Source organism: Enterococcus sp. DIV1421a (genome assembly GCF_051711025.1).
Taxonomy (GTDB): Bacteria; Bacillota; Bacilli; order Lactobacillales; family Enterococcaceae; genus Enterococcus_B; species Enterococcus_B hirae.
This window is the reverse complement of record NZ_JBIOLU010000001.1, coordinates 2,028,087-2,245,000: the sequence shown is the minus strand read 5'-3', so window position 1 is coordinate 2,245,000 and position 216,914 is coordinate 2,028,087. Positions and strand designations below refer to the sequence as shown.

Annotated in this window: 197 protein-coding genes, 6 tRNA genes, 1 riboswitch and 2 other annotated features (2 of these 206 cut by a window edge); of the genes, 169 read left to right on the top strand and 34 right to left on the bottom strand. The window is 37.3% G+C overall.

Features of this window, described 5'->3' with window-relative positions; translation table 11 throughout:
• A protein-coding gene (locus tag IGK21_RS10160) for an iron-sulfur cluster biosynthesis family protein (RefSeq protein ID WP_034698924.1) crosses the window boundary here: on the top strand, positions 1-16 show its 3' portion. The gene continues 335 nt to the left of window position 1, outside the view; 16 of the gene's 351 nt are visible here — the last part of the coding sequence; its start codon lies off the left edge, out of view; the stop codon is at positions 14-16.
• 459 nt (positions 17-475) lie between these two features.
• Here IGK21_RS10160 and IGK21_RS10155 read toward each other — a convergent pair.
• Positions 476-548: transfer RNA gene (locus IGK21_RS10155), tRNA-Thr, on the bottom strand.
• Positions 549-754: 206 nt separating this feature from the next.
• Here IGK21_RS10155 and IGK21_RS10150 point away from each other — a divergent pair.
• From IGK21_RS10150 to IGK21_RS10135, 4 genes are all read left to right on the top strand, one after another.
• A tRNA-Asn gene (locus IGK21_RS10150) sits at positions 755-828 on the top strand.
• Positions 829-1,013: 185 nt separating this feature from the next.
• Positions 1,014-2,342 (top strand): aminopeptidase C, encoded by a 1,329-nt coding sequence (locus tag IGK21_RS10145; RefSeq protein ID WP_010718740.1) that lies wholly within the window; start codon positions 1,014-1,016, stop codon positions 2,340-2,342.
• A 282-nt stretch (positions 2,343-2,624) separates the two neighbouring features.
• Entirely contained in the window at positions 2,625-3,458 is an 834-nt protein-coding gene (locus tag IGK21_RS10140; RefSeq protein WP_010718739.1) for a fructosamine kinase family protein, read from the top strand.
• Between the two features lie 15 nt (positions 3,459-3,473).
• Positions 3,474-4,211 carry an acyl-ACP thioesterase domain-containing protein gene (locus IGK21_RS10135; protein ID WP_034698929.1) on the top strand — a complete coding sequence of 246 codons (738 nt, stop codon included), beginning with the start codon at positions 3,474-3,476 and terminating at the stop codon, positions 4,209-4,211.
• Positions 4,212-4,826: 615 nt separating this feature from the next.
• On the opposite strand, the gene IGK21_RS10130 is transcribed toward IGK21_RS10135, so the two are convergent.
• Entirely contained in the window at positions 4,827-5,795 is a 969-nt protein-coding gene (locus IGK21_RS10130) for an asparaginase (protein ID WP_034698932.1), read from the bottom strand.
• A 155-nt stretch (positions 5,796-5,950) separates the two neighbouring features.
• Here IGK21_RS10130 and IGK21_RS10125 point away from each other — a divergent pair, with 155 nt between their 5' ends.
• The 13 genes from IGK21_RS10125 (at position 5,951) to IGK21_RS10065 (ending at position 23,750) form a co-directional block, all read left to right on the top strand.
• On the top strand, positions 5,951-6,784 hold the full coding sequence (locus tag IGK21_RS10125; protein ID WP_034698934.1) for a DUF72 domain-containing protein: 834 nt from the start codon (positions 5,951-5,953) through the stop codon (positions 6,782-6,784).
• Between the two features lie 14 nt (positions 6,785-6,798).
• Entirely contained in the window at positions 6,799-7,638 is an 840-nt protein-coding gene (locus tag IGK21_RS10120) for a Cof-type HAD-IIB family hydrolase (RefSeq protein ID WP_034698936.1), read from the top strand.
• 64 nt (positions 7,639-7,702) lie between these two features.
• The gene (locus IGK21_RS10115; RefSeq protein WP_034698938.1) at positions 7,703-8,233 is read left to right on the top strand and encodes a haloacid dehalogenase; all 531 of its coding nucleotides are present in this window, start codon (positions 7,703-7,705) and stop codon (positions 8,231-8,233) included.
• Between the two features lie 222 nt (positions 8,234-8,455).
• Entirely contained in the window at positions 8,456-10,177 is a 1,722-nt protein-coding gene (locus IGK21_RS10110) for a septation ring formation regulator EzrA (RefSeq protein WP_010718733.1), read from the top strand.
• Between the two features lie 159 nt (positions 10,178-10,336).
• Positions 10,337-11,479, top strand: a complete 1,143-nt coding sequence (locus tag IGK21_RS10105) for a cysteine desulfurase family protein (protein WP_010738070.1) — start codon at positions 10,337-10,339, stop codon at positions 11,477-11,479.
• 18 nt (positions 11,480-11,497) lie between these two features.
• Positions 11,498-12,709, top strand: coding sequence for a tRNA uracil 4-sulfurtransferase ThiI (gene thiI / locus IGK21_RS10100; RefSeq protein WP_010718731.1), 1,212 nt, complete (start codon positions 11,498-11,500; stop codon positions 12,707-12,709).
• Positions 12,710-12,934: 225 nt separating this feature from the next.
• Positions 12,935-13,582 (top strand): redox-sensing transcriptional repressor Rex, encoded by a 648-nt coding sequence (locus IGK21_RS10095; protein WP_010718730.1) that lies wholly within the window; start codon positions 12,935-12,937, stop codon positions 13,580-13,582.
• A 424-nt stretch (positions 13,583-14,006) separates the two neighbouring features.
• A complete protein-coding gene (locus IGK21_RS10090) occupies positions 14,007-17,366 on the top strand; it encodes a hypothetical protein (protein WP_438719328.1) in 3,360 nt (1,119 codons plus the stop codon).
• Between the two features lie 161 nt (positions 17,367-17,527).
• Positions 17,528-17,768: a binding site (T-box leader), on the top strand.
• Positions 17,769-17,815: 47 nt separating this feature from the next.
• Entirely contained in the window at positions 17,816-20,461 is a 2,646-nt protein-coding gene (locus tag IGK21_RS10085) for a valine--tRNA ligase (RefSeq protein WP_010718728.1), read from the top strand.
• A 215-nt stretch (positions 20,462-20,676) separates the two neighbouring features.
• A complete protein-coding gene (locus IGK21_RS10080) occupies positions 20,677-21,990 on the top strand; it encodes a bifunctional folylpolyglutamate synthase/dihydrofolate synthase (protein ID WP_010738066.1) in 1,314 nt (437 codons plus the stop codon).
• Positions 21,980-22,636, top strand: a complete 657-nt coding sequence (locus tag IGK21_RS10075; RefSeq protein ID WP_010718726.1) for an HAD family hydrolase — start codon at positions 21,980-21,982, stop codon at positions 22,634-22,636. The genes IGK21_RS10080 and IGK21_RS10075 overlap by 11 nt, the downstream gene beginning before the upstream one ends.
• Before the next feature lie 57 nt (positions 22,637-22,693).
• A complete protein-coding gene (gene radC / locus IGK21_RS10070; protein ID WP_034698946.1) occupies positions 22,694-23,386 on the top strand; it encodes a RadC family protein in 693 nt (230 codons plus the stop codon).
• 163 nt (positions 23,387-23,549) lie between these two features.
• The gene (locus IGK21_RS10065; protein WP_010718724.1) at positions 23,550-23,750 is read left to right on the top strand and encodes a cold-shock protein; all 201 of its coding nucleotides are present in this window, start codon (positions 23,550-23,552) and stop codon (positions 23,748-23,750) included.
• A 165-nt stretch (positions 23,751-23,915) separates the two neighbouring features.
• Here IGK21_RS10065 and rnjA read toward each other — a convergent pair whose 3' ends face one another.
• The gene (rnjA, locus tag IGK21_RS10060) at positions 23,916-25,598 is read right to left on the bottom strand and encodes a ribonuclease J1 (protein ID WP_010718723.1); all 1,683 of its coding nucleotides are present in this window, start codon (positions 25,596-25,598) and stop codon (positions 23,916-23,918) included.
• A 1-nt stretch (position 25,599) separates the two neighbouring features.
• Complete coding sequence (locus IGK21_RS10055) at positions 25,600-25,812, bottom strand: DNA-directed RNA polymerase subunit epsilon (protein WP_010718722.1); 213 nt, start codon at positions 25,810-25,812, stop codon at positions 25,600-25,602.
• 387 nt (positions 25,813-26,199) lie between these two features.
• On the opposite strand from IGK21_RS10055, the gene efrA reads away from it, so the two are divergent.
• Both efrA and efrB read left to right on the top strand, forming a co-directional pair.
• Positions 26,200-27,930: a multidrug efflux ABC transporter subunit EfrA gene (efrA, locus tag IGK21_RS10050; RefSeq protein WP_010738063.1), complete on the top strand. Its 1,731-nt coding sequence runs from the start codon at positions 26,200-26,202 to the stop codon at positions 27,928-27,930.
• Positions 27,927-29,693, top strand: a complete 1,767-nt coding sequence (gene efrB, locus IGK21_RS10045) for a multidrug efflux ABC transporter subunit EfrB (RefSeq protein WP_010718720.1) — start codon at positions 27,927-27,929, stop codon at positions 29,691-29,693. Before efrA ends, efrB begins: the two co-directional genes overlap by 4 nt.
• A 512-nt stretch (positions 29,694-30,205) precedes the next feature.
• Here the strand turns inward: efrB and IGK21_RS10040 are convergent.
• Together IGK21_RS10040 and IGK21_RS10035 are read right to left on the bottom strand one after the other, a co-directional pair.
• Complete coding sequence (locus IGK21_RS10040) at positions 30,206-31,114, bottom strand: IS3 family transposase (RefSeq protein WP_197538272.1); 909 nt, start codon at positions 31,112-31,114, stop codon at positions 30,206-30,208.
• Complete coding sequence (locus tag IGK21_RS10035) at positions 31,105-31,788, bottom strand: helix-turn-helix domain-containing protein (RefSeq protein ID WP_034700759.1); 684 nt, start codon at positions 31,786-31,788, stop codon at positions 31,105-31,107. The genes IGK21_RS10040 and IGK21_RS10035 overlap by 10 nt, the downstream gene beginning before the upstream one ends.
• Before the next feature lie 497 nt (positions 31,789-32,285).
• On the opposite strand from IGK21_RS10035, the gene IGK21_RS10030 reads away from it, so the two are divergent.
• Both IGK21_RS10030 and IGK21_RS10025 read left to right on the top strand, forming a co-directional pair.
• The gene (locus IGK21_RS10030) at positions 32,286-33,758 is read left to right on the top strand and encodes a lectin-like domain-containing protein (protein ID WP_034698948.1); all 1,473 of its coding nucleotides are present in this window, start codon (positions 32,286-32,288) and stop codon (positions 33,756-33,758) included.
• A 547-nt stretch (positions 33,759-34,305) separates the two neighbouring features.
• On the top strand, positions 34,306-34,794 hold the full coding sequence (locus IGK21_RS10025; RefSeq protein ID WP_010718718.1) for a gamma carbonic anhydrase family protein: 489 nt from the start codon (positions 34,306-34,308) through the stop codon (positions 34,792-34,794).
• 86 nt (positions 34,795-34,880) lie between these two features.
• Here the strand turns inward: IGK21_RS10025 and clpP are convergent, their stop codons facing one another.
• Complete coding sequence (gene clpP / locus IGK21_RS10020; protein ID WP_010718717.1) at positions 34,881-35,474, bottom strand: ATP-dependent Clp endopeptidase proteolytic subunit ClpP; 594 nt, start codon at positions 35,472-35,474, stop codon at positions 34,881-34,883.
• Between the two features lie 178 nt (positions 35,475-35,652).
• On the opposite strand from clpP, the gene IGK21_RS10015 reads away from it, so the two are divergent.
• From IGK21_RS10015 to IGK21_RS09930, 18 genes are all read left to right on the top strand, one after another.
• Positions 35,653-36,180 (top strand): hypothetical protein, encoded by a 528-nt coding sequence (locus tag IGK21_RS10015; RefSeq protein ID WP_010718716.1) that lies wholly within the window; start codon positions 35,653-35,655, stop codon positions 36,178-36,180.
• 470 nt (positions 36,181-36,650) lie between these two features.
• Entirely contained in the window at positions 36,651-37,385 is a 735-nt protein-coding gene (locus IGK21_RS10010) for a glycerophosphodiester phosphodiesterase (protein WP_034698950.1), read from the top strand.
• A 7-nt stretch (positions 37,386-37,392) separates the two neighbouring features.
• Entirely contained in the window at positions 37,393-38,319 is a 927-nt protein-coding gene (gene miaA, locus IGK21_RS10005; RefSeq protein WP_181915092.1) for a tRNA (adenosine(37)-N6)-dimethylallyltransferase MiaA, read from the top strand.
• Complete coding sequence (gene hflX, locus IGK21_RS10000) at positions 38,309-39,541, top strand: GTPase HflX (protein WP_034698955.1); 1,233 nt, start codon at positions 38,309-38,311, stop codon at positions 39,539-39,541. The genes miaA and hflX overlap by 11 nt, the downstream gene beginning before the upstream one ends.
• A gap of 203 nt (positions 39,542-39,744) precedes the next feature.
• Positions 39,745-40,137, top strand: a complete 393-nt coding sequence (locus IGK21_RS09995) for a MerR family transcriptional regulator (RefSeq protein ID WP_010718712.1) — start codon at positions 39,745-39,747, stop codon at positions 40,135-40,137.
• Positions 40,138-40,167: 30 nt separating this feature from the next.
• Positions 40,168-41,508: a type I glutamate--ammonia ligase gene (glnA, locus tag IGK21_RS09990; RefSeq protein ID WP_010718711.1), complete on the top strand. Its 1,341-nt coding sequence runs from the start codon at positions 40,168-40,170 to the stop codon at positions 41,506-41,508.
• Between the two features lie 930 nt (positions 41,509-42,438).
• The gene (locus IGK21_RS09985; protein WP_232622382.1) at positions 42,439-43,956 is read left to right on the top strand and encodes a hypothetical protein; all 1,518 of its coding nucleotides are present in this window, start codon (positions 42,439-42,441) and stop codon (positions 43,954-43,956) included.
• A gap of 327 nt (positions 43,957-44,283) precedes the next feature.
• Complete coding sequence (locus tag IGK21_RS09980; RefSeq protein WP_010718709.1) at positions 44,284-45,894, top strand: CTP synthase; 1,611 nt, start codon at positions 44,284-44,286, stop codon at positions 45,892-45,894.
• Positions 45,895-46,163: 269 nt separating this feature from the next.
• Positions 46,164-47,033: a class II fructose-bisphosphate aldolase gene (locus IGK21_RS09975; RefSeq protein ID WP_010718708.1), complete on the top strand. Its 870-nt coding sequence runs from the start codon at positions 46,164-46,166 to the stop codon at positions 47,031-47,033.
• A gap of 221 nt (positions 47,034-47,254) precedes the next feature.
• Positions 47,255-48,526 (top strand): UDP-N-acetylglucosamine 1-carboxyvinyltransferase, encoded by a 1,272-nt coding sequence (locus tag IGK21_RS09970; protein ID WP_010718707.1) that lies wholly within the window; start codon positions 47,255-47,257, stop codon positions 48,524-48,526.
• Positions 48,523-49,818 carry a transcription termination factor Rho gene (gene rho, locus IGK21_RS09965; RefSeq protein WP_010718706.1) on the top strand — a complete coding sequence of 432 codons (1,296 nt, stop codon included), beginning with the start codon at positions 48,523-48,525 and terminating at the stop codon, positions 49,816-49,818. The genes IGK21_RS09970 and rho overlap by 4 nt, the downstream gene beginning before the upstream one ends.
• Positions 49,819-49,915: 97 nt before the next feature.
• Positions 49,916-50,179 (top strand): type B 50S ribosomal protein L31, encoded by a 264-nt coding sequence (locus IGK21_RS09960; RefSeq protein WP_010718705.1) that lies wholly within the window; start codon positions 49,916-49,918, stop codon positions 50,177-50,179.
• Between the two features lie 232 nt (positions 50,180-50,411).
• Positions 50,412-51,938 (top strand): M60 family metallopeptidase, encoded by a 1,527-nt coding sequence (locus IGK21_RS09955; RefSeq protein WP_232088597.1) that lies wholly within the window; start codon positions 50,412-50,414, stop codon positions 51,936-51,938.
• Between the two features lie 249 nt (positions 51,939-52,187).
• On the top strand, positions 52,188-52,652 hold the full coding sequence (locus tag IGK21_RS09950; protein ID WP_034698959.1) for a PTS sugar transporter subunit IIA: 465 nt from the start codon (positions 52,188-52,190) through the stop codon (positions 52,650-52,652).
• 71 nt (positions 52,653-52,723) lie between these two features.
• Positions 52,724-54,151, top strand: coding sequence for a PTS fructose transporter subunit IIC (locus IGK21_RS09945; RefSeq protein ID WP_034698962.1), 1,428 nt, complete (start codon positions 52,724-52,726; stop codon positions 54,149-54,151).
• Positions 54,151-55,014 (top strand): ketose-bisphosphate aldolase, encoded by an 864-nt coding sequence (locus IGK21_RS09940; RefSeq protein WP_034698965.1) that lies wholly within the window; start codon positions 54,151-54,153, stop codon positions 55,012-55,014. The genes IGK21_RS09945 and IGK21_RS09940 overlap by 1 nt, the downstream gene beginning before the upstream one ends.
• A 270-nt stretch (positions 55,015-55,284) precedes the next feature.
• Positions 55,285-56,055 carry a DeoR/GlpR family DNA-binding transcription regulator gene (locus IGK21_RS09935; RefSeq protein ID WP_181918615.1) on the top strand — a complete coding sequence of 257 codons (771 nt, stop codon included), beginning with the start codon at positions 55,285-55,287 and terminating at the stop codon, positions 56,053-56,055.
• Positions 56,056-56,261: 206 nt separating this feature from the next.
• The gene (locus IGK21_RS09930; RefSeq protein WP_034698967.1) at positions 56,262-59,012 is read left to right on the top strand and encodes an endo-beta-N-acetylglucosaminidase; all 2,751 of its coding nucleotides are present in this window, start codon (positions 56,262-56,264) and stop codon (positions 59,010-59,012) included.
• A 177-nt stretch (positions 59,013-59,189) separates the two neighbouring features.
• On the opposite strand, the gene IGK21_RS09925 is transcribed toward IGK21_RS09930, so the two are convergent.
• Positions 59,190-60,377: an MFS transporter gene (locus tag IGK21_RS09925; protein ID WP_034698987.1), complete on the bottom strand. Its 1,188-nt coding sequence runs from the start codon at positions 60,375-60,377 to the stop codon at positions 59,190-59,192.
• A gap of 18 nt (positions 60,378-60,395) precedes the next feature.
• On the bottom strand, positions 60,396-60,674 hold the full coding sequence (locus IGK21_RS09920) for a hypothetical protein (RefSeq protein ID WP_010718697.1): 279 nt from the start codon (positions 60,672-60,674) through the stop codon (positions 60,396-60,398).
• A gap of 193 nt (positions 60,675-60,867) precedes the next feature.
• Here IGK21_RS09920 and IGK21_RS09915 point away from each other — a divergent pair, with 193 nt between their 5' ends.
• A complete protein-coding gene (locus tag IGK21_RS09915) occupies positions 60,868-61,524 on the top strand; it encodes a Crp/Fnr family transcriptional regulator (protein ID WP_010738044.1) in 657 nt (218 codons plus the stop codon).
• A gap of 116 nt (positions 61,525-61,640) precedes the next feature.
• Here IGK21_RS09915 and IGK21_RS09910 read toward each other — a convergent pair whose 3' ends face one another.
• The 3 genes from IGK21_RS09910 to IGK21_RS09900 are packed head-to-tail and all read right to left on the bottom strand — an operon-like array spanning position 61,641 to position 64,916.
• Positions 61,641-62,438 (bottom strand): TPM domain-containing protein, encoded by a 798-nt coding sequence (locus IGK21_RS09910; RefSeq protein WP_034699002.1) that lies wholly within the window; start codon positions 62,436-62,438, stop codon positions 61,641-61,643.
• The gene (locus IGK21_RS09905) at positions 62,435-63,646 is read right to left on the bottom strand and encodes a TFIIB-type zinc ribbon-containing protein (protein ID WP_181915090.1); all 1,212 of its coding nucleotides are present in this window, start codon (positions 63,644-63,646) and stop codon (positions 62,435-62,437) included. Before IGK21_RS09905 ends, IGK21_RS09910 begins: the two co-directional genes overlap by 4 nt.
• 22 nt (positions 63,647-63,668) lie before the next feature.
• Entirely contained in the window at positions 63,669-64,916 is a 1,248-nt protein-coding gene (locus IGK21_RS09900; protein WP_010718693.1) for an SPFH domain-containing protein, read from the bottom strand.
• Positions 64,917-65,213: 297 nt separating this feature from the next.
• On the opposite strand from IGK21_RS09900, the gene dnaX reads away from it, so the two are divergent.
• The 10 genes from dnaX (at position 65,214) to IGK21_RS09850 (ending at position 72,811) form a co-directional block, all read left to right on the top strand.
• Positions 65,214-66,962: a DNA polymerase III subunit gamma/tau gene (gene dnaX, locus IGK21_RS09895; RefSeq protein WP_034699015.1), complete on the top strand. Its 1,749-nt coding sequence runs from the start codon at positions 65,214-65,216 to the stop codon at positions 66,960-66,962.
• A 24-nt stretch (positions 66,963-66,986) separates the two neighbouring features.
• A complete protein-coding gene (locus IGK21_RS09890) occupies positions 66,987-67,298 on the top strand; it encodes a YbaB/EbfC family nucleoid-associated protein (protein WP_010718691.1) in 312 nt (103 codons plus the stop codon).
• A 23-nt stretch (positions 67,299-67,321) separates the two neighbouring features.
• Positions 67,322-67,918: a recombination mediator RecR gene (gene recR, locus IGK21_RS09885; protein ID WP_010718690.1), complete on the top strand. Its 597-nt coding sequence runs from the start codon at positions 67,322-67,324 to the stop codon at positions 67,916-67,918.
• Between the two features lie 63 nt (positions 67,919-67,981).
• Positions 67,982-68,626, top strand: coding sequence for a dTMP kinase (gene tmk, locus IGK21_RS09880; RefSeq protein ID WP_010718689.1), 645 nt, complete (start codon positions 67,982-67,984; stop codon positions 68,624-68,626).
• 14 nt (positions 68,627-68,640) lie between these two features.
• Complete coding sequence (locus IGK21_RS09875; protein WP_010718688.1) at positions 68,641-68,970, top strand: cyclic-di-AMP receptor; 330 nt, start codon at positions 68,641-68,643, stop codon at positions 68,968-68,970.
• Between the two features lie 8 nt (positions 68,971-68,978).
• A complete protein-coding gene (gene holB / locus IGK21_RS09870; RefSeq protein ID WP_010718687.1) occupies positions 68,979-69,920 on the top strand; it encodes a DNA polymerase III subunit delta' in 942 nt (313 codons plus the stop codon).
• Positions 69,921-69,955: 35 nt separating this feature from the next.
• A complete protein-coding gene (locus IGK21_RS09865; RefSeq protein ID WP_034699017.1) occupies positions 69,956-70,780 on the top strand; it encodes a PSP1 domain-containing protein in 825 nt (274 codons plus the stop codon).
• Positions 70,773-71,117, top strand: a complete 345-nt coding sequence (locus IGK21_RS09860) for a DNA replication initiation control protein YabA (protein WP_010718685.1) — start codon at positions 70,773-70,775, stop codon at positions 71,115-71,117. The genes IGK21_RS09865 and IGK21_RS09860 overlap by 8 nt, the downstream gene beginning before the upstream one ends.
• 422 nt (positions 71,118-71,539) lie before the next feature.
• The gene (rsmI, locus tag IGK21_RS09855) at positions 71,540-72,406 is read left to right on the top strand and encodes a 16S rRNA (cytidine(1402)-2'-O)-methyltransferase (RefSeq protein ID WP_034699020.1); all 867 of its coding nucleotides are present in this window, start codon (positions 71,540-71,542) and stop codon (positions 72,404-72,406) included.
• Positions 72,407-72,550: 144 nt separating this feature from the next.
• Complete coding sequence (locus IGK21_RS09850) at positions 72,551-72,811, top strand: hypothetical protein (RefSeq protein ID WP_002328071.1); 261 nt, start codon at positions 72,551-72,553, stop codon at positions 72,809-72,811.
• Between the two features lie 300 nt (positions 72,812-73,111).
• Here IGK21_RS09850 and IGK21_RS09845 read toward each other — a convergent pair whose 3' ends face one another.
• Entirely contained in the window at positions 73,112-73,459 is a 348-nt protein-coding gene (locus IGK21_RS09845) for a thioredoxin family protein (protein ID WP_034699023.1), read from the bottom strand.
• Between the two features lie 221 nt (positions 73,460-73,680).
• Between IGK21_RS09845 and IGK21_RS09840 the strand changes: the two genes are divergently transcribed.
• Positions 73,681-74,631 carry a permease gene (locus tag IGK21_RS09840; protein ID WP_010738040.1) on the top strand — a complete coding sequence of 317 codons (951 nt, stop codon included), beginning with the start codon at positions 73,681-73,683 and terminating at the stop codon, positions 74,629-74,631.
• Positions 74,632-74,641: 10 nt separating this feature from the next.
• Entirely contained in the window at positions 74,642-75,505 is an 864-nt protein-coding gene (locus tag IGK21_RS09835; RefSeq protein ID WP_010718682.1) for a TIGR03943 family putative permease subunit, read from the top strand.
• 142 nt (positions 75,506-75,647) lie between these two features.
• On the opposite strand, the gene IGK21_RS09830 is transcribed toward IGK21_RS09835, so the two are convergent.
• Positions 75,648-76,139: a threonine/serine exporter family protein gene (locus IGK21_RS09830; RefSeq protein WP_034699026.1), complete on the bottom strand. Its 492-nt coding sequence runs from the start codon at positions 76,137-76,139 to the stop codon at positions 75,648-75,650.
• Positions 76,140-76,154: 15 nt separating this feature from the next.
• Positions 76,155-76,907, bottom strand: coding sequence for a threonine/serine exporter family protein (locus IGK21_RS09825; RefSeq protein ID WP_010718680.1), 753 nt, complete (start codon positions 76,905-76,907; stop codon positions 76,155-76,157).
• 119 nt (positions 76,908-77,026) lie between these two features.
• On the opposite strand from IGK21_RS09825, the gene IGK21_RS09820 reads away from it, so the two are divergent.
• From IGK21_RS09820 to IGK21_RS09780, 9 genes are all read left to right on the top strand, one after another.
• A tRNA-Gly gene (locus IGK21_RS09820) sits at positions 77,027-77,097 on the top strand.
• 285 nt (positions 77,098-77,382) lie between these two features.
• Positions 77,383-78,099 carry a DNA/RNA non-specific endonuclease gene (locus IGK21_RS09815; protein WP_034699030.1) on the top strand — a complete coding sequence of 239 codons (717 nt, stop codon included), beginning with the start codon at positions 77,383-77,385 and terminating at the stop codon, positions 78,097-78,099.
• 268 nt (positions 78,100-78,367) lie between these two features.
• On the top strand, positions 78,368-78,634 hold the full coding sequence (locus IGK21_RS09810) for an IreB family regulatory phosphoprotein (protein WP_010718678.1): 267 nt from the start codon (positions 78,368-78,370) through the stop codon (positions 78,632-78,634).
• Positions 78,631-79,062 (top strand): Holliday junction resolvase RuvX, encoded by a 432-nt coding sequence (gene ruvX, locus IGK21_RS09805; protein ID WP_010718677.1) that lies wholly within the window; start codon positions 78,631-78,633, stop codon positions 79,060-79,062. The genes IGK21_RS09810 and ruvX overlap by 4 nt, the downstream gene beginning before the upstream one ends.
• Before the next feature lie 23 nt (positions 79,063-79,085).
• Complete coding sequence (locus tag IGK21_RS09800) at positions 79,086-79,397, top strand: DUF1292 domain-containing protein (RefSeq protein ID WP_010718676.1); 312 nt, start codon at positions 79,086-79,088, stop codon at positions 79,395-79,397.
• A gap of 696 nt (positions 79,398-80,093) precedes the next feature.
• On the top strand, positions 80,094-80,246 hold the full coding sequence (locus IGK21_RS09795) for a hypothetical protein (RefSeq protein ID WP_242694303.1): 153 nt from the start codon (positions 80,094-80,096) through the stop codon (positions 80,244-80,246).
• Positions 80,247-80,371: 125 nt separating this feature from the next.
• Entirely contained in the window at positions 80,372-82,528 is a 2,157-nt protein-coding gene (locus IGK21_RS09790; protein ID WP_438719310.1) for a glycoside hydrolase domain-containing protein, read from the top strand.
• Positions 82,529-82,715: 187 nt separating this feature from the next.
• A complete protein-coding gene (locus IGK21_RS09785; RefSeq protein ID WP_034699039.1) occupies positions 82,716-83,276 on the top strand; it encodes a hypothetical protein in 561 nt (186 codons plus the stop codon).
• A gap of 157 nt (positions 83,277-83,433) precedes the next feature.
• Complete coding sequence (locus tag IGK21_RS09780) at positions 83,434-84,843, top strand: toll/interleukin-1 receptor domain-containing protein (protein ID WP_034699041.1); 1,410 nt, start codon at positions 83,434-83,436, stop codon at positions 84,841-84,843.
• A gap of 810 nt (positions 84,844-85,653) precedes the next feature.
• Here IGK21_RS09780 and IGK21_RS09775 read toward each other — a convergent pair.
• From IGK21_RS09775 to IGK21_RS09750, 6 genes are all read right to left on the bottom strand, one after another.
• Complete coding sequence (locus IGK21_RS09775) at positions 85,654-85,956, bottom strand: hypothetical protein (RefSeq protein ID WP_010718673.1); 303 nt, start codon at positions 85,954-85,956, stop codon at positions 85,654-85,656.
• Positions 85,957-86,078: 122 nt separating this feature from the next.
• The gene (locus IGK21_RS09770) at positions 86,079-87,098 is read right to left on the bottom strand and encodes a phosphotransferase family protein (protein WP_034699044.1); all 1,020 of its coding nucleotides are present in this window, start codon (positions 87,096-87,098) and stop codon (positions 86,079-86,081) included.
• Positions 87,099-87,173: 75 nt separating this feature from the next.
• The gene (locus IGK21_RS09765; protein WP_034699046.1) at positions 87,174-88,979 is read right to left on the bottom strand and encodes an ABC transporter ATP-binding protein; all 1,806 of its coding nucleotides are present in this window, start codon (positions 88,977-88,979) and stop codon (positions 87,174-87,176) included.
• The gene (locus IGK21_RS09760) at positions 88,976-90,703 is read right to left on the bottom strand and encodes an ABC transporter ATP-binding protein (protein ID WP_034699049.1); all 1,728 of its coding nucleotides are present in this window, start codon (positions 90,701-90,703) and stop codon (positions 88,976-88,978) included. The genes IGK21_RS09765 and IGK21_RS09760 overlap by 4 nt, the downstream gene beginning before the upstream one ends.
• Entirely contained in the window at positions 90,700-91,152 is a 453-nt protein-coding gene (locus IGK21_RS09755) for a MarR family winged helix-turn-helix transcriptional regulator (RefSeq protein ID WP_010718669.1), read from the bottom strand. Before IGK21_RS09755 ends, IGK21_RS09760 begins: the two co-directional genes overlap by 4 nt.
• 444 nt (positions 91,153-91,596) lie before the next feature.
• Complete coding sequence (locus IGK21_RS09750) at positions 91,597-92,430, bottom strand: GNAT family N-acetyltransferase (RefSeq protein WP_034699051.1); 834 nt, start codon at positions 92,428-92,430, stop codon at positions 91,597-91,599.
• Positions 92,431-92,713: 283 nt separating this feature from the next.
• Between IGK21_RS09750 and IGK21_RS09745 the strand changes: the two genes are divergently transcribed.
• The 6 genes from IGK21_RS09745 to IGK21_RS09720 all read left to right on the top strand — a co-directional run bounded on the left by IGK21_RS09745 (position 92,714) and on the right by IGK21_RS09720 (position 98,419).
• Positions 92,714-94,354, top strand: a complete 1,641-nt coding sequence (locus tag IGK21_RS09745) for a malolactic enzyme (protein ID WP_034699054.1) — start codon at positions 92,714-92,716, stop codon at positions 94,352-94,354.
• A gap of 218 nt (positions 94,355-94,572) precedes the next feature.
• The gene (locus IGK21_RS09740; RefSeq protein WP_034699057.1) at positions 94,573-95,895 is read left to right on the top strand and encodes a 2-hydroxycarboxylate transporter family protein; all 1,323 of its coding nucleotides are present in this window, start codon (positions 94,573-94,575) and stop codon (positions 95,893-95,895) included.
• Positions 95,896-96,200: 305 nt separating this feature from the next.
• Positions 96,201-96,596 carry a DUF1310 family protein gene (locus tag IGK21_RS09735; protein WP_010718664.1) on the top strand — a complete coding sequence of 132 codons (396 nt, stop codon included), beginning with the start codon at positions 96,201-96,203 and terminating at the stop codon, positions 96,594-96,596.
• A gap of 26 nt (positions 96,597-96,622) precedes the next feature.
• Positions 96,623-97,813, top strand: coding sequence for a hypothetical protein (locus IGK21_RS09730; RefSeq protein ID WP_252703165.1), 1,191 nt, complete (start codon positions 96,623-96,625; stop codon positions 97,811-97,813).
• 16 nt (positions 97,814-97,829) lie between these two features.
• Positions 97,830-98,147 carry a hypothetical protein gene (locus tag IGK21_RS09725; protein ID WP_181915088.1) on the top strand — a complete coding sequence of 106 codons (318 nt, stop codon included), beginning with the start codon at positions 97,830-97,832 and terminating at the stop codon, positions 98,145-98,147.
• A 23-nt stretch (positions 98,148-98,170) separates the two neighbouring features.
• Complete coding sequence (locus IGK21_RS09720; RefSeq protein WP_063627435.1) at positions 98,171-98,419, top strand: hypothetical protein; 249 nt, start codon at positions 98,171-98,173, stop codon at positions 98,417-98,419.
• Between the two features lie 181 nt (positions 98,420-98,600).
• Here the strand turns inward: IGK21_RS09720 and IGK21_RS09715 are convergent, their stop codons facing one another.
• Entirely contained in the window at positions 98,601-99,995 is a 1,395-nt protein-coding gene (locus IGK21_RS09715) for a PLP-dependent aminotransferase family protein (RefSeq protein WP_010738030.1), read from the bottom strand.
• Positions 99,996-100,086: 91 nt separating this feature from the next.
• On the opposite strand from IGK21_RS09715, the gene IGK21_RS09710 reads away from it, so the two are divergent.
• The 8 genes from IGK21_RS09710 (at position 100,087) to IGK21_RS09675 (ending at position 111,565) form a co-directional block, all read left to right on the top strand.
• Positions 100,087-101,052, top strand: coding sequence for an ornithine cyclodeaminase family protein (locus tag IGK21_RS09710; RefSeq protein ID WP_181915087.1), 966 nt, complete (start codon positions 100,087-100,089; stop codon positions 101,050-101,052).
• A gap of 1 nt (position 101,053) precedes the next feature.
• Entirely contained in the window at positions 101,054-101,845 is a 792-nt protein-coding gene (locus IGK21_RS09705) for a PhzF family phenazine biosynthesis protein (RefSeq protein ID WP_181915086.1), read from the top strand.
• Between the two features lie 307 nt (positions 101,846-102,152).
• Positions 102,153-103,259 (top strand): alpha-hydroxy-acid oxidizing protein, encoded by a 1,107-nt coding sequence (locus IGK21_RS09700; protein WP_034699072.1) that lies wholly within the window; start codon positions 102,153-102,155, stop codon positions 103,257-103,259.
• Positions 103,260-103,521: 262 nt separating this feature from the next.
• Positions 103,522-104,592, top strand: coding sequence for an ABC transporter permease (locus IGK21_RS09695; RefSeq protein WP_010738026.1), 1,071 nt, complete (start codon positions 103,522-103,524; stop codon positions 104,590-104,592).
• Between the two features lie 12 nt (positions 104,593-104,604).
• The gene (locus tag IGK21_RS09690) at positions 104,605-105,276 is read left to right on the top strand and encodes an ABC transporter ATP-binding protein (RefSeq protein ID WP_010718656.1); all 672 of its coding nucleotides are present in this window, start codon (positions 104,605-104,607) and stop codon (positions 105,274-105,276) included.
• Between the two features lie 21 nt (positions 105,277-105,297).
• On the top strand, positions 105,298-105,870 hold the full coding sequence (locus IGK21_RS09685) for a TetR/AcrR family transcriptional regulator (RefSeq protein ID WP_010738025.1): 573 nt from the start codon (positions 105,298-105,300) through the stop codon (positions 105,868-105,870).
• A gap of 281 nt (positions 105,871-106,151) precedes the next feature.
• Positions 106,152-108,797, top strand: a complete 2,646-nt coding sequence (locus IGK21_RS09680; RefSeq protein ID WP_438719301.1) for a hypothetical protein — start codon at positions 106,152-106,154, stop codon at positions 108,795-108,797.
• 455 nt (positions 108,798-109,252) lie between these two features.
• Positions 109,253-111,565: a glycosyl hydrolase family 18 protein gene (locus tag IGK21_RS09675; RefSeq protein ID WP_181915084.1), complete on the top strand. Its 2,313-nt coding sequence runs from the start codon at positions 109,253-109,255 to the stop codon at positions 111,563-111,565.
• Between the two features lie 266 nt (positions 111,566-111,831).
• Here IGK21_RS09675 and rnhC read toward each other — a convergent pair whose 3' ends face one another.
• On the bottom strand, positions 111,832-112,746 hold the full coding sequence (gene rnhC / locus IGK21_RS09670; protein WP_126343426.1) for a ribonuclease HIII: 915 nt from the start codon (positions 112,744-112,746) through the stop codon (positions 111,832-111,834).
• 221 nt (positions 112,747-112,967) lie between these two features.
• Between rnhC and zapA the strand changes: the two genes are divergently transcribed.
• From zapA to IGK21_RS09635, 7 genes are all read left to right on the top strand, one after another.
• Entirely contained in the window at positions 112,968-113,405 is a 438-nt protein-coding gene (gene zapA / locus IGK21_RS09665) for a cell division protein ZapA (protein WP_010718651.1), read from the top strand.
• 21 nt (positions 113,406-113,426) lie between these two features.
• On the top strand, positions 113,427-113,975 hold the full coding sequence (locus IGK21_RS09660) for a CvpA family protein (protein ID WP_010718650.1): 549 nt from the start codon (positions 113,427-113,429) through the stop codon (positions 113,973-113,975).
• Positions 113,976-114,104: 129 nt separating this feature from the next.
• Positions 114,105-116,465 (top strand): endonuclease MutS2, encoded by a 2,361-nt coding sequence (locus IGK21_RS09655; RefSeq protein WP_010718649.1) that lies wholly within the window; start codon positions 114,105-114,107, stop codon positions 116,463-116,465.
• 85 nt (positions 116,466-116,550) lie between these two features.
• A complete protein-coding gene (gene trxA, locus IGK21_RS09650; RefSeq protein ID WP_010718648.1) occupies positions 116,551-116,865 on the top strand; it encodes a thioredoxin in 315 nt (104 codons plus the stop codon).
• Positions 116,866-117,060: 195 nt separating this feature from the next.
• Positions 117,061-118,839 carry an excinuclease ABC subunit UvrC gene (uvrC, locus tag IGK21_RS09645; RefSeq protein WP_010738020.1) on the top strand — a complete coding sequence of 593 codons (1,779 nt, stop codon included), beginning with the start codon at positions 117,061-117,063 and terminating at the stop codon, positions 118,837-118,839.
• Between the two features lie 336 nt (positions 118,840-119,175).
• Positions 119,176-120,075, top strand: coding sequence for an ABC transporter ATP-binding protein (locus IGK21_RS09640; protein WP_010718646.1), 900 nt, complete (start codon positions 119,176-119,178; stop codon positions 120,073-120,075).
• The gene (locus tag IGK21_RS09635) at positions 120,068-121,330 is read left to right on the top strand and encodes an ABC transporter permease (protein WP_181915083.1); all 1,263 of its coding nucleotides are present in this window, start codon (positions 120,068-120,070) and stop codon (positions 121,328-121,330) included. Before IGK21_RS09640 ends, IGK21_RS09635 begins: the two co-directional genes overlap by 8 nt.
• Positions 121,331-121,476: 146 nt before the next feature.
• On the opposite strand, the gene IGK21_RS09630 is transcribed toward IGK21_RS09635, so the two are convergent.
• The gene (locus IGK21_RS09630; protein ID WP_438719296.1) at positions 121,477-122,196 is read right to left on the bottom strand and encodes a gamma-glutamyl-gamma-aminobutyrate hydrolase family protein; all 720 of its coding nucleotides are present in this window, start codon (positions 122,194-122,196) and stop codon (positions 121,477-121,479) included.
• 215 nt (positions 122,197-122,411) lie between these two features.
• Positions 122,412-122,460 (top strand) — a sequence feature (sodium ion sensor (DUF1646 type); this cis-regulatory element may regulate processes involved in with the transportation of sodium ions).
• Between the two features lie 107 nt (positions 122,461-122,567).
• On the opposite strand from IGK21_RS09630, the gene IGK21_RS09625 reads away from it, so the two are divergent.
• From IGK21_RS09625 to IGK21_RS09580, 10 genes are all read left to right on the top strand, one after another.
• Positions 122,568-122,921: an ATPase V gene (locus tag IGK21_RS09625; protein ID WP_220381043.1), complete on the top strand. Its 354-nt coding sequence runs from the start codon at positions 122,568-122,570 to the stop codon at positions 122,919-122,921.
• On the top strand, positions 122,908-124,902 hold the full coding sequence (locus IGK21_RS09620) for a V-type ATP synthase subunit I (protein ID WP_034699091.1): 1,995 nt from the start codon (positions 122,908-122,910) through the stop codon (positions 124,900-124,902). Before IGK21_RS09625 ends, IGK21_RS09620 begins: the two co-directional genes overlap by 14 nt.
• A gap of 23 nt (positions 124,903-124,925) precedes the next feature.
• Entirely contained in the window at positions 124,926-125,396 is a 471-nt protein-coding gene (locus IGK21_RS09615; protein WP_010738015.1) for a V-type ATP synthase subunit K, read from the top strand.
• A 27-nt stretch (positions 125,397-125,423) separates the two neighbouring features.
• Positions 125,424-126,008, top strand: coding sequence for a V-type sodium ATPase subunit E (gene ntpE / locus IGK21_RS09610; RefSeq protein WP_034699095.1), 585 nt, complete (start codon positions 125,424-125,426; stop codon positions 126,006-126,008).
• A gap of 14 nt (positions 126,009-126,022) precedes the next feature.
• On the top strand, positions 126,023-127,009 hold the full coding sequence (locus IGK21_RS09605) for a V-type ATPase subunit (RefSeq protein ID WP_034699097.1): 987 nt from the start codon (positions 126,023-126,025) through the stop codon (positions 127,007-127,009).
• A complete protein-coding gene (locus IGK21_RS09600) occupies positions 126,999-127,310 on the top strand; it encodes a V-type ATP synthase subunit F (protein ID WP_010718638.1) in 312 nt (103 codons plus the stop codon). The genes IGK21_RS09605 and IGK21_RS09600 overlap by 11 nt, the downstream gene beginning before the upstream one ends.
• Positions 127,311-127,330: 20 nt before the next feature.
• Complete coding sequence (locus IGK21_RS09595; protein WP_010718637.1) at positions 127,331-129,112, top strand: V-type ATP synthase subunit A; 1,782 nt, start codon at positions 127,331-127,333, stop codon at positions 129,110-129,112.
• A complete protein-coding gene (locus tag IGK21_RS09590; RefSeq protein ID WP_181915080.1) occupies positions 129,105-130,481 on the top strand; it encodes a V-type ATP synthase subunit B in 1,377 nt (458 codons plus the stop codon). Before IGK21_RS09595 ends, IGK21_RS09590 begins: the two co-directional genes overlap by 8 nt.
• Positions 130,482-130,488: 7 nt before the next feature.
• Positions 130,489-131,121 (top strand): V-type ATP synthase subunit D, encoded by a 633-nt coding sequence (locus tag IGK21_RS09585; protein WP_080292479.1) that lies wholly within the window; start codon positions 130,489-130,491, stop codon positions 131,119-131,121.
• Between the two features lie 316 nt (positions 131,122-131,437).
• On the top strand, positions 131,438-132,784 hold the full coding sequence (locus IGK21_RS09580) for a TrkH family potassium uptake protein (RefSeq protein WP_034699099.1): 1,347 nt from the start codon (positions 131,438-131,440) through the stop codon (positions 132,782-132,784).
• Positions 132,785-132,870: 86 nt separating this feature from the next.
• Here the strand turns inward: IGK21_RS09580 and gloA are convergent, their stop codons facing one another.
• On the bottom strand, positions 132,871-133,242 hold the full coding sequence (gene gloA, locus IGK21_RS09575; RefSeq protein ID WP_010718633.1) for a lactoylglutathione lyase: 372 nt from the start codon (positions 133,240-133,242) through the stop codon (positions 132,871-132,873).
• Between the two features lie 128 nt (positions 133,243-133,370).
• Between gloA and IGK21_RS09570 the strand changes: the two genes are divergently transcribed.
• Positions 133,371-133,808 carry an NUDIX hydrolase gene (locus IGK21_RS09570; protein WP_034699102.1) on the top strand — a complete coding sequence of 146 codons (438 nt, stop codon included), beginning with the start codon at positions 133,371-133,373 and terminating at the stop codon, positions 133,806-133,808.
• Positions 133,809-133,898: 90 nt separating this feature from the next.
• Here the strand turns inward: IGK21_RS09570 and yidA are convergent, their stop codons facing one another.
• Genes yidA through IGK21_RS09555 form a run of 3 tightly spaced genes read right to left on the bottom strand, consistent with a single transcriptional unit; the run spans position 133,899 to position 136,920 of the window.
• Positions 133,899-134,711: a sugar-phosphatase gene (gene yidA / locus IGK21_RS09565; RefSeq protein WP_010718630.1), complete on the bottom strand. Its 813-nt coding sequence runs from the start codon at positions 134,709-134,711 to the stop codon at positions 133,899-133,901.
• Between the two features lie 24 nt (positions 134,712-134,735).
• Positions 134,736-136,106, bottom strand: coding sequence for an HD domain-containing protein (locus IGK21_RS09560; RefSeq protein WP_181918613.1), 1,371 nt, complete (start codon positions 136,104-136,106; stop codon positions 134,736-134,738).
• On the bottom strand, positions 136,090-136,920 hold the full coding sequence (locus IGK21_RS09555) for a lipoate--protein ligase family protein (RefSeq protein ID WP_096708843.1): 831 nt from the start codon (positions 136,918-136,920) through the stop codon (positions 136,090-136,092). The genes IGK21_RS09560 and IGK21_RS09555 overlap by 17 nt, the downstream gene beginning before the upstream one ends.
• A gap of 370 nt (positions 136,921-137,290) precedes the next feature.
• On the opposite strand from IGK21_RS09555, the gene IGK21_RS09550 reads away from it, so the two are divergent.
• The 11 genes from IGK21_RS09550 to IGK21_RS09500 all read left to right on the top strand — a co-directional run bounded on the left by IGK21_RS09550 (position 137,291) and on the right by IGK21_RS09500 (position 146,989).
• Entirely contained in the window at positions 137,291-137,728 is a 438-nt protein-coding gene (locus IGK21_RS09550) for a DUF1934 domain-containing protein (protein WP_010718627.1), read from the top strand.
• 75 nt (positions 137,729-137,803) lie between these two features.
• Complete coding sequence (rpoE, locus tag IGK21_RS09545; protein WP_010718626.1) at positions 137,804-138,415, top strand: DNA-directed RNA polymerase subunit delta; 612 nt, start codon at positions 137,804-137,806, stop codon at positions 138,413-138,415.
• Between the two features lie 134 nt (positions 138,416-138,549).
• Positions 138,550-139,062, top strand: a complete 513-nt coding sequence (locus IGK21_RS09540) for an RNA polymerase sigma factor (RefSeq protein ID WP_034699109.1) — start codon at positions 138,550-138,552, stop codon at positions 139,060-139,062.
• Between the two features lie 27 nt (positions 139,063-139,089).
• A complete protein-coding gene (locus tag IGK21_RS09535; protein ID WP_034699112.1) occupies positions 139,090-139,983 on the top strand; it encodes an RsiV family protein in 894 nt (297 codons plus the stop codon).
• Positions 139,984-140,547: 564 nt separating this feature from the next.
• Entirely contained in the window at positions 140,548-141,273 is a 726-nt protein-coding gene (locus IGK21_RS09530; RefSeq protein WP_063627411.1) for a GntR family transcriptional regulator, LSA1692 subfamily, read from the top strand.
• A 19-nt stretch (positions 141,274-141,292) separates the two neighbouring features.
• Entirely contained in the window at positions 141,293-142,576 is a 1,284-nt protein-coding gene (locus IGK21_RS09525; RefSeq protein WP_034699191.1) for a Sapep family Mn(2+)-dependent dipeptidase, read from the top strand.
• A gap of 145 nt (positions 142,577-142,721) precedes the next feature.
• A complete protein-coding gene (locus IGK21_RS09520) occupies positions 142,722-143,669 on the top strand; it encodes a N(4)-(beta-N-acetylglucosaminyl)-L-asparaginase (protein WP_034699124.1) in 948 nt (315 codons plus the stop codon).
• Between the two features lie 61 nt (positions 143,670-143,730).
• On the top strand, positions 143,731-144,060 hold the full coding sequence (locus IGK21_RS09515; protein ID WP_010718620.1) for a PTS sugar transporter subunit IIB: 330 nt from the start codon (positions 143,731-143,733) through the stop codon (positions 144,058-144,060).
• Positions 144,061-144,112: 52 nt separating this feature from the next.
• Complete coding sequence (gene celB / locus IGK21_RS09510; protein WP_010738000.1) at positions 144,113-145,468, top strand: PTS cellobiose transporter subunit IIC; 1,356 nt, start codon at positions 144,113-144,115, stop codon at positions 145,466-145,468.
• A 14-nt stretch (positions 145,469-145,482) separates the two neighbouring features.
• Positions 145,483-146,001, top strand: coding sequence for a GrdB-related putative oxidoreductase (locus IGK21_RS09505; RefSeq protein ID WP_010718618.1), 519 nt, complete (start codon positions 145,483-145,485; stop codon positions 145,999-146,001).
• A gap of 376 nt (positions 146,002-146,377) precedes the next feature.
• A complete protein-coding gene (locus IGK21_RS09500) occupies positions 146,378-146,989 on the top strand; it encodes a hypothetical protein (RefSeq protein WP_034699127.1) in 612 nt (203 codons plus the stop codon).
• A gap of 214 nt (positions 146,990-147,203) precedes the next feature.
• Here the strand turns inward: IGK21_RS09500 and IGK21_RS09495 are convergent.
• Positions 147,204-147,275 (bottom strand) — tRNA-Arg (locus IGK21_RS09495).
• Between the two features lie 59 nt (positions 147,276-147,334).
• Here IGK21_RS09495 and rpoN point away from each other — a divergent pair.
• From rpoN to IGK21_RS09455, 8 genes are all read left to right on the top strand, one after another.
• Positions 147,335-148,666, top strand: a complete 1,332-nt coding sequence (gene rpoN, locus IGK21_RS09490; RefSeq protein WP_181915079.1) for an RNA polymerase factor sigma-54 — start codon at positions 147,335-147,337, stop codon at positions 148,664-148,666.
• Between the two features lie 152 nt (positions 148,667-148,818).
• Positions 148,819-149,910: a sugar-binding transcriptional regulator gene (locus IGK21_RS09485; RefSeq protein ID WP_172595671.1), complete on the top strand. Its 1,092-nt coding sequence runs from the start codon at positions 148,819-148,821 to the stop codon at positions 149,908-149,910.
• 40 nt (positions 149,911-149,950) lie between these two features.
• The gene (gene gap, locus IGK21_RS09480) at positions 149,951-150,952 is read left to right on the top strand and encodes a type I glyceraldehyde-3-phosphate dehydrogenase (protein WP_181915078.1); all 1,002 of its coding nucleotides are present in this window, start codon (positions 149,951-149,953) and stop codon (positions 150,950-150,952) included.
• Positions 150,953-151,062: 110 nt separating this feature from the next.
• Positions 151,063-152,253 carry a phosphoglycerate kinase gene (locus IGK21_RS09475; RefSeq protein ID WP_181915077.1) on the top strand — a complete coding sequence of 397 codons (1,191 nt, stop codon included), beginning with the start codon at positions 151,063-151,065 and terminating at the stop codon, positions 152,251-152,253.
• A 155-nt stretch (positions 152,254-152,408) separates the two neighbouring features.
• Entirely contained in the window at positions 152,409-153,164 is a 756-nt protein-coding gene (gene tpiA, locus IGK21_RS09470; RefSeq protein WP_010718612.1) for a triose-phosphate isomerase, read from the top strand.
• A gap of 115 nt (positions 153,165-153,279) precedes the next feature.
• Positions 153,280-154,578 carry a phosphopyruvate hydratase gene (gene eno, locus IGK21_RS09465; RefSeq protein ID WP_010718611.1) on the top strand — a complete coding sequence of 433 codons (1,299 nt, stop codon included), beginning with the start codon at positions 153,280-153,282 and terminating at the stop codon, positions 154,576-154,578.
• Positions 154,579-154,837: 259 nt separating this feature from the next.
• Positions 154,838-155,863, top strand: coding sequence for an alpha/beta hydrolase (locus IGK21_RS09460; RefSeq protein WP_181915076.1), 1,026 nt, complete (start codon positions 154,838-154,840; stop codon positions 155,861-155,863).
• A gap of 172 nt (positions 155,864-156,035) precedes the next feature.
• Positions 156,036-157,172, top strand: coding sequence for an ArgE/DapE family deacylase (locus IGK21_RS09455; RefSeq protein WP_034699134.1), 1,137 nt, complete (start codon positions 156,036-156,038; stop codon positions 157,170-157,172).
• A 167-nt stretch (positions 157,173-157,339) separates the two neighbouring features.
• On the opposite strand, the gene IGK21_RS09450 is transcribed toward IGK21_RS09455, so the two are convergent.
• Complete coding sequence (locus IGK21_RS09450) at positions 157,340-157,906, bottom strand: ECF transporter S component (protein ID WP_010737992.1); 567 nt, start codon at positions 157,904-157,906, stop codon at positions 157,340-157,342.
• Positions 157,907-157,911: 5 nt separating this feature from the next.
• A complete protein-coding gene (locus tag IGK21_RS09445; RefSeq protein WP_034699136.1) occupies positions 157,912-158,886 on the bottom strand; it encodes a nucleoside hydrolase in 975 nt (324 codons plus the stop codon).
• Between the two features lie 23 nt (positions 158,887-158,909).
• Positions 158,910-158,954, bottom strand: a riboswitch (PreQ1 riboswitch).
• A gap of 222 nt (positions 158,955-159,176) precedes the next feature.
• On the opposite strand from IGK21_RS09445, the gene IGK21_RS09440 reads away from it, so the two are divergent.
• From IGK21_RS09440 to IGK21_RS09310, 27 genes are all read left to right on the top strand, one after another.
• A complete protein-coding gene (locus tag IGK21_RS09440) occupies positions 159,177-160,163 on the top strand; it encodes an alpha/beta hydrolase (protein WP_220381042.1) in 987 nt (328 codons plus the stop codon).
• A 71-nt stretch (positions 160,164-160,234) separates the two neighbouring features.
• Positions 160,235-160,510, top strand: a complete 276-nt coding sequence (locus IGK21_RS09435) for a GNAT family N-acetyltransferase (RefSeq protein WP_010718605.1) — start codon at positions 160,235-160,237, stop codon at positions 160,508-160,510.
• A 279-nt stretch (positions 160,511-160,789) separates the two neighbouring features.
• Complete coding sequence (gene secG / locus IGK21_RS09430; protein WP_010718604.1) at positions 160,790-161,026, top strand: preprotein translocase subunit SecG; 237 nt, start codon at positions 160,790-160,792, stop codon at positions 161,024-161,026.
• Between the two features lie 220 nt (positions 161,027-161,246).
• Positions 161,247-161,996: an alpha/beta hydrolase gene (locus tag IGK21_RS09425; protein WP_034699138.1), complete on the top strand. Its 750-nt coding sequence runs from the start codon at positions 161,247-161,249 to the stop codon at positions 161,994-161,996.
• A 2-nt stretch (positions 161,997-161,998) separates the two neighbouring features.
• A complete protein-coding gene (gene rnr, locus IGK21_RS09420) occupies positions 161,999-164,365 on the top strand; it encodes a ribonuclease R (protein ID WP_252703164.1) in 2,367 nt (788 codons plus the stop codon).
• 39 nt (positions 164,366-164,404) lie between these two features.
• Positions 164,405-164,869: an SsrA-binding protein SmpB gene (gene smpB, locus IGK21_RS09415; protein WP_010718601.1), complete on the top strand. Its 465-nt coding sequence runs from the start codon at positions 164,405-164,407 to the stop codon at positions 164,867-164,869.
• Positions 164,870-165,169: 300 nt separating this feature from the next.
• Entirely contained in the window at positions 165,170-165,889 is a 720-nt protein-coding gene (gene atpB, locus IGK21_RS09410) for a F0F1 ATP synthase subunit A (RefSeq protein WP_010718600.1), read from the top strand.
• Between the two features lie 50 nt (positions 165,890-165,939).
• The gene (gene atpE / locus IGK21_RS09405) at positions 165,940-166,155 is read left to right on the top strand and encodes an ATP synthase F0 subunit C (RefSeq protein WP_010718599.1); all 216 of its coding nucleotides are present in this window, start codon (positions 165,940-165,942) and stop codon (positions 166,153-166,155) included.
• Between the two features lie 209 nt (positions 166,156-166,364).
• Entirely contained in the window at positions 166,365-166,889 is a 525-nt protein-coding gene (atpF, locus tag IGK21_RS09400; protein WP_010718598.1) for a F0F1 ATP synthase subunit B, read from the top strand.
• Complete coding sequence (atpH, locus tag IGK21_RS09395; RefSeq protein WP_034699144.1) at positions 166,876-167,418, top strand: ATP synthase F1 subunit delta; 543 nt, start codon at positions 166,876-166,878, stop codon at positions 167,416-167,418. Before atpF ends, atpH begins: the two co-directional genes overlap by 14 nt.
• A 22-nt stretch (positions 167,419-167,440) precedes the next feature.
• A complete protein-coding gene (gene atpA / locus IGK21_RS09390) occupies positions 167,441-168,997 on the top strand; it encodes a F0F1 ATP synthase subunit alpha (protein WP_010718596.1) in 1,557 nt (518 codons plus the stop codon).
• A 13-nt stretch (positions 168,998-169,010) separates the two neighbouring features.
• Entirely contained in the window at positions 169,011-169,913 is a 903-nt protein-coding gene (locus IGK21_RS09385; RefSeq protein ID WP_010737986.1) for a F0F1 ATP synthase subunit gamma, read from the top strand.
• A 22-nt stretch (positions 169,914-169,935) separates the two neighbouring features.
• Positions 169,936-171,342, top strand: coding sequence for a F0F1 ATP synthase subunit beta (gene atpD, locus IGK21_RS09380; RefSeq protein WP_010718594.1), 1,407 nt, complete (start codon positions 169,936-169,938; stop codon positions 171,340-171,342).
• A gap of 13 nt (positions 171,343-171,355) precedes the next feature.
• Positions 171,356-171,778: a F0F1 ATP synthase subunit epsilon gene (locus tag IGK21_RS09375; protein ID WP_010718593.1), complete on the top strand. Its 423-nt coding sequence runs from the start codon at positions 171,356-171,358 to the stop codon at positions 171,776-171,778.
• A gap of 218 nt (positions 171,779-171,996) precedes the next feature.
• The gene (locus IGK21_RS09370) at positions 171,997-173,505 is read left to right on the top strand and encodes a hypothetical protein (protein WP_232622380.1); all 1,509 of its coding nucleotides are present in this window, start codon (positions 171,997-171,999) and stop codon (positions 173,503-173,505) included.
• Positions 173,506-173,649: 144 nt separating this feature from the next.
• On the top strand, positions 173,650-174,501 hold the full coding sequence (locus tag IGK21_RS09365; RefSeq protein WP_232622379.1) for a hypothetical protein: 852 nt from the start codon (positions 173,650-173,652) through the stop codon (positions 174,499-174,501).
• A gap of 449 nt (positions 174,502-174,950) precedes the next feature.
• Positions 174,951-175,184: a DUF1146 family protein gene (locus tag IGK21_RS09360; RefSeq protein ID WP_010718588.1), complete on the top strand. Its 234-nt coding sequence runs from the start codon at positions 174,951-174,953 to the stop codon at positions 175,182-175,184.
• Between the two features lie 104 nt (positions 175,185-175,288).
• Positions 175,289-176,590 (top strand): UDP-N-acetylglucosamine 1-carboxyvinyltransferase, encoded by a 1,302-nt coding sequence (gene murA / locus IGK21_RS09355; protein WP_010718587.1) that lies wholly within the window; start codon positions 175,289-175,291, stop codon positions 176,588-176,590.
• A 12-nt stretch (positions 176,591-176,602) separates the two neighbouring features.
• Entirely contained in the window at positions 176,603-176,779 is a 177-nt protein-coding gene (locus tag IGK21_RS09350) for a DNA-directed RNA polymerase subunit beta (protein WP_010718586.1), read from the top strand.
• A gap of 180 nt (positions 176,780-176,959) precedes the next feature.
• Positions 176,960-177,229: a membrane protein insertion efficiency factor YidD gene (gene yidD, locus IGK21_RS09345; protein ID WP_010718585.1), complete on the top strand. Its 270-nt coding sequence runs from the start codon at positions 176,960-176,962 to the stop codon at positions 177,227-177,229.
• Entirely contained in the window at positions 177,216-177,713 is a 498-nt protein-coding gene (locus IGK21_RS09340; RefSeq protein ID WP_034699149.1) for a GNAT family N-acetyltransferase, read from the top strand. Before yidD ends, IGK21_RS09340 begins: the two co-directional genes overlap by 14 nt.
• An 80-nt stretch (positions 177,714-177,793) precedes the next feature.
• Positions 177,794-178,681, top strand: coding sequence for an ROK family protein (locus tag IGK21_RS09335; protein WP_034699200.1), 888 nt, complete (start codon positions 177,794-177,796; stop codon positions 178,679-178,681).
• Positions 178,682-178,764: 83 nt separating this feature from the next.
• Positions 178,765-178,998, top strand: coding sequence for a DUF2969 domain-containing protein (locus tag IGK21_RS09330; protein WP_010718582.1), 234 nt, complete (start codon positions 178,765-178,767; stop codon positions 178,996-178,998).
• Positions 178,999-179,085: 87 nt separating this feature from the next.
• Positions 179,086-179,166, top strand: a tRNA-Tyr gene (locus tag IGK21_RS09325).
• Between the two features lie 6 nt (positions 179,167-179,172).
• Positions 179,173-179,244: transfer RNA gene (locus IGK21_RS09320), tRNA-Gln, on the top strand.
• Positions 179,245-179,364: 120 nt separating this feature from the next.
• Positions 179,365-179,535 (top strand): hypothetical protein, encoded by a 171-nt coding sequence (locus tag IGK21_RS09315; RefSeq protein ID WP_010718581.1) that lies wholly within the window; start codon positions 179,365-179,367, stop codon positions 179,533-179,535.
• A 256-nt stretch (positions 179,536-179,791) separates the two neighbouring features.
• A complete protein-coding gene (locus IGK21_RS09310) occupies positions 179,792-180,499 on the top strand; it encodes a GntR family transcriptional regulator (RefSeq protein WP_010718580.1) in 708 nt (235 codons plus the stop codon).
• 95 nt (positions 180,500-180,594) lie between these two features.
• Here IGK21_RS09310 and IGK21_RS09305 read toward each other — a convergent pair whose 3' ends face one another.
• Positions 180,595-181,242, bottom strand: coding sequence for a YigZ family protein (locus IGK21_RS09305; RefSeq protein ID WP_438719482.1), 648 nt, complete (start codon positions 181,240-181,242; stop codon positions 180,595-180,597).
• Between the two features lie 128 nt (positions 181,243-181,370).
• Here IGK21_RS09305 and IGK21_RS09300 point away from each other — a divergent pair, with 128 nt between their 5' ends.
• The 26 genes from IGK21_RS09300 to IGK21_RS09175 all read left to right on the top strand — a co-directional run bounded on the left by IGK21_RS09300 (position 181,371) and on the right by IGK21_RS09175 (position 207,551).
• Positions 181,371-181,658, top strand: coding sequence for a DUF7662 domain-containing protein (locus IGK21_RS09300; protein ID WP_010718578.1), 288 nt, complete (start codon positions 181,371-181,373; stop codon positions 181,656-181,658).
• A 95-nt stretch (positions 181,659-181,753) separates the two neighbouring features.
• Complete coding sequence (locus IGK21_RS09295; protein WP_010718577.1) at positions 181,754-182,077, top strand: PTS sugar transporter subunit IIB; 324 nt, start codon at positions 181,754-181,756, stop codon at positions 182,075-182,077.
• Positions 182,078-182,252: 175 nt separating this feature from the next.
• Positions 182,253-183,626: a DEAD/DEAH box helicase gene (locus tag IGK21_RS09290; RefSeq protein ID WP_181918610.1), complete on the top strand. Its 1,374-nt coding sequence runs from the start codon at positions 182,253-182,255 to the stop codon at positions 183,624-183,626.
• Entirely contained in the window at positions 183,613-184,302 is a 690-nt protein-coding gene (locus IGK21_RS09285) for a ComF family protein (RefSeq protein WP_034699156.1), read from the top strand. The genes IGK21_RS09290 and IGK21_RS09285 overlap by 14 nt, the downstream gene beginning before the upstream one ends.
• A 133-nt stretch (positions 184,303-184,435) precedes the next feature.
• Positions 184,436-184,996 carry a ribosome hibernation-promoting factor, HPF/YfiA family gene (gene hpf, locus IGK21_RS09280; protein ID WP_010718572.1) on the top strand — a complete coding sequence of 187 codons (561 nt, stop codon included), beginning with the start codon at positions 184,436-184,438 and terminating at the stop codon, positions 184,994-184,996.
• 215 nt (positions 184,997-185,211) lie between these two features.
• Entirely contained in the window at positions 185,212-187,746 is a 2,535-nt protein-coding gene (secA, locus tag IGK21_RS09275) for a preprotein translocase subunit SecA (protein WP_034699158.1), read from the top strand.
• A gap of 145 nt (positions 187,747-187,891) precedes the next feature.
• Positions 187,892-188,990, top strand: a protein-coding gene (gene prfB / locus IGK21_RS09270; protein WP_178243920.1) for a peptide chain release factor 2 whose coding sequence is annotated in 2 segments (ribosomal slippage) — positions 187,892-187,963 and positions 187,965-188,990 — 1,098 coding nt in all. Because the reading frame shifts where the segments join, the coding sequence is not laid out codon by codon here.
• A gap of 104 nt (positions 188,991-189,094) precedes the next feature.
• Entirely contained in the window at positions 189,095-189,781 is a 687-nt protein-coding gene (gene ftsE, locus IGK21_RS09265; RefSeq protein ID WP_010718569.1) for a cell division ATP-binding protein FtsE, read from the top strand.
• Positions 189,774-190,658 carry a permease-like cell division protein FtsX gene (gene ftsX / locus IGK21_RS09260; RefSeq protein WP_278250225.1) on the top strand — a complete coding sequence of 295 codons (885 nt, stop codon included), beginning with the start codon at positions 189,774-189,776 and terminating at the stop codon, positions 190,656-190,658. The genes ftsE and ftsX overlap by 8 nt, the downstream gene beginning before the upstream one ends.
• Positions 190,659-191,936: 1,278 nt before the next feature.
• Positions 191,937-193,385, top strand: a complete 1,449-nt coding sequence (gene cls / locus IGK21_RS09255; RefSeq protein ID WP_034699161.1) for a cardiolipin synthase — start codon at positions 191,937-191,939, stop codon at positions 193,383-193,385.
• Positions 193,386-193,734: 349 nt separating this feature from the next.
• Positions 193,735-194,589 (top strand): phosphate ABC transporter substrate-binding protein PstS, encoded by an 855-nt coding sequence (locus IGK21_RS09250; RefSeq protein WP_010718566.1) that lies wholly within the window; start codon positions 193,735-193,737, stop codon positions 194,587-194,589.
• 117 nt (positions 194,590-194,706) lie between these two features.
• Positions 194,707-195,627, top strand: coding sequence for a phosphate ABC transporter permease subunit PstC (pstC, locus tag IGK21_RS09245; RefSeq protein ID WP_010718565.1), 921 nt, complete (start codon positions 194,707-194,709; stop codon positions 195,625-195,627).
• Positions 195,627-196,511, top strand: coding sequence for a phosphate ABC transporter permease PstA (gene pstA / locus IGK21_RS09240; protein WP_010718564.1), 885 nt, complete (start codon positions 195,627-195,629; stop codon positions 196,509-196,511). Before pstC ends, pstA begins: the two co-directional genes overlap by 1 nt.
• Before the next feature lie 14 nt (positions 196,512-196,525).
• Positions 196,526-197,332, top strand: coding sequence for a phosphate ABC transporter ATP-binding protein PstB (gene pstB, locus IGK21_RS09235; protein WP_010718563.1), 807 nt, complete (start codon positions 196,526-196,528; stop codon positions 197,330-197,332).
• Positions 197,333-197,347: 15 nt separating this feature from the next.
• The gene (gene pstB / locus IGK21_RS09230) at positions 197,348-198,106 is read left to right on the top strand and encodes a phosphate ABC transporter ATP-binding protein PstB (RefSeq protein WP_010718562.1); all 759 of its coding nucleotides are present in this window, start codon (positions 197,348-197,350) and stop codon (positions 198,104-198,106) included.
• 12 nt (positions 198,107-198,118) lie between these two features.
• Positions 198,119-198,796: a phosphate signaling complex protein PhoU gene (phoU, locus tag IGK21_RS09225; protein ID WP_010718561.1), complete on the top strand. Its 678-nt coding sequence runs from the start codon at positions 198,119-198,121 to the stop codon at positions 198,794-198,796.
• A 256-nt stretch (positions 198,797-199,052) separates the two neighbouring features.
• Positions 199,053-199,697: a hypothetical protein gene (locus tag IGK21_RS09220; protein ID WP_034699165.1), complete on the top strand. Its 645-nt coding sequence runs from the start codon at positions 199,053-199,055 to the stop codon at positions 199,695-199,697.
• Positions 199,698-199,938: 241 nt separating this feature from the next.
• Positions 199,939-201,510: a daptomycin-sensing surface protein LiaX gene (gene liaX, locus IGK21_RS09215; protein ID WP_010737970.1), complete on the top strand. Its 1,572-nt coding sequence runs from the start codon at positions 199,939-199,941 to the stop codon at positions 201,508-201,510.
• A gap of 216 nt (positions 201,511-201,726) precedes the next feature.
• On the top strand, positions 201,727-202,035 hold the full coding sequence (locus IGK21_RS09210; RefSeq protein WP_010718558.1) for a PspC domain-containing protein: 309 nt from the start codon (positions 201,727-201,729) through the stop codon (positions 202,033-202,035).
• On the top strand, positions 202,035-202,385 hold the full coding sequence (locus IGK21_RS09205) for a phage holin family protein (RefSeq protein ID WP_010737969.1): 351 nt from the start codon (positions 202,035-202,037) through the stop codon (positions 202,383-202,385). The genes IGK21_RS09210 and IGK21_RS09205 overlap by 1 nt, the downstream gene beginning before the upstream one ends.
• Positions 202,386-202,576: 191 nt before the next feature.
• On the top strand, positions 202,577-203,515 hold the full coding sequence (gene hprK / locus IGK21_RS09200) for an HPr(Ser) kinase/phosphatase (protein ID WP_010718556.1): 939 nt from the start codon (positions 202,577-202,579) through the stop codon (positions 203,513-203,515).
• A 14-nt stretch (positions 203,516-203,529) separates the two neighbouring features.
• Complete coding sequence (lgt, locus tag IGK21_RS09195; RefSeq protein ID WP_010718555.1) at positions 203,530-204,360, top strand: prolipoprotein diacylglyceryl transferase; 831 nt, start codon at positions 203,530-203,532, stop codon at positions 204,358-204,360.
• A gap of 43 nt (positions 204,361-204,403) precedes the next feature.
• Positions 204,404-205,429, top strand: coding sequence for an NAD(P)H-dependent glycerol-3-phosphate dehydrogenase (locus IGK21_RS09190; RefSeq protein ID WP_010737967.1), 1,026 nt, complete (start codon positions 204,404-204,406; stop codon positions 205,427-205,429).
• A 14-nt stretch (positions 205,430-205,443) separates the two neighbouring features.
• Positions 205,444-206,382, top strand: a complete 939-nt coding sequence (galU, locus tag IGK21_RS09185) for a UTP--glucose-1-phosphate uridylyltransferase GalU (protein WP_010718553.1) — start codon at positions 205,444-205,446, stop codon at positions 206,380-206,382.
• A gap of 129 nt (positions 206,383-206,511) precedes the next feature.
• On the top strand, positions 206,512-206,952 hold the full coding sequence (locus IGK21_RS09180) for a DUF948 domain-containing protein (protein ID WP_010718552.1): 441 nt from the start codon (positions 206,512-206,514) through the stop codon (positions 206,950-206,952).
• 2 nt (positions 206,953-206,954) lie between these two features.
• Complete coding sequence (locus IGK21_RS09175) at positions 206,955-207,551, top strand: YtxH domain-containing protein (RefSeq protein ID WP_034699167.1); 597 nt, start codon at positions 206,955-206,957, stop codon at positions 207,549-207,551.
• A 1,321-nt stretch (positions 207,552-208,872) separates the two neighbouring features.
• On the opposite strand, the gene IGK21_RS09170 is transcribed toward IGK21_RS09175, so the two are convergent.
• Positions 208,873-209,976: a M24 family metallopeptidase gene (locus IGK21_RS09170; protein ID WP_010737965.1), complete on the bottom strand. Its 1,104-nt coding sequence runs from the start codon at positions 209,974-209,976 to the stop codon at positions 208,873-208,875.
• 207 nt (positions 209,977-210,183) lie between these two features.
• Here IGK21_RS09170 and ccpA point away from each other — a divergent pair, with 207 nt between their 5' ends.
• From ccpA to IGK21_RS09155, 3 genes are all read left to right on the top strand, one after another.
• Entirely contained in the window at positions 210,184-211,185 is a 1,002-nt protein-coding gene (gene ccpA, locus IGK21_RS09165; RefSeq protein WP_010718548.1) for a catabolite control protein A, read from the top strand.
• Between the two features lie 212 nt (positions 211,186-211,397).
• On the top strand, positions 211,398-213,827 hold the full coding sequence (locus IGK21_RS09160) for a hypothetical protein (protein ID WP_438719264.1): 2,430 nt from the start codon (positions 211,398-211,400) through the stop codon (positions 213,825-213,827).
• A gap of 513 nt (positions 213,828-214,340) precedes the next feature.
• Positions 214,341-216,722 (top strand): hypothetical protein, encoded by a 2,382-nt coding sequence (locus IGK21_RS09155; protein WP_438719262.1) that lies wholly within the window; start codon positions 214,341-214,343, stop codon positions 216,720-216,722.
• 91 nt (positions 216,723-216,813) lie between these two features.
• Here the strand turns inward: IGK21_RS09155 and IGK21_RS09150 are convergent, their stop codons facing one another.
• Positions 216,814-216,914: the end of a transglycosylase domain-containing protein gene (locus IGK21_RS09150; RefSeq protein WP_034700950.1), read on the bottom strand. 2,245 nt of this gene lie beyond the right edge of the window; 101 of the gene's 2,346 nt are visible here — the last part of the coding sequence; the start codon falls outside the window, past its right edge — the gene reads right to left on this strand; its stop codon occupies positions 216,814-216,816.

The following is a 216,914-nucleotide window of genomic DNA, read 5'->3' as shown; positions in this document are numbered from 1 at the left end:
TGATTTACGCCCTTAAAGACATGCAGTTGTGACAGCAGCGTTTAGCACTGAGAAATAAGCTGGAGAATCCAAAAATAGTTCTTCTTATTTTTTGGATTCTCCAGCTTATTTTCGATACTACTTGGAACATCGTAGATCAGAGGATGTGAAAAGAGCGTTTTGATCTGAGCGCTCACTAAGTAGAAACTGCGATGAGTAATTGCAGGGCCAATAAGGATGGGGATCTTGAAACAGCTTCTCATATTATGAAAAATTCAGGCTTATTGCAAGGAGTGGTTGATTGAACACTGTTTACTCGTTATTAGAGTAAACGTAAGATTTATATCTAAGGCTCTAGTCCTTTACGTTTATTTACAACTAGCTATTCATTACAGCTTAGTTTTATTAGCTATAAAATCATATAGTATTTAAAAAAATGAAGATAAAAAAACAACGTAACCTTATTGTTAAAACAACAGGTTACGTTATCTAAGTAAGCCACTTGCCGGGCTTGAACCGGCGACCTCTTCCTTACCATGGAAGCGCTCTACCAACTGAGCTAAAGCGGCATGATTTCTTAATACAAGTAATAGAATAACGAAAATAATCAATTTTGTCAATATCTAAAACAAAAAAAATTGGTTTCATAGGATGAACATTCTAAATTGTATAAATAACAAATTTTGGGCAGTGGTTTTTGTGAAAAAACAAAAAAATATGTAAAAAAAGTATTGCGTTATTTAAGATAAATTGATATTATATACATGTACTTGATTCCGGCATAGCTCAGTTGGTAGTAGCGCATGACTGTTAATCATGATGTCGTAGGTTCGAGTCCTACTGCCGGAGTACTTCAACCACAGCTTAGAGGCTGTGGTTTTTTTGTTATTCTCAAAAACTTTTGAGAATAACAAAAAAGGGTTGTCGTGAGGGGGATTCAGTCGATTTGTTGTAACGATTAAAAGTGAGTCGTTGTATTTCAAACCACTTAAGGGTAGAATTAAAGATATATTTTTGATTGGAAGGATGATTGGATGAAAGCTATTACACCTGAAATGACGAAAAAATTTGCAAAAGGTTTTGAAGAAAACAACAAACAACAAGCTCTACAAAGAGCGGTAGTAAAAAATGGGATCACCGCTTCTGCTGAAAATGTGGCTGCCCATGTGTCTAATACACCGGTTTTTTCAATTGATTTATCAACGGGAAAGGTTTCAAATCAGAAACAATCTGGTCGTTGCTGGATGTTTGCAGCATTAAATACTTTCCGACATAAATTGCTCAATCAATTCCATTTGAAAGAATTTGAATTATCACAAAACTATACATTTTTCTGGGACAAATATGAAAAAGCTAATTATTTTTATGAAAATATTATCGCAACAGGGAATGATGCCTTAGATAGCCGAAAAGTAGCCTTTTTATTAACAACCCCACAACAAGATGGCGGACAATGGGATATGATCGTTTCCCTCTTCCAGAAATATGGTGTAGTTCCTAAATCTGTTATGCCAGAAAGTGCAAATAGTTCAAATTCACGAGATTTAAATAATTACTTGAATAAATTGTTGCGTAAAGATGCGACGGTCTTACGTGAAATGATTGCCGGTGGTGAAACTGCTGAAGCGATTCAAGCAAAAAAAGAGGAAATGCTAGAAGGAATCTATCAATTTTTAGCCATCTCCTTAGGAACACCACCAAAAGAATTTGATTTTGAATACCGTGACGAAGAAAACAATTATCATATTGACCAACAGCTTACACCTCAACTCTTTTATGATAAATATATTGGTGTAAAACTAGATGATTACGTTAGCATCATCAATGCACCGACAAAAGACAAACCTTTTGATCGTTCTTACACTGTAGAAATGTTAGGTAATGTGGTTGGCGGGAAAGAAGTTCGTTACTTGAACGTAGATATGTCAACGTTTAAACAGTTGGCTATTGCCCAACTGGAACAAGGAGAGTCCGTTTGGTTTGGTTGTGATGTTGGACAATCTTCAACTAGAGATAGTGGGGTCATGGCACTGGATGTTTACGACATGGATGACTTATTCGATGTAGATTTTACGATGACTAAAGCACAACGTTTAGATTATGGTGAAAGCTTAATGACCCACGCGATGGTATTGACGGGAGTCGATCTTGTTGATGGGAAATCAACGAAATGGAAAGTCGAAAATAGCTGGGGAGAAAAAGTTGGCAATAAAGGATTTTTTGTAATGAGTGACGATTGGATGAACGAATACACGTATCAAATCGTTGTTCGCAAAGATTTGTTGTCGAAAGAGCAACTCCAAGCCTTCAATGAAGAACCAATCGTTTTAGCTCCTTGGGATCCAATGGGCGCATTGGCTTAAAAAACTGATTCTACTCAAAGTATGAAGAAAATAGACGAATTGGTGTCTCAGATTACTGAAAAAGAAAGTAAATAAGGGATTGAAAGAAAGACGAGGTTAGTCTTCGAAATTAGTAGGGTTACTAATTTTGAAAGAAGCCTCTCTTTTTTTGTCTATAAATATGAGCAACGGACTTTTACTGTTGAACAAAGAGTTACTAGACTCATTTTCTTTGTTTTAGATTCTCTGTGATATAATGATAGCTAACAAATAGGTTGGAAAAGCATGTAAGGAGGAGTAGAGATGAATATTCAGTCGGTGTTAGCAGAAATCCAATTAGAAGGCAAAGTGATACCTATCACTGGTGGGGACGTTAATCAAACGTATCGAATTGAAGAGCAAAATAAATCATATTTCTTAAAGCTTCATCCTAATATTGGAAAGTCTTTTTTTGAAGCGGAAGTGGATGGGTTAAAAGAACTAGCTCCCTACGTTCGAGTACCTGAAACTTACATGCTGGGCGAACAAAAAGATGGTGCCTATCTTTTGATGGAATGGATCGAACCTGGCAAAGGAGATCAAAAAGATCTAGCCGTTTCTTTGGCGAAATTGCATAAGGTAACCGCTCCTCAATTTGGGTATCGAAAGGATAACTATTTAGGGACCGTTCCGCAATTCAATCACGTGGAAGAAGATTGGTGGCTTTTCTTCTTCAAAAATCGTCTAGAAAGTCAAATTGCTTTGGCACAAAAAAACAACCATTGGAATCAAAACCGCCAAGAAACATTTATTTCTTTTAAGCAATACGTGTTAGAAAACTTTAGTGATAAAAAGATTGTCCCTAGCCTCTTGCATGGCGACTTGTGGAGTGGTAATGTGTTCTTTGATCAGCAAGGAGAACCAGTCTTCGTTGATCCAGCCGTTTCTTACGGTGATCGTGAGCAGGACATAGCTATGAGCCAGCTATTTGGTGGGTTTCGTCCAGAGTTTTTACAAAGTTATCAAATGGTCTATCCTTTGGAGAAAAATTGGGAAAAACGATTGCCGATTTACCAGTTATATTATTTGTTAGCCCATCTAAATATGTTTGGGGAAAGTTATGGTTCACAAGTGGATCAATTATTAGCGAAAAGATAAGAGGAGGGTGTTTTTTTGGCAAAGAGATATACAAAAAAACATGAAGTTTCATATTATGAATGTGACATTAATCAGACCATGACATTTCCATCAATGTTAGGAATCGTGATCAAGACATCGGAAGATCAAAGTGATGCGCTTGATCGTGGCAGTAAATTTGTCAATAGTTTTGGACTGACTTGGGTCATTACCAATTATTCAATGACAATCACTCGTTTGCCTAAAGTAGGAGAGACGATTTCTATAACAACACAAGCCATGGAGTACAATAAATTCTTTTGTTATCGTAATTTTTGGATTCATGATGAAGAAGGTACAGAACTGGTAAAAATAGAATCAGTTTTTGTATTAATGGATTTTGTGAATCGGAAAATGAGTAGCGTCAATGAAGAAATTATTGCACCGTTTGAAAGCGAAAAAATCAAAAAAATCAAACGGCAAGAAAAAATAGAAAAGATCGAATCGGGCACGATGTTACCTTATCGCGTGCGTTTCTATGATATCGATAGTAACCAACATGTGAACAATGCCATGTATTTCAACTGGATTATTGATGTCTTAGGCTATGATTTCTTGACGACACATGTACCAGAAAAAGTTTTGATCCGTTTTGACAAAGAAGTGGAATATGGAAATGAAATTGAAAGTCATTATGAACAAGTAGAGATGGAACATGGTGTGAAAACAAGACATGAAATCAGAATGCAAGAACAACTCTATTGTGAAGCAAATATCACTTGGAAAAATAAATAAACTGCTAATAGCAAACGATGTTCCAATCGGAAAGAGGTTGTCGCAGAAGTGTCTAGCTCTGGGAAATAAGCAGGAACAACAAGGGAAAAAAGGGACTGAGACAAAAGTTGTCTCAGTCTCTTCTAGTATCTCTAAAAACGGATAAACGGTGTTCAAAGAGCTGACCTTCGGCGATAAGTCAAAAAATCTCAAAACATGGGAAGCTGTTTCGAGATTTCCATCCTTAACGCTCAGGTCAAAACACTCTTTTCACGACCTCTTGTTCACGGTGAGACAAAAGTAGCATCTTCGGAAATAAGCCGAAATTTACCAAAAATTTGAGAAGCAATTTTCGGAAATTCCTTCTTATTTCTTGATGCTGAACACTTTTGTCTCAACCTCTTTTTTGATTGATTGCCGAAGTGCTGAATAATAAAGAATTCTTTAGTTGTTCATACTTTTGGACATTCTAACATGGAAATAAGACTTTTGGATATCCAGTAATAGGTAAGGATCGATAACCTTCCATGATTGAAAAAAGAATGCGCAAAATTGGTTCAATTGCTAAACGAACTCTGGATTTTTTTAGAACGGAATTTTAATGTCAGGAATTTTCGTATGTGATTTAGCTATAACTTATTGAGTAATAAACGAAATCAATGATTGATCTTTTAACCCGTGATTCAAGGCAATCAGTAGTTTGATGCGAGCTTTTTGGCTATTGATGCTATTACAAAAAATAATCCCCATGTTTGCTAATTCTTTTCCGCCACCCTCGTAGTCATAAACAGGTTCTGCTATCCCATTAAAACACCGGGAAACTAAGACCACTGGGATTTTTTGTACTAATAATTTTTTCAAAGCTGTTACAGCTTGTGGTGGTAAATTGCCAGCTCCTAAAGCTTCGATCACTAGGCCATCTACTTTGGTATGGGCGATAGCTTCTAATAGATCACCTTGCATCCCCGCATAAGCCTTAACGATTGGGATCGTACCATTGACTGAAGTGATATCTAAGCGTGTAGTTTCTAGTAATTCTTGCATAAATAAGATCCGATGTTTTGTTACTAGACCAATTGGACCTAATGTGGGTGTACGAAAAGTGGCAACATTTGTCGTGTGGGTTTTGGTCACGTAACGCGCGGAGTGGATCTCATCGTTCATTACGACCAATACACCTTTTCCATTTGCTTCCTTACAACTAGCGACTCGAATAGCACTCTCGAAATTGTACAGCCCATCGCTCCCTAATTCGTTGCTGGATCGCATAGCGCCAGTTAGTACGATCGGCAGTTTATCTCCAATCGTCGTGTCTAAGAAAAAGGCGGTTTCTTCTAACGTATCTGTTCCATGAGTGATTACAACACCGTCAAACCCCAAATGATAGGCTTCATTAATCCGTTTTTTTAAAATTAACATATGTTTAGGCATGATATGAGGTGAAGGAAGATTAAAGATATCTTCTATTACTAAATCAACATCTTCTGGAATTTCAATTTCAGCATCTAGCAAAGGATTCACAACATCAGGACTCACTCCACCAGTTAAAAGATTTTCTCTCATGGCAATCGTTCCGCCAGTGTGTAAAATTAGAATTTTTTTCATTTTTTTTCGGACTTCCTTACATATAATTTTGCATAGGCTTTAACGCTTATTGTATACTATATGAAAGAGTTTTGCTATCCGCGGCATTGAGCAATGAGTAGTAAATCTCACTATACATAGTTGATTTTTGGATGGAAAAGCAAAGGTGGCTTGAAATGATACGAATCGGATTAACCTCATTTAAAGAACATGATAAATTGACTGGAAAAAAGAATAACACACTTTATGAGTATGCTAGATATTTGCCATTAGTGGAGCTTGATACAGCTTACTATGGAATCCCAAGACGAACTTCGGTAGAAAAATGGGTGCAAGAGGTTCCAAATGATTTTCGTTTTGTTGTTAAGGCGTATCAAGGGATCAGTGGTCAAGGAGACTGGGAAAAATATTATCAAACAGAAGAAGAAATGATTGCTAAATTTCTGGAAGTAATGAAACCAATGAGTGATGCGAACAAGCTTTTTTGTTTTTTAGTCCAATTTCCAGCTTCCTTTAAATGCACCAAGGAAAGTGTACAATACCTACGTAAGCTTCGAAAATGGTTTGCTGGCTATCCGGTAGCAATCGAACTTCGGGACTTTTCGTGGTACAGTGAGGAATTCGTTGAGCGCACGAGAAGCTTCATGACTCGAGCAGAATTTTCTTTGGCAGTAATTGATGAACCACAGTTGTTAAACACAACAGTTCCTTTTGACCCATTCATCACGAATCCAGACTTTGCTCTTTTCAGGTTTCACGGAAGAAATGCTCAAGGTTGGCAGGCCAATGATAAAGATTGGCGTAAAAAAAGAACTCTTTATCGCTATTCTGAGCAGGAACTGATAGAACTAGCAACTGCTATTGACTCTGTTAGCTCAAAAACGAAAGAGATCGGAATTATCTTTAACAACAATTCTGGTGGAGATGCTGCAGAAAATGCGTTAGCTTTACAAAAAATATTAAAAATAAAACCGGAAGGCTTAAACCCACAACAAATGGATTTATTTTAGAGAGGGAGCGTTGAATGATCAAAGCAATTTTTTTTGATATTGATGGCACATTAGTCAACGACCGTTCAAAAGCACTTGCTTCGACTAAACGTGCGATTAGCTATGCTAGAAAAAATGGGATATTGTGTGGTGTAGCAACTGGGCGGAGTCCAGTTAAAATCAAAGAAGTGATTGATGAATTGGAATTAGATATGTATGTTGTCTATAATGGACAATTGGTATTTACTGCCGAACGAACGATTGTAGATCAACCATTTGATCAAGTCGTTTTAAGTAAGATCGTGGAATATGCTGATAAGAACCATCGCCAGATCATTTTTGGTGGAAGAGATCAACTAGCTGGTTCGACCACGATGCTATTAGGACAGTCGATTTTGATCAAACGTTTAGTTAGTTTATTACCAAAAAAATTTCCCGTTCGATTGATGAAAAAAGGACTGCAAATTTTTAGCCCACATCGACAGAAAAAGCGATATGAGGCACTGGAGATTCTTGATGAGCCAATTTACCAATGTATTTTATTGAGTCAGGAATCAGAACAAGAAAAATTAGAAGAGCGGTTTCCGGAGTGCAGCTTTCAACGGTCCAATGCGTATACCGTTGATATCATTCCAAAAGGTGGTTCAAAGCTTTCAGGAATTGCAGCCTTTGCCAAAGACATGGGGATCGAAATGACCGAGATCATGGCATTTGGTGATCATTATAACGACATTGAGATGCTGGAAGGTGTCGGAATCGGGGTTGCTATGGGGAATGCTCAAAAAGAAGTTAAGCAAGCTGCTGATTATGTGACTGATACCAATGAAAAAGACGGAATTTATCAAGGACTGAAGCATTATGGTTTGATTTACTAAAACAGTTGATAGACTAGACTTCAGTTAAAATGTTAAGAGAAGTAAGAAAAGAAGGTAGAAAAAGATGTCTGAGAAAACACCCTTTCAACAAGTAGAAGAGTTTCATAAAATTTTTGACCCTCGTTCACCTGATGTACCGACTGCATTTTCGAAACAAGCAGCCATTTATCGTGCAGAATTTAAAATCGAAGAATTAGTCGAATTGATTGCGGCCAATTGTCAGGGAGATCAGGAACAATTACACGAAGGAGTAACAGCTCTTCACGAAGCATTAGAGAAAGCAGAACAAAAAATGTTGACTAAAAAAGAATGGGGACAAGCACCTTTGATCGAGCAAGTCGATGCTTTAACCGATCTTTTATATTTTACTTATGGTTCTTTTTCATTATTGGGTGTTGATCCTACGAAGATATTTGAGATCGTTCACCAAGCAAACATGGGGAAATTATTCCCAGATGGTAAACCACATTATCATCCGGTCACGAATAAGGTATTAAAACCTGATAACTGGGAAGAGCAGTGTGCCCCTGAACCTAAGATCGCCAAAGAAATTCAACGGCAAATCGCCCAAGCGACTCGAAAGAAACAGTCTTGAATGGACGAAACAAACCAAAATAAACCGGCGTTTCATACTGGTTATGCTATTTTCTAGGTAGGAATAAAAGATTTTCGATGAAGTTAGTGAATGCTTAAAAATTGTGTGTTATAATTTACAATAGATGTCTTTTGCACGGAAGACGTATTTATTGTTTTATGCACACAAATTATTTAACTAAGCATAAAAAATAGATGCATATTGAAAACGGAGGTACCTTAAATGGGAAATAATGTTATCATCGGAATCGTCATAGCAATCATTATAGTCGCCCTAGTCGTCTTTTTGGTTAGTTACTATATGAAGAAAAAAAACCAAGATCGATTGGACGCCTTGGAAAAGCGCAAGGAAGAATTATTCGACTTGCCTGTGATTGAAGAAGTCGATGATGTTAAAAAAATGCATCTGGTGGGGCAAAGCCAAAATACCTTTCGTGAATGGAGTCAAAAATGGAATGACATATCCACTTCCTCGTTTGCTGAGTTAGAAAGTCAAATTTTTGAAGTAGAAAATCTTAATGAGAGTTTCCGATTTTTAAAAGGTAAAAAAGCTGTGATCGAAGCAGAAAAAACCATGGACCAAATGGAAAAGAAAGTTTCTGAGATTCGTGATGGACTAAAAGAGTTACGTGAAACAGAAGAACGTAATTCACTAGCGGTTCAGCAAGCTTTGGATGTCTATGAAGAACTGAAAGAAACAATCAGAGAAGATGAGCAAGAATACGGTCCTGCGTTTCCTGAATTACAAAAGCAAGTCAAGATGATCGAAAATGAATTCACGCAATTTGTTGCATTGAATACTTCAGGTGATCCTGTTGAAGCTCGAGAAGTTTTGGATAAAGCAGAAAAACATACGTATGAAGTTGAAGCTTTGATGAAAAAAGTTCCGCCGCTATTTGAAGATTTGAACACTACTTTCCCAGAACAACTGGAAGAAATCCAGCAAACTTATGAAAAATTGATGCAGGAACAATATGTTTTCCCAGAAGAAGATCTTGTTGGTGAGATTGAAAAAGTAAGCCATCGTATTGAAAGTTCATTAGCAAATCTTGAAAAAACAGAAGTTGAAACGGTTGAATTCGAGAATCGTGAAACTGCTAGTATGATTGATTCGCTCTACGACATTCTAGAGCGGGAAATGGAAGCCCAAAATTATGTCACAACCAATCAAGCAACCATTGAACAATACATCAAACATGCCACAAAAAACAATCGTCAATTATTGATTGAGTTAGATCATACTGCTCAAAGTTATGCGTTGAATCATAATGAAATTGGTCGAGTACGCGGATTCCAAACAGAAGTGGAAGAAATCGAACGTCAAAACGAACAGATGAAACCACAAATCCAGCAACACTTGTTACCATATTCTGAAGTACGGACTTTCTATAAAAAAGTATTCAAAGTTTTAGAAGATATCGAAAACCAACAAGTTGAAATCGATGACTCACTACACGAGTTAAGAAAAGGTGAAAAAGAAGCGCAAGAAAAAATCGATACTTTCGAATTTAAATTGCGTAATTTAAAACGTTTTGTGGAACAACAACGTTTGCCTGGTCTACCAAATGATTATTTAGAATTTTTCTTTGTGGCAACTGATCGGATTGAAGAGCTAAGTATCGTGCTAAATAAAATCAGAGTCAATATGGAAGAAGTCAATCGCTTAGTTACGTTATGTGAAGAAGATTTAGACTTACTTGATAAGAAAACGCATGATTTAGTGGATGCTGCAGCACTGACAGAACAAATGCTACAGTATGCAAATCGTTATCGCCACACACATGAAGAAATCAGAGAAGCAATTGATAAAAGTTATTACTTATTCAATAAGGAACATCATTATCAAGAAGCTCTGGATGAGATCGGTACAGCACTCGAACGTGTTGAACCTGGTGCTTTCAAGCGAATTGAAGATTTTTATTTTAAGAATCCTGATTTAGTTTAATAAAACTAACTAACTAAAAAGGCAACACTGGTCAATCCACCAAGTGTTGTCTTTTTGCGTGTTCAATTACACGAAACTTTCTGAAAAAACAACCTCCTCTTGAAAGCAATTGGGACAACCGTTATAATAGTAAAGAATTTCAAAAAAGAGGGGTTTCTTATGATATATTTTGATAATAGTGCGACAACCCCAATCTTTCCGCAAAGTTTAGATGCCTATATAAAGACAAGTCAGCGGATTATTGGGAATCCGTCAAGTTTGCATGATTTAGGCAATCAAGCAAACCGTTTGTTACAACAAGCTAGAAAACAAATTGCTGAGCTGATCACTGTTACTCCAGATGAAATTTATTTTACTTCTGGTGGGACAGAAGGCGATAATTGGGTACTTAAAGGGACGATGATTGAAAAACGTGAATATGGAAACCACATGATCATCTCTGGGATAGAACATCCTGCTGTAAGTGAAACAGCTGAACAACTTAAATCTCTAGGGGTAGAAGTTAGTATAGCGCCAGTAAATAATCAAGGATTTGTCATTGTTGATGAATTGAAGAAACTAATTCGTAAAGACACAGTATTGGTTTCAATCATGGCAGTCAATAACGAAATTGGATCAATCCAACCAATTTTAGAAATTAGTGAGTTGCTAAAAGAATACCCTAAAATCCATTTTCATGTGGATGCTGTGCAAGCAATCGGAAAAGTTTCTTTATCTGAATGGCTGACCGAAAGAGTTGATTTTGCGACGTTTTCAGCTCATAAATTTCATGGACCACGTGGTATAGGTTTTATTTATTGGAAGAAGGGACGACGTTTAGCACCGCTTCTTAATGGTGGTGGCCAAGAAAAAAATCAACGAAGTGGAACAGAAAATGTTCCTGCGATTGTCGCAATGGCGAAAGCCTTACGAATTGCATTGGATCGAAAACTTCAAAAGCCAGATCACACCAAACATTTAAAAGAGGCATTGATCAACGCTTTGAAAGCCTATGAAAAAGTGACTATTTTTTCAGAGGGAGAAGATTATGCACCACATATCTTATGTTTTTCACTCAAAGGGATTCGAGGAGAAGTCCTTGTTCATGCGTTAGAAGAAAAACAAATATTTATTTCTACAACTAGTGCTTGTTCTTCTCGTAAACACCTTGCAAGTAGCACGTTGCATGCCATGCATGTGCCTGATGATTTAGCTACGTCAGCTGTTCGCATTAGTTTAGATGAAAGTAATTCTATGGCAGAAGTAGAACAATTTATGATCATTTTTAAACAATTATATAAGAAATTTTCAACCATCAATTAATCAATAAGGAGTGTTTTTGTGAAATATAGTGAAATCATGGTCCGCTATGGTGAACTGTCAACAAAAGGAAAAAACCGTAAAAGTTTTATTATGCAACTTGCTCAAAATGTTCGTCAAGCATTGAGTGATTTCCCCGAAATCAAGATCCATGCTGATCGTGACCGGATGCACCTACTGTTAAATGGTGCTGATAGTGCATTAGTTATACCTAAATTGGCTAAAATTTTCGGTATCCAAAATTTCTCACCAAGTATTCGAATCGAAAAAGATGTTCAAAAGTTAAAAGATGCAGTTCAAGCTATCATGAAAGAAGTCTATACAGGAAAAGAAACCTTTAAAATTATTGCGAAACGTAGTGACCACGACTTTGAATTAACAAGTAATGAATTAAATCAAACGTTAGGAAATGCGGTGGTAGATATCTTCCCTGATATAGAAGCACAAATGCGCAAACCAGATATTCCACTACGGGTAGAAATCCGTCGAGATGCTGCTTACCTATCCTATGAAACGATTAAAGGAGCAGGCGGATTGCCAGTGGGAACGAGTGGTAAAGGCATGTTGATGTTGTCTGGTGGAATCGATTCACCTGTGGCTGGTTATTTTGCCATGAAGCGTGGTGTCGAAATTGAAGCGGTCCACTTTGCTAGTCCACCTTACACGAGTGAGCAAGCATTACAAAAAGCAAAAGATTTAACAGCAAAATTGACTCCTTATGTCGGTAAAATCGAGTTTATCGAGGTACCGTTTACTGAGATCCAAGAAGAAATCAAGAAAAACATTCCGCAAGGGTACTGGATGACGATTACTCGACGGATGATGCTGCGATTAACGGATGAGATCCGCCGATTACGCCATGGGTTGATTATCCTTAATGGGGAGTCTTTAGGACAAGTAGCTTCGCAGACCTTACAAAGCATGGTTGCTATCAATGAAGTAACGAATACGCCTATCATTCGTCCAGTTGCTACGATGGATAAATTAGAAATCATTGAAGTAGCTGAACAAATCGATACCTTTGAGCTTTCAGTCCAACCATTTGAAGATTGCTGTACGATTTTTGCCCCACCTCAACCAAAGACCCGACCACGACTTGATAAAGTTCATCAATACGAAGAACGTTTACCAATCGAAGAAATGATCGAACGAGCTCTTTCTGGTTTAAAAATGGAAACGATCCATACAGCTACCGAAGCTGAACAAGTAGAAGAATTTGCTGATTTGTTATAAGAGTCTTGAAATTATCGTGAGCTTTGACAAGAATAAGAAAGTAGATTGAACCGTTTTTTTATGTTTAATAAAACATACTTTAAAAACATTACTTTTTATTTGTTCTTACACTTATTTAAGAGTCTGGGATCAATCCCAGACTCTTTTTTATGTTCCCTACTGTTGCTCTAAGAGAGGATAAATGATAAACTGACTATGTGAAGAAATTAACAAAGGAGTTTGAAGATGGGAGAAAAAATAGCGGTTTTACCAAAAGCAACAGCTAAAAGACTACCTTTATATTTACGTTATTTAAAAATGCTCAATGATTCAGGTGTGAAGCGGATTAAATCAAATGAATTTAGTCAAATCACCCAAGTACCTTCTGCGTCGATCCGTAGAGATTTTTCATATTTAGGGGAGTTGGGGCGCAGTGGCTATGGTTATGAAGTGCCTTATCTGATCGAAGTATTTGATCGGATCTTAAAGACGGAAGAGGAAAAACGAATTGCCTTAGTTGGGTATGGGAATCTAGGGAAAGCTTTAAAGCACAATAATTTTAGAAGAAATGAAAATTTGAATATCGTCTGTGTATTTGACAATGACCCTAAAATCGTCAACCAAGAAATCGATGGTCAATTTATTTATCCAATCGAACAGTTTGGCGAAATCGTCAAAAAAGAAAAAGTAACAGTTGCGATTTCAACGGTTCCAAGTAAACACTCCCAGTCAGCAATCGATGAAATTGTGAAAGGTGGCGTATCAGCGATCTTAAACTTTGCTCCTGACCGAGTGATCGTACCCAAACATGTGAATATTCAATACATTGATTTGACGACAGAATTGCAAACGCTTATATTTTTTAATGAGAAATATTCAGAAGTTTTTTTATGACAATCCATAGTTTTAGCGCTTAGAGCCAATGTTTCTAAGCGTTTTTTTATAACGCATGTTTATATCTATTTTTGTTTGTTTACAATCATAATACTGATATAATAGCTTTCAGTTCATTGTATCATCGTGTGCAGGGATTATAAAATAACTGGTTTTTTTGAAAGAAGAAACCTTTTTTTAGGAGTGAATGACAGTAATAAAGATGAATGCAATGGATAGAATCACTGTTGTAAGAAAAAAGTTAACCTGAAGGAGGCGGTTATGAAACAAGTTGGAGTAAAAAATACTAATGAAGTTTAAGATTTGATTGAATGTACATAAAAGGAACAATCCTTAATTCTTATGATTTAGGCTAGATATGAATGTCTAGCAAAACAGACAAGCCACGGATGCTATAACGAAAAAAATGTAAAGGATGGTAAAAATGAATCAAGAGAAGGTAAAAAATACAATTCTTATGGAAATGGAGCGGTTTTCGGACAAAACAAGTGAAGGATACCACCAAATGAAAGCAGTGTTGAATAAATTCCCTTACAAAATAACTGCAGACTATCAGCAATTACTGGATACATTAAGGGGGGGGACGGCAATTAACAGATTTGAAACTCTTGATGAGCTGATAATGATGCTAAAACAAGAGAGAGTAATAACGAGAGAGATCGTGGAATCTTGTCTCTATTTTCAACAAAATTCTGATAATGTAATAAATCAGATTCATCTTTTTGATCTTCTAATGGTTCCAACTAGAAATCTGACAGAACAGCTCAACTTATTAACATCTTTAACTAATAGTTTATCTGTGGATGGTGAGAAATTTTTTCATGAGAATGTTTTGTTTAGTATTAATAAAATAAAATTATCGACAGATGAAATCGAGAAAAAAATTAAAGAGATATGTATAGAATTACAATATGGCATGGACTCAGCTAAAGTCAAAGAGGATATTTTAGCTCGTACATTTGAACTATTAAACGAGGGCAGTGTAAACTATCAACAATTAGTCAATATGGAGCTAGATTATGAAGAAGGATGTAGAGAAATCGTAATTGATGGATTTTTTGAAACGATGAATAGATCTTCTAAGAATAATGAGTATAAATGGTTTTTTGACTTTTTGAGAGATGATAAAATAATTTCTAAACTTCTCCAAAGAAAGAATTTATCAGAAGCTGAAAAAAAAACATATATTTCTATAGCTACAAATCATAGTGATTCGCCGTTTATTGGTAATAGCATTCCATATTTTAAAAAAATAAATTTAAAAGAAAGTACCATAATCACAAAAAAAAGAATCCTTGATCAAGAGCTCGTTTATTTGATTGCTAAAGAAGTAACCCCAGAGTTGGCTGTAAAATATGATGAAATATTAAGAGTAGAAGAACAAGGAACAGTTGAGGTGATGACACAAATTTATGTTGAGTCTCAGTCCACATTAGTAAAAGAGTCTGTTAGGCAACATGTCAATACTTCCTTCAAAGAAACGGACCGTTTAGAATTTTATAAAAAAAGTATCATCGAAAAACTAAAAAAAGAAAATCGATCAGATTTAGGGAATCAATTAGAAGATTTATTGAATAGTGGGGCAAAAATAGACCGATTTGATAGATTCTATAGATTATTGAATTCTCCAGAGTCAAAAAAACAGTTATCCTATCTAGGGAGACTTGTTTTTGGTGAAAATCAATGGCACAAATTTGAAACAGTTCAGGCATTTAAAGAAGAATTAAAGGAGACAGAAGCAAAAAAAAATAGTTCCTTATCGGAAATGATGAAAAAAGATCTGAGTGAAATCGAAAATCAGCGACACATGAATGGACTTCGATCAATTGATAATAAACTGGAGAACAATGACTATCTCAAACAATTAAAACCCGAGCAGATCGCAACGATTATGCTTCAGTTAAAAGTTAATTACCCAAACTGGACGGAAAAAAACTTTGAACAAGTCAATAATCAATTAAGCACTTATTTAAATGAAGAGGATAAGATTCAAACAAACAAAATTTTGAATGAAAAAGAAGTGATCTTAAGAATATCCGCAATAAGCATGGAAATGGGAGAAAAAGCACAAACTATAATACTTGCCCCTATTGATAAAATAAAAGGTCTTGATATAGTGGGGGAAGTAAGAAAAGATTTAAAAAAACAAAAAGTAGATTACCTTTTTCCTATAATACTGGAAACGATTAATCATACACTAAGTGAAGAAGGAATTGATTGTTCGAATCGTTCGGATAGGGAAAAAGCATTAAATCTATTACAAGATTATCAGACAAAAAAAGAAATACTTCCAAAAATCGAAGAAGCACTCCAGCAAAAAAAGGAGGGAGAGACTTTATCAACAGTCATTTATTCTGTAATGAGTAGAGAATGGGGAAATTCAAGTGATGTAACTGATTTAAAAAAAAGGTTTGGGGATGACGGAGAAGGACTATTAAAGGAAACCAAGGACCTTTCACAAGCTGAGTCTCTCCTTCAATCAATTAAAGAAGCACTTCGTTCACAAAATATTAATTTTACTGAATCGGATGTCATCAATTGGACGGAAAAATGTTTATCAATGGATGAAAAAAAGCGGCAAAATGAATCCCAAGTTGTAATAAATAAGATTAAAAATAGTTTATTGAAGATAAAAAATAAAAAAAATACAAAACAAGTCAGAGTCAATAAAGTAATTGAGACGTTTCAAAAAGATTTAAATAATAAAAAAGAAGAAATTAAAAAACAAATGAAATATAGTGTGATTGAGGTGTACGAATTTAGAGATGATCGACTTAGTATAGAGGAGCAATTTTCAAATATCCTTAATCAAAAAAAAGAGATACAACATTTTATACATACATATCCCAAATTAAAAAGTGTCATTGACGATTGTAGCAAACAAATTCCTTTAGTTTCTGTTGATCTTAAGAAGGTAACGATTAATGAAGTTGAGAGTAACAATAATAAATATTTTAAAAATCTTAATAAGGTGCTGACTCCATTCGAAAGGGAGTGGTGGCAACAGGAAAGCGATAAGATTAAGCAGTTTATAAATACTTACGTAAGTCCGAAAAACCTATTAGTGTCTGATGTGAATCGACAGATTGAAGAATTACTAATCAAGGATGAGCATTGTTGTTCCCAGGTTGTTTTGTCTTTCTTGGTATATTCATCTGGTGTATTTAAAAATATAAATCCTAAATACACGGCAGGGTATCTTAATAAAGACTCAGAATACCAACAGAATCGATGGAAAATTAAAAGACTAGTTGAGAGTTTCGAGAAATTACACTCACATAGACAGGAAATGAAGCAACTTAAAGAACTGAATATAGATGTTGAACCAACTCCAATGCCTCAGGGAACAAGTAATCAGTCTCTAATAAGTAATTCAGTAAAGGAACCAGAGAGAAAAAAGGAACAACCTAAAGAAAAGTCTGAAGGTATTGAACCAACATTAACACCTCTCGGAATCAGTAATCACTCTCTAACAGATAAACAAACCAAAACGCCCCTTGTAATAAAAAATCAAACATTCGAGGAGCAAATGAATCAGTCTACAAATGTGGCTGATAGTCTAAATCAAGAGAAGTCCGCTGGTATTCAACCAACACCAATTCCCAAGGAAATCAGGGATCAATCTCTAACAAATAAATCACCTCAAACGGCTAATAGTCACCCTGTAATAAAAATTCAAACACTAGAGGAGCGAATGAATCAGTCTACAAATAAGGCTAATAATCTAAATGAGATGAAGGAAGCAGGAAAAAATCAGTCTTCTGTAAGAGAGTTAAAAAATTAATTTGAACAGTCACGTTCTGAATAAGCAAACATTGTCACTACTGCTTATTGTTTAGTCAATTCTTTATAATAGGCGAATCATAAGCCTAAAGAGGTACTATTTTGGGAAATACGATTCTTACCGTCTTTTATTGACTTTAAAATTGAACCATTGTAAAATGAGGCATGACGTTGATCAAGAGGAGTAACTAGTTACAGCCTTTTAGAGAGAGAACGAGATGGTGGGACGTTCTTAGGAGAGACTAGTGAAGGTAGCTTGGGAGTTTTTATCTTGAACCCTTTATCGTGTACAGCAAACCGATAAAACCTAGAGATAAACGAGTCGTGATCGTTAACTCACATGAGAGGTAGTAGGAAACTGCTACAAATTAGGTGGTACCGCGTAAATCAATACGTCCTAAAATACGAAAGTATTTTAGGACTTTTTTTATTTTTAAGGAGGACATCAGTATGACGGAAGAAAAAAATCTATCAACAAAATACAATCCGCAAGAAGTTGAAGCTGGCCGTTATGAAAAATGGTTGGAACAAGATTTGTTCAAACCAAGTGGCGATCAGAAAGCAAAACCCTATTCAATCGTAATCCCCCCACCAAATGTCACAGGAAAACTTCACTTAGGACATGCCTGGGATACGACTTTACAAGACATGCTGATTCGTCAAAAACGGATGCAAGGCTTTGATACCTTATGGTTACCTGGGATGGACCATGCTGGGATCGCTACACAGGCAAAAGTAGAAGAAAAGCTTCGTCAACAAGGAATTTCGCGTTATGACTTAGGACGTGAAAAATTTGTGGATCAAGTATGGGAATGGAAAGAAGAGTATGCAAGCCATATCCGTGAACAATGGGCAAAAATGGGCTTATCTCTCGATTATAGTCGTGAACGTTTTACACTAGACGATGGCTTGTCAGAAGCTGTTCGTAAAGTATTCGTGACACTTTATGAAAAAGGCTTGATTTACCGTGGTGAATACATTATTAACTGGGACCCACAAGCACGCACTGCTTTATCGGATATCGAAGTGATCCACAAAGAGATTGAAGGTGCTTTCTACCACATGAGCTATGAACTGGCTGATGGTTCGGGTGTAGTGGAAATTGCAACGACTCGTCCAGAAACTATGTTGGGTGACACAGCGATTGCTGTACACCCAGAAGACGAGCGTTATCAAGCGTTGATCGGCAAAAAAGTAATTTTACCATTAGTAAATAAAGAAATTCCGATTATTGCAGATACGTATGTTGATATGGAATTTGGAACAGGCGTAGTGAAAATTACACCTGCGCATGATCCAAATGACTTTGAGGTAGGTAACCGTCATGATCTGCCACGTGTAAATGTGATGAACGAAAATGGAACGATGAATGACTTAGCTGGAAAATATGCAGGTATGGATCGTTTCGAAGCACGTAAAGCGATTGTCTCTGATTTGAAGGAAATCGGACGATTGATCAAAATTGAAAAAATGATCCATAATGTTGGGCATTCAGAACGTACGGGAGTAGTCATTGAACCACGCTTGTCCACACAATGGTTTGTTAAAATGGCTCCATTAGCTGAGAAAGCAATGAAAAATCAAGAGACTGATGATGCAGTTGAATTTTTCCCACCACGTTTTAATCAAACATTTTTACGTTGGATGGAAAATGTTCACGATTGGGTTATCTCTCGTCAATTGTGGTGGGGACACCAAATCCCGGCTTGGTACCATAAAGAAACGGGTGAAATGTATGTAGGGATGGAAGCTCCAGAAAATAGTGAAGAGTGGGTACAAGATCCAGATGTATTAGATACTTGGTTTAGTTCAGCATTATGGCCTTTTTCAACGATGGGATGGCCAGATGAAAATAGTGCTGATTATCAACGCTATTTCCCAACAAGCACATTAGTAACTGGCTACGACATTATCTTCTTCTGGGTTAGTCGAATGATTTTCCAAAGCTTAGAATTTACAGATCGTCGTCCGTTTGAAAATGTTTTGATTCATGGGTTGATTCGGGACGAACAAGGACGTAAAATGAGTAAATCTCTTGGAAACGGCATTGATCCAATGGAAGTGATTGAAAAATATGGCGCTGATGCCTTACGTTGGTTCTTATCAAACGGTTCAGCACCTGGTCAAGATGTCCGTTTCAGCTATGAAAAAATGGATGCAGCTTGGAATTTCATTAATAAAATTTGGAATGCTTCACGTTTTGTTATTATGAACAGTGAAGGCATGACAGTTGAAGATATTACGCTAACTGGCGAGAAAACTGTGGCAGACCGCTGGATCTTGACACGTCTAAATGAAACGATCGCTAAGGTTACTGAACTCTTTGATCATTTTGAATTTGGGGAAGCTGGGCGTCAGTTGTATAACTTTATTTGGGATGATTTTTGTGACTGGTATATCGAGATGAGTAAAGAAGTCTTGTATGGTGATGATGCTGTCTCAAAACAAACAACACAAAGTATTTTGGTGCATACGTTAGATCAAATTTTACGTCTATTGCATCCAATTATGCCATTTGTTACTGAAGAAATTTGGCAACACATCCCACATCAAGGTACTTCTTTAGTAGTTGCTGATTATCCGGTGGTTCATCCGGAATTTAATGATGAAACAGCTTCAAAAGGGATGGAAGTACTCAAAGAACTAATTCGTTCCGTACGTAATATTCGTTCTGAAGTGAATACACCATTATCCAAACCAATTACATTAATGATTAAGATCAATGATCCGAAAATCGGTCAATTCTTAACAGAAAATACCAGCTATATCGAGCGTTTCTGTAATCCAGAAGAGCTAACGATCTCAAGTGAAATCGTTGCGCCTGATCTAGCAATGTCAGCTGTATTGACAGGGGCAGAAATTTTCTTACCATTAGCAGGTTTGATCAATATCGAAGAAGAAATCAAACGGTTAGAAAAAGAACTAGCGAAATGGACAGATGAAGTGAAACGAGTACAAGGAAAATTAGGCAATGAACGCTTTGTTGCCAATGCGCCAGCAGAAGTGGTTGAAGCAGAGCGGGCAAAAGAAAAGGATTATTTGGACAAACAAGCAGCAGTTACAGAAAGAATCCGCAGCTTAAGAACAATCCAGTAATCTGACATTCGAACAATCGTACAAATGCAAAAGAGAGCGGAAAGTAGTTGAAAAACATTTCCGCTCTTTTTTTAAGTAAAAAGCAAGACGTCAGCACAAATAAGTAGAATCAGAATGGGCTATTCAGTATTTCTTCTTCTTTTACATACACTACGTCTTTTCCTGTGTTTCCGCTTGCTTTTTGCTATAATAAATATGGAATGGGGGAAATGTTGATGAAAATAGAAGAAGCAATCGCCTGGATCCATAGCCGCTTGCCATTTGGCTCTCGTCCGGGACTAGATCGAGTGGAGGCATTATTAGAGATAGTCGGGCATCCAGAAAAACAGGTGAAAACGATCCATATCGCAGGAACCAACGGAAAAGGTTCGACGGTTACGTATCTGAGATGTCTACTAGAAGAAGCAGGACTGACAGTGGGGACATTTACTTCGCCGTATATTGAATCTTTTAATGAACGAATCTCGATCAATGGACAAGAAATTCCAGATCAAGACTTAATCAAGCTTGTACAAAAATACCGACCACTTGTTGAACATTTGGATCGATTTGAAGCAGTTGCCGGAATCACTGAGTTTGAAACGCTGACAGCAATGGCATTTGATTATTTTTTGTGTCAAAAAGTCGACGTTGCTATTATTGAAGTTGGGTTAGGCGGTTTACTAGACTCAACAAATGTTGCCGTACCATTACTTACAGGAATCACCACGATTGGCTTGGATCATACGGATATTTTAGGAGAAACAATTGAAGAAATTGCTGCCCAAAAAGCAGGAATAATCAAGCAAGGGGTGCCTGTCGTTACGGGAAATATCGAAGAAAGAGCTTTAGAAGTAATCAAAAAACAGGCTAGACTAAGAAATGCCCCCCTTCATATTTTTGGCGAAAACTATCAAGTTACTTATCAACATCCAGCTGAGCAATGGGGAGAAGTATTTTCATTTCATAATGAGCATGGAAAAATGACCTCGCTTACGATTGGTATGATTGGACAACATCAGACAGAAAATGCTGGTATGGCAATTGAACTATATCAAGTTTACTGCAAGATGACAGGTATACCATTTAGTGAAAAAGAAATTCGCAAAGGGCTGAAAAAAGCGCACTGGCCTGGACGAATGGAAAAATTAAGTGAAGAACCTTTTGTTATTTTAGATGGCGCTCATAATACACATGCAGTCAGCCGTTTGGTTCAAAATTTGAAGAAAGAGTTCAAAGATTATCGGATCAATATTTTATTTTCTGCACTAAGTACAAAAGATGTAGAAGCAATGCTAACCCAATTAAAAGCAGTTCCTAATGCGCATTTGTATTTAACGACGTTTGAACACCCGAAAGCATTGGATTTAAGCACCGTGACTGATCTTGTAGATGAAACAGTTTCAATTGTTTCATTATGGCAATTTGGTTTAGCTGAAATATTAGAAAAAATGACCAATGAAGATGTCTTAGTGGTTACAGGTTCCCTTTACTTTATTTCTGAAGTACGAACACTATTGTTACAGTTAGGAGGAAAAAATGAATTATAAAGCTGTCATTTTTGACATGGATGGGTTACTCTTTGACACAGAAATCGTCTACTATGAAGCCTCGCAAATGGTTGCTGATCAAATGGGCTTTCCTTACGACAAAGAATTGTATTTGAAATATCTAGGTGTATCAGATGAAGAGGTTTGGGCAAATTATCATCAGATCTTTGCAAGTTTTGGGAAAAATAATGTCCAAAAATTCATTAATGATGCTTATGAAGAAACGATCAGACGGTTTTCCTTAGGTGCAGTGCAATTAAAACCAGGAGTAATCGAATTACTGGACTTTTTAGAAGAACACCGAATACCTAAAGTTGTCGCTTCTAGTAACCAACGTCATATTATTGAGCTATTATTGGAAAAGAACCAACTGACAAACTATTTTGAAACGATTGTTTCAGCAGAAAATGTCAAACGTGCTAAACCTGATCCAGAAATCTTTTTGCTTGCCCATGAATATCTAGGAACGAAAAAACAAGAAACATTGGTTCTGGAAGATTCTAAAAACGGGATACTTGCAGCAGCAAGTGCGGAGATCCCAGTGATTATGATTCCAGATTTGTTGGCTCCTTCAGAAGACTTGCAACAAAAAACGTTAGCAGTTTTATCTTCTCTACACGAAGTACCAGGATATCTAAAAAAATAAAAATAGCTCCCCCCTTTTTTCGTATCTTATTAGTGAGAAGAAGAAAGGGGGGATTTTATGGAAAAAAATTTGCTGGATGCTGTGCCAGCAACCTCACTTCCAAGGGAGCGAATGTTGCTTTACGGAGAGAAAGCACTCTCTGATCAAGAATTACTTGCTATTTTATTACGCACGGGACAGCATCCCTATAATGTCTTGGAACTAGCAGGTAATTTGTTGAAAACATTTGGTGGACTTGCACTGTTAAGACAGGCAACGCTGTCGGAGCTGGAAAAAATACGAGGAATTGGTCAGGTTAAGGCTCTTGAAATCAAAGCACTGATCGAGCTAGGAAAAAGAATCCAAACACAGCATGTAGCGGTACAACCCACGATCCATGCCAGCTATGAATTAGCGCATCAATTAATCATAGAATTAAAGGATCACAAACAAGAACATTTGATTTGTATTTATTTGGATACTAAGAATCAAGTATTGTTGAAAAAAACGCTATTTATTGGTTCCCTGGATCAAACGATCGCACATCCAAGAGAAGTGTTCCATTATGCTGTTCGATATTCTGCAGCGAGAATTATTTTAGTTCATAATCATCCCTCGGGGAATGTTCTTCCATCTAAACAAGACTTGCTTTTTACTAAAAGAGTTCAAAAATGTGGGGAGATGATGGGAATCGATGTCTTAGATCATTTGATCATTGGATGCAAACAGTATTTTAGTCTGAGAGAGGAGGGATTGATGGAAGAGGAATAAATTGAATAAGTGGAAGTAGCTTTCTTGCAAAAAAAAAGAACCAAGTGTACAATTATATTGTAATTTTGTTTGGGAATAGAAGTTGAAACATCTGTTGCACCTCTATCGTACGCGAGCAATGTTACAATCAATTAAGTGCTTAGGCACGAGGAGGGTATTATTAATGGAAAACGGAACAGTTAAATGGTTCAACGCTGAAAAAGGATTTGGTTTTATTTCACGTGAAGACGGAAGCGATGTTTTTGTTCACTTTTCAGCTATCCAAGGTGACGGATTCAAAACTTTAGAAGAAGGTCAAGCAGTGACTTTTGATGTTGAAGAATCAGATCGTGGCCCACAAGCTGCTAATGTTGAAAAAGCTTAAGTAGAGCGAGTAAACTAAATAAGTGTTGTTCACCTATTTAAACATGTTAAGAGCGTAAGTGATTACGCTCTTTTTTGTTACAAAAAAACTTATAATGGACAACTGCGCCGAACTTTACCCATCTATGTAGGTAGTCGGCGCATGCAGCCATTATAAGTTTTTCATTTATTTTTCTTCATCAGGTGTCATCACCATTGGAAGGATCATTGGATGTCTTTCTGTTCGTTCAAATAAGAAAGGTTGTAAAGCGCCTGTCATGGCTTCTTTCAGTTTATGTTCAGAGCAATCAGGAGCATTTAACACTTCACGCAATGCATGGAAAAGGATGCGTTGCGCCTCATTGATCATCTCACCTGATTCACGCATATAAACAAAGCCACGTGATAAAATATCAGGTCCCGCTAAAATTTCTTTCTTTTTGATGTCGACAGTAGCAACTGCCAGAACTAGTCCTTCTTCAGATAACAAATGACGGTCTCTCAAAACAACATTTCCAATGTCACCGATCCCGCTACCGTCGATATAGACGTCACCGGCAATAAAATGTCCGGCTGGACGAGCGGTTTCGCTAGTCAAAGCCAACACATCTCCATTTTCCATAATAAAGCAATTTTCAGCAGGTACACCGGTATCTTGAGCAAGGGAAGCATGGATCTTCAACATTCTGAATTCTCCGTGGACTGGAACAAAGTATTTAGGCTTCATCAAACGAAGCATCAGCTTTTGTTCTTCTTGACCACCGTGTCCAGAAGTATGGATATTGTTGATTTTCCCATGAATGACTTCTGCACCAGCTTCAGATAATAAATTGATCAAATGGTTGACGCTGGTAGTATTCCCAGGAATTGGTGAGCTTGAGAAAATGACGGTATCATCTGGTTGGATCTGGATTTGGCGATGGGTACCATTAGCAATACGACTTAAAGCAGCCATCGGTTCACCTTGAGAACCAGTACATAAGATCATCGTTTCATTCGCAGGTAATCGATTGATTTCATGTGCATCAACAAAGGTTCCTTCTGGGACTTTGATATAGCCTAAACGTTGGCCGTTAACGATCGCATTTTCCATACTGCGTCCAAAAACAGCAATTTTTCTGCCGGTAGCAACCGCTGCATCTGCTGCTTGTTGTAGACGGAAAATGTTTGAAGCGAAGCTGGCAAAAATGATCCGACCTTCGATTTTCTCAAAAATCTTTAGGATCGAAAGACCAATCGTTTTTTCTGATTTTGTAAATGTTGGGATCTCAGCATTTGTACTGTCTGATAGCAAGCAGAGTACGCCTTCTTCACCGATCCGTGCCATTTTGTGCAGGTTAGCAGGTTCACCAACTGGGGTGAAATCAAATTTAAAGTCACCTGTTGCAACGATATTACCAGAAGGTGTTTTTACAACGACACCCAACGCATCAGGGATACTATGGGTTGTTCTAAAAAAGCTGACCGATGTTTTTCTGAAACGAATCACGGTATCTTCATTGATTTCATGCAATTGTGCATCTCTAAGCAAGCCATGTTCATCCAACTTATTGGTAATCAGTGCAAGCGCTAATGGCCCAGCATAAATAGGGATATTCGCTTGTTTCAACAAATAAGGAATGCCACCGATATGGTCTTCGTGTCCATGCGTGATCACCAGTGCTTTCACTTTGTGTATATTTTGAACGATATAGTTGTAGTCAGGAATTACGTAGTCAATCCCAAGCAGATCATCTTCTGGAAACTTGATTCCAGCATCAATGATGATAATCTCATCTTGGAATTGTACCCCATACGTGTTTTTCCCGATTTCACCTAATCCACCAATAGCAAAGACGCCTGTCTCATTATTTTTGATGGAAAGTTTCATTTTAAAACTCCACTAATGTGAATTCAGCATTTTCTTTTTCGTATTCTAGATGACTGCCTTCTAGAAGTTGAACGAATTCAATGTTGTATGGGGTATTTTCTTCCACTTGTTGACGTGCGTCAACATCACTATTTGCTTCAATGTAAAGTGATTTTGTTTCTTCCCGTTTAGGATTACGGATTTTTGATTCTTGATAATATACTTTGTAAATCATGTTTATGTCTCCTTTATCTGCATGTCGCAGTAATTTAGCTAGTTGATTTTTTAGACAACACAAAACGAGGGGTCAAGCCACCTGTTTTTTGATATGCTTTGATTAAAATGAGCGATTCTAATCAAAGAGACAAGCCTCGTTTTGCTTCTCTGTTCGGAAATTTTTTCAACCGTACCTTCTGTATGAATTCATACAATAGTTAATTGCTATTTTAGCATAAAAAAGTGGATAAGTATAGAAATCAACAAGGTGGAAAGGAAAAATGTTTTTTATCATTTAAATGTAATAAAAAAAATTTTTGATGAGAGAGGTGTTCTATATACTATAGGAGTGTGCTATTATTTTTATTAATAGCTAAATTTATTCTAATTAAAAGGAGATGAGAGTTTGAAGTTGATGTGGCACTATACCATGCGCTATAAGAAATATTTGTTATTAAATTTCATCTGCGTATTTGGTTTTATTTTAATTGAGTTAGGCTTACCAACGATTTTAGCTCGTATGATTGATGTCGGGATTCGTAACAACGATTTTGGTTATGTAAAACAACAAGGGATCTTGATGGTCGTGATTACTGTGGTTGGGATCATTATGAATATTCTATTAGGCTATTTTGGTTCACGGATCACGACGAACATCGTTGCGGATATTCGTGACGATCTATTCAAGAAAATCCAAAGTTATTCTCACCAAGAATATGAAACATTAGGGGTTGCTTCGTTGATCACGCGTACGACGAACGACGCTTATCAAATTATGCTGTTCTTACAAAATATCTTACGGATCGGATTTATGACACCGATGATGTTTGTTGTCAGTCTTTATATGGTTATGCGGACCAGTGTTTCATTGAGTTATTATGTGATCGGAGCTCTACCGTTTTTACTACTTTCAGTGGTTGCGATTGCGAAATTTTCTGAACCATTATCAAAAAAACAACAGAAAAATTTGGATAAGATTAATAGTATTTTACGTGAAAATCTTTCAGGATTACGTGTTATCCGGGCATTCGTTAATGAAAAATTTGAAGAAAAACGATTTGCGAAAGTTAATGATAACTATACAAAAAGCTCGAAAAGCTTGTTTCGTTTAATGGCCGTTGCACAGCCTGGATTCTACTTCCTGTTTAACATTGTAATGGTCTTGATCATTTGGAGCGGAGCAGTTCAAATCGATGCTGGTTCTCTTCAAGTGGGGGATCTGATTGCATTTATTGAATATATTTTCCATGCATTATTCTCCTTCATGCTGTTTGCAAGTGTCTTTATGATGTATCCACGGGCAGCTGTTTCAGCAGGGCGTATCCAAGAAGCATTAGATGCCTCACCGTCGATCAAAGAAGATCCAAATGGTGTATCTGAAACAAAAACCAAAGGATATATTGAGTTTAAGAATGTGACATTTGCTTACCCTGGACATTCACAAGAACCCGTGATCCGTAATGTGAGTTTTACTGCTTCGCCAGGAGAGACAGTCGCATTCATCGGTAGTACAGGTAGCGGGAAGTCAACGTTGATTCAATTGATTCCTCGATTTTACGATGTAAGTGATGGGGAAATCCTTATTGATGGCGTAGATGTCAGGGACTATCGCTTGAGTAAATTAAGAGATAAAATTGGCTTTATTCCTCAAAAAGCATTGTTATTTACTGGGACGATCGCAGATAATTTAAGATATGGAAAAGAAGATGCTACGCAAGAGGAGATGGAGCGAGCAGCTGAAATCGCACAAGCAACGGACTTCATTTCGAAGAAAACGGATGGGTATGATGAACTTCTTTCCGAAGGTGGAGCTAATTTCTCTGGAGGACAAAAGCAGCGTTTAGCGATTGCCAGAGCTATTATTCGACGTCCGGAAATCTATATTTTTGATGACAGCTTCTCGGCACTTGATTATCAAACGGATGCAAAACTTCGGGCTCGCTTGAAAAAAGAAACGACCGAATCAACGGTGTTAATCGTGGCGCAGCGAGTGGGTACGATCATGCATGCTGATAAAATCATCGTCTTGAATGAGGGAGAAGTCGTAGGTATCGGGACACACCGTGAATTATTAGAAAACTGTCCAATCTATTATGATATCGCAGCTTCGCAATTATCGAAGGAGGAATTAGCATGAAACAAACATTATCTTCCTTAAAACGATTAGCTCGATACATCAAACCTTATCAGTTAACATTTTTCTTTGTGCTGTTGTTTACTGTTTTGACGGTGATTTTCAACGTTGCTTTACCCTACGTTGTCGGATTGCCAACTACTGAGATCAGTCACAATATTGCAAACAACGAAGCGATTAATTTTTCTTATATTTTCAATTGTTTGATTTGGATCACGATCGTGGGCGTTGGTTATTGTGTTTCGCAATTACTTTCAGGTGTTTTGATGACGAATGTCGTGCAAAGTGCAATGCAAGATTTGCGAAGAGATATTGAAGAAAAAATCAATCGATTGCCTGTTTCTTATTTTGATAAAAATCAACAAGGAAATATCTTATCTCGGGTGACGAATGACGTAGACGCAGTCAGTGGAGCGTTACAGCAAGCGTTTATCGGTGTGGTGAATGCTATTTTAGGGATCACACTGGCAGCAGCGATGATGTTTTATATCCAGCCATTGATGGCGTTGATCTCGATGATCATGATTCCTGCATCTATCTGGATTTCAAAACGTGTGATCAATGCTTCGCAAAAATATTTCCAAGAAATGCAAAATTCGTTAGGGGATTTAAATGGTTATGTCCAAGAAAATATGACTGGTTTTAGTGTGTTAAAAGTTTATGGACGTGAGCAAAAAACGTTTGAAGGATTCAAACAAGTCAATCATCGATTGAAACATTATGGATTTAGAGCAGCCTTTATATCTGGATTGATGATGCCCTTAGTTCAGTTGACCGCATATGCTACTTATATCGGTATGGCTGTATTGGGAAGTTTTTACGTCATTACGGGTGTCATCGTTGTGGGGCAATTACAAGCATTTATCCAATATATTTGGCAAATCAGCCAGCCAATGGGGAATATCACACAGTTATCTTCTGTATTGCAAAGTGCATCTGCGGCTACCAGACGTGTCTTTGAGATTTTAGATGAACCAGAAGAAAAAGAAAATAAAGTGGATGTCACTTTACCAGAAACAGTAGCAGGAAATGTTTCATTTGAACATGTTGATTTTGCTTATGACCCTAAAAAACCGTTGATTCAAGATTTGAACTTTGAAGTAAAAGCTGGTCAAACAGTTGCGGTAGTCGGACCAACCGGTGCAGGGAAAACCACTCTGATTAATTTATTGATGCGTTTTTATGATGTGAGTCATGGGGCAATAAAAATCGATGGTATTGATACTAAAACGATGAGTCGTAGTGATGTCCGCTCATTATTTGGGATGGTTCTTCAAGATGCTTGGCTCTATGAAGGGACAATCGCTGATAATATTCGTTTTGGTAAATTAGATGCGACGGATTATGAAGTCGTTGATGCAGCAAAAACAGCTAACGTTGATCATTTTATTCGGACAATGCCTGATGGGTACGAAATGGAAATCAACGCTGAAGGTGACAATGTTTCGTTAGGGCAAAAGCAATTATTGACTATTGCCAGAGCCGTGGTTTCTGATCCTAAAATCTTGATACTTGATGAAGCTACTAGTTCTGTCGATACTCGTTTAGAAGCATTGATCCAAAAAGCAATGGATCGTGTAATGGAAGGACGAACAAGTTTTGTTATTGCTCATCGCCTTTCAACGATTCGTGATGCGGATTTGATCTTAGTGATGGATCAAGGACAAATTATCGAAAAAGGAACGCATGAAGGGCTGTTAGCTCAAGGCGGATTCTATGAAAAACTGTACAATAGCCAATTTGCTGAAGATGTTGCTGATGCTTGATACCGATTAAACCAAGAGGTTGTGAAAGAAGCGGGTAGCTCTGATGACAATAAGAAAGAATTTTTTGAAACAGCTTCTCATGTTTTGAAAAATTCAGGCTTATTTCAAGGAGTTGCTTCTTGAACACCGTTTAAACCAAGAGGTTGTGAAAAAAGCGTTTTGACCTGAGCGTTAAGGATGAAAATCTCGAAACAGCTCTCCATGTTTTGAGATTTTTTGACTTATCGCCGAAGGTCAGCTCTTTGAACACCGTTTAAACCAAGAGGTCGTGAAAGAAGCGATCAGCTCCGAGCAAATAAGAAAGAATTTTAGAATAGAGAGACTGAGGAAAAATGGTTGGCTCCCCGTCAAGTGGACACGGAAATATAATAAAATTTTTAGAGAGCTGTTTGCTAATTTTGTGGCAAACAGTTCTTTTGTTTTTCATTGTTTAAACCTCGGCTGCGCTTGGTTGGCGTATCCCTCAGATGTGCGAAACAAAGGACATTTCACCCATCTAAGAGATACGATTATTACGCTGCCATTAAAAGCTGTTGGTGAACTTGTAATGGCGTTTTGGATTTCAAGCATCGTTGATAACGGCCATTGTTATAGTAGTTGATGTAATCTTCGATCATCGATACGAGATCTTCGCGTCTTGTAAATTTACGACGATAGTATTTTTCACGTTTCAATGTTCCCCAGAACCCTTCCATTGGCCCATTATCAATACAATGGGCTACACGAGACATGCTTTGTTTCATCCCTTGATTTTTGATTTTATTTCTCATGTTTTTACTGGTGTACTGAAACCCTCGATCGCTATGGAATAGCGGATGAGCCACAGGTTCAAGTCGAATCGCTTCGTCAAAGGTATCAAAAACCAACTTATTATCATTTCTATCGCTAATGACGAAAGAAACAATACGCCGATCTGCTAAGTCTAGAATGGCACTAAGATAAATTTTTTTTACTTGGTTTCCTAGAGTGTACTTGAATTCACTGATATCAGTTAGCCATTTTTCATTTGGTTTATCTGCATGGAAATTTCTATTTAGATAGTTCTTGGCAATATGATAAGGATTATTGGACGCTTTAGTAATTCCGCTTGGCTGGTGTTTGACGGTAGATTTAATTTGAAGACTACGACAAATCCGCAAGACTCTTTTGTCATTGACGTGCAAACCAAAGTTTTGAACCAAATCGTCACGGATTCTCCGATACCCCTTGTCGTTATCTGCTTCATAGATGTATCTTATTAGGTCTGCCAGGTGCTCGTTAAAGATAGTTTGAGCTGATTTTGGTTGCTTTAACCAACGGTAATACGCTGATCTGGAGACGTGTAAAAAATCACACATTAATTTTATCGAATAATTTTTGAGATCATGGAGTTCCTTAATTGCTTGGTATTCAAAGATATGACGGATGAGGTCTAGTCCCACTTCCTTTCTAACTCCCTGACTTTTTTTAAGAGGTCATTTTCCATTTCTAACAGTTTAATTTTGCGTTCTTGTTCAGCCAGTCGATCACGCATTTCTTCTTCTGGTGTCCGACTGGGTTCTGTTCCAGCTCGATGTCCTCGACGATCTTTTAAGCCGGCTTCGCCCATTTCCTTATATTTTAGTACCCAATTACGTACTTGTTGGTACGATACCTGATACTTGATAGCCGTTTTGCCATAGTTATGATCATGCACAATACAATAGTGGACAATTTCCACCCGTTCTTTGAAGGTTGTTTTTCTTGATTGACTCATTTGACTTCCACCGCTTTCTGTTTTGAAGTTTCCATGAGTATTATATATCTTTATCCAATTTCGTAGTTGTTTAGACTGTCTTAGTCCGTATTTCTTAGTAATTTCCGACAGACTCCCTAAACCATTTAGGTAATCATTTACAGCCTGAATCTTTGTTTCAATCGTATAGTGTGTATTCTTTCGTCTTGCTAATAAGCCAGTAGGCCCCTCATTCTCATAAAGCATAACCCAGTTACTTAAAGCAGCCCAACTAATGCCTGCAGTGCGAGCTAGGCTGGTCATACTGTCTTCACCATTCAAATAGCTTTCTACTAGTTCTACTCGTTTTTCTGGAGTGAGTTTCATCTTTCTTTTCGGCATACAAAATCCCCCCTATACAGGACTTTTATATTTCAGTGTCCTATATAGGGGGAGCATATCAAAACTTTCCTCAGTCTCTTTTAGTATCTCTAAAAATCGAATAAACAGTGAGATAAAAGTAGCATCAAGAAATAAGAAGCACCAAGTAGGTAACGATCAACAGCAAAAAACGAGTGTTTATGCTTCTTGTTAATTTTCAGAAATCCCTTCTTATTTATTAAAGCTAAACATTTTTGTCTCACCTCTTTTTTTATTTGTTGGACTACTATACAAAATAAAAATAATAGGATCTGAGCGTTACGATAATTTTGTAGTAGAAAAAAGATCAAGGGAGGCGAAATAGCATTCAAAAATGCTTCTACTACTGGATGCTTGCTAGTAAATGAATTTTACGCGTAATTGTTTACTAAAAGAATGAAAAGAGATGGTGAAATGCAGATAAAACGGAAAAGGATAGTGTATAAAAAATAACTATATGAATGGGAGTGTTATTTATTATGAACAAAAAGACCTTTTATAAAAAAGTATGTGCAGGAACTATTGGATTAATTGGGGTAAGTGTTGTTGGATTGTCAGTAAATGCAGAAACTAGTAATGTTTTAGTCAATAAAAATATTGCTATCTCCCAAAATGTGGATCAAAATAATTTTGATTTGAAAGACATCGTCGCATTTAATGGAAGTGCCGTCCAACTTGATTCCCATACAGCTCGTCTTACTCAATCGAAACAATTTCAAAAAGGAACAATATCTGGAATCGTCTCCCTTGATATGAACTATGATTTCTTGTTGGATATGGATGTCAATTTAGGTGATAATGTAAATGGTGCTGATGGGGTAGGTGTGGCTTTCCACCAAGGAGCAATTGGCGACATTGGAGCTAATGGTGGTGGTCTAGGTATCAGAGGCCTGAAAAAGGGAATTGGATTTGAATTGGATACCTATTCTAAAGCGCCAGATAGAGATGATGCGGATACTTCTTTCAACCATGCTCAAATGGTTGGTGCTCATGGAGGCTTTGTTTCAACAGATGCCAACAGCGGATTTTTAACCGCTTTAGCTCCTATGCAACAAATTAAATTCACGCCAAATACTTTTAAAAAATTAACGTTAAAATGGAATAGCAAGCAACAACTTATTACTGCAGATTATGATGGGCAACATTGGGAATTGAAAAATCCAAACATCGATAAATCAAAGAAATATACTTTTACGATTGGAGCTGCAACAGGAGAACACTTCAATACGCATACTGTCAGAATCAATCAATTTGCAGCTGTTTTTGAAAAACCAGAGTTACATGCAAATGATATTGAAATTTTGCACGATGAGTTATTTGATCCATATGACAAACGAATCAATCTAAGTGCTTATGATCGTGTTGACGGAGACATCACAGACAAAATCAAAGTGGTAGAAAACAACGTTGATTCCTCTATTCCTGGAAAATACCAAGTCACTTATGAAGTGAAAAATAGTGTAAATGAAGTGGCTAGAAAAACGATTAATGTAACGGTGAAAATCAATGATACTTGGCCTGACGGACAAACTGCTGGATGGAAAATGTTCTCAGGTGATGATATTGAACTAGTGAAAGATCCTGTGAATGCTTTAGTAGGTGACTATACTTTCTTTGCTGATCAGCATGCTAGTGTATATAAAATCTTTAACGGTAGTGAAGCTTTAGAAGAAAATGCAACTTATCGAGTAACCGTTTATGTGAAACCGGTGGTAGATATGTTGAGTGACCATTATGTAAAAGTGGCATTGAAGGAAGATACTTCGTCTAAAGATAGTCGTGAACTCCTTAACACCACATTGATGAGAGATGGGGTTTTAGAAGAAAAAGGATACTATCGACTTACAACTACTTTTAAAGTAAATAAAGGAGAAACAAGCCCACTAATCAATGTGGAAAACTATAAAGCTGGCTATATCGGCTCAATCAATATTTCTAAAGTAAATGGATAAAATTTAGCTACCAGTTTAGATAGCATATAGATAAAAGGAAAGAGCTTGGAACACGAAAGATTGTTCTGAGCTCTTTAGTTGTGTAAAAACGAGAGGTTGAGACAAAAGTGTTCAGCATCAAGAAATAAGAAGGAATTTCCGAAAATTGACAAGAAACACAAAAACTCGTTTTTGATGTTGATTGTTACCTACTTGGTGCTTCTCAAATTTTTGGTAAATTTCGGCAAATTTTCCGAAGATGCTACTTTTGTCTCACCGTGAACAAGAGGCTGTGAAAGAAGCGTTCAGCTCCGAGCGAATAAGAGAGGATTTTTTAAAATAGCTCCTCATATTTTAGAAAATCATCGCTTATTGTTGAGGAGTTGCTTCTTGAACGTCGTTTATTCGTTTTTAGAGATACTAGAAGAGACTGAGACAACTTTTGTCTCAGTCCCTAGAGAGTAGGCGTGCTTGAAGGGACTATGAAATAATAGCTGCTAGTCTTTTTGAAGGAGAAATCCATCTTCTGCTATAATTGGAAATAAGCCAAAAAAGGAGATGTGTAAAAATGAGTCAAAAATTTATTGCACCGAATGCAACTGTTGTTGGCGATGTAGAGCTCGCAGAATCGGTCACAGTTTGGTATCAAGCGGTGATTCGTGGGGATAGCAATACGGTTAAAGTTGGAGCAAGAACGAATATTCAAGATGGTACTGTTATTCATGTGGACCATGATGCACCAGTTGAAATTGCTGAAAATGTAACGGTAGGACATCAATGTATGCTTCATGGTTGCACCATCGAAAAAGGCGCGTTGATTGGTATGGGATCAACTATTTTGAACCATGCAGTGATCGGTGAAAATAGTTTGATTGGTGCTGGTTCTTTAGTGACCGAAGGCAAGGTCATTCCGCCCAACGTATTAGCGTTTGGTCGGCCAGCTAAAGTCATTCGTCCTTTAACGGAAGAAGAGATTGAAAAGAATCGCCAAAATATTCAACATTACGTTGAACTTGGAGAACAATATAACGAAGGGAAGTTTAAAGAACAGCATTGAAAAACCGAGCTTTCGTTCCAACTGAAAAAAGGACGATGAGCCGCTCAATCGAGCAGTCCCATCGTCCTTTTAGTTTACAAATGATATTAGTTTAATCCAGCACTGTTTTCCATCACTTCATCAATCAAACCGTATGCTTTCGCTTGTTCAGCAGTCATGTAATTATCACGGTCGGTATCTTTTTCGATCACTTCAAGAGGTTGACCAGTACGTTCTGCTAAAATTTTGTTCAAGCGTTCTCGTGTTTGTAAAATGTGACGAGCTGCGATTTCGATTTCTGTCGCTTGACCTTGTGCGCCGCCAAGTGGTTGATGGATCATGATTTCAGCATTTGGTAAAGCAAAACGTTTGCCTTTTTTACCTGCTGTCAGTAAGAAACTACCCATAGAAGCAGCCATACCCATCACAATGGTTTGGACATCTGCTTTAACAAAATTCATCGTATCATAAATCGCCATTCCAGCAGTAACAGAACCGCCAGGAGAGTTGATATAAAGATAAATGTCTTTTTCAGAATCTTGTGCATCTAGGAAAAGCAATTGAGCAATGATCGAGTTTGCAAGATCATCAGTCACTTGACCACTTAACATGATAATGCGGTCTTTTAATAAGCGTGAATAAATATCATAAGCTCGTTCGCCACGAGAGGATTGCTCAATAACTGTAGGGATTAAATTCATAATTTGGTTCCTCCTTAAGTTCTTTACAAATAGTGTAACACAAATTCATTTCTTCTACCTAAAAAGTAGTATATATTCTTGGTCAATAAAGGTCAAATAAAAAAATTTTAGAAAATAGTCTGTGCTTGCACGTTTATGTTATGATGAAATAGAAGAATACAGCAAGGAGGAACACTAATTGGTAGTTGGCATCGTAGGCTTAATCGGCGTTTTATTAGGAGCTATTTTAGTATATATCGGGATGGTTGTTCAGATGCGCCATCTTGAAAACAAAGAGCAACGAAGACGGGAGTTAGAATTAAAAGTCAAAGAGATTGAGACTTTGAATCAACTAAATAAAAAAATCAATGAAATCTTGCAAAAAAGAGCAACACTGTTAGATGAATATGTCAGCTTTGATGCATTTGATGATTGTTATATCACTATTGATGATTTTGCTTATTTACAGTCATTTGCTGCACAAAATAATTTTTATCTTCCAAATTACATCTTAGAGGAGTTATTTAAAAACATTGCGCACCGTAAAGTCGTTCTTTCTCCTGACGAAACGATGAAAATAGGCGGTTATGCTTATAAAGGTGGACGTGTGATCTTAGAAAACTTCACGGATAATCTGACGGAAATGATCAATGAAAAAAAAGCGCAATTAAAAAGTGTCACGCGACAACCCATTGGCTTTTTCTCAAATGATAATGTGTGGAGCTAATTGTTTTTTGAGTTGAGATCGAAGAGGATCAAAAAACTTTTATAATTTGTAAAGTCAAGGTTGTGACAGAATTGTCTAGCTTTTAGAAATAAGCCGAAGAATCCAAAAGTAGTTCCTTATATTTTTGGTTTTTTCGGCTTATTTTTCGATAGATGAAACACTATGAATGAGAGATTGTGAAAACAGCAGTTTGCCCTGAGTATGAAGAATGAAAATCTCGAAACAGCTCCCCATATTTTGAGATTTTTGTCTGATCGTCGAAGAATAGCTTTAAGCGAATGAGAGAGGACTTTTATAGCTTTTCATATTTTAGAAAATCATCGCTTATTGCTGAGTAGTTCTTTATTGAATACCGTTTACTCATTTTTTAGAATGACAAGTCAACCTCATTCTTAACCATTTGAAGTATTACGACTTTTTCACAGCCTTTTTCCTATGGTACAATCAAAGAGACTGAAAGTGGTGATGAAATGGTTCAGATTTTTGCGCATCGTGGAAGTAGTGGTACCCATCCAGAGAATACATTGCCTGCGTTTGCCGAAGCTGTTCGAATAGGTGCAGATGGGATTGAACTAGATGTTCATTTGACGAAAGATGAGCAGATCGTGGTGATTCATGATGAGGAAGTGGATCGGACGACGGATGGCAAAGGATTGGTACGGGAAAAAACATTAGCAGAGATAAAAAAGTTGAATGCAGGAAAGTGGTTCAATACAGAGTTTCAGGCAACAAAAGTGCCAACTTTGAAAGAGGTCTTGCATCTTTTTTGGGAAATGAATTATCGTGGAACGGTAATGATCGAGATCAAAACAGATAAATATGAGTATGCTGGCATCGAAGAAAAAGTAGTTCAACAATTAAAAGCAGTGGAATGGCCTTTTCGACATGCGTACTGCAGTTTTAACTTTCATACATTGGAACGAGTAGTAAAAATTGATCCTCAGGCACAGCTGGATCTTCTTTTAAGTACGTCACAAAAGAAAGTACAGTTAGCTGAAGATACTCCTTGGATAGAAGGGATTCATCCTAGAGGTGACTGGTACTTGGAGCATTTGCCATCCATGGAGACATTCCCCAAATCGATCAGATGCTGGACCATCAACGACGACCAGCAGATGACACGATGTTTCGATCAACAACTAGATGCAATAATCACAGACTTTCCCCAAAAAGCATTTTGGATAAAACAAACAATGAAAAAGTAGGATGATAATGGAAAAAGTATTAGTAATCGTTGGACCTACAGCGGTAGGGAAAACAGCGCTTAGCGTGGAATTGGCTAAAAAATTTAACGGTGAAATTATTAGTGGGGATTCACTGCAAGTTTACAAGAAATTAGATATCGGAACAGCTAAAATAAAGACGTCAGAAATGGAAAGTATTCCCCATCATTTGATTGATATCATCGAACCGAATGAAACTTATTCCGTAGCAGATTTTCAAAAAGCTGGACGAAAATTGATCACAGAAATCACAGAACGTGGCCATTTGCCGATGATCGTTGGCGGAACAGGGTTGTATATTCAATCTTTGCTTTATGATTTTCAATTGGGTTCAAAAGAGGAAAGCGTCACAGCGGTACGAAAAAAATATGAAGAATTAGCTGAAACACTCAGTAAAAAAGAACTTTGGGAGTATTTGAAAACAAAAGATCCGCTAGCAGCGGAAAAAATTCATTGGAACAACCAACGAAAAGTGATTCGAGCTTTAGAAGTATTTGAAGTGACTGGCTATAGTATCACAACACCGCAAGAGGAACCCGCACGTCTTTATGATTATTGTATGATTGGTCTTAATACCGAAAGAGCCTTGTTATACCAGCGCATCAATCAACGTGTAGATAGTATGTTAGAGGAAGGCTTATTAGAAGAAGCACGTTTTGTGTATGAACTTGGTGAAGTCCAAGCGAGTCAAGGTATTGGATACAAAGAATTTTATCCGTATTTTAAGGGAGAAGAATCTTTAGAAAACGTTGTGGAGCAGTTGAAGATGAACTCGAGACGGTATGCAAAGCGACAATTAACATGGTTTCGTAATCGTCTTGATGCACATTGGTTTGACTTATTAGCAGAGTCCAGTAGTATGGAGCAAATTGATCAATTGATCAGAACGTGGTTGGAGGATAAAGATGACGAATAAAAAAGAAAAAGTGATCATCGTAGGTGTTGAGACAGAACAGAATCAACGATACTTCACAGAATCGATGGCAGAATTGAGCAAGCTGACCAATACAGCTTCTGGGGAAGTAGTATTTACGTTGACGCAAAAACGACCGCAAGTCGATCGTCAAACCATTATCGGTAAAGGTAAATTACAAGAATTGATCCAACAAGCGGATGCTCATGAAGCGGATCTGATTATTTTTAACCATGAAATGACCCCTCGCCAGAGTCAGCTAGTCTCAGAAGCAGTAGGAATCCCTATCATTGACCGAGTTCAGTTGATTTTAGATATTTTTGCCATGAGAGCCCGTTCGAAAGAAGGAAAGTTGCAAGTAGAGCTAGCTCAATTAGAATACCTTTTACCACGCTTAGCTGGACAAGGAAAGTCATTGTCTCGATTAGGTGGTGGAATTGGAACGAGAGGACCTGGGGAAACCAAATTGGAAACGGATCGACGTCATATCCGTAATAAAATATTAGGGGTAAAACGTGAGTTGAAGGCTGTAGAAGCGCATCGAGCGAGAAACCGCCAAAAAAGACAGTCTAGTGAAATCTTTCAAATTGGTTTGATTGGGTATACCAATGCGGGGAAGTCAACCATTCTTAATTTGCTTACGCAAGCGGATACGTATTCTAAAGATCAGTTATTTGCTACTTTGGATCCCTTAACAAAGAAATGGCGATTTGCAGAAGGATTTGAGATTACGGTTACTGATACGGTTGGATTTATTCAAGATCTTCCGACACAATTAATTGATGCGTTCCATTCAACATTGGAAGAAAGTCAATCCATGGATCTATTGTTACATGTAGTTGATGCAAGTTCGCCAGATCGTATTTTGCAGGAGCAGACTGTATTACAGTTGATGGCGGAACTAAAGATGGAAGAGATGCCTGTATTAACAGTCTATAACAAAGCGGATCAAATTGATCCAGCCTTATTTACTCCCTCACTCTTTCCCAATGTATTGATATCGGCGCAAAGTACCGATGGGAAAGAAAAGCTAGTACAAGCGATCAAACAACAGTTGTTGGAATTGATGGTGCCATACACGCTCTTTGTACCCAGTCAGGATGGGCAAACGTTAAGTGCTTTACGAAGACAAACCCTCGTTTTGAAAGAGCATTTTGTAGAAGAAAAAAATGGATATGAAGTAAAAGGATTTGCAAAGTCAACTTCTAAATGGCTGAATAGTTAAATGGTCGTTGTCTCTTTCTTATCAGAGTGACCTATGTATTTTCTCTTTTTTTAAAAGTTAGAAAACTTGAGCAATGAATCGTTGCTCAAGTTTTTTTGTAAAAAAAACCAACCCTCATGTTAGAAAACCTGACATAAGCGGTTGACAGTAGTTTTTTTGATTGGTATACTTTACCCAACTTGTTAAACGAAAGGGGACGTCTGATGGGAGAAAAGGAATTGCGCCGTTCAATGTCTGTATTTCCAATTGGTACAGTAATGAAACTGACTGATTTATCCGCACGACAAATTCGTTATTATGAAGAACAAGATTTTGTTCATCCTGAAAGAAGCGAAGGAAATCGTCGAATGTATTCATTAAACGATATTGACTTGTTGTTAGAGATCAAAGATTATCTTTCTGATGGATTAAATATGGCTGGTATCAAACGAGTTTACGAAATGGCTCAAGCCAAAAAACAGGAAGAAAAGAGCAAAAAACCGCTAACTGATCATGACGTTCGACAAATTTTTCGTGATGAGATATTGGCGCAAGGTGGGCTAAGTAAAACTGGGCATTATCAGTCGCAAGGAATGCAACGACAATTCTTTGACTGAATAATATAAACAAAAAGAAAGAGGGATACCATGGTAAAGAAACAAATAACTGGTGATGAAATTAAACGAATCATTGAAGAAGAGAACGTTCGCTTTTTAAGATTAATGTTCACAGATATCTTAGGAACAATCAAAAATGTCGAAGTACCCGTTAGTCAAATCGATAAAGTACTTGAAAATAAAATGATGTTTGATGGTTCTTCGATCGAAGGGTTTGTTCGGATTGAAGAAAGCGATATGTATTTGTATCCTGATCTTTCAACATGGATGATCTTCCCTTGGGAAAGTGATCATGGCAAAGTAGCTCGTTTAATTTGTGATATCTATAACCCAGATGGCACACCTTTTGCAGGTGATCCACGCGGGAATTTGAAACGTGCATTAAAAGATATGCGCAACCTTGGATTTACCTCTTTCAACTTAGGTCCAGAACCAGAATTCTTCTTATTTAAGTTAGATGAAGATGGTGGGATCACGACCACGTTAAACGATAAAGGTGGATATTTTGATTTTGCACCAACAGATTTAGGTGAGAACTGTCGTCGTGATATTGTTTTAGAATTAGAAAGCCTTGGGTTTGAAGTAGAAGCTTCTCACCACGAAGTAGCTCCTGGGCAACATGAGATTGATTTTAAATATGCAGACGTTGTGGATGCTTGTGACAATATTCAAACATTCAAACTAGTCGTTAAAACAATTGCTCGTAAACATGGGTTACACGCAACGTTCATGCCTAAACCATTATTCGGGATCAATGGTTCGGGGATGCACTGTAATATGTCCTTGTTCAATGATGAAGGAAATGTCTTTTATGACAAAGATGGCGATTTAGAACTTAGCCAAACAGCGTATCATTTCCTAGGTGGGCTATTGAAACATGCTCGTGCCTATACAGCGGTTTGCAATCCTACCGTCAACTCATATAAACGTTTAGTTCCTGGCTATGAAGCACCAGTATATGTGGCATGGAGCGGTCGTAATCGTTCACCATTAGTCCGTGTTCCAGAATCACGTGGCTTATCCACACGTTTGGAATTGCGTTCAGTTGATCCATCTGCTAACCCATATCTAGCAATGGCTGTTTTATTACAAGCTGGATTAGATGGCGTTCGTAATGAAATCACACCACCAGCAGCGGTGGACCGAAATATTTATGTGATGAACGAAGAAGAACGAGAAGAAGCCCACATTCAAGATCTTCCTTCAACGATCCATAATGCAATCAAAGAATTAAGAAAAGACAAAGTGATGATCGATGCTTTGGGACAACATATCTTTTCGAACTTTGTCGAAGCAAAACGCTTAGAATGGGCAGCCTTTAGACAAACTGTTTCAGAATGGGAAAGAGAACAATACTTGGAATTATATTGATTATCGCTACCCAATTAGAATACGAATAACTGGAGTTGGAGAGATCCATCTCACTTCACTCTAAAAACGAGTAAACGGTGTTCAAGAAGCAACTCCTCAGCAATAAGCGATGATTTTCTAAAATATGAGAAGCTATTTAAAAAAATCCTCTCTTATTCGCTCGGAGCTGAACGCTTCTTTCACAACCTCTGATTCACGGTGTTTAAGCATCAGCTCCTTGAAGTAAGTCTGAATTTTTCAAAACATGAGAAGCTGTTTTAAAAAATTCTTTCTTATTGTCATCGGAGCTGACCGATGCTTTCATAACCTTCTCAACTTGATAAACAGGACAATAAGCCAAAATTTTACGAAAAATGAGTACGACTGAAAAGAAAGACAGTTTGTTTTAACTGATTTCTTAGTCGCTGAAGACTTATTTTAGGAAATTTTGGCTTATTTTGTTCGCGCATTGTTTGGTGAGTAACTTATGTGGTGGGACAACAAAAAACTCCTGAAGAATACACTTCAGGAGTACGAGAATGAGAAACGGATGATGTTAAGTTATTCTGAATCACAAATAACTGGTTGGATTGTGTAATGAAATCATTCTCTACGAGTAGTATACAGCTATTTCTGATTGAAATTTTTTTTAAAATTTTAATGGAAAGAAAATTATTTGCAAAATATGAATAACACACCTATTCTATAGTATAAAAAAATTTTTTTCATTTTTTTGTGTGTAGAATTTTTCTAAGAATATTCTTGTCTTACAGTGATTATTGCACTCCTGGATACGCACAAGTAAAAAATGAGTTCATTGAAGATTGTATATGATGATAAATAATTGAATTTTTTTAATTTGAGCATACCTATTTCTTCTGGGGGGGGAATTAGGTATGCTCAAATTAAAGTTATTGCCTTATTATTATATTATAAAGGAGGCATAAATTTATGAATAAAGTTGAATTAGATCAAATAATCAAAGATATGAATGAAGGATTAGAGGAAGATAAAGAAGAAATATTTTTATTAAACCTACGTACTTATTCTAAAGATGAAATCAATTACGTAGTAGATCGTCTTAATCTGGATGATCATACTCGTGAACAGGTTAGAACATCACAAATTAATTCAATGAAAAAACATCAAGTGCGAAAAAAAAATTTATTAAGAGACGAAAAACTTAGAGCTGTTCATAAAAATTTAAACAAACAAAGTGAGGAAGTCAATTCATTCTCTGATCGCTCAAAGATGATAGATACAGTTGTTGCATCTATCAATCAATTGATTCATGATCCGGAAATTAATGTTATTCAACCAATAGACGATATTGATATAAGTGAGGCATTAGACGTCTTCTTTGAAAAAACCTATTTTACACCAGATGAAATAAATTCTACTATTGATAAGCTAGAACTAGCAAATAAAGAAAATCTTCGTGAAACAATTAGAAAAAGGGAGATTGAAGAAGAACCTCGACGTAAAATCAAGTTTTTAAAAGAAGAACGAATACAAAAAATTAACGAAATGGTGCAACAGTCGATGACATCAAGGACGTTCACAGAGGTTGCAGAGAGTCTTAAAAAAATGTATTCAGAGTTACCTTACAAAGTTAATGAGGCTGATTTAAGTGAGGATATAGAATTTGTAATAGAAAATTTTAAGATGAAACCTAATGATATTGGTTCTTTCGTGGACTTGTTTGACCTCAGTCCTGATACTCGTAATAAAATTAAAGAATCACAAAAGAAAAGAATTGAGGAGATGAAGGCAATAAGGGATACTGAACTTTCAATAAAAATAGAAAGGTTGAGAATGCGCCGTCCTTTTACCCTGATACAGGATATCACTTCAGTACTTCGTGAGCAAATGAATGACCCAGTTATTCCACTTGCACAACACGAGGTTGTATCTATATTAGAAGAGAATTTAGATATACCACATAGTACAACAATAGAAGGTACTTCAAGACGTGTTTTGCCTCTTAGGCAGAATGAATATAGGGAAATTATACATAATCTTGGTTTGAGCGTGGAAAACGTAAATGAACGTTGGCAGTTTAACCGCCATGCTGTAGAACTGCTGACTAACTATGCTGAATTCAATATGTTACAGCATCCACAAACAGATCTTGTGCATGGCAATCCACAGGAACTTTCAAACCTTGAATTATATAAAAGAGAATTTAGAGAGTTGGTTAAAGAAAGTGTAGGCAAGGTGGGAACTAAAGCTGAAGATAAATCAGGTTTTCAAGCTGAAATTTCTAATTTGACCCCCGAACAACAGGAACAGGTAATGAAAAAAGTGGAGGATTTGAAGAAAAGAAGACAAGAAAATTGGAAACAATTAGATGTAGAAAAAATGTCACCGTTAAAAAATAGGACAGAAAAATTCAATGCTGCAAGAACGAGAAGTACAAACACATCTGAAAAACAAGGACAAAAATCTTCTAGAGATCATCAAAGATAGTCTAGTGAATGAGTAAAGAAGTCGTATGGCTAATCGTTCTTACTAAAAGAATGAGTGTGCTATTTTTCGTGCAGTTTTTTATTAGAGAGTGAACTACCTGTTTTCATTTATCAATGACGTTGGATTATTCTTATGACTAACGACATCTGCAACGTTAAATTAGAGGCTTGACTTTCTTCAAATTTGCTTGTAGTATACTCATTGGGCACCCTTTTAAAGGGTCAGAAGTTCACAGAAATTTTGCTCCCTATTCTAACTAGAATAGGGAGCTTTGTTCATTTTCTGGGACTTTTCCTGCAGATAAAAGAAGAAGGAGTTTTTGAACTTATGACAAAATACATTTTTGTAACGGGCGGCGTAGTTTCATCGATTGGTAAAGGAATCGTTGCAGCTTCTTTAGGTCGTTTGTTGAAAAATCGTGGCTTAAAAGTAACCATCCAAAAATTTGATCCCTACATCAACGTAGACCCGGGAACGATGAGTCCGTACCAACACGGAGAAGTTTTTGTAACAGACGACGGAGCAGAAACTGATTTGGATCTAGGCCATTATGAACGTTTTATCGATATCAATTTGAACAAATACTCCAATGTTACTACAGGGAAAATTTATTCAGAAGTACTTCGTAAAGAACGAAAAGGGGAATACTTAGGAGCAACTGTTCAAGTCATCCCTCATATCACAAATGAAATCAAAGAGAAAATCATGCGTGCAGCAAAGATGACTGATTCAGACGTGATCATCACTGAAGTTGGCGGAACAGTCGGCGATATCGAATCTTTACCATTTTTAGAAGCACTACGCCAAATGAAGGCGGATGTTGGTGCTGATAACGTGATGTATATCCACACCACATTGATTCCTTATCTAAAAGCTGCGGGAGAAATGAAAACTAAACCAACTCAACATAGTGTAAAAGAATTACGTGGTTTAGGCATCCAACCTAATATCTTGGTGGTTCGAACAGAGCAACCTGTTTCACAAAATGTGAAAAATAAATTAGCACAATTTTGTGACGTAGAACCCGAAGCGGTCATTGAATCACCAGATGTGGACACTCTTTACTCTATTCCGTTGCTTTTACAAAAACAAGGCATGGATCGCATCGTTTGTGAACATTTGAAACTAGAAACGCCAGAAGCTGATATGGAAGAATGGAAACAATTAGAAGAAAAAGTATTGAATCTGAAGAAAAAAGTCCGAATTGCTTTAGTAGGTAAATATGTAGAATTACCAGATGCTTATATCTCAGTTGTTGAAGCGTTGAAACATTCAGGCTTTGCTTTTGATGCGGATATCGAACTTGACTGGATCAAGGCTCAAGATTTAACTAAAGAAAATGTTGCAGAATATTTGAAAGATGCAGATGGTATCTTAGTACCTGGTGGTTTTGGCGATCGTGGGGTCGAAGGAAAAATCGAAGCCATCCGTTACGCTCGTGAAAATGATGTGCCTTTCTTAGGTATTTGTTTAGGCATGCAAATGGCGTGTGTGGAGTTTGCTCGTAATGTGGTTGGCTTGGAAGATGCTGCTTCAGCAGAAACTACACCAGAAACAACGAACAATATCATTGATTTGATGGCAGACCAAGAAAATATCGAGAACTTAGGTGGAACGTTACGTCTAGGTCTTTATCCATGTAAAATTAAAAAAGGAACGAAAACAGCGGAAGCTTATGACGGAGCCGATGTAGTACAAGAACGTCACCGTCATCGTTATGAATTCAACAATAAATACCGTCAATTATTTGAAGAAAAAGGATTAGTATTCTCAGGTGTTTCTCCTGATAATCGTTTAGTGGAAATCGTGGAATTAACAGAGAAAAAATTCTTTGTTGGCTGTCAATTCCATCCAGAATTGATCTCAAGACCAAATCGTCCACAAAAATTGATCAAAGGATTTGTCGGAGCTGCTTTGTCTGAACGTGAAGGAAAATAAGCGGGACAAATACGCTTTTATTGTTTCAGATGAATTTAGAGAAAACAGTTATAAATAAATTGTTATTGTTTGAACAATAAAAAACGATAAACTAGCCATTTTTGACTAAATCAGCCAACTGAAAACCTTATTTTTTGCAAAAAAGTTCTTGAAAATTTTCATTTTCATTGATTTTAGTAGAAAACTCTGAAAATGTTTGGTAAAATAGGTTCGTTGGTTAAGGATAGTCTTAACAAATTTAGTTTTACAAAACTTAGGAGGAATTTATTATGCCAGTAGTATCAGGAGCTGAATTTTTAAAAGCTGCTCGTAAAGGCGGTTACGCTGTCGGCGGATTCAATACAAATAACTTAGAATGGACTCAAGCAATCCTTGAAGCAGCTGAAGCAAAACAAGCACCAGTACTTATCCAAACTTCAATGGGTGCGGCTAAATACATGGGCGGCTACAAAGTTGCTAAAGATATTATTTGTGACTTAGTTGAATCAATGAACATCACTGTTCCTGTTGCCATCCACTTAGACCATGGTGACTATGATGCAGCTATGGAATGTATCGAAGTAGGCTATACTTCAGTTATGTTTGACGGTTCTCACTTACCATTTGAAGAAAACTTGAAATTAGCGAAAGAAGTTGTAGAAAAAGCTCACGCTAAAGGAATTTCTGTTGAATGTGAAGTTGGTTCAATCGGCGGAGAAGAAGATGGAATCATCGGTAACGGTGAATTAGCAGATATCGAAGAATGTAAACAAATGGTTGCTACAGGAATCGACTACCTAGCATGTGGTATCGGTAACATCCATGGTCAATATCCAGAAAACTGGAATGGTTTAGCATTTGATCATTTACAAGCAATCGCTGATGCTGTAGGTCCAGATATGCCTTTAGTATTACATGGTGGATCAGGTATTCCTCAAGAACAAATCCAAAAAGCAATTTCAATGGGTGTTTCTAAAGTAAACGTAAATACTGAATTCCAATTATCATTTGCTAAAGCTACTCGTGAATATATCGAAGCTGGCAAAGATAAAGAAGGAAAAGGTTTTGACCCTCGTAAATTGTTAGCACCAGGTAAAGCTGCAATCATTAAAGATGCAGAAGAACACATTGATTGGTTCGGTTCAGCTAACAAAGCTTAATTAATCGATTAAGAATGCCGTAAAACAGGTTCAACCTGTTTTGCGGTTTTTTTTTCGCAAATTGATAATCGTTCACTTTGATAAACATTTGTCCATCTTTTTTCAGAATAGACCTTTGATTTTTGAGGAAATAAAAAAGAATGGGAACTCGTTTCTTTATTTCATCTATGATAAAATACAAGCATGTGTAATAAAATTGAACAATAACAAGGTGGAAATCAATGAAAAAAATCATAATTGAAGGAAATCGTCCGTTAACTGGTGAAGTAACGATCAGTGGGGCTAAAAATAGTGCAGTGGCTTTGATTCCTGCAGCGATTTTAGCAGATTCTCCGGTTATTTTAGAAGGCGTACCTGATATTCAGGATGTTCATTCACTAATCGAAATTTTAGAAATCATGGGAGCAAAAATCCATTTTTCACAAAATATTTTAGAAATTGATCCCCGCGGTATCGTCTCTGTGCCCATGCCAAGTGGTAAGATCAATAGTCTACGAGCTTCCTATTATTTTATGGGGGCACTGCTTGGAAAATTTGGTGAGGCAGTGGTTGGTTTGCCAGGTGGTTGCTATCTAGGACCACGACCAATTGATTTACATGTCAAGGGTTTCGAAGCATTAGGTGCTTCAGTCAATAATGAACATGGTGCAATGTATTTACGGACCGACCAACAGGGATTACAGGGAAATCGGATTTTCATGGATGTCGTTTCAGTCGGTGCAACGATCAATGTGATGTTGGCTGCTATTAAAGCGAAAGGTCAGACAGTAATCGAAAATGCCGCTCGTGAACCAGAGATCATCGATGTTGCTACTTTGTTGAATAATATGGGTGCCAAAGTGCGAGGAGCAGGGACGGATGTGATCCGAATCGAAGGTGTAGACAAACTCCATGGTTGTCGCCATTTCATGATCCCTGATCGAATCGAAGCAGGGACTTATCTAGCGCTTGCTGCAGCAGCAGGAAATGGTGTTAAGATCAAAAATGTGATTTACGAACATTTAGAAAGTTTTATTGCTAAACTTCAAGAAATGGGCGTAAACATGACAATTAGAGAAGATGAGATTGAAGTGTTTCCGTCTAAAGAGTTAAAAGCGGTGAATGTGATGACTTATCCATATCCTGGGTTTGCAACAGACTTACAACAACCATTGACTCCCCTCTTATTAATGACCAAAGGAACAGCTGAAATCACAGATACGATCTATGCTAAACGTGTGAATCATGTGCCTGAATTAGCACGTATGGGTGCTGATATATCAGTGGAAGGGAATTTGATCATTACAAATGGACCAAATAAACTTCATGGAACAGAGGTAGTCGCTTCTGACCTTCGAGCAGGTGCTTGTTTAGTTATTGCAGGTCTCATGGCTGAAGGAACAACTACTATTTATAACGTAGAATATATTTTACGTGGTTATGATCATATTATTGAAAAATTGACGGCATTAGGTGCTGAAATCCAAATGGTGGAGGAAGTGGAAGCTGAATGAGTGATTATTTAACGATGGCGGAACTGGAAAATAAGACATTAAAAGAGGTCTACAGTTACGCAAAAGAATTTAAGATTCCTTATTATAGCAAAATGAATAAAAAAGAATTATCTTTAGCTGTGATTCGGGCGCAAGCAGAAAAACAAGGGTTTTATTATATGGAAGGAATCTTAGATATCGTTGGACAAGATGGGTATGGATTTTTACGACCAATCAATTATGGACCAAGTGTAGAAGATATCTATATCTCTGCTTCACAAATAAGACGGTTTAGTTTGCGAAATGGAGATAAAGTAGCAGGAAAGGCTCGCCCACCTAAAGAGTCAGAACGTTATTATGGGTTGATGCACGTGGAAAGTGTAAATGGAAAAGACCCAGAAGAAGCCAAAGAACGTCCGCATTTTCCAGCTTTGACACCTCTGTATCCTCAAGAACAGCTTAGGTTAGAAACAACCTCTCAAAGACTAGCAACAAGAATGATCGATATCTTCTCACCAGTAGGTTTTGGTCAACGTGGCTTGATCGTAGCACCTCCTAAAGCCGGAAAAACTTCTGTGTTAAAGGAAATCGCCAATGGAATCACTGAAAATCATCCAGAAGTAGAACTGATCGTTCTTCTGATCGATGAACGCCCAGAAGAAGTCACGGATTTGGAACGCAGTGTCAAAGGAGATGTCGTTTCATCTACTTTCGATTTACAACCACAAAATCATACAAGGGTATCTGAGTTGGTCCTGGAAAGAGCGATGCGTTTAGTCGAAGATAAACGAGATGTCGTGATCTTGATGGATAGTATTACCCGATTAGCTAGAGCTTACAATTTAGTCGTACCACCAAGTGGTCGTACATTGAGCGGGGGAATCGATCCAGCCGCACTATATAAACCAAAAAAATTCTTCGGAGCAGCTAGAAATATCGAAGAAGGTGGAAGCTTGACGATCTTAGCAACTGCCTTAGTCGATACGGGTAGCCGAATGGATGATGTGATCTATGAAGAGTTTAAAGGAACAGGGAATTTAGAACTTCAACTGTCTCGTGAACTATCTGAGCGTCGTATCTTCCCTGCCATTGATATCAAGAAATCTGGTACGAGAAAAGAAGAGCTTCTAATGCCAGAAGATCAATTAGAAGAAATTTGGAAGTTACGAAAGAATATGGTCGGCGATTCATTGGAATACACCGAACAATTGATCCGTTTTTTAAGAAAAACCAAAAACAATCAACAATTTTTCAAAGAATTCCAAGATGTCTCGTTCGGTAAAAAAAATCAGACAAGAAATCTAAAAAGATAATTGCAACGTTGTTAGAAACATGTTAAGATGTTACTGTTGTATATCGACAAATCAACTCTGGTTCAGCAAATGGGTCAGGGCAAAGGAGCGAAAACGCATGAAAGAAAACATCCATCCAGATTACCATCCAGTAGTGTTCTTGGATTCAACAACTGGCTTTAAATTCTTGTCAGGTTCAACAAAAACTTCACAAGAAACAGTTGAATGGGAAGACGGTAATACATACCCAGTCATCCGTGTCGAAGTTACTTCTGACTCACATCCATTCTATACTGGACGTCAAAAATTCACACAAGCAGACGGACGTGTGGACCGTTTCAACAAAAAATACGGTCTCAAAGACGCAAACGCTGCAGAATAATCAAAACATTGTTCATACGATGTTTAGCAGACTATCTGATAAGGGTAGTCTGTTTTTTTTGTGTTTTCTGTTTCTGATAATCAAAAAATGGTCACTAAAAATTTATCATACCATATTTTTTAAAGTTCTGATTTTCATTATTTCCTTTCGTTGGAAAAAAACGACAACATTTATAAAATAATGCATGTTAATGTTATATTATAAATAAAAAATAACATTAAGGGGTGTTAATATGAGTAAGAAGAAAGCAATGATCTTGGGGTCTTTACTGTTCAGTATGGTTATTTTATCAAATGACCTAAATGTTGAGGCAACAGTAAATGAACCGACTATTGGGACGGAAGTCGTTCTTTCAGAGCGAAGTAATGAAAACGTTTCAACGGTTTTGAATGCTTATCAAAGTGAGGATGTTGAGAGTTATCGGGAAGAAATCGGTAATTGGTTTGGTCCTAGTAGCAATCAATCTACAGGGATCTATAAACGTAAAAATGATACGATCGAAATTTATGTAGATGAAACGGCGCAACAACTACCGACGTATACGATTACCAGGGCTAGTCTGAAAGATTATCTCGAAGGGGCAACGAAAGGGAAACGACTAAATAGAGGAAGAAACGTCATTTCCGGTACTCAAGAAGGTGTGATCCATATCCAAAATGAATCCACTCGCATCACGCAACAAAAAACGAGAATTGAAATACGTGGTGGTATAACAATTCCACGTTTTATTCTAGGAAAAATGACCAATAAAGATTGGCAGAATGAAGTAAGAAATCATTCAAATGCACCTGCTTATGAATTGGTCAGTGATCGAGTTTTGGTTACAGGATCCGACAAAACAATTAATTATGTGAAGGACCCAACTAAAATTTTAACAACGAAAGAAAAAGTAATTGATCTTCACGATCAAACAGCCGGACTAGATAATAGCGCTACAATCCATCGTCAACCAACTGGCTTAGTTCAACATATGCGTGAAACGAGTGCCAGAGAAGATTATATGTACGCGTATGAACAACATACTGGTTTTAATTATGCAGATGGAATGAGAGTCTTGTTAGATCCAGACGGTTCCTCACAGTGGGGGATTTGGCATGAATTAGGTCATACCTATCAAATTGATGATATGGGTTGGGAGGATATGACCGAAGTGACCGTGAATATCTTTTCGATGCGGGTACAAAAAGCATTAGGACAGCGTAGTCGTTTAGAAGAAGATCGCGTATATACGGATATTTTCAATTATTTGAATCGAAGTCAATCGAAAAATTTTGATAAACAAGATGAATTTGTTCGACTAGGAATGTTTTGGCAGTTGGAATTAGCATTTGGCAGCGACTTCTATCCTAAACTACATCAGTTATACCGTGAAGAAAGTCCACAGCTATGGACAGAACAAGACAAGCGACAACATTTTATCTTATCTGCTTCAAAGATCAGTAACAAAAATCTAACGCCATTTTTTGAAAAATGGGCTATCGAAGTTACTGCTGATACTAAAAAAGAATTAGCAAGACTACCAAAATTAACGAAGAAAATCTGGGAATATCGTGATGAAATGAAAGGTGATGTAGGAAATATCACCGATGATGATAATAACAATGGCAACACGGAAGATCCTTCAATTGAAACTTGGGATAAAGATAAAGTGTATGTTGCTGGGGATATTGTCATGTATAAAGGTGTAAAATATCGTGCAAAATGGTGGAATACCGATAAAGTTCCTGGAGAAACGATTGACTGGGAAAGAATTGATTGATCATCAATAAACACAACGTATTTTGATTGTAACGGTCAAAATACGTTGTGTTTTTTTATATAAGTAAGGCCTGAAACACATGAATCTCTAATTTTGATGAACGCTATCGATCATTTTTTTGACTGATTTTTTAAAAATTTGATCCATTTTTCGTTATTCGTTCAAAGCATTGAATGGCTGAATTAGGGATGCTATACTTGCCACAGTTATTAGAAAGCGTTAACAAATAGTGAAAGGAGGCTATATGGAGTGGAGATTAGTCAACTGATTTCAGAAGAATTGATTCTTTTCGATGACTCAATTCGATCAAAAAAATCATTATTTGAATGTATCGGTACTACACTTGAAACCACACATAGAGTAAAAAGTGCAAAAAAAATAATCAAAGCATTATTCAAAAGAGAAGAGGAAGTGCCTACAGGGATTGAAGCTGGATTTGGTATCCCACATGCTAAAAGCAAGGCTGTCATTACACCAACCATTTGTTTTGTTTGTAGCAGCCAGATTACAGAATATCTTGGCTTAGATGGGGAGCCAATTGCATATACTTTTGCAATCGTGGTTCCTGCAAACGCTGCTGACAGTCATCTTGAGATTCTCAGTGCGTTGTCAAGGCGATTAATTGATCCAAACTTTAGAAAACAAATCAAAGAAGCAAATTCAGCCTCAGAAATTATGACCGTTTTAAAAAATGAAGAAAAAGCAATCCGTTAAATGAATCATCGAATAATGTCACACGCATCAACTGAGACCGTTATTGAATAAGCAGATAGGGGAGAATAACGATGAAAATAATTGGTGTAACCGCATGTCCTACGGGAATTGCGCATACGTATATGTCCGCTGAGAAATTAGAAGGGACTGCTAAAAAACTAGGCCATGATGCAAAGTTTGAAACGCAAGGAATCAAAACGGAAAATAGGTTAACTACAAAAGAGATTGCTGAAGCAGATGCGATTATTCTAGCAGTTGATAAAGAAATTGATATGCAACGTTTTACGGGTAAAAGAATCAAAAAAGTTTCAACGAGTCGAGCAATTAAAGAACCAGAATTGGTAATTGATGAAGCATTAAAAGGGATCAATACGTTAGAAATTGCTCAATCAGTTGAACAAACAAAAGTCACGAAACAAAAAGCCACACTTTATAACCATTTTATGAGTGGTGTGAACTATATGTTACCGTTTGTGATTGCGGGCGGAATTATTATCGCATTAAGTTTTGCTTTTGGGATCACTGCAGCGGATCCTAAATCAGCTGACTATAATGTCCTAGCTGCCGCATTTTCTAGAATTGGCGGAGACACCGCTTTTGCCATGATGGTGCCAGCTTTAGGGGCAGGGATTGCGACCTCTATCGCGGGGAAAGCTGGCTTTGCACCTGGGATCGTGGCAGGGCTACTGGCATCTACTGGTGGTTCTGGATTTCTTGGAGGAATGATCGGGGGGCTGTTAGCAGGGTATGTGACAGATTTTCTGGCAAATAAAATTCCTGTAAAAAAAGGTATCTTAGCGATGTATCAATTGATCGTCGTTCCGTTAATATCTATCTTGATCATTGGTTTAGCAATGGTTTTTGTAATAGAACAACCCATTTCGTGGTTATTAGAAGTATTAACCAATTGGTTGAATAGTTTAGGTAATACTTCCGGATTAATGTTTGGCTTGATCATCGGCGTGATGATGGCAGCTGATATGGGAGGGCCGATCAATAAATCGATTTCAACTTTTTCCATTGGTTTGATGTCTGCCGGAGTCAATGCACCGATCGCAGCATGTATGGCAGCTGGAATGACCCCACCACTGGGGATCGCTTTAGCCACACTGTTGTTCAAGAAAAAATTTACGAAAGAAGAACGGACTTCTGGTCAATCCTGTTGGGTGCTTGGTGCTTCTTATATTACAGAAGGAGCGATTCCCTTCGCAGTTTCAGATCCGATTCGAGTCATTCCGAGCTTGATTCTTGGCTCTGCTACTGCAGCGGGTATCTCAATGGCTGCCGGTGTCACATCCATTGCTCCTCATGGTGGGATTTGGGTCATGCTGATACCTAACGTGATCAATCACCTACCCATGTATTTGCTAGCGATTGGTGCTGGGACAGTAGTTACGGCTCTTTCACTTGGATTATTAAAGAAATCAAGCGAAGAACAAGTCGGAAATGAAGAAAAAATAGTGAAGCAAGAAAAAATAATAAATGAGGTGGAAGTATAATGTTATATACAATGAAAGAGTTATTGAAAGTAGCTAAAGACAATCAATTTGCGGTTCCTGCTTTTAATATTTGTAGTTATGATATGTTAAAGGCAATCATGGAAGAAGTAGAACGGTTAAATGCACCAGTGATTTTAGAGATCCATCCCGATGAGATTGCTTACTTGAATGATGAATTTGTTGCTGCTGTTCGAGCTTATGCGCATAAAAGTAAAGTACCTGTAGTGATCCATCTTGACCATGGCGGTAAAGTAAGTGATGTGTTACGGGCTATCCGCAATGGCTATACCTCGGTTATGATTGATGCCTCCTTGCAATCCTTTGACGATAATATAAAGATAACTAAAGAAGTGGTGGCTCTAGCTCACGAGGTAGATGTGTCAGTCGAAGCAGAAATTGGTACGATTGGGAATAATGGGTCAGCAGAAGGTGGGGCAGCTAATATTATTTACACAGATCCTGAACAAGCAAAACAGTTTGTTGAAGAAACGAATATTGATACATTAGCTATCGCTATTGGAACAGCACATGGCTTATATCCTAAAGATAAAACACCAAAACTGAATATCGAGTTATTGAAAGAATTGAATGAGACCATCGATTTGCCGTTTGTTTTGCATGGTGGTTCAGGAAATCCGGATAAAGAAGTAAGCGAAGCAGTTAAATATGGTGTAGCTAAGGTCAACCTTAGTTCGGATCTAAAAAGTGTCTTTTTCGATGCTTTAAGAGAAATATTAAATGAAAACCCGGAAATGTATGAACCGAATATGATCTACCCTTATGCGAATCAAAAAGTACAGGAAGTAGTGAAACATAAAATGACGATCTTAAACACGATCGATCAAGCCAAGTGTTATAAATAAGACGAATTTCTCACCGTTTATTCGTTTTAGAGATACTAAAAGAGACCGAGACAAGTTTTGACTCAGTCTCCAATGAAATCGAAATCGAGTGGTCATGAAAAAATGCTCAGTATTTCTAGGAATAAGCCAATGAATCGCTAATTTTAGTTGTTTCGGCTGATGTCCTATAGCGAAGCATTTTCATTCTAACCGCTCGATTCTGTTTTTGGATGTAGGTGGAGGCATCTTTGTTTATGGTAAAATAAAGCGAAAGAGAAAGGAGTGGGGAAGATGTTAAGTGACGTAGAAGAGCGACAACAAACGATTGTCAATCATTTGAAAATCAACCAATTTGCCAGGATTACTGAATTGATCGATTTAGTAAATTACAGTGAAGCGACAGTGAAACGAGATCTTGTTGTCTTAGAACAAAGTGGTCTGATCCGAAGAGTCCACGGTGGGGCTATGTTAGTAGATAATCAGAAAATCGATGTACCATATATGATGAAAATCACCCATTTAGAGGAAGAAAGTGAAAAACGTTATATTGCGGATATTGCAGCTAATTTGATCAAAGATGATATGGTTTTATTTTTAGACTCTAGTACAACTAGTTTGCATTTAGTTCGAAATTTAGGTCGATTTGAGGGGCTGCAAATCATTACGAATGGGGTCATTACTGCTGCTATACTAAGTGAATTTACTTCAGCAAAAGTATCGATCGTCGGTGGTAAAATCGTTCAAAAACGAGCAACGATCAACGGAGCAAAAGCGTATAATGATATTTTGACTTATGCTGCTGACCTTGCAATCATCAGCTGTCGAGGATTTGATTTTAATCAAGGCGTGACGGAAACGCATGAAGGAGAAGCGTTAGTAAAAAGAGCGTTTCGTAAACAAGCCAATCATTTGATGGTGTTAGCTACACAAGATAAATTAGAACAACGCTTCATTCATCAAGCAATTGCTAGTCATGAAATCGATTATTTAGTGACCAGTCAGAAATTAACGAACGAACAATTGAAAAAAATCCATGAACACCACACAGAGTGTTTTTATTAATCAGAAAGACCAATAAAAGTGTATGTTCTCATAAAATTCATTCATTGATAACACCTATAATTTGTATCAAGAAAGCTATAGTTTGTTCATGTACACCCTTTTTGGTAAGCGCTATCATAAATTATGGAAGATAATAATTAAGAAAGGAGTAGCGAGTGGACAGTTGCAGCAAGCGATTAGATAAGAACAAATCATAGGAGGTAGCGATGAAGAAGTTAGAAGGTACTTTAGCTGGATTGTTGGTAACGGTGATGATGGGAATTGCACTGAAAGAACCGGTCGTTTATGCACAAGTAGATGCCACAAATCCCGAGGTAAGGGTTTCGATGGATAATCAACCGGAGTCCTCTTACTGGTTCCCTGATGAATTGCTTAAATGGACGTTTGATCAGGATACAGATGCGAAATACAATGTTAGTGTTGAGCCTTTAGCCACACGAGTGGAGAAATCGCACTTATTAAAATCGAATACTACCCAAAACGAAAAGATGAAGGTTGTCGCACTTTCGATCATGAATAATAGCACTAGTGGAAATGCACCAAGAGGGAGCAATCAGTTTGATGCAAATGTTTTTTCGAATTGGCAATATATTGATCAATTGGTTTATTGGGGAGGCTCAGCTGGCGAAGGTATTATTGTTCCGCCAAGCCCAGATGTTACCGATGCGGCGCACAAAAATGGTGTGCCTGTTTTAGGTACGATCTTTTTTCCGCAAGGGGCCCATGGCGGAAAAATCGAATGGTTGAATACCTTTTTAGAAAAAGATGCTCAAGGTCATTTTCCAATCGTGGACAAGATGATCGAAGTCGCCCAAAGATATGGGTTTGATGGATGGTTCATCAATCAAGAGACAGAAACCAATCTAACGAAAAAGCACGCTGATTTAATGAAAGAACTGATTGGGGAATTTAAACAAAAATCAGCTGGAGCGTTAGAGGTTATGTGGTACGATTCCATGACAAGTGATGGGAAAATGGATTGGCAGAATGCGTTGACTGATCAAAACCAAGATTATTTAGTGGATGCTGATTTGAATCCAGTAGCAGATAGCATGTTTTTGAATTTTTGGTGGAATACCTCTAGCTTAGCAGGCCAAGATCTATTGCGTAAATCAAAAGAAAAAGCAGAAAGTTTAGCCATTGATCCCTATGATTTATTTGCGGGAATCGATGTCCAAGAAAAAGGGTACGATACACCGGTCAGATGGGATTTGTTTACGGATAAGAAGGGAATACCCTATACTTCACTAGGGCTTTACGTCCCAAGTTGGACCTATTCTTCTTCCAATGATCCAATGGACTACCAACAAAAAGAAGAAAAATTCTGGATCAATGAACAAGGGGATCCTACTAAAAGTACACTACCAACCGGCACAAGTTGGCCTGGAATCTCTACTTTTTCGGTTGAACAAACCGCTATTACGCAATGGCCTTTTATCACCAATTTCAATGTTGGAAATGGTTACAGCTATTTTAGCAATGGGCAACAAGTTTCAACAAATGAATGGAATAATCGAAGTCTCCAAGATATCATGCCGACTTACCGCTATATTATCGAAGAAGGAGCTGGCAATAAATTAGCTGGTAGTGTGGACTATACTACTGCTTTTAATGGTGGGAGTTCCTTGGCTTTTAAAGGAAAACTTGCGGAAAAAGTAACAAGTAAGATCAAACTGTATCAAACAAAAGTCAAAGTCGAGAAAAACATGTCATTTACGACGACAGCCAAAGCATCTGATCGAACCACGTTGAAACTAGTGTTAGGTTTTGCTGATGGTACATTTGAAACGTTTAATGGCAATAAAAAAATAGGGAATGACTGGACAACGGTTTCTTATCCTTTGAATAAAGCAACTGGAAAAGAAGTAACGTCGATTGCCTATGAGGTAACCTCAGCAAAAGCAAATGAGAATTATGAGTTATTCTTAGGTCAAATTTCTGCGACACCTAAAAAAGTGCTGCGTCCAACAGCAGTCAATGATGTTACATTCGATGATTTGTCATTTGACGAAGAAGCAATGTTTGCCGGGATCAGATTATCTTGGACTAGTCCACAAGCAGATCGCATCAAACATTATGAAATTTACCGAGTTCTAGACGATGGAACACGTGTCTTTATCGGAGCCACACCTGCTGAGAATTATTTTATCAATGGCTTAGAACGTCAAAATGCAACAGCTACAGCTATCGAAGTTGTGCCAGTTGATATCTATGGCAACAAGGGTGAACCTTCCAGACCAATCAGTTTTGACTGGCCACCTGTTCAGTTACCACGTGCTTCCTTTACTGTCTCAAAAACTTTGGTAGCGCCAGGAGAACCGATCACTTTCACGAACACCTCTTCACGAAATACCCAAAGCTTAAAGTGGACATTCAAAGGTGCTGATGTAGAGTCAAGTACGGAAGAACAGCCTCGTGTCACTTATTCAAAAGAAGGAAGCTACGATGTAGAATTGACAGCGATCAATGAAGCAGGAGAAACGACAACTGAAATGAAAGGGATCGTTACGGTTACCAAGAATGCCCAAGCTGGTCTGAGTTTATTATCTAAAGGTGCCAAAGCAGAAGCCTCTTCATATGTGAATGAATCAGAGGCACCAAAGTTTGCTGTCGATGGTGATCTTGGAACAAAATGGTGTGCTGTAGGGAGTGCCCCACATACCATCACGATTGACTTAGGAACAGCTAAATTGATCAGTGAAGTGCGCATGGCTCATGCTTCTGCAGGAGGAGAAAGTGTAGGCATGAATACCAAAGCTTATACTATAGAAGTGAGTGCAGACGGAGAAAATTTCCAAGAAGTTTCGCGAACAACTAATAATACGCAAGGTTCAACGCTAAATACCTTTGCAGCAACGACTGCCCGATTTGTAAGAGTCATCATCGATCAACCAACTCAAGGCGCAGATACAGCTGTCCGTCTTTATGAACTAGAAGTTTATGGGTTAGCAGAATAAAAGTTGAGTGATTGTTTCTGAACAAAAAGGAGTTCTGACAGAAGTATCTATTCATGAAAATAAGCCGAAGAATCCAAAAATAGTTTCTTCTATCTTTGGATTCTTCGGCCAATGTTTTGCTAGAGGTGAATACTTCAACACCTTTTATTCGTTTCTTGAATCAGTTTCAGTTCATCACTAATTCCATTCAAGTTTTGCTGAGTGGCTCTTTTTTTTATTATAAATGATATAGAGAACTGTACAGATCAAAGGAATGATACCAGAAACAATGTATAATCCTCTAAATGACGTATAAGATTTCAATATTCCCATCAAGTAGGGGCCAACACCTAGACCTAGATCTAATCCGATGAAGTAAGTTGAAAGAGCGATACTGATACGGTGTTCTTTGACGATTTTCAAACAAACTGCTTGTCCGTTTGACATGAAAGTCCCGTAACCTAAACCAACGAGTGCGCCTGAAATAAGTAAGGTGATGCTGTTCGTTGTCGCACTTAGTAGAAACAAGCCAGCAGTCAAGAACAAATAGCTAGGATACATGACATACTGTTCACCTTTGGCATCAAAAATACGTCCCGTCAATGGGCGAGTGAAGGTAATAACTAACGCATAGACCACAAAGAAAAAGGAGCCTGCAGCGACTAAATGAATGACTTTCGTATAAGAAGACAAGAAGGACAAAACACTTGAATAAGAAAGACCCATTAAAAAGGCGATTCCTGTAATGAACAATGCTTTTTTCTCAATGAATCCATGGATACTCCAAGATTGTAGTGATTTTCTTTGAATATCAGATAAATCAATGTTTTTGACTGGGAACATCAGACAGGCAATCGTTACAAGAAAAACTAAAACGATAGAAAACCAAATAATAAAATGAAAATCAGTCAGATTAAGCAAGATCATTCCTAAAAAGGGTCCGATAGCAGCAGCTAAACTAGTACTTAAACCATAATAATTGATCCCTTCTCCTTTTTTTGATTCAGGAATATAGGCAGTGACGATCGCATTGGTTGCTGTCGAAACGGTCCCGTAGCCAAACCCATTTAAAAAACGTACCAGATATAATACGCCGATCGTTGGGGTGAAAAGATAGGCTAAAGTAGAGAGTAAATAAAAAATCGCTCCACCACGCAAAGTAAACTTGCGCCCAAATAATTCAAGTTGTTTACCCATAAATAAACGAGCCAATAGTGTACCTATGATGTAGATACCAGAAGCAAAACCTGCTTGGCTCATACTAGCATGTAAATCATCTTGAGCAATAACGGCAATAATGACCATCAGTAAATAATAAATTAAATAGACAATGAAATTAATAAGAGTGATTCCGATAAAATGTTTATTGAATAATTTTTTTTCCATTTGCTTTGTGTTTACCCCTTAATCTGAATAAGCTTTTAATTTTTGGATTTGTACTTCAACATCGTGGTAATTTGATGGGTAGCGATCGACCAATTGACGAATGAACAAGTCTCGAGTCGTCATAAATAATTCTAAAAATTCTTCTAATTCATTCGATGGTTTTTCATCGACTGCTTTGATCAATTCAATCGAATTTTGGTAAGCATCATTTAAGAAAACCAAAGAAGCTTTCATGTCAAATCTTGTTTGATATGCTGTTTCAAGTCGATTAATAATTGTTTTCATCCAGTAGTTCATATTTTTTTCCTCAATTCTTTCATTTTTTTTACATTCGCAGTATAACGAAACGAAAAGAAGAAAAAAATCACAGACATAATTTAAAATGGTACTTAACAAATGTTAATATCATTAGTAAAATACCTTTGGGCTTTAAAATACTTAGAAATCTTGTATTATTTTTTTAGATAAATGTTTGGATGGGGGAGCATGATTGGACAGCAGAGTGCTAAAGGAATATTTAGAGAAAAATCAATTTCCAATTGTACGAAAAAGATATCATAAGTATCTAACTTTTGAAGGAGTAGAGGATTGTTACACGTATATTTTAAAAGAAGGCACGGTCAAAGCAAGTGTCATCTCGAATGATGGTCGTGAGTTCAACTTGAGGTATATTAAAGATCTAGAGATTGTTTCACTTTTAAAAGATGAATATTCGCAGTTTATTGATTCGCCGTACAATATTCGGATTGAATCTGAATATGCAGAATTTTATCGAATCAATCGAGTGAAATTTTGGGAACATATCAATGAAGATCCAAAGATGCAACATTATGTAAAAGAGTACTATCGTTATCGTTTACTGTATTCCATGAAAAAAATGCAACAAATGCTTTTAAATGGGAAATTAGGTGCCGTATGTACGCAACTTTACGAGTTATATGATTTATTTGGGGTTCGGACAGAGGAAGGCATGATGATCGATTTTGTGATCACTAATGAAGAAATCGCCAAGTTTTGCGGAATCTCTACCGCTAGTAGTGTGAGTAGGATCTTAAAACAACTGAAAGAAAATGGGATAATCACCGTTAAAGATCATCGGATCATTATCACCAATATGGATTTATTAGAAGACAATATTATCTTTTAAACAGGATCAGTGGAAAACATAAGATGCTTCCTTCATGTAGTTGTATCAGCTTTAGCTGACGACAATGCATGAAGGAAGCATCTTAATTTATGGATGATTGTTCCTATTGTGGTGCTTTAAAAGCTTCGACCACCACCACCGAAAGTCCCGCCACCGCTGGAATGAGTCGTACTTCCGCCACCGCCGCTGCCAGGAGGTGGGCTTTTTGGAATCCTGCGTGTAGTGACAAAGGAGTTGGTTAAGCGATCTGTTTTATCCGTTAATTTTACGTTTGATTTTTCTCTAAATGGGTATTTATAAGTTCCTGATTTCAACTGATACCTCGAAACTGTTACAAAGTAGAATACGAGGCTCAATGCCAGGGCTAAGATAATAGAAATCACTATTTCAGTCGTCGTCAACACTTTATACCGCTTGATCTTACCAGTCTCTTCATCAATTTGATAATGTCCTCCAGGAACTCCAGCTTCTACATATTCTGAAGTTTTAGTCAAATAGGCTTGTGCTGCTGCAAAATAAGCCGAATTCGTCATTTGGTCGTAGACATCATCTAATGTGTCATTGATCCGAGCATCATCAAGATAATCGATCATATTACCAGAAGTTGAAATGTAAATCTCACGTTGCCCCATATCTAACAACAGAACAGCCCCATTTTGATCATTACCGATCGCATTTCTTAAGTAATCATCTGCAAACGTTCGAGGTTCTTCTGAGTTGGAAGTCGTCGTTACGATAAAGATTTGTCCTTTGATCTTCTCATCGATAGGCTGGATTTGTTGCTCTAAAGATTGGATCTGCTCTTGCGTGAACAAACCAGCTTCATCGTTCACTGCGGGTGTAGCAGCGTCAACGGAAGAACTCCAAAAGAAACCGAATAGGACTAGAAAGAAAAGTAAAATTCTTTTTTTCATATCAAGTATCCTCCAATCATAAAGAGGATCGCCAATACAGCAAAGATTCCAAAAGCCGTCAAGCCCAGTTTTTTATGACTGATGGGTAAAACACCGCTGACTTTACCTGTTTGACCATTCATGGCGTAATAATAGACTTTCTTATTGGCATCACTACTGCGATAAGTGACTAACCATACCGGTAAAAGAACATATTCATTATTCTCACTAGTGATATCTGTCGAAGTCCGAACATTGGTCAATGTGGTATAACCATTTGCGGTGTCACGTAACAATTTCTCGGAGTAATCTTGCAGTTCATCTTGCACTTGTGATTTGATTGCTTCATATTCGATATCTCGTTTTTCTGCTTGAAACCCTGCCAGATACTGACTTTTGAAGTCAATTGCCTTGTTCAAAGGAAACGGTTGGACTGCTTCCACCATTTTTTGTTGGGTATTCTTGGACAATGCATTTTTTACTAGTTCTTTAAAGGAAAGTGAGCCTTCTCGATGAACAGCAAACTGTTTGGTTTCTGTATACTCGATGTCACCCACTCGCCAAATACGAATCACTGTTCCGGTCGCTTGCATAGAGCCGTCAACGGTTGCATCCGTTGTCCAATAAGGAAAATAAACGCCAGTTAGTTTGTCGATTTGGTCTTTGTTGAAAAATTCTTTGGGTACAAACCATTTTTTCTTTGTCCAAGCTAAGAATTTTTCGACCGCCTCTTCTTTTTCGACTGCAAACGGTAAGACTTTATTTGGCAGTAATTTTCCACTTAACCGTCCGGATAAAACAACTGGATTGTGACAATAGTAGCAGTAAGTAGCAGCCGTTGTTGCATCGGTCACGATCTCTGCTCCACAGCTTGGGCAAAGAAATAGTTCCATCGTTGCTTCTGTTTCTTCTTCCACTGATTCAGCTGGTGTTGCTTGATCGCTAGGATCAGAAAAACCACCAGCTTCTTCAAACGCTTTTCGTTCTGCTTCATCCATCTGCTCCAACTGTTCATCTGCAGTAAAAGTAAAATCTTTTTCAGAATCTTGTTGGGAGGGCGGTTGATTTTCTGAGTGAATCCCTCGGGCTGCTTTTTGTTCTTGTTCGTACTGACTGACTTCTTCCTCAGTGTAAACATTTAAACAATAGTCACAGTGGAATTTTTGATCTTTTGGATCAAACGTGAGAGGACCCCCACAGTTTGGGCATTTATGTGTAAGAACGTCCATTCTATCCACACCTTTCTAAAACTTAGTCGAGTGGGATTCCTTTGAATGGTTTTCCACAATTTGGACAAAACTTAGGGATACCATTTGAAAGATCGACCACTTCGTTACATTCACTACATTTCATTTGTAACTTTGGTTGGACATTTGCAACTGGCTTGGCTGCCCCACAGTTAGAACAGAATTTTCCCGTATTTTCAGTTCCGCAGACTGGACATGTCCAAGTATCATTGCTCCCTTGAGCGGTTTGTTGGTTTTGTTTTTCAGCTTGTTGTTTGATTTGTTCCTGGTTATTTTGTGCTGCTTGTGAAAGGTAAGAACCATTAGCATTCATTCCCATTCCCATGCCCATAAAGCCAGTCATCGCGCCGGCATCATTTTTACCAGCTGCTTCCATCCCACGAGCAATCGAACCTTGAACATAGCCTTCACGGACACTTGGATCTCCCAACATCGCACCTTCATTACGCATATTGATCAATTTCACTGAATCATCTGTGTAAGAAATACTTGCTACTGCGACAGAAACGATTTCCATACCACGTAATTCATTCCAAGATTCATCTAAAACATTGCCCATGTATTTACTTAATTCTAAGCTTTTTGATGGAACATAAGAAATGCGCTGACCATCAGCAGACATTTGGTTAATCGCAGCTTGAAGAGCTGTTAAAAATTCTGCCAGATACTGCTCATTAATATCTGAGATTTCTACTTGCGTTTTGTTTTTAGGAATAGCGTTGGTATAAAACAAAATTGGATCAGTAATATGGATCGAATAAGTACCATGAGCTCGTAAGAATAATTCAGCATTGTAAAAATTGTCAAAATAGTTCAGTGGCGCACTGGTACCAAACTTGATTCCTTTGATTTCTTGAAGATTGATATAAAAGACTTGTTGCTTTTGAGGTGTCACGCCACCGAATTTAAAACGTTCAAAAGTTTCTGCGATCGCACCTTTCAATGAACCATTGAACATGGAAGGAGCAGAGTCATTTTTGATCGTATAGTAGCCTTCTTCGGCAGTATAATCAATGATTTTACCACCATCTACAAGGAGCATCATCATATTCGGATAGACATGGACAACGGTTCCGTCAGTTAGAACATCCTCTGTTCCTTTACGATTGGAGCCACGTTTATCATCTTTACGTACTTTCACACCTTTTGTCATAACTGTTGTATCGCTCATATCCGCTGGTTCGATTACTTCGATCCATTGATCTGCTAATCCACCGCCGATCATGCTTGTTGCTGCTTTGATAAGACCCATAAAAAATTCCTCCCTTTATGAATGTTGATTGTTAAATGAATGACTCTATTATACCATAGGAGCAATGAAAAACTCTCAGACGGAAGATGGATATTAGCTGTTTAGCTGATTTTCTTTCAGTTGCAAAAAGCAAGGAAGATCGAGAAAGCTGTTTGTGAGTATTTATTTGAAAGAATCGGGGAATACACAAGTAACTACAAACGACAAATCATGATTCTTCTCATAACTATAGTAGTTTTTTTTAGCAAAATCACGTATAATAAAAGATAGTGAATTTTTCAAAAAAGGGGGATCTTCATGGCATATCAAGCACTCTATCGTGTCTGGCGTTCACAGCGTTTCGAAGACATTGTCGGGCAAAAAGCGGTGACACAGACGTTGAAAAATGCTATCGTTTCCCATAAAACTTCTCATGCTTATCTATTTACAGGACCACGAGGAACTGGTAAAACGAGTGCAGCTAAAATTTTTGCAAAAGCTATCAACTGTCCGAATAGTCAAGATGGAGAACCTTGTAATCATTGTGAAATGTGTCAGTCGATTACAGCGGGAACACAAGAAGACGTGATTGAAATCGACGCAGCAAGTAATAACGGAGTCGAAGAAATACGTTTTATTCGAGATCGAGCGAACTACGCACCGACAAAAGCAACTTATAAAATCTATATCATAGATGAAGTGCATATGCTTTCTACCGGAGCGTTCAATGCATTGTTGAAAACTTTAGAAGAACCTAAAGAAAATGTTATTTTTATTTTAGCAACAACCGAGCCACATAAGATACCAGCAACGATCATTTCCAGAACACAACGCTTTGATTTCAAACGAATCAATGCAGCAGATATCGTTGAGCATTTGGCATACATTTTAAAGCAATCAGACGTACAATATGAAGAACCAGCACTAGGGGTTATTGCTCGAGCAGCAGAAGGCGGGATGCGTGATGCGCTAAGTATCATGGACCAAGCGATTTCTTTTAGTAATGGGATCGTAACTGTGGATGATGCGATGCAAGTTACCGGTAGTCTAACCAACGAGATGATGGATGAATTTTTAGGCGCTTGTGTGAATAATGAAGTGCCCAAAGCGTTAGAATCATTAACAGATATCTTAGCTGCTGGTAAGGAAGCACGGCGCTTTTTAGAAGATCTTTTACAGTATTGTCGTGACTTACTGATGTACCAACAAGCACCAAATCTCGTAGCAGAACGAACAACTTCACTTCGAGAACCATTTGTCGAACTAGCAAAAGAAGTACCTGCACCTCGACTTTTTCAGATGATCCATATTTTGAGTGAAACACAAAATGAGATTCGTTTTACTAATAGTGCTACGATCTATCTGGAAGTAGCAACCGTCAAGCTAGCTCAAGCTTCTGGTTCAGCTGCTCCTTCAAGTAGTAACCAAGCAAGTGAAGTAGACAGTCAGTTAATTAATCAGCTACAAGCAGAGATCAAAGAGCTGAAAAAAGCGATCAACGAGATCAAAACGAATGGGGGAACCCCTTCAACTACTGCCAAGCAAACACAAGCTCCTGTTCAAAAGAAACAAGCAAGTACGTATCGGATACCAACTGAACGAGTGTATCAGGTTCTAAGAGAAGCGACCAGAAAGCATTTGAATGAAGTCAAAGAAGTCTGGGACGATTTGTTGATGAGTTTGTCTGTGACACAACGAGCGATGCTTAAAGCAAGTGAACCAGTTGCGGCTAGTCCTACTGGGTTAGTCATTGCGTTTGATTACGAGATCGTTTGTCAACGAGCTGCTAACGACGAAGAATTACAGTTGGCGATCCATAATAATTTAAGTCGAATGATCAAAGACTATGCACCAGATTCAGTCTATATCACGAGAGAAAGCTGGCCAACGATCCGCAAAGACTATTTAGTCCAAGCAAAAGACGGGAGTAATGATGATTCTTTTGCTCCGGAAGATTCAGATGAAGAGATCGAACTGATCCCTCAACAAGCACCAAGTGAAGAAACGATCGTCACGAAAGCCGAAGAAATCTTTGGCACAGATGTTGTGACAATCATTGATGATTAAATAAAAAAAGGAGAATGATCAATTATGATGCGCGGAATGGGAAACATGCAAGGGATGATGAAACAAGTCCAAAAAATGCAAAAAGAGATGGTTCAAGCACAAGAACAATTGAACGAAACAGAGTTTACTGGTGTAGCAACCAATGAGTTAGTGAAAGTTATTTTTACAGGTGATCGTCGGATGAAAGACATCCAAATCAGTGAAGGTGTCGTGGATCCTGAAGATACAGAAATGTTGCAAGACCTGTTGATGATGGCTGTCAATGATGCTTTGACAAAAATCGATGCAGAATCTGAAAAAACAATGGGAAAATACACTAAGGGGTTACCCTTCTAATTTTTCCTAAAGGGGTAATGAAAATGCAATATCCAGAACCAATTGCTAAATTGATCGATAGTTACATGAGACTGCCAGGGATCGGTCAGAAAACAGCCACAAGATTAGCTTTCTACACGATCGATATGAAAGATGAAATCGTGAATGAATTTGCTAAATCGTTGTTAAGTGTCAAACGAGATCTTCATTTTTGTAGTGTTTGCGGCAACATCACAGAAGAAGACCCATGTGAGATTTGTAAAGATCCTTCAAGAGATCGGGGGGTTATCTTAGTTGTCGAAGAACCAAAAGACGTGATGGCGTTAGAAAAAATGCGGGAATATCGTGGGCTTTATCATGTTCTACATGGGGTTCTTTCTCCAATGGAAGGGACTGGACCTGAAGATATCAACATTTCTTCGTTACTTGAACGCCTACATGATGATCAAGTGAAAGAAGTGATCATTGCAACAAATGCAACCACTGAAGGAGAAGCTACTGCCATGTATCTTTCACGATTGATCAAACCGGCTGGTATCAAAGTCACTCGATTGGCCCACGGCTTATCCGTTGGTTCGGATATCGAATATGCTGATGAAGTGACCCTGTTAAAAGCGGTAGAAGGCAGACGCGAGTTATAAATTTTCTATAAAAAAGAATTTCGGCTACAATAAAGAAGTAACGCAAGAGATGGGGGCAAAAATGTGAACGGACTATTTATTACGATCGAGGGACCAGATGGAGCTGGGAAAACCAGTATTCTAAATGAGTTATTCCCTCTTTTGAAAAAAGTAGCAAAAACAAAGATCATTCAAACAAGAGAACCAGGTGGGATCCCGATTGCCGAAGAGATTCGGGCAGTTATCCTTGATCCTAAAAATGATCGGATGGATGAACGGACAGAAGCTTTGCTATATGCTGCGGCTAGAAGACAGCATTTGGTCGAGAAAGTCCTACCTGCTTTATCAGAAGGAAGCATTGTTTTATGTGATCGATTTGTAGACAGCTCATTGGCTTATCAAGGGGCGGGACGTAGAATTGGTGTTTCTGAGATTGCCCGCTTGAATGAATTTGCTACAGAAGGTACGACACCTGACTTTACCCTTTATCTCGATATTGATTCAGATACTGGATTGCATCGCATTAAAGAGAACCGAAGAGGTCAAATCGATCGATTAGATTCAGAAGGATTGGAATTTCATCAACGAGTACGTCATGCGTATTTAAAAATAGCTGAAGAGAATCCTGAACGTATTTATAAAATTGATGCAAGAAAGAGCTTTGAAGAGGTACTTCAAACAAGTTACAGAGCCATTGTTGAACAATACCCACAATTTTTTGAAAACTAGGAAGGTGACTGTATATGAAAATTATTTTAGCAATTATTCAAGACAAAGACAGTAATCGTTTATCCAATGAATTGATTGATGCCAATATCCGTGCAACAAAATTATCTTCAACTGGTGGCTTTTTGAAAGCTGGCAACAGTACATTTATTGTTGGGATTGAAGACGAACGTGTAGAAGAAGCATTAGAAATCATCAAAAAAACTTGTGAATCAAGAAAACAATTTGTTTCAACACCTGTCACGTTGGATATCTCTATGGACGGTGGAGTCCCTTATCCAGTAGAAGTTGAAGTCGGTGGAGCAACCGTCTTTGTGTTACCAGTTGAAGGATTTCATCAATTTTAGGAGGCGCCATGGATCAAGAATTTACGCTGGATCAAATGCAACCTATCGTGTATCAACAGCTTCAACGAAGTTTTGAGCATGGGCGCCTCGCTCATGCTTATCTTTTTGAAGGCGAAAAAGGAACGGGAAAACACGAAATGGGGATTTGGTTAGCACAACACCTGTTTTGTACGAATCTGCAGGAACAACTTCCTTGTGGAGTATGCAATAATTGTCAACGAATCCAAAACCAAGAACATCCAGACGTTTTAACGATCGTACCAGAAGGGCAAACGATCAAAGTCGATCAAATTAGACGTTTGCAAACCGAATTTAGTCGTAGTGGTTATGAATCTCGGAAGAAAGTTTTCCTTATTCAAGAAGCAGAAAAGATGAATGCAAGTGCAGCAAATAGTTTGCTTAAGTTTTTAGAAGAACCACCAGGCGATTTTCTAGCGATCTTAGAAACGGATTCGATTGGGCGAATCTTACCAACGATTCAATCACGCTGCCAAATCTTGCATTTTCAGGAGCTGGCTAAAGATGCGTTGATTTATAAATTACAACAAGCACAGATTCCTTTAGAAAAAGCGAAACTTTTGACTTTCTTGACGAACAGTTTCACAAAAGCAGTTGAAATATCGCAAAATGAATGGTTTAATGATGCTAAGGATTCGATTCAACAGTGGTTTGTGTATTTGCAAAAAAATGATACACAAGCATTCATTTATGTTCAAAAAAAGTTAATAAAGACTTTTAAAGAAAAATCGCAACAATTTACTGGTTTATCGATCTTAATGTTTTATTATCAAGAAGCTTTACAACAAGCTTTAATAGCAGAAAATCTTAGAAAAGTAACACGTATTAATCAGACGATTGAGCGTATTTTATTAGCGGAACAGAAATTAAGAAGCAATGTCAGCTTCCAAGCAGTAGCGGAACAGTTTGTTTTACAAACAATTACTGGCTGAGACAGCAGGAAAAATGAGGGGCAAGGGGGATGGAAATGGTCGAAGTAGTAGGTGTCCGTTATAAAGAAGCAGGTCCTATCTATTATTTTAAACCTGGTCAATTAACGTATGAATACAACGAGAAAGTAATCGTTGAAACTCAAAAAAACTTACATATTGCAACTGTCGCCATTCCTAAAGCAGAACTTGATCCGGAAGAATTGCCTGAGCAAATCAGTTCAATTTTGCATAAAGCGACACAAGCAGAACTCGAAAAAGAGCAAAAAAATAAAGAAGATGCAGAACAAGCCAGGCTGATTGCGAAAGAAAAAGTCCAAAAACATGGGTTAGAAATGAAGATCATTCATGTAGAATATACGTTAGATCGTAGTAAACTCATCTTTTCATTCACAGCAGATGGACGAATTGATTTTCGGGAATTAGTCAAAGACTTAGCTGCCGTGTTTCGTACTAGGATTGAACTTCAACAAATCGGGGTACGAGATGAAGCAAAATTGCTAGGTGGGATTGGTCCATGTGGACGGCCTTTATGCTGTGCTTCATTTTTAGGAGATTTTGTCCCAGTTTCAATCAAAATGGCAAAAAATCAAAATTTGTCCTTAAACCCGACTAAGATATCTGGGTTGTGTGGACGTTTGATGTGTTGCTTGCAATATGAAAATGAAGAATATGAATTAGCAAAAAAAGCACTTCCAGATTTTGGAACAGTGGTTAACACTCCTGATGGTAAAGGGAAAGTTGTCGGCTTGAACTTACTTAATCGACTAGTAAATGTTCGATTAACAGGTCGGGAAAATCCAATCGAATATGAATGGGATGAATTGAAAAACTTCATCCAGGTAGGTGAGATAAATGGATAAGAGATCATTATATGATGGCTTGAACCAATTAGAATCAGAGCTAAGAAATACATTAACTGAATTGGTGGAAATGAAGCAAGCATTACATGAGATCGTTGAAAAAAATACAACGTTGGAAATGGAAAATCAACGTTTAAGAGAGCATTTACGGGAATTAAATCAAGTACAAACACCAGCAGATAATGTGAAACAAGAACTTTCAAAATCTCGTATGAACTTAGAAAAGATTTATGAAGAAGGCTTTCATGTTTGTTATGATCTCTATGGCTCAAGACGTGAGAATGACGAACCTTGTGCCTTTTGTTTAGAAGTCATCTATCGAGAAAGCGGACGGTAAACAAAGAGATTTGAAACAAGCCTGATATTGCTTATTTTTAGCGATCAATAAACGGCACTCACAGTATCACTTCTACGGAATTAAGTCCGAAAATAAAAAATAAGAAATGCTATTTTTCAATGTTTCGCCCTTAATTCTTAAAGGAGGCCGTGTTGTTCACGACCTCTTATATGGCGTTCAAAGCATTGCTTCTGCGGAATTAAGCTCAAAAAATTAAAAATATGAAAAGCTATTTTCAATTTTTCGTTCTTAATTCTTGAAGCAGCCCATGCTTTTCACGACCTTTACACGGCGTTCAAGAAGCAACTCCTCAGCAATAAGCGATGATTTTCTAAAATATGGGAAGCTATTTTAAAAAATCCTCTCTTATTTGCTCGGAGTTAACCGCTTCTTTCACGACCTCTTACACAGGAGAATAAATCATGCTTAATCAAAAAAGTTTTAAAGGACATCATGAAACTGGCTCGCTTTATTTAGTACCGACTCCGATTGGCAATTTAGAAGATATGACTTATCGTAGTGTACGGATATTACAAGAAGTAGACTTGATTGCCAGTGAGGATACACGAAATACCCAAAAATTACTGAATCATTTTGAGATTCAGACACCGCAAAAAAGTTTACATGAACACAACTATAAGGAACGAATTCCGCAATTGATTGCTGAGTTGATGTCTGGTCGCTCGATTGCACAGGTAAGTGATGCTGGGATGCCTTCTATTAGCGATCCAGGACATGAGCTGGTACTTGCTTGCATCCAAGCGGGGATTCCGGTAATCGCTATTCCAGGACCAACTGCTGGGATGACTGCGTTGATTGCTTCAGGCTTGTTACCTCAGCCATTTTTATTTTATGGTTTTTTAGGAAGAAAGAAAAAAGAACAACAAACATCGTTAGAAACATTGAAAGAATACACAGCTACATTGATTTTTTACGAATCTCCTTATCGGATCAGTGCAACTTTAACGAATATGTTGACTGTTTTTGGTAACCGTCAAGTTGTTTTGTGTCGAGAATTAACAAAAATCCATGAAGAATATTTACGTGGAAGTATTGAAGAGTTATTAGACTACATTGAAGAACACCCTGTAAAGGGAGAATGCTGTTTATTGGTTGAAGGAAATACTGGAAGTGAAGAGCCACAAACACAAATTGAAGGATCATTGAAAGAACAAGTCGAACAGTTGATTGCTCTTGGGGAAAAAACAAATGCAGCTATTAAAGCTGTTGCTGTAAAAAATGGACTCAAAAAGCAAGAAGTATATCGACAATTTCACGACTTAGACTAGTTGTATCGAAAAAGATATTTTTTGAAAGAAAGTTATGTCCGAATTGCATAGGAAAGAACGTTTCTTTCCTAGTAATGACCATTTGCTTTCAATGAAAATTTAACTGATTTGAGACTTTTTCTAAAGATTATCGAGGTGATCAATGTGAAAACATATGTAGGTTTACTTGATAAGATCAGAGTGATAAAGACGCAACCATTGCTTGTTCGGTTTACATTGGAAACCATTCATCAGCCTCTTAATTGTATTGTTGCAAATGTCGAGATTGCGGATAAGTTGATGATGATGGAAGAAAGAAAATATAACATTGCTGTTACAGGACACTTGAATCGACGTAATCAGCTAGTTGTTGAGAGTTTGCAAGTGAGAAACCCAGATCAATATACACGAAATCTCAAAATCTAGAGCGAGTGCGAGAAGTACTATGAAATTAGTGTGGTGCAACGCTACTCGTAGATTTCAAATATTAAAACACCATGGAGATTGAATGAAGTTCAACCTCTATGGTGTTTTTACGTAATGTCAACTACATAGCTAAATAAACCATAGTGAAAAAAATACTGGAACGAATTTCTAAAATTTCGCCCATAGTAAGATGAAGGGAGCTTAGCAAACCTAAGTAAACCTAAGAAGTATTTTATCCTATCTAAAGGTTAGCGCGCATTAATTGTCTTCATATAGGTATAGTATAGGTTAAGACAACGATTACTGAAACAATTCTTCATAGCTGATCGTTTCATCAGAGTTATTTAACTGATCCAGCAGCGTTTCTAGTTTCGCAAAATTGATAAAGCGTGCTTGTCGTTCGACTTCTTTATTTTTATGGTAGATCAAAATAACTGGAGCAGTCAATATTTGAAAAGCACTAGCTACTTCAGGTGTTTCCACAGCATCTAAATGAAAACTAGGAAAATCATACTGATTCAATAATTTCTTCAAACGAGGAAGAACAGCATGACACACGCTGCAATTTGGCATAGATAAGTAAAGAACTACCGTTTCATCTTGTGCTAATGTCTGATGTACTTCTGATAGATTCGTGGTTTTTTTCATATAAAAAACGTCCTTCCTAATCAAAACAGCCTTTCACAATAAACGTTGTGAAAGATTTCGTGAACCCATTTAATCACAATAAGAAAAAAAGTCAATTAACTTGTCTTATTTTTATCAAATAAAAGATAAGAGTTAGGTAAGAAATAGAAGTAACCTTGTTTTTTTTTAGCGAAAAGCGTATATTATTCTGGCAAATGATGTTTATAGTAAGGAGCGAAAAAATGTTTTCTTTTATACCAAATTCGGTATTGCAGATGAGTACGATTTTTCTATCAATCGTTATTGAAGCTTTACCATTTGTTCTATTAGGCTGTCTCATCTCTGGGGCACTACAAGTCTTTTTAACACCTGAGCGAGTCAAACGCTGGTTACCAGATAATCGCTTTTTATCCATTTTGACTGGTTCTGTTTTAGGATTTTTCTTTCCATCCTGTGAATGTGGGATCGTACCGATCGTTCATCAGTTTGTCAAAAAAGGAGTTCCTGTGCATACCGCTTTTGCATTTATGTTAACAGCACCTATTATCAATCCAATCGTCATTTTTTCTACTTTTATTGCATTTGGGAACTCTTGGGAAATGGCCGGTTGGCGAATGGTTGGAAGCTTTGTGGTAGCGTTGATCATTGGTATCTGGCTCGCTTATTTTCAAAAAGAAAGTGTATTGAAAACGAAGATCCAACAAACAATCGATCATAACCATCATCACAACCATCATCATGACCACACCCATGGTACCAATAAACACGAGGAGGTCAAAATTGGGAGAATCAAGCAACTTAGTCAGCAAACAGGTCATGTCCTCACACATTCGATCGATGAATTTTTTGATACGGGTCGGTATCTGATTGTCGGTGGTCTGATTGCCGCTAGTATGCAAACTTACTTGCCAACTCGTGTCATGTTGACACTGGGCTCAACCAAACTACTAGCAATTATTATCATGCTTCTTCTAGCTTTTACGATGTCCCTATGCTCGGAAGCAGATGCGTTCATCGGGTCATCCTTACTCAGCCTTTTTGGTACAGCTCCTGTGGTGGCATTCTTAGTATTTGGACCAATGGTGGATATCAAAAACCTTTTGATGATGAAACGCTATTTTAATGGTCGCTTTATTTTGATGCTCATTGGTTTGATAGCCGTTAGTGTGATTGGTTTTACATTATTTATCTAGGAGGAGCAGTATGATACGATTTTTGATATTATCTGGTTATTTTGAGCTAATGATGTATTTACAAGTATCTGGGAAATTAGATCAGTACATCAATGTTCATTATCGTTATTTGGCTATTTTATCGATGATTTTATCTGCTTTACTTGCATTGGTCCAATTGTATATTTGGGTCAAGAGTGATTCAGTAAAAGGGAAAAAACAGGTAGATGAAGAAGTACACCATCACCACGATCATGATCACGATCACGGGTTAACCAAACCCTCACAACGAGTGATCGCTTATGTTCTGTTGGCTTTACCTGTTATTGTCGGTACTTTATTTCCGACAGTCAGTTTAGATACGACGATTGTGGAAGCAAAAGGATTCAATTTTCCAATAAGTAAGGAGTCGGTTGGGGACCCTGAAATGCAGACACAATATTTAAAGCCTGATACGAGCATTTATTTTAACAAGTCTGACTATTTGGATCAGATGAAAAAATTAAAAGAAAAATATGATGACAAACAGCTTATTAAGATCACTGATGAGAATTACTTGGAAGTCATGGAATTGATTTATAATTACCCAAGTGAATTTATTGGGAAAAAAATCTCTTATGAAGGCTTTGTGTATAAAACGCCAGATGGGGAAAAAGAAGATAATTTCTTATTCCGTTTTGGAATCATCCATTGCGTTGCTGACTCAGGTGTATTCGGTCTATTGACACATATGCCGGAAGGAACGAATGTCAAAAACGATGAGTGGTATAAAGTAGAAGGCACCATCCAATCTGACTACTATGAACCCTTCAAACGGGACATTCCAGTTGTAGAGGTCAATACTCTAACCAAAATCGAGGCACCTAAAAATCAATATGTGTATCGGTCATTTTAAAGCAAAGACTAAAATTATTAGTGACAAAAACAACTGATGTGACAATAAAAAACCAAAGTACTTGAAAATAGCTTGTAGCTTGCCTATTTTCTAGATACTTTGGTTTTTTATTCATGGCACGATTATTTTCGCCGTTACTTTTTCATTTATGAATGTTTTTAGTTGTTCTTTTTTTTCGTTTCAAAAAAATGGCTTCTCGTTTTAATTTGAAGTTTCGGATATTGTGGTTGAAGACCTCTGATAAAACGAGTCCTAAAGCAATAGCACCAGCAATCATGATCGCTTGAACTGTATAACTTGCAGCTGCCTGATACGAGCCAGTTACTAGATTTCTCACTGCTTGATAAGCCAGACCTCCAGGAACTAGTGGTACCATGCCAGGGATATTAAAGATGGTTACAGGCATTTTTAATCGTTTAGAAAAAAGATCACTGATAAATGCAACACCTAAAGAACCCAGTAACGAACCAAAAGCCGGCGTACCACCCAAATCCACACATACCCAATAGATCATCCAGCCAAAGGCACCAGAGAGCCCGCAACAAATCAAGGCACGTCTAGGAACGTTGGTGATGATCGCAAAAGCCGCTGTGGCTAAAAAGCTAAAAGAAAATTGAATAAATAGATTCCACATCATCATGTTCCTTTCTCAATAAAAAAGTTGGAAGATAAAGGCAATCGCAAATCCGATCATTGTGGCAGTCATCATGGCTTCTGTACCACGAGAAACTCCAGAAACATAGTGTCCAGCTAGTAAATCCCGAATAGCATTTGTAATCTGTACTCCAGGAACAAGGGGCATGACACAACCGATGATGATCAAATCCTGATTGGCACCTAATCCGACACGAACGCTGAGAATAGCTGTAAGACCAATTAACAAGGAAGATAAGAACTCTGACAAAAATTTGATCCGAAAAAATTTTAAACTATATAAGTAAATCGCATAGCCGATACCGCCGATCATCAAAGTGATTGGTAGATCACTCATTTCTCCACCAAATAATACCATGATCGTTCCGCTAATCACCGCAGCACTTAAAATTTGAAGCCATACTGGGAAAAATGACCGATCTTTTTCAATGGCTTGTAAGGCAATGTAGAGATCATTCAAAGTTAACTCACCAGCAACATATTTTCTAGAAAGATTATTGACATTGACAACTTTTTCCAGATTAATGGAGCGATTGGTGATTTGTTCCATTCTAATGGTTGACGTACGGTCAAGACCAATAAACAAACCCGTTTGAGTAACATAGCTGACCAGGCGATAATTGCCAGAAGCAAGAGCGATTCGGCTCATTGTGTCTTCTACTCGGTACATCTCAGCGTTGCTTTCCATCATGATTTTGCCAGCTAATAAACAAGTATCAAGTAATAAATCCAACTCTTTTTCTGTCATAATATTTTCTCCAATAGTTCATTTGTTGCTTTTATTTTACTACAAATGACTAAATAAAAGAGAAATAAATAAATACTTGAGTATGAAATGAAAGAGGCGTATACTGATTTTTGTAAGATGCGGGTGTAGTTTAGTGGTAAAATCCCAGCTTCCCAAGCTGATGTCGCGGGTTCGATTCCCGTCACCCGCTTAAACGAACGATAGGAATGAAGAGAAACAGTATTGATCACATTTTGTTTGATCAATACTGTTTTTTGTTTTTGAGTCACAAGGTATTTTTTGCTTGATTAAGTGAAAACATACTGTTTTAAGATCAATGATTTTTTATGACGTATTCTTTTTAAGAAGAGATCAATTTTTACTTAGTATAGAGAATTAAAGGTAGAAATAAATGGAATAAAATAAGTTTAAATATTTTAAAAAAGGGGAACGTATGTTAAAGTTTAGAATAGTTGTTTAGAAAAGGAGTAAAGAAATGCAGAAAAAATCAACAAAAGCCATTATGGGTGTGGTTGTTGCTGTTTTAGCAGGGGCACTAGGACTATCAACACAAAAAAATTCAGATATCGTTCAACAAATTACTGGGTTATTTGACTCAACCCCACAAGCGTCAAAAGTAGCAGACGTACCAGAATATGATGGGAAGCATCAAGAAATTGAGATCAATCAGAATCGTCCGGATTTCACTGAAGAAGATTTGAGCTTAGCTAAAGGAACATGGCAAAGCTATTCAAATATTGATCGATTGAACCGTGTAGGTGCGGCCAACGCGTTATTGGGAAAAGACCTTTTTCCCAAAGAAAAACGCGAGCCGTTGTATATTGATCCAACTGGTTGGAAACAAAAAAAATTAAGCGATGGCCAATGGCTTTATAATCGTAGCCATTTGATTGGTTATCAATTGACTGGACAAAACAACAACATCAAAAATTTGATGACAGGTACTCGTTCATTAAATGCGCCGTATATGCTAGTCCATGAAAATGATATTGCCGCTTATATCAAAGAAACCAATCATCACGTTCGTTATCGTGTTACTCCACATTTTAAGGGAGATGAATTAGTTGCCAGAGGAGTACAATTAGAAGCAGAAAGTATTGAAGATAAAAAAATAAAATTTAATGTGTTTATTTATAACGTTCAAGAGGGTTATGAAATCAACTATGATACCGGACAGGCGAGAAAAAAATAGCTAATGACATTTGATAGTATACGAAAAAAGTATGAACTTTTTGAAGAATTATCGAAAAAGCTTATATTTATTTAAATATAGCGTATACTTTGGTTAAGATACGATCAAGTAACTGAACATTTGATCACAAATATGTTAAAGTAATGAGAAGTCTGTTTATTAATTTAACCGGAAGTTTTTTAAGATTTATTTGTAGTTTTAAGGTAATTCGAGTAAAATAAAAGTGTAGAAGGTAAATGAATACCTTGCGGGAAAGAGGTGTAGAATCATGGGTTTTACAGATGAAACCGTACGTTTTGGTTTTGACGATAGTCGTAAAAAAGAAGTAAGTGAGACATTAGCGATCGTTTATCGGGCTTTAGAAGAAAAAGGCTACAATCCAATTAATCAGATTGTTGGCTACTTGCTTTCTGGAGACCCGGCCTACATTCCTCGTTATCGTGATGCAAGAAACTTGATACGTCGTCACGAACGCGATGAAATCATGGAAGTAATTGTTAAAGATTATCTAACAAACCATGGGGTAAGTATATGAGAGTAATGGGCTTAGATGTGGGCTCAAAAACAGTTGGTATTGCTGTTAGCGATCCATTTGGTTGGACCGCTCAAGGAGTAGAGATCATTCGTATTGATGAAGAGGCGGAAGAGTTTGGCTTTGACCGTTTGAAAGAACTGGTCGATCAATACGAAGTAGACCGATTTGTCGTAGGCTTACCTAAAAATATGAATAATACAATTGGACCAAGAGCAGAAAGCTCAATGGCTTATGGAGAAAAAATTAAAGAATTATTCTCGTTACCAGTTGAATATCAAGATGAACGACTAACCACAGTTCAAGCTGAACGAATGTTAGTTGAGCAAGCCAATACATCAAGAGCTAAAAGAAAAAAAGTGATTGATAAATTAGCTGCTGTCATGATTTTACAAAATTATTTAGACGGTTCAGGAAAAAAATTATTTTAATTTCAATGAAAAGAGGGAGACTTATGACAGAACATAACCACACACATGACCACGATCACGAAGGGCACGAGCATATCACCTTAGTAGATGATCAAGGAAACGAAACATTATATGAAATCTTATTAACAGTTGATGGACAAGAAGAATTTGGCCGTAACTACGTATTGCTTTATCCAGCTGGTGTACCAGAAGATGAAGATGTTGAGTTACAAGCCTATGCTTATGTCGAAAATGAAGACGGCACAGAAGGCGAACTAGAACAAATCGAAACTGATGCAGAATGGGACATGATTGAAGAAGTATTCAACACGTTCATGGCTGAAGAAGAAGAATAGTCTTCAAATGACGGCTGAACCCTTGATGGATAAGGGTTCAGTTTTTTTTGTTTTGCTTTGACCAAGGTTATTAAAAATCGGCTCTTTGTCAAGAAGGACTGATGAGTGGAGTAAAATCAAATCTGAGTCTGAACAATCAACTCGGTTTCATCAGTCCCATAAATTATAGAGCCAGTAAAACAAATACGGCGACTTTATCCAAAAAGAGGAGCCCTAGAGTATCCTATTACACTTATTTTGCGACATACCCATCCAAAAGGACGATTGGAGTGGGAAATATGGATTTTTGGGTAGAACGAATCATAGAAGTAGAGGATTATGTAAAAGAACAAGATGAAAGACGTTTAGACATAATTTTGTTGAATTTCGTTTCGTATTTAAAAAAGTGCAAAATATCCACATTTTTCAGTAAGTAATGTAGGCGTATACATTTAGTTTGAAGATTTTATAGTGCCTATCTCTTTGTGACTTGGGAAGCAATCGAAGCTTTTCGAGAAAAACAAAAAATGATTTTAACTTTAAAAATGTTTTTTTCCATCGATTATTTATTGCAGAAAAAATGTTTGGCGTTTATACAAGAAAAAATCAGAGAAAACCAACGATAAACAGGGCATTACTTATGCAAGTGGGTATTGGCAAATGATCGATGAGTCCAATGACTGCTTTCCAACCTGTTTTTTAGACGAGAGTGCATTGATGATCAAAGAGATTTTAATGAAGTATCAGGTAATTGCTCCTGATGATGCGCAGTTTTTTCCTTTGTTTGTCGACGGATATTCGTGTGCTGAAGCGGTGAGCTATTTGTTTTTTGAAGAATATAACACACGTATGCGGAAAAAGATTGAGTGAATGAAGTGGAGATTCAAGAAATACTTGGAAAAAGAAAATTTTTTTCTATTTCCAGTCACAAATGACGAAAATCTCCGACATATCTAAGTGATTCGAATCAAAAAAAATTTTTAGGAGTGAAAAAAATGAACGTAAATGATAAACAATTAAGAGAAGATCCATGGGTATTAGAAGTACAACAATGGTTGAATAAAACTTATGGAAATGTACTTGGTTTTGGTTCAGTTCCGGAAGATGGCCGTACTGGATGGGATACGGTCTATGGTTTGATTCGTGAAGTACAACATGAGTTAGGTATTACAGAACTGGTCAATAATTTTGGTGAGACTACTTCAGCACTATGGGATCAGCAAGTGACGCCCAACTTAATTAATACGTATGAAAGCCCAATTGTAAAATTGATTGATGGTGCTTTTCGTTGTAAAGGGATGGGAAATGGGAAATTTGACACAGTTTATACGCTCGATAATGATGATGCAACTAAAGGCTTGAAAATAGCTGCTGGATTTGAGAATCCAACCAGTACGTTAGACTCAATGTGGGCCAAAGCCTTGTTTGATATGAGTGCCTTTGTATTAGTTCAAGGAGGCGATGAACGAACACGGGAGATGCAACAAACTTTAAATAGAAAGTATTCGGAATGGACAGGAATCTTGCCTTGTGACGGGATCTATCAACGTGCCACAAATACTGCCTTGATTTATGGTATTCAAGTGGAGATTGGTTTATTTAATGTGGCCAATGGTAATTTTGGGCCGGCTACACAAGAAACTTATGGTACGTTGGCGGCAAATCACCAAATTGAAGTATATAATGATTTGGTATTATTAATTCAATACGCTCTTTATCAAAATTTAAGAGCCATTGATCCTAGCACTGCATCATTTACTGGTAGCTTAGATGGGCCTATGATTTTAAATTTAATCCTATTTCAACAATTTATGATGTTGACAGATGTAGAAAAAGGCTATCCCGATTTAAAAACGATGATGTCATTAGTACTTTCATCTGGTTCTTCTGATCGGAGCTTTGAAGCTGTTGATACCGCCTTACAGCTAACAACACCTCAAATCGAATATTTATATAATTACGGAATTAAATATATTGGGCGGTATCTGACAGGAACAGTTGGGAATGACTTTGTTCCGAAGTATTTAACACGTGAAGAAGCAAATTATATTATCAGTAAAGGGATGGCAATTATACCAATTTATCAAGATAATAATCCGGAAGTCTCCTATTATACTGCAGCTCAAGGGATTTCTGATGCTAAAGCAGCTATTAAAGCAGCAACTAAACTAGGGATGCCAAGCGATACAATTATCTATTTTGCGGTAGATGTTGATGCTTTAGATTCCGATATTACGACGAATATTATTCCTTATTTTCAAGGTGTTTCTTCCCTACTTCGTTCCGGAACAACCGGAAATAAGTACTCTATGGGTGTTTATGGTACTCGGAATGTTTGTACAAGAGTAAGTGAAGAGGTAGGAGCAGTAGCTAGTTATGTATCGAATATGTCAACTGGTTGGTCAGGAAATCTCGGGTTTTCGCAACCAACCAATTGGACGTTTGACCAGTTTGCAGAACCAACAAATGGAATCGATGGGATTTTTGTCGATCAAGTGGCAGTTTCACACAATGATTCAGGAGTAGTTTCTTTAGATAAACGCGAAAATGAAGCAGAAAAAGCCTTATTACAATCAATGGGATGGGATATTTTAAACAAAAAATTATTAGATACGTCTTATGAGTTTGACAAAGAACAACTATTGGTTGATTATGGCGCTATTGAAGTTTCAGGAGTATCTTCAACAAAAATTTCTGATCCAGATCCATCAATGTTGGTAGTGAATTTTAATAACGGTACACCAGAAATAGAAGGAAATATTGATTTAGGTGATACTTTAGAAGCAAAAGTGATTTCTTCTCTTGGAGGAATTGGTGGAGAGATCTCTGCTGGGCGATTAAGCTTTGGCTTGTCTTCAGAAAAGGATAACTTAGTGTTAGACATGAACGCAGTGATTGAAGACGAAGAAACTAGTTCTGAAAAAATTGAAGTCAGTCAAGGATTTACTGTAAAAATTGATATGAATAAGATAAGTAGTTATGTGAAAACACTTTTTGGAAAATTATGGGAATTTATTAAGGAAAATTATCTTGCTATGTTAGTAATAGGGGCGGTATTTGGTCTTGCTATATTATCAGGGGTCACTCTAGCTACAATAGTTAGTGTACTAGCTACAGCATTTGGGTACATCTTAGAAGTGATGAGTATTTAAGAAATAAGATGAAAATCTTTACAATAGTAACTTGATGTTATTACTGTAAAGATTTTCTTTAATAGCTGTAAAAGATGCCGTTATTAATTGGACTTAATAAACAAAAAAGAAAAAATTATTATAGATTAATGTTTACATAGTTAATATTTGTTATAATTATTTTTTATAAGAATATTGAGGTGAACAAATGGCATTCATTAAATTAATTTTTTCTATTTTTTCTCTGGCTATGTTAATTACTATGATTGTTAGTTTTATTATGATAATGAAATTTACTATAGTACAGCATAGATTGAACTTTAGGAAAAAACAATATATAAAGAAGAGTTTTCCAAAACTCACAAAGAAAGATCTCAAATATCGTCAAATAAAAATATTTAACTACCAACAGCTATACCTTAATAGTGGTTTGAAACATAACCTTCAAATGACTGCTCTAATCGGTTCATTTATAGGGATGATAGCGATGTTTATAATTGCATTTTTTACAAAAGATGTAAATCTATCGTTTGTGTTATTGTCTCTTACTTTCTGTTTAATTTCTATTTTTATATTGACACAACCTAGTTTGAAAGAACGGAATAGTTTTTGGAATGATTATTTAGAAGAACATCCAGATAATCCATTGAACGTTTGTTCATTCCCTTTAGACTTAGATGAAAAAGCGTATGAGAATGAAAGAAAATTAGGTGTTTATAGTCTTATTTTTGCTGTCTCTCTTTTTGTTGTTTCTTTTATAGGAAATTAGGAATTACTTGTTTTTATTAAGTTTAAAAGCTTCTGTTTTTTTATGAGGGTAGAAGTTTTTTATTTTTATCCTTTATATATAATCTATATTAGGTATAGAAGGAGTAAGTTATGCTAAATATATAGTATTAATTACATATTCATTGGGGGAAATACTGTTGGAAAATATTAAAACAAAAAAGGTGTTTATATCGTATAGTTGGTCAAATGAAGAACACAAGGAAAAGGTAATACGATTAGCTGAAGAGTTAGTGAATCTAGGTATAGACGTAATATTAGATGAATGGGATTTAAAGCCTGGACAAGATAAATATGAATTTATGGAACAAATAGTTACTGATTCTTCTTTGGACAAAGTGCTAATTATAACAGATAGAGTTTATGCTGAAAAAGCAAATAAAAGACAAGGGGGTGTAGGTGCGGAAACTCAAATTATTACCCCCTCTTTATACGAAGATTTAGGGGAAAATAAATTTATACCGATTATTTTTGAGAAAGATGAGAATACTGGGAAAGCTTTTTTACCTACTTATGTTAAGTCACGTATATATATTGATTTATCTAGTGATCAAGTATATCAGCAAGGACTCGAACAGCTTGTTAGAGATATATATGAAAAACCTTTACGTACAAAACCAAAATTAGGTAAGGCACCTTCTTATATTGTTGAAGATAGAATCAACACTTTTAAGATTGAAAGAAAAGCTGATGATGTAGAGTATGCGCTAAGTAAAGGTACAAAAAGAGTTGTTTTTGCACTTAAAGATTATTTTGATATTTTTATTGAAGAACTAGATAAGCTTGAAGTAAAAGAAAATTCTGGTGAATCTTATGATGCTGCTGCTTTACGAATGGTAGATGAGTCACTTCCATTTCGTCAATCATTCGTAAAAGTATTGAATGTTTTTGTACAGGAAGAGAGTGTTGACTCGGAATTTATTAGTGAATTTTTTGAAGACTTTTACAATAAAATTATGCAAATGGAAACACAAGATATGTTGGCTCCAGAAGCAGCAAAATTCTTATTGACAGAATTGTTCATATATACAACGTCAGTATTTATTAAGTTTAAAAGATGGGATAATTTATCAAGTATATTAAACCATATATTTTATAGTAAATCTGAGCGCAATAATTTTTATTTTGTTGCTTTGAGGATACCACCTCGGATTATATTGGGTGGAGAAATTCAAAGAGGCAGTGGCAGAGTTTCAATAATAGCTGAAAAAATGGAGAAAAGAACTACTGAAAAAGAATTTAATTCGATGATTGAGGCTGATATGTTTTTATATTATGTGAGTAAGATAAATCCACTTATAGATACGTATACCTGGTTTCCGATATTGTATATTTTTCTAGACAGATTAAACGGAAACATAAAAGTACTTACTCTGCTAAAAAATAAATCGAATTTAAGAAGTTTATTGCCAATATTTGGCGTATCCCAAGTAGACTTAACAATGAAAATATCCAGTATAAATGCTAGTCCAGGTTATCCAAGAGCTTTTAAGCAAATTCCGGCATTCCAAAGTTTTATAAAATCAGATGAAATTGGAGTTCAACCTTAAAATAATAATTGAAATTAAAAATTTCCTAGATCTGAGGAACTAAAGTGGTAATAGTTTATAGTATTGATTGTTTATAATATGTTATATGCTAACATAAAAGTAGAAGATAAATTATTCTTCAAAAACATCGTTTCTTCCAAAAAAATAATACACAAATCAGGAAAAGCAGATCTCTCACTAGTAGGATCTGCTTTTTTATTTGCTAAATATGTTATTGTCTTCAGATCAATAATTTGAGTATATCTAAATAGTTTTGAATACTTATGTGTCATTTTTCTAGATAAATGACATAAATATTCAGCGCTAAGTGACAAAAGAAACTAATTTTCCATGATTGATTTTTAAATATCTCAATCTATCTTCAAAATTAGTTGCTTTTGTGGCTATTGTTGTCTATGAATATGACAAATAATTAGAAAAAACTATGGCAATTAAACATAAAAATGACAGAACACGAAATGAATTGATTTTCTAAAAAATAAAGTATCCAGAAATGGAGGGATTTCTGGACACTTTTGTTGTAATCGAATATGAAGTGTATCCTATTCTTTTTGTGTCTATAAACACTCAAACAAAGTTCATTAAATGTTTAGATGTGCTGCAAGTTTTTTAATTGCTTTATTTTTAGTCGCTTGGCTAAGGTTAACCATCGGTGTCCTTTTTTTGTTAACAGCCAACTGATGAATGTATGTCATCTAATACAATAGAAGAATAGAGTTATAACAGGTATTTAAATATGTGTTTCTTCTGAAAAATAAAATACTCCAAGCAAGAGAGAAATTCTCAATTGCTTAGAGTATTCGCAAGCCCTTATTTTGATGAACTTTTCCAATTCTCATATTGTTCTTTTAATTTCTTGATATACCAAGGGATTCGTTCAGGATTGTTGCTCAGAAAAGTCAAAGCATTTTCTTCAGATTCAACAATTTTTTTATCAATCACATAGGCAAATTTTTGTATGTCCATTTCTAACTTATCAATATCACTTATGAAAAATAGTTGACCGTTAGTTTTGGCGGTCTTATTTAATGAACTCCATTTTATTTGTTTATTTTCATATGAACTATCATTAGACTGATTGTTTTCAAAACGAAATTTTATTTTTTTATTCATAAGCTTCCTCACCCTTTATATTCATCCTAATTTTTTGGTTTCAAGAAATATTTCATTAAGATAGATTGGTTAGACTCATCTTTTTAAGGTATTTTAATCCTTTTTGGTAGTTGGAATTTTCTTTATTTGATAACATATTCATTTTTGCTCAATTTTTTTAAAAAGGTTTTAATTTTTGAATTTAGATAGTATCGGTATATTTCCGCTATAATTTTCGGATAGCGATAGGTGCATGCTATTTCTACCAAATGAGTATAGATATCATAGAGTACAAGCCTAATCTTATCTTCTTGACTAAACGTAAAATGATCATTTATCACTTTACTGTAACCTGAGATGAAATTTGGATCTTTTTCTAATCTATCTAACATGAATGAAGGGAATGTGGCTAATGGATCTCCGAAAAAGAATCGTTCAAAATCAATGATACCAGAGATAGTCAACTTTTCTTTTTTGGGCGCTAAATATATATTTCCAGTCCACATATCATAATTAACAAGCTTAGGTGTTTGAATTTCATCCAGCAGTTCTTTTCTTTGTTCTATAGCAGATAAGATTTCAGTATACGGAATTTTGTACCCGTGCTTTCGAGCATCCTCTAACAAATCGCTAACCATAGCTGTGAATGCTTCACTCCAAGATGTGTAACGATAATGACGTTCTTCTTTGATATAGCCAAACCATTTGCCTTCAATCCCATGTAATTTAGCATTGATTTTCCCGAGTTTTTTCATCAATTCAGGTCTTGATTTATTTAAAAGCAAGTAATTAGAAAAATAGTTGGACCAAGTTTTTCCTTTAACACACTCTAATAGAATGTAATTATAAGGAATCACTTTTCTTGAAAAATCATATGCATACATTTTGGGTACAGGGACATGATGATCTTGGAGCAACTGATAAACATAAACTTCTGTGTAAAGTCCGCCTTTTTCTAACAAAGGTAAACCAGCACTTTCGTCAGGTGCAGTCTTTAATACTACTCCGTTGCGTAATTCTTGGGTGCCTTTTATTAGGTAGACTGTATTCAGCGTTCCTTCCTTAAATTGCTTGATACTCGTAACTTCAGAATATTTAAATTGTTTGTATATAACCGTTTTGATTTGTTCATTTGTTAGCGCATTTTTTGTTGAAATCTTCATACCTTCCTCCATACGTTACTTGCAATAATTTAGTTTCTTCATTCGTCGAAAGAGCATTGATACCAAGCACTTAGATTAGGCTGCAAATTGGCTATTATATAAATCAGCATAGAACCCATTTTGAAGAATCAATTCTTCGTGATTCCCTTGTTCAATAATCGTTCCTTTGTCCATGACCAGAATATGATCAGCATCTTGAATCGTTGAAAGGCGATGAGCGATGATAAAACTAGTACGGTTTTTCATCAGGGCATCCATTGCTTTTTGAATTTCAGCTTCCGTACGTGTATCTACGCTAGACGTTGCTTCATCTAAAATTAGAATTGCTGGATCTGCAAGAATAGCTCTAGCTATAGTTAGTAATTGCTTTTGTCCAACAGAAATATTTGATGTTTCATCATCCAAGATAGTTTGATAACCATCAGGAAGGGTACGTATAAAATGATCGATTCGTGCAGCTTTAGCGGCTTTGATAATCTCAGTTTCTGGAGCATCTCTTTTTCCATAAGCAATATTTTCAGCAATAGTACCCGAGGATAGCCAAGTATCTTGGAGAACCATCCCAATGATCGAACGCAATTCTTGACGAGTCATTTCCGTTATATTGACATTATCGATAGAAATCTTACCTCCATTTAATTCATAAAACCTCATGATTAAGTTAACTAATGTTGTTTTGCCAGCGCCTGTAGGACCAACGATGGCTACTTTACTTCCCGCTTTAACATCAATATTAATGTTATCCATCAACATCATGTCTTCTTTGTAGCCGAAACGAACATTTTCAAAACGCATTTGTCCTTTGACTTTAGGTAAGCTAATGCGTTTGTTCGTTTCAGGAATTTCTTCTATTTCATCTTCTATTTGATAGATCCGCTCAGCAGCGGCAATAGCTCCTTGAAGTGAATTAGAGATATAGGCAAATGTAGACACTGATTCAGATACTTTTTCAATATATTGTAAAAACGCTTGAATATACCCAATTGAAATACTTCCATTTAAAACAAGAATTGCCCCGCCAATTGCGATTACAACATAGCCTAAATGGTTCATAAATTGGATGATTGGATTGATGACGTAAGTAATGAACTTTGCTTTTTTTTCTTTCTGACACAGATCTTCATTTAAAGACGCAGTATTCTGAATCATTTCATCTTGGATATTAAATGCCTTAATAATTATATTTCCTGTGAATGCTTCTTCGATCTGAGCATTCATGTTTCCCAAAGCTTTCTGGTTCTCAGCATGAGCAACCTGTGTTTTTTTCGTGAACATTGAAGCAATTACCAGACTCAAGAACACAGTGCCTAGTACAATCAAAGACAGCAAAGGACTAATCATAAACATGATGAACAAGGCACCAATCATTGCTACAAATGAAGAAAGCAGTTGAGAAATTCCATCTTGTAAGGTTGTCGAAACTTTTTCAAGGTCGCTAGTGATACGACTGGATATATCTCCTTTTTTATGTGTATCATAAAATCGAAGTGGCACTCTATTCAGTTTTTCACTAATTCGTTTTCTCATTGAAAGCGTGACATTTTCTGCAACACTTGCCAAGACATATTGTTGCAGATAACTAAACAAAGCTCTGGCGGAAAAAATACCAACTAGCAATAGCAGCAACGTATTCATTGAGTGTATGCCTATTGTAAATGCGTTACTTGTTTGTACAGGTAATTGAACTTCTTGGGCAATAAGATTGATAGCCTGAGCTAATAACAAAGGATAAATTATACTCAGTAACGAACTAATCCCTACACCTATAAGAGTTAATAGTAGTTTCCATTTTTGTCCCATGAGATCAGTGTACAGACGAGAAGTTGTTTTTTTCACACTCTTTATTTTTGATGGATTTCCATTTACGGTCGTGTTACTCATGCGATATCCTCCTTGCTAAACTGAGAATCAACGATTTGTTTATAAGGTAAGCAAGTCTCTAATAAAGTCTGATGGGTGCCAATACCTGCTACTTTACCTTCGTCCAAAACAATGATTTGGTCGGCATCGATAATTGTATTGATTCTCTGAGCTACAATAATCATAGCGGCTTCTCTTGTTTCCTTTTTCAAGAGTGACCGAAGTTTCGCATCCGTCTTATAATCTAGGGCTGAAAAGCTATCATCAAATACATATAACTCAGGCTTTTTAATTAATGCACGTGCAATGGCTAGTCTTTGTTTTTGTCCACCAGAAAAATTATTTCCTCCTTGTGCTACTGATGTTTCAAATCTATCATTTAAGCTGTTAATGTAATCATTGACCTGAGCAATTTTACAAGCATGAGTGATTTCCTCATCTGTTGCATCTTTCTTACCATGTTTAAGATTATCTAAAATCGTGCCACTGAATAAAAAAGCTTTTTGAGGCACATAGCCAATTTCCTCTCGGAGGGCTGCACTAGATAAATTTTTGATATTTTTCCCTTTATAGGAAATAGTTCCTGTATAAGAGTGATAAAACCCCATAAGTAAACTTGCGATTGTTGATTTTCCAGAACCTGTACTTCCAACGATAGCTGTAGTTTGACCTTTCTTTACACTAAAACTAATGTCTTCCAACACTGGTTCTTCAGCATTTGCATAACGGAAAGACACTTTATCAAATTTGATTACTTCCGTTACTTCAGCAGTGTCATTGATAGAAGTCTCTGAGGAATCATCTTCCTCAGCATTTAAAACAGCTAGTATCCTATCAGCACTTATTTTTGCTTTCGGAAGGCTAGTGATTCCTGCAAGTCCCATGATCAATGACATAAGAATGATAGAAGAGTATCCGATGACGGCGATGATATCTCCTAATTGCATTGATCCATTGGTTACCCTGATATTTCCTAGATAGACAATCAACAATGTAGAAAAATTCATGATAAGCGTAATGATCGGCATGAGGATGGCAAATAGTTTATTTATACTAACTGCTGTTTTATTGTAGTCAAAAAAGGATTTATCCATACGGCTCTTTTCATAGTCCATACGATTAAAGGCACGAATGACTCTGACACCAGTAATTTTTTCCCTAATATTCTTATTCATCTTGTCAAAAAGCGTTTGCTGTTTTGCTAGAAGAGGAATCGCTTTTTTGCTAATTAAAAAAGCTAAGAAAAGAATGACCACCATGATTCCCATGATGCTGATTGCTAAACCAGTATCTTTTGAAAAAGTGAGAACTAATCCAGCAATTGCCATGAAAGGAGCGGGTAAGAGCATTTCAACTGATGAAGAAAAAGCTTCTTGGATTTTTGTTACATCGCTGGTATTTCTACTGATCATTGAAGCTGGTCCGAAATCATTGAATTTATCTATTGATAGATTTTGTGCTTTTTGAAATAACGCATTTCGAAGGTCACGGCCTAGATAGGCAGAAATTTTTGAAGAAAGATAAGTACCAAAGATGGAAAAACTCATGATAGTAAGTGCTACCAAAATCATCAGTGTACCAATTTTCCAGATATAATCTAAATCCCCTTGAAGAATACCATTATCCACAATATCTGCAGTGAGGGTAGGGATATATAATGTTCCAAATCCTTGTATGAAAACACATAAGATCATTACTATAGTTTCTTTATAATATGACTTTAAGAAGGAAAATAATTTTTTCATGATTCATTTCTCCTTTTTAAGTAATCTTCTAAAGAGAAAAAGAGTTCATTGGAAAATCTCTCAAAATCATCAATAAAAGTTGGTGCAATTTTCATAGTTTCTTGAAGGGCTTTATTTTCAATCTCATATACCGGTTTTAATACTTCTTGGGCATAGAGGAGACCTTTTTCAGTTAAACAGATTTGTAATTCACGTTTTTTCCCAGGAATATTTTTAAGAGTAATGTATCCATCTGATTCACATTCTTTGATCAGCGTATTGATTGTTGTTTTGGGAAATGACCAATCCTCGCAGATTTGTTTCTGTGAATGGAATTCTCCATCGTCTAAAACATATAAGAGCCAAAATAAATTTTCTTTGACACCAGATAATTTTGAAATTTTCCAATAAACACCATCAAGTGTAGAAGTTATTTTTCCAATTCGTTGATTCGTGTGTTTTTCAGCCATTTATGAACCTCTCCTTTATAATCCTAATTCGTACTTATGATAATAATACGAATTCGTACTAATGTCAATGATAGAATTTAGTCTTTTGATAGGGTTCTTTGTTTTTATTATTAGAGAATAATAGTTGGTCGAAAAAAATAAGAAGTGACTAGTATAACGACTGGATTCATAAGAATGGAGGACACATTTCTAGTAGGGGAAATTTGAATGCTAAAACAACTGAATTAGGACTTAGTAGATGTGAGGAATGGAATAGGATATTTATTGAGGACACATTTGATTGTTTTTCTTTACTGGAGGGATCAAATGAGGGAAATGAAGGGGGAAAAATGAAAAGATGTTGGTGAACTTCACCAACATCAAAACGTATAAAGCCATTCTATATAGAGCATTCCTTAACTGAAAAACTGTTTTATTTCTAGTGATACTTTGGAGTGACAGCTTTCAATATTTAGTCAGTTGGCAAACATAGTAATCAAATGTACTTTTCTTTTCAAAGCCCATGTTTACATATAAATCATATGCAATTTGATTGGTTGCATCGACTTCTAAATAAATTTCTTTTTCTTCTTTGATTAATAATTCTTGGATCAAACGGTTCAAGCAAAGTTTACCTAACCCTTGACCACGAAAAACCGGTGCTACGACTAAGCCGTAGATACCATAGGAAGATAGATCCTCTTCGATTCGGGCACAAGCAATCAGTTGATTTTCTTTATGAAAAACAACTGTTTTCTCTAAATCTTCAGATGACAATGGAGGAACCGTTGCCCCAATTTCTCCTAATTGGAGTTGGGCAATTAAGGAAGATTCCTTTAGAGTAGCTTTTTGTGGTCGATAAGGAGAATCTAGCTGTTTAAATTTGTTTGGCTGAAGAATCAACCGATACTCAGTAAACTGTTTGTTCAATTCTTTTTTCGACTCAATGTAATTTTTCAAAAAAAGGTCATGTGGATCAGTGATGTAAAGAATCGTTGTTCGGCCGATGGTTTGAGCAAATCCCATCATTTCGTCAAGTAGTTGTTGTAAACAAGCCAAATTTTCATGCACGATCATTGTCACTTCTAGTTCGCTCTCATCATAAAAACTTAAAAAAGCATAGGCAATAAGTGTCTCTTCTTTAAAACAAAGGACATGGCGGATCTGGTCGTTCGTTTGTTCAGCAAAATCAGGAGCTAGTTTAAACTGGCAGTGACGCTGCTGTTCGATCTGTTCTTTCAATTCACGGATCGTTTGCTTGGTATCAGGTTGTAGCTGTCTTGTGATAAATACTTTCATTTATTTTCCCCAATCAAAAGATTTTTCTCATCTTATCTTATTTTTTTAACCAACACAATAAGAAAGTGAATCGCGGTAGTTGGTCGTTCCTTCATTTGGTCATGGAGCCAGAAAGCGAGTCATTGTATTCAACGAGAGTGTCATACAAATGCAATGCTCATAAAAATATAGTTTATAAGGAAAAGTGACATATAAATAAAATTTATGGTAGGTATTAGTTTTGACTATATTCTTTTCTCACGCCTATACTTCCCTTGTTACTAAAACCTAGGAGGAATTAGCTATGTTGACAGGATTAAACTTATTAAATAATCCATTTTTAAATAAAGGAACAGCTTTTACGAAAGAAGAACGTGCGAAATATGGGATTACAGGTATGTTGCCAAGCACAGTCCAAACGTTAGAGGAACAATCGATTCAAGCATACGGACAATATTTGAGTAAACAAAGTGATCTTGAAAAACGGATCTTTTTAATGAATTTATTCAATACAAATCGGACACTCTTCTATAAATTAATGGGACAACATTTAGTTGAGTTTATGCCAGTTGTTTATGATCCAGTCGTTGCGGATTCAATCGAACAATACAATGAAATTTTCTTAAAACCGCAAGATGCTGCGTTTCTTTCAATTGATGAACCAGAAAATATCAAAGCAAGTTTACAAAATGCTGCGGACGGTCGAGACATTCGCTTGATTGTGGTGACTGATGCAGAAGGAATCTTAGGTATGGGTGACTGGGGAGTCAATGGTGTAGATATTGCGATCGGTAAATTGATGGTTTATACAGCAGCTGCTGGAATCAACCCTGCCCAAGTATTACCTGTATCGATTGATGCAGGAACAAATAATGAAGAATTACTAAATAATCCATTGTATTTAGGAAATCGCCATCGTCGTGTGACAGGACAAAAATATTATGAATTTATCGATCAATTCGTTGATGCAGCAACGGATCTTTTCCCAGAACTATTACTACATTGGGAAGATTTTGGACGAGGAAATGCTGCAACGATCTTAGAAAAATATGAAGATAAAATCACTACTTTCAATGATGATATCCAAGGAACAGGGATTGTTGTTCTTGCTGGTGTACTAGGTGGACTGAATATTTCTGGAGAATCATTGAAAGACCAAACTATTTTGACTTTTGGAGCCGGTACTGCGGGCGTAGGTATTGCCAATATTCTATTAGACGAAATGATTCGTCAAGGTGTATCAGAAGAAGAAGCTCGAAAACACTTTTATCAAGTAGACAAACAAGGGTTATTATTTGAAGATACAGAAGGTTTGACTCCAGGACAAATTCCTTTTGCTCGAAAACGATCTGAATTTACTAATTCTGCTGAACTAACAACTTTAGAAGCGGTCGTAAAAGAAATTCATCCAACAATCATGATTGGGACATCGACTCAACCAGGTGCGTTTACGGAAGAAATCGTTAAGGAAATGGCAAGCCATACACCACGTCCAATCATCATGCCATTGTCTAATCCAACGAAATTAGCGGAAGCGAAAGCCAAAGATTTAATTGAATGGACTGATGGGAAAGCATTAGTAGGAACTGGGATTCCGGCAGCAGACGTGGAATACCAAGGAGTAACTTATCAAATCGGACAAGCAAACAATGCGTTGATGTATCCAGGGTTAGGACTTGGTTTGATTGCTTCAACGGCTACACGTGTGAATGCTGAGATCATTTCTCAAGCAAGTCGTGCATTAGGTGGAATCGTTGATGTTACAAAACCAGGCGCAGCAATTTTACCTCCAGTTGCGAAGATCACTGAATTTTCTCAAACAATTGCAGAAACAGTAGCGAAATCTGTTGTTTCTCAAAAATTGAATCGTGAAGAAATCACTGATATCAAAGCAGCAGTGGAATCTGCTAAATGGGTACCAGAATACCAAGAGTTAGACAAATAAGCTTGACCAAATTTTTAAAACAAAGTGAATGAAGGATTAGTTGAGCACAATCATACACAGAGTACGTTAATCGGTGAAAGGAAAGCAGCTGATTAGATGCAACGAGGTGAAAAATGGGAATCACCTGATGAAGAAGCTATAAAAATCAGATATTGAACTATTTTTCAACGTACCTCAGCCTTTCACCGTGCTTTTTTATTCAGAAAGGATCTGTATGAATGACACAAAGAGAAGAATCAACTACAAAAGTTGAAGAAAAAACAAAAGAAGGATTTTGGACAACTAAGATTACTGGAGTAAGTCTTCCTATCTATTTTATTATGGTATTAGTCCTGATCGTTGCAATGGCACTTGGGAAATTACCAACGAATATGATTGGTCCGATCGCTGTTCTAGTGATATTCGGGAATTTATTTCATTTTATTGGTACAAAAATCCCAATCGTTAGAAGTTATCTAGGTGGAGGTTCCGTATTTGCGATCTTTGCCTCAGCTGCAATTGCGACTTTTGGTATATTACCAGAATACGTGGTGAAAGCTACTGAAAATTTTGTAAGTAACATGGGTTTCTTAGATTTTTATATCGCAGCTTTAATCACTGGGAGTATTTTAGGGATGAACCGTAATTTACTAATGAAAGCATCGGTACGTTTCATTCCAGTAGCACTTATTTCAATGATTGTCTCGTTTTTTGCTGTTGGTCTAGTTGGAATGTTAATTGGTAATGGGTTTGGACGTTCCGTACTGTATATCTCTTTACCAGCAATGGCTGGAGGAGTTGGAGCTGGCGCAGTTCCATTATCTACGATTTATGCGAACGTCTTAGGAACGAATGCTTCCTCTATTATTTCTCAATTACTCCCAGCTACAGCAATGACTAATGTCTTAGCCATCATTGGAGCAGCTTTGGTTGCTCGTGCAGGAAAATCAATGCCTAAATTGAATGGTGAAGGCAAACTTATGGCAAAAGGCGATCTTGGTGACGGTAAACCACGGAATGTGAAACCATCGATCCCCCAATTAGGTGTAGGTCTAATGGTGTCATTGACATTCTTTATTTTAGGACAAATCGGCAACTACTTTGTGCCAAAAATCCATGCGTATGCATTCATGATTATCATTGTCGTGATTTGTAAAATTACAAATCTCTTACCTGATTATTATGAGGATGCAGCAATTATGTTCAATAATCTGATCGTTAAGAATTTAACAGCAGCTGTCCTTGCAGGAATAGGGATTGCGCTATTGAATCTAAATGTCTTAGCTTCAGCGTTAACTTGGCAATTCGTTGTTTTATGTTTGACAAGTGTTGTAGCAATCTCGCTCACTTCAGGATTCGTGGGACGTTTGTTCGGTTTGTACCCAGTTGAATCAACCATTACAGCTGGATTGTGTAACAACTCAATGGGTGGTACAGGGAACGTAGCAGTATTATCTGCGGCTAATCGAATGGAACTAATTGCTTTTGCGCAAATGGGAAATCGTTTAGGCGGTGCAATCGTCTTGATCATTTCAGGATTTTTGATGCAACTATTTTCTTAAGGAACGAAGACAATAATTTTTTCCTTACTTTAATCGATAAGAAAAACATAGATCTGGAACAACGTTTGTTCCAAATCTATGTTTTTTTGTTTACATTCTTCTAATTGAGCAGGAACTACCCATGATGAAAGTCACGAGTGTACTCGGCTAATTCATCAACCCAAAAGCATGAATCGTAAAAGAAACCAGATCAACAAAAAAATTGGGTTTATCTGACAAAAATCTTCAAGTACTTGCGTATCTCTATTATGAAAAGACAATGACGAACGTGTTGGTCAAATAGATAGAAAACAGGAAGAGGATTTATGAAAAAACAAAAAATGTTGTATCGTTTAATGAAAATTTTAGGGATAGCAGTAATCATAATCGGAGGGATTGTGTACATGAAACAAAAGCAGCTTAATGAAGAAATGGTCAATATGATTAAGAGTGACCGAGTAGCGCAACTGATCGAATCTGAGTTAAAACGGTTAGATCCCAAAGCATTAGCAGCTGAAGGAATCGTCCATTCGTATGAAATTGATTACGAAAGTATTGAACCTAATCGTTTAGGAGGAATCAACGTTGAATTGATCATTAATCAAGATAAAGAGTTAACATTAGGATTGGTAGTCAATGAGCGCAGGAACCAATTAGTGAATGATGGATTAGTTCTCTCAGAAAAACTAGATAGGCTGATTGAGAGAGCGGATCAGTCATGAGGATGACTGATGAAGAGAGAATAAGAATGATAAGCCAAAGCTATATGAATCTCGAAGTGAACAAAAAAATTTCAGTGAATCGTCAAACATATGGTTATGTATCAAAGATAATAGATAACAAAAAAAGTGGAGAAAAAAGTTTTATCATTACCGACGGAAATCCAAAAGTGCAAAAGCCAAAAGAAGTGAAACAGATAACTATCCTTTATCAAGGCTCGATAGGGATCAATAAAATACTGGTAAATCCTGGAGATGTATGGCGAGATTGGGGAGTAAATAATCTTCCTACGGCTGTCCAAGTGATCAATGCAGGAGGAGCAACTGCGATGCCGCAATTAAAGTCTGCTGCCCATACATTACAAGAAACCATGCAAATGTATCCCAATGCCAAAGTTTCAGTATATGGCCATTCTTTAGGTTCAATGAATGGACAATATGCTATTTCAGATTTGCCGACTGCTTTTCATGATCGGCTAGAGGGGGTATATCTCTACCAAGGCCCCAACATTTACAGTATTTTAAATCCCAGACAACAAGTAACAGCAGATAAATTAACGAATGAAGGAAAGATTTTCAATTTTATTGACACAAGAGATTTAGTACCGATCGGGTATTCACTGACAAAAAAACAAGTGGGCACAATAATTGAAGTAACATCTAAAAAAGTGAAGTTGGGCAAACAGCATATGTTGGGCGGTTATTTATTTGATCAAGATGGGAATCTAGTGACACAGTCTAAAGGGATTATCCAATTAGCAAAACATCAGACAAGCAAAGAGTTGGATCGGCTCGCTGAGATTCATCATCATTTTCGTCACAGTGGTAAAGGTATTTCTTCTTCACAAGAGATTTTTTTAGATGCGATGCAAGCGAGAACGATTACCTTGGGATACAAACAAGCGATTCAATCTGAGATAGACACAGTGGTCAAGTGGCTAAACAAGGAGATTGAACAGGCTAATCTTCTTTGGAGCCAAACGAAACGGGATACGAACCGCTGGGGTGAACATTTGAATGATACCGAAAAAATGGCTATTCTGGCAGAAAATCAGGTGACAGAGTACACACTAGTCCGTCAGCCAGTGGCTACATATGAACAACAACTAACCCTATTGCAAAAGGTCCAACATGAATTAGATGCGCTGCTGAAACAGATAGTTACCACCATTGAAGAACAGGTGAGGACAGATAAAACATTGTCCCAATATCTTTCATAAAATGGAGGGGTTATGGATGAAAAAAGGTGAAGGACAGTCTCAACCTATGGAAAAACAGTTATATTCAGAAAAAAAACAATTAGAAAATCAACTCGACCAACTAAAGAACGAGAAAAGTAAATTTGATCATTACTTAAATCACTTAGCAAACCAGTTCCATGATTTTTCATTTTTTGATGTTTCCCCCCACAGAAAACAGTTCTATCGTTTGTTAAATGATAGCAAAGAAGAGGCAGAAGTGATTTTTCGCAGAGAGAAAAGAATGATCGAATGTCGCATTAAATGTCCATTAGTAGAGAAGTATTCCACTTTAGAGAAAGAATCTAACAACTAATAAAAACGAAACGGGAGAAAAACATGTTTGAAGAATTACAAAAAACATTGGAAAAACAACTCATTCGGCTTATTGTTGCAACACCAAGTCATGCCACATCGCAAAATAGAAAAAACTTGACCAAACAAACACTTCAACAGAAGAAACAAACGTTGAAACAGCTGACTACAAGTTATGCAAGTCATTTAAGTCACGTTTCTAAAGGAACATGGGTCAAGACAGCTATCCAAGTGATCGAAAGAACGGCGAATCAATTCGAATGGCTTACTTAAGGAAGTAAAAAAGTTGAGCATGAAGTTGTGCTAAACTTTTTTACTACGAGTAAATGATCGATTCAATGATGAACCGCAATAACAAGAGAAGACGTTCTAAATCAAAGGAGTGATGGATCTTCTTTTGTTTGTCAGTGATTGAATGATTTTTTGAGTATACCTAAGAATAGAAACTAAAAAATCATAAATAAGCATCGATTTCTTCTTTAATGATCCGTAATCCTTTCTTTAAAATCTCCAAATGATTGGATGATAAGGCGATTCGGATAAAAGGATCAGCTTGTTGTTGACTAGTGAAGCGATTCGAGTGATAAATTCTTATCCCTTTGTTCAAAAAATGTTGTTCTACATCTAAGGGAGAAATATCGGCTCGGATCGGAATATTTCGATAATAAGGATAAGGATTCGAAGGGCGGGGTAAATCAAAATACGCATCAAAGCAGTCATTTGCTTCGGCTGTTCGCTTTAATTTTGTTGTTAAAATTTTCTGGACTGTTTCTGGTGAGTGCAAGATTTGAGTGATGATTTCTGCATCTAAACCAGATGTTTTGACGTTTATATTAAAGATTGCACGTTCAATTCGTTCTCTTAAACGTTCTGGGAATACAAGATAGGCTACACGAAGACCTGAACAAATGAATTTGGTCATTCCTGACAAGTAAATGGTTTGATCAGGTAGCAGCTGTTGAAACGGTGGCAAAACTTGTTGTTGAAAATGGGTCGTTAAAAAAGAATGAATATCGTCTTCAATAACTAATAACTTTTCTTTGGAAATAATAGCTTTCAATTCATTACGCCGTTGGAGAGACAGTTGAAAACCAATGGGGTTATTACAAGAAGGCATCAGATAAATCCCTTTTATTTTCTTTTTATGACACTCTTGTAGCAATAATTCAGGTTTCATTCCTTCTTGGTCAAAATCGATCGGAACTACTTCTAAGTGATACAAATGCGCTAACTCAATAAAATTGGAATAGGTATATCGATCAATAGCGATTCGATCTCCAGGAGAAAAAAAGGCGGCAAGTGTCACAGCAAGACCATTTTGAACACCAGAAACGATTGCGGTATGATGAATCGTTGTTTGGACCCCTTGAGTTTGTAACCACTCGACTGCTGTCTTTAATTGAAAATTGGTTCCCATAGGGTCACGGTAATTCAATAAACCAACGATATTGGGGTTGAGACTGACTGAATGGATAAAAGGCAGGACAAGATGGTTGCAGTCTTCAAAAGAACTAACTAATCCAAAATCAATCACATGCTCAGCTACTTGATTGGTTGAAATCGTGATTGAAGTAAAAGCATTAGGGGAAACGAACGTACCACTTCCAATATTGGTGTATAAGAGACCTTTCTCAATACCATATTTATAGGCCTGACCGACAGTTGTAAAATTGATATCTAAATAGTCGGCTAATTCTCTCTGAGAAGGAAGTTGGGTATTTTTTTGTAACTTACTTGTAAGAATATCTTCTTCTAACTGTTGGATCAGAGATTTATAGATGGGGCGGGTTAATTTTGTTTTATCAGGTCGCCAAGTGATCGGATAATCTTCATAAGAATTTATGGGCATTTTATTCACCTCTAAAATTGTATTCCATACAATTATACTATTGAATGTATATAATTCAATGATAATATATGGATGTGAAGGGGAGATTTTTATGAGAAAAATCGATTTTGAAGAAGCAGTATCACGATTAGATTTTCAAGAGGCAATTGAAGTAATGCGTCAGTGTTTTAGCGATTATGGCGAAGGAAAAATTAGTCAAAATACACGTATGGTAGAGATTTTGCCAGATGGTAAAAACAAAAATGTTTTTGCGATGATGCCTGCTTATCTTGGTAAAGATCGTTGTTTTGGTGCAAAAATCATTACTGCATTTCCTGATAATCATTTACAAGGACTATCTTCACATTTGGGGGAAATTCTATTATTTGATTCTAAAAACGGTGTACCTGTAGCGCTAATCAACGCGAATGCAGTCACTTGGATTCGTACCGCTGCAGTTTCCGCTTTAGCCACTGATATATTGGCGAAAAAAGAAGCGGCATCATTAGCTTTAATCGGGGCTGGACAACAAGCAAGCTCGCATTTGAATGCGATCTGTGCTATACGTTCAATCAATAAAGTATCTGTCTATGACTTGAGTAAAGAAAGAAGTCAACAATTTATTGAGGAAATGCAAACAGCATACCCGGAAATTGAATTTTCAAGTGGAGAAACACTCGCAGAAACAGTGGAACAAGCTGAGATCATTTGTACACTAACACCTAGTAAAGAGGCGTTTTTGAAAAAAGAATGGCTTACTCCTGGTGCACATATCAATGCTATTGGTACGTTTACACCAGATACACGTGAAATCACTAGTGAGTTGATGAAAAGCAGTGCCATCTATGTCGATGATTATGGAGCTGCAATGAAAGAAAGTGGCGATCTACTGATTCCGATTGCTGAAGGAGAATTATCAGAATCAGCGATCTCAGGCTCGTTAAGTGAATTGGTTTCAGGAAAAAGATTATTAAAAGACCAACAAGAAACAATCACGATTTTTGATGCCGTTGGCTTAGCGATTGAAGATCTATGTTGTGCAGAATATATTTATCAAAAAGTTAAGGAGTCTGAATAAAATGAAGTTAAGTTATTATGTTGTTGATGCATTCACACAAGAAGTGTTTAAAGGGAATCCAGCAGCAGTCTACGTTTTAGAGAAGTGGTTGCCAGAAACGGTGATGCAAAAAATTGCTATTGAGAATAACTTATCTGAAACAGCATTTACTGTCAAAAAGGAGGAACACTATGAGTTACGTTGGTTTACTCCGGATCGTGAAATCGACTTATGTGGACATGCTACTTTAGCAACAGCGTTTGTTTTGTTCAATTATTATGGGGTAGAGGAAGAAACAATCAAATTTACTAGTCAAAGTGGCGAACTTTTTGTGACAAAACAACAAGAAACTTACTATATGGATTTTCCAAGTATCATGCCTAAAAAAGTAGCAATTTTACCTGAATACGAAAAAGCGATCGGTGCAAAAATCAAAGCTGCTTATTTAGCGCGAGATTTATTTTTTGAACTGACAGATGAAGAAACCGTAAAACAGTTGCAACCAAACTTTTCAGCTATTAAAAATTTTGATTTGGGCGTTGGTGTGATCGTGACCGCACGTGGTCAGAAGGAAGATTTTGTTTCTCGTACATTTTTCCCGAAATTAACGATCAATGAAGATCCCGTTTGCGGTTCTGCTCATTCCAATCTTATTCCTTATTGGGCAAATAAATTAAGTAAGAAAAAAATGATTGCCCATCAGCTTTCACCAAGAGGTGGCTACCTTGATTGTGAGTTACGAGGGGAGAGGATCATGATTGGTGGAGAAGCAGTGCTATTCGCTCAAGGAGAAGCTTATATTCCAGAAAAATAAGCATCGCAAATGAAGCAGGAGTTCCCTCTGACAATCTATACCTTTTTCTTCTAGGGCGATTTCCAGAGGATAGAAGTAAGCCTGTTTTTAGAGATGCTAGAAGAGGCTGAGGCAGGTTTTGGCTTAGTCTCTTCTTTTCAACCATAAATAGAACCTTTCCTAGAAAATCTCTCTATTATTTTACTACTACTTTACTGCTAGAGTTCAAACAGATTATTTGCCTGTATCATTTTTGAGAGGTACGATAATAATGCAAACGCTATCATAAAATTTATGGTTCTTAATTCGAGAGAAAGAAGGCTTTATTATGGAAAAAGTTTATCAAGCTGGTACACATGAAGGGATGATTGATTTCATCAATATGGAAGATCTGGAATTAGCAGCTACTCAAGTAATCCCTAGTGGTGGATATGGCTATATCAGTAGTGGTGCAGGGGATTTGTTTACTTATCGAGAAAATCAAAAAGCCTTTAATCATCAATTGGTTATCCCTCATGTTTTGAAAGATGTGGAATTACCTGATACAACGACCTATTTTTCTGATGAAACATTAGCCGCACCAATAATTATGGCACCAGTAGCAGCGCATGGATTAGCTCATGAACAAGCTGAAAAAGCTTCGGCTAAAGGAGTATCAGAATTTGGAACGATCTATACAGCTAGTTCTTACGCTTCTTGTACCTTGGAAGAAATTAGAGCAGCTGGTGGTCCTGAAGCTCCTCAGTGGTTTCAGTTTTATATGAGTAAGGACGATGGGATCAACTTGGATATCTTGGAGATGGCAAAAAGAAACGGAGCAAAGGCGGTTGTTTTAACAGCTGATGCAACAGTTGGCGGAAATCGTGAAACAGATCGGCGAAATGGTTTTACTTTTCCGTTGCCCATGCCAATCGTTCAAGCTTACCAATCGGGAGTCGGTCAAACGATGGATGCAGTCTATAAATCGTCTAAACAAAAATTAAGTCCAAAAGATATCGAATTTATTACGACTCATTCAGAGTTGCCAGTTTATGTCAAAGGGGTACAATCAGAAGATGATGTGTATCGTTCTCTTGATGCTGGTGCACAAGGGATTTGGGTCTCCAATCATGGTGGTAGACAGTTAGATGGTGGTCCAGCTTCTTTTGATTCATTACGCTATGTAGCTGAAGCTGTGGATAAACGTGTACCGATCGTATTTGATAGCGGTGTTAGACGAGGGCAACATGTCTTTAAAGCGATTGCTTCAGGAGCTGATTTAGTTGCCATTGGTAGACCAGCCATTTATGGACTTTCTTTAGGAGGAAGTACAGGAATCAAACAAGTATTTGATTTTTTCAAAACAGAACTTGAAATGGTCATGCAATTAGCTGGAACTCAAACTGTTGAAGACATCAAAAACGCAAAATTGAGAGAAAATCGTTTCATGTGTTAAGACAAAAAATCGGTTTATCAATAGGGATTAAGTAGCAAAATAGCTTGAACAGATAGTGACTTTGGATAGCATTTTTGAATGATCGTGCTTGTTTTAGGAAAGAAAATTTCAACAAGATATTAACCAGTTTTATAGCGATAATCAAACGGTAAGGCAAACTTATTTAGCCTTACCGTTTTTTTGTGAGCAGATTATTCCTCTAAAAATTTATCAAGTGATAAACTTGTATTATTGTTGGATAAACTTTTAAAGGAGGAGTTAGATGTTTTTAGCATTAAATGAAATCATACATTCAAAATTACGCTATGCGTTGGTTGCTGGGGTGATGTTTTTAATTGCATATTTGGTCTTTTTTTTAACCGGTTTAGCGTATGGACTGGCACAAGATAACCGAACGGCTGTCGATAAGTGGGAGGCAGACTATATTGTACTGTCAAAAGATGCCAATACGAACCTAGGGATGTCAATGATCACGAAAAAGACAGCGCAAGAAGTAAAAGGGGATAAGGTGGCTTACTTGGCACAAACACCAGGTGTCGTAACCAGTAAAGACAACGATGAGGCAGGAAAAATCAATGTGAGTTTTTTTGGTATTGATCCAGATCAATTTATCATGCCTAATATTGTTGAAGGTAAGGCCTTTGTTGGGAACGATGAAGCAGTGGGTGATATTAGCTTAAAAGAAGAGTATGGTCTAGGAATTGGCGATACAGTTAAACTTTCTGGTAGTGACAAAACCTTTCGATTAACTGGATTTACCGAAAATGCGAAGTTCAATGTATCGCCAGTTTTATATACAACACTTGATGCTTACCAAGAAATTCGTTTTGAAAAAACAGATACAAGTGAGAATGCTCGAATCAACGCGGTGGTTGTTAGAGGGCAGATAGATGATTTACCAAATGATCTTGAAAAAATCAGCATTTCTAAATTTATCAATGAATTACCTGGCTATAGTGCGCAAGTACTCACTTTTGGTTTTATGATCGGCTTTTTGATCGTGATTGCAGCGATTGTAATCGGAATTTTCATTTATGTGTTGACCATGCAAAAAATCAATATTTTTGGTGTTTTGAAGGCGCAAGGAATGACAGGAGGGTTTATCGCTCGCTCAGTAGTGGCACAAACCTTCTTACTCTCATTCTTTGGGATCGGTCTTGGCTTGTTGGGAACAGTGGGGACCTCGTTCCTTTTACCAGATACCGTACCTTTTCAAAGTAATTGGTTATTTTTCGGAGTTATCAGTGTTTTGATGTTAGTGGTCGCCATTTTAGGTGCGCTGTTTTCGGTACGAGCAATTGTAAAAATCGATCCATTGAAGGCAATTGGTTAGGAGATGAAAAAAATGAAAGCAATCGAATTTAAAGATGTCGAAAAGAATTTCAAAGATGGTGATCAAATCGTCCACGCACTGAAAAAAACCAATGTTAGTGTAGATAAAGGCGAATTTGTTGCGATCATCGGTCCTTCTGGTTCAGGAAAAAGTACTTTCTTGACCATTGCAGGTGGCTTACAAACGCCTAGTAAAGGGTCTGTTTTGATCAATGGGCAAGAATTTAGTGCTCAACCTGAGAATCAGCGGGTAAAATTACGTTTTAAGGAAATCGGATTTATTTTACAAGCGTCTAATTTGGTTCCATTTTTATCGGTCAAAAAGCAATTGATATTAGTGGATAAAGTCAAACATGAGAATCGTCAGAAAGAAGCGAATGAACTATTTGAACAGTTAGGTGTTGCCGAATTGGTCAACAAATATCCAGAAGAATTATCAGGAGGAGAACGGCAAAGAGTCGCCATTGCTAGAGCGCTTTACAACGATCCGTCCATTATTTTAGCAGATGAACCAACAGCCAGTTTAGATTCAGAAAAAGCAAGAGAAGTCGTAGATATTTTAGCGAAAGAATCGAAAGAAAAAAATAAAGCCATCATTATGGTCACCCATGATACACGCCTGATTGACAAATGTGATAAAGTGTTTATGATGGAAGACGGTGTTTTTCAAGAAAAAACAGAATAAGCATAAAAAGAAGGTGTGTATGTGGTTCATCGCTATAACAAAGACACGCAAAAAAAGATTTTACATGAAGCCAATCATTTGTTTATGTCAAAAGGCTATCTCGGCACGTCTACTCGTGAAATTGCTAAGAACGCCGGGATTACCCAACCCAATCTTTATCATTACTTTAGTGACAAAGAAAAACTTTACCAGGCAGTTCTGGAACAACATTTGAAAACAGTAGGGGACGATTTGAGGAAGATCGCCGCAACGGGTGCCGATGATTTTCAACAAACGTTGACTAAGATGGCTGAATATCTTATCGAAACCCATCTCATTGATTTGTTTATGATGCTGCATGATTTGAAGCTCAATCTTTCAGCTGAAACAAGAAATCATTTGTTTTGTTTATGGAAAAAGAATTATCGGGAACCTTTTGAAAAGATTTTTGCCAATCATCAACAACTATTACGAAAAAACGTCACACAGGAACTGGCAGCGAAACATTTTTTCCTTTTGCTAGCCCCTTATATTACTGAATCTGGTCATTCAGAGGAACAGCCTTTTGATGTGGCGACTTTGATCGATCTATACTTAAATGGGGTTATTGTTTAGCTTGAGACGAATAACGGTTGTGTAAGCTCCGTTCGATTGGATGGATCTGATGCTTTGGAGACACTATTTGCTGTCTCCAAAACATCAGATCCATTTCAAAGAACGAACACTTGCACACCGTTTTTTTGTGTTGATGTTGCGGATGGGATTCATTCGTTAGTTGAAGCGGCTTTTCTATTAGGGGATTTCAATAAATTTTTTTTTTTGAAAAAAAAGGAACATTTCTCCCTATTTTCCACTTTATACTTAAGCTCAATGAATAAACGAGAAGGGAAAGAGAAATGAAAAGAACTTTGTTCTATTTAGATAGGGATAGTTATGTTTGCTATTTATTAGAGAAAATCAAAGAGATAGATGAAAAACGAAGTATCGAACACCATTTATTAGTGAAAGGTGCAAATCGAAAGTCTATAGATACAGTCAGTCAAATCAAGAAGATGGATTTCTTACCAATATTTAAGGATAAAACCCAGCAAGAGATAGTTAACGAAGCCACTCAATACTGTCAATCGCTGCTAAATGTTTTTAATAGTGCGATAGGAAAAAAAGCTATTACAAATTATCTTGTGCTACATGACCTGAGTCCAGAATTGACTAAAGAAATTGTTGAAGGACTAGTTTTTAAGGGAACTGTGAACAAACATGGATTTTTTAAAAAGATAGAAAAGAAAAAACAATTACATAAAAAGTTCAATGAAACATTGGTCAAATATGGCACAAATGAAGGGATAAAAGCAATTGAAAATCAACTCATTATAAATGAACTTCCTCGATCTGAATACAACAAAATAAGTGCAACAATTGGAGAATTTTTGTTTCCTACATGGGAGAATTCCAGATACTCTAAACAAATTACTTTGACGGCCAAAAGATGTAATGTTTTTTTAGAGGATTTCGGTGAGACAGAAGGATTATTAGCTGTTCAATATTATTTATTGTTGCAAAATACAACAGCAGACAGAGCGAAGGATATACTTAATGAAGTTCAATTACCCAAGACAATCAATCAAAAAGAGTATAAAGACCTTCTCGTTACAACGCTCTATTATAATAATATGGGGGCAACAGAAGTAGAAAATCGGCTAGTTCTACAAGGAGTAGATCGTAAATTTTTCAATCGGATAGGAGAAATTTTAAACATCAATTTATTGCCTTCCTTGAAAGATGAACCTTTATCAAAGGAGGAGAAAATAACTAAAGCAGTCAAATATTGCCAAAGTTTTTTAAATTACTGGTATCCAAACAAAGTAAATGGAGTTAAATCAGTCAATAATTACCTTATGTTGGAAGATTTCCCTCCTGCAATCAATATCGAAGTCATAGAGCGAATAAAAGATTCTATGAATGATGAGGACCGAAAAAATTTCCATTTTTGTTTAACTAGATATATAAAATATAGCCAATTTGTTCGAGAATTAGGATCAGAAATGGGCAGAAAAAAATTCGAGAATTATTTTATTTTAATTTATCCTAGTTTACAACAGCTTCATCAAATGAATGAATACATCGATCAATCAATATTCCCAATGATAGATATGACTAAAAGAGGGGCAATTAGCACATTAGTTGATCGGTGCAATTCTTTTTTAGAAGACTTAGGACCAAAAATAGGCTTTGTAGCGATTCAAAAATACTTATTGTTACAAAATACAGCGCCCAAGTATATTGATAAAATTTTTAGAGATCTAAGGTTTCCTAAAACTATCAATAAATTTTATTTACAGAAACAATTCGAGGAAGTGTACAAGTGCCAATCGATGTTGATAGGATCTGAGGGAACTGTTGGAAAGAAAAAATGTGAGGAATATCTTGTTTTACGAGGAATGAATCGAACGCAGATCGATCAATTGAGTAAGATACTAAATGTCACCTTGCTTCCTTCTTTGAAGATGAAGTCGTCTCAAAAACTCATTGACGAAGTAGTCCAACGTTGTGAACATTTTGAGCCATTGGCAACACGGAATTATCTTGTGCTTCAAGAGCTGCCTCCAGATATTCTTGAGGAAATTTTTACAAAAATCCCTTCAAAAGTAAATGTTGTTCTTGATAATAGTTATTTGACTATCAAAGAAGAAGTAAGACTTGTTAAGGAGTGCCAAGCATCTTTTAATAAATTAGGGCTCATTGAGTGGAAAAAATCAAGTGAAAATGCCCTTGCCTTAAGGGGAGCGAATCAAGAATTAGTCACGTTGATCAATAACCATGTAAATGAAGAGTTATTCCCAAAAGCTGGACGTTTATCTGGACAGTTGAATCGTTGTCACTCTTTTTTAAAGGATTTAGGTAATGAAAAAGGAATGAAGGCTATTGTTCATTTTCTATTATTTACAGAGAGACCACTAAAGGAAACACTCCATGTGATTGATGCGTTTGATTTTCCTTTGCCGGTTTCTTCAGATGCATTAAAGGTGAGCATCATTGAGAAGTATTGTGATCATATCGTACAAAAAAAGGATGATTGGCTCTGGCAAAGGAAAGAAATAGAAAATACATTGATTTCCATAGGTGCAAGTAGAAGAATCAGTAATCGATTAAGTGATCGTTATGAGATTCCATTATTTCAACCGATTTTTGATGGTAAACTCTCAGCAGATGAGATCAACAAAGGGAAAAGGGACATAAGGAAACGTTGTGATGAGTTAATCAAAGAGAACCGATCCAAGGGGGGGCATATACATGCGCTGGTCAATTACTTTTTCTTACAAAAAATGCCAGTCAAAATTGCAAAAGAAACCATCAAAAAGCTAAAATTAGAGACCATCACTAAAGACGAGGTAAAAAGAGTCGTGTTAGCTAATTATTATACTTATCTTGGAGAAAAAAAACCACTAGCTGAACATTTAAAATCGGCTAAACGATACTTACGTACATTAAATTGTTTTAGAGAGCAGGAATCGCAGATTAAATATGATCGTCAATTTCGTTGAAAAAGTTTTCAGTTAAATGTTAATGATGAAACGAAAAGAATCAGGAAGATCCAACTCTAAGAGGATACATTCAAAAATGAACAAATCATACATAAAAAGATTCGCAGCATTTTGTCCAATTTATTTTGGCGAAATGCTTTTTTTGTTCTTTTATAAATATAAAAATAAAAAATAATAGTTATTTTAAATAAAGCAGTAAAAAAAGATGAAAAAGAGAAAAGAGAATAGGGATATTTATTAGTTATTTTAGATAACTATAAATATATAAATGTTAATATGCAATACAAAAATATCAAATCATTTGATGCTTTGATAAGATAATGTTAACCTTGTTTTGTAAGGGTTATCATTTTTTGTTTTTTAGGAGGTTGGTTTATTAAAAATAACTGATTTATTTTATGGGTAATAAGTTTCATTAGGGGAGTTCGTATAGAAAAAGAGGGGAAGGGTTAAAAATGAAAAAGTTGAAAAAAATTAGTTTGGCAGCGATGTTATTTTCTTCTGTTATTTCTCTGACAACGCCATTATTCAGCCACAAAGAACATGTGCATGCAGAAGAAGCTCAGGAAATTACAAAAAAAGCGTCTTATCGTAATGTGATGTATTATGGTGATTGGTCGATTTGGGGAGGAGAACAAGAATTTTATCCTAAAGATATTGCCGCAGACCAATTGACGCATTTAAATTATGCCTTTTTAGATTTTGATAGTAATGGTGAGTTGAAATTTACAGATAAAGAAGCCGCTGTAGGCGTGCCAGCAGGTGAAGCAGAAGTCGGATGGGGAAATGCTGCTTCTGGGTTGTTGAATGCGCTTCAAAATTTGCGTGGACAAAATAAAAACTTAAAAATTGGCGTGTCATTAGGTGGTTGGTCAAAATCGGGTGATTTTTCTGAAGTTGCAGCTAGTCCTGCGAAACGAAAAAAATTAGTGGAAAACATTACTAAATTCTTAAAATATACCAACATGGATTTCGTTGATATTGATTGGGAATATCCAGCAGATGTTCGTGAGCCTGATCGTGTCGACAACAAAAATGATGAAGGAACACCTAACGCAAAACCAGAGGATAAAGAAAATTATATTTTACTATTAAAAGATATTCGAGCGGCGATCGATAAACAAGGAGTGGAATTAGGTAAGACTTATGAACTTTCTGTAGCATTACCTGCGTCCCAAGGAATGTTGGACAAGGGAATTGACATCAAACAACTATTTGAAGTAGTTGACTTTGCGAATATGATGACTTATGACATGAATGGTGCTTGGAGTGCAACAAGTGGTCATCATACTGCGCTTTATGGTAATCCTAACGACCCGAACTATGCAAATGGATTATCCGTTGATCAGACCGTTCGCTTTTTGAAAGAACATGGGGCTCCTTCAGAAAAAATCGTTATTGGTGCAGCTTTCTATACTCGTGGGTGGAATGAAGTAGCTAAAGGGACAGACCCAAATACTCCTGGATTATTCCAACCTGCTGAAAAAAGCAATAAAGATGCAGACCAAACGCCGACATATGGTGCGGACAATGAACATTCTCTGGCACTTGGGGATGGTGGCCGAGCAGGTGGAGTTTGGTCCTACCGAAACATTGATGAATTAAAAACTAAAATCCCGACTCTAAAAGAATATTGGGATGATACAGCCAAAGCACCATTTTTATACAGCGAAGTTTCAAAAGAGTTCTTTACCTATGACAATGTAAAATCAATTAATTACAAAACGCAATATGTGAAAGAGCATGAATTAGGTGGTGTAATCTCTTGGATGCAATCGCAAGATAAGCCAACAACGAGTACGAAAAGAGATGAACTGACCAAAGCAATCAAAAATGGGTTGTTTGGTACAGAAAAACTTCCAGAGCATAAAATTGTATCAAGTGATCTAAATGTCGAGGTAGGGATTTCTACTTATTCTGAAAACAGTTCAAAAGGGTATGAATTAGTCATCAAAAATAAAGAAACACTAAATGAAAATTCGGACGTTTTATCAGCTATTGAATCTTCTCACAAGACAATTAAATTACCACGATACACTTTAGCGTTGAATTCAAATGAAATTCTTAGTAGTGGTGATTACAAAGCAGGCGAGGTTTCAACCTCAAATGGAACGGTGACGATCGATTTAAGTGGGGTTTATGAAGGAAGAGAGCTTAAACCAGGGGAGACATATGTGTTTAGATTAAAATCAAATGCAACTGATGTATCCGTTGATCATATTGCTTCTATAAATCTAGCACAAAGAATTACCAAAGCCGGTATAGATATCTCGCAACAAACGATTTATGGAGAGGATTCAACTAATCCAACACCAACGCCAACACCAGATCCAGAAGATAAAGAAGCACCATCTATTCCGACTGATCTGACAGCTTCAAATGTGACAGAGACAAGCGTGACGTTGAATTGGACCGCTTCGACGGATAATAAAGGAGTAGCAGGTTATTATGTTTATCGTGACGGACAACAAGTTGGTCAAACAGCTACTACCAATTATATTGACAAATATTTAATGGCTGGTTCAACGTACATTTATACTGTAAAAGCGTTTGATCATTCTGGTAATGTTTCAGAACACAGTCAACCTTTGAGTGTAACAACACTAGATAGCACATCTTCATCAAAATATGAAGCATGGAGTGCTACAAATATTTACAAAGCTGGCGATAAGGTGTCTCATAAAGGGCAAAACTATCAAGCGAAATGGTGGACAAGCGGGGAAGAACCAGGTACTGAACAATGGGGACCTTGGGAGTTGATTGATTAAATTGCTGGTTATTAATGGGTAAAACATACTAAGTTTTAACGTTTGGGACTAATTAATTGGCTCCCATCGCAGTGGAAAAAAGTTCTATTCTACTGTGATGGGAGTTTTTATGCTATCTAAGAGATCAGGCTATGCTCTTAAGGTCAAATGACCAATTGGATAGCCTATTTTAAGAGGTCTTATGACCGTTGCTTCAACGCTTCATTCCTATAGAATGATTTCTGAAACAACGTTTATTATTTTTAGAATAAAGCGTTAAAGGGATATCATAAACTCATTTTTTTTGCTTTTTCAGTATTCGCAAAATGTAATTTTGCATAATTTGCTAACAAATCAATGCCACCTTTTTCAATGATTTTTGCAGCTATTCGATCCGACTTTGTTCCAGCGCCAGAAGGTAACTCTAGACCGATCTCTGCTGATTCTTTAGCTAATTCTTCTAGAAAACTTGCTCGGCTGATGATCGATGCCGCAGCTACCGCTAAGTGGTATTGTTCTCCTTTAGTCACAAAATAGAGTTTTTCTTGCACTTGATTTTTTTCCAAACGGACATACTTTTTATAATTGCTTTCTGGTGTAAACTGATCGATCAAGATTGCCTCTGGTTTGACAGGAGCAATTTTTTTCAGCAGTAGATGGATCGCTTGATTATGCAAAGCAACTTTCATACGCACAGCATTGTATTTCGGTTGGATCTCGTTATATTTTTTAGGCTCGAGTACTAAAAGTTGATAAGGGATCGTCTTCTTCAAGATACTAGCCAATTGAATGATTTGAGGATCTTTTAATTCTTTTGAATCACGAACGCCTAGTTTTTTTAGTTGTGTTAGTTGCTCCTTGGCCACGTAAGCAGCACAAACTGTCAATGGACCGAAGTAACTCCCATTTCCCACTTCATCACTTCCTAATACAGATAAAGATTCGATGTTCTTAGGCAAAGATGCAGCTGTTTTTCCAGCTTTGGGTTTTGCTGAAGCAGCCTTTCCCCATTGACTTGCTTCTTTTTCGGCATTTGCACCTTGGAACATGACTTTTCCTGAGGTGTATGCAGTGATGGTCGTGCCATTTTTTTTAGCAGCAAATACGGTATAAGGAATTTTTTTAGGTAAAAGATAAGAAAGATAAGCTTGTTTCATTTTTTCCATTTGGGCAGTCGTTACTTTGATGATAATATTACTCATTATGTACCTCCAGTTTAGTTAAATTAATAAATTTAGATGCTTGTTAGATGAAAGATCCCTCAATAGTTCCTTGTCGTTCAGTTGGGGACGAGACATAGCATTTTTTCAAAGTTTATCATATAATGATAAGGTAAATATAAGAAAATTTGTGTACAACTGTTAAATCATTAATTTCATGGTACACTAGATAATAATTTTATCAATAGGGGGAAATGATTCGGATGGCGCACGAAAAAACACGCTATAAAGCAGTGATTGCCGACCAAACTTACACGATTATTGGACGTGAAACAAAGCACCATATGGATATCGTGACAAATTTGATCAATGAACAACTAAAAGAATTGAAGGATTTGTCTCCGCAAATCGATAATGAACAAGCAGCGATCTTAATGGCTGTCAATGCGCTCTCGGATCAATTGAAGAAGCAAGAAAGAAATCTCGAACTTGAAAAAGAAGTAGCAGATTTAAAGAAAAAAATGATCAAATTTGTGGAAATGGAAAATCGAATCAAAAGAATTGAAGCGATTGAAAACGAAGCACGAGAAGTGTTGAAAGAAAACGGACAGGCAGATCGAGAAATCAAGAATCATGTGGAAGCCCAACAAATTTTAAATGAAAAAAGAAAAGGTCAAATCAAACAAAAATCTTCAAATTGATGAAAGAGAAAGGAACAAGACATGTTAAGTCTTTTGATTTTATTTATCTTGCTGCTTGCATTTTTTTCAGGTGCGCGACGAGGATTTTCTATGCAGGTCGTTTATACGATCGGTTATATCTTGTCTTTTATGGCAGCACAGCACTTTTATAAGGATCTAGCAAGTCGTCTGGAATTATATATTCCTTATCCTGCGGTAACATCTAATTCCCAAATGGTCTTTTTTGATCAGACATTTTCTTTCAGATTAGATGAGGCTTTTTATGCAGGAGTCGCCTTTTTGCTGATTTTATTTATCGGAGGATTGCTTACTCGTTTTATCGGGATTTTTGTTCATAGCTTGACCTATATTCCGATCCTAAAACAAGTCGATTGGCTTGCGGGAGGCATCTTATCTTTAATCGTTGCCTATGTCACGATATTTTTGCTCTTGAGTCTATTGACTTTTGTGCCAGTAGATATCGTTCAAAAACAATTTAGTGGAAATAGTCTTGCCCGCTTTATCGTAGAGCAGACACCATTTCTAACCAATAAAATCCATGATTTATGGATAACGAATGTGATAAACTAATCAAAAATTTTTTGTAAAAGTGTAACAGTAAGTAGTGAAAGAAAAAAACGAAGTTGTGACAGGACAGCAAAGACCAATGAGTCAATGCGAAATGTGACAACTTCTTTTAGTGAAAGTTAGGGTGATAACGTGAATAATCGAATCCTAGAAACATTAGAATTTGAAAAAGTGAAACAGCTTGTTCGTCAGTTTGTGGTAACCGCGCAAGGAACAGAAGAACTCGCAAAGTTAGTGCCGATCAACCAACAAGAGAAATTAACAGATTGGTTAGCAGAAACAGAAGATGGCTTAAAAGTTCAAAGGTTACGTGGGGGAATCCCTATTCCTAAGTTAGAGAACATCCGACCTCATATGAAACGAATTGAGATCGGTGCTGATTTAAATGGACTCGAATTAGCGCAAGTTGCACGTGTTTTATCGACTACAAGTGAATTAAAACGATTCTTTGCTGATTTAGCAGATAGCGAAATTGAATTTTTACGTCTTTATTTCTGGGCAGAACAATTGGTGACGATCCCCGAATTGAATCGACGTTTAAAAGAGTCGATCGATGAAGATGGGCGAGTAACAGATGATGCTTCCCCTGAATTAAAAATCATTCGTCAAAATATTCGTCGAAGTGAACAAACGGTGAGAGAACAACTAGATGGCATTGTTCGGGGGAAAAACGCCAAATACTTAAGTGATACGATCATTACCATGCGAAATGATCGCTATGTGATTCCTGTCAAGCAAGAATACCGGGGTGTCTTTGGTGGGGTAGTCCATGATCAAAGTGCTTCTGGTCAAACATTATTCGTTGAACCAAAGCAAATCGTTGAATTAAATAATCGCTTGAGACAGTATCAAATTGCAGAGCGTAATGAGATCCAACGTATTTTAAGTGAACTTTCTGCTGAACTGGTTCCTCATCGACATGAAATCATTCATAACGCATATGTGATCGGTAAACTAGATTTGATGAACGCCAAAGCACGTTTTGGGAAAGAACTGAAAGCCATCGTTCCTGCAATCAGTGTAGAAAATCATGTCATTTTAAAACAAGCAAGACATCCGTTGATTGATCAAGAAAAAGTGGTGGCTAATGATATCAGTATTGGGAAAGAGTACCAAGCGATTGTGATTACTGGTCCAAATACTGGAGGAAAGACGATCACTTTAAAAACTTTAGGATTGTTACAATTGATGGGGCAATCGGGTTTACCGATCCCTGTAGATGAAGAAAGTCAAATCGGTATTTTTGAGGAAGTATTTGCTGACATTGGTGATGAACAATCCATCGAGCAGAGTCTCTCAACATTTTCTTCCCATATGACAAACACCGTTGATATCTTGGCACATGTGAATGAAAAAAGTTTAGTCTTGTTTGATGAATTAGGCGCAGGAACAGATCCCCAAGAAGGGGCAGCTTTAGCGATTGCTATTTTAGACGATCTTGGAAAAAAATCGGCTTATGTGATGGCTACGACACACTATCCAGAACTAAAAGTTTATGGATACAATCGGGCGAATACAATCAATGCAAGTATGGAATTTGACGTTGATACACTTAGTCCAACGTATCGTCTGTTGATTGGTGTACCAGGGCGAAGTAACGCATTTGAAATCTCTAGCCGCTTAGGATTAGATCAATCAGTCATCAATGAAGCTAAACAATTAATGAATGACGAAAGCCAAGATTTAAATGAAATGATCGCTGATTTAGAAAATCGACGAAAAATGGCTGAAACGGAGTATTTAGAAATGCGCCACTACGTTGATGAAGCACAAGAGTTATATGAAAACTTAAAAGAGGCGTATCGCTATTTCTTTGAAGAACGAGAAAAAGAAATCGAAAAAGCCAAGAAAAAAGCCAATGAATTAGTTTCTGAAGCACAAGAAAATGCGGAAAAAATCATTGCAGATATTCGTAAAATGCAACAACAAGTAGGACAAGGAAATGTAAAAGAGCACCAATTGATTGATGCGAAAACCAAATTGGCAAACTTACATCAAGAAGAACAACTGAAAAAAAATAAAGTGTTGAAAAAAGCCAAAGAACAAAAAACATTGAAACCAGGCGACGAAGTTTTAGTGACAACTTATGGTCAAAGAGGAACCTTGTTACGTAAAAACGGGGAGCAATGGCAAGTGGAAATCGGGATTTTAAAAATGAATGTTTCTGAAAGTGAATTAACGCCCGTTGCTCCACAAAAGGAACCAAAACAGCGGGTCATTCATGCTGTACGTTCTGAATCAGCTAGTCACGTGTCGAACCAACTAGATCTTCGTGGCAAACGCTATGAAGAAGCATTGAGTGAGGTTGACCAATACCTTGATTCAGCGATCCTTGCTGGCTATCCTCAAGTAACGATCGTACATGGAAAAGGGACCGGAGCTTTGCGTCAAGGAATCACTGACTACCTGAAAAATCATCGAAGTGTCAAAAGTTTTGAATTTGCTCCTGCTAACCAAGGCGGTAATGGGGCGACGATCGTTAAATTTAAATAAAACTTACTAAATGTAAGCAGAAGGCTCGTCTCGAATCAAGAAAGGTGCTATAATGACTCTAGACTAAAAAATGGAGGTCTTTGATATGTCACAAGTAGTTACAGATACGACATTTAACGAAGAAACAGATAAAGGCTTAGTATTAATCGACTTTTGGGCAACTTGGTGTGGACCTTGTCGCATGCAAGCACCAATTTTAGATCAGCTGTCAGAAGAATACGATGAAGATGAATTCCGAATCGTAAAAATGGATGTAGATGAAAACCCACAAACACCTCAACAATTTGGGATAATGAGTATTCCAACATTATTGTTGAAAAAAGATGGGCAAGTCGTTGAAAAAGCGGTTGGTGTACACTCGAAAGAGCAATTACGTCAAATGATCGATCAATATTTATAAACATCTGGAATGTTACTGAGATATCAATCAATGGATTGATATCTCGGTTTTTTTGTCCTTAGCACAAATTTCAGTAAAACCTTTCTCTAGTTTATCTAAACCCTCAAACAAGTCTAGGAAACAAATGAGCCGATCACGATTCTTTTTGACAGACATGTTATAATTAATTCAATGAAATTTGAAAGGAAGTATTTCATGAACGAACGTATCAAAAATAAATTAGCCTTACTTCCTGATCAACCTGGCTGCTACTTGATGAAAGATAAAAATGGCACCATCATCTATGTTGGGAAAGCAAAGATTCTCAAAAATAGAGTCCGTTCCTACTTTACAGGTAGTCATAATACCAAAACCGAACGATTAGTTAGTGAGATCGAAGACTTTGAATATATCGTTACAGAATCCAATATCGAAGCTTTACTTTTAGAAATCAATTTGATCAAGAAAAATGATCCTAAATATAATATCATGTTGAAAGATGATAAAACGTATCCTTTTTTGAAAATCACAAACGAAAAGTACCCACGCTTAGTCATTACACGTAAAGTGTTAAAAGACAAAGCAGTTTATTTTGGACCATATCCAGATGTTGGCGCAGCCAACGAGACCAAAAAAATCCTTGATCGGTTGTTTCCGTTACGCAAGTGTAAACCTAGCCAAACGAAAGAACCGTGTTTGTATTATCACTTAGGACAATGCCTTTGTCCTTATTATTTTGATGTTGATCCACAAGTTTACACGAAAATCGTTGATGAAGTTAAAAGCTTTTTAAATGGTGGCTATGAAAAAGTTGAATCAGAAATCCACCAAAAAATGGTCCAAGCTGCTGAAAAGATGGAATTTGAAAAAGCGGCAGAATACCGCGATCAGATACGAGCCATTGAAACGATTATGACTCGTCAAAAAATGACCAATACAGATCTGGTGGATCGAGATGTTTTTGGTTATGCCATTGACAAAGGCTGGATGTGTGTCCAAGTATTCTTTGTCAGACAGGGGAAATTGATTGAACGGGATGTGTCGATGTTTCCTTTTTATAATGAAGCAGAAGAGGATTTTCTGACTTATATCGGGCAGTTTTATCAAGAAAATGAACATTTTATTCCTAAAGAAGTCTTGATTCCTGACACGATCGATCAACCGAGTGTGGAGGCATTGTTGTCCACAAAAGTTTTACAACCTAAACGTGGTGAAAAGAAAAAATTAGTAGAACTTGCGAATAAAAATGCTACGGTTGCATTGAATGAACGATTTGATTTGATTGCTAGAAAGCAAGAACGAACGATTGGGGCAGTGGAACGTTTAGGGAATGCCATGAATATTCCTACACCTGTTCGGATTGAATCCTTCGATAATTCGAATATCATGGGAACCAATCCAGTAGCGGCAATGGTGGTATTCATCGATGGAAAGCCAGCAAAAAAAGAATACCGCAAATATAAAATCAAAACGGTCACAGGACCAGATGATTATGCTTCGATGCGAGAAGTGATCTATCGAAGATATTCTCGTGTCATTCGAGAAGGGCTTCCTTTACCTGATTTGATTTTGATCGATGGTGGGAAAGGGCAAGTGGATGTCGCCAAAGATGTTTTAGAAAATCAACTTGGGATCGACATACCAGTGGCTGGTATGGCTAAAAATGATAAGCATAAAACGAATGAACTCCTTTTTGGAAATGAACTTTCGGTGGTTCCATTGGAAAGAAATTCGCCCGAGTTCTTTTTACTTCAACGGGTCCAAGATGAGGTCCATCGGTTTGCGATCACATTCCATAGACAACTACGAAGTAAAAATAGTTTTGCTTCTAAGCTGGATGAAATTGAAGGATTAGGACCGAAAAGAAAAAAATTACTTCTAAAAGAATTTAAATCGTTGAAAAATGTTACGGCAGCGACGATGGAAGAACTCCAACAAATTGGGCTACCAAAAAATGTTGCTCAAAATGTTTTTGATAAATTGCATGAGAACTAGCATAGGACACTTTACAAACTACGTAAAGTGTCCTATGATTTTTTGTATAACAAATGATGTAGAATTCGTTTTAGTTCGACGAGGCGGGAAGCGCTATGATGACTATTGGAAATGATTATAGCCAACCTAGACTGAATAAATGTCAAAATGGTCGTTGTTTCAATGAAAAAGTGGGAAAGAATGGTTTTCTTTTTAAACTATACATTTTTCAATAAACTTTGAACCTTTAATTGATAAAGAATCTCTGGACTATTTCATTTTTTGCATTTGTATGCGATTTAAGTTGTCTGAACTATCTGAATATGGTAGAAGAAATGGAGACGAAGGAGTGAGACGATGTTAGAAGTGAAAGATTTGGTTAAGACGTTTGGAGACTATACCGCTGTTGATCATGTGTCTTTTCAAATACCTGATGGAAAGATTATGGGGCTGATCGGACAAAACGGGGCAGGAAAAACCACAACTTTTCGATTGATCTTAGATTTTTTGACACAGGATCAAGGGGAAGTTTTATGGAATGGACAACCTTTGGGAGAAAAAGACTATGACATTATTGGCTATCTTCCTGAAGAACGTGGGTTGTATCCGAAAGTAACGATTCAAGAGCAATTGTTGTATTTTGCTGAATTGAGAGGCAAAAAAAGAAAAGAGATCGAACCAAAAATCGATTTTTGGATGGAAAAGTTCCAAGTAAAAGGAAAGAAAACCGATAAAGTAAAATCATTGTCTAAAGGAAATCAACAAAAAGTTCAATTGATTGCTACGTTGATCCATGAACCTAAATTGATCATATTGGATGAGCCGTTTAGTGGTCTTGACCCAGTCAATGCAGAATTGCTGAAAGATGGGATCATTGAGTTAAAAGAACATGGCTCATGTGTTATTTTCTCCAGTCACAATATGGATAATGTTGAAAAAATCTGTGATCATTTAATTATGTTGCGTAATGGAAAAATGGTGTTAAGCGGGAAAGTCCATGAAATCAGAAATTCTTTTGGACGTACAAAGTTATTCTTAGAATCTGGCTTGTCCCAACAGGAAGTTGCAATGATCGAAGGAGTCGAAAAAGTCGTCACTCATGAAGATCAAACGCTTGAAATCACTTTAAACGATCCTGATGTAGGAAAAGAAATCTTTACCCGAGCAACACAATTTGGCTATATTCCAATGTTCAATCAACAACCGCCTACCTTAGAAGAGATATTCAAAATGAAAGCAGGTGAGATTGATGCGTAAATTTTGGATCATTACAAAAGATGTCTATTTAAAAAATGTCAAATCCATCTCTTTCTTGATTATGATCTTAGTGCCATTCATTATGATAGGGATCGTTTATTTAGCAGGCAATTTTGCTCAGCAAAACAGTGAGATCAATAAAATTGGTGTATTGTCCGAAAATCAACAAGTAACGCAACAGCTTGAACAAGTAAAAACCGATGAGTTCAGCTTTCAAGCGGTTGATTCGCAAACACAAGCTCAAAAAGAATTAGCCGATGAAAAAATTGATGCCTATTTAGTCGTCACGGTCGAAAACGATCAGCTAAAAGGTCAACTTTACAGTGAAAATTCGTTAGGACAAAGTACACAATTGTTGATCCAACAGCAATTAACTGGGTTGCAATCACTATTGCGAGCTAGCCAACTGGGACTTTCGCCTGAAGAAGTAGCTAGTCTTAGTCAACCTGCAAGTTTGACTAGACAAAAAGTAAGTTTTGATAGTAATAACAAAATGAAAGTTGGAGAAGATAATTCTGGCGTACAATATGCGATTAGTTATGCAGCAACCATTATCTTATTTATCATTATCCTGACTTATTCACAAATCATCGCGCAAGAAATTGCTTCTGAAAAGGGAACTCGAATCATGGAAGTCATTTTATCAAGTACGACAGCTCAAAAACATTTTTATGGTAAATTGTCTGGTGTCTTGTTAGTTGCTTTAACGCAGATGGCTCTATACGGTGTGATTTTGACTGTGGGATTCCAACAATTTAAACATATGGATTTTGTAAAAAGTATCATAGAGAATATTTCACTAGATAAGATCATCGGTCCATTTTTATGGTACGCATTGTTGTTTATGTTCTTTGGTATCTTGATCTTCTCCGTTTTAGCGGCATTATGTGGATCATTAGTCAACAAAGCAGAAGATACAGCAAAAGCGATTTTACCAGTTACTTATCTTTCTTTAGGTGGCTATATGCTTGGGTTGATCTTAGGCGCATCTGATCCCAACAATATCGTGATTCGGATCACGTCCTATATTCCGTTCCTTTCTTCTTATATTATGCCGATTCGATTGGCGAATGAGACAGTGGGAATGACTAGTGTATTGATTTCACTTGTAGTGTTAATCATTGTCACATTCCTGCTAATGTTCTTCTCGGCGAATATGTATAAATCAAATGTTCTTGTTTATAGTGAAGGTGGCTTATGGAGTTCGTTGAAACAGTCACTTTCAATTATGAGAAATGAACGTAAAAAATCCTAACCGACTGACTATTAAAAGCAGTATCGGCACAAGAAAACGGTAAATGAAAAACTAAATGCTGGCGTTATTTCGGTTGATCTACGAAGTAACGCCAGCATTTTTTAGGATATTCTAAAGGAAAAAATCGTTGTTCAATCCCTTAAGGACTAAAATTCTTGAACAAAAAAATCAAATAATCCTTGATCAGTGGGATTGCTTGAATGTGTCAGCTCTGGATGCCATTGTACACCAAATAATCGAACATCCTTATCGAGACTTTCAATCCCTTCCACTAGACCATCAGGTGAAAAGGCTGTGGCTTTTAATGAAGGTGCCAGCTCTTTCAACGCCTGATGATGATAAGAGTTTACCAAATAAGTATCAGGTAGTAGCTGATGTAATAGAGTGTCGGGTAAAATCTCTACTTCATGAGTAGCAAATTGTGGGGCGGTTGGATGCTGTTCATGTTTGACTGACCACTTAGGATAAGTGGTTAAATCTTGATACAAACTACCCCCAAGCACGACATTTAAGAGTTGCATTCCACGACAGACAGCAAAAATTGGTTTGTTTTGCTTGAGTGCCTCGCTGATAAGTGCTGCTTCAAAGAGATCTCTTTGAAGGTTGGTTTCTAAAAGTTTTGGATGGGGAGGTTCATGATACAGTTGTGGGGAAATATCCTGTCCACCGGCTAAGATCAGTTTATCGATTTGGTCAATATAAGCAGAAGCAGTCTTAGGGAATGAGATCGGTAAAACGATCGGTAAACCATTCGCCTGCTGCACAGCATTGACAAAGCCTTGGGGAGTATAGGTTACTTGATTTCCTTGAAAAGTATCTGTCGCTCGGATCAACTGATTTCCAGCAATTCCAATAATGGGTAACATAAACATTCCTCCAAATCGTCTATTCGTTCTATTCTATCAAGAATAAAAAAAATTTAAAACTATTTGAAATAGATCTAGTTTGGGAATACATATGAAGAAAAAATTTTTTTCATGAGAATTTCTTATAAAAAAACAGAGTTACCGAGGAAAAATATGGTGTTCTTATTGAATTTTTTCGTCATTTTGGTACAATAGAATTAAATCACGAATAAAATGGTTGGGCATAATGCTTCAAGGATCGCGTTCTTCAAGGGGTGAGAAGAACATATTGAAGGGCTCAGCATCATTAGTCAACTAAAGGGCACATACTTTCAATGTAACGAGAGCATGTGTCCTTTTTTAATCGAAAGGGGGAAGTGATTGTGACAGAAATGGCACGAATTTTGACAAGAATCAAAGAAGCAGAAGAGAATAATCAGAAAAAAGAAGAGCAGGTCAAAGCTGAACTTGCTCAATATGAACAATTAAAAAATAACGAATTAATCGATTTGAATAAAGAATTCCAAGAACGATTAACCAAGCTGATGGAAGAAAAAAGAAAAAATGAAGAGGAAGTAACTGAAGACGAACAGCACAAACTGGAATTGATTTTAGAACAATTTCGTCAAAAAGTTCTTGAAATAGAAAAAACATATTTAGAAAAAGAAGAAGAGGAAATAGCGAAGAAAAAGAACTTAACGAATGAGATCATTGAAAGGATGAAACAAAAAAATGGCTGTCACTAAAATGGAAAAAGTGACTCTCATTTCAGATAAGAAAAATCGTGAAATCTTGTTGCAAGCAGTTCAAGGACTTCATGCAGTAGAAATCCGTGATCTGTTCCAAGAATCTGAAAACAATCAATGGGTAGAGACGTTTTTTCCTGAGCCAGAGATGATCGATAAGGACAAGGAACTTGCGAAATTATCCTATAAATTAACGGATATTCGTACAGCTATCCAATTTATCGAACATCATGGCGAAAAAAGTCAGAAAAAACAACACTTAAAAAGGCGTGAACTTTCGTTAGATACCTTGGAAAAAAATTATTCAGAAGAAGCTTTTTCGAAAAAGCTGGAAGAAGTCTTACTTTTGAAAGAAGAATGGGAGCAACTGGTAGACGAACGCCAACAATTGGAAGACCAAGAGAATTGGTTGCTCAATTGGCAAAATCTGGATTTGGCGCCTAAAGCATTTGATAGTCAAATGACCAAGCTAGTCATTGGAACGGTCAATGCTAAAAATGCTGAATCTTTTAAAGCTGAAGTTGCTGAGATAAACGAAGCCTATTTAGAAGAAATCAACTCTTCACCAACAACGACTTACTTTGCCTACATTGTTTTACGAGCTGACGAGTCACGCATGGAAGAAATCGCCAGTCGTTATGGATTTGTTAAAGAAGACTATCTGTATGAGGGGACACCACAGCAACAGTTAGTTGCTGCAAAACAAAGTTTACAGGAAATCAAGGACCAACAAAAGAAACTCTCTTCAGCCATTGGAGCTTGTAGTGGGTATATCAAAGATTTCGAATGGACGGAAGAAATCTTCTTGGCTCGCTCTGAACGAGAAGCAATCAAGGACCGGATCATTCATACTCCTTATCTGATTCTGATTCAAGGCTGGGTGGATCATGAAGAAAAACAAGAATTGATCCACATGCTACAAAATGTCTTAGCAAGTGAAGAAGTCTATTTGACCTTTGACGAGCCAACGGACAATGAAATTGCTGAAGAAGTACCGACCAAACTAAAGAATCATCCGATCGTTGCTCCTTTTGAGATGTTAACGGAGATGTATAGTTTACCAAAGTATGAAGAAGTTGATCCAACGCCGTGGATGATGCCGTTTTACCTCGTCTTTTTTGGCATGATGGTGGCGGATATCGGGTATGGGTTACTGATGTTTTTAGGGGCATTTTTACTCCAAAAATTAGTGGTATTGCCACGGGGAATGCAACGTTTTGCAAAATTCTTTGAGATTCTAGCAATCCCTTCGATCATCTGGGGATTTATCTACAGCTCATTTTTTGGGGCGGCATTGCCTAAAGAAATTTTTGGTATTCATTTACCATTTCCGATTTTGTCTACTACAGATGATGTCAACACGATCTTGATTTTATCCGTAATTTTTGGTTTGATCCAAATTTTAGTCGGACTATTTATTGCTGCTAAGGAACATATCAAACGAAAAGCATATGTCGATGCCGTGAATGATGGGTTTGCTTGGCAAGGGATCTTGCTTGGTATCATTCTGATTTTATTGGGAACGATGATCCTTAAAAACAACGCCTTTGTTTATTTAGGCGGTGCATTAGCTGTTCTTTCAGCCGTATGTATTTTGATCATTCCTGTTTTCCAATCTTCTTCAAAAGCCAAGGGGATCGCCAAAGGTGCGTATAATTTATATGGTCTAACTGGCTATATCGGAGACTTAGTCAGCTATACACGACTAATGGCACTGGGAATCTCTGGAGGAAGTATTGCCGCAGCTTTCAACATGTTAGTTGCTTTTATGCCTCCAGCTGCTCGTTTTAGTGTCGGAATTTTATTGATCATTGTCCTACAGGCTTTGAATATGTTCTTAACACTTTTGAGTGCCTATGTACATGGCGCAAGATTACAATATGTGGAATTTTTTGGAAAGTTTTACACTGGAGGAGGGCGTTCCTTCAAACCACTAAAAACGGTGGAGAAATACGTCAACATCAATCATAAGAAAAAATAGAAATATTGGAGGAATTTGATACAATGATGGATTATTTGATTACTCAAAATGGTGGAATGGTATTTGCAGTATTAGCGATGGCAACAGCAACGATTTTTTCAGGAATCGGGTCTGCTAAAGGCGTTGGAATGACTGGGGAAGCGGCAGCTGCATTGACGACCAGTCAACCAGAAAAATTTGGACAAGCGTTAATTTTACAATTACTTCCAGGTACCCAAGGATTATACGGTTTCGTTATCGCCTTCTTGATTTTTATCAACTTAGGCAGTGATATGTCTGTCGTTCAAGGATTGAACTTCTTAGGAGCTTCCTTACCGATTGCCTTTACTGGGTTATTCTCAGGGATCGCTCAAGGGAAGGTTGCAGCAGCTGGTATTCAAATTCTAGCGAAAAAACCTGAGCATGCAACGAAAGGGATCATTTTTGCTGCGATGGTTGAAACATATGCCATCTTAGGTTTCGTTATTTCTTTCTTACTGGTCTTAAATGCGTAATAGCCTAGCTTATAAGGAGGAATGACGGTGGATGCGATTGATAAAATCATCACTCAAATAAATGAAACAGCACAACTCGAACGTGCATCATTCGAAGAAATGAAGCGCAAAGAAATCGATCAAAAATTCGAAGTGAAAAAGTGGCAGATCGAAGCAGATTTTCAGAAAGAAAAAGCAAGTAAACTGGAAGAAATTGAACGAAGTTATCGCCAGTTGAGAAACAAGCAAAAAATGCAAGTGAAACAAGAAATCTTAAATGTGAAACAAGAAGTTTTACAGCGTTTATTCACGGAAGCAACGCTTCAGTTAGAAAATGAACCAAAAGAAGAACAACTTGCATTGATGAAGCAAATGATCCAAACATTACCGATCAATGGCACAGCACGCTTGATCCCAGGAGAAAAATCAGCGGATATCTTAACACCTGCGGTCATCGCTGAATGGAATGAAGAATTTCCTTTTGAATTAATCCGGGAAGACTTTACTGAAAAAGCACAAGCAGGGTTGATCATTGATGATGCTGGTATCCAATATAACTTTTTGTTTAGTCACTTGATCAAGGAAATTCAAGAGACGATGAGTGCTGAAATTGCCAAAGAATTATTTGACTAAGGAGGGATTGTTAAATGGAGTATCATGAATTAAATCCCTTGATACGTGGTAGAGAATTAGAGTTGATTTCAAAAGACACGTTTGAGCAAATGATCCAAACCGATTCGATCGATTCACTTGGAGAAATCTTACAATCCACGATCTATCAGCCATATATCTATGAGGGCTTTGACAAGGATTTTGAAGCCAATCTCTCTCAGGAACGCAGCAAATTATTCCAGTGGTTGAAAGAATCTGCACCAGAACCGGAAATCGTTTGGATCTATACGATGCGTTACACTTTCCATAATTTAAAAGTATTGACAAAGGCTGAGATCACAGGGCAAAACCTTGATCACCTTTACATCCATGATGGATTTTATTCGCTGGAAGTATTGAAAGATGCGATTCACACGCAAGTGTCGGTGGAATTGCCAGACAGTCTCATGGATTATATTCGAGAAGTTCATGAATACTGCGAAGAATCGACTATTTTACAAGGGATCGATGTGATTTATGACCGTTGTTTTCTAACCGAGCAACGTCGCTTAGGGGAACAGCTTGGTTACCCTGAACTATTAGAAGAGATCATTGCTTTTATCGATTTAACGAATATCACCACGACAGCAAGAGGGATCTTGCAGCATCGTTCTGCAGGTTTTATGACAACAGTTATTTCAAGTTCAGGAAGTATTCCGAAAGACACATTGCTTTCCTTTGTTCGTGGAGAAATGGCAACTTTTACTCAGTTTTTACTGACAACAGATTACAGTGAGCTATTAAAGCAAGTCATCCATGAAGAACAGATTGATCTAGTCAGTTTGGAACAATTGAAAGATGATTATTTAAGTTCTTTTTATCAAGTAGCACAGACACAAGCGTTTGGCCCGTTACCATTACTAGCTTTTTTGAACGCAAAAGAAGTCGAAAGTAAAAATCTGCGCCTTTTGATCATTGGCAAACGAAATCACTTTTCACTAGAACAACTAAAAGAAAGGATGAGACAGGTCTATGACTTATAAAATCGGAGTAGTAGGTGACAAGGATTCTGTCTCGCCTTTTCGATTATTTGGCTTTGATGTACAGCATGGTACGACAAAGACTGAAATAAGAAAAACAATCGATGAGATGGCTAAGAATGAATATGGTGTGATCTATATCACCGAACAATGTGCAAATCTGGTCCCTGAAACGATTGAGCGCTATAAAGGACAATTGACACCTGCGATCATTTTGATTCCTAGTCATCAAGGAACCCTTGGTATCGGTTTAGAAGAGATCCAAAATAGTGTGGAAAAAGCTGTTGGACAAAATATTTTATAATAGGAAAAGGAGATAGTCATTTGCAAATTGGAAAAATCATAAAAGTCTCCGGTCCTCTCGTTATGGCAGAAAATATGTCAGAAGCAAGTATTCAAGACATGTGTTTAGTGGGAGATTTAGGAGTCATCGGCGAAATCATTGAGATGCGTCAAGATGTGGCGTCTATTCAAGTATATGAAGAAACTTCAGGAATTGGTCCCGGAGAACCTGTTCGTTCCACTGGGGAAGCACTATCTGTTGAGCTAGGACCAGGAATCATTTCACAAATGTTTGATGGGATTCAAAGGCCACTGGATACATTTATGGAAGTGACTCAAAGTAACTTCTTAGGACGTGGGGTCCAATTACCAGCTTTAGATCATGAGAAACAATGGTGGTTTGAAGCGACAATCGAAGAAGGAACAGAAGTAAGTGCTGGAGACATCATTGGGTACGTGGATGAAACGAAGATCATTCAGCACAAAATCATGGTCCCTAATGGTATCAAAGGAACTGTACAAAAAATTGAATCTGGATCATTTACGATCGATGATCCGATTTGTGTGATCGAAACGGAACAAGGCTTAAAAGAGCTGACGATGATGCAAAAATGGCCAGTACGTCGTGGTCGACCAATCAAACAAAAATTAAATCCAGATGTACCGATGATCACCGGTCAAAGGGTCATTGACACGTTTTTCCCAGTAACTAAAGGAGGAGCGGCAGCCGTTCCAGGTCCGTTTGGTGCAGGGAAGACAGTTGTGCAACACCAGATTGCTAAGTGGTCGGACGTAGATCTAGTGGTTTACGTTGGTTGTGGGGAACGAGGAAATGAAATGACGGATGTCGTCAATGAATTTCCTGAACTGATCGATCCAAATACGGGCGAGTCTTTGATGGAACGAACTGTGTTGATCGCTAATACATCGAACATGCCAGTAGCTGCTCGAGAAGCTTCTATTTATACGGGAATCACGATTGCCGAGTACTTCCGTGACATGGGGTATGATGTAGCAATCATGGCAGATTCCACTTCTCGTTGGGCAGAAGCACTGCGTGAAATGAGCGGACGTTTAGAAGAAATGCCTGGTGATGAAGGTTATCCCGCTTATCTGGGCTCTCGTCTAGCTGAATACTATGAACGTTCAGGACGTGTCATTGCTCTAGGCTCTGACCAACGTGAGGGCAGTATCACTGCCATCAGTGCGGTTTCTCCTTCTGGTGGAGATATCTCTGAACCAGTGACTCAAAATACCTTACGAGTGGTGAAGGTTTTCTGGGGATTAGATTCTAGTCTTGCTCAAAAAAGACATTTTCCATCGATTAACTGGATCCAAAGTTACTCATTATATTCAACAGAAGTTGGCAGATATATGGATCAAATCTTACAACAGGATTGGTCTGATATGGTAACTGAAGGCATGCGGATCTTGCAAGAAGAAGAACAATTAAATGAAATCGTGCGCTTGGTAGGGATCGATTCGCTTTCTGATAACGATCGCTTGACCCTTGAAGTAGCAAAATCGATTCGAGAAGACTATTTACAACAAAATGCTTTTGATGATGTAGATACGTTTACTTCAAGAGAAAAACAATTCAACATGTTGAAAGTTATTTTGACTTTTGGGAAAGAGGCACGAAAAGCTTTATCGCTGGGAGCGTACTTCAATGAAATCATGGAAGGTACGGTAGCGGTCAGAGAACGCATTAGTCGGAGCAAGTATATTCCAGAAGAAGAGTTGGCCAAAATTAGTAGTATAAATGAAGAAATCAAAGAAACGATCCAATTGATTGTTTCAGAAGGAGGGATGACCGATGATTAAAGAATATCGTACAATCAAAGAAGTGGTCGGCCCTTTGATGGCAGTCGAAAAAGTTTCGGGAGTCAAATATGAAGAATTGATTGAAGTTCGGATGCAAAACGGCGAGATTCGTCGTGGACAAGTACTAGAAGTCCAAGAAGACAAAGCGATGGTTCAGATCTTTGAAGGAACCAGTGGAATCAATCTAAAAAATTCTTCCGTACGCTTTTTAGGACACCCTTTACAATTAGGGGTATCAGAAGACATGATCGGTCGGGTTTTTGATGGTCTTGGTCGACCAAAAGACAATGGACCTGAAATCTTGCCAGAAAAATATTTAGATATCAATGGCGAAGTAATCAATCCAATTGCCAGAGATTATCCCGATGAATTTATCCAAACAGGGATTTCAGCAATCGATCATTTGAATACATTAGTCCGTGGGCAAAAATTGCCGGTTTTTTCTGGCTCAGGTTTACCACACAAAGAGTTGGCTGCCCAAATTGCTCGCCAAGCAACTGTTTTGGATTCTTCCGATGATTTTGCTGTGGTTTTTGCTGCCATCGGTATTACTTTTGAAGAAGCCGAATTTTTTATGGAAGACTTTAGACAAACAGGTGCGATTGATCGCTCCGTTATGTTTATGAATTTAGCTAATGATCCAGCAATCGAACGAATCGCCACACCAAGAATGGCATTGACGGCTGCTGAATATTTAGCTTATGAAAAAGGCATCCACGTCTTAGTCATCATGACCGATATGACCAACTATGCAGAAGCGCTCAGAGAAATTTCGGCCGCACGTCGAGAAGTTCCTGGCCGTCGTGGTTATCCAGGCTATCTTTACACAAACTTAGCCACCTTATTTGAACGAGCTGGACGGATTAGAGGATTGAAAGGTTCTGTAACTCAAATTCCGATTTTGACGATGCCAGAAGATGATAAGACTCATCCGATTCCCGATTTGACGGGTTATATTACAGAAGGTCAGATCATTTTAACGAGAGAGCTTTATAAGAGTGGGATTCAACCACCGATCGATGTCTTGCCTTCTCTTTCACGGTTGAAGGACAAAGGAACAGGTGCCGGTAAAACGAGAGAAGACCACGCAGCAACGATGAACCAATTGTTTGCCGCCTATGCGCAAGGAAAACAAGCGAAGGAATTAGCTGTCGTTTTAGGTGAATCTGCCTTGTCAGATATTGATAAAATCTATGCAAAATTTGCGGAACGATTTGAAAACGAATATGTCAACCAAGGATTTTACACCAATCGGACGATCACAGAAACGCTTGACTTAGGTTGGGAACTGTTGGCGATGCTTCCAAGAACCGAGTTAAAACGAATCAAGGATGATTTACTGGATAAGTATTTGCCAGAAGGGAAGTGAGTTCCTTATGCGATTAAACGTCAATCCTACGAGAATGGAGCTAACTCGTTTAAAGAAACAATTAACGACAGCGACAAGGGGACATAAACTTTTAAAGGATAAACAAGATGAATTGATGCGTCAATTTATTTTACTGATCCGTAAAAATAATGAGTTACGCCAAGCAATAGAAAAAGAAACCCAAACAGCAATGAAAGATTTTGTCTTAGCAAAGTCAACAGTCGAAGAAGCCTTCATTGACGAACTTTTAGCATTACCAGCGGAAAACGTCTCACTTTCTGTAGTTGAGAAAAATATTATGAGTGTCAAAGTTCCCCTCATGAATTTTCAATACGATGAAACATTGAATGAGACACCATTAGAGTATGGCTATCTTCATTCTAATGCAGAGTTGGATCGTTCGATCGATGGTTTTACGCAGCTCTTACCAAAGCTTTTGAAGCTGGCAGAAGTTGAAAAAACATGTCAACTCATGGCTGAAGAGATCGAGAAAACCAGAAGAAGGGTCAATGCGTTGGAATATATGACGATTCCTCAATTGGAAGAAACGATTTATTATATTAAAATGAAGCTGGAAGAAAACGAACGAGCAGAAGTAACTCGCCTGATCAAAGTGAAAAATATGGGAACAGAAGAGTAAGGCTGATCCAATTCAGCATTCTAATGGCTTTTTTCAGGATCGAAACAAATCGAATTTAGCGTAAGAAGAAAAAGTAGTCATTTATTTTTCTTCTTGCGCTCGTTTGCTTATAATGGAAAGAGGTCGTGAAAGAAGCGGTCAGCTCCGAGCGAATAAGCGATGATTTTTTTAAATAGCTTCTCCTATTTTAGAAAATCATCGCTTATTGTTGAGTAATTGCTTCACGCCAATGATTCATTTTGTACCTATTTATGATTGCAGAACAAAATGTCGTTCTGAGATCTTAGATAAAAATTAAGCATAAGGAATGACTATCATGAAAAAAAGAGTAAGAAAACGATTATCACCTGTCCAGCTAATTGCTGCTGGTTTTTTTATCTTGATCCTGTTTGGAGGTAGCTTACTGACGTTACCATTTTTTAGCCGCAGCGGAGAAAGCACCCATTTTATTGATGCCTTATTCACTGCAACCTCAGCTGTTTGTGTGACTGGTTTGACGACACTGAATACTGCGGAGCATTGGAATAGTGCAGGACAGTTTTTGATCATGACCTTGATTGAAATCGGTGGGTTAGGCTTTATGATGATCCCGATCCTCTTTTTTGCTATTGCGAAGAAAAAAATCAGTTTTAGTATGCGGATTGTGCTAAAGGAAGCCTTAAACCTTGAAGAGATGTCGGGTGTAATTAAGTTAATGATCTATATCTTAAAATTTGCGGTGGTAATCCAAGTAATCGGGGCGGTTGCTTTGAGTGTAGTTTTTATTCCTGAATTTGGTTGGGCTAAAGGAATCTGGTTTAGTATCTTTCATGCCGTCTCTAGTTTTTGTAATGCAGGATTTGATTTATTAGGAGACAGTTTACTCGCGGATCAAACAAATGTTTACCTGATCATGGTCGTTTCAGCGTTGATCATTGCAGGTGGATTAGGTTTTATTGTCTGGCGTGATATTCTAAGTTATCATCGGGTCAAAAAAATCACACTACATTCAAAAGTCGCCTTATCTGTAACTGCACTCTTATTAATTGGTGGATTTATTTTATTTTTCATCACTGAAAGAAATGGACTGACTTTAGTTAAAGGTACGTTTACAGAAAGATTAGCGAATACATTTTTTATGAGTGTGACACCAAGAACAGCAGGCTATTACTCTATTGATTATTTACAGATGAGTCATGCAGGATTGATTTTAACGATGTTTTTGATGTACATCGGAGGAACTTCTGGTTCGACAGCTGGAGGACTGAAAACTACGACATTAGGAATTTTATTGATCCAAATGCATGCCATGTTTAAAGGAAAGACACGAGCAGAAGCCTTCGGTCGAACCATTCGCCAAGCAGCCGTGCTACGTGCATTGACTCTTTTCTTTGTAACTCTCTCTTTATGTGTTGTTGCGATCATGGTCCTATCGGTGACGGAGACGATTCCCAAAACGTCAGGAATCGAATATATTGCGTTTGAAGTCTTTTCCGCTTTTGGGACAGTTGGTTTGACGATGGGGTTGACCCCGGATTTGACATTGATCGGAAAACTAGTCATTATTTCTTTGATGTATATCGGTCGAGTAGGAATCATGACAGTCGTTTTTTCACTACTAGTAAAAGCGAACAAGGCAGAAGCCAATTACAAATACCCAGAAGAAAGCATTATGATTGGGTAGTTGTGAAGGTATCGGGGAGTTCCGATGATAATAAAAAAGAAACGCTCAAAACAAGAGAAGCTGTTTTGAGCGTTTTTTTCACAACCTTATCCCCGAATAACTTCGATTTTATATCCGTCTGGGTCAACAACGAAATAATAAGAAGGAGCTGTTCCTGGAAGTCCTTTTAGGTCTGTCACATTGAATCCTTCTGCTTGGTGTTTTTCGTGAAGTGCTTCTAAATCATCCGCAGCAATAGCAATGTGTCCATAGCCATTCCCTAGATCATAGCCTTCATGATCATAGTTATAAGTTAATTCTAGTTCGTAGTCATCTCCTGGTAAAGTTAAATAAACAAGGGTGAATTTGTTTTCCGGAAAATCACGGCGACGACTTTCTTCAAAGCCAAACGCTTTTTGGTAAAATTCTAATGAAGCGTCAAGATCTTTCACTCGAACGCAAGTATGAGCCATTTTCATAAATAACTACTTCCTTTCCTTTTTTTTCATCATAACAAAAAAAGAAAGAGCAATAGAAGATTTGCGCTTGTTTATGAGAAAACTCTCATGTAAAATAAAAAGTAAATAAGCTTAAGGTGGACAAAATGATGGATAAACCAGTATTTGGTGAAAAAGAAGCAGGGGTCCAGTATTCCCCACGATATGCTGCCTATATCATCGTGGAAGAAAAGAACAAACTAGCTTTGATTGAAGCTCCAAATGGTGCTTATTTTTTACCTGGTGGAGAGATTGAAGCGATGGAAACAAAAGAAGCAGCTCTTAAGAGAGAACTCCTTGAGGAAATGGGGATCGTCGCAGAAATTGCGACTTATTTAGGGGAAGCGGATGAGTATTTTTATTCCAATTACCGTCAGACCTATTACTATAACCCAGGCTACTTTTATGTGGCAAACGGCTGGCAACAAGTGGCAGAACCAACTGAAAAGACGAATACTATTTGGTGGGTCACACCACAAGAAGCCATTGAAAAATTAAAACGAGGTAGCCACAAGTGGGCGGTTGAAAAATGGTTATTGAACAATTAAAACAATTAAATCAAGAAAAAATCCAAAACCAGCGTACAGTCAGTGACGAACTGGTTTTGGATTTTTATTTAGTAGCAAATGTTATTTTTATTATGATAAAACATACGTTTTGATCGCTTCTGCCACACCATGTTCTTCATTTGTTTTAGTGACCACGTTGGCAGCTTCTTTAACTAGCGGAACTGCATTTCCCATCGCAACGCCTAAGCCAGCATATTCAATCATCGATAAGTCATTTTCGTTGTCACCAATCGCCATGATCTCATCCTGATCGATTCCAAGATGTTGCGCTAAGTTCGCAACGGCTGCGCCTTTACTTGCTTCTTTGTTTAATACTTCAAAGTAATAAGGCGCACTTTTCACTGTCGTGTATTTTTCACGGAATGTTTGTGGCAAACGAGCAATCGCAGCATCTAAGATATCAGGTTCGTCGATCATCATCATTTTAACCAAATTGATATCTGGTGTCATTTCTTCAGGTGTGCGATATTTCAACGGCATATGAACTAAGCTGGCTTCATGGATCGTATACGCACTGATATCACGATTAGAGGTGTAAATCGCCTGATCATCAATGGAATGTAGATGACTGCCAACTCGACGAGCCATCACTTCGATTTCTAAATAATCTTCATGTGTCAAACCATGACGTGCGATGATTTTTCCTGATTTTGTTTGTTGGACAAGTGCGCCATTGTAGGTAATCACGTAGTCATTTTCTTGGAATAAATCGAGTTCATTCAACTGTTCCTGTACACCAGGCAACGGTCTGCCGGTACACAAGACGATGGCTACTCCTTTAGCAACAGCCTGAGCAATCGCTTCTTTGACGTCTGCTGTAATTTCTCTTTTCTCATTTAATAAGGTTCCATCGATGTCGATGGCGACTAACTTGATAGACATAATTTCCTCCAGTGATCGTGTGTTTTAGTTTGTTTGGGTAATCAGTGAACCATTGCGGATATGGCTTGCAAATTCTTGATAGGTTTCGTCAAATAGATCGTAGTGATTTCTTAAAGACGGATCAACCATTTCTTTTGGAAAGAAAAATCGTTCATCTCCTTGTTCTTGTCCAGCAAGAGCAGCCACAAGTTGGCTCACCTCTGATAATTCTACCAAAGTTCCATCATTTCGCAAGATTTCGATTTGTGTTCGATGGCGTCCTTCTTCGGGGCGATAAAAATCATAAGGCAAATCATAACTGGAATTGATGGCAGTATAGTAGACAGGATTATAGCCAACTTTTTCCACAAGAGCAGTCATTTCCTTGATCAAGGAAGAAGAGCGATCCCCAGAAAAAGTTGCCGATTTTAACGGTTTACGGTATAAGAAACGTTTAGCTAAATCACTTAAGATTGGATCAGAAAATTCCGTCCATTGGGTAAAATAAGTTCCTAAAACGCCATCGTCTAATTTTAAATACTCATCCAGTGTAAAGTTTTCGTCAAGAAACGGTAAGAGTAGTTGAGAATGGGATTCAAACACATTGGGATCTTCTCGATACAGCTCATGCGCCCAATGTAACAAGTGTTCTAAAATTACTTCCATGCCACGAGACACAGGGTGGAAATAAACTTGAACGTACATTTGATAGCGACTCACAATATAATCTTCGACTGCGTGCATCCCATTCATCGAAAAAGCGATCCCGCCTTTATAGGGACGAATGACACGTAAAATTCGTGTTAAATCAAACGTACCGTATTCTGTCCCAGTGTAATAGGCATCTCGCAACAAGTAATCCATTCGATCAGCATCGATCTGGCTAGAAATCATTTGGACGACTTGGGGATTAGGATATGTTTTTTGGATCACACTGGCAACTTTTTCTGGAAATCCTTCTTCCACACGATTCAAAATTTGATAAACTTCCGTTTCGGGAGAAGTAATGATCTCTACAGTGATCGCTTCATGATTCGTATGGAAAATATGCTCAAATGTATGAGAATAAGGACCATGACCAACATCGTGAAGCAATGCTGCGCACAACGTAACCAAACGTTCTCGATCATCCCAGCCGTCAGCGCCAATTTTATCTTGAGGGAAATTGCGGGAAAAGATATCACAGATCCGTCTTGAAATTTCATAGACCCCTAAGGAATGAGTGAACCGACTATGTTCAGCGCCGTGAAAAGTAAAGGAAGAAGTACCTAACTGTTTGATACGGCGCAATCGTTGGACTTCTTTTGAATTGATCAAGTCTAAAATGACTTGGTGTTGGACATGGATATAGTTATGGACCGGGTCACGAAAGACCTTTTCGATCGGTAATAATTGATATTTATAAGGAATAGTCATCAGCAAGCTCCTTTAATTTATTTCGTTCTTCCATTCGATTGATTTGATCCGTCCACTGTTCAGAAGTGACATGTGCCTCTTTCCAACATAGCGCATCAACGGAACGACTCTCTCCATAGAGTTGTGTGAGTGCCAATTGGAATTGTTGTTTTACATCCTCAATGGTTAAAGGCGTTTCAAGTAAATCAGCTAAGGTTGCCATACTTTCAGGAACGACCGCCGGGTAACCATTCGTGCCGAAATCCTCTTTCAGCGCTTCTTGATAGAATCGTTTCATCGCTTGACCTCTGGTTTGTTGTGCGCCATTGACACTAACATACATCATCACAGAAATCCCATTTTTTATGCGACGTTGGGCGATCCCCGCAAACTTTTTACCGTTGATACTCAGGTCATACGTACCAGGACAATAAGAATGGGTCACTTCAAAAGCTTCGATTGATACGGTTGGAAAAGCCAGACGAGTCAATGTGAGCATTTTTTCATAGGCAGCATCAATCGATATCTTCTCCTGTTCGTTTTGAGGGAAAATCAATGAGAGATTTAAAACCCCTTGATCAGAAATGATCCCTAATCCACCAGCGTTACGAACGATTGGCTGATAGCCTGCTTTTCTTAGCTCCTGAATGCCTTCATGGAAGTAGGGCGTTCGAGTATCTTTCATTCCTAAGATCACCGTTTGTTCATATTGCCAAAAATGGAGAAAGTTTTGGTTGTTTTTTTTTGAATACTCGGTTAAGATATCCGTCAGAGCAAAAGGGGTAAAATCATTTTTTTGATAAATTTTTTGATCCAAAATAATTGTTGGATTCATTACATTCGCTCCTTTATATAATTAATCATCGATTGACATTCCAATGATTCACGTTTGTCATCGTTTCAAGGGAGTTTCTCTCATTATTATACTATACTCTAACATACTCTAAAAAAAGAATTTATTGAGTCTGGGACAAAACTTGGCTCAGTCTCTTCTGGTAGCTCTAAAAACGAATAAACGGTGTTCAAGCATCAGCTCCTTGAAATAAGCCTGAATTTTTCAAAATATGAGAAGCTATTTTAAAAAATTCTTTCTTATTGTCATCGGAGCTCCCCGATGCTTTCACAACCTCTTCGATGACGAGTTGTTTGACAAATAGACGAAAACTAGGAACAATGTACCTATATGAAGTAAAGGAGAAGGTAAAATGGCACAATCGCAAGGAACACCCATTTCAATCAAATTACGGACGAAAGTCATGCAAAATGGGGAACATCAAGACTTTTTCTTTGATCTGAAAGGTCAAATGGTCAAAATTGGGGATACGTTATACATACGATACCAGGAAATTCAGGAAAATACAGCAGAAGAAATCCCTGTAACGATCAAATTGATGCCCGATGGACAGGTTCAATTGATTCGTGCGGGAGAAACACGGATGCGACTAAAATTCGGGTATCGTGAACGTTTGGAAACAACGTATCGGACACCTTATGGCATGCTTCAAATTGAAACGTATACCAAAGAATTACATGTTAGTTTGAAAGACCGACCAACCGCTGGGAAAGTAATGATTGAATACGACTTGCTAATGGGACCAGAAAAATTAGGGGAATATTATTTAACTTTAGATTTTACTGCTTAAATCGCAAAGAAACGTTTGATTTTTTACGTATGATTTTGTATGATAAGGAGTAGACTGTGAAAGGACGTGTCCTGATTGGAAATTAGTGTATTTGAAGGTGCAAACAAAAACGAATTATCAATGATCGAAGTAGCACATGCGATCTTAGAACAACGTGGCGATGTGATGGATTTTTCTGATTTAGCCAACCAAATCCAAACCTATCTTGGAAAATCAGACAGTGAGATTCGTGATTCACTGGCACAATTTTATACTGACTTAAATATTGATGGTAGCTTTATTTCATTAGGTGACAATCGTTGGGGCTTACGTTCATGGTATGCAATCGATTCGATCGATGAAGAAGTAAACCATGGAATTGACGAAGAAGATGAAGATACACCTCGTCGACGCAAACGTAAAAAAGTCAATGCCTTTATCAACGATGATGAAGATGCGATCGATTATAATGATGATGACCCAGAAGATACTGACTTGTCTGACGAAGATGACGATGATCTTTTTGAAGATGATGATGACGATGATGAAGAAATCGCTGCTTATAACTCTGATCTGCAAGAAATCGGTGCAGACGACACAAGTGACGATGAAGAAGAATTACCAGGCAACATCGAAGAAGATCTAAGCATCATTGAAGATGACGATGAAGACGAAGACTACGAGGACGAAGAGTTCACCGAAGAATAGACTTTCGGCTTCATAGCTGCAGATCCCCCAATAAGGGATCTGCAGTTTTTTTGTATTGATTTTTTACATAAATTAAAAAATAATTGAAACTTTTTGATTTGTTTGATCGTCATAGTAAGTGAGAGGGAAAGGAGATGGGTCCGATTTTTAATCGTTACAAGAAAAAGAAGCAAATCGAAAAATCAAAGAATTTATTAAGTGAATTGATCCAAGAGGAATATGAGAAAATGTTTCGGATCACAATGAATTATGTTCATAACAAAGAAGAAGCATTGGACGTAATGCAAGACAGTTTTCATAAAGCGTTAGCTGCTATTGAACAAGGGAAAGAGATTGAACGATTTTCAGCTTGGTTTTATCGTATTTTGATACGAACAGCGATCGATGCTTGGCGTAAGCAAAAACGAAATCAATCGGAAACATTGGAAGAAGAAACGATTCAACTCGCTCATACAATGGACGATTCATTGACTGATTTACATGGAATCATTGAAGGAATTGATAGCCCCGAAAAGGAAATTTTGATTTTACATTTTTTTGAAGGCTTTCGTTTAAAAGAAATTGCAGAGATTCTTGATTTGAATGAAAACACCGTCAAAACCAAAATGTATCGTACGTTAAATCAGCTAAGAAAAATCTTACAGTAAAAATCACAATAAAGGAGAGAAAGACGGATGTATTCAGCTCAGAAGGAACTAGAACAACTGAAACAAGTCTACCAACAACAAGAAATCCCTCATGGTATCAAAAATGAGATGATCAAGCGCTACTCACTGGAAGAACAAAGGTTTAATCAGCGAGTGAAACGAAAAAAACAAGTGAAAGGACTTATTCTATCTTTTGCTATTATTGCGATGATGTTCAGCAGTATTTTTTTTAACAATCAAATTCGTAGTTTTGCTGAAGATTTACCCTTGATTGGCCCAGTCGTGAAATTAATTTTAGGGAAAACACTGTCTGATGAAGCAATCGAGATCCGAGTGCCGCAAATCAGTACAAAAGATAAAGAAAATAGTCAGACGATTGCTGGACTGAACAAAAAGTACTTTCGTGAAGGACAAGAAAACTTTGAAAAAGCAAAAGTACAGTACCAAGACTTTAAAACAAATCATTTTCAAGTTACGGGAGATTATCAGAAACTGTTGGATGATCCGCGTTTTTTAGTGATTGAACGAAAGATGACACAAACTGCCGCAGACAGCTATACGGAAAAGCGTTATGATACGATTGATAAAAAAAGCGGAGTAGTCCTATCTTTACCACTTTTATTCAAAGATGATCAGTATCTTTCCGTTTTGACAAATGAAGTCAAAGAGCAAATGCAAAAAAATAGCAAAGAAAACCCTGATCAGTATTATTGGACAGATGATGATTTTAAAGATGGACTAATCAAAAAAACGCCATTAGTTACTAAAGACACATCTTTTTATATCAATAAAAATCACGAGCTAGTCTTAGTTTACGATCAATTTTCGATCGCACCTGGCTATATGGGCACACCAACCTTTGTGATACCTAAAGAAGTGACACGTTCACTTTTAGCTTCTCCAGATTACTTAAATGAGTAAGCTCAACCTAAAAAATAAATAACTGATCCTTTGCGCTATCATAAGAGTTGATTTGATTTTGGAAAAATACTTCAAATAGTTCAATTATACATGGTTATAATATATACAAAATGTCTAGGACAGCCATTGTTGGATAAATAGCTGTTTAAAAGAGATTGAGACAAAAGTATTTCGCATCAAGAAATAAGAAGGAATTTCCGAAAATTGACAAGAAACGCAAACACTGGTTTTTGCTGTTGATTGTTACCTACTTGGTGCTTCACAAATTTTTTGAAGATGCTACTTTTTTCTCACCGTGAACAAGAGGTCAGCTCTTTGAACATCATTTATTCGTTTTTAGAGATACTAGAAGAGACTGAAGCAAGTTTTGTTTCAGTCCCTTTTATTTTAGAGAACTATCCAAATTTCGTCCTAGAATTTTTTGTGCAAATATCGTAAATGATGTGAAAGTATATACTTTTTAGTATATACTTATTGTTGGATAAAAATATTTTCTCATTATTGTTGGTTCTGCTAATAAATAAAGCTAGCAGAAAGTTTGGAGAATATTTTAGGAGGAATCTCGTGAAAAAACAACCAAAATTTCAAGAAATTGCGAATGAGATTGAGAAGCGAATCATGGAAGGAATTTACGTTTCTAGTCAAAAATTACCTTCAGAATATGATTTAGCAGACGAGTTTCAATGTAGTCGTTTAACTGTTCGTAAAGCAATCGAATTATTGATCAGCCAAAATAAGTTGATCAAAGAAAAAAGTAAAGGCACGTATGTCATGAAACAACCTAAGATCCAAAGTGGCTCTGGAGGATTGCAAAGCTTTACCGAAACTGCTCGAATCCAAGGGAAAAAGACAAAAACGCAAGTCTTAGAATGCGAAGTTACTGAACAACTACCAACGAATGTTAAACAAGCTTTTGGTGAATCGATTTCTGAGCCAATCGTTCATTTGAGACGATTACGTTATTTTGATGACGAACCAATGACGGTTGAAAATCTTTATATTTTAAAACGTTATCTGGGAGAAGTCTCTCAAGAAGAATTAAGTGGGTCACTCTATCAAGTGATCGAAAAAAACGTGGAGATCGCTTATTCTCACCAAGAAATCGAAGCAGTGAAAGCGACGGCTGACGTGGCAAAACTCTTGCAAGTAGCTGTGGATGAACCGATGTTGTTTGTCCATTCAATGACATATTCGCCAGCAGCCAAACCAATCTTATATGACTGCTCGTTTTATCGTGCAGATAAATATACATTTAAAAATACGTTGATTCGTCAAAAAAGGAGTGAATAAATTGAAAAAAAGCAAGTCGATGATTGATGAACATTGGGAGGAATTTCTTGAATTTCTTCAAACAGTTATGAAAGTACCAAGTGTGAAAGGGGAGCCGGAAGATCATGCTCCGTTTGGGAAAGCACCTCGAGAAGTGTTGGACCTTGTACTCAAAAAAGGAAAAGAAGTAGGGTTTAAGACTAAAGTGATTGATGATGCGATCGGGTACGTCCAATGGGGAGAAGATGATGAGGACTATATTGGGATCATTGGTCATTTAGATGTGGTTCCAGCAGGATCGGGATGGGATTTCCCACCCTTTGATTTAAGCGAAAAAGATGGACGTTTTTATGGACGAGGGATTCTAGATAATAAAGGGCCGATCATTAGTTGTTTTTATGCTCTGATCCTGTTGAAAAAAATGGGAGCGGTTCCTAAAAAAACGATCCGCATTATTTTTGGGACTGACGAAGAAAGTGGGATGTCTGATGTGGCTCATTATTTACAGGCTGAAGTTCCACCATCATTTGGTTTTACGCCAGATTGTAAATATCCAGTTGTTTACGGAGAAAGAGGAGTAGTCAACCTAACGATTCATTTCCCATTAGTTAAAGAAGAAGTTATTCAAATCAGTGATTTTGCAGGGGATCAATATCGAAATCATGTGCCAGACCAGCTGAGTGTTTCGATTAATGCGAAAAAATTTGATGTGGAAGGAAAACGTTCTCCAAGTAATGCCCCAGAATTAGGGGAGAATGCGATTACGCTGCTTGCCGAAAAAATCAAAGCAGATTCAGCTGTTCCAGAACAAATACGAGCTTATTTTGATTGGATCTGGCAAGCTTTCCACAATAAACATTATGGAGAAGGAATCGATCTTGCTTTGTCTGATGAAGATTCAGGCAGGTTGATTCTTACACCTGTGAATTTGCAAAAAAACACTAACGGGTTAGATTTAGAAGTTGCTTTTCGTTACCCTGTTTCAGTCACAGAAGAGGAAGTCGTGAGTGGGTTGGCTAAACAGTTGCCCAAGAAAGCGACTTTTACAATCAATCGCAGTATTCCAGGGATCTGTCAGAAAAAAGATTCGCCTGAAATCAAAAAACTATCTCAAATTTATGGCGAGATTACTGGGAACGACCCTACACCAGTGACGACAACGGGTGCTACTTATGCCAGAAAGATTCCTAATGTATTAGCGTTTGGTCCCTCTTTTCCTGGACAGAAAGGGATTGCACATAACAAAAACGAGTATATGGAAGTAACAGATCTGCGTATGAATTTAGAGATATACCTGCGAAGCATTCAAGCATTGATCGAATAAACAGTTATATATTTTTTAAAAAAAAGATTATCAGAGACTTCTCTTATAAATCAATTAGATTTTAAGAAAAGTCTCTTTTTAGTATAGACATAATAGTATATACTAAATAAAATAGATGTAAGCGCTATATATAGGAGGAGTAAACATGTGGGGAATTATCGCAACGTGGCGTATGGCACATGATGGTGTGTTAGCTGCAAAAGAATTATTAGAACAGGAAGGAACATGCGGAGATGCCGTGGAAACGTCAATCAAATGTGTAGAAGACTATCCATTTTATAAATCAGTTGGCTATGGTGGCTTGCCAAACGAACGAGGCATTGTAGAAATGGATGCGGCTTTTATGGATGGGGATACGTTCAAAATTGGGGCAGTGGCTGGGATCGTAGATATTGCGAATCCAATATCAGTTGCCAGAAAATTAAGTAATGAAAAATTCAATAGTTTTCGCGTAGGACAAGGAGCCACTGAATATGCAATGCTAGCAGGATTCGAACGGAAAAACATGCTAACGCCAAGAGCTAAAAAAATTTGGCAAAAACGAGTGGCAGAAGTGGCGAAAACGAATCTAAGCCCCTATGACGGACATGATACGGTGGGCGTGGTTTCTTTGGATCAACACACTGGCATGGCTGCAGGAACGTCTAGTTCTGGATTATTTATGAAAAAGCAAGGTCGTGTGGGAGATTCCCCTTTATCAGGTTCTGGTTTTTACGTCGACAGTCAAATCGGTGGTGCGACAGCAACTGGTCTAGGAGAAGATCTAATGAAAGGCTGTCTAGCTTATGAAATTGTTCGCTTGATGGGAGAAGGAGTCACTCCACAAAAAGCCTGTGATCAAGCTGTGTATTCTTTTACTGATTTATTAAAAGAACGGTATGGCAAAGCAGGTGCTTTTTCATTAGTTGCTATGAATAAAGCAGGTGAATGGGGAGTTGCGACCAATGTCGAATTTACGTTTACTGTTGCAACTGAAAAGGAGCAACCAGCTATCTACTTAGCTAATCCAGGAGTTGATCAGACAACGATCATTGAACCAATCACCAAAGAATGGCTGGATGCTTATGAAAAACGCATCAAAGCCCCAGTTTGATCCCAGTATCGAAGTCATTTAGCTGATAATCAGCATATGTATATATAAGGAGGAGAAAAAAATGGCAACAAAAAAAATCTATTTATTCTGTGAAGCAGGTATGTCAACGAGTATTATGGTCAATAAAATGATGGAAGTAGTCACAAAACATCAGATGCCACTAGAAATCCATGCGTTCCCAGCAATCCATGCAGAGGAAAAAGTTGAACAAGAGAAACCGGTAGCCATCTTATTAGGACCACAAGTTCGTCATTTAAGTGACAAAATGAAAAAAACGTTTGAGCCGTTAGGCATTCCTGTAGGCACAATTGCCACAGAAGCATATGGCATGATGGATGGCGAACGTGCGATGAAAGATGTCCTGAAAATGATCAAAGAAAGTAGAAAATGAGTTTTTGTAAACGGAAACAGTTGGAGTCAACAAAAAGATCGGGGGAAAAAAGATGCAAAAATTTTTGAATTGGTTAGAAAAAGTTTTGACACCAATGGCAAAAACGGTTGGAGAAAATAAATATTTGATTGCTATACGAGATGGCTTTTTACTTTCTACACCGTTATTGATCGTGGGGTCATTGTTTCTAGTATTGACCAACTTTCCAATACCAAATTGGAATGAATGGATGGCTGGATTTTTAGGGGAAAATTGGGCAGTCATGTTGAATAAGCCTGCTACCGCCAGTTTTGATATCATGACGATTTTAGCAGTTGGGGGCATCGGTTATAGTTTAGCAAAGCAATTTAAAGTGGATGCGATGCAAGCGGCAATTATTTCTTTAGTTTCATTCTTTATCGTAACGCCTTTTACCACATTATTTACGCCAGAAGGTTCGACTGAAGTATTTGAAGTCGGAAGTCTTCCTTTACGTTGGATGGGATCAAGTGGTTTATTTTTAGGGATGGTAGTTGCTTTAGTAGCGACTCGTATGTTCGTTGCCTTGATTCGTACAGGGTGGACAATCAAAATGCCAGATGGCGTGCCGCCTACTGTTGTTAAATCGTTTGAAGCATTGATTCCAAGTTTCGTCATCTTAACGTTCTTTATGGTGGCGAATTGGGTAGCGAGTTTAACCACATATGGGAATTTACAAGAAATCCTGTTTAAATTCTTACAAACACCATTGTTAAGTTTAGGGAATACCTTAGGTGCTATGATCATTGCGTACTTATTTTTACATTTTTTCTGGTTTTTCGGAATCAACGGTTCAAGTGTCGTAGGTGCAGTTTTCAATCCAGTTCTTCGTGCTTTATCGATTGAAAATCTAAATGCGTTTAAAGACGGACATGAAATTCCTAATATCATTACAGGTCAATTTCAAGATATGTTTGCAACATTTGGTGGGGGCGGTTCTACCTTATCATTGATTTTGATTATGATTCTTGTATGTAAAAGTCAGCGAGTGAAAAAACTTTCACAATTATCGCTTGTACCGGGAATTTTCGGGATCAATGAACCGATCATCTTTGGTTTACCGATCGTATTAAATCCAATCATTTTGATCCCATTTGCTTTAGTACCGACAATCAATATCATTATTGCTTATTTTTGTATGGACCTAGGGCTAGTTGCTTACACCAATGGGATTCAACTTCCATGGACAACGCCACCGATCATTTCAGGCTTTTTAGTCAGTGGTTGGCAAGCTTCTGTCCTTCAGGGATTACTTATTTTATTAGGAATGGCAGTTTATTATCCATTCATCAAAGTGTTAGACAATCAATATCTGAAAGAAGAGCTTGAGGCAGAAGAATCAACAGCAGAAGAAATCAATTTTGATGACTTTGATTTTGATACCTTATAAAAAGGAGTAGGAGCATGAAAAAAATCATTTTGATCCTCAACCATGTGACCGCAGGTATGGGAAGTGACGAACAAGCACAATTACCTCCAGGTGGAAAAAAAACAGCTCTAGGACCGGGAGAAACATTAGCGCCATTGTTTAAAGAAAAAAAGGCAGAGATTATTGCTACTTTATACTGCGGTGATCGTTATTATTCAAGTCATCCAGAAGAAGTCAAACAAAAATTTATCGGATTCGCCAAAAAGTTTGGAGCAGATGCGATATTATGTGGACCAGCTATGCATTATCCTAATTTTGGAGAGATGGCAGGCGGGTTAGTCGAAGCTTTTAACAAAGAAGGCATTCCTGCTGCCGCTGCAATGTCTGTTGAAAATCCTGCTGTAGCAAAATATCAGCAAGTGATCCCCATCGTTAAAATGCCAAAAAAAGGTGGGATCGGACTAAATCAATCCTATAAAAATATGGCAACAATCGTGACACAGTTAGCGAAAGGGGAAGAACGAACTTCCTCAGAACAAGAAATGATCTTTTGAATCAAAAGTGAATAAACGGAGCATAATGTCTTTTCTTAAGTTGAAAAGCTGTTTCGATAGATGACGGAAAAAAGCCAATCATTACGTATGTTTTGATTGGCTTTTTGTGTGAAGAAGGTTGCAAAGAATGGTTTGCCGCAAGCTGGATCAGGGGAGATGAGGAACACGTAAGGCTTTGATCAATGTTTGGGTAGAAAGATTCGATCAATTAGCTAACTGAATTTCACCGTTTGCCAACTTGCTCCTTCTCTTTATTGATTTGTTCTTTCTCTTTATTAAAAAGTAGAGTGAAAAAATAGACTTGAATCTCAATGGATCGTCCAATAAACTATTTATTGTAAGCGATTTATTCTTAATTGAAGAAAAGTGGTGATGTATGAACAAAGTAAAGATACTCATGACGTTGTTTGTTAGCTCTATACTTCTATTGTTGGTTTCTCATCCCCAAGAAATAGCGGCAACTACAAGCAAGTCTAATGTAGGAACACATGCAACATTTTCCAAAGTAATGACTTATGATCAAATGATTGAGCAACTCACAAACGATCTTCAGCTTTCATCAACAAAAGCAAGGCAAAAACTCGAATCTTCGGACAAGATTGTTCACACAGTTACTCGAAATAGAGCAACCTTTCGAGTACTGTCGCATACTGTGACGGTGAATAAGACGTACAAGCCAACGATGCGGTTTTATTGTGAAACGAGTGAAAGTGGTCATTTTAGAGCGATTAAACGAATAATAGCAATAAATTTGGTTAGAGAAGACCAGGAAGTGGCAAAAGCCTTTTCCGGAACTGTCTATGTCAACTTAGAAGAAGCCAATCGTATCTATTATATCGTGAATGGTGACTTCTTTAATCAAGGCACGACTTCATGGCAAAACGGATCAACGAGTGGTGTAGACAGTGCGCTAGATCTAAGGTTTACTACAAAGGATGCCGGGAGCCATTACCAATACAGTTATAGTGAACACCGAATCACTTTTTGATTTGCAGGCGGGTAAGGAAGTGGACAGCGATCGCTAACCATTGTTGAATAATAGTGAATGGTCAAAGAAAAGTGATGGGAGAGATATGGGTGGCTCGTAAAACTTAGTTTACACAAAAAATAACGAAAAAAGCTGATCCATACATGCGGATCAGCTTTTTATCTTTTAAATTTAGAAAGCAAAACATTCCCAAATATGCTAAGATAGCAATAGACGCGTCCTGAGGGAATCGAACCCCCGTCTCAAGAACCGGAATCTTACGTGATATCCACTACACTAAGGACGCAAGTACAGACACAATTGTAACGAAACTAAAAAAAAATTACAAGGGGAATGGACAAAAAAATGAAATTTCAACAAAACTTTTCACAAAAACAACAGCAAACACAAAAATTAGCCATGACACAACATCTGCAACAGTCCATCCAGGTATTGCAATATAACAGTGAAGAGCTCTTGGCATTTGTTGAAAATCAAGCATTAGAAAATCCATTGATAGAAGTAGTGGAACCAGAATGGCAATCTGACTATCAGAAGATCAGATCAGCCAATGATAATGAAGAAACCAACTACTTAAATCAAATTCCCGATACCAGTGTTTCCTTATTTGAATCATTGATCGAACAGATCCATTTGAACTATCGGCAGACCTTCTTACGTCAGTTAGTTCTTTATTTAGTCGAGTACATTGATTTAAATGGATTTTTGACGATTGATTTAAAAGAGGCACAAGAACAAACAAATGCAACTTCGATTGAGATCCTTGATGCACTGACGCTGGTCCAACAACTTGAACCAGCAGGTGTGGGGGCACGAAGTTTACAAGAGTGTTTGATGTTACAAACGGAAAGAGATGACTTTGCACCAGAGTTAGCGTATATCGTTTTGGAAGAGTGTTTTGAGTTGCTGGTTGATCGCAAATGGAAAGAGATCGCTCAACGCTTTTCAATCGAACTTAGTGAAGTACAACGAATCTTTGATTACATCCAAACACTTAGCCCAAGCCCTGGACGGATTTTTGATCGAAGCAGTGAATTATATATCATCCCTGATGTCAAAGTGATGGTTGATAAGGACCAAAAAGTGTCTGTCCTCTCTAGACGAGGAAATCAACCAGACGTTCGTTTCCAGGAACATTATTTTAATCAGATGCTAAAAAAAGCAGACAAAGAAACGCAAGCGTATTTGAAAGAACGGAAACAAGAGTTTGACTGGTTGAAAAAAACGATTCTACAACGTGGGGATACGATTTTACAGGTGGCTCAAATCATTGTTTCCCATCAACAAGCCTTTTTCACAAATAAAGAACGACCAATTAAACCGCTGACATTAAAAGAAGTGGCAAAAGAGTTGGAAGTACATGAATCCACTGTCAGCCGTGCCGTCAATGGAAAATACCTGGAAACTGAATTTGGGGTTTTCGAGCTTAAGAAATTCTTTACAACTAGACTACAGCAAAGTGGGACAGATACTGAGACCGATCTCTCAGCTGATACTGCACAAAAGAAAATCCAAGAACTTGTAGATCAAGAAGACAAAATCAAACCACTTTCTGATCAAAAGATCGTAGAATTATTAAAAAAAGATGAAATATTGATTTCAAGAAGGACGGTTGCAAAATATCGTGACCTGCTGGGAATCCCAAGTTCATCGAAAAGAAAACGTTATGATAGATAATGTGAATCTCGACTAGAAAAAAATGAAAAGTTTTTTCTAGTCTTTTTTTATTGAAAAAAACGGGTAAAACTGTTAGACTTACATTCGTGAGGTTGAGATTTTCCTTTTAAATACTTAGTAGTAGGAAAGTCGCTTTTCTTTTTTTATCGTACATGGGTCGTTTTGAGTCTACATTGGACAAATATCGTCCAACTAAGGAGATCGCTATGCTTGATGAATTGAAAATGATTGAATCTGTTGCACCGGATATTATCGAGGTTTTACAGGAAAGATATAAAATTTTACGTAATATTTATTGGATGCAGCCAATAGGTCGTCGTAGTTTATCAGAGAGTATGGGCATCACAGAACGCGTATTACGAACAGAAACAGATCTATTGAAACAGTTAGATTTGATCAACACCTCTAAAAGCGGTATGACTTTGACCAAAAAAGGAGAAGAAGTTTATCAAAGCCTTGAGAACTTCATGGATCAACTTTTAGGAATGCATCAGACAGAAAAAAAACTGGCTGAGTATTTTGGGAATCAACGTTGTATCGTGGTATCAGGAAACAGTGAAGAACAGCCTAAAGTGGCGGATGCTTTTGGTGAAGCATTAAATGAAGCTTTAGATTTGTTACTACCGGAGGGCAATAATATCATTGCTGTAATGGGCGGAACAACGATGGCTGTAGTAGCTGAACAACTGACAAATTTGGAAAACAATCAGCGACATAATCTATTTGTGCCAGCTCGTGGTGGTATCGGAGAGGCTGTGACTGTACAAGCAAATTCCGTAAGTGCTAGAATGGCTACAAAAGCAAGTGGAAATCATCGTGCATTGTATGTTCCAGAACAATTAAGTTTAGCAACGTACAATTCCTTGCTCAATGAACCCTCTATTCAAGAAGTGTTAAACTTGATTAGTCAGGCAAATTGTGTTATTCATAGTATTGGACGCGCACTCCATATGGCAGCACGTCGAAAAATGACTGAAAAGGAATTAGTCATGCTGAAACAGGCGAATGCGGTGGCGGAATCTTTCGGCTATTTTTTCAATGAAAATGGCGAAGTCGTATATAAAGTTCCTCGCATCGGAATCGAATTGAAAGATTTGGCAAATGTACCCATCATTCTTGCGATTGCTGGGGGAAAGTCAAAAGCAAAAGCGATTCGCGCCTATATGAAAAATGCACCAAAACAAACGTGGCTCATCACTGATGAAGCTGCAGCAAAAGAGATTTTAAAAGGGGTATCCCTTTAAAATAAATATTTTTTTGATTTTCATAAGGAGGAAATCTTAAATGACAGTTAAAGTAGGTATTAATGGTTTTGGACGTATCGGACGTCTAGCATTCCGTCGTATCCAAGATGTAGATGGAATCGAAGTAGTAGCAATCAACGACTTAACAGATGCTAAAATGTTAGCACACTTGTTAAAATATGACACAACTCAAGGACGTTTCAACGGAACAGTTGAAGTTCACGAAGGTTCATTCAACGTTAACGGAAAAGAAGTTAAAGTTTTAGCTAACCGTAACCCTGAAGAATTACCTTGGGGCGAACTAGGTGTTGACATCGTTCTAGAATGTACTGGTTTCTTCACTTCAAAAGCAGCTGCTGAAAAACATTTAACAGCTGGTGCTAAACGTGTTGTTATCTCAGCTCCTGGTGGAAATGACGTTCCAACAATCGTTTATAACACAAACCACGAAACATTAACTGGTAAAGAAACAGTTATCTCAGGTGCTTCATGTACTACTAACTGTTTAGCTCCTATGGCTAAAACATTAAACGACAAATTTGGTGTTGTTGAAGGATTAATGACAACTATCCACGCTTACACAGGTGACCAAATGACTCTAGACGGACCTCATCCTAAAGGTGACTTCCGCCGTGCACGCGCTGCTGCTGCAAACATCGTTCCTAACTCAACAGGTGCTGCTAAAGCTATCGGTTTAGTAATCCCTGAATTGAACGGTAAATTAGACGGAGCTGCTCAACGTGTTCCTGTACCAACAGGTTCATTAACTGAATTAGTTACAGTTCTTGAAAAAGAAGTAACTGTTGACGAAATCAACGCAGCAATGAAAGAAGGTTCAAACGAATCTTACGGATACAACACAGACGAAATCGTTTCTTCTGATATCGTTGGTATGACTTTCGGTTCATTATTTGACGCTACACAAACTAAAGTAATGACTGTTGGCGACAAACAATTAGTTAAAACTGTTGCTTGGTATGACAACGAAATGTCTTACACTGCACAATTAGTACGTACTTTAGAATACTTCGCTAACTTATAAGATAGACCAAACGTACAAGTGTAATTTATAAGCATGTACACTTAAAAGCGGGGAAGCAATCGCGCTTCTTCCGCTTTTTTTGATAGTAAGTTTATTTAGGAGGAAATAAAATGGCTAAGAAAACAGTGAAAGATATTGATTTAAAAGATAAAAAAGTTCTTGTCCGTGTTGACTTTAATGTTCCTTTGAAAGATGGCGTGATCACAGATGACACACGTATCAAAGCAGCATTACCTACAATCAACTACGTATTAGAACAAGGCGGAAAAGCAATTCTTTTCTCTCACTTAGGACGTGTAAAAACGGAAGAAGATAAAGAAGGTAAATCTTTAGCTCCAGTTGCAAAACGTTTAGGCGAATTATTAGGAAAAGAAGTAACTTTCGTTCCTGAAACTCGTGGTGCAGAATTAGAAGCAGCAATCAATGGCATGAAAGATGGCGACGTGGTTGTTTTTGAAAACACTCGTTTTGAAGACATTGATGGCAAAAAAGAAAGCAAAAATGATGCAAACCTAGGTAAATACTGGGCTTCATTAGGTGATGTATTTGTCAATGATGCTTTCGGTACAGCTCACCGTGCGCATGCTTCAAACGTCGGAATTGCTTCAACTGGTATCCCAACAGTTGCTGGATTCTTGATGGAAAAAGAAATCAAATTTATCGGTGAAGCCGTTGAAGAACCAAAACGCCCTATGATCGCAATCTTAGGTGGTGCAAAAGTTTCTGATAAAATCGGTGTAATCGAAAACTTGATTCCTAAAGCAGACAAAATCTTGATCGGTGGCGGAATGACTTACACATTCTACGAAGCTAAAGGAATCAAAATCGGTAACTCTTTAGTAGAAGCTGATAAAGTTGAATTAGCAAAAGAATTGATCGAAAAAGCTGGCGACAAATTAGTCTTGCCAATCGATAACGTTTGTGCTCCAGAGTTCTCAAACGATGTTGAAACACAAGTAATCGAAGGCGATATCCCTGAAGGATTGATGGCTTTAGACATCGGCCCTGCATCAGTGAAATTATTTGCTGATACATTACAAGGTGCAAAAACAGTTGTTTGGAACGGACCAATGGGTGTGTTCGAAATGAGTAACTTTGCTAAAGGTACAATCGGTGTTTGTGAAGCAATCGCTAACCTTGAAGATGCAACAACAATCATCGGTGGTGGTGACTCAGCAGCTGCTGCAGAACAATTAGGTTTTGCTGACAAATTCACACATATCTCAACAGGTGGCGGCGCAAGCTTAGAATTACTAGAAGGTAAAGAACTACCTGGTTTAGCTGCAATCAACGATAAATAAGCATCGTTCGTTGTATCTGATTTAGATGAAGACAGCTGCTTTTTGCAACGGTGAATTGATTCAAACTCAAATAAACTTAACCAAAAAGCAGCTTTTTCTTTTTATACGTGGAGGAGAGTTCCACGACTCATAATTTTAAAGGAGTGCATACTGTCATGCGTAAACCAATTATCGCTGGTAACTGGAAAATGAACAAAACTGCATCTGAAGCAAAAGAATTTGCTGAAGCAGTAAAAAACAACATCCCTTCAAATGAAAAAGTTGATTCTGTTATCGGATCACCTGCTTTGTTCTTACAAGAACTAATGGCTTCAGCTGAAGGAACAGAATTAAAAATCTCAGCACAAAACTGCTACTGGGAAAACTCAGGTGCATTCACAGGTGAAACTTCACCAGCTGCTTTAGCAGACTTAGGTGTGGACTATGTGATCATCGGACATTCAGAACGTCGTGAATACTTCCATGAAACAGATGAAGACATCAACAAAAAAGCGAAAGCTATCTTTGCAAACGGCATGATCCCAATTCTTTGCTGTGGTGAATCTTTAGAAACTTACGAAGCTGGAAAAACAGCTGAATGGATCGAAGGACAAATCACTGCTGGTCTTGAAGGATTAACAGATGGCCAAGTAAGCAACATGGTTATTGCTTACGAACCAATCTGGGCAATCGGTACTGGTAAATCAGCTGATGCACAAATTGCTGACGAAATCTGTGGCGTTGTACGTCAAACAGTTGAAAAATTATACGGCAAAGAAGTATCTGATGCAGTACGTATCCAATACGGTGGTTCTGTAAAACCAGAAAACATTGCTGAATATATGGCGAAAGAAAATGTTGACGGAGCATTAGTTGGTGGCGCAAGCTTACAAGCTGATTCATTCTTAGCATTATTAGACGCTGTAAAATAATTAGTGAAAATTTGCGAAAAATGCAAGAAATGTTTGCACTAACGCCTAAAATTAACTAAAATCGTATATGAGGGAAATCCCTTAGGAAAAAACAAACTCAAAGGAGAGACAAAACATGTCAATTATTACTGATGTTTACGCTCGCGAGATCTTAGACTCACGCGGTAACCCAACAATCGAAGTAGAAGTATACACAGAAAGCGGAGCTTTTGGCCGTGGAATGGTTCCTTCAGGTGCTTCAACTGGTGAATACGAAGCCGTTGAATTACGTGATGGAGACAAAGCTCGTTATGGCGGTAAAGGTGTAACTAAAGCTGTTGACAACGTAAACAACATCATTGCTGAAGCAATCATTGGCTACGATGTACGTGACCAAATGGCAATCGATAAAGCTATGATCGCTTTAGACGGAACTCCTAACAAAGGTAAATTAGGTGCGAACGCAATTTTAGGTGTATCTATCGCTGTTGCTCGTGCAGCTGCTGACTACCTAGAAGTACCTTTATACCACTACCTAGGCGGATTCAATACAAAAGTTTTACCAACTCCAATGATGAACATCATCAACGGTGGATCACATGCGGATAACTCAATCGACTTCCAAGAATTCATGATCATGCCTGTTGGCGCTCCAACATTCAAAGAAGCTCTACGTATGGGTGCTGAAGTATTCCACGCATTAGCAGCAATCTTGAAATCTCGTGGATTAGCTACTTCTGTTGGTGACGAAGGTGGATTCGCTCCTAACCTTGGTTCAAACGAAGAAGGTTTTGAAGTAATCATCGAAGCAATCGAAAAAGCTGGCTATGTACCTGGTAAAGACGTTGTTCTTGCTATGGATGCTGCTTCTTCAGAATTCTACGACAAAGAAAAAGGTGTTTACGTATTAGCTGATTCAGGCGAAGGCGAAAAAACAACTGACGAAATGATCAAATTCTACGAAGAATTAGTTTCTAAATATCCAATCATCTCAATCGAAGACGGATTAGACGAAAACGACTGGGACGGATTCAAGAAATTAACTGACGTATTAGGCGACAAAGTTCAATTAGTTGGTGACGACTTGTTCGTAACAAACACTCAAAAATTATCTGAAGGTATTGAAAAAGGAATCGCTAACTCAATCCTAATCAAAGTTAACCAAATCGGTACTTTGACAGAAACTTTTGAAGCAATCGAAATGGCTAAAGAAGCTGGCTACACAGCAGTTGTTTCTCACCGTTCAGGTGAAACAGAAGATTCAACAATCTCTGATATTGCTGTTGCAACAAACGCTGGTCAAATCAAAACTGGTTCTCTATCACGTACTGACCGTATTGCTAAATACAACCAATTACTACGTATCGAAGACCAATTAGGCGAAGTTGCTGAATACAAAGGTTTGAAATCTTTCTACAACTTAAAAAACAAATAATTTTAGGACGATCAAATAAGTACGATGATAGCAGAGCGTCGATTATATAGCTGTGCTGGTCTACTTCATTCTAAAGTTATTAAAAAGTACCTTTCTCTTATCTTGAAGATAGGAGAAAGGTCTTTTTTTGCAGAAAAAATTTAGAGATTATCCTAACAAAAACTGAATTACATAATCGTTTTTTGTCACGTTTACAAACGATTTAATTATTGCTAAGATATTATGATAAAAGGAAAAAAAAGAATAATGGGGAAAGTGTATGAAAGCAAAAATTTTAAAGGGGTTCAAATGGTTCGGTATTTTGCTTCTCAGTACCATTTTATTGGTCGTGATTGCTTTTCAAGTTTCACCGAGACCGGGTGCTTATGTGATCCGACATCTGTTTAGCGATGCTGTAACGATCACAGATAAAGAAACGTATGAACAAGCAAAAGATTCCACTAGTTCGCTCACTGATCGTTCTTATCAATCACAATTCAAAAAAAACAACTACGATATCTATTATCCTAAAGACAGTGAGGGACCTTTACCCACGTTGATCTGGGTTCACGGTGGAGGCTATGTGAGCGGGGATAAAGCAGGTGTAAAAGAATTTGCAACAAGATTAGCTTCAGATACGCACATCGCAGTTGTTGCTATGAACTATGAACCGGCACCTAGCTCTCAGTATCCCAATCAAGTAGTACAAGTCAATGAATTAGTCCAACAATTAAAAAAAGAGAACAATCAGAAGTTGGATCTTTCAAAGCTGATTTTTGGTGGCGATAGTGCAGGCGCTCAGATTGCCTTACAGTATGTTACTATCCAAACAAATCAACAGTATGCAAAAGAAATGAAGATGAAACAAATGATTGATCCAACAGCGATCAAAGGAGCCATTTCTTACTGTGGGCCAGTTGACTTGCAACAAACAGCAAAACAGCAATCGAGTGATCGATTGATGCATTTCTTCGTTAAAACGGTAGCTTGGTCTTTGATTGGAACGAAAGATTGGCAAACAGACGAACGCTTATATCAAGCTAGTTTAGTTGATCAAGTGTCAAAAGACTTCCCGCCTACGTATATCACAGATGGAAATGCGTATTCTTTCCAAGATCAAGGGATTGCTTTCGCAAATAAATTAAAAGAGTTAGACGTTCCTGTAGACGAACTATTTTATAAAGACCAGAAAAAAGAAATCAGTCATGAATATCAATTTAATTATACATTGCCAGAATCAAAAACTTGTTATGAGCAAACGGAGCGGTTCATTGAAAACTGTTTTCGATCTACAACAGCTCAATAACGAATTGCCGAAGCATCCCGAAATAGCTCCTTCTATTTTGGGGTGCTTCGGTGTCTTTAGACATAGGAGTGTCAATGGCTGCTGCTAGCTAATCGACTGAGAATGGATGAATGATTGAAAATGATACACTGTTTCAGTAAAATAGAAAGAAACAGCAGGAGTGTGGGACAGGATGGGAAATGAAGAAAAAATAGCTATTTTACAAGAACTGATCCGAATCAAGTCAGTGAATGGGAACGAAGGGGAAGTAGCCGCCTACTTAAATCAATTATTGAATCAACATGGAATCCAAGGAGAAATCATTTCTCACACTGAGGGGCGTGATAACTTGGTGGCGACGTATCACAATGGTCAAGGAAGAGTATTAGGTTTGTCTGGTCACATGGATGTTGTGTCTGCAGGAGACGAATCGAATTGGACCTATCCGCCTTTTGCAGCAGAAATAAAAGGTAATCGTTTGTATGGACGTGGTGCTACCGATATGAAAAGTGGGCTAGCCGCTATGGTGATTGCGATGATTGAATTGAAAGAGTCCGGGAAACCGTTTAACGGGACAATCAAATTATTAGCGACAGTAGGGGAAGAAGTCGGAGAATTAGGTAGTGAACAACTGACAAAAGCAGGTTATGTCGACGATTTAGACGGATTGATCATTGGTGAACCAACCAATTACAATTTGATGTATACTCACATGGGTTCAATAAACTATACCGTTGTTTCTCATGGTAAAGAAGCCCACAGCTCAATGCCTCAAGAAGGCTACAATGCGATCAACCATTTAAATGAATTTATCACGCGTGCAAACGAGCAAATGAATGCTTTAGCGAATGATTTCCAAAATTCCGCGTTAGGAAAAACGATTCATAACGTTACAGTGATCAACGGAGGAAATCAAGTCAACAGTATTCCAAGTCAGGCGCAATTACAAGGAAATATCCGCTCAATCCCTGAATTTCCAAACGATCAAATCATTGATTTATTGCAAAAGATCGTGGATGAATTGAATGAAGGAACGAACTATCACTTAGAATTGACGATCGACTACAATAAGATTCCTGTGAAAGCAAATCCTGATTCTTCGTTGATCCACCATATTCAAAAACAGTTCAAGCAACCATTGCCCCTAGTAGGTGCAGCAGCAACGACAGATGCAGCTGAATTTACTAAATCCGCTCACTCCTTCGATTTTGTGGTATTCGGTCCCGGAGTCGTAAACTTGCCTCATCAAATAGACGAGTATGTAGAAATCGATAATTACTTGGATATGATTGACACATATCAAGCAATCATCTTGTCTTATTTAGCATAACAGCCTATTTTGGTTCAAAATACAAAAAAGTACAAAGTAGATCCTTCAATTAAATCAAAAAAACGCAAAACAAATTTTCATGTTTTGCGTTTTTTTTGATTTACTAATTGAAGTAACCGACTTCTATTCGCACGTGTATTTACTCCAACTCATCACAACTACGCAGCTCAAATCGCTCTGTTCACAACCCTTTTCGGCAATGCCAAGACGACAAGGGTGACGACGACTACTGAGAGCAGGCGGTCGAGGTAATCGGTACCCGCTTGAACGAGAATCACGCTCATTGTTTGATTGAACCCAATTCCATGGAGGAACTGAACAATCATGCTTGAACCAGAAGAAGTGACTCCCCCAAAGAGTTTTACAGTGATTAGGGAAGAAAGGATGGTTCCAGGCAGTGATAAGACAAGCGCCCAGAAAACTAAGGTCCAGCGGTTCTTACTTCGAGTGAATCGTTGATGGAAAATCACTCCAGCAAGTAAACCTGTTACCATTTGAACAGGTGAATAATACAACGAGAAGATATCGGTGGTAACACCACTTAATACCCCGCTGGCTAAGCCAGTGAGTAACCCAAATACCGGACCTAACAAAGTCCCAGCGAATATGGTACCGATCGAATCAAGATAGATCGGTAATCGTAGCCATAATGCAATGGTTCCGCCGATATAATTGATTCCGATACATAAAGCGACGATCGTAATCGTCTGTGTGGTGATTCTTTTTTTGCGCATGTTTTTCATCCCATCTTTAATCTTTCCAGATCTTTTTTAATCGTTTCTTCTTGTGCATTTAAAAGAACGGTCAAAAACTTCCGAAAAAATAGATGAGTATCAACTTCTGTCATAATGGTGCTGTTTGGTGCTTTTTGCCAAAAATCAAAGCGATCGACTAGTGTTTGCCCACGGCTGATTCCTTGCGTTTCAACAGCGGTATAACTAGTAAATCCCTGACAAATGCTTTCGTCGATAAAGTAGGCAACGGCCAGAGGATCATTGATGACGCACCCTAGGATTCTTTCTTGTTGCCAGTGAAAATCAAAATAAAAACGAGTGATCGCTTTTAGAAATTCTCCTTCCTCAGGATTGAGCTGACAACAATATTCTAATAAGGTAGGTGTCAAAACGATTTCTCTCGTAACATCTAACCCGACCATTTCAATCGTGTTCCCTAAATTTTCAAACACAAAGGCAGCTGCATCAGGATCGCACCAATAATTGTACTCAGCAACTGGTGAACAGTTTCCGTGGCTTTTGTAGGTGCCACCCATTGAAATAAATCGCTCGAAATGTTTTCCTAAATGTGGATTTTTCATCAAAGCACGAGCAATATTGGTCAAAGGGCCAAGTGCAATGATCGAGGTGTTTGTTTCTTTAGAAAAGTATTCCGCCAAAAAATCGACTGCTGATTTTTCTTCTATTTGTTTTTCTTGTACTTGAGCAAAGTTTGTCTCGCCTAATCCGTCCATCCCATGAGTGTCTTGTGCGCTAATAAACGGCTGTTTCAACGGTTGTGTTTCCCCTTGATAGACGGGGATGTCTAAGCGTCCGCATCGTTTCAAACATTTGAAAACATTTTGGCTACCGATCGTCACAGGTACATTGCCGCAGACCGTCGTGATCGCAACTACCTCGATTTCGGGGGACTTGATGGCTAACATCAATGCTAAAGTGTCATCGATTCCAGGATCGCAGTCAATAATTACTTTTCGCATTATTTCCAATCTCCTTTCTGTAGAGATACTTAGTTTTTTATTCTGGGAAGTTTCCGAACCAGTCCAAGGATACTCCTTGATTAAAATGCACGGAATCAGTATACTGGCTTTTAAATAAAATGTAAATGTTATCTTATTTTTTATTCCTATTTGAATGGTTTTAAATTTCAATGAAGCCTAGGGTGAAAACTTGAGCAGTTTTTTTAGAAAATGGTACAATGGAATAGAAGGATATACGGATTGATAATAGAAAAAATATTTATGGAAAGCGGGGAAGATAAGTGATTGTCATGTATCTTATTCTTATAGTTCTCATTTTAGGCGCAGTCATTTATCGTGGACTTTCTTCTTACTATGCGCAAAAATTAATTCAATCGGGTTTACAAAGAGGGTATGATTGGTATGAGAAAACAGGTCATCAGTTGATGGACCCATCGGCTTTTACGATCGTGGAAAAGCAACGGCAACTTGCGGAAACAGAAGCTGAGGGCTTTTGGAATAAAGGCAAAGAAATCGAAGTCAAAAGTCATGATGGGTTAAAACTGTTAGGACGAATCTTTCAAAGTTCCTCTCCCAACAAAAAATGGGTTGTTTGTGTCCATGACTATCGAAGTGATGGGAAAACAGATATGTCTTATATTGGAAAGAAATATGCAGAAGCAGGGCTTAACGTCTTGATTCCTGATTTGCGTGCTCACGGCAAGAGTGAAGGAGAAATCATCGGGATGGGGTGGTTGGATCGTTTAGACTTGATTATCTGGATCAACTATATTTTACAGATGCAGCCAGATGCTAACATTATTTTACATGGGAGTTCAATGGGTGCCTCTGCTATCATGATGGCTAGTGGGGAAAAACTACCTCCTGCAGTTCGAGGGTTTATCCTGGATAGCGGGTTTGTTTCCGTCTATGCGGAGTTTCGCTACATGTTGAGCAAACTAACCTTTCTTCCTAAAAAAATGATCATGCGCCATGCGAATCGCTATGCAAAGAAATATGCTGGTTATTCTTTGAAACAGGCGTCAGCAACTCGTCAGTTGGGCAGTAACCATCTGCCAGTATTGATCATTCATGGGGAAGAGGATCAGTTCGTTCCAGTCAGTGCCGCTTATACGATCCAAAATGCAACAGCTGGTGAAAATGATCTTTTTCTGATCCCAGAAGCTCAACATTTAGAAGCAGCCGTGAAAGATCCCACCAAATATTGGACGGTTGTTTTCTCATTTATCGAACAGCGAATCGATTGGAGAGAATCAGGTTATTCCGAGTATAAATAATTGTTTGCTGAGAACTAGACTGTTAGAATCAAGGAGAACAAATTATTTGGTCAATACGGGGAGTGGCGAAAATGGAAATCAAAGAAGAAAAAAATCGTTTCGTATTATTGAATGATGAAGCAAAAGAAATCGGGGAAATGACTTGGTCTGATGCAGGACCAGACATCATGATCATTGATCATACATTTGTAGAACCAGAGTATCGTGGACAAAAATTAGCAGAAAAATTAGTGCTTAATGGCGTAGAACTAGCTCGAAGAGAAGGTAAAAAAATTATTCCATTGTGTCCATATGCGAAGAAAGAATTTGAAAGAAAACCTGAATATCAAGATGTGCTTCGTAAATAATCGACTCGTTTTCGTACGATCGTCAATGAATGAAATGACAAAAAGTGGATCTGTCCGCTAAATGAACTTTTTTAAAATAAGAGAAACCGAAATTGTAGCAACCGGCTATTAACGTTGTTATTCTTTCGGTTTTTTCATCTTTTCAGTCTTTGCCCATGAATAAGTGCTAATACTAAATGTTATCTAAAATTGAAGCCCCATTCGCAAGAGAAGGTTGTCAGAGTTTTTTTTATATGATAAAGTAAAATAGATGATATTTTACGGAAAGGAGGCTGCTTAATGTATAATGTAATTTTAGGAATCGTGATCGTGTTATCGATTGTAATGGTCATTGCAATCATGATGCAACCAAGTAAACAAAACAGTGCAGCAAGTGCATTTACTGGCGGAGCGGATCAATTATTCGGTAAACAAAAAGCACGTGGTTTTGAAGCAGTCATGCAACGTTCGACAGCGGTAATGGGTGCCATTTGGATGATTTTATTATTTGTACTAGCCTTTTTATCTTCTAAATAAAAAGTTGATTTAACGATTAGTCGAAATAATTATGAATCGTTTTTTCGTTCAAAAAATTTTGGCTTAATTTTTTAAGTAGTTGATTTGAATGAGCGAAAAAAGAATTCCTTTCATGCAGAGCAGTGATTGACGTCGCGGCTCTTTTTTATTTGCCAAAAGAGCGGTTTTGTCCTAAGGGATCGCCAATCTATGTTAAAATGAGAAGAACGAGGTGAACCTAATGAAAAGTCTACCAAAACCCCTTTATGCAAAACATAGCAAGAGAGCTGTGCTACTCTTACATGCCTATTCTGGAAGTCCGAATGATGTGCGCATGCTGGCTCGATATTTGGAAAAGTCAGAATATACTGTCTATGCTCCATTGTTTACTGGACATGGAACGCTAGCTCCACAAGACATTTTAGCGCAAAAAACGGAAACATGGTGGGAAGATACGAAACAAGCCATCCACTTTTTAAAAGCAGAAGGTTTTTCCCAAGTTGCTGTTTTTGGATTATCAATGGGAGGAATCTTCGCTGTTCGAGCATTAGCAGAACAGCCAGAGATCATTGGTGGCGGATGTTTCTGCTCGCCGATTTCACCAGTTGAAAATCATGTGCCAGAAAATTTTGAGCGATATGAACGTTATGTGCTAAAACTTGCAGGGGAATCTGAACAGGAAATCGAAGAAACTGTCGCTGCGCTTCGACCAAATGTTTATCAGCAATTAGCAGAGATACAAAACCAAGCAGCAATTACAGAAGGAAAACTTAGTGACATCCAAGCACCTGTTTTTTTAGCCCAAGCCGGTCAAGATGAAATGATTGATCCAGCTGGAGTCTACGAAACAGCAAAAAAATTAGCCGATAAAAGAGTGACCCTTCAATGGTATCCCAACAGCAAACATGTGATCACCGTTGGAGAGTCTAGAAAATTACTGGAAAAAGATGTGTTGGAGTTTCTAGAGAATTTACCTTGGAATGAGGAATGAAAATGACAAAAGAAACATTGAAAGAAAAAATTATTTTTTTTATTGAGAGCGAGCGCAAAAAAAGCTTTTCAATGGAAGAAATCGCCCAAGGATTGGGCTTGCAAAAAAGTGAAGATTTCAAGCTACTCGTTCAGACGATCGCTCAAATGGAACGAGAACAAAGTGTGGTCTTTACCAAAAAAGGAAAAGTGAAGCTACCATTAAAACCAGTATTGATCGAAGGAACGTTTCGGGCCAATGAAAGAGGATTCGGCTTTGTGACGATTGATCCAGAAGAAGATGATATCTATATTCCTAAAGAAGCAACTGGGTATGCCATGGATGGCGATACGGTAGCGATCGATATCATAAAAACGGCCGATACTGCGATGGATCGTGGAGCAGAAGGTAAAGTAGTTGAGATCCGCAAACGAGCAACTACGCAGTTAGCTGGAGAATTCGTGGCTTACACAGAGGAAGAGATAAGTGAAACGGATCTTTATGGGGTGGTTATCCCAAAAGACAAAAAATTGAATCAGTTTAAAGTTTATGCAGCAGCTGAAGGGATTCGACCAGTTGATGGGAGTATCGTAATGGTTGAGCTGACCCATTATCCTGAGAAAAACTATGCGACCAGTTTAGAAGGTATTGTCAAACAAGTCATCGGCCATAAAAATGATCCTGGAATGGATATCCTATCGATTGTTGTCTCAAACGGGATTCCGACAAAATTTCCAGATGATGTCTTGGCAGAAGCTGATCAAGTGCCAGATACGATCAATGAAAAAGACATAGTTGGCCGGAGAGACTTACGTGAACAATTGATCGTGACGATTGACGGAGAAGATGCCAAAGATTTGGATGATGCTGTTACTGTGAAAAAATTGGCCAACGGTAATTATTTCTTAGGTGTACACATTGCAGATGTTTCCAATTATGTGACCGAAGGAAGCCAGTTAGATCGTGAAGCTTACGAACGAGGAACGAGTGTGTATTTAACCGACCGTGTCATTCCAATGATCCCACAAAGATTATCAAACGGGATTTGTTCATTGAATCCTCACGTACCAAGACTAACAATGAGTTGTGAGATGGAGATTGATCCAAATGGTCAGGTGGTATCTCATGATATTTTCCCAAGTGTCATCCAAACGACGGAACGAATGACCTATACAGCGGTCAATCAGATTTTAGAAGAACAAGATGAGCAGGTAATGGAACGGTATAAGCAATTAGTGCCGATGTTTCAAGAGATGCAAGAGCTACATCAGATTTTAGAAGAAATGCGGATTCGTCGAGGAGCGATTTCTTTTGAAGACCGTGAAGCAAAAATACTCGTAGAACCAGATGGACAACCAACTGATATCTTATTGCGAAGCCGTGGCGTAGGCGAACGGTTGATCGAATCTTTCATGTTGGCGGCAAATGAAACGGTGGCGGAACATTTTAATAAACGCAACTTTCCATTCATTTATCGGATTCACGAGCAACCTAAAGAAGAAAAGATGCAACGTTTCTTTGATTTTGCTTCTGCACTAGGAATCGTCGTTCGTGGAACAAAAGGAACGATCACACCTAAAGATCTTCAAAAAGTCATTGAAAACGTTGAAGACAAGCCGGAATCAGCTGTTATCAATACGATGCTGTTGAGAAGTATGCAACAAGCACGTTATTCAGAAGATAATTTTGGGCACTATGGATTAGCTGCGGAATATTATACGCATTTCACTTCGCCTATCAGACGTTATCCAGATTTGATCGTCCATCGCTTAATTCGCTCGTATGGACAAGACCCAAGTGAAGCAAATCAAACTTATTGGGAAAATGAACTACCCGAAATTGCGGAGCATAGTTCGAAGATGGAACGTCGTGCAGTCGAGGCAGAGCGTGAAGTAGATGCAATGAAGAAAGCTGAATACATGATGGATAAAGTAGGAGAGGAATTTGAAGGGATCATCAGTTCAGTTGTTAAATTTGGGTTGTTTATCGAATTACCCAATACGATTGAAGGGTTGATCCATATCAATGAGTTGAAACAAGACTATTTCCACTTTATTGAGAATCATTTAGCATTAGTAGGCGAACGAACAGGGTTAACTTTTAAAATCGGTCAAAAAGTGCGGGTAAAAGTCATCAAAGCAGATCCGGAAGAACGTGCAATCGACTTTGAATTGATTGATGCAGAAGAAATCGTTCCATTAGAACGTCCAAAAACGTCAAACAAAAATCGTCCTTCTAATCGTCATCAAAAGCGTTCATCAAAATCTCATACTGAACGGAATGGAAAGAAAAATTCCTATTCAAATGAGCGGAAAAAAGGAAAAGGACCATCTAATAAAAAAGGGAAAAAACCTTTTTATAAAGGAATTAAGAAGAAAAAGAAAAAATAACCAATAACCACTATGAATACCAGTTTGGAGGAATGTCATATGCCAAAAGGCGACGGAAAGTTAATCGCCCAAAATAAAAAGGCTCGCCATGATTATTCGATTATCGATACGATGGAAGCAGGAATGGTGCTGCAAGGAACAGAAATCAAATCGATCCGAAACAGCCGGATCAATTTGAAAGATGGATTTGTCCGTATTCGAAACGGTGAAGCATTTTTGCATAATGTTCATATCAGTCCCTATGAACAAGGCAATATTTTTAACCATGATCCGTTACGAACAAGAAAGTTACTATTACACAAAAAACAGATTTCACGGCTAGAGACTGAAACAAAAAATACCGGGGTCACGATCGTACCCTTAAAAGTATATATTCGTGATGGGTATGCCAAAGTTTTGATTGGTCTTGCGAAAGGGAAGAAATCTTATGACAAGCGAGAAGATCTAAAACGAAAAGATGTAGATCGTCAAATTGATCGAACATTAAAAAATTTCTCTAGATAATTTCATTATCCTTTTTCGCATATTCGGTGCTTTTAGGTTTACTTAATGATAAAATTTGTTAGCATTTAATCTGATAAAGCATGATATCACAGGTTTTTTCTTGTAAAACGCCACGATGATTTTTTGGAAAAAGCAAACTTTTTTGACTGAAATAAAAAATTGTCTGATTTTCATGAAAATGTTTTGAATTTTCTGTTTCATGGTGGTATGATACCGTTTGGTTAGAAAACGATTTAGAAAAACCAGATGTACACATGAATTTGATTTTATGTGAAATTCAGGGAAAAGAGGTGAAATGGATTGGATGAACGCTCGCTAACGTTCCATATTGGACCGGTTTGGTTTGATGGTACTGTTTGTATGATGGTGTTATTGACCTGTTTGATTGTCTTCTTCTTAGTTTACTTCTTTACAAGAAATCTTAAGATGAAACCAACGGGGAAACAAAATGCGCTGGAATGGGTCATTGACTTTACCCGAGGGATCGTAACAGATAATCTGCCTAGAAAAGAATTGAATAATTTTCATTTGTTGGCTTTTACATTGTTCTTATTTGTCTTCGTGGCAAATAATATAGGTTTAATAACGAAAATCGTCTTACCTAGCGAAACAACACTTTGGAAAAGTCCGACAGCAGACCCGTTTGTTACTTTAACTTTGGCATTTATAATGATCACACTTACTCATTTATTCGGGGTGAAAAAGCTTGGATTTAAAGGGTATTTTGTAAATTCGTTCTTGAAACCATATAGTTTCATGTTTCCAATGAAGCTGATCGAAGAATTTACGAACCTATTAACACTTGCTTTGCGTCTTTACGGGAATATCTACGCGGGGGAAGTTTTACTTACCTTGATTGCCAATATGATGAATAATTTAGGTTGGTTCTCATTACCGTTAGCAATTCCTTTAGAGATGGTCTGGATCGCATTCTCATTGTTTATCGGAAGCATCCAAGCATTTGTCTTTGTCACTTTATCGATGGTATATATGAGCCATAAGATTGAAGTAGAAGAGTAACATCGTTTTTAACAAACTACTATTTATCTATATTTAGGAGGAAATAAATTATGAATTATATCGCAGCAGCAATCGCAATCATGGGAGCAGCTATCGGAGCTGGTTATGGTAATGGTCAAGTAATCTCTAAAACAATCGAATCAATGGCACGCCAACCTGAAATGTCTGGTCAATTACGTACAACAATGTTCATCGGGGTAGCCTTAGTTGAAGCTGTTCCTATTCTAGGTGTGGTTATTGCCTTGATTCTAGTCTTTGCTGTTTAATCAATTAACTGTTTGAGGATAGGACTACTGTCACTAATCCTCTTTTAATTGTCAAAAACTGAAAAAAAACAACCTGATTATTTTCAAAATAATTGAGTTGTTTCATCATAATACTAGAACAAAAGGCGTTGAGGAGGCTGTTTCAATCATTGAAGTCAGGATTCCTTCATCATCCATGAGATACACCTTAAAGAAAGGAAGGCTAGCCTATGCTGAATCAATTGGCAATTGCAGAAGTTGGTAATCCGATGTTAGGTAATATCATCGTTGTCAGCGGCTCATTTTTGATACTAATGTTTCTATTGAAACATTTTGCTTGGGGACCAATCAGCGATATTTTGAAAAAACGTGAAGATAAGATCGCCAATGATTTAGATTCTGCCGAAAAATCTCGCATCAATTCAGCAAAAATGGAACAAGAACGCGAACAACAATTGTTAGCGTCTCGCTCTGATGCAGCTGATATCATTAAAAATGCGAAAGAAAGTGGAGAATTAAGCCGTCAAAATATTTTGAAGGAAACGCAAGAAGAAGTTGCACGTCTAAAAAGCAAAGCGCAAACTGATATCATGTTAGAACGTGATACAGCTTTAAACTCTGTAAAAGATGATGTAGCAGATCTTTCTCTTCAAATCGCGGCTAAAATCTTGAACAAAGAATTGTCTCCAGAAATGCATGAATCTTTAATCAATCAATATATCGAAGGTCTAGGTTCTTCAAATGAAACTAGATAAATATACTGTCGGCAGACGCTACGGTAAAGCACTATTTGAACTGGCGATCGATTCAAATAGCGCAGAAGAAATTTACCAAGAATTACTAAGCTTACGCCAAATCTATAGTGAAGTACCTGGATTAGGCAACGTACTTAGTGACGTCCGCTTAGAACCTCACGAAAAACGAATCATTATGGATAAACTTGTCAGTGGGTTTGACGGTATCGTGAAAAACTTTTTAGAAGTGGTCTATAGTTATAATCGGATGTCTGAATTATCGTTTATGATCGATGAATACGAACACCGTTACAACGATTACAAAGGACTACTTTTAGGTAGTGTAAAAACAGCAGTACCACTTTCTGATGAACAATTACAAAAACTAGAAATGAATGTTGCAAAAACAATGGACTATCAAACAGTTGAATTGAAGCAAATCGTTGATTCTTCTATTATTGGTGGGGCAATTGTTGAAGCCAACCATCGAGTGATCGACGGAAGCATTCGCACGCAATTAGAAAAAATGCGTAATCAATTAAATAGATAGTACAAAGAGGTAGGTGAATCGAATGGCTATCAAAGCAGAAGAAATTAGTGCCTTGATCAAAGAACAAATTGAAAATTATCAAAACGTGCTTTCAGTCGAAGAAATCGGTACCGTGACTTATGTCGGTGACGGGATTGCTCGTGCACACGGTTTAGAAAATGCGATGAGTGGTGAGTTGCTTGAATTTTCAAACGGCTCATACGGAATGGCGCAAAACTTAGAATCAAATGATGTAGGTATCATTATCCTTGGTGATTTCGAATCCATTCGTGAAGGAGACAAAGTAAAACGAACAGGTAAAATCATGGAAGTTCCAGTTGGGGACGCCTTGATCGGACGTGTCGTTAATCCGCTAGGTCAACCAATCGATGGGTTAGGAGAAATCGTTACAGATAAAGCTCGTCCAGTCGAAGCAATGGCACCAGGCGTTATGCAACGTAAATCTGTCAATGAACCAATGCAAACAGGTCTAAAAGCCATCGATGCTTTAGTTCCAATCGGACGTGGCCAACGTGAATTAGTTATTGGTGACCGTAAAACGGGTAAAACATCTATCGCAATCGATACGATCCTTAACCAAAAAGGTCAAGATATGATCTGTATCTATGTGGCGATCGGTCAAAAGGACTCTACTGTGCGTACACAAGTAGAAACTTTGAAAAAATATGGAGCAATGGATTACACGATCGTAGTCAATGCGGGTGCATCACAACCTGCGCCATTACTTTATATTGCGCCTTATGCAGGAACTGCAATGGGTGAAGAATTCATGTACAACGGCAAACATGTATTGATTATCTTTGATGACTTATCAAAACAAGCTGTTGCTTATCGTGAACTTTCATTGCTATTACGCCGTCCTCCAGGTCGTGAAGCTTATCCAGGGGATGTTTTCTACTTGCACTCACGTTTATTAGAACGTGCGGCAAAACTAAGTGATGATTTAGGTGGCGGTTCAATGACTGCTTTACCATTTGTTGAAACACAAGCTGGAGATATCTCTGCTTATATTCCAACAAACGTTATTTCAATCACTGACGGACAAATCTTCTTAGAAAGTGACTTGTTCTACGCCGGAACTCGTCCAGCGGTTGATGCTGGGTTATCCGTTTCCCGTGTAGGTGGTTCTGCTCAAATCAAAGCAATGAAAAAAGTGGCAGGAACATTACGTCTTGACTTAGCAAGTTACCGTGAATTAGAAGCATTTACCCAATTTGGTTCTGATTTAGATGCTGCGACTCAAGCGAAATTGAATCGTGGACGTCGTACAGTTGAGATCTTGAAACAAAAACTTCATGCACCACTAGCTGTTGAAAAACAAGTAGTTATCTTATATGCTTTGACACATGGATTCTTAGATAGTATTCCAGTTGACAGCATTTTAGATTTTGAACATGAATTATTTGAATATCTAGATACGAATCATGCAGATATCTTTGAAACGATCCGTACAACGAAAGATCTTCCAGAAGAAGAACGATTGAATCAAGCGATCCAAGAATACAAAGATATTTTCTTAGCGACAAAAGGAAACACTTCTTCAACAGAAGACAAATTGAAATCCATTCAAAATGCATAGTGAGGTGAGATGAATGGGCGCTTCATTAAATGAAATCAAGACTCGGATTGCTTCAACGAAGAAAACGAGTCAAATCACTCGAGCAATGCAAATGGTGTCCGCTTCTAAACTGACAAAATCTGAAGCTTCTTCTCAGAAGTTTCAGATTTATGCAAATAAAGTCAGAGAAATCGTCACTCATTTGACAGCTACTCAACTAAATGATATTGCTTCTGATAATCCTCGTGGAGATATCAATTACAATAGTATGTTAATCAGCCGTCCGGTAAAGAAAACGGGGTACATCGTGATTACCGCTGATGGTGGTTTAGTTGGTGGCTATAACAGTTCGATTTTAAAGCAAACAATGTCTATTTTAGAAGAAGACCATAAATCTCCTGACGATTATGTGATGATCGCAATCGGAGGTACAGGTGCAGATTTCTTCAAAGCTAGAGGAATTAATTTGGCTTACGAATTACGTAATTTATCGGACCAACCAAGTTTTGATGAAGTGCGTAAAATCGTAGGTATGGCAACAACGATGTATCAAAATGAAGTATTTGATGAATTGTACGTATGCTACAATCATCATATCAATTCACTAACTAGCCAATTTCGTGTAGAAAAAATGCTGCCAATTTCAGATTTAGATCCAGAAGAAGCAACTACTTTTGACCAAGAATACATTTTTGAACCTTCAAAAGAAGAAATCTTGGCGCAGTTATTGCCTCAATATGCGGAAAGCTTAATCTATGGTGCAATCGTTGATGCGAAGACAGCAGAACACGCTGCCGGCATGACTGCCATGAAGACAGCAACGGATAATGCTGCAACGATCATTGATGATTTGACGGTATCTTATAACCGTGCAAGACAAGGGGCTATTACCCAAGAAATTACCGAAATTGTTGCCGGAGCTTCGGCGCTAGAATAGTATTGAGATTGGAGGAAAAAAGATGAGTTCAGGCAAGATTGTTCAAGTAATCGGTCCCGTTGTCGACGTGGAATTTTCTTTAGACCAATCCTTACCAGATATCAACAACGCATTAGTTGTTTATAAAAATGATGAGAAAAAATCAAAAGTTGTTCTTGAAACAGCATTAGAATTAGGGGACGGAGTAATCCGTACCATTGCCATGGAATCAACAGATGGTTTACAACGTGGTATGGAAGTTATCGATACTGGTAAAGCCATTTCTGTTCCAGTAGGGAAAGATACACTAGGACGTGTATTCAACGTTTTAGGAGATACGATCGATTTAGGATCATCTTTCCCAGAAGATGCAGAACGTAGTGAGATTCATAAAAAAGCACCAAGCTTTGATGAATTAAGTACTAGTACGGAGATCCTTGAAACTGGGATCAAAGTTATCGATTTGTTAGCACCTTACTTAAAAGGTGGGAAAGTTGGATTATTCGGTGGTGCCGGTGTAGGTAAAACGGTATTGATCCAAGAATTGATCCATAATATTGCCCAAGAACATGGTGGTATTTCTGTATTTACCGGTGTTGGGGAACGTACTCGTGAAGGAAATGACCTTTACTATGAAATGAAAGATTCAGGCGTTATCGAAAAAACAGCGATGGTGTTCGGACAAATGAACGAACCACCAGGTGCTCGGATGCGGGTAGCTTTGACTGGTCTGACGATCGCTGAATACTTCCGTGATGTAGAAGGTCAAGACGTGCTATTGTTTATTGATAATATTTTCCGTTTCACTCAAGCTGGTTCAGAAGTATCTGCCCTTTTAGGTCGTATGCCTTCTGCCGTTGGTTACCAACCAACGTTAGCAACTGAAATGGGTCAATTACAAGAACGTATCACATCAACGAAAAAAGGTTCGATCACTTCGATCCAAGCAATCTATGTACCAGCCGATGACTATACTGACCCAGCGCCAGCAACAGCATTTGCCCACTTAGATGCTACAACAAACTTAGAGCGTAAATTGACAGAACAAGGGATCTATCCAGCCGTGGACCCATTGGCTTCATCTTCAAGTGCTTTGGCACCTGAAATCGTTGGTGAAGAACATTATAAAGTAGCGACTGAAGTCCAACATGTCTTACAACGTTACCGTGAATTACAAGATATCATTGCGATCTTAGGGATGGATGAATTATCTGATCAAGAAAAAGTTTTAGTTTCACGTGCACGTAGAGTTCAATTCTTCTTGTCACAAAACTTTAACGTAGCGGAACAATTTACAGGTCTTCCTGGTTCTTATGTACCAGTTGAAGAAACAGTCAAAGGTTTCCGTGAAATCTTAGAAGGTAAATACGATGATCTTCCTGAAGAAGCATTCCGAAGTGTTGGTAGAATAGAAGACGTCGTAGAAAAAGCGAAAAAACTAGGCTACTAGAAAGGGGTGCCCCATGGATCAATATTTAACTGTGAATGTGGTGACTCCTGACGGTTTGGTCTATGATCACCATGCAGCGATCGTAGTAGCACGTACTACAGCGGGGGAACTTGGTATTTTACCTAAACATGCGCCGATCATTGTTCCATTAACAATTGATGAAGTCCGTGTGAAGAGAACAGACTCTGATACCCACGTCGATTGGATTGCTGTCAATGGCGGAATCATGGAAGTTCGTGACAATGTTGTTTCAATCGTTGCCGATAGTGCAGAACGTGAAAGAGATATTGACGTTTCTCGGGCAGAAAGAGCCAAACAACGTGCTGAGCGACAAATCGCAGAAGCAAAAGAAAAAGAAGATACGAATGAATTGAAACGTGCGACAGTTGCTTTGCATCGTGCGATCAACCGAATCAAGGTTTCAAAACATTCTTAAAAGCAACGAATGAGGACCTAACAAGTAGGCCTTAAAAAATCCAAGATTCTTAAGGAGATTCCTTAGAATTTTGGATTTTTTTATCGTTTTTTTTATTGGTAGTTATATTCTAAACATAAAAAGTAAAGAACAATTACTTCTTTGTTACATAAAAATATGGAACTTTCATCATTATGATACTATGGTAAACTAATTGCAGTAAAAAAGGAGGTATCATAATGCCGAAAAAGGTTCAACGGTTTTCCACAGAAGACACAAAAGAAGAAACACATACGCAACAAAAATCGCTATCTTACTCAGAAATAGTAGGCAATCTTACGGATGATCAAACAGTTTCGTTACATAAACAATTACAAGAATTTAGGGACTATCTTTTAAAGAAGAGCCTTGAATCAGAAAAACAAGAAAAAGAGGAGTTTCCATCTAACAGACATCATTTTGGTCCACCTCTATCGGAAAATAACACAGGTAATCTTGCTGAGCAACAACACTCGCGATCGGAAACAATTCAAAGAAAGAGAACGTTGCAAAACATTATTAACGAAAATGAACTGAAAATGACACAAAACCAAGATAGTCATGCAGTGTCAGAACAGAATAACAAAGTACAAGTTCCCCCGTATAAGAAACAAAAAGTTGCTCCAGAGAACGAACTGGAAAATCATTTGGAGTACTCATTAGATGTCGAACGGTTACTAGAAATAGAAGAAATGTTGGGGATCAGAAACACTTCCCAATCAACAACGCTGTCTACCAAAGCCCAAGAGTCTTTATATGAAACTAAGGAATTTGTACAAGATACAAACGTGCCAATAGAAAGGAATAGCGAGTTCAGCTGTTCAACACAACAACCATTGGAGAATGGGCAGACAAGCACTCAAAGTAAGAAGGAACAAGCGCTTGTTGAATCAGTGAAGTGTTTGTTGGAGCAAAGACATAAACTATTTTTTTTGCGATTAGCTAAAAAACATGAGATGAGTTGTCAAACTGTAAAAAACATTTTAATTGAGAATAATATAGATGTAACTGCTGAGAATAATAAAATAAAAGTAGAGTCTGAAGAAAAAGCACGGCAATTATTAACGGAAGTATTTCACGGAAGGAAAAATTTATCATTTGAAAATATTAAACAAATGGTACGATTGAACAACAATGATATTACAATTTTAGCTAAGAATCACTTAAAAGTTCTCCTAGAACAAGCACACGCATCTCATCTGAATGGTTCTCAGAAGGAAACTTCAATAGATAGGATTCTTTTGACATATTCTGGATGGACTATGCCAATGCAATATAAATTGTCAAGGCTGGATACTGAATTAAAAGAACAGATAGATAAACACGGCGTAATAAACATAAATGAAATATTAAAGAAAATACCATGTAGCCAAATTGATGTCATCAAGCGAATAGGACAGTTAAATTATCAGCAATATCTCCCACCAATTTATATGTTTCACCCGCAACTAAATGAGAAAATCCAAAAGCCATTTTATGATGCAATAATACAAGATAAATCGATTCCTACTGATCAAACAAATCAATTTTTTAATCCTAGTACTGATCAAAACATTGCTTATTTGAAGGAACGAATAAAATTAAATATCGCTAGAAAAGCTGAGTTTGAAACAGCAGAACAAAAAAACAAGACAATTATGGATCAGAGAACTCAGTTAAAAAACCAACCGATTAGAAACAATCAATCTCCGGCTATGGAAGAACGTTGAGTGTTTTAATTTTCGTAGTATGACTATTTTTTTTGTTAAATCGGACTAGGACAAAAGAAAAAAGTTCAAAGGAGGACGATTATTGCTGCTATTATTTACCTTGAAAACTAAAATTAAATAAACTTATGGGAAGGAAAATGAACGATGAAACAGGAAATAATTCTATTTTATGGCTTATCACCAAAAGCGGAAAACTTACAGAAACAGATTGAAAAAATTAGAAAAAAAGGATTCCATTCAAGTGTTACTGAAGGACAAGGTCCCTGTGATATCAGAGAGTACAATAATCATTTTTCATCTATTACATATGATCACCCAAAAAATCCGATGAATCTTGAATACTTAAAAGATTTTTCAATAAATTGGAAAAAATATATTTCACCATTTAAAGATTGGTGGCCTTTATGGTCTTACTATTTTCAACGCACACAAGATACTGAAAAAAATAAAGTAATCAATTTTAATCCTGGGCTACATAAAGCTACGAAAAAAAATATAGGACACTTATGTGAGAAAAATCGCAAATATACAGGACAGCTGATTGTTAGAGGTTGTAAAATTGGATTAGACAGTGCAAGAGATAATGAAAATGTAACCATTTATTATTGTATTGATGATTTAGATATGAAACGTATTATAGAAAAAAAAGATAAAAAGGCTTTCACTCCTAAAGAACTTCGCTATCTCTTTCGCAATTGGAAAGATTTTGAAGGAAAAGTACATTTTTTTGAAGATGGATATGAAGTGCCTGCACCTTGGAAAACATCTCCAAATGAATGGGAAAGTTATAAACCAAAAAGTTGGCAAGCGTTGAATGAACAACCACCCTTTCAAGAGAATCAAGTGAAACCAGAAACAATCAACCAACGAATATGTAGACAAAAGTATCTAAGTGAAATAAAAAATAATTTATTTGAGCTAAAAGTAGCAGAACAACCATCCTTTAAAGAAAATCAAGTGAAACCAGAAACAATCAACCAACGAATATGTAGATAAAAGAATTTAAATGAAACAATAACAAATAACTTAGCTGACCTTAAAGTACAAGCAAAGAAGATGGCAAAAAAAAGAAATAGACTTGATTGTACGATCATCAAGAAATTAAACAAAGGATTTTTTGTTCCTACACTATAAGAGAGGGCATATATTTATATTAAATAATCGTTTAATTATCAATGGTAAATTCTATTATAATGATATGAGTACATAAGCAAATAAGGAACAACTTTCATCAAAAAAGCATGTGAAATAGTTGTTAAAATAGTTTATAAAAATAAGGTATTAAAACAGAGTCATCATTTGAATGTAAAGTTCTTGAAAATTCTCGTCTCGTTTAGCCAACAAATTCCATCTTTTTACAACCAATAATTTCTCTATTTTTCCAATTTATGGTATCATCATTTTGTTAGTTATTAAAAAAAGTATAATTTTGAAGGGACGTCACTATGCAAGTATACGGAATTGATGCAATTATTCGAATCGTGAGTCATTTAGCTTTTATTTATCTGGCTTTCTGGTCGTTGCGGTCACTGCGAATTGAGATGTTTTTTAAAAAAATGCATGATACGCAAATTCGAATGGCGATTGTATTCTTCTCTATTTTTTTAGGATATACTGCCAGTAATTTCTTCTTAGAAATTATTGCATTGTGTCGAAATCTTTTCGTTAGCCTGCAGTAAAAAAAAGGTACTATAAAAAAAGGTACTATTTTAATAAAAGAAATGATATAATAGAAAAGATTTTGAGTCTTTATAGCTCATTGGAATTTTTTGGGGGGAACAACATGGAAGAGATCATCGTCAAAGGTGGCAAACAATTGAATGGAACAGTAAAAATCGAAGGAGCTAAAAATGCTGTTCTACCTATTTTAGCTGCTAGTTTGTTGGCTGAAGAAGGAACAACCGTTTTAGACAACGTTCCAATTCTTTCTGACGTCTTCACTATGAATCAAGTGATTCGTCATTTAAACGTAGATGTAGTGTTTGATGAAGACAATAATCAAGTAACGCTTGATGCGTCAAGACAATTAGAAATCGAAGCGCCATATGAATATGTGAGTCAAATGCGTGCTTCTATCGTTGTAATGGGACCATTACTTGCTAGAAATGGTCATGCAAAAGTTGCCATGCCAGGGGGATGTGCGATTGGGAAACGTCCAATTGATTTACATCTTAAAGGATTCCAAGCATTGGGTGCGAAAATCATTCAAAAAAATGGCTACATCGAAGCTATTGCGGATGAATTGATCGGTAACACGATCTATTTAGATTTTCCAAGTGTTGGAGCCACTCAAAATATCATGATGGCAGCAGTAAAAGCTAAAGGAACAACGATCATCGAAAACGTCGCTCGAGAACCTGAAATTGTAGATCTTGCAAATATTTTAAATAAAATGGGCGCAAATATCTATGGTGCTGGTACGGAAACGATGCGTATCGAAGGAGTCGATCATCTGCATGCAGTGAAACACGCAATTGTTCAAGACCGGATCGAAGCAGGTACCTTTATGGTAGCAGCAGCGATGACTGAAGGAAATGTCTTGATCGCAGATGCAATCTCAGAACATAATCGTCCGTTGATTTCTAAATTAATTGAAATGGGTGCAACGATCACTGAAGAAGAAGGCGGCATTCGAGTTGTTGGTCCAAAACATATTTTACCAACTGACGTCAAAACAATGCCTCATCCTGGTTTTCCGACAGACATGCAAGCCCAAATGACTGCTATTCAGTTAGTCGCTGAGGGAACGAGCATGGTGACTGAAACAGTTTTTGAGAATCGCTTCCAACATTTGGAAGAAATGCGCCGTATGAACGCCCATGTGAAGATTGATGGAAACGTAGCGATTATGGACGGGAATCATGAATTACAAGGTGCTGAAGTTTATGCAACAGATTTACGAGCTGCTGCAGCATTAGTACTTGCTGGTTTAAAAGCAAATGGCATAACACGCGTTCGCAATCTTAAATACTTAGATCGTGGTTATTATCAATTCCATATTAAATTGCAAAACTTAGGTGCAGATGTGGAACGTGTGGCAATCGATCAAACGCCCGCTGATAAAACAGCTCAAGTCACTGTTTAAGGACGTGATAAAATGAGTAGCCAACGGTATATTTTAATCACATTGGTGAAGATTTTAGTTGTCATACTATTACTGATTCTTTTATTTATAGCTGGAACAATGATTGGATACGGGGTTATCGGTGGTGGAAATCCGTTTAAGGTTTTTCAACCAAGTTTGTGGCTGCACATCCAAGATTTTTTCAGATAAAGAGTTGTGTGAAAATGATAGTGTAAGCAAACAAAGGATTTCTTAAAACGAATTTTCGCTTTTGAGAAGTCCTTTTTTATTGTGAGTCATTCCACTGTTTGGCAGATTATTGCTCCTTTGAACAGTCGTTTGTCATGAATAGGAGAATGAGGAGCAAAGCTTTAATAATGAGGTGATGAGATGAAAAAAATCTTAGTGGCTATTGTCCGTTTTTATCAACGGTTTATTTCTCCTGCTTTTCCACCTAGCTGTCGGTACTATCCTACTTGTTCAAACTATATGATACGTGCGATTCAAGTACACGGTGCATTTAAAGGAACGCTGATGGGGACAGCACGCATTTTGCGTTGCCATCCATTCGTAAAGGGCGGAATCGATTACGTGCCTTTAAATTGCCAATTGACACGTAATAAGAAAGATAAAGAGATGCCTAATTATGATGAAAAATAAACAGTCAGGTAAGACCGAGCATTCTGAAGAAAAAAGAATTGTCAAACTAGAGCAATCAACTTTACCTTGGTTATTATTGTTGGATGCAGATCCTGAAGAGGAAAACGTCCAACGATACATTGATCAAGGGTCTGGTTTTATATGGAAAGCAGAAAACGACATTCAGGGAGTGATCGTTTTTCTCACAAATAAATTAGTGTTTGAAATAATGAATTTAGCTGTAGCTCCAAAAGTTCAAGGTCAAGGAATCGGCTACGCGTTGCTTACCCATACACTAAAAGAAATGAAAAAGTTAAAAACCACCCAACAACAAGTCATTATTCGGACGGGGAGTACGTCATCAGCAGCTTTACAACTGTATAAAAAAATCGGCTTCCTGGAAATTTCTAGAGAAAAAGATTATTTTGTCAAAAATTATAAACAGCCAATCTATGAAAATGGCCAACGTTTACGAGATCAAGTAACTCTAGCAAAGAAAATTTGAACTCATCCATAAAAAGGCTTTCAAAATACTGTGGCTTGACTTAAAATAAAAACAGTATGAGAAAAGGAGACAAATAAATGATGGGTATTTTAGTTTTTGATTTTGGTGGTTCCGCAGTAAAATATGGCTATTGGAATGGACAAGCGCTTGAAGACACCAGCCAATTTCCGACTCCTAAGACATGGGAAGAAATGAAAGCGCATTTAAAACAGGTATTCCAAACGTTTGTAAAACAGAAGGCGATTGAAGGCATAGCAATCAGCGCACCTGGAGTAGTGAATCAGGAGAAACAGCTGATTGAAGGGATTAGTGCCATTCCTTATATCCACGGATTCAATATTTTTCATGAACTGGAGGAACTCTTCCATTTACCAGTGACGATCGAAAATGATGCTAATTGTGCTGGAATGGCTGAGTATTATGAAGGCGCAGCGAAAGAATATCAACATGTAGCATTTGTTGTACTTGGGACTGGAGTAGGTGGAGCAATCTTTACCCAAGGACAACTAAATAAAGGCGCTCATTTGTACGGGGGAGAATTTGGCTTGATGTTCTTAGAAGGCAATCAAACATTTAGTAAGCTTGGTACAGCAGTTCAAATGGCTTGGCGTTACTGTGACCGTTTGGGAGTTTCACGTACGACTTATAGCGGAAAAGAAGTCTTTGAACGAGCAGAACAAGGGGATGAACTAGCAAAAGAAGAGGTAGATAATTTTTATAATTATTTAACAAAAGGTTTGTTTAGTATCCAATTTTCGATTGATCCTGAAGTCATCGTGATTGGTGGGGGGATCTCTGCAAAAGCAGGGTTATTAACAGAAATCAATCAACGAATGAAACAATTAACTACTGATTTAGAACTAAATGACTTTGATCCTAAAATTTTATTATGTGATTATCGAAATGATGCAAACTTGATTGGAGCAGCTGCCAATTTCACCGCTCAACGTGAAGGTTTAGTTCAATGATGCATAGCGTTGAACAAAACTTTTAGACATATGGTAGGCATTCCATGAATGAATATGATAAACTATCATGGAGGTGGAAAAAGATGTCAAAAAAAAATAAAGATATTGAAGTACGTATCGAAGAAGTCAAAAAACAAATCAAAGGAACAACTTATGATGTGACTCAGTTATTTATTGGTAAAAAAATGATTGGGGAAATTTTGGCTTATGGACCAAAAGAATTTGAAATTTTTTTTGGTGAAGAAGATTTTGGGAAAGAAAAGAGTCTTGAAAACGCGATAGAAACAGTTATTCGTCACTGGAATCTACACGAATAAAAAAATATCAAAAAAATTTTCAATAAGGGGTTGCAAAAATCTGGAAAATTAGGTATTATAACTAAGTCAGGTTGATACAAACCTTTCGGAGGAGTAGCGAAGTGGCTAAACGCGACGGACTGTAAATCCGTTCCTTAGGGTTCAGTGGTTCGAATCCACTCTCCTCCATTTCATTGGGGTATAGCCAAGCGGTAAGGCAAGGGACTTTGACTCCCTCATGCGTTGGTTCGAATCCAGCTACCCCAGTAGTACGGAGTGATCTATTAAGATCACTCTTTTTTTGTGTGAAAACAGCTTGTTTCTTGAAGATTATCATGAAATAGGCTAGAGTGAATAGTAGATAGATCAAAAAAAGGGGGCAGTAAAATGAAGTGGAAAGAAAAAGTAGATGAGACCGCAGAGAAAATCTATGATTTGATTAAGTCGGAAAAGTATCAGGTAGAAGTCCGGTTACCGAAAAAATCAGAAAAAGCGATACAAGTGAAATCAAAGCGTCCAACCAATCACACAAAAAAATGGCTTTCAAAAAACCGTTAAGAATAACACAATCTCTAAAAAACAGTGATTTTGCTGTCTTTTGGAGATTTTGTTATTTTAAAAAATGATTTTCAATCCTTCCACTTGGATTAAAGAGGAAGGACACACATTTACTTACATAAACTTTTGGATAAAATAATCGGGTTGGCAAATGATTGATCGACAATTAGTCGAGCAAAAGAAACTTTTTCCTTTTCAGTTGTGAACCAGGTATATACCAGTTATAATAAAGGAAATGAAAGGGCGGATATACGTTATGTCGAATCAACTACCAGTCTATATACAAATCCATGATCAGATCAAAAGTGAAATCGAACAAGGTATTTGGAAAATCGGTGATCGCCTTCCTTCTGAAAGAGAATTGGCAGTGAAATTCAATGTTAGTCGAATGACTTTACGTCAAGCCATTCAAAACCTGGCTGATGAAGGGATTTTGGAAAGAAAAATTGGCTCAGGTACATATGTAGCAAGAGAAAAAGTCCAAGAAAAGATGTCGGGTGCGACCAGTTTTACTGAAATTATGGAATCACAGAATCGAGTACCCTCTAGTCGGACAATCTCTTATTTTTTAACTTCCCCAAGTTCTAGTGAAATGGAGAAGCTGCAACTGGAAAAAGACGAAACGATTCTTCGTATGGAACGAATTCGTTATGCTGATGATATACCAATCTGTTTTGAAGTAGCCAGTATCCCGCAAAAGATTATTGCAGACTATAGTAAATCTGAAATTACCAATTCTCTTTATCGGGTACTCGAAGAGAAAAGTGGGCATAAGATCGGGGCAGCTAATCAAACAATCACAGCCATTCTTGCTTCAGAAAAAATTGCAGAATATTTAGAAGTAAAAAAAGGAGATGCTGTGTTACGTTTACGCCAAACTTCTTATTTTGATGACGGTACCCCATTTGAATATGTTCGTACGCAATATGTAGGGAATCGTTTTGAATTTTATTTAGAGAAATAAAAGAGGGACACGAAACAGTCCAAATAAAGAAGAGCCTGAGACAAGTTTTGTCCTAGGCTCTTCTTTTTTGATTTCGAGATCAGCAGATAGAGTGATTACTGGTCAGCTTCTACCAGTTGTTCATGATAGGAAATTGGACCATCTGTAAATTCCACCTGTCCATTCAATAATTCAACGACTGCTGTTTTAAATGCAGTAACTTCTTTTTCTACAATCAAACAGTGAACCGTGACTTTGTCTGTGTAGATCGTTTCTTTTATAGGAATATGTTTCAACTCAAGCATATTTTCTAATTTACCTAATTGCGGATAGGTGATATGGACAGCTATTTCTTGCTGTTGTGTTCCTTCAACGATCCCGATTTCAATTAGTGCGTGAGAAACAGCCTGTGTATAGGCACGAATCAAACCACCGGTACCCAATTTTGTCCCACCAAAATAGCGTGTGACGACAGCGACCACATTGATCAATTCATTTTTTTTTAGTACTTCCAGCATTGGGACACCTGCCGTACCACTAGGCTCACCGTCATCACTACTGCGTTGAATTTCATTTTTTTCACCGTGAACGAAAGCACTACAGTTATGGTTTGCTTTCCAATGCTCTTTTTTCATTGCCTGAATAAACGCTTTAGCTTCTGCTTCCGTTTCAATTCGTTTCATAGAGCAAATAAAACGAGATTTTTTGACTTCGATTTCTGCTTGACCGTCTGCTTGGATGGTTCTATAACTATTCAGCGTGATGCTTCCTCCTTACAAGTAGTTGATAATAGTCAAAGTATAATGAATTATTCCTTTAGTTTCAACACTTATAATACTTGAGTAATGAAGAGAGTCTATGGGATAATAGAAGAAAGAAAGGTGAGATGGGGATGAAAGAACGCATAAAAAAATATGACGCCATCACCCAATATTTAAAAAATAACGGGGGATCACAGGTTACTTTAACATTTACACAGATCGACGAACTTCTTTTTCCAAGTTATGGGCTCCCTAAATCAGCTAGACAAAGCACTGATTGGTGGGCAAATGATTATAAGCACCCAGAAAAAGGAGCATATGGCTGGATCAATGCTGGCTACGAGGTTGTGGTGATCAATTTAAAAAAAGAATATGTTGTGTTCAATCAATTAGTTAAATCGAGTTGGCTATTCGACTGATAAGAAAACGTTGACATTATCTTGCTTTTTTGTATAATAATCACACAAGCAAAAAAGAAATCGTTTGCAAAAGTTAAAAGAATGGAGAGAGTAAAATGACTAAAAAAACAATCATGCTCGTATGTTCTGCTGGGATGAGTACCAGTTTACTTGTAACAAAAATGCAAAAAGCTGCTGAAGAACAAGGAATTGATACGGATATTTTTGCCGTATCAGCTTCTGATGCCGATAATCAGCTAGCTTCTAAAGAAGTTGATGTTTTGCTGTTGGGACCACAAGTCCGCTTCATGAAAGCTGATTTTGAAAAACGTCTAGAGCCAAAAGGAATCCCATTAGATATTATCAATATGGCAGATTATGGGTTGATGAATGGCGAAAAAGTATTACAACAAGCCATCCATTTAATTGAAAACAAATAAAGGACAGAGCATACTAAGATGTTCATATCGGAAATAAGCCGAAAAATCCAGCGAATAGGGCGCCTATTCAAGGATTTTTTGGCTTATTTTTTATACCAACCGTTTCAAATAACCATTTATTCTCAAATTTTTTGAAGAATGGACTGATGTAGCGTATCTTCTTTTAGGGGATTAGATGAAAAAAAGTAGTTTATGCAGTTTATATGGTAGACGATTACTTACGAGAGACTTGAGAGAATGGACAGAGAGTTTTGAACAGATTCGCTATCAGAAACTAGCCGCCATTCATTTACAAGGGAATTGGCTAAAATGTAATCGGTGCAACAAGCGAACAAAAATAGGTAAATCAGAGCAAAAGCAACCAATCCTCTTTTGTCCTGTTTGTCTTTTTTTAGGTCGTTGTGACAACACACAAGAATTATTTTTATTTGAACAACCTGAGTTGCCGAAAAGAAATGTCTGTTTTGCTTGGACAGGAAAGTTAACGCCAACTCAACAAGCGATTTCTACGAACTTGGTCACTGATGTCTCGGGAAAACAGCACATGATTTGGGCTGTGACAGGAGCGGGAAAGACTGAGATGCTTTATGAAAAGGTCATAAAAACGTTAGAAAAAGGTGGACGAGTCGCATTAGTTTCACCTAGGGTTGATGTGTGTAACGAACTTTACCTGCGTTTTTGTGGCGTTTTTCCAGAAGAAGACATTGTCCTGCTTCATGGAAAAAAGAAAGAAGCCTATCGCTTTAGTCCATTCGTGATTGCGACTACGCATCAGCTGTATCGTTTTTATCAGGCGTTTGATCTGTTAGTCGTCGATGAGGTGGATGCGTTCCCTTTTGCAGGAGATCCTGGATTAGCTTATGCTGTTGAAACTGCAATTAAACCAAAAGGAACATTTATCTATTTAAGTGCGACACCTAATGAGCAGCTACTGAAAAAAATCCGTTCAACCTTTTTGATCCATCAATTGCCACTTCGCTTCCATCAACGGTTATTGCCTGAACCACATTTGTTTTTTTGGAATGACTGGCCGAATAAATGTTTGAAAGAAAAAAAACTTCGACCACTTTTGAAGTGTCTAAACATGCTGCTCCAACAAAATCATGTCTTATTATTTTGTCCGTCGATTGCCTTGATGAATCGATTAGCCTCACTGTTAAAGCGTTGTTTACCCATGTACCGTATTACCGATGCATCCGCAAAAGATCCAAACCGTTCAGAAAAAGTTCAGCAAATGAGAAAGCAACAATATGATGTGTTACTTACTACAATGATTTTGGAACGTGGGGTAACATTTGCAAATGTGTCAGTGATCGTCTTAGGCGCTGATCACCGTGTTTTTACTAAATCTTCCCTTGTACAAATCGCTGGTCGAGCCGATCGAAAGGGAGATTTTACCAATAGCCAAGTCTATTTTTTCTATGAAGAACTGACAAAAGCTATCAAATTAGCCTGTCGTGAGATCAAAGAAATGAATCGTCAGGGAAAAAAGCAGCTTGCTATGAAAAATAGTGAGCCTAGAGGAGAAAAAACACATGAATCGTTGTAGTTATTGTCAAAAACAAGTCATCCGAAATTTGAAAATCAGCGAGATTGTTGGGTTGGGAAAGATTCTTCCTCAAATTTGTGAGGACTGTTCAAATTTGTTTCGTCCGATAAATAAACAGCAAAGCTGTCGAACTTGCCAGAAAGAACTGCCTGGTGATATTACGTATTGTGAAGATTGTATTGCCTGGAAAAACGACTATCCCAATTATGATTTCAGTCATCATGCTTGTTTTTACTATGATTCAGCCTTCAAAGAATGGTTAAATCGCTATAAATTTATGGGAGATGTCCGACTGGCAGGTACATTTGCTAAACAGTTGCAAATAATACAACAAGAATTTAGCGATTATCAAATCTGTCCAATCCCACTAGCCACTGCACGTTTAAAAGAACGTGGGTTTAATCAGGTCATTGAAATGTTGAGAGTAGCTAAAATACCTTATAGTCAACTGCTGACTCGCTCTGATCATTCACTTCCACAATCCCAAAAAACACGTCAGGAACGTTTAAAAACTACCCAACCTTTCAAATTAGCTGTTGTTCCAACGATCATCAAAGGGAAAAAAGTATTGTTGGTAGACGATGTCTATACGACGGGGCAAACTCTTTTCCATGCGGCTTCTTGTTTATTGCCACATGCTCCTGAAAAAATCCGCACCTTTTCGCTAGCTCGATAAATAAATGAAAAACGAATGTCCTTGATAGCGATTTAGTTTGCAAATGGATTAGAGTTCGATATAATGGTAGTAAGAAGAGGGAAAGAGTGGTCCTTCTCCTTCTTGATTGTGGTAGACGAAAGGGGTAATTTTTATGTTTAGATACAATGTACGCGGTGAAAATATCGAAGTAACTGAAGCGATTCGTGACTACGTTGAGAAAAAAGTAGGAAAACTTGAACGCTATTTCAGTGATGCACCCGATGCTACAGCACATGTAAATTTAAAAGTTTATACTGAAAAAACAGCGAAAGTGGAAGTAACTATTCCATTACCTTATCTTGTATTGCGTGCCGAAGAAACATCACCTGATCTTTATGCAAGTATTGATTTGGTAGTTGACAAATTGGAACGACAAATCCGCAAATTCAAAACAAAAATTAACCGTAAATCTCGCGAAACCGGTATGAACACAGCCGATGCAGCGGTATTATTCAATAACGAAGCTGACGATGCCGATCATGAAAATGATTCTGAATTAGACATTGTCCGCACGAAACGTTTATCACTGAAACCAATGGACAGTGAAGAGGCTGTTCTACAAATGAACATGCTTGGTCATAATTTCTTTATTTTTGAAGATGCAGAAACCAATGGTACAAGTATCGTTTACCGTCGTAAAGATGGCAAATACGGTTTGATTGAAACCGACTGATAAATAACAATTAGAAAAAGCAGTAAAAAGCTTGTGGCAAACCCTTCACGGTTTGCCACAGCTTCTTTTTTGTCTACGTCAGAAATTGTGAATTAATTGTGAATATATTACATTAATTGTGTTAAGATATTTCAATTATCTAGAACTAATGATAAAATAGAAACTAGAATCTACATAATCTGGATAATATATGTAAAAAGGAGATTATACAACGCATGGCCAATTTTATTCGTTCGATTATCGAAAATGATAAAAAAGAACTAAAACGTTTAGATCGTATTGCTAAAAAAGTAGAAGATCATGCTGACGAAATGGCAGCATTAACAGATGAACAATTACAAGCAAAAACAGCTGAGTTTAAAGCTCGCTATCAAAATGGGGAAACTTTAGATCAATTATTACCGGAAGCCTTTGCGGTAGTTCGTGAAGCTGCCAAACGAGTGTTGGGACTTTATCCTTACCATGTACAATTGATGGGGGGGATCGTTCTTCACGATGGAAATATCCCAGAGATGCGTACTGGTGAAGGGAAAACTTTAACAGCAACAATGCCGGTTTATTTGAATGCATTGACGGGAGAAGGCGTTCACGTCGTTACTGTCAATGAATACCTGGCTACTCGTGACTCCTCTGAAATGGGCGAATTATACAACTTTTTAGGTTTAACAGTTGGCTTGAATATCAATTCAAAATCAGCGGACGAAAAACGAGATGCTTACAATTGTGATATTACCTATAGTACCAATAATGAATTAGGTTTCGACTATCTAAGAGACAACATGGTCGTTTATCGTCATCAAATGGTTCAAAGACCATTGAATTATGCGATTGTCGATGAAGTCGATTCGATCTTGATCGATGAAGCAAGAACACCGTTGATTATTTCAGGTCAAGCTGAAAAATCAACAGCTTTATATACAAGAACAGATAATTTTGTGAAACGTTTGAAAGAAGAAGAAGATTATAAAATCGATGTGCAATCGAAAACAATCAGCTTGACTGAAGCGGGGATCGAGAAAGCCGAAGAAACATTTGGCTTAGAAAATCTATATGATATTGAAAATACTGCCTTAACCCACCATCTGGATCAAGCATTGCGTGCCAACTATATCATGATCTTGGATATTGATTATGTGGTCCAAGATGGAAAAGTCTTGATCGTTGACCAATTTACTGGTCGTATCATGGATGGACGCCGCTATTCTGATGGATTACATCAGGCGATTGAAGCAAAAGAAGGCGTAGAGATCGAAGACGAAACGAAAACGATGGCGACAATCACGTTCCAGAACTATTTCCGAATGTATAAGAAACTGTCAGGTATGACTGGTACAGCAAAAACAGAAGAAGAAGAGTTTCGGGAAATCTATAATATTCAAGTTTGTCAAATCCCAACAAATCGTCCAGTCATTCGTGACGACCGACCTGATTTGTTATATCCAACATTGACTAGCAAGTTCCAAGCGGTGGTGCAAGACATCAAAGAACGTTACCGCAAAGGACAACCTGTTCTTGTCGGAACGGTAGCAGTAGAAACTTCAGAATTATTGTCTGATATGTTGAATCGTGAACGTATCCCACATGAAGTATTGAATGCAAAAAACCACTTCAAAGAAGCGGAAATCATCATGAATGCTGGTCAAAAAGGTGCGGTGACGATTGCAACGAATATGGCTGGACGTGGTACAGATATCAAGTTGGGACTTGGTGTCAGAGAACTAGGCGGACTAGCTGTTATCGGGACAGAACGTCATGAATCACGTCGTATCGATAACCAATTACGTGGTAGGGCTGGACGTCAAGGAGACCCAGGGATGTCTCAATTCTATCTTTCATTGGAAGATGATCTGATGAAACGATTTGGTTCTGAACGGATCAAAGCATTCTTAGATCGCATGAAAATCGGTGAAGAGGATGCAGTGATCCAAAGTAAGATGCTGACAAAACAAGTGGAATCAGCACAAAAACGTGTCGAAGGAAATAACTACGATACTCGTAAAAATGTCTTACAATACGATGATGTAATGCGAGAACAACGCGAAGTTATCTACAAACAACGTCAAGAAGTCATCATGGAAGAAACAAGTTTGTCTAAACCAATGATGAATATGATCAAACGTACGATCAGTCGGGTAGTAGATGCGCACACACAACTAGAAAAAGACAACTGGAACCTTGAAGGAATCGTTGATTTTGCGGGTAGTACATTAGTCCATGAAGACAGTATCTCGATCGATGATCTTAAAGGGAAAGAACCGCAACAGATCAAAGAATATTTAAATGAGTTAGCACAAGAAGTATTTAATACGAAAGCTAACCAGCTCAACGGACCTGAACAATTACTAGAATTTGAAAAAGTAGTCATTCTACGAGTAGTGGATTCGAAATGGACCGATCATATCGATGCTATGGATCAATTACGCCAATCAATCGGTCTTAGAGCATATGGACAAAACAATCCATTGGTTGAGTATCAAACAGAAGGATACAAGATGTTTGAAGAGATGGTTGGAGCGATTGAATATGAAGTGACTCGTCTCTTTATGAAAGCTGAGATTCGTCAAAATGTTCAACGGGAGCAAGTGTCAACCGGCGAAGCAGTTCAACCAACTACCGGTGATGCAAAAGAAAATAGCAACACAAGTGCCAAAAAACAACCGGTTCACGTGAACAAAGTAGGCAGAAATGATCCTTGTCCATGTGGTAGCGGGAAAAAATATAAAAACTGTCATGGAAAAGATGAGAACTAATTTTTGACAGCTAGCAGATAAGATTGGTGAGATCGGTTCTTTTTGATTAAGAATCGACTCACCTTCTTTCTGTTATGAAGCGTTTCTGTTAAACTAAAGTGGTTGAATAAAACATAAAATAATGTAGATAGAAAGAGGGAAGTTTATGGAGATTTCAGAAATCCGTAACTTATTAGCTGAGATGGAAGAAAAGGTCACAAGTTTCAGGAGGTCTCTTTGACTTAGATCGGTTGGAAGAAGACATCGCTGAAGCTGAAGCCAAAATGGCAGAGCCTGGTTTTTGGGATGATAGCGAAGCAGCACAAAAAGTGATCAATGAAAACAACACAAATAAAGAAACGTATGATCAATTCAATGCGTTAGCTGAAGAATTAGAAGAGTTAGCCCTAATGGTAGAAATGTTGCAAGAGGAACCAGATGCACAAATGCAACAAGAAGCTGAAGACAGAATCCAACTATTAGACGAAAAAATGAAGACTTATGAATTAGCCATGCTTTTAGATGGTCCATATGATCGCAACCATGCAATCGTCGAACTTCATCCTGGAGCAGGGGGTACAGAATCCCAAGACTGGGGAAGTATGTTGTTACGCATGTATACACGTTGGGCAGAACAACATGGCTACCAAGTGGAAACATTGGATTACCAAGCAGGGGATGAAGCAGGAATAAAAAGTGTGACTTTACTGATCAAAGGGCATAATGCATATGGCTATTTAAAATCGGAAAAAGGTGTCCACCGTCTTGTTCGGATCTCCCCATTTGATTCAGCCAAACGGCGCCACACTTCGTTTTGTTCGGTCGATGTGATGCCAGAACTAGATGAAACGATTGATGTTGCGATCAACCCAGATGACTTGAAGATCGATACGTACCGAGCAAGCGGTGCCGGAGGACAACATATCAATAAAACAGAGTCTGCCGTTCGGATCACTCATCTTCCAACAGGAACGGTCGTAGCTAGTCAAGCGCAGCGTTCACAATTAAAAAACCGAGAACAAGCAATGAGCATGTTGAAAGCGAAATTGTATCAACTTGAGGTTGAAAAGAAAGAACAAGAAGCTGCAGCATTGCGTGGGGAGCAAAAAGAAATTGGTTGGGGTTCACAAATTCGTTCCTATGTCTTCCATCCATATTCAATGGTAAAAGATCACCGGACAAACGTAGAAACTGGTAATGTTCAAGCTGTAATGGATGGCGATTTAGACTTATTTATTGACGGATATTTAAAAATGCACCTCTAAATAGTTGACTTTAATTGAAATAAAATTGTAAGATTTTGAAAGCAAGATGAAACATTACCATGCTATAATGGTGAGAGACTGAGAAAAGATATGGAGAGAACGCCATGATTGAAATGAAGGATGTCATGAAAAAGTACTCAAATGGTACGACTGCAATCCGAAATTTATCGGTTGTTATCGATCAAGGAGAGTTCGTTTATGTAGTTGGTCCATCAGGGGCTGGGAAATCTACATTCATCAAATTGATGTATCGAGAAGAAAAAGCGTCAAAAGGAACCTTAAATGTTGCTGGTCATGATTTAATGGCAATCAAAAACAAAGATGTTCCTTACTTACGCAGAGAAATCGGGGTAGTTTTCCAAGACTACAAACTATTGCCGAGAAAAACAGTTTACGAAAATGTCGCTTATGCGATGCAAGTAATCGGTAGAAAACCACGAGATATCAAAAAACGTGTGATGGAAGTGTTAGATCTTGTTGGATTGAAACATAAAGTGCGTGTTTTTCCAAGTGAGCTATCTGGTGGGGAACAGCAACGGGTATCGATTGCCCGTGCAATCGTAAATACGCCGAAAGTATTGATTGCTGACGAACCTACAGGAAATCTAGATCCGGAGAATTCTTGGGAGATCATGAAGTTATTGGACCGAATCAATGCTCAAGGGACAACGGTCGTTATGGCAACCCATAACAGTACGATCGTGAATACAATTCGTCATCGAGTGATCGCCATCGAAAATGGACGAATCATACGTGACCAAGCGGAAGGGGAATATGGATACGATGATTAGAACCTTTTTCCGACATTTATTAGAGAGTATCAAGAGTTTAAAGCGTAACGGCTGGATGACTGTCGCTTCAGTGAGTGCCGTGACGATCACATTAACATTAGTTGGGGTGTTCATGGCTGTGATCATGAATGCAACGAAACTAGCCGAAGATATCGAAGGCAACGTAGATGTTTCTGTTTTCGTTGATATTGGCACGAATGAAAAAGATATGAAGACTCTTGAAAAACAATTAAAAGAGATTGATCACGTCAAAAGTGTCAAATTCTCAAGTAAAGACCAAGAGTTGAAAAAGATCCAGGATGCTATGGGGAATTCATGGAGTTTATTTGAAGGAGATAACAACCCGTTATATGATGTTTATGTCGTTCAAACGTCAGAACCTTCTTATACGAAACAAGTATCTCAAGAAGCCGGAAAATTAGCGAATGTTTCTCGCGCGGATTACGGTGGAACGTCTTCAGATAAAATTCTTAAGCTTGCAGGAACTGTTCGAACATGGGGCTTAGCTGCAGCAGCATTATTATTGTTTATTGCAATGTTTTTGATTTCAAATACAATCAGAATCACGATCTTATCTCGCCAAAAAGAAATTCAAATCATGCGATTAGTTGGTGCCAAAAACGGCTACATTCGTTGGCCATTCTTTTTAGAAGGTGGCTGGATTGGTTTGATCGGTGCAATTATTCCGGTATTGCTGATTACATTTGGGTACCAAGAAGTATTCCGAATGCTTAACCCTTCATTATTGCGCTCCCACTATTCCTTGATCCAACCACAGGATATCGTGTGGAAAATCAACGCTTTGATGGCTGGGATCGGAATCATTATCGGTTCATTAGGATCAATTATTTCGATGAGAAGATTCTTGAAGTTTTAATTCATTTCCATCGTTTCACCATATGAAAGGATGGGACGAGTTGTTTCAAGAAGATCCAACAACTTTAAAGTTTAAATGGATGATTCAATGAATCAGCAGACAGAAATTCATTTTTCTGTCTGCTTTTTTAGTTGAGATTGGGACAAAACTCGTCTCAGTCTCTTCTAGTATCTCTAAAAACGAATAAACGGCGTTCAAGAAGCAACTCCTCAACAATAAGCGATGATTTTCTAAAATATGAGGAGCTCTTTTAAAAAATCCTCTCTTATTCGCTCGGAGCTAAACGCTTCTTTCACGACCTCTTGCTAAACGGTGTTCAAACATCAGCTCCTTGAAATAAGCCTGAATTTTTCAAAACATGAGAAGCTGTTTCAAAAAATTCTTTCTTATTGTCATCAGAGCTACCCGATGTTTTCACGACCTCTGATTCACGGTGTTCAAGAAGCAACTCCTCAACAATAAGCGATGATTTTCTAAAATATGAGGAGCTATTTTAAAAAATCCTCTCTTATTTGCTCGGAGCTAAACGCTTCTTTCACGACCTCTTGCTAAACGGTGTTCAAACATCAGCTCCTTGAAATAAGCCTGAATTTTTCAAAACATGAGAAGCTGTTTCAAAAAATTCTTTCTTATTGTCATCAGAGCTGCCCGATGTTTTCACGACCTCTGATTCACGGTGTTCAAGAAGCAACTCCTCAACAATAAGCGATGATTTTCTAAAATATGAGGAGCTATTTTAAAAAATCCTCTCTTATTTGCTCGGAGCTAAACGCTTCTTTCACGACCTCTTGCTAAACGGTGTTCAAACATCAGCTCCTTGAAATAAGCCTGAATTTTTCAAAACATGAGAAGCTGTTTCAAAAAATTCTTTCTTATTGTCATCAGAGCTGCCCGATGTTTTCACGACCTCTGATTCATGGTGAGACAAAAGCAGCATCTTCGGAAAATTTGCCGAAATTTACCAAAAATTTGAGAAGCACCAAGTAGGTAACAATCAACATCAAAAACTAGTTTTTGTGTTTCTTGTCAATTTTCGGAAATTCCTTCTTATTTCTTGATGCTAAACACTTTTGTCTCAATCTCTTTGTAAAACGCTATCATTTTTTGTCTCATAATATAAAATAAAAAAATAATATCAAGTAATGATCAATAGGGGTCATATTGGTTCAGCAGTAGGTATTTTAATTCATTGAGATCATTATCTGTCTGATACTTTCACTTTACTTTAAAAAACATCTCGGCTATTCTTAAGTAGGTGTAAAAGTGAAGAGGTGAGCCATGAGAGTAGTTGTTGATAATTTTTTTACGATCATCTTAATTGCGAATATCTTATTATCAATTGTCATTGTTTTTCGTGAACGAAAAGAAACCGCTCAGACATGGGCATGGTTGTTAGTATTAATGTTTATTCCGATTGTCGGTTTTCTTTTATATATCTTTTTTGGCAGAGGTATTTCACAAGACAAGATCTTTGATTTGAAGATTCAAGGGAAAATCGGGAAGAACTTGGAAATTGAAGAAGACAAACAAGCCTTGATGCGAGGACTTTATCCGCATCCACCAACAGGACAAGTTGATGTCAAGCAACTAATCTATATGCTGACAGTGTTTGAAAGTACATTGTACACAACTGGAAATGAAGTGACTTTATTTACGGATGGACGAGAAAAATTTGATGCATTGATTGAAGACATTAAGCAGGCAAAAGATCATATCCATCTACAATATTATATTTATCGGGGCGATGCTCTGGGTAAGGAAGTGCGTGACGCGCTGACTGAAGCAGCTCAAAGAGGGGTCAAAGTCCGAGTATTATTAGATGCTTGGGGGTCTACCCAAGTAAATGCAAAATTTTTCCACGAATTACAGGTAGCTGGTGGTGAAGTCGCTTTTTTCTTTCCACTATTTGTCCCTTATATCAATCCACGAATCAATTATCGAAACCATCGTAAAATCGTTGTCATTGATGGGAAAATTGGTTATACTGGTGGATTCAATGTAGGAAACGAATATTTAGGAGAAGTTTCAAAGTTTGGTTATTGGCGAGACAATCATTTGCGAATCTATGGGGAAGCAGTTTATACGCTACAAAATCGTTTTTTGATGGATTGGAACTCGCAGCACGTGAAAGAAGTCAGCTATGCACCAAAATTTTTCCCAAAAATTGATTCTGTAGGCACTTTAGCACTTCAAATCGTCACAAGTGGCCCAGATTCTGAGCATGAACAAATCAAATTGACTTATTTAAAAATGATTTCATTAGCAAAAAAAGAAATATTGATTCAAACGCCTTACTATATCCCAGATGAATCCATTCATGAAGCATTGAAATTAGCCTTGCTTTCTGGTGTCAAAGTTCAGATTCAGATTCCCAATAAACCTGATCATCCGTTAGTCTATTGGGCAACTTATTCTTTTGCAGCAGAACTAATCGAATATGGTGCAGTGATCAAAACCTATGAAAATGGGTTTATCCATGCTAAGACCATGATCATTGACAGTGGAATAGTTTCAATTGGTTCAGCAAATATTGATGTCCGTTCATTCAAATTAGACTTTGAAGTGAATGCGTTGATCTATGATGAAGGAATGGCGACTCACGTAAGAAAAGCTTTCTTTGCTGATTCAAGAAAGTCACAACTGTTAACCAAAGAACGCTATGAAAATCGAGGATTTATCATCAAATTAAAAGAAGGTTTGGCACGATTGATCTCGCCATTATTATAATTGCTACTTCCAGCTAATCAAAAAGGACATGAGGGAGGCGTCTAAGACGTCAGCTCATGTCCTTTTTCTGTCGGGGCCATTTCTGTAAACTGTCAGAAATGGAGAAAGCGTCTCACAGGAACAAAACTAACTTTGGGGTACTTCTTGTTTTTGGGGAAAGCAAGAAATAAGTTAGATAATGTTTGATAAAGAGACACATTTCAAAGCCAGTATAGCATAGAATAACCTAATGAGATAGTGTTTTTTTATTAATAATCATTATTTTTGTTATTTTATAATTTTAATTCGTTTTCAAGTATTTTGTTAAATGTTAAAATGAACTTACTTTAGGACTGAAGGAGATTTCTAAATGAAAAAATTAAAATTACTTTTACCAATAATAGGATTAACTATTCTTTTATCAGGTTGTTCAAAATGGATCGATCGAGGAGAATCCATTACAGCTGTCGGGTCTTCCGCATTGCAACCATTAGTTGAAACAGTCGCTGAATCTTTTCAGGCTGCAAACCCTGGGAAATTCATCAATGTCCAAGGTGGAGGAAGTGGAACTGGATTATCTCAAGTCCAATCTGGAGCAGTAGATATCGGGAATTCTGATTTATTTGCGGAGGAAAAATCTGGAATCGATGCATCTGCTTTAGTTGATCATCGAGTGGCTGTAGTTGGGATCACACCGATCGTTAACAAGGAAGTGGGCGTTAAAGACATCTCAATGGAAAACTTACGGAAGTTATTTACGGGTGAAATCACCAACTGGAAAGAACTTGGCGGGAAAGACCAACCAGTGGTTATTTTAAATCGTGCATCAGGAAGTGGGACACGTAGTACTTTTGAAAAATGGGTCCTTGATGGAGAAACGGCGATTCGTGCGCAAGAACAAGATTCAAGCGGAATGGTGCGACAAATCGTTGCAGATACTCCAGGAGCAATTAGTTATGTCGCTTTCTCATATGTAACCAACGATGTGGCTACTTTGAGTATTGATGGTGTAGAGCCAACCGATGACAACGTTACGACCAATAAATGGATCATTTGGGCTTATGAACATATGTATACAAAAAATCAACCAAAACAGTTAACGAAAGAGTTTTTAAACTACATGCTATCAGAAGAAGTTCAAAATAATATCGTAGGTGAATTAGGTTATATTCCGGTTTCACGTATGCAAGTAGAACGTGATTGGGAAGGAAATATTGTAAAATAATCATCTTTACACAATCTTTACAAACTTCGCATAAATTTTACATGTTATTAAACTCAAATTGATGTTCGCTTTGTACACTGTATAAGTATGTTAAACCTTACTGGGGGGGAATCATCTGTGGAAGATGTGAAAAAAGTATTATTAACAAAATCAAAACGTTCAAAAATGGAGCAGCGTGGTAAATTCATCAGCTTCTTATGTATCGCCTTGATCGTTCTAGTAGTAGTAGCCATTTTTTATTTTGTTGCAAGTAAAGGATTAGCGACCTTTTTCGTTGATAAGATCAACGTATTTGATTTCTTGTTTGGAACGAATTGGAATCCTGGACAAATTGGTGCAGATGGTAAACCGATGGTCGGGGCATTACCAATGATCGCTGGTTCGTTTATCGTTACTTTTTTATCTGCGATCATCGCGACACCTTTTGCCATCGGTGCAGCGGTCTTCATGACAGAGATATCTCCAAAAAATGGCACAAAAATCTTGCAACCAGTCATTGAACTATTAGTTGGCATTCCATCTGTTGTTTATGGTTTTATTGGATTATCAGTCATCGTACCATTTATCCGAAACATTTTTGGCGGAACTGGTTTTGGTATTTTAGCTGGGACATTTGTTTTGTTTGTCATGATCTTACCAACTGTGACGACTATGACAGTCGATGCCTTAAAAGCTGTGCCGCGTCATTATCGTGAAGCATCATTAGCTTTAGGAGCTACACGTTGGCAAACGATCTATAAAGTCGTTTTACGAGCTGCTGTACCGGGAATCTTGACAGCCGTTGTATTTGGTATGGCACGTGCATTTGGTGAAGCATTAGCGATCCAAATGGTCATCGGGAATGCTGCCTTGATGCCAACAGGATTAACAACTCCTGCTTCAACATTGACGTCGATTTTAACAATGGGGATCGGAAATACGATCATGGGAACAATTGAAAACAACGTGTTATGGTCATTAGCTTTGATCTTGCTATTGATGTCATTAATCTTTAATATCGTGATCCGAATGATTGGTAAGAAAGGGGCATTGAAATAATGAACGCAAAACGCTCTGATAAAATCGCAACAGGAGTCCTTTATGCAATATCGGGAATTATTGTATTGATCTTAGCTGCGTTACTTTTATATATTTTAGTTCGAGGAATTCCTCATATCTCTTGGTCATTTTTAACTGAACCATCAAAAGCCTATCAAGTAGGTGGCGGAATCGGTATCCAATTATTTAACTCGATTTATTTATTATTGATCACGATGATCATTAGTTTTCCGCTTTCTTTAGGAGCCGGTATTTACCTTTCTGAATATGCTGGTAAAAACTGGTTGACGGATGTTATCCGTACTTCAATTGAAATATTAAGCTCATTACCATCTGTAGTTGTTGGTTTGTTTGGCTTTTTAGTTTTTGTTATCCAATTCCAGTATGGCTTCTCCATTATCTCTGGGGCACTAGCTTTAACAGTTTTTAACTTACCTCTATTGACGAGAACGGTAGAAGAATCTTTACAAGCGGTGCATTACACACAGCGTGAGGCAGGGCTTGCATTAGGTTTGTCACGTTGGGAAACAGTGATTCGTGTAGTTGTACCTGAGGCAACTCCAGGGATTTTAACAGGAGTCATTTTAAGCTCAGGGAGAATTTTTGGGGAAGCAGCAGCTTTGATCTATACAGCTGGGCAAAGCGCGCCTGCACTTGATTTCTCAAACTGGAATCCATTGAGTGTCTCTAGTCCAATCAGTATTTTCCGTCAAGCTGAAACACTAGCTGTTCATATTTGGAAAATCAATACGGAAGGAACGATGCCAGATGGTGTATCAGTATCTGCTGGAGCATCAGCGGTCTTAATTATCGCAGTATTACTATTCAATTTTGGTGCTCGTGCGATTGGTAAACGTTTATACCGGAAAATGACTTCAGCTTAAGGAGAAGAAGTAAGATGAAAGAATATAATTGGAATGAAAGAAATATCATCACAATGGGTCAAGAAAAAGAAATTGCCCTTTATACAGATGATCTTCATGTTTGGTACGGTGACAACGAAGCAATCAAAGGTGTTGATCTGGAATTTGAAAAGAATAAGATCACAGCTTTAATCGGTCCTTCTGGCTGTGGTAAGTCAACTTATTTACGTTCGTTGAATCGGATGAATGATGGGATCGCAAATACTAAGGTGACTGGTAAAATCATGTACAAAGATGTCGATATCAATGCGCCACAAATTGATGTCTATGAAATGCGTAAGCGAATCGGAATGGTTTTCCAACGACCAAATCCATTTAGTAAATCAATCTATGAAAATATCACGTTTGCATTGAAGCAACATGGCGAAAAGAACAAGAAGAAATTAGATGAGATCGTTGAGACCAGCTTGAAACAAGCAGCATTATGGGATCAAGTAAAAGATAGCCTGGATAAAAGTGCTTTAGCCTTGTCAGGTGGTCAACAACAACGTTTATGTATTGCACGTGCGATTGCGATGAAACCGGATATCTTGTTATTAGATGAACCAGCCAGCGCACTTGATCCGATTTCTACTGGGACAGTGGAAGAAACATTAGTGAATCTAAAAGATGATTACACGATCATCATAGTGACCCATAACATGCAACAAGCAGCTCGTATCAGTGACTACACTGCCTTTTTCTACTTAGGAAAAGCGATCGAATACGATAAAACGAATAAGATATTTACTAGACCAAAAATTAAAGCGACCGAAGATTATGTATCGGGTCATTTTGGGTAAGACGGAGGATTCGTTATGACAAAAGAAATTATCTCATCAAAAGATCTTCACTTATATTATGGAAAAAAAGAAGCGTTAAAAGGAATCGATCTAAGCTTCAATCAAGGCGAAATCACAGCGATGATTGGTCCTTCTGGCTGTGGTAAATCAACTTATCTACGCTCATTGAATCGAATGAATGATTTGATACCGAGTGTGACGATCACTGGAAGTGTCCTGTATAAAGGAAAAGATATCTATGGCCCTAAAACGGACATTGTTGAATTGCGTAAAGAAATCGGAATGGTCTTCCAACAACCAAATCCTTTTCCCTTTTCGATTTACGAAAATGTGATCTATGGGTTAAAACTAAAAGGCGAAAAAGATAAAAAAGTCCTTGATCAAGTAGTCGAAGAAAGTTTAAAGGCTGCATCTGTGTGGGATGATGTCAAAGACAAACTGCATAAAAGTGCCTTATCCTTATCAGGTGGTCAACAACAACGGGTATGCATTGCAAGAGTGTTAGCCGTCAATCCAGAAATTATTTTGTTAGATGAGCCAACTAGTGCGCTTGATCCTGTTTCTACTGGGAAAATTGAAAGCATGCTCTTGGAATTAAAGGAAAGATATACTATGATTATAGTTACGCATAATATGTCACAAGCTTCACGGATTTCTGATAAAACAGCCTTTTTCTTAGATGGGAATTTAATTGAGTTCAATGATACGAAAAAAATCTTTATGACTCCAGAAAAACAAGAAACGGAAGACTATATCTCAGGGCGATTTGGATAAGGAGGAAACGAAATGTTACGTACACAGTTTGAAGAAGAACTACTTAACCTTCATAATCAATTTTATGAGATGGGGATGATGGTAAGTAGTGCAGTGCACAAATCAGTTCGTTCTTATATCAAACATGATAAAGCACTTGCACAAGAAGTGATCGAAAATGATATTAAAATCAACGACATGGAAACACGTTTAGAGAAAAAAAGTTTTGAAATGATTGCTTTGCAACAACCAGTGACTACAGACTTACGGATGATTATTACCGTGATGAAAGCTAGTTCTGATTTGGAACGAATGGCAGATCATGCGGTTTCAGTTGCCAAATCAACGATCCGTGTGAAAGGTCAAACCAGAATCCCAGAGATCGAAAAAGAAATCTCTGATATGTCTGATTATGTCAAAAAAATGGTGGACAATGTGTTGGTTGCTTACGTCAAAACGGATGAAAAAGATGCTCGAACGATCGCAAATATGGATCAACGGGTCAATGATTATTTCAATCGCATCTACAATGCAACGATCAAAAATATGCAGTCTGATCCAGAAACAGTCATCAGTGGGACAGATTATCTAAATGTTGCCAGCTACTTAGAACGGATTGGCGATTATGTAACGAATATTTGTGAATGGATCGTGTATCTAGCTACAGGAAAAATCACCGAATTAAACTCAAATCATAACGAAATTTTCTAACTCTTGAAGATTGGAAAGTAACGATCAACGTGTGAGTTATGAGAAATAAGCCGAAAAATTCCTAAATAGGAAATATCCTAGGAATTCTTCGGTTTTTTTGTAACTTGAAGACTTAGAGTGAATATTGCTGACTTCTCTGAGAGAAAAAGGTCAAGACTAATTGTCATTTGTATAATCGAAATTCAGCGACTAGTCTTTGTTTTTTCAACTCGTTCAATTATAATAAGAGCATAGAGATGAAAAGGAGTGAAAGAAGATGAAATTTGTTGAGCAAGATTTTGCTTATTATGAGCGGACAATCAAAAGAATGTATCAAAGTTATTATTGGAAGCGAATTCTAATCTTAGCATTCGTACTCGTGATTGTTCTGGCTTATACAGGCATCTTTCAGGAACATTTGCTTTATAATGTTTTACTGATGATAATCATTGCTGGGGGAGGTATTTATCTTTATCTGCAAAAACAAAAATTTCCAGAGGTCTATCAAAAATATCTAGAGATAAATCAACCAGAAGCAAAAATCGTTAAGATCCAAGAAGCAGAGTATAGCTATAATGATCTTGAAGACAAGAGTGTCAGGATTAACAAAACTGGTATGCGTAATTTGCCGTCAAGGAATAAACAGTATACATTGATGGTTGGATTCTCCAAGTCCTTTTTTCCGCGTGAACCACTTCAAATTGTTTATTATGATATGCTTGAACTAACCTATGAAGAAAAGTTTCGTTTGAAGCGAAACGGCTATCATTCAATGCCACGTTTTTTGCGTCGGTTTACATTTAGTAATTTAAAAGAAAGCATTGGTAATATGGGACGTTTTATTGTCGGAAATATATTTTTACTAGTTATCCTGTTTCGTGTTATACGCTATTTATGGTCATTTATCCAATTGCTTTTTTAATATCTATAATATTCATACATAATTCATAAAAAATTAGAAAACAATATTTCTTGCCATAAAAAGGGAAAGAAATATTGTTTTTAAAGCATTATTGGCTGGTTCAATGGGAAGTAAATCGTTCAGTAACTCAAGTTGGAGAAAAAGTTACAACTTAAGTCCTATGACTTTTTCTTCCATTCCGTGCATAATATGAATGTAAGGAAAAGCTTGCAAACTATATTTGCTTAAGGAGGCAATTTCCATGAAAGAAAGAGAACGTATTTTAGACTTAGTTAAAAAAGGGATCCTTTCCACTGAAGAGGGCTTAGATTTATTAGAAAGCATGGCAACTGAGAAAGATGAAAAGCAAATCGCAAAAGAAGCAGATAAAGTAACTGCTAGTCATAAAGAAAAAGATCAAGCAACTCAATTGATCGATGAATTGGAAAATGGCACATCAGAAGAAATCCATTTTAATGCCGATCCAAAACAAAATGAAAAAGAAGATCAAGAAAATTTGGAACGTATCTTAGATGAGTTAGCAACACAAGCCAATCAAACGTCGGCTCATTTAGACGAAGTGAATGAAAAGTTAGCACAAAATAAAGCGGCACGCAATGACAAACAGGAAACATTGATGCAGCTGAATACCAAAGAAGAATTGGATGAACTAACAGAAGATGAGCTTCTCCAAAGAAAGACTCTTGAATCTGAGATCAAGGAATTAGAAGCTGCGAGTGAACAATTAACAGAAGAACAATTGAAACTAGAAGCAGAATTAAAAGATATTCGCAAAAACCAATGGACAGAAAAGAAAGAAACAATTGCTGATAAATTTGAGTTACCAGATGACTGGAAAGAACAAGCCAACGATACATTGAACCAAGTTGGAGAAAAAATGTCTGAAGCTGGTTCTCAGCTAGGCAAGTTTTTGCGGAAGACATTCCAAACGGTATCGGAAACAGTCAATGAAAACATGGAATGGAAAGATGTCAATCTCCGTGTACCAGGTATCGCAACGACAAAATTTGAACACGAATTTTATTATGAAGCACCTGCAGCAAGTATTCTTGATATCAAAGCTGCAAACGGAAATGTCACATTGAAAACTTGGGAAAGTGAAGACGTGAAAGTTGAAGCTAAAATCAAATTATACGGTAAAATGAATGCAGAACCATTCGAGGCATTCTTAGAACGTAGTCAAATTGAAGTCAATGATGAGCATGTCTCATTCCAAATCCCAAATAAACGTGTACGTGCGGATCTAGTCTTTTATTTACCAAAACGAGTATATGACCATACAGCAATCAAATTGTTAAATGGGAATATTACGATTAACGACTTAGAAGGTAAAGATGTGTACACCAAATCGACAAATGGAAATATCGTCATTCAAAAATTACAAGCAACCATGCTTGAAATTGAAGGCGTTAATGGGAATATCGATGTTCAATCAGGTGCAATCTTAGATTCAATCATCGAAACAGTGAATGGTACGGTCACTGTAGGAACAACCCCTGAAAATCTTTCCGTTTCTCTCGTTAATGGGGATGTACGGTTGACAATGAAAGAAGAACATTTGAAAAAAATTGAAGCAAGTTCAGTCAATGGCAATGTCAAAGTAGCTTTACCAACAGGAATTGGCATGGAAGGTAATGCGAAAACAAGTTTAGGCAGCATCAACAGCCGCCTGACTGATTATGAAGTAATCCGTGAAAAAAAAGAACGGACCAATCAATTACTACAGTTCCGTCGTCTCTCTGAAAATGAGGTAGCTAGAATCCAATTATCGACTACGACTGGTAGTATTTATTTAAAAGATACGGATCAATAAAGTAATCAACCGGTGAGTTAGCTTATTCTAACAATCGAAAGCAGGATTGATAAGTGGGATGTACGTTCACTATTAGACGATGATACTTGGTCATTCGTTCCTTTAACGAGGAAAAGCAAAAATCTTTGGAGAAAAAGTGTAGTGAGAATGAACAGTTTATCTATTGTCACACTCTTTTTCTTCCATTAAAATGAATAGAACAGAGGTGAAAGTAAAATGAAAAGAAAATTGACAAAATCAAATAAAAATATTGTTTTGACTGGTACATTAGCTGGGATTGCAGAATATCTTGGAATTGATCCAACGGTAGTTCGTGTGATCTATGTATTCCTAAGCTTAGTGGCATTTGGAAGTCCAGTTATCTTATATATTTTATTGGCTTTGCTCATCCCTTCTGGACGAAACAAACAGACTCGTTATGGGCATGAAAACCAATATTATCAAAATAATAATTATCATCATGAACAAACAAAAAAACGTAAAGAGGCGGAAAAGGTCAATGATGACGAATGGAGTGACTTCTAATGTCTTATCTTCAGCGCCTCATCGTGAATACGTTGACGTTCATCTCTCTGGCAGTGATTTTTCCGACGATGATTTATGTAGATAGTATTTGGACAGCTATTTTAGCAAGTTTCGTATTGTCTATCTTGAATATGTTCATTAAACCTATTCTAACAATTTTATCACTACCATTCACTTTAGTGACACTGGGCTTGTTCACATTTGTCATCAATGCGGCAATCTTGAAGATGACTTCCTTTTTTGTTGGAGCATCTAATTTTAATTTTGCTTCCTTTGGATCAGCTTTTTTGATTGCTGTGATCATGTCAGTGGTGAATATGATTGTCAGTGAACACAATAGTAGAAGGTAAACGTGAACAATCGATAATGACTAAAAGGGTACATCCATGGGAAATGTCTTAAATTCCCTGGTTGTACCTTTTTGCTTTGTTTTATAAAAAAAGTGAATTTAAAATAAAAACGTTTTTTTTATTTGGTAGTACTTTTTGTCAGACAATGATAAAATGGGAAGGAACACTCTAATAGAAATGAGGTAGCACGAATGGCAGAAGTTGTAAAAGTAAGCCAATTAGTAGAAAAATTATCATTAGAAATAGTGACTGGTGATGAAAAGAGTTTGGAGCGTGTTATCGTAACTGGTGACATCTCAAGACCTGGTTTAGAATTGACCGGTTATTTTAATTATTATTCACATGATCGTTTACAATTATTTGGGAGCAAAGAGATTAGCTTTGCTGAACGGATGATGCCGGAAGAAAGACTGATGATCATGAGAAGATTGTGCAGTGAGGATATGCCAGCATTCATTATTTCTCGGGGGCTTCCAGCTTCTGAAGAAATGATTCAAGCAGCCAACGAATACGGTATGGCTGTCTTACGTTCACCAATCTCCACATCCCGTTTGCTTGGAGAATTATCTAGTTATTTAGATGGTCGTTTAGCTCCTAGAACGAGCGTTCATGGTGTGCTAGTCGATGTTTATGGGTTAGGTGTACTCATTCAAGGGGATAGCGGAATTGGTAAGAGTGAAACCGCATTAGAATTAATCAAACGTGGTCATCGCCTAATTGCTGATGACCGAGTAGATGTTTATCAACAAGATGAACTGACAGTCATTGGTGAACCACCAAAAATCTTAGAACACTTGATAGAGATCAGAGGGATCGGAATCATTGATGTCATGAACTTGTTTGGAGCAAGTGCTGTCCGTGGTTCAATGCAAGTGCAGTTAGCCGTTTATTTAGAAGCCTGGGCGAAGGACAAAAAATATGATCGACTAGGTTCTGAAGATACTTCTGTGGAAATTGCAGAAGTGGGGATTCCACAAATCAAAATACCTGTCAAAACTGGACGAAACGTGGCCATCATCATCGAAGTGGCAGCAATGAATTTCCGAGCAAAAACGATGGGATTTGATGCAACAAAAACGTTTGAAGAAAGATTAAGTCGTCTGATCGAAGAAAATTCAGGGGCACAATAGCAAGGAGTGGAAACATGATAGCGCAAATCGATCGGGTAGCGTTCAATCTTTTAGGAATACCAATTTATTGGTATGCTTTGATCATTGTATCGGGAATAATTATAGCCATGTGGCTAAGTAGCCGTGAAGCCGTACGAGTTGGCTTAAAATCTGAGGATGTCACTGATTTTATGTTGTGGGGATTGCCACTTTCAATTATTGGCGCACGGTTGTACTATATTTTATTTGATTTACCACAATATATAGCTGATCCTATTCAAATATTCAATATCCGTTCTGGCGGGTTAGCTATTTATGGTGGATTGATCGCAGGTGCCATTACTTTATATTTCTTTACCAAATACCACTTTATTTCCATGTGGACATTTTTAGATATTGCCGCACCAAGTGTCCTACTCGCTCAAGCAATTGGGCGTTGGGGAAATTTTATGAATCATGAAGCTTATGGCCCTGTCACGACGAGAATCTTTTTAGAAAATCTTCATATCCCAAGATTCATAATTGATAATATGTACATTGAAGGTTTTTATCGTCAACCTACCTTTTTATATGAATCCGTTTGGAGTTTGATTGGCTTTATCCTACTCCTATTTTTAAGAAACAAAAAGCATTTACTGAAAAAAGGAGAAGTTTTACTTGTTTATGTGATGTGGTACAGCTTCGGGCGCTTTTTTATCGAAGGATTACGGACAGATAGTTTATACTTCTTAGGTGTTATTCGTATCTCCCAATTGTTGTCAGCCTTTTTATTCGTTGGAACAATTATTCTGTTTATCTGGCGTAGAAAAAAAGGAAATCTACCAGATTACGATCGCACTTTTGGTAAAAATCAAATGATTATCTAATTTACAGAGCTAAAAAAATGAAAAAAATAGCAGGAGTGGTAAAATGAAATATAGGGTGGCAGTCTTAGGAGCTGGCTCATGGGGGACAGCTCTTGCGCAAGTTCTTGCTGAAAATGGACATGATGTTCGCCTATGGGGACATCGTCAATCGCAAATAGACGAGATCAACCAACAACACACCAATCAAAAATATTTACCCGACTATCATTTGTCAATGTCAATCCGTGGTTTTAGTGAGTTGGAACAGGCAGTTCAAGATATTGATGCCTTGTTATTCGTGATTCCGACACGAGCCATTCGCTCTGTAGCACAAGAGGTGGTCACTAAATTGAATACCAAGCCTGTAATCATCCATGCAAGCAAGGGTCTAGAACAGGAAACACACAAACGGATCTCAGAAATTCTTTTAGAAGAGATCCCGAGTGACAAACGTCAATCCATTGCTGTTTTATCTGGTCCGAGTCACGCAGAAGAAGTAGCAAATCATGACATTACTACGATCACAGCTGCTAGCACAGATCAAAAAACAGCTTCCTTTGTCCAAAAGTTATTCATGAATCATTATTTTAGGATTTATACCAACCCTGATGTGATTGGGGTTGAAATGGGGGCTGCATTGAAAAATATTATTGCTCTTGGTGCAGGAGCAATCCACGGATTAGGTTTCGGGGATAATGCAAAAGCTGCTATTATGACTAGAGGTTTAGCTGAAATCAGTCGTTTAGGTGTTGCCATGGGTGCCAACCCATTGACTTTTATTGGTCTTAGTGGTGTGGGCGATTTGATCGTTACTTGTACTAGTATCCATTCGCGAAATTGGCGAGCGGGCAATTTGTTAGGTAAAGGGCATGAACTGTCAGAAGTATTGGAAAATATGGGGATGGTTGTGGAAGGTGTCCATACGACAAAAGCCGCAAAAGAACTTGCTCAGCAAGTAGGTGTAGACATGCCAATCACTCAAACAATTTATGAAGTACTTTATGAAAATAAAAATGTACAAATTGCGGCAAGAGAAATCATGTTGCGAGATGGAAAAAAAGAAAATGAATTTTCACGATTAATTTTTTAGAGGAGAGATGACAAATGAAAGTAAAAAAGGCAGTTATTCCAGCAGCAGGTTTAGGAACAAGATTTTTACCTGCAACAAAAGCGATGGCAAAAGAAATGCTTCCAATCGTTGACAAACCAACGATTCAATTTATCGTAGAAGAAGCACTTAAATCAGGGATCGAAGACATTTTGATCGTCACTGGGAAAGCAAAACGACCAATCGAAGACCATTTTGATTCAAATATCGAGTTAGAAACGAATTTGAGTGAAAAAGGGAAAACAGAATTATTGAAGTTGGTTGAAGAAACAACTGATGTAAATCTACACTTCATTCGTCAATCTCATCCAAAAGGGTTAGGACATGCTGTATTACAAGCCCGTGCTTTTATCGGTAATGAACCTTTTGTTGTGATGTTAGGTGATGATATCATGGAAGATGAAGTACCTTTGACACAACAATTGATTGATGACTATGAGCGGACACATGCATCAACAATCGCAGTGATGGAAGTGCCACAAAAAGATACGTCTAAATACGGAATTATTAATCCTGGTGAAGAATTAGAAGAAGGATTGTTCAATGTTAAAAACTTCGTTGAAAAACCAGACCCAAGTAAAGCACCAAGTAATTTAGCTATTATTGGACGCTATTTATTAACTCCTGAAATCTTTGATGTTTTGGCAGAACAACAACCAGGTGCTGGGAATGAGATCCAACTGACAGATGCGATTGATACATTGAATAAAACACAACGAGTATTTGCTCGTAACTTTACAGGCAAACGCTATGATGTTGGTGACAAGTTTGGTTTCATGAAAACCAGTATCGAATACGGCTTGACTCATCCAGAAGTCGGCGAACCATTAAAAGAATATATCAAAGAGCTAGGGAAACAATTAGAAGCTGATCAAACGATGGTACCAAAAAAAGACAACAAAAAAATTGAATCAAAAGATGAGCTGAAAAAATAAATTTTTTAGCAATGAAAGCTTCAACTGCTCTTATCCAAAAAAAGTAGTTGAAGCTTTGCTATTTTTTATTTGTTTAAAAAATGCGAAAATGCTATGCTTATAGAAAGAGTATCAGAAGGGAGTTCGAGTATGACAGGCGGAGAAATTGCTGGGCTGATTGCGGCCATCGCATTTGCAGTCCTCGTTGTTTTTATCATAAGAGTATTGTTACAATTATCAAAAACATTAGAAAAAGTGGATCAAACAGTGGCAGAAGCAAATACGACGATTGAAGTCGTCACCAAAGATGTCGATCTTTTGTCAAGGCAGGTGGAAGGTTTACTAGTCAAAAGTAATGAATTGCTTTTAGACATCAATGGGAAAGTAGAAACGATTGATCCATTATTTACAGCTATCGCAGATTTAAGTGAAAGCGTGTCAGAATTGAATACATCAAGTAAAAATATCGTAACCAAAGTTGGTGGGATTGGGCGTACAACAGCTAAAGCTACCGTGGCTGGAAAAGTTGGTGGCACAGCTTTAAAGTTTTTCAAAAATAAAAAACATACAGAAAAGACTGGAGGAATTTAATTATGGCAAAAAAAGGTGGATTTTTACTAGGAGCAGTTATTGGTGGGACAGCAGCAGCAGTCGCAGCATTATTATTAGCACCAAAGTCAGGAAAAGAACTACGCGATGAACTTGCTGCACAAGCAGATGATTTACTTGATATGGCTTCAGACTACACGGATATGGCAAAAGAAAAATCAGCGACATTAACAGACATCGCAAAAGAAAAAGCGCAAGATCTATCCCAACAAGCTGGTGACTTAGCTGGTAGCGTGAAAAATAAAGTCAATCATTCTGCAAATGATGTCGAAGATGAGTCTGAAGACATTTTATTAACATTAAAAGAACAATCAGAAGATCTTTCTCATCGCTTCAAGAAATCAGCAGATGAGCTTAAAAAGCCAGTCGGACAAATGAATGAAACAGTTAAAGATGCATCTGAAGATATGATGATCAATGCGAAAGATGCTGCAGGTGAAGCTGGACAAACAGTCAAAGAAGGCATTGCTGAAGCAAAACCAGTCGCAAAAGATGCGCAAGCAATGGCAGATATGGCTAAAGAAGATGTCAAAGCTAAAAAAGAAGATTTAAAAGATACATTTACTGATAATGGAAAATAGGCAATTTCTATTTTTTGTAAATAATCAATAGATGCTATCTCGATTTTGGTTAATCGAACGGAATAAGTGATGAATATCAAAGCTAGCAAAGTTTCCTAGCTTTGATATTTTTTTGTTTGATAATTACTAGAATAATACATAATGTAAACGTCTAATTTGCGTAATCACTTGATAGCATGCTTATCACCATGAGAGTGAAGACACTATAAAAGAACCAGAATGATCAGAAGAATTCGTAAAATCTATTGGTAACCAGAGCTCTTTGGTATGAATGGGTCAACAACAATTAGTGAGGTTGAAGATAAGAAAAAAATGAGTCTAGGACTAACAGTCGCCCTTAGACTCATTAATAGATGTAGAAGTGATAAACGGCGTTCAAAGAGCTGATCTTCGGTGATAAGTCAAAAAATCTCAAAACATGGGAAGCTGTTTCGAGATTTTCATCCTTACTGCTCCTACGATTACTCGTCGCAGTTTTTACTTGGTGAGCGCTCAGATCAAGTCGCTCTTCTCACGACCTCTGATCCACGGCGTTCAAGAAGCAACTCCTCAACAATAAACGATAATTTTCTAAAATATGAGAAGCTATTTTAAAAAATCATCGCTTATTCGTTCGGAGTTAACCGCTTCTTTCACAGCCTCTTGCTTAAACGGTGTTCAAGCATCAGCTCCTTGAAATAAGCCTGAATTTTTCAAAATAAGAGAAGCTATTTTAAAAAATTCTTTCTTATTGTCATCGGAGCTCCCCGATGCTTTCACAACCTCTGATTCACGGTGTTCAAAGAGCTGATCTTCGGCGATAAGTCAAAAAATCTCAAAACATGGGAAGCTGTTTCGAGATTTTCATCCTTACTGCTCCTGTGATTACTCGTCGCAGGTTTTACTTGGTGAGCGCTCAGATCAAGTCGCTCTTCTCACAACCTCTGATCCACGGCGTTCAAGAAGCAACTCCTCAACAATAAACGATAATTTTCTAAAATATGAGAAGCTATTTTAAAAAATCATCGCTTATTCGTTCGGAGTTAACCGCTTCTTTCACGACCTAATCCACGGTGTTCAAAGAGCTGATCTTCGGCGATAAGTCAAAAAATCTCAAAACATGGGAAGCTGTTTCGAGATTTTCATCCTTACTGCTCCTGCGATTACTCGTCGCAGTTTTTACTTGGTGAGCGCTCAGATCAAGTCGCTCTTCTCACGACCTCTGATCCACGGCGTTCAAGAAGCAACTCCTCAACAATAAACGATAATTTTCTAAAATATGAGAAGCTATTTTAAAAAATCATCGCTTATTCGTTCGGAGTTAACCGCTTCTTTCACGACCTTACTCAATAACCAATAATTCTTTTGGCGTAGTTGTAAATGGAATACAGCCGTCTTTTGTCACGTAGACACAGTCTTCGATTCGAACACCTACTTGATCAGGGATATAGATTCCTGGTTCAAGTGAGAAGCACATGCCTTCTTCGATGACTAAATCATTTCCTGCTACAAGGGAAGGAAATTCATGGACAGTGGTTCCGATTCCGTGACCTAGACGATGATTGAAGTATTCGCCATAGCCATAGCTATTGATTACATTTCTTGCAATTTGATCTAGTTCGGCAGCCGTTACGCCGGGACGTACAGCTGCTTGGGCAGCTAATTGTGCCTCAAGTGTGATTTGATAAATTTTTTCCTGAAATTCAGTTGGTTTTTTATAGGCTACAGTTCGAGTAGCATCGCTGCAATAACCATCCCAAACAACACCTAAATCAAACAAAACAAGTTCATTAGGCGAAATTTTTGTGCTGCCTGGAGCACCGTGGGGGCTTGCTGCGTTTTTACCAGCTAAAACAAGCGTGTCAAACGACATTTGCGAAACACCTTGTTTTTTTAGTTGGTATTCGATTTCTGCAATGATTGCTTGCTCAGTAACACCTTCTTTTACTGCCTTAAAGCCGATTTCAAAGGCAACATCTGCCCATTTACCAGCAGCAAGTAATTGGTCTTTTTCTTCCAGTGTTTTGATTAATTGGAGACGTTGAATGATTGCTGTTAAATCAGTAAAGTTGTCAGAACCAGTTAGAACATCTGAAATGGCATCGAAACGATCAACGGTTAACGCATTTTTTTCGATTCCGATATTTCCAGGCTGACCATAACGGTGACGAATTTCTTTCCCAATGATTTCCCAAGGATTTTCGCTGTCTAAATAGCCACGAACATCAAAAGACCATGCACTGTTTTGTGCATCTTCAACTTCTAAAGCCGGAGTGAATAAAAAAGGATCCTGTTCAAGTGGGATAAATAGTGCTAAGACACGTTCATGGGGTTCACTTTCGTATCCTGAAAAATAAGCGATGTGTCCTGGATCACTAATATAGGCAAGATCCACTTGATTTTGAGCCATCCATTTACGTAATTCGTTGATTTTTACGTTATTCATTTTGGCATCCTTCTTTCTAATTTATTGAATTATTAGATAATTGTACCACTTAATGTTTCAAAGACCAACGTATAAAAGTGAAAAAATGAATTATTTTCATGAAAGCGGTAGTAAAACGGTTGCAATTTTGAGTATTATTTGTTATCCTGTTTTAGAAATGTAAAGCGTATTTTCAGAAAACATATAAAAATGAACAGGAGAGCAAGAATGGAAAAGCAAACAATTACTATTTATGATGTAGCGAGAGAGGCAAATGTTTCGATGGCTACTGTTTCACGTGTCGTTAACGGGAATCCGAATGTCAAACCTGCGACTAGAAAAAAAGTGTTAGAAGTCATTGATCGATTGGACTATCGTCCGAATGCTGTTGCACGTGGGCTAGCAAGTAAGAAGACAACGACAGTAGGGGTAATCATTCCAGATGTCAGCAATATGTTTTTTGCTTCTTTAGCACGTGGGATCGATGATGTTGCTACAATGTACAAATACAACATCATTTTAGCAAATTCAGACGGCAATGATCAAAAAGAAGTGAATGTATTAAATAATTTGTTAGCAAAACAAGTAGATGGCGTGATCTTCATGGGACATCATATCACTGATGAAATCCGTGGTGAGTTTTCTCGATCTAAGACTCCTGTAGTATTGGCTGGCTCAATTGACCCTGATGAACAAGTTGGAAGTGTGAATATCGATTACACTTCAGCAACTAAGGATGCTGTCAATAAATTAGCTAAGAATGGCAATAAAAAAATTGCCTTTGTCAGTGGGGCATTGATTGATCCAATCAATGGTCAAAATCGCTTGAAAGGATATAAAGAAGCACTTAAAGAAAATAATTTACCTTACAGCGAAGGTTTGATCTTTGAAGCAGAGTATAACTTTAAAGACGGATTAACTTTAGTTGATCGCATTCATAACAGTGGCGCAACAGCTGTTTATGTTTCAGATGATGAATTAGCTATCGGTATTTTAGATGGTCTTTTAGATAAGGGTGTGAAAGTACCGGAAGAATTTGAGATCATTACAAGTAATAACTCATTGTTAACAGAAGTTGCACGTCCACGCCTAACAAGTATCACACAACCATTGTATGATTTAGGTGCCGTTTCAATGCGTCTATTAACAAAAATGATGAATAAAGAAGAAGTTGAAGAAAAAACAATTATCTTACCTTATGGAATTGAAGAAAAAGGATCGACGAAATAATAAGTGATTAACACTCCACTAGATGATGCTAGTGGAGTGTTTTTAACTTCTAAAATGAAACAAGTAAACATTCGTTGAAGCTTTTAGCTAGTTAACAAGAACAACTATTTATTTTTTTGTAAAAACTTGGACAAATTTTAGCTTTTTATTCCGTATAATGAAATGGAATCTCTATCAGAAGAGAAAATTTAAATTGTAAGGAGAAGTTATAAATGTCAGATTTTTATTTTGTGAAACTGCTTCCTGATGTTTACGATGAGTTAAAAACTTCAAAGTATAAAGACATAATATTAGAAAATTTAAATAGGACATATCTTGCATTGGAAAGAAATAGGAGAAATTGGTATATTCCTATTAAATCTTTTACAGAGAATGCTATTACAGATTTTGTATTTCCATTACCAGTAATGGAAGAGAAGTACAAGAACAATCGTCGCTGTACTCCAGGTTTTGTTTTTAATCATTCCTTATATCTTGATTCTTCACTGGTAATAGTAACTAAGGATCCGGGAATGGAATTATATCGTCCGTTTATAGAAGAAAATAAAGAAAAGATCATAGAAAAATTTTATTATTTTGTAAGTGTGGCACATCATATTAATGCACGTGGTAAGTGGGGTAGCTCAATTGACTTATTTCCAGAAGGAGTTGAATATACACTAAATCTTAGGTTTAATGAGGGAATAGACGATAAAAGTATACAAAGCTTGAACAAACGGGGGGATAGGGAAGGGATTGAAACGTATCGAAAAAAACAACTTTCAACTTTTCTAGAAGAGGATAATTTTATTAAGTTTTTATCTGTTACAGCGCATCTTCCTTGGCAACAGTCAAAAATAACCCAAAACCTGATCGCCCAAAAACCAGATGTCCAATTGGCTCTCGAGGCTCAGGAATGGAAGAAACTAGAAAAAAAATTAAAACTGGGTCCAGACGCACTTTATAAAGACCATATAGAAGTACGTTTCGACAAAAAAACAAAAAGTAAACTAACAGCTTCTTTTCTAGTACAGGTTTTCGATGTTAGTGAATTAGCGGAAAAGCAAGAAATACCCAGACCAGCATACTATGTAGGGAATCAAACAGTTGATTCATTTCTCTACCAAATTTTGTTCCAAAGTATTAACCAATTTACAAGTATGCCAATCGAGATTCAATCAGGGATGAATGATAAACAAACATTGAGTAACTTTATGCGTTCAGCCATACATAAGACAAGAGGAACTAGTACCGATTATCCAGACCAATTAGAATATTTTAAATCAGAAGCGATTGGTTATATCTTAGCAAAACATATAGGTTTACATACGGAGAGTTATTCTTTTGAATATCTTTCTACTTTGAAAAAAAGTGAATTGTCTGACAGTAAAATCGATACTATTTTAGTTAGCATTAGTAGGGAAGTAATTCAAATATATGGACGGTTTAGAGACAATTTTAACGATATTTTGAAAAAAAGTATGGAAAATAATACAGTCATCCAATTTCAAAATAATCAATCTATTGAATTATTAGACCCTGTCAACACATGGAAAAAAAGACTTGAAGCTTCAAATGAACGTAATCAAAAAAGGGTTGACAGCATACGTTTGGAAGAAGAGAAACAAAAACAGCATGACCCACAAGTATGGATAGAAGTACAAACGAACAGTAGTGAAAGAACCAATTGGAATAAAGATGAAAGTAAAATGCAAAGTCCTGAAGAGCCAAATAGAGAAAACAATAGCGATTATTGTAGGGAAATCGAAAGTAAGCAAGTGATGACTGTCAAAGAAGGGGATAACCAGCAATCAGGTGACTCTAAAGGAACAGACAAAGGTGATGCAAGCCTACCTTTAGAAAAAGCTGAGGATATCAGCTTGACCAACATAAAAAAAACTGAAAATAGTAAGAAAAACGACCATCAGACAGAGCAGATTGAAGAAACAAGTAAAAAGCATCAAAATAAGCAGAAAAAAATGACTGGGAAAAAAGTTACAAGAAAAGGAAGTAAAAGAAACAACAAGAGCAATTCAGAAAAAAATGCTACCAATGATCTAAGAAGTTCTGACCCTAGAACTTCTACAAGCTCGATTGACATGAAGGTCGAAAAAAATGCAAGCCTACTTTTAGAAAAAGCTAAGGATATCAGTTTAACCAACACAAAAAAAACTGTGCCATCAATGAATAGTAAGGGAAATGAGCAACAGACAGTTCATATGAGAAAAGCTGAGGATACCAACCGAAATGAATTTGAACATTCGACGACTATTAATAGAATTAACCCGCAGACAGAGCATCAAGAATCTTCTACCCTTAAAACCTTTGCAAGCTTGTTTGACATGAAAGCCAAAGAAGGTGCAAGCCTATCTTTGAAAAAAGCTGAGGGTACCAATCGAACTGAATCTAAACTTTCGACGACTATTAATGGAAAAGATCAGCAGACAGATCATCAAGCGGATCAAAGTGAGTCGGAAGAAATGACTTGGGAAACAGTTACAAGAAAAGGAAGTCAAAGAAGCAACAAAAGCACTTCAGAAAAAGTAGGTACGAACAATCTAACTTATCTAACTCAATGCCAAAGGATAGCTCAGAAAGAAGCAACTAAAAACAATCGGCAGAAAAAAAATGGAGTATCCGGGCGTAGAACATTGACAAGATAAAAAAGCTCCTTTAAAACCATAACAAGATAAAAACGAGAGTGGGACAATAGTCAGAAAAAAATCTGATTATTGCCCCATTTTTTTGATTTTAAGGTACATAAAAAGCACAACCTTGTATGATTAAAATGCTTAAACAAAAATCAAAGGAGTGTACTTTATGTTTAAAAATTATACCATCAGCCAAACAACTTTACCACGAAATGTAGAACATTAACTGTTACCACCTTTATGTGGATGAAAGGCGGTTATATGCGAAATGGACAGCGCAAACCAGGTTATAATTTCCAAATCGCCACCGATTGAGAAAGAACTATTGTCCCACTCTCGTTTTAACTTCTAAAAAAGATTTAGTGATTGAAATAAGTAAACATTCGTTGAAGCTTTTAGCTAGTTAACAAGAACAACTATTTATTTTTTTTGTAAAAACTTGGACAAATTTTAGCTTTTTATTCCGTATAATGAAATGGAATCTCTATCAGAAGAGAAAATCTAAATTGTAAGGAGAAGTTATAAATGTCAGATTTTTATTTTGTGAAACTGCTTCCTGATGTTTACGATGAGTTAAAAACTTCAAAGTACAAAGAAATAACATTAGAAAATTTAAATAGGACATATCTTGCATTGGAAAGAAATAGGAGAAATTGGTATATTCCTATTAAATCTTTTACAGAGAAAATTTTTACAGAGTTTGTATATCCATTGCCAGTAATGGAAGAGAAGTACAAGAACAATCGTCGCTGTACTCCAGGTTTTGTTTTTAATCATTCCTTGTATCTTGATTCTTCACTGGTAATAGTAACTAAGGATCCGGGAATGGAATTATATCGTCCGTTTATAGAAGAAAATAAAGAAAAGATCATAGAAAAATTTCATTATTTTGTAAGTGTGGCACATCATATTAATGAACGTGGTAATAAGTTGGTTAACTCAATTGACTTATTTCCAGAAGGAGTTGAATATACACTAAATCTTAGGTTTAATGAGGGAATAGACGATAAAAGTATACAAAGCTTGAATAAACGGGGGGATAGGGAAGGGATTGAAACGTATCGAAAAAAACAACTTTCAACTTTTCTAGAAGAGGATAATTTTATTAAGTTTTTATCTGTTACAGCGCATCTTCCTTGGCAACACTCAAAAATAACCCAAAACCTGATCGCCCAAAAACCAGATGTCCAATTGGCTCTCGAGGCTCACGAATGGAAGAAACTAGAAAAAAAATTAAAACTGGGTCCAGAGGCACTTTATAGAGACCATACAGAAGTACGTTTCGACAAAGAAACAAAAAGTAAACTAACAGCCTCTTTTCTAGTACAGGTTTTCGATGTTAGTGAATTAGCGGAAAAGCAAGAAATACCCAGACCAGCATACTATGTAGGGAATCAAACAGTTGATTCATTTCTCTACCAAATTTTGTTCCAAAGTATTAACCAATTTAAAGGTATGCCAATCGAGATTCAATCAGGGATGAATGATAAACAAACATTGAGTAACTTTATGCGTTCAGCCATACATAAGACAAGAGGGACTAGTACCGATTATCCAGACCAATTAGAATATTTTAAATCAGAAGCGATTGGTTATATCTTAGCAAAACATATAGGTTTACATACGGAGAGTTATTCTTTTGAATATCTTTCTACTTTGAAAAAAAGTGAATTGTCTGACAGTAAAATCGATGCTATTTTACTTAGCATTAGTAGGAAAGTAAGTCAAATATATGGACGGTTTAGAGACAATTTTAACGATATTTTGAAAAAAAGCATGGAAAATGATACAGTCTTCCAATTTCAAAACAATCAATCTATTGAGTTATTAGATCCTGTCAACAAATGGAGAAAAAGACGTGAAGCTTCAAATGAACGTAATCAAAAAAGGGTTGACAGCATACGTTTGGAAGAAGAGAAACAAAAACAGCATGACCCACAAGTATGGATAGAAGTACAAACTAGCAGTAGTGAAAGAACCAATTGGAATAAAGATGAAAGTAAAATGCAAAGTCCTGAAGAGCCAAATAGAGAAAACAATAGCGATTATTGTAGGGAAATCGAAAGTAAGCAAGTGATGACTGTCAAAGAAGGGGATAACCGGCAATCAGGTGACTTTAAAGGAAAAGACAAAGATGATGCAAGCCTACCTTTAGAAAAAGCTGAGCCCTCGATGAATATCGATGGAAATGACCAACAGTCAGATAACCTAAAGAAATCAAGTGAAACGAACCCGCTGTGGTTTGAAATTGGGGTATGGGAACCAGTCATACATGAAAAAGAAAAAAGCAAACCTGCTGCCAATGATCTAAATAGTTTTAACCCTAGCACCTTTAAAAGCTTGACTGCTCCTAAATTCAAAGAAGAAACCAGCCTATATTTAGAAAAAGCTGAGCCCTCGATGAATATCAATGGAAATGACCAACAGTCAGATAACCTAAAGAAATCAAGTGAAACGAACCCGCTGTGGTTTGAAATTGGGGTATGGGAACCAGTCATACATGAAAAAGAAAAAAGCAAACCTGCTACCAATGATCTAAATAGTTTTAACCCTAGCACCTTTAAAAGCTTGACTGCTCCTAAATTCAAAGAAGGAACCAGCCTATATTTAGAAAAAGCTGAGCCCTCGATGAATATCAATGGAAATGACCAACAGTCAGATAACCTAAAGAAATCAAGTGAAACGAACCCGCTGTGGTTTGAAATTGGGGTATGGGAACCAGTCACATATGAAAAAGAAAAAAGCAAACCTGCTATCAATGATCTAAATCAGTCTAAATATTCACCGACTACAGATAAAAATACTCATCAACAGCAAACAGTGGATCAAAAAAGGAATAAAGCAATAAACTTAGTCAAACAGCAAGAAAAAAAGCGTACGGGCTCTACTGAAAAATTAACAAGATAAAAACAGTCGCCAAAATTGGCGACTGTTTTTAGGTTCTTTGTCAAATAATGTCAGTTCGTTTTCATCAATATTAAAGATGATAGACTTTGAATTATTCATTTTCTTTATCATTTTCTTTTTTGGCTGGATTTGCTCGAGCAAAGGCTGAAGCAGTACCCCAATAATTTTTATAGTTTTCATCCGTTCCACCGA

What these genes read in the sequence shown, in the direction of transcription:
- IGK21_RS09790 (WP_438719310.1), top strand. Translation starts at nt 80,372, where the DNA reads ATGAACGTAAATGATAAACAATTAAGAGAAGATCCATGGGTATTAGAA.
- IGK21_RS09570 (WP_034699102.1), top strand. Translation starts at nt 133,371, where the DNA reads ATGGATAAACCAGTATTTGGTGAAAAAGAAGCAGGGGTCCAGTATTCC.
- IGK21_RS10065 (WP_010718724.1), top strand. Translation starts at nt 23,550, where the DNA reads ATGGAAAACGGAACAGTTAAATGGTTCAACGCTGAAAAAGGATTTGGT.
- IGK21_RS09925 (WP_034698987.1), bottom strand. Translation starts at nt 60,377, where the DNA reads ATGGAAAAAAAATTATTCAATAAACATTTTATCGGAATCACTCTTATT.
- IGK21_RS09815 (WP_034699030.1), top strand. Translation starts at nt 77,383, where the DNA reads ATGCAGAAAAAATCAACAAAAGCCATTATGGGTGTGGTTGTTGCTGTT.
- IGK21_RS09290 (WP_181918610.1), top strand. Translation starts at nt 182,253, where the DNA reads ATGAAAAAAAGTAGTTTATGCAGTTTATATGGTAGACGATTACTTACG.
- IGK21_RS09220 (WP_034699165.1), top strand. Translation starts at nt 199,053, where the DNA reads ATGAAATTTGTTGAGCAAGATTTTGCTTATTATGAGCGGACAATCAAA.
- IGK21_RS10035 (WP_034700759.1), bottom strand. Translation starts at nt 31,788, where the DNA reads ATGCCGAAAAGAAAGATGAAACTCACTCCAGAAAAACGAGTAGAACTA.
- yidA (WP_010718630.1), bottom strand. Translation starts at nt 134,711, where the DNA reads ATGTCTATCAAGTTAGTCGCCATCGACATCGATGGAACCTTATTAAAT.
- IGK21_RS10120 (WP_034698936.1), top strand. Translation starts at nt 6,799, where the DNA reads ATGATCAAAGCAATTTTTTTTGATATTGATGGCACATTAGTCAACGAC.
- IGK21_RS09535 (WP_034699112.1), top strand. Translation starts at nt 139,090, where the DNA reads ATGTATTCAGCTCAGAAGGAACTAGAACAACTGAAACAAGTCTACCAA.
- IGK21_RS09810 (WP_010718678.1), top strand. Translation starts at nt 78,368, where the DNA reads ATGGGTTTTACAGATGAAACCGTACGTTTTGGTTTTGACGATAGTCGT.
- IGK21_RS09890 (WP_010718691.1), top strand. Translation starts at nt 66,987, where the DNA reads ATGATGCGCGGAATGGGAAACATGCAAGGGATGATGAAACAAGTCCAA.
- hprK (WP_010718556.1), top strand. Translation starts at nt 202,577, where the DNA reads ATGGCAGAAGTTGTAAAAGTAAGCCAATTAGTAGAAAAATTATCATTA.
- IGK21_RS09985 (WP_232622382.1), top strand. Translation starts at nt 42,439, where the DNA reads ATGAATAAAGTTGAATTAGATCAAATAATCAAAGATATGAATGAAGGA.
- IGK21_RS09825 (WP_010718680.1), bottom strand. Translation starts at nt 76,907, where the DNA reads ATGACAGAAAAAGAGTTGGATTTATTACTTGATACTTGTTTATTAGCT.
- recR (WP_010718690.1), top strand. Translation starts at nt 67,322, where the DNA reads ATGCAATATCCAGAACCAATTGCTAAATTGATCGATAGTTACATGAGA.
- IGK21_RS09975 (WP_010718708.1), top strand. Translation starts at nt 46,164, where the DNA reads ATGCCAGTAGTATCAGGAGCTGAATTTTTAAAAGCTGCTCGTAAAGGC.
- IGK21_RS09860 (WP_010718685.1), top strand. Translation starts at nt 70,773, where the DNA reads ATGGATAAGAGATCATTATATGATGGCTTGAACCAATTAGAATCAGAG.
- IGK21_RS10145 (WP_010718740.1), top strand. Translation starts at nt 1,014, where the DNA reads ATGAAAGCTATTACACCTGAAATGACGAAAAAATTTGCAAAAGGTTTT.
- IGK21_RS09475 (WP_181915077.1), top strand. Translation starts at nt 151,063, where the DNA reads ATGGCTAAGAAAACAGTGAAAGATATTGATTTAAAAGATAAAAAAGTT.
- IGK21_RS09800 (WP_010718676.1), top strand. Translation starts at nt 79,086, where the DNA reads ATGACAGAACATAACCACACACATGACCACGATCACGAAGGGCACGAG.
- phoU (WP_010718561.1), top strand. Translation starts at nt 198,119, where the DNA reads ATGTTACGTACACAGTTTGAAGAAGAACTACTTAACCTTCATAATCAA.
- IGK21_RS09835 (WP_010718682.1), top strand. Translation starts at nt 74,642, where the DNA reads ATGATACGATTTTTGATATTATCTGGTTATTTTGAGCTAATGATGTAT.
- celB (WP_010738000.1), top strand. Translation starts at nt 144,113, where the DNA reads ATGCAAAAATTTTTGAATTGGTTAGAAAAAGTTTTGACACCAATGGCA.
- IGK21_RS10055 (WP_010718722.1), bottom strand. Translation starts at nt 25,812, where the DNA reads ATGATTTACAAAGTATATTATCAAGAATCAAAAATCCGTAATCCTAAA.
- rnjA (WP_010718723.1), bottom strand. Translation starts at nt 25,598, where the DNA reads ATGAAACTTTCCATCAAAAATAATGAGACAGGCGTCTTTGCTATTGGT.
- hflX (WP_034698955.1), top strand. Translation starts at nt 38,309, where the DNA reads ATGACGAATAAAAAAGAAAAAGTGATCATCGTAGGTGTTGAGACAGAA.
- IGK21_RS09770 (WP_034699044.1), bottom strand. Translation starts at nt 87,098, where the DNA reads ATGAAGATTTCAACAAAAAATGCGCTAACAAATGAACAAATCAAAACG.
- IGK21_RS09740 (WP_034699057.1), top strand. Translation starts at nt 94,573, where the DNA reads ATGACACAAAGAGAAGAATCAACTACAAAAGTTGAAGAAAAAACAAAA.
- IGK21_RS10085 (WP_010718728.1), top strand. Translation starts at nt 17,816, where the DNA reads ATGACGGAAGAAAAAAATCTATCAACAAAATACAATCCGCAAGAAGTT.
- IGK21_RS10010 (WP_034698950.1), top strand. Translation starts at nt 36,651, where the DNA reads ATGGTTCAGATTTTTGCGCATCGTGGAAGTAGTGGTACCCATCCAGAG.
- IGK21_RS09360 (WP_010718588.1), top strand. Translation starts at nt 174,951, where the DNA reads ATGCAAGTATACGGAATTGATGCAATTATTCGAATCGTGAGTCATTTA.
- efrB (WP_010718720.1), top strand. Translation starts at nt 27,927, where the DNA reads ATGAAACAAACATTATCTTCCTTAAAACGATTAGCTCGATACATCAAA.
- IGK21_RS09905 (WP_181915090.1), bottom strand. Translation starts at nt 63,646, where the DNA reads ATGGACGTTCTTACACATAAATGCCCAAACTGTGGGGGTCCTCTCACG.
- liaX (WP_010737970.1), top strand. Translation starts at nt 199,939, where the DNA reads ATGAAAGAAAGAGAACGTATTTTAGACTTAGTTAAAAAAGGGATCCTT.
- IGK21_RS09695 (WP_010738026.1), top strand. Translation starts at nt 103,522, where the DNA reads ATGTTTTTAGCATTAAATGAAATCATACATTCAAAATTACGCTATGCG.
- IGK21_RS09750 (WP_034699051.1), bottom strand. Translation starts at nt 92,430, where the DNA reads ATGAAAGTATTTATCACAAGACAGCTACAACCTGATACCAAGCAAACG.
- IGK21_RS09745 (WP_034699054.1), top strand. Translation starts at nt 92,714, where the DNA reads ATGTTGACAGGATTAAACTTATTAAATAATCCATTTTTAAATAAAGGA.
- IGK21_RS09300 (WP_010718578.1), top strand. Translation starts at nt 181,371, where the DNA reads ATGAAAGAACGCATAAAAAAATATGACGCCATCACCCAATATTTAAAA.
- IGK21_RS09970 (WP_010718707.1), top strand. Translation starts at nt 47,255, where the DNA reads ATGAAAAAAATCATAATTGAAGGAAATCGTCCGTTAACTGGTGAAGTA.
- IGK21_RS09385 (WP_010737986.1), top strand. Translation starts at nt 169,011, where the DNA reads ATGGGCGCTTCATTAAATGAAATCAAGACTCGGATTGCTTCAACGAAG.
- IGK21_RS10110 (WP_010718733.1), top strand. Translation starts at nt 8,456, where the DNA reads ATGGGAAATAATGTTATCATCGGAATCGTCATAGCAATCATTATAGTC.
- IGK21_RS09735 (WP_010718664.1), top strand. Translation starts at nt 96,201, where the DNA reads ATGAAAAAACAAAAAATGTTGTATCGTTTAATGAAAATTTTAGGGATA.
- secA (WP_034699158.1), top strand. Translation starts at nt 185,212, where the DNA reads ATGGCCAATTTTATTCGTTCGATTATCGAAAATGATAAAAAAGAACTA.
- IGK21_RS09715 (WP_010738030.1), bottom strand. Translation starts at nt 99,995, where the DNA reads ATGCCCATAAATTCTTATGAAGATTATCCGATCACTTGGCGACCTGAT.
- IGK21_RS10095 (WP_010718730.1), top strand. Translation starts at nt 12,935, where the DNA reads ATGGGAGAAAAAATAGCGGTTTTACCAAAAGCAACAGCTAAAAGACTA.
- IGK21_RS10125 (WP_034698934.1), top strand. Translation starts at nt 5,951, where the DNA reads ATGATACGAATCGGATTAACCTCATTTAAAGAACATGATAAATTGACT.
- eno (WP_010718611.1), top strand. Translation starts at nt 153,280, where the DNA reads ATGTCAATTATTACTGATGTTTACGCTCGCGAGATCTTAGACTCACGC.
- IGK21_RS09935 (WP_181918615.1), top strand. Translation starts at nt 55,285, where the DNA reads ATGTTAAGTGACGTAGAAGAGCGACAACAAACGATTGTCAATCATTTG.
- IGK21_RS09155 (WP_438719262.1), top strand. Translation starts at nt 214,341, where the DNA reads ATGTCAGATTTTTATTTTGTGAAACTGCTTCCTGATGTTTACGATGAG.
- IGK21_RS09425 (WP_034699138.1), top strand. Translation starts at nt 161,247, where the DNA reads ATGAAAAGTCTACCAAAACCCCTTTATGCAAAACATAGCAAGAGAGCT.
- IGK21_RS09550 (WP_010718627.1), top strand. Translation starts at nt 137,291, where the DNA reads ATGGCACAATCGCAAGGAACACCCATTTCAATCAAATTACGGACGAAA.
- murA (WP_010718587.1), top strand. Translation starts at nt 175,289, where the DNA reads ATGGAAGAGATCATCGTCAAAGGTGGCAAACAATTGAATGGAACAGTA.
- IGK21_RS09190 (WP_010737967.1), top strand. Translation starts at nt 204,404, where the DNA reads ATGAAATATAGGGTGGCAGTCTTAGGAGCTGGCTCATGGGGGACAGCT.
- rho (WP_010718706.1), top strand. Translation starts at nt 48,523, where the DNA reads ATGAGTGATTATTTAACGATGGCGGAACTGGAAAATAAGACATTAAAA.
- IGK21_RS09755 (WP_010718669.1), bottom strand. Translation starts at nt 91,152, where the DNA reads ATGGCTGAAAAACACACGAATCAACGAATTGGAAAAATAACTTCTACA.
- IGK21_RS09930 (WP_034698967.1), top strand. Translation starts at nt 56,262, where the DNA reads ATGAAGAAGTTAGAAGGTACTTTAGCTGGATTGTTGGTAACGGTGATG.
- IGK21_RS09680 (WP_438719301.1), top strand. Translation starts at nt 106,152, where the DNA reads ATGAAAAGAACTTTGTTCTATTTAGATAGGGATAGTTATGTTTGCTAT.
- rpoN (WP_181915079.1), top strand. Translation starts at nt 147,335, where the DNA reads ATGAAATTTCAACAAAACTTTTCACAAAAACAACAGCAAACACAAAAA.
- galU (WP_010718553.1), top strand. Translation starts at nt 205,444, where the DNA reads ATGAAAGTAAAAAAGGCAGTTATTCCAGCAGCAGGTTTAGGAACAAGA.
- zapA (WP_010718651.1), top strand. Translation starts at nt 112,968, where the DNA reads ATGGCGCACGAAAAAACACGCTATAAAGCAGTGATTGCCGACCAAACT.
- IGK21_RS09330 (WP_010718582.1), top strand. Translation starts at nt 178,765, where the DNA reads ATGTCAAAAAAAAATAAAGATATTGAAGTACGTATCGAAGAAGTCAAA.
- IGK21_RS09605 (WP_034699097.1), top strand. Translation starts at nt 126,023, where the DNA reads ATGGAGTATCATGAATTAAATCCCTTGATACGTGGTAGAGAATTAGAG.
- rsmI (WP_034699020.1), top strand. Translation starts at nt 71,540, where the DNA reads ATGCTTAATCAAAAAAGTTTTAAAGGACATCATGAAACTGGCTCGCTT.
- IGK21_RS09730 (WP_252703165.1), top strand. Translation starts at nt 96,623, where the DNA reads ATGATAAGCCAAAGCTATATGAATCTCGAAGTGAACAAAAAAATTTCA.
- IGK21_RS10105 (WP_010738070.1), top strand. Translation starts at nt 10,337, where the DNA reads ATGATATATTTTGATAATAGTGCGACAACCCCAATCTTTCCGCAAAGT.
- IGK21_RS09875 (WP_010718688.1), top strand. Translation starts at nt 68,641, where the DNA reads ATGAAAATTATTTTAGCAATTATTCAAGACAAAGACAGTAATCGTTTA.
- gap (WP_181915078.1), top strand. Translation starts at nt 149,951, where the DNA reads ATGACAGTTAAAGTAGGTATTAATGGTTTTGGACGTATCGGACGTCTA.
- IGK21_RS09910 (WP_034699002.1), bottom strand. Translation starts at nt 62,438, where the DNA reads ATGAAAAAAAGAATTTTACTTTTCTTTCTAGTCCTATTCGGTTTCTTT.
- pstB (WP_010718563.1), top strand. Translation starts at nt 196,526, where the DNA reads ATGAAAGAATATAATTGGAATGAAAGAAATATCATCACAATGGGTCAA.
- IGK21_RS09350 (WP_010718586.1), top strand. Translation starts at nt 176,603, where the DNA reads ATGAGTAGCCAACGGTATATTTTAATCACATTGGTGAAGATTTTAGTT.
- IGK21_RS10025 (WP_010718718.1), top strand. Translation starts at nt 34,306, where the DNA reads ATGAGTCAAAAATTTATTGCACCGAATGCAACTGTTGTTGGCGATGTA.
- IGK21_RS09940 (WP_034698965.1), top strand. Translation starts at nt 54,151, where the DNA reads ATGTTATATACAATGAAAGAGTTATTGAAAGTAGCTAAAGACAATCAA.
- clpP (WP_010718717.1), bottom strand. Translation starts at nt 35,474, where the DNA reads ATGAATTTAATCCCTACAGTTATTGAGCAATCCTCTCGTGGCGAACGA.
- IGK21_RS09555 (WP_096708843.1), bottom strand. Translation starts at nt 136,920, where the DNA reads ATGAATCCAACAATTATTTTGGATCAAAAAATTTATCAAAAAAATGAT.
- gloA (WP_010718633.1), bottom strand. Translation starts at nt 133,242, where the DNA reads ATGAAAATGGCTCATACTTGCGTTCGAGTGAAAGATCTTGACGCTTCA.
- lgt (WP_010718555.1), top strand. Translation starts at nt 203,530, where the DNA reads ATGATAGCGCAAATCGATCGGGTAGCGTTCAATCTTTTAGGAATACCA.
- IGK21_RS09625 (WP_220381043.1), top strand. Translation starts at nt 122,568, where the DNA reads ATGGCACGAATTTTGACAAGAATCAAAGAAGCAGAAGAGAATAATCAG.
- IGK21_RS09340 (WP_034699149.1), top strand. Translation starts at nt 177,216, where the DNA reads ATGATGAAAAATAAACAGTCAGGTAAGACCGAGCATTCTGAAGAAAAA.
- IGK21_RS09560 (WP_181918613.1), bottom strand. Translation starts at nt 136,106, where the DNA reads ATGACTATTCCTTATAAATATCAATTATTACCGATCGAAAAGGTCTTT.
- IGK21_RS09525 (WP_034699191.1), top strand. Translation starts at nt 141,293, where the DNA reads ATGATTGATGAACATTGGGAGGAATTTCTTGAATTTCTTCAAACAGTT.
- radC (WP_034698946.1), top strand. Translation starts at nt 22,694, where the DNA reads ATGGAAAAAAATTTGCTGGATGCTGTGCCAGCAACCTCACTTCCAAGG.
- IGK21_RS09485 (WP_172595671.1), top strand. Translation starts at nt 148,819, where the DNA reads ATGGGTCGTTTTGAGTCTACATTGGACAAATATCGTCCAACTAAGGAG.
- hpf (WP_010718572.1), top strand. Translation starts at nt 184,436, where the DNA reads ATGTTTAGATACAATGTACGCGGTGAAAATATCGAAGTAACTGAAGCG.
- IGK21_RS09620 (WP_034699091.1), top strand. Translation starts at nt 122,908, where the DNA reads ATGGCTGTCACTAAAATGGAAAAAGTGACTCTCATTTCAGATAAGAAA.
- IGK21_RS09760 (WP_034699049.1), bottom strand. Translation starts at nt 90,703, where the DNA reads ATGAAAAAATTATTTTCCTTCTTAAAGTCATATTATAAAGAAACTATA.
- IGK21_RS10115 (WP_034698938.1), top strand. Translation starts at nt 7,703, where the DNA reads ATGTCTGAGAAAACACCCTTTCAACAAGTAGAAGAGTTTCATAAAATT.
- IGK21_RS10090 (WP_438719328.1), top strand. Translation starts at nt 14,007, where the DNA reads ATGAATCAAGAGAAGGTAAAAAATACAATTCTTATGGAAATGGAGCGG.
- IGK21_RS10080 (WP_010738066.1), top strand. Translation starts at nt 20,677, where the DNA reads ATGAAAATAGAAGAAGCAATCGCCTGGATCCATAGCCGCTTGCCATTT.
- IGK21_RS09515 (WP_010718620.1), top strand. Translation starts at nt 143,731, where the DNA reads ATGGCAACAAAAAAAATCTATTTATTCTGTGAAGCAGGTATGTCAACG.
- IGK21_RS09725 (WP_181915088.1), top strand. Translation starts at nt 97,830, where the DNA reads ATGAAAAAAGGTGAAGGACAGTCTCAACCTATGGAAAAACAGTTATAT.
- IGK21_RS09785 (WP_034699039.1), top strand. Translation starts at nt 82,716, where the DNA reads ATGGCATTCATTAAATTAATTTTTTCTATTTTTTCTCTGGCTATGTTA.
- IGK21_RS09945 (WP_034698962.1), top strand. Translation starts at nt 52,724, where the DNA reads ATGAAAATAATTGGTGTAACCGCATGTCCTACGGGAATTGCGCATACG.
- glnA (WP_010718711.1), top strand. Translation starts at nt 40,168, where the DNA reads ATGGTAAAGAAACAAATAACTGGTGATGAAATTAAACGAATCATTGAA.
- IGK21_RS09590 (WP_181915080.1), top strand. Translation starts at nt 129,105, where the DNA reads ATGATTAAAGAATATCGTACAATCAAAGAAGTGGTCGGCCCTTTGATG.
- IGK21_RS09775 (WP_010718673.1), bottom strand. Translation starts at nt 85,956, where the DNA reads ATGAATAAAAAAATAAAATTTCGTTTTGAAAACAATCAGTCTAATGAT.
- IGK21_RS09690 (WP_010718656.1), top strand. Translation starts at nt 104,605, where the DNA reads ATGAAAGCAATCGAATTTAAAGATGTCGAAAAGAATTTCAAAGATGGT.
- IGK21_RS09720 (WP_063627435.1), top strand. Translation starts at nt 98,171, where the DNA reads ATGTTTGAAGAATTACAAAAAACATTGGAAAAACAACTCATTCGGCTT.
- yidD (WP_010718585.1), top strand. Translation starts at nt 176,960, where the DNA reads ATGAAAAAAATCTTAGTGGCTATTGTCCGTTTTTATCAACGGTTTATT.
- IGK21_RS09375 (WP_010718593.1), top strand. Translation starts at nt 171,356, where the DNA reads ATGGATCAATATTTAACTGTGAATGTGGTGACTCCTGACGGTTTGGTC.
- IGK21_RS09845 (WP_034699023.1), bottom strand. Translation starts at nt 73,459, where the DNA reads ATGAAAAAAACCACGAATCTATCAGAAGTACATCAGACATTAGCACAA.
- IGK21_RS09445 (WP_034699136.1), bottom strand. Translation starts at nt 158,886, where the DNA reads ATGCGAAAAGTAATTATTGACTGCGATCCTGGAATCGATGACACTTTA.
- IGK21_RS09700 (WP_034699072.1), top strand. Translation starts at nt 102,153, where the DNA reads ATGGAAAAAGTTTATCAAGCTGGTACACATGAAGGGATGATTGATTTC.
- IGK21_RS09580 (WP_034699099.1), top strand. Translation starts at nt 131,438, where the DNA reads ATGAAAAAAAGAGTAAGAAAACGATTATCACCTGTCCAGCTAATTGCT.
- miaA (WP_181915092.1), top strand. Translation starts at nt 37,393, where the DNA reads ATGGAAAAAGTATTAGTAATCGTTGGACCTACAGCGGTAGGGAAAACA.
- IGK21_RS10075 (WP_010718726.1), top strand. Translation starts at nt 21,980, where the DNA reads ATGAATTATAAAGCTGTCATTTTTGACATGGATGGGTTACTCTTTGAC.
- ftsE (WP_010718569.1), top strand. Translation starts at nt 189,095, where the DNA reads ATGATTGAAATGAAGGATGTCATGAAAAAGTACTCAAATGGTACGACT.
- IGK21_RS09660 (WP_010718650.1), top strand. Translation starts at nt 113,427, where the DNA reads ATGTTAAGTCTTTTGATTTTATTTATCTTGCTGCTTGCATTTTTTTCA.
- IGK21_RS09160 (WP_438719264.1), top strand. Translation starts at nt 211,398, where the DNA reads ATGTCAGATTTTTATTTTGTGAAACTGCTTCCTGATGTTTACGATGAG.
- IGK21_RS09520 (WP_034699124.1), top strand. Translation starts at nt 142,722, where the DNA reads ATGTGGGGAATTATCGCAACGTGGCGTATGGCACATGATGGTGTGTTA.
- IGK21_RS09180 (WP_010718552.1), top strand. Translation starts at nt 206,512, where the DNA reads ATGACAGGCGGAGAAATTGCTGGGCTGATTGCGGCCATCGCATTTGCA.
- IGK21_RS09455 (WP_034699134.1), top strand. Translation starts at nt 156,036, where the DNA reads ATGGGAAATGAAGAAAAAATAGCTATTTTACAAGAACTGATCCGAATC.
- IGK21_RS09830 (WP_034699026.1), bottom strand. Translation starts at nt 76,139, where the DNA reads ATGTGGAATCTATTTATTCAATTTTCTTTTAGCTTTTTAGCCACAGCG.
- IGK21_RS09170 (WP_010737965.1), bottom strand. Translation starts at nt 209,976, where the DNA reads ATGAATAACGTAAAAATCAACGAATTACGTAAATGGATGGCTCAAAAT.
- IGK21_RS09640 (WP_010718646.1), top strand. Translation starts at nt 119,176, where the DNA reads ATGTTAGAAGTGAAAGATTTGGTTAAGACGTTTGGAGACTATACCGCT.
- IGK21_RS09210 (WP_010718558.1), top strand. Translation starts at nt 201,727, where the DNA reads ATGAAAAGAAAATTGACAAAATCAAATAAAAATATTGTTTTGACTGGT.
- IGK21_RS09175 (WP_034699167.1), top strand. Translation starts at nt 206,955, where the DNA reads ATGGCAAAAAAAGGTGGATTTTTACTAGGAGCAGTTATTGGTGGGACA.
- IGK21_RS09335 (WP_034699200.1), top strand. Translation starts at nt 177,794, where the DNA reads ATGGGTATTTTAGTTTTTGATTTTGGTGGTTCCGCAGTAAAATATGGC.
- IGK21_RS09205 (WP_010737969.1), top strand. Translation starts at nt 202,035, where the DNA reads ATGTCTTATCTTCAGCGCCTCATCGTGAATACGTTGACGTTCATCTCT.
- IGK21_RS10030 (WP_034698948.1), top strand. Translation starts at nt 32,286, where the DNA reads ATGAACAAAAAGACCTTTTATAAAAAAGTATGTGCAGGAACTATTGGA.
- IGK21_RS09285 (WP_034699156.1), top strand. Translation starts at nt 183,613, where the DNA reads ATGAATCGTTGTAGTTATTGTCAAAAACAAGTCATCCGAAATTTGAAA.
- pstA (WP_010718564.1), top strand. Translation starts at nt 195,627, where the DNA reads ATGAACGCAAAACGCTCTGATAAAATCGCAACAGGAGTCCTTTATGCA.
- IGK21_RS09365 (WP_232622379.1), top strand. Translation starts at nt 173,650, where the DNA reads ATGAAACAGGAAATAATTCTATTTTATGGCTTATCACCAAAAGCGGAA.
- rnr (WP_252703164.1), top strand. Translation starts at nt 161,999, where the DNA reads ATGACAAAAGAAACATTGAAAGAAAAAATTATTTTTTTTATTGAGAGC.
- IGK21_RS09315 (WP_010718581.1), top strand. Translation starts at nt 179,365, where the DNA reads ATGAAGTGGAAAGAAAAAGTAGATGAGACCGCAGAGAAAATCTATGAT.
- IGK21_RS09505 (WP_010718618.1), top strand. Translation starts at nt 145,483, where the DNA reads ATGAAAAAAATCATTTTGATCCTCAACCATGTGACCGCAGGTATGGGA.
- tpiA (WP_010718612.1), top strand. Translation starts at nt 152,409, where the DNA reads ATGCGTAAACCAATTATCGCTGGTAACTGGAAAATGAACAAAACTGCA.
- dnaX (WP_034699015.1), top strand. Translation starts at nt 65,214, where the DNA reads ATGGCATATCAAGCACTCTATCGTGTCTGGCGTTCACAGCGTTTCGAA.
- IGK21_RS10140 (WP_010718739.1), top strand. Translation starts at nt 2,625, where the DNA reads ATGAATATTCAGTCGGTGTTAGCAGAAATCCAATTAGAAGGCAAAGTG.
- atpE (WP_010718599.1), top strand. Translation starts at nt 165,940, where the DNA reads ATGAATTATATCGCAGCAGCAATCGCAATCATGGGAGCAGCTATCGGA.
- IGK21_RS09500 (WP_034699127.1), top strand. Translation starts at nt 146,378, where the DNA reads ATGAACAAAGTAAAGATACTCATGACGTTGTTTGTTAGCTCTATACTT.
- IGK21_RS09955 (WP_232088597.1), top strand. Translation starts at nt 50,412, where the DNA reads ATGAGTAAGAAGAAAGCAATGATCTTGGGGTCTTTACTGTTCAGTATG.
- holB (WP_010718687.1), top strand. Translation starts at nt 68,979, where the DNA reads ATGGATCAAGAATTTACGCTGGATCAAATGCAACCTATCGTGTATCAA.
- IGK21_RS09630 (WP_438719296.1), bottom strand. Translation starts at nt 122,196, where the DNA reads ATGTTACCCATTATTGGAATTGCTGGAAATCAGTTGATCCGAGCGACA.
- IGK21_RS09865 (WP_034699017.1), top strand. Translation starts at nt 69,956, where the DNA reads ATGGTCGAAGTAGTAGGTGTCCGTTATAAAGAAGCAGGTCCTATCTAT.
- IGK21_RS09250 (WP_010718566.1), top strand. Translation starts at nt 193,735, where the DNA reads ATGAAAAAATTAAAATTACTTTTACCAATAATAGGATTAACTATTCTT.
- IGK21_RS09980 (WP_010718709.1), top strand. Translation starts at nt 44,284, where the DNA reads ATGACAAAATACATTTTTGTAACGGGCGGCGTAGTTTCATCGATTGGT.
- smpB (WP_010718601.1), top strand. Translation starts at nt 164,405, where the DNA reads ATGCCAAAAGGCGACGGAAAGTTAATCGCCCAAAATAAAAAGGCTCGC.
- trxA (WP_010718648.1), top strand. Translation starts at nt 116,551, where the DNA reads ATGTCACAAGTAGTTACAGATACGACATTTAACGAAGAAACAGATAAA.
- atpD (WP_010718594.1), top strand. Translation starts at nt 169,936, where the DNA reads ATGAGTTCAGGCAAGATTGTTCAAGTAATCGGTCCCGTTGTCGACGTG.
- IGK21_RS09995 (WP_010718712.1), top strand. Translation starts at nt 39,745, where the DNA reads ATGGGAGAAAAGGAATTGCGCCGTTCAATGTCTGTATTTCCAATTGGT.
- rnhC (WP_126343426.1), bottom strand. Translation starts at nt 112,746, where the DNA reads ATGAGTAATATTATCATCAAAGTAACGACTGCCCAAATGGAAAAAATG.
- IGK21_RS09540 (WP_034699109.1), top strand. Translation starts at nt 138,550, where the DNA reads ATGGGTCCGATTTTTAATCGTTACAAGAAAAAGAAGCAAATCGAAAAA.
- uvrC (WP_010738020.1), top strand. Translation starts at nt 117,061, where the DNA reads ATGAACGAACGTATCAAAAATAAATTAGCCTTACTTCCTGATCAACCT.
- cls (WP_034699161.1), top strand. Translation starts at nt 191,937, where the DNA reads ATGAGAGTAGTTGTTGATAATTTTTTTACGATCATCTTAATTGCGAAT.
- IGK21_RS09450 (WP_010737992.1), bottom strand. Translation starts at nt 157,906, where the DNA reads ATGCGCAAAAAAAGAATCACCACACAGACGATTACGATCGTCGCTTTA.
- IGK21_RS09705 (WP_181915086.1), top strand. Translation starts at nt 101,054, where the DNA reads ATGAAGTTAAGTTATTATGTTGTTGATGCATTCACACAAGAAGTGTTT.
- IGK21_RS09295 (WP_010718577.1), top strand. Translation starts at nt 181,754, where the DNA reads ATGACTAAAAAAACAATCATGCTCGTATGTTCTGCTGGGATGAGTACC.
- IGK21_RS09460 (WP_181915076.1), top strand. Translation starts at nt 154,838, where the DNA reads ATGAAAGCAAAAATTTTAAAGGGGTTCAAATGGTTCGGTATTTTGCTT.
- ccpA (WP_010718548.1), top strand. Translation starts at nt 210,184, where the DNA reads ATGGAAAAGCAAACAATTACTATTTATGATGTAGCGAGAGAGGCAAAT.
- IGK21_RS09765 (WP_034699046.1), bottom strand. Translation starts at nt 88,979, where the DNA reads ATGAGTAACACGACCGTAAATGGAAATCCATCAAAAATAAAGAGTGTG.
- IGK21_RS09615 (WP_010738015.1), top strand. Translation starts at nt 124,926, where the DNA reads ATGATGGATTATTTGATTACTCAAAATGGTGGAATGGTATTTGCAGTA.
- atpH (WP_034699144.1), top strand. Translation starts at nt 166,876, where the DNA reads ATGAAACTAGATAAATATACTGTCGGCAGACGCTACGGTAAAGCACTA.
- IGK21_RS09600 (WP_010718638.1), top strand. Translation starts at nt 126,999, where the DNA reads ATGACTTATAAAATCGGAGTAGTAGGTGACAAGGATTCTGTCTCGCCT.
- IGK21_RS09440 (WP_220381042.1), top strand. Translation starts at nt 159,177, where the DNA reads ATGTATCTTATTCTTATAGTTCTCATTTTAGGCGCAGTCATTTATCGT.
- IGK21_RS09710 (WP_181915087.1), top strand. Translation starts at nt 100,087, where the DNA reads ATGAGAAAAATCGATTTTGAAGAAGCAGTATCACGATTAGATTTTCAA.
- IGK21_RS09840 (WP_010738040.1), top strand. Translation starts at nt 73,681, where the DNA reads ATGTTTTCTTTTATACCAAATTCGGTATTGCAGATGAGTACGATTTTT.
- IGK21_RS09960 (WP_010718705.1), top strand. Translation starts at nt 49,916, where the DNA reads ATGAAAGAAAACATCCATCCAGATTACCATCCAGTAGTGTTCTTGGAT.
- IGK21_RS09585 (WP_080292479.1), top strand. Translation starts at nt 130,489, where the DNA reads ATGCGATTAAACGTCAATCCTACGAGAATGGAGCTAACTCGTTTAAAG.
- IGK21_RS09635 (WP_181915083.1), top strand. Translation starts at nt 120,068, where the DNA reads ATGCGTAAATTTTGGATCATTACAAAAGATGTCTATTTAAAAAATGTC.
- IGK21_RS09920 (WP_010718697.1), bottom strand. Translation starts at nt 60,674, where the DNA reads ATGAACTACTGGATGAAAACAATTATTAATCGACTTGAAACAGCATAT.
- IGK21_RS09795 (WP_242694303.1), top strand. Translation starts at nt 80,094, where the DNA reads ATGATCAAAGAGATTTTAATGAAGTATCAGGTAATTGCTCCTGATGAT.
- secG (WP_010718604.1), top strand. Translation starts at nt 160,790, where the DNA reads ATGTATAATGTAATTTTAGGAATCGTGATCGTGTTATCGATTGTAATG.
- ruvX (WP_010718677.1), top strand. Translation starts at nt 78,631, where the DNA reads ATGAGAGTAATGGGCTTAGATGTGGGCTCAAAAACAGTTGGTATTGCT.
- IGK21_RS09310 (WP_010718580.1), top strand. Translation starts at nt 179,792, where the DNA reads ATGTCGAATCAACTACCAGTCTATATACAAATCCATGATCAGATCAAA.
- ftsX (WP_278250225.1), top strand. Translation starts at nt 189,774, where the DNA reads ATGATTAGAACCTTTTTCCGACATTTATTAGAGAGTATCAAGAGTTTA.
- IGK21_RS10130 (WP_034698932.1), bottom strand. Translation starts at nt 5,795, where the DNA reads ATGAAAAAAATTCTAATTTTACACACTGGCGGAACGATTGCCATGAGA.
- IGK21_RS09900 (WP_010718693.1), bottom strand. Translation starts at nt 64,916, where the DNA reads ATGGGTCTTATCAAAGCAGCAACAAGCATGATCGGCGGTGGATTAGCA.
- pstB (WP_010718562.1), top strand. Translation starts at nt 197,348, where the DNA reads ATGACAAAAGAAATTATCTCATCAAAAGATCTTCACTTATATTATGGA.
- IGK21_RS09370 (WP_232622380.1), top strand. Translation starts at nt 171,997, where the DNA reads ATGCCGAAAAAGGTTCAACGGTTTTCCACAGAAGACACAAAAGAAGAA.
- atpF (WP_010718598.1), top strand. Translation starts at nt 166,365, where the DNA reads ATGCTGAATCAATTGGCAATTGCAGAAGTTGGTAATCCGATGTTAGGT.
- IGK21_RS09675 (WP_181915084.1), top strand. Translation starts at nt 109,253, where the DNA reads ATGAAAAAGTTGAAAAAAATTAGTTTGGCAGCGATGTTATTTTCTTCT.
- IGK21_RS09435 (WP_010718605.1), top strand. Translation starts at nt 160,235, where the DNA reads ATGGAAATCAAAGAAGAAAAAAATCGTTTCGTATTATTGAATGATGAA.
- atpA (WP_010718596.1), top strand. Translation starts at nt 167,441, where the DNA reads ATGGCTATCAAAGCAGAAGAAATTAGTGCCTTGATCAAAGAACAAATT.